This window comes from Swingsia samuiensis, assembly GCF_006542355.1.
Lineage (GTDB): Bacteria > Pseudomonadota > Alphaproteobacteria > Acetobacterales > Acetobacteraceae > Gluconobacter > Gluconobacter samuiensis.
The window spans coordinates 1-230,686 of sequence record NZ_CP038141.1; the positions used below are offsets into that span (position 1 = coordinate 1).

At 45.3% G+C, this 230,686-nt stretch carries 206 protein-coding genes, 10 tRNA genes and 1 other RNA gene (1 of these 217 cut by a window edge); 88 read left to right on the forward strand and 129 right to left on the reverse strand.

What is annotated here, in order from left to right; all coding sequences use genetic code 11:
* The 14 genes from dnaA to E3D00_RS00070 all read left to right on the forward strand — a co-directional run bounded on the left by dnaA (window position 1) and on the right by E3D00_RS00070 (window position 20,269).
* The gene (gene dnaA, locus E3D00_RS00005) at window positions 1–1,425 is read left to right on the forward strand and encodes a chromosomal replication initiator protein DnaA (protein WP_141458785.1); all 1,425 of its coding nucleotides are present in this window, start codon (window positions 1–3) and stop codon (window positions 1,423–1,425) included.
* An 89-nt stretch (window positions 1,426–1,514) separates the two neighbouring features.
* Window positions 1,515–2,639, forward strand: a complete 1,125-nt coding sequence (gene dnaN / locus E3D00_RS00010; protein ID WP_141458786.1) for a DNA polymerase III subunit beta — start codon at window positions 1,515–1,517, stop codon at window positions 2,637–2,639.
* A 9-nt stretch (window positions 2,640–2,648) separates the two neighbouring features.
* The gene (gene recF, locus E3D00_RS00015) at window positions 2,649–3,752 is read left to right on the forward strand and encodes a DNA replication/repair protein RecF (RefSeq protein WP_141458791.1); all 1,104 of its coding nucleotides are present in this window, start codon (window positions 2,649–2,651) and stop codon (window positions 3,750–3,752) included.
* An 85-nt stretch (window positions 3,753–3,837) separates the two neighbouring features.
* Complete coding sequence (gene gyrB / locus E3D00_RS00020) at window positions 3,838–6,282, forward strand: DNA topoisomerase (ATP-hydrolyzing) subunit B (protein WP_141458792.1); 2,445 nt, start codon at window positions 3,838–3,840, stop codon at window positions 6,280–6,282.
* Window positions 6,272–7,072, forward strand: coding sequence for a DUF3108 domain-containing protein (locus E3D00_RS00025; protein ID WP_141458794.1), 801 nt, complete (start codon window positions 6,272–6,274; stop codon window positions 7,070–7,072). The genes gyrB and E3D00_RS00025 overlap by 11 nt, the downstream gene beginning before the upstream one ends.
* 103 nt (window positions 7,073–7,175) lie before the next feature.
* Entirely contained in the window at window positions 7,176–8,516 is a 1,341-nt protein-coding gene (glmU, locus tag E3D00_RS00030; protein WP_141458796.1) for a bifunctional UDP-N-acetylglucosamine diphosphorylase/glucosamine-1-phosphate N-acetyltransferase GlmU, read from the forward strand.
* Window positions 8,516–10,342: a glutamine--fructose-6-phosphate transaminase (isomerizing) gene (gene glmS / locus E3D00_RS00035; RefSeq protein ID WP_141458799.1), complete on the forward strand. Its 1,827-nt coding sequence runs from the start codon at window positions 8,516–8,518 to the stop codon at window positions 10,340–10,342. Before glmU ends, glmS begins: the two co-directional genes overlap by 1 nt.
* 85 nt (window positions 10,343–10,427) lie before the next feature.
* Window positions 10,428–13,391 carry an FAD-binding and (Fe-S)-binding domain-containing protein gene (locus E3D00_RS00040; protein WP_141458802.1) on the forward strand — a complete coding sequence of 988 codons (2,964 nt, stop codon included), beginning with the start codon at window positions 10,428–10,430 and terminating at the stop codon, window positions 13,389–13,391.
* A 20-nt stretch (window positions 13,392–13,411) separates the two neighbouring features.
* Window positions 13,412–14,974, forward strand: a complete 1,563-nt coding sequence (locus tag E3D00_RS00045) for a hypothetical protein (RefSeq protein ID WP_141458804.1) — start codon at window positions 13,412–13,414, stop codon at window positions 14,972–14,974.
* A 43-nt stretch (window positions 14,975–15,017) separates the two neighbouring features.
* The gene (gene thiO / locus E3D00_RS00050; protein ID WP_141458805.1) at window positions 15,018–15,995 is read left to right on the forward strand and encodes a glycine oxidase ThiO; all 978 of its coding nucleotides are present in this window, start codon (window positions 15,018–15,020) and stop codon (window positions 15,993–15,995) included.
* A gap of 27 nt (window positions 15,996–16,022) precedes the next feature.
* The gene (gene thiS, locus E3D00_RS00055; RefSeq protein WP_141458807.1) at window positions 16,023–16,220 is read left to right on the forward strand and encodes a sulfur carrier protein ThiS; all 198 of its coding nucleotides are present in this window, start codon (window positions 16,023–16,025) and stop codon (window positions 16,218–16,220) included.
* Between the two features lie 5 nt (window positions 16,221–16,225).
* Complete coding sequence (locus E3D00_RS00060; RefSeq protein ID WP_141458809.1) at window positions 16,226–17,011, forward strand: thiazole synthase; 786 nt, start codon at window positions 16,226–16,228, stop codon at window positions 17,009–17,011.
* A 1-nt stretch (window position 17,012) separates the two neighbouring features.
* A complete protein-coding gene (locus E3D00_RS00065) occupies window positions 17,013–17,630 on the forward strand; it encodes a thiamine phosphate synthase (RefSeq protein ID WP_141458811.1) in 618 nt (205 codons plus the stop codon).
* Window positions 17,631–17,695: 65 nt separating this feature from the next.
* Complete coding sequence (locus E3D00_RS00070) at window positions 17,696–20,269, forward strand: cation:proton antiporter (RefSeq protein WP_141458813.1); 2,574 nt, start codon at window positions 17,696–17,698, stop codon at window positions 20,267–20,269.
* 14 nt (window positions 20,270–20,283) lie between these two features.
* On the opposite strand, the gene E3D00_RS00075 is transcribed toward E3D00_RS00070, so the two are convergent.
* The 9 genes from E3D00_RS00075 to E3D00_RS00115 all read right to left on the reverse strand — a co-directional run bounded on the left by E3D00_RS00075 (window position 20,284) and on the right by E3D00_RS00115 (window position 29,650).
* Entirely contained in the window at window positions 20,284–21,690 is a 1,407-nt protein-coding gene (locus E3D00_RS00075) for a peptide MFS transporter (RefSeq protein ID WP_246091439.1), read from the reverse strand.
* A 149-nt stretch (window positions 21,691–21,839) separates the two neighbouring features.
* A complete protein-coding gene (locus E3D00_RS00080; protein WP_141458815.1) occupies window positions 21,840–22,631 on the reverse strand; it encodes an MBL fold metallo-hydrolase in 792 nt (263 codons plus the stop codon).
* Window positions 22,628–23,413 carry a TatD family hydrolase gene (locus tag E3D00_RS00085; protein ID WP_141458817.1) on the reverse strand — a complete coding sequence of 262 codons (786 nt, stop codon included), beginning with the start codon at window positions 23,411–23,413 and terminating at the stop codon, window positions 22,628–22,630. Before E3D00_RS00085 ends, E3D00_RS00080 begins: the two co-directional genes overlap by 4 nt.
* The gene (gene metG / locus E3D00_RS00090; protein WP_141458819.1) at window positions 23,410–24,945 is read right to left on the reverse strand and encodes a methionine--tRNA ligase; all 1,536 of its coding nucleotides are present in this window, start codon (window positions 24,943–24,945) and stop codon (window positions 23,410–23,412) included. The genes E3D00_RS00085 and metG overlap by 4 nt, the downstream gene beginning before the upstream one ends.
* Before the next feature lie 37 nt (window positions 24,946–24,982).
* Complete coding sequence (locus E3D00_RS00095; protein ID WP_141458821.1) at window positions 24,983–25,900, reverse strand: DNA polymerase III subunit delta'; 918 nt, start codon at window positions 25,898–25,900, stop codon at window positions 24,983–24,985.
* A 1-nt stretch (window position 25,901) separates the two neighbouring features.
* The gene (tmk, locus tag E3D00_RS00100; RefSeq protein WP_141458823.1) at window positions 25,902–26,567 is read right to left on the reverse strand and encodes a dTMP kinase; all 666 of its coding nucleotides are present in this window, start codon (window positions 26,565–26,567) and stop codon (window positions 25,902–25,904) included.
* Window positions 26,554–27,792 (reverse strand): D-alanyl-D-alanine carboxypeptidase family protein, encoded by a 1,239-nt coding sequence (locus tag E3D00_RS00105; protein ID WP_141458825.1) that lies wholly within the window; start codon window positions 27,790–27,792, stop codon window positions 26,554–26,556. The genes tmk and E3D00_RS00105 overlap by 14 nt, the downstream gene beginning before the upstream one ends.
* Window positions 27,793–27,822: 30 nt before the next feature.
* Entirely contained in the window at window positions 27,823–28,680 is an 858-nt protein-coding gene (locus E3D00_RS00110; RefSeq protein ID WP_246091440.1) for a septal ring lytic transglycosylase RlpA family protein, read from the reverse strand.
* Window positions 28,667–29,650: a lytic murein transglycosylase gene (locus tag E3D00_RS00115; RefSeq protein WP_141462305.1), complete on the reverse strand. Its 984-nt coding sequence runs from the start codon at window positions 29,648–29,650 to the stop codon at window positions 28,667–28,669. The genes E3D00_RS00110 and E3D00_RS00115 overlap by 14 nt, the downstream gene beginning before the upstream one ends.
* Before the next feature lie 203 nt (window positions 29,651–29,853).
* Here E3D00_RS00115 and E3D00_RS00120 point away from each other — a divergent pair, with 203 nt between their 5' ends.
* A complete protein-coding gene (locus E3D00_RS00120; protein WP_181441969.1) occupies window positions 29,854–30,396 on the forward strand; it encodes a DedA family protein in 543 nt (180 codons plus the stop codon).
* A gap of 7 nt (window positions 30,397–30,403) precedes the next feature.
* Window positions 30,404–31,468: an ATP-grasp domain-containing protein gene (locus E3D00_RS00125; RefSeq protein WP_141458829.1), complete on the forward strand. Its 1,065-nt coding sequence runs from the start codon at window positions 30,404–30,406 to the stop codon at window positions 31,466–31,468.
* A gap of 7 nt (window positions 31,469–31,475) precedes the next feature.
* Here E3D00_RS00125 and E3D00_RS00130 read toward each other — a convergent pair whose 3' ends face one another.
* Window positions 31,476–31,943, reverse strand: coding sequence for an MlaD family protein (locus tag E3D00_RS00130; protein WP_141458831.1), 468 nt, complete (start codon window positions 31,941–31,943; stop codon window positions 31,476–31,478).
* Between the two features lie 123 nt (window positions 31,944–32,066).
* On the opposite strand from E3D00_RS00130, the gene E3D00_RS00135 reads away from it, so the two are divergent.
* Both E3D00_RS00135 and E3D00_RS00140 read left to right on the forward strand, forming a co-directional pair.
* On the forward strand, window positions 32,067–32,909 hold the full coding sequence (locus tag E3D00_RS00135; protein WP_141458833.1) for an undecaprenyl-diphosphate phosphatase: 843 nt from the start codon (window positions 32,067–32,069) through the stop codon (window positions 32,907–32,909).
* A gap of 35 nt (window positions 32,910–32,944) precedes the next feature.
* On the forward strand, window positions 32,945–34,480 hold the full coding sequence (locus E3D00_RS00140; protein ID WP_141458835.1) for an APC family permease: 1,536 nt from the start codon (window positions 32,945–32,947) through the stop codon (window positions 34,478–34,480).
* 3 nt (window positions 34,481–34,483) lie between these two features.
* On the opposite strand, the gene E3D00_RS00145 is transcribed toward E3D00_RS00140, so the two are convergent.
* Window positions 34,484–35,677, reverse strand: a complete 1,194-nt coding sequence (locus E3D00_RS00145; RefSeq protein WP_141458837.1) for a mechanosensitive ion channel family protein — start codon at window positions 35,675–35,677, stop codon at window positions 34,484–34,486.
* 166 nt (window positions 35,678–35,843) lie between these two features.
* Here E3D00_RS00145 and E3D00_RS00150 point away from each other — a divergent pair.
* Together E3D00_RS00150 and E3D00_RS00155 are read left to right on the forward strand one after the other, a co-directional pair.
* Window positions 35,844–35,918 (forward strand) — tRNA-Met (locus E3D00_RS00150).
* Window positions 35,919–35,946: 28 nt separating this feature from the next.
* Window positions 35,947–36,813, forward strand: a complete 867-nt coding sequence (locus E3D00_RS00155; RefSeq protein ID WP_141458839.1) for a glycosyltransferase family 2 protein — start codon at window positions 35,947–35,949, stop codon at window positions 36,811–36,813.
* 36 nt (window positions 36,814–36,849) lie between these two features.
* Here the strand turns inward: E3D00_RS00155 and E3D00_RS00160 are convergent, their stop codons facing one another.
* Window positions 36,850–37,320 (reverse strand): DUF4167 domain-containing protein, encoded by a 471-nt coding sequence (locus E3D00_RS00160; RefSeq protein ID WP_246091441.1) that lies wholly within the window; start codon window positions 37,318–37,320, stop codon window positions 36,850–36,852.
* Between the two features lie 242 nt (window positions 37,321–37,562).
* A complete protein-coding gene (gene prmC / locus E3D00_RS00165; protein ID WP_141458841.1) occupies window positions 37,563–38,411 on the reverse strand; it encodes a peptide chain release factor N(5)-glutamine methyltransferase in 849 nt (282 codons plus the stop codon).
* A gap of 29 nt (window positions 38,412–38,440) precedes the next feature.
* Between prmC and E3D00_RS00170 the strand changes: the two genes are divergently transcribed.
* Window positions 38,441–38,899 carry a hypothetical protein gene (locus E3D00_RS00170; RefSeq protein ID WP_141458843.1) on the forward strand — a complete coding sequence of 153 codons (459 nt, stop codon included), beginning with the start codon at window positions 38,441–38,443 and terminating at the stop codon, window positions 38,897–38,899.
* 3 nt (window positions 38,900–38,902) lie between these two features.
* Here the strand turns inward: E3D00_RS00170 and prfA are convergent, their stop codons facing one another.
* The 6 genes from prfA to E3D00_RS00200 all read right to left on the reverse strand — a co-directional run bounded on the left by prfA (window position 38,903) and on the right by E3D00_RS00200 (window position 46,072).
* Window positions 38,903–39,964, reverse strand: a complete 1,062-nt coding sequence (gene prfA, locus E3D00_RS00175; RefSeq protein WP_141462306.1) for a peptide chain release factor 1 — start codon at window positions 39,962–39,964, stop codon at window positions 38,903–38,905.
* A 2-nt stretch (window positions 39,965–39,966) separates the two neighbouring features.
* Window positions 39,967–41,211, reverse strand: a complete 1,245-nt coding sequence (gene hisS, locus E3D00_RS00180; RefSeq protein ID WP_141458845.1) for a histidine--tRNA ligase — start codon at window positions 41,209–41,211, stop codon at window positions 39,967–39,969.
* On the reverse strand, window positions 41,211–42,356 hold the full coding sequence (gene ispG / locus E3D00_RS00185; protein ID WP_141458847.1) for a flavodoxin-dependent (E)-4-hydroxy-3-methylbut-2-enyl-diphosphate synthase: 1,146 nt from the start codon (window positions 42,354–42,356) through the stop codon (window positions 41,211–41,213). The genes hisS and ispG overlap by 1 nt, the downstream gene beginning before the upstream one ends.
* Before the next feature lie 62 nt (window positions 42,357–42,418).
* A complete protein-coding gene (locus E3D00_RS00190; protein ID WP_141458849.1) occupies window positions 42,419–43,696 on the reverse strand; it encodes a helix-turn-helix domain-containing protein in 1,278 nt (425 codons plus the stop codon).
* Window positions 43,697–43,709: 13 nt separating this feature from the next.
* Window positions 43,710–44,744, reverse strand: coding sequence for an NAD(P)H-dependent flavin oxidoreductase (locus E3D00_RS00195; protein ID WP_141462307.1), 1,035 nt, complete (start codon window positions 44,742–44,744; stop codon window positions 43,710–43,712).
* 5 nt (window positions 44,745–44,749) lie between these two features.
* A complete protein-coding gene (locus E3D00_RS00200; RefSeq protein ID WP_141458851.1) occupies window positions 44,750–46,072 on the reverse strand; it encodes an aspartate kinase in 1,323 nt (440 codons plus the stop codon).
* Window positions 46,073–46,252: 180 nt separating this feature from the next.
* On the opposite strand from E3D00_RS00200, the gene ubiG reads away from it, so the two are divergent.
* The gene (gene ubiG, locus E3D00_RS00205; RefSeq protein WP_141458853.1) at window positions 46,253–47,008 is read left to right on the forward strand and encodes a bifunctional 2-polyprenyl-6-hydroxyphenol methylase/3-demethylubiquinol 3-O-methyltransferase UbiG; all 756 of its coding nucleotides are present in this window, start codon (window positions 46,253–46,255) and stop codon (window positions 47,006–47,008) included.
* A gap of 34 nt (window positions 47,009–47,042) precedes the next feature.
* Here the strand turns inward: ubiG and E3D00_RS00210 are convergent, their stop codons facing one another.
* From E3D00_RS00210 to E3D00_RS00235, 6 genes are all read right to left on the reverse strand, one after another.
* On the reverse strand, window positions 47,043–48,314 hold the full coding sequence (locus E3D00_RS00210) for a lactonase family protein (RefSeq protein ID WP_141458855.1): 1,272 nt from the start codon (window positions 48,312–48,314) through the stop codon (window positions 47,043–47,045).
* A 170-nt stretch (window positions 48,315–48,484) separates the two neighbouring features.
* On the reverse strand, window positions 48,485–48,748 hold the full coding sequence (grxC, locus tag E3D00_RS00215) for a glutaredoxin 3 (RefSeq protein ID WP_141458857.1): 264 nt from the start codon (window positions 48,746–48,748) through the stop codon (window positions 48,485–48,487).
* A gap of 11 nt (window positions 48,749–48,759) precedes the next feature.
* Window positions 48,760–49,530 carry a ComF family protein gene (locus E3D00_RS00220; RefSeq protein ID WP_246091443.1) on the reverse strand — a complete coding sequence of 257 codons (771 nt, stop codon included), beginning with the start codon at window positions 49,528–49,530 and terminating at the stop codon, window positions 48,760–48,762.
* A gap of 2 nt (window positions 49,531–49,532) precedes the next feature.
* The gene (locus tag E3D00_RS00225) at window positions 49,533–49,724 is read right to left on the reverse strand and encodes a DUF3553 domain-containing protein (RefSeq protein WP_141458858.1); all 192 of its coding nucleotides are present in this window, start codon (window positions 49,722–49,724) and stop codon (window positions 49,533–49,535) included.
* A 64-nt stretch (window positions 49,725–49,788) separates the two neighbouring features.
* A complete protein-coding gene (gene galU, locus E3D00_RS00230; RefSeq protein WP_141458860.1) occupies window positions 49,789–50,667 on the reverse strand; it encodes a UTP--glucose-1-phosphate uridylyltransferase GalU in 879 nt (292 codons plus the stop codon).
* Between the two features lie 228 nt (window positions 50,668–50,895).
* Window positions 50,896–50,981 (reverse strand) — tRNA-Leu (locus E3D00_RS00235).
* 74 nt (window positions 50,982–51,055) lie between these two features.
* On the opposite strand from E3D00_RS00235, the gene lipB reads away from it, so the two are divergent.
* A complete protein-coding gene (gene lipB / locus E3D00_RS00240; protein WP_141458862.1) occupies window positions 51,056–51,739 on the forward strand; it encodes a lipoyl(octanoyl) transferase LipB in 684 nt (227 codons plus the stop codon).
* On the opposite strand, the gene E3D00_RS00245 is transcribed toward lipB, so the two are convergent.
* Together E3D00_RS00245 and E3D00_RS00250 are read right to left on the reverse strand one after the other, a co-directional pair.
* A complete protein-coding gene (locus E3D00_RS00245; RefSeq protein WP_141458864.1) occupies window positions 51,720–52,316 on the reverse strand; it encodes a LolA family protein in 597 nt (198 codons plus the stop codon). The two genes, lipB and E3D00_RS00245, sit on opposite strands and share 20 nt — an antisense overlap.
* The gene (locus tag E3D00_RS00250) at window positions 52,313–52,603 is read right to left on the reverse strand and encodes a BolA family protein (RefSeq protein WP_141458866.1); all 291 of its coding nucleotides are present in this window, start codon (window positions 52,601–52,603) and stop codon (window positions 52,313–52,315) included. Before E3D00_RS00250 ends, E3D00_RS00245 begins: the two co-directional genes overlap by 4 nt.
* 69 nt (window positions 52,604–52,672) lie before the next feature.
* Here E3D00_RS00250 and E3D00_RS00255 point away from each other — a divergent pair, with 69 nt between their 5' ends.
* The 3 genes from E3D00_RS00255 to E3D00_RS00265 all read left to right on the forward strand — a co-directional run bounded on the left by E3D00_RS00255 (window position 52,673) and on the right by E3D00_RS00265 (window position 56,221).
* Window positions 52,673–53,281 carry a DnaJ domain-containing protein gene (locus tag E3D00_RS00255; RefSeq protein ID WP_141458868.1) on the forward strand — a complete coding sequence of 203 codons (609 nt, stop codon included), beginning with the start codon at window positions 52,673–52,675 and terminating at the stop codon, window positions 53,279–53,281.
* Window positions 53,282–53,360: 79 nt separating this feature from the next.
* A complete protein-coding gene (locus E3D00_RS00260; RefSeq protein ID WP_141458871.1) occupies window positions 53,361–54,341 on the forward strand; it encodes an AAA family ATPase in 981 nt (326 codons plus the stop codon).
* A gap of 5 nt (window positions 54,342–54,346) precedes the next feature.
* Window positions 54,347–56,221: a cobaltochelatase CobT-related protein gene (locus tag E3D00_RS00265; RefSeq protein WP_141458873.1), complete on the forward strand. Its 1,875-nt coding sequence runs from the start codon at window positions 54,347–54,349 to the stop codon at window positions 56,219–56,221.
* A gap of 25 nt (window positions 56,222–56,246) precedes the next feature.
* Here the strand turns inward: E3D00_RS00265 and E3D00_RS00270 are convergent, their stop codons facing one another.
* Window positions 56,247–57,068, reverse strand: a complete 822-nt coding sequence (locus tag E3D00_RS00270; RefSeq protein WP_141458874.1) for a DUF1217 domain-containing protein — start codon at window positions 57,066–57,068, stop codon at window positions 56,247–56,249.
* Between the two features lie 113 nt (window positions 57,069–57,181).
* Here E3D00_RS00270 and E3D00_RS00275 point away from each other — a divergent pair, with 113 nt between their 5' ends.
* A complete protein-coding gene (locus E3D00_RS00275) occupies window positions 57,182–58,057 on the forward strand; it encodes a DUF2125 domain-containing protein (protein WP_141458876.1) in 876 nt (291 codons plus the stop codon).
* Here E3D00_RS00275 and mfd read toward each other — a convergent pair.
* Window positions 58,054–61,542, reverse strand: coding sequence for a transcription-repair coupling factor (gene mfd, locus E3D00_RS00280; protein WP_141458879.1), 3,489 nt, complete (start codon window positions 61,540–61,542; stop codon window positions 58,054–58,056). The two genes, E3D00_RS00275 and mfd, sit on opposite strands and share 4 nt — an antisense overlap.
* Before the next feature lie 72 nt (window positions 61,543–61,614).
* Between mfd and recG the strand changes: the two genes are divergently transcribed.
* On the forward strand, window positions 61,615–63,723 hold the full coding sequence (gene recG / locus E3D00_RS00285) for an ATP-dependent DNA helicase RecG (protein WP_141458881.1): 2,109 nt from the start codon (window positions 61,615–61,617) through the stop codon (window positions 63,721–63,723).
* 39 nt (window positions 63,724–63,762) lie between these two features.
* On the opposite strand, the gene E3D00_RS00290 is transcribed toward recG, so the two are convergent.
* On the reverse strand, window positions 63,763–64,764 hold the full coding sequence (locus E3D00_RS00290) for a lipid A deacylase LpxR family protein (RefSeq protein ID WP_141458883.1): 1,002 nt from the start codon (window positions 64,762–64,764) through the stop codon (window positions 63,763–63,765).
* A 276-nt stretch (window positions 64,765–65,040) separates the two neighbouring features.
* On the opposite strand from E3D00_RS00290, the gene E3D00_RS10665 reads away from it, so the two are divergent.
* Window positions 65,041–65,727, forward strand: a complete 687-nt coding sequence (locus E3D00_RS10665; RefSeq protein ID WP_281279649.1) for a cold-shock protein — start codon at window positions 65,041–65,043, stop codon at window positions 65,725–65,727.
* 64 nt (window positions 65,728–65,791) lie between these two features.
* Here E3D00_RS10665 and smpB read toward each other — a convergent pair whose 3' ends face one another.
* The 4 genes from smpB to E3D00_RS00315 are packed head-to-tail and all read right to left on the reverse strand — an operon-like array spanning window position 65,792 to window position 68,805.
* Window positions 65,792–66,286 carry an SsrA-binding protein SmpB gene (gene smpB / locus E3D00_RS00300; protein WP_141458887.1) on the reverse strand — a complete coding sequence of 165 codons (495 nt, stop codon included), beginning with the start codon at window positions 66,284–66,286 and terminating at the stop codon, window positions 65,792–65,794.
* 9 nt (window positions 66,287–66,295) lie between these two features.
* Window positions 66,296–67,189 (reverse strand): 4-hydroxy-tetrahydrodipicolinate synthase, encoded by an 894-nt coding sequence (dapA, locus tag E3D00_RS00305; RefSeq protein ID WP_141458889.1) that lies wholly within the window; start codon window positions 67,187–67,189, stop codon window positions 66,296–66,298.
* 60 nt (window positions 67,190–67,249) lie between these two features.
* A complete protein-coding gene (locus E3D00_RS00310) occupies window positions 67,250–68,080 on the reverse strand; it encodes a prephenate dehydratase (RefSeq protein ID WP_141458891.1) in 831 nt (276 codons plus the stop codon).
* The gene (locus E3D00_RS00315) at window positions 68,071–68,805 is read right to left on the reverse strand and encodes a 3-deoxy-manno-octulosonate cytidylyltransferase (protein ID WP_141458894.1); all 735 of its coding nucleotides are present in this window, start codon (window positions 68,803–68,805) and stop codon (window positions 68,071–68,073) included. The genes E3D00_RS00310 and E3D00_RS00315 overlap by 10 nt, the downstream gene beginning before the upstream one ends.
* Window positions 68,806–68,892: 87 nt before the next feature.
* On the opposite strand from E3D00_RS00315, the gene E3D00_RS00320 reads away from it, so the two are divergent.
* From E3D00_RS00320 to E3D00_RS00330, 3 genes are all read left to right on the forward strand, one after another.
* Window positions 68,893–69,690 carry an inositol monophosphatase family protein gene (locus E3D00_RS00320; RefSeq protein WP_141458896.1) on the forward strand — a complete coding sequence of 266 codons (798 nt, stop codon included), beginning with the start codon at window positions 68,893–68,895 and terminating at the stop codon, window positions 69,688–69,690.
* Window positions 69,691–69,788: 98 nt separating this feature from the next.
* The gene (gene serA / locus E3D00_RS00325; RefSeq protein WP_141462309.1) at window positions 69,789–71,036 is read left to right on the forward strand and encodes a phosphoglycerate dehydrogenase; all 1,248 of its coding nucleotides are present in this window, start codon (window positions 69,789–69,791) and stop codon (window positions 71,034–71,036) included.
* 35 nt (window positions 71,037–71,071) lie between these two features.
* Window positions 71,072–72,586, forward strand: a complete 1,515-nt coding sequence (locus tag E3D00_RS00330) for a YifB family Mg chelatase-like AAA ATPase (RefSeq protein ID WP_141458898.1) — start codon at window positions 71,072–71,074, stop codon at window positions 72,584–72,586.
* Here the strand turns inward: E3D00_RS00330 and metC are convergent.
* Window positions 72,581–73,801 carry a cystathionine beta-lyase gene (metC, locus tag E3D00_RS00335; protein WP_141458900.1) on the reverse strand — a complete coding sequence of 407 codons (1,221 nt, stop codon included), beginning with the start codon at window positions 73,799–73,801 and terminating at the stop codon, window positions 72,581–72,583. The two genes, E3D00_RS00330 and metC, sit on opposite strands and share 6 nt — an antisense overlap.
* A 2-nt stretch (window positions 73,802–73,803) precedes the next feature.
* Window positions 73,804–74,643 carry a sulfurtransferase gene (locus tag E3D00_RS00340; protein WP_141458902.1) on the reverse strand — a complete coding sequence of 280 codons (840 nt, stop codon included), beginning with the start codon at window positions 74,641–74,643 and terminating at the stop codon, window positions 73,804–73,806.
* 106 nt (window positions 74,644–74,749) lie between these two features.
* Here E3D00_RS00340 and E3D00_RS00345 point away from each other — a divergent pair, with 106 nt between their 5' ends.
* Both E3D00_RS00345 and E3D00_RS00350 read left to right on the forward strand, forming a co-directional pair.
* Entirely contained in the window at window positions 74,750–75,823 is a 1,074-nt protein-coding gene (locus E3D00_RS00345) for an AI-2E family transporter (RefSeq protein ID WP_141458904.1), read from the forward strand.
* Window positions 75,823–76,455 carry an endonuclease/exonuclease/phosphatase family protein gene (locus E3D00_RS00350; RefSeq protein WP_141458906.1) on the forward strand — a complete coding sequence of 211 codons (633 nt, stop codon included), beginning with the start codon at window positions 75,823–75,825 and terminating at the stop codon, window positions 76,453–76,455. Before E3D00_RS00345 ends, E3D00_RS00350 begins: the two co-directional genes overlap by 1 nt.
* 7 nt (window positions 76,456–76,462) lie before the next feature.
* On the opposite strand, the gene cls is transcribed toward E3D00_RS00350, so the two are convergent.
* A complete protein-coding gene (gene cls, locus E3D00_RS00355) occupies window positions 76,463–77,872 on the reverse strand; it encodes a cardiolipin synthase (protein WP_342777671.1) in 1,410 nt (469 codons plus the stop codon).
* Between the two features lie 116 nt (window positions 77,873–77,988).
* On the opposite strand from cls, the gene E3D00_RS00360 reads away from it, so the two are divergent.
* The gene (locus E3D00_RS00360; RefSeq protein WP_141458910.1) at window positions 77,989–78,711 is read left to right on the forward strand and encodes an arginyltransferase; all 723 of its coding nucleotides are present in this window, start codon (window positions 77,989–77,991) and stop codon (window positions 78,709–78,711) included.
* Here the strand turns inward: E3D00_RS00360 and parC are convergent.
* A complete protein-coding gene (gene parC / locus E3D00_RS00365) occupies window positions 78,708–80,915 on the reverse strand; it encodes a DNA topoisomerase IV subunit A (RefSeq protein ID WP_141458912.1) in 2,208 nt (735 codons plus the stop codon). The genes E3D00_RS00360 and parC overlap by 4 nt on opposite strands.
* Between parC and E3D00_RS00370 the strand changes: the two genes are divergently transcribed.
* Window positions 80,892–81,368, forward strand: coding sequence for a hypothetical protein (locus tag E3D00_RS00370; protein ID WP_141458914.1), 477 nt, complete (start codon window positions 80,892–80,894; stop codon window positions 81,366–81,368). The genes parC and E3D00_RS00370 overlap by 24 nt on opposite strands.
* On the opposite strand, the gene recO is transcribed toward E3D00_RS00370, so the two are convergent.
* The 18 genes from recO to E3D00_RS00460 all read right to left on the reverse strand — a co-directional run bounded on the left by recO (window position 81,360) and on the right by E3D00_RS00460 (window position 102,684).
* Window positions 81,360–82,118, reverse strand: a complete 759-nt coding sequence (gene recO / locus E3D00_RS00375) for a DNA repair protein RecO (RefSeq protein ID WP_141458916.1) — start codon at window positions 82,116–82,118, stop codon at window positions 81,360–81,362. The genes E3D00_RS00370 and recO overlap by 9 nt on opposite strands.
* Window positions 82,119–82,220: 102 nt before the next feature.
* Window positions 82,221–83,129, reverse strand: coding sequence for a translation elongation factor Ts (gene tsf / locus E3D00_RS00380; protein ID WP_141458918.1), 909 nt, complete (start codon window positions 83,127–83,129; stop codon window positions 82,221–82,223).
* Between the two features lie 96 nt (window positions 83,130–83,225).
* Complete coding sequence (gene rpsB / locus E3D00_RS00385; RefSeq protein WP_141458920.1) at window positions 83,226–84,017, reverse strand: 30S ribosomal protein S2; 792 nt, start codon at window positions 84,015–84,017, stop codon at window positions 83,226–83,228.
* Between the two features lie 154 nt (window positions 84,018–84,171).
* Window positions 84,172–87,594, reverse strand: coding sequence for a DNA polymerase III subunit alpha (dnaE, locus tag E3D00_RS00390; RefSeq protein WP_141458923.1), 3,423 nt, complete (start codon window positions 87,592–87,594; stop codon window positions 84,172–84,174).
* 50 nt (window positions 87,595–87,644) lie between these two features.
* Window positions 87,645–88,331, reverse strand: coding sequence for an ABC transporter ATP-binding protein (locus tag E3D00_RS00395; RefSeq protein WP_141458925.1), 687 nt, complete (start codon window positions 88,329–88,331; stop codon window positions 87,645–87,647).
* On the reverse strand, window positions 88,324–89,571 hold the full coding sequence (locus E3D00_RS00400; protein ID WP_141458927.1) for a lipoprotein-releasing ABC transporter permease subunit: 1,248 nt from the start codon (window positions 89,569–89,571) through the stop codon (window positions 88,324–88,326). The genes E3D00_RS00395 and E3D00_RS00400 overlap by 8 nt, the downstream gene beginning before the upstream one ends.
* Entirely contained in the window at window positions 89,571–90,890 is a 1,320-nt protein-coding gene (proS, locus tag E3D00_RS00405) for a proline--tRNA ligase (protein ID WP_141458929.1), read from the reverse strand. The genes E3D00_RS00400 and proS overlap by 1 nt, the downstream gene beginning before the upstream one ends.
* 12 nt (window positions 90,891–90,902) lie before the next feature.
* On the reverse strand, window positions 90,903–92,561 hold the full coding sequence (locus E3D00_RS00410) for a ribonuclease J (RefSeq protein ID WP_141458931.1): 1,659 nt from the start codon (window positions 92,559–92,561) through the stop codon (window positions 90,903–90,905).
* A 51-nt stretch (window positions 92,562–92,612) separates the two neighbouring features.
* On the reverse strand, window positions 92,613–93,410 hold the full coding sequence (locus tag E3D00_RS00415; RefSeq protein ID WP_141458933.1) for a type III pantothenate kinase: 798 nt from the start codon (window positions 93,408–93,410) through the stop codon (window positions 92,613–92,615).
* Window positions 93,411–93,426: 16 nt separating this feature from the next.
* Window positions 93,427–94,158, reverse strand: a complete 732-nt coding sequence (locus tag E3D00_RS00420) for a biotin--[acetyl-CoA-carboxylase] ligase (protein ID WP_141458935.1) — start codon at window positions 94,156–94,158, stop codon at window positions 93,427–93,429.
* A gap of 15 nt (window positions 94,159–94,173) precedes the next feature.
* A tRNA-Val gene (locus E3D00_RS00425) sits at window positions 94,174–94,248 on the reverse strand.
* A gap of 68 nt (window positions 94,249–94,316) precedes the next feature.
* Window positions 94,317–94,604 (reverse strand): HU family DNA-binding protein, encoded by a 288-nt coding sequence (locus tag E3D00_RS00430; RefSeq protein WP_141458937.1) that lies wholly within the window; start codon window positions 94,602–94,604, stop codon window positions 94,317–94,319.
* A 144-nt stretch (window positions 94,605–94,748) separates the two neighbouring features.
* Window positions 94,749–97,133: an endopeptidase La gene (lon, locus tag E3D00_RS00435; RefSeq protein WP_408909373.1), complete on the reverse strand. Its 2,385-nt coding sequence runs from the start codon at window positions 97,131–97,133 to the stop codon at window positions 94,749–94,751.
* A 299-nt stretch (window positions 97,134–97,432) separates the two neighbouring features.
* The gene (gene clpX / locus E3D00_RS00440) at window positions 97,433–98,698 is read right to left on the reverse strand and encodes an ATP-dependent Clp protease ATP-binding subunit ClpX (protein WP_141458941.1); all 1,266 of its coding nucleotides are present in this window, start codon (window positions 98,696–98,698) and stop codon (window positions 97,433–97,435) included.
* 196 nt (window positions 98,699–98,894) lie between these two features.
* A complete protein-coding gene (locus E3D00_RS00445; RefSeq protein ID WP_141458943.1) occupies window positions 98,895–99,539 on the reverse strand; it encodes an ATP-dependent Clp protease proteolytic subunit in 645 nt (214 codons plus the stop codon).
* Between the two features lie 132 nt (window positions 99,540–99,671).
* Window positions 99,672–101,003 carry a trigger factor gene (tig, locus tag E3D00_RS00450; RefSeq protein WP_141458946.1) on the reverse strand — a complete coding sequence of 444 codons (1,332 nt, stop codon included), beginning with the start codon at window positions 101,001–101,003 and terminating at the stop codon, window positions 99,672–99,674.
* 53 nt (window positions 101,004–101,056) lie between these two features.
* Window positions 101,057–101,141: transfer RNA gene (locus tag E3D00_RS00455), tRNA-Leu, on the reverse strand.
* Between the two features lie 70 nt (window positions 101,142–101,211).
* The gene (locus E3D00_RS00460; protein ID WP_141458949.1) at window positions 101,212–102,684 is read right to left on the reverse strand and encodes an NAD(P)H-hydrate dehydratase; all 1,473 of its coding nucleotides are present in this window, start codon (window positions 102,682–102,684) and stop codon (window positions 101,212–101,214) included.
* A gap of 154 nt (window positions 102,685–102,838) precedes the next feature.
* On the opposite strand from E3D00_RS00460, the gene E3D00_RS00465 reads away from it, so the two are divergent.
* The 3 genes from E3D00_RS00465 (at window position 102,839) to E3D00_RS00475 (ending at window position 106,876) form a co-directional block, all read left to right on the forward strand.
* Complete coding sequence (locus E3D00_RS00465) at window positions 102,839–103,291, forward strand: hypothetical protein (RefSeq protein ID WP_141458951.1); 453 nt, start codon at window positions 102,839–102,841, stop codon at window positions 103,289–103,291.
* Between the two features lie 716 nt (window positions 103,292–104,007).
* Entirely contained in the window at window positions 104,008–105,567 is a 1,560-nt protein-coding gene (locus tag E3D00_RS00470) for a DEAD/DEAH box helicase (protein ID WP_342777672.1), read from the forward strand.
* Complete coding sequence (locus tag E3D00_RS00475) at window positions 105,557–106,876, forward strand: class I SAM-dependent RNA methyltransferase (protein WP_246091444.1); 1,320 nt, start codon at window positions 105,557–105,559, stop codon at window positions 106,874–106,876. Before E3D00_RS00470 ends, E3D00_RS00475 begins: the two co-directional genes overlap by 11 nt.
* Here E3D00_RS00475 and E3D00_RS00480 read toward each other — a convergent pair.
* The 8 genes from E3D00_RS00480 to E3D00_RS00515 all read right to left on the reverse strand — a co-directional run bounded on the left by E3D00_RS00480 (window position 106,830) and on the right by E3D00_RS00515 (window position 114,131).
* Entirely contained in the window at window positions 106,830–107,189 is a 360-nt protein-coding gene (locus tag E3D00_RS00480; protein WP_141458957.1) for a HesB/IscA family protein, read from the reverse strand. The genes E3D00_RS00475 and E3D00_RS00480 overlap by 47 nt on opposite strands.
* A gap of 15 nt (window positions 107,190–107,204) precedes the next feature.
* A complete protein-coding gene (locus E3D00_RS00485) occupies window positions 107,205–107,558 on the reverse strand; it encodes an SUF system Fe-S cluster assembly protein (RefSeq protein WP_246091445.1) in 354 nt (117 codons plus the stop codon).
* Window positions 107,559–107,566: 8 nt separating this feature from the next.
* Entirely contained in the window at window positions 107,567–108,778 is a 1,212-nt protein-coding gene (locus E3D00_RS00490; RefSeq protein WP_141458961.1) for an aminotransferase class V-fold PLP-dependent enzyme, read from the reverse strand.
* On the reverse strand, window positions 108,775–109,965 hold the full coding sequence (gene sufD, locus E3D00_RS00495) for a Fe-S cluster assembly protein SufD (RefSeq protein WP_141458963.1): 1,191 nt from the start codon (window positions 109,963–109,965) through the stop codon (window positions 108,775–108,777). Before sufD ends, E3D00_RS00490 begins: the two co-directional genes overlap by 4 nt.
* Window positions 109,962–110,732: a Fe-S cluster assembly ATPase SufC gene (gene sufC, locus E3D00_RS00500; RefSeq protein WP_141458965.1), complete on the reverse strand. Its 771-nt coding sequence runs from the start codon at window positions 110,730–110,732 to the stop codon at window positions 109,962–109,964. The genes sufD and sufC overlap by 4 nt, the downstream gene beginning before the upstream one ends.
* A gap of 1 nt (window position 110,733) precedes the next feature.
* Window positions 110,734–112,215 (reverse strand): Fe-S cluster assembly protein SufB, encoded by a 1,482-nt coding sequence (gene sufB / locus E3D00_RS00505; RefSeq protein WP_141458968.1) that lies wholly within the window; start codon window positions 112,213–112,215, stop codon window positions 110,734–110,736.
* 12 nt (window positions 112,216–112,227) lie between these two features.
* Window positions 112,228–112,710, reverse strand: a complete 483-nt coding sequence (locus E3D00_RS00510; protein WP_141458971.1) for an SUF system Fe-S cluster assembly regulator — start codon at window positions 112,708–112,710, stop codon at window positions 112,228–112,230.
* Between the two features lie 131 nt (window positions 112,711–112,841).
* A complete protein-coding gene (locus tag E3D00_RS00515) occupies window positions 112,842–114,131 on the reverse strand; it encodes a DUF445 domain-containing protein (protein WP_141458973.1) in 1,290 nt (429 codons plus the stop codon).
* A 133-nt stretch (window positions 114,132–114,264) separates the two neighbouring features.
* Between E3D00_RS00515 and E3D00_RS00520 the strand changes: the two genes are divergently transcribed.
* Entirely contained in the window at window positions 114,265–117,039 is a 2,775-nt protein-coding gene (locus E3D00_RS00520) for a phosphoenolpyruvate carboxylase (protein WP_141458975.1), read from the forward strand.
* A gap of 85 nt (window positions 117,040–117,124) precedes the next feature.
* Window positions 117,125–118,708, forward strand: a complete 1,584-nt coding sequence (locus E3D00_RS00525; protein ID WP_141458977.1) for a S10 family peptidase — start codon at window positions 117,125–117,127, stop codon at window positions 118,706–118,708.
* A 57-nt stretch (window positions 118,709–118,765) separates the two neighbouring features.
* Here the strand turns inward: E3D00_RS00525 and fusA are convergent, their stop codons facing one another.
* The 3 genes from fusA to E3D00_RS00540 form a co-directional block, all read right to left on the reverse strand.
* Window positions 118,766–120,868 (reverse strand): elongation factor G, encoded by a 2,103-nt coding sequence (fusA, locus tag E3D00_RS00530; protein WP_141458979.1) that lies wholly within the window; start codon window positions 120,866–120,868, stop codon window positions 118,766–118,768.
* Window positions 120,869–121,049: 181 nt separating this feature from the next.
* Window positions 121,050–121,352 (reverse strand): 50S ribosomal protein L28, encoded by a 303-nt coding sequence (gene rpmB / locus E3D00_RS00535; protein ID WP_141458981.1) that lies wholly within the window; start codon window positions 121,350–121,352, stop codon window positions 121,050–121,052.
* Window positions 121,353–121,448: 96 nt separating this feature from the next.
* Entirely contained in the window at window positions 121,449–123,221 is a 1,773-nt protein-coding gene (locus tag E3D00_RS00540) for an ABCB family ABC transporter ATP-binding protein/permease (protein WP_246091446.1), read from the reverse strand.
* A gap of 106 nt (window positions 123,222–123,327) precedes the next feature.
* Between E3D00_RS00540 and E3D00_RS00545 the strand changes: the two genes are divergently transcribed.
* Together E3D00_RS00545 and E3D00_RS00550 are read left to right on the forward strand one after the other, a co-directional pair.
* Window positions 123,328–124,152 carry an NUDIX hydrolase gene (locus E3D00_RS00545; protein ID WP_141458985.1) on the forward strand — a complete coding sequence of 275 codons (825 nt, stop codon included), beginning with the start codon at window positions 123,328–123,330 and terminating at the stop codon, window positions 124,150–124,152.
* Between the two features lie 56 nt (window positions 124,153–124,208).
* Complete coding sequence (locus tag E3D00_RS00550) at window positions 124,209–125,324, forward strand: AI-2E family transporter (protein ID WP_141458987.1); 1,116 nt, start codon at window positions 124,209–124,211, stop codon at window positions 125,322–125,324.
* Window positions 125,325–125,344: 20 nt separating this feature from the next.
* Here the strand turns inward: E3D00_RS00550 and E3D00_RS00555 are convergent.
* The 7 genes from E3D00_RS00555 to E3D00_RS00585 form a co-directional block, all read right to left on the reverse strand.
* A tRNA-Pro gene (locus tag E3D00_RS00555) sits at window positions 125,345–125,421 on the reverse strand.
* 59 nt (window positions 125,422–125,480) lie between these two features.
* Window positions 125,481–126,068: a MerR family transcriptional regulator gene (locus E3D00_RS00560; protein WP_141458989.1), complete on the reverse strand. Its 588-nt coding sequence runs from the start codon at window positions 126,066–126,068 to the stop codon at window positions 125,481–125,483.
* An 18-nt stretch (window positions 126,069–126,086) separates the two neighbouring features.
* On the reverse strand, window positions 126,087–126,380 hold the full coding sequence (locus E3D00_RS00565) for an integration host factor subunit alpha (RefSeq protein WP_141458991.1): 294 nt from the start codon (window positions 126,378–126,380) through the stop codon (window positions 126,087–126,089).
* 72 nt (window positions 126,381–126,452) lie between these two features.
* On the reverse strand, window positions 126,453–127,421 hold the full coding sequence (locus tag E3D00_RS00570) for a beta-ketoacyl-ACP synthase III (protein WP_141458993.1): 969 nt from the start codon (window positions 127,419–127,421) through the stop codon (window positions 126,453–126,455).
* Window positions 127,422–127,426: 5 nt separating this feature from the next.
* A complete protein-coding gene (plsX, locus tag E3D00_RS00575) occupies window positions 127,427–128,539 on the reverse strand; it encodes a phosphate acyltransferase PlsX (protein WP_141458995.1) in 1,113 nt (370 codons plus the stop codon).
* Window positions 128,540–128,607: 68 nt separating this feature from the next.
* Window positions 128,608–128,811 (reverse strand): 50S ribosomal protein L32, encoded by a 204-nt coding sequence (rpmF, locus tag E3D00_RS00580; RefSeq protein ID WP_141458997.1) that lies wholly within the window; start codon window positions 128,809–128,811, stop codon window positions 128,608–128,610.
* Window positions 128,812–128,968: 157 nt separating this feature from the next.
* On the reverse strand, window positions 128,969–129,550 hold the full coding sequence (locus E3D00_RS00585; protein ID WP_141458999.1) for a DUF177 domain-containing protein: 582 nt from the start codon (window positions 129,548–129,550) through the stop codon (window positions 128,969–128,971).
* A gap of 110 nt (window positions 129,551–129,660) precedes the next feature.
* Between E3D00_RS00585 and E3D00_RS00590 the strand changes: the two genes are divergently transcribed.
* Window positions 129,661–130,233: an outer membrane protein assembly factor BamE gene (locus E3D00_RS00590; protein ID WP_141459001.1), complete on the forward strand. Its 573-nt coding sequence runs from the start codon at window positions 129,661–129,663 to the stop codon at window positions 130,231–130,233.
* 12 nt (window positions 130,234–130,245) lie between these two features.
* Here the strand turns inward: E3D00_RS00590 and E3D00_RS00595 are convergent, their stop codons facing one another.
* Genes E3D00_RS00595 through def form a run of 4 tightly spaced genes read right to left on the reverse strand, consistent with a single transcriptional unit; the run spans window position 130,246 to window position 133,287 of the window.
* Window positions 130,246–131,580 carry an ATP-binding protein gene (locus E3D00_RS00595; protein ID WP_141459003.1) on the reverse strand — a complete coding sequence of 445 codons (1,335 nt, stop codon included), beginning with the start codon at window positions 131,578–131,580 and terminating at the stop codon, window positions 130,246–130,248.
* Window positions 131,581–131,595: 15 nt separating this feature from the next.
* Window positions 131,596–132,294: a response regulator gene (locus tag E3D00_RS00600; protein WP_141459006.1), complete on the reverse strand. Its 699-nt coding sequence runs from the start codon at window positions 132,292–132,294 to the stop codon at window positions 131,596–131,598.
* A complete protein-coding gene (locus tag E3D00_RS00605) occupies window positions 132,284–132,778 on the reverse strand; it encodes a MarR family winged helix-turn-helix transcriptional regulator (RefSeq protein ID WP_141459008.1) in 495 nt (164 codons plus the stop codon). Before E3D00_RS00605 ends, E3D00_RS00600 begins: the two co-directional genes overlap by 11 nt.
* Window positions 132,775–133,287 (reverse strand): peptide deformylase, encoded by a 513-nt coding sequence (def, locus tag E3D00_RS00610; RefSeq protein ID WP_141459010.1) that lies wholly within the window; start codon window positions 133,285–133,287, stop codon window positions 132,775–132,777. Before def ends, E3D00_RS00605 begins: the two co-directional genes overlap by 4 nt.
* Before the next feature lie 196 nt (window positions 133,288–133,483).
* On the opposite strand from def, the gene rpsU reads away from it, so the two are divergent.
* Window positions 133,484–133,687: a 30S ribosomal protein S21 gene (gene rpsU, locus E3D00_RS00615; RefSeq protein ID WP_141459012.1), complete on the forward strand. Its 204-nt coding sequence runs from the start codon at window positions 133,484–133,486 to the stop codon at window positions 133,685–133,687.
* A 59-nt stretch (window positions 133,688–133,746) separates the two neighbouring features.
* Here the strand turns inward: rpsU and E3D00_RS00620 are convergent, their stop codons facing one another.
* The 6 genes from E3D00_RS00620 to E3D00_RS00645 form a co-directional block, all read right to left on the reverse strand.
* Window positions 133,747–135,777: a prolyl oligopeptidase family serine peptidase gene (locus E3D00_RS00620; RefSeq protein WP_246091447.1), complete on the reverse strand. Its 2,031-nt coding sequence runs from the start codon at window positions 135,775–135,777 to the stop codon at window positions 133,747–133,749.
* A 164-nt stretch (window positions 135,778–135,941) separates the two neighbouring features.
* The gene (motA, locus tag E3D00_RS00625; RefSeq protein ID WP_141459016.1) at window positions 135,942–136,808 is read right to left on the reverse strand and encodes a flagellar motor stator protein MotA; all 867 of its coding nucleotides are present in this window, start codon (window positions 136,806–136,808) and stop codon (window positions 135,942–135,944) included.
* Window positions 136,809–136,823: 15 nt separating this feature from the next.
* Window positions 136,824–137,714 carry a flagellar motor protein MotB gene (locus tag E3D00_RS00630; protein ID WP_141459018.1) on the reverse strand — a complete coding sequence of 297 codons (891 nt, stop codon included), beginning with the start codon at window positions 137,712–137,714 and terminating at the stop codon, window positions 136,824–136,826.
* A 47-nt stretch (window positions 137,715–137,761) separates the two neighbouring features.
* Window positions 137,762–139,114 carry an ArnT family glycosyltransferase gene (locus E3D00_RS00635; protein ID WP_246091448.1) on the reverse strand — a complete coding sequence of 451 codons (1,353 nt, stop codon included), beginning with the start codon at window positions 139,112–139,114 and terminating at the stop codon, window positions 137,762–137,764.
* 49 nt (window positions 139,115–139,163) lie between these two features.
* Window positions 139,164–140,270, reverse strand: coding sequence for a glycosyltransferase (locus tag E3D00_RS00640; RefSeq protein WP_141459020.1), 1,107 nt, complete (start codon window positions 140,268–140,270; stop codon window positions 139,164–139,166).
* A gap of 14 nt (window positions 140,271–140,284) precedes the next feature.
* A complete protein-coding gene (locus tag E3D00_RS00645) occupies window positions 140,285–140,767 on the reverse strand; it encodes an Lrp/AsnC family transcriptional regulator (RefSeq protein WP_141459022.1) in 483 nt (160 codons plus the stop codon).
* A gap of 97 nt (window positions 140,768–140,864) precedes the next feature.
* Between E3D00_RS00645 and trxB the strand changes: the two genes are divergently transcribed.
* The gene (gene trxB / locus E3D00_RS00650; RefSeq protein ID WP_141459024.1) at window positions 140,865–141,839 is read left to right on the forward strand and encodes a thioredoxin-disulfide reductase; all 975 of its coding nucleotides are present in this window, start codon (window positions 140,865–140,867) and stop codon (window positions 141,837–141,839) included.
* A 117-nt stretch (window positions 141,840–141,956) separates the two neighbouring features.
* Window positions 141,957–142,859, forward strand: coding sequence for a LysR family transcriptional regulator (locus tag E3D00_RS00655; protein ID WP_141462311.1), 903 nt, complete (start codon window positions 141,957–141,959; stop codon window positions 142,857–142,859).
* A 4-nt stretch (window positions 142,860–142,863) separates the two neighbouring features.
* Here the strand turns inward: E3D00_RS00655 and E3D00_RS00660 are convergent, their stop codons facing one another.
* The 3 genes from E3D00_RS00660 to E3D00_RS00670 form a co-directional block, all read right to left on the reverse strand.
* Window positions 142,864–143,148 (reverse strand): integration host factor subunit beta, encoded by a 285-nt coding sequence (locus E3D00_RS00660; protein WP_141459026.1) that lies wholly within the window; start codon window positions 143,146–143,148, stop codon window positions 142,864–142,866.
* A gap of 31 nt (window positions 143,149–143,179) precedes the next feature.
* Window positions 143,180–144,100 carry a signal peptide peptidase SppA gene (gene sppA / locus E3D00_RS00665; RefSeq protein WP_246091449.1) on the reverse strand — a complete coding sequence of 307 codons (921 nt, stop codon included), beginning with the start codon at window positions 144,098–144,100 and terminating at the stop codon, window positions 143,180–143,182.
* An 80-nt stretch (window positions 144,101–144,180) separates the two neighbouring features.
* A complete protein-coding gene (locus E3D00_RS00670; protein WP_141459030.1) occupies window positions 144,181–144,648 on the reverse strand; it encodes a MucR family transcriptional regulator in 468 nt (155 codons plus the stop codon).
* Window positions 144,649–145,107: 459 nt separating this feature from the next.
* On the opposite strand from E3D00_RS00670, the gene E3D00_RS00675 reads away from it, so the two are divergent.
* Window positions 145,108–147,378: an FUSC family protein gene (locus E3D00_RS00675; RefSeq protein ID WP_141459032.1), complete on the forward strand. Its 2,271-nt coding sequence runs from the start codon at window positions 145,108–145,110 to the stop codon at window positions 147,376–147,378.
* 49 nt (window positions 147,379–147,427) lie between these two features.
* On the opposite strand, the gene E3D00_RS00680 is transcribed toward E3D00_RS00675, so the two are convergent.
* A complete protein-coding gene (locus E3D00_RS00680; RefSeq protein ID WP_141459034.1) occupies window positions 147,428–148,288 on the reverse strand; it encodes a glucose 1-dehydrogenase in 861 nt (286 codons plus the stop codon).
* 414 nt (window positions 148,289–148,702) lie between these two features.
* On the opposite strand from E3D00_RS00680, the gene E3D00_RS00685 reads away from it, so the two are divergent.
* From E3D00_RS00685 to E3D00_RS00705, 5 genes are all read left to right on the forward strand, one after another.
* Entirely contained in the window at window positions 148,703–148,942 is a 240-nt protein-coding gene (locus E3D00_RS00685) for a hypothetical protein (RefSeq protein ID WP_141459036.1), read from the forward strand.
* Window positions 148,943–148,960: 18 nt separating this feature from the next.
* Window positions 148,961–149,251: a hypothetical protein gene (locus E3D00_RS00690; protein ID WP_141459038.1), complete on the forward strand. Its 291-nt coding sequence runs from the start codon at window positions 148,961–148,963 to the stop codon at window positions 149,249–149,251.
* Window positions 149,252–150,261: 1,010 nt separating this feature from the next.
* A complete protein-coding gene (locus tag E3D00_RS00695; RefSeq protein ID WP_141459040.1) occupies window positions 150,262–150,954 on the forward strand; it encodes a hypothetical protein in 693 nt (230 codons plus the stop codon).
* Window positions 150,924–151,679, forward strand: a complete 756-nt coding sequence (locus E3D00_RS00700) for a hypothetical protein (protein WP_181441970.1) — start codon at window positions 150,924–150,926, stop codon at window positions 151,677–151,679. Before E3D00_RS00695 ends, E3D00_RS00700 begins: the two co-directional genes overlap by 31 nt.
* 161 nt (window positions 151,680–151,840) lie before the next feature.
* Window positions 151,841–152,665 carry an HAD family hydrolase gene (locus tag E3D00_RS00705; RefSeq protein WP_141459044.1) on the forward strand — a complete coding sequence of 275 codons (825 nt, stop codon included), beginning with the start codon at window positions 151,841–151,843 and terminating at the stop codon, window positions 152,663–152,665.
* A gap of 3 nt (window positions 152,666–152,668) precedes the next feature.
* Here the strand turns inward: E3D00_RS00705 and E3D00_RS00710 are convergent, their stop codons facing one another.
* Window positions 152,669–154,216: a hypothetical protein gene (locus tag E3D00_RS00710; RefSeq protein ID WP_246091450.1), complete on the reverse strand. Its 1,548-nt coding sequence runs from the start codon at window positions 154,214–154,216 to the stop codon at window positions 152,669–152,671.
* A gap of 136 nt (window positions 154,217–154,352) precedes the next feature.
* A tRNA-Ser gene (locus E3D00_RS00715) sits at window positions 154,353–154,442 on the reverse strand.
* A 261-nt stretch (window positions 154,443–154,703) separates the two neighbouring features.
* On the opposite strand from E3D00_RS00715, the gene rplU reads away from it, so the two are divergent.
* The 4 genes from rplU to proB all read left to right on the forward strand — a co-directional run bounded on the left by rplU (window position 154,704) and on the right by proB (window position 157,543).
* The gene (gene rplU, locus E3D00_RS00720) at window positions 154,704–155,018 is read left to right on the forward strand and encodes a 50S ribosomal protein L21 (RefSeq protein WP_141459048.1); all 315 of its coding nucleotides are present in this window, start codon (window positions 154,704–154,706) and stop codon (window positions 155,016–155,018) included.
* A 30-nt stretch (window positions 155,019–155,048) separates the two neighbouring features.
* A complete protein-coding gene (gene rpmA, locus E3D00_RS00725; RefSeq protein WP_141459050.1) occupies window positions 155,049–155,315 on the forward strand; it encodes a 50S ribosomal protein L27 in 267 nt (88 codons plus the stop codon).
* Between the two features lie 74 nt (window positions 155,316–155,389).
* On the forward strand, window positions 155,390–156,394 hold the full coding sequence (obgE, locus tag E3D00_RS00730) for a GTPase ObgE (protein WP_141459052.1): 1,005 nt from the start codon (window positions 155,390–155,392) through the stop codon (window positions 156,392–156,394).
* A 6-nt stretch (window positions 156,395–156,400) separates the two neighbouring features.
* Window positions 156,401–157,543, forward strand: a complete 1,143-nt coding sequence (gene proB / locus E3D00_RS00735; RefSeq protein WP_141459054.1) for a glutamate 5-kinase — start codon at window positions 156,401–156,403, stop codon at window positions 157,541–157,543.
* Here proB and E3D00_RS00740 read toward each other — a convergent pair whose 3' ends face one another.
* Window positions 157,544–158,149, reverse strand: a complete 606-nt coding sequence (locus E3D00_RS00740; RefSeq protein ID WP_181441971.1) for a hypothetical protein — start codon at window positions 158,147–158,149, stop codon at window positions 157,544–157,546.
* A gap of 64 nt (window positions 158,150–158,213) precedes the next feature.
* Window positions 158,214–158,480 carry a DUF2312 domain-containing protein gene (locus tag E3D00_RS00745; RefSeq protein WP_141459058.1) on the reverse strand — a complete coding sequence of 89 codons (267 nt, stop codon included), beginning with the start codon at window positions 158,478–158,480 and terminating at the stop codon, window positions 158,214–158,216.
* A gap of 291 nt (window positions 158,481–158,771) precedes the next feature.
* Between E3D00_RS00745 and zwf the strand changes: the two genes are divergently transcribed.
* Both zwf and E3D00_RS00755 read left to right on the forward strand, forming a co-directional pair.
* Window positions 158,772–160,238: a glucose-6-phosphate dehydrogenase gene (gene zwf / locus E3D00_RS00750; protein WP_141459060.1), complete on the forward strand. Its 1,467-nt coding sequence runs from the start codon at window positions 158,772–158,774 to the stop codon at window positions 160,236–160,238.
* 6 nt (window positions 160,239–160,244) lie between these two features.
* Window positions 160,245–160,700 (forward strand): hypothetical protein, encoded by a 456-nt coding sequence (locus tag E3D00_RS00755; RefSeq protein ID WP_246091451.1) that lies wholly within the window; start codon window positions 160,245–160,247, stop codon window positions 160,698–160,700.
* Between the two features lie 32 nt (window positions 160,701–160,732).
* Here E3D00_RS00755 and E3D00_RS00760 read toward each other — a convergent pair whose 3' ends face one another.
* Window positions 160,733–161,716, reverse strand: a complete 984-nt coding sequence (locus E3D00_RS00760; protein ID WP_141459062.1) for an alpha/beta hydrolase — start codon at window positions 161,714–161,716, stop codon at window positions 160,733–160,735.
* A 77-nt stretch (window positions 161,717–161,793) separates the two neighbouring features.
* Here E3D00_RS00760 and rnpB point away from each other — a divergent pair.
* The 23 genes from rnpB to E3D00_RS00875 all read left to right on the forward strand — a co-directional run bounded on the left by rnpB (window position 161,794) and on the right by E3D00_RS00875 (window position 189,502).
* An RNA gene (gene rnpB, locus E3D00_RS00765) (RNase P RNA component class A) lies at window positions 161,794–162,176 on the forward strand.
* A 282-nt stretch (window positions 162,177–162,458) separates the two neighbouring features.
* Window positions 162,459–162,932, forward strand: a complete 474-nt coding sequence (gene mraZ / locus E3D00_RS00770; RefSeq protein ID WP_141459064.1) for a division/cell wall cluster transcriptional repressor MraZ — start codon at window positions 162,459–162,461, stop codon at window positions 162,930–162,932.
* Window positions 162,929–163,909, forward strand: a complete 981-nt coding sequence (gene rsmH, locus E3D00_RS00775; RefSeq protein ID WP_141459066.1) for a 16S rRNA (cytosine(1402)-N(4))-methyltransferase RsmH — start codon at window positions 162,929–162,931, stop codon at window positions 163,907–163,909. The genes mraZ and rsmH overlap by 4 nt, the downstream gene beginning before the upstream one ends.
* Window positions 163,906–164,760 (forward strand): cell division protein FtsL, encoded by an 855-nt coding sequence (ftsL, locus tag E3D00_RS00780; RefSeq protein WP_246091452.1) that lies wholly within the window; start codon window positions 163,906–163,908, stop codon window positions 164,758–164,760. The genes rsmH and ftsL overlap by 4 nt, the downstream gene beginning before the upstream one ends.
* A 168-nt stretch (window positions 164,761–164,928) precedes the next feature.
* Window positions 164,929–166,734: a peptidoglycan D,D-transpeptidase FtsI family protein gene (locus E3D00_RS00785; RefSeq protein ID WP_246091504.1), complete on the forward strand. Its 1,806-nt coding sequence runs from the start codon at window positions 164,929–164,931 to the stop codon at window positions 166,732–166,734.
* A 3-nt stretch (window positions 166,735–166,737) separates the two neighbouring features.
* Window positions 166,738–168,213, forward strand: a complete 1,476-nt coding sequence (locus E3D00_RS00790; protein ID WP_141462314.1) for a UDP-N-acetylmuramoyl-L-alanyl-D-glutamate--2,6-diaminopimelate ligase — start codon at window positions 166,738–166,740, stop codon at window positions 168,211–168,213.
* Window positions 168,210–169,592, forward strand: coding sequence for a UDP-N-acetylmuramoyl-tripeptide--D-alanyl-D-alanine ligase (locus E3D00_RS00795; protein WP_141459071.1), 1,383 nt, complete (start codon window positions 168,210–168,212; stop codon window positions 169,590–169,592). Before E3D00_RS00790 ends, E3D00_RS00795 begins: the two co-directional genes overlap by 4 nt.
* A complete protein-coding gene (mraY, locus tag E3D00_RS00800; protein ID WP_141459073.1) occupies window positions 169,592–170,683 on the forward strand; it encodes a phospho-N-acetylmuramoyl-pentapeptide-transferase in 1,092 nt (363 codons plus the stop codon). The genes E3D00_RS00795 and mraY overlap by 1 nt, the downstream gene beginning before the upstream one ends.
* Window positions 170,680–171,984, forward strand: coding sequence for a UDP-N-acetylmuramoyl-L-alanine--D-glutamate ligase (gene murD, locus E3D00_RS00805; protein WP_141459075.1), 1,305 nt, complete (start codon window positions 170,680–170,682; stop codon window positions 171,982–171,984). The genes mraY and murD overlap by 4 nt, the downstream gene beginning before the upstream one ends.
* Window positions 171,985–172,033: 49 nt before the next feature.
* A complete protein-coding gene (locus E3D00_RS00810; protein ID WP_141459076.1) occupies window positions 172,034–173,227 on the forward strand; it encodes an FtsW/RodA/SpoVE family cell cycle protein in 1,194 nt (397 codons plus the stop codon).
* Entirely contained in the window at window positions 173,224–174,315 is a 1,092-nt protein-coding gene (gene murG, locus E3D00_RS00815) for an undecaprenyldiphospho-muramoylpentapeptide beta-N-acetylglucosaminyltransferase (RefSeq protein ID WP_141459078.1), read from the forward strand. Before E3D00_RS00810 ends, murG begins: the two co-directional genes overlap by 4 nt.
* 55 nt (window positions 174,316–174,370) lie before the next feature.
* Window positions 174,371–175,810: a UDP-N-acetylmuramate--L-alanine ligase gene (gene murC / locus E3D00_RS00820; RefSeq protein WP_141459081.1), complete on the forward strand. Its 1,440-nt coding sequence runs from the start codon at window positions 174,371–174,373 to the stop codon at window positions 175,808–175,810.
* A complete protein-coding gene (murB, locus tag E3D00_RS00825) occupies window positions 175,807–176,724 on the forward strand; it encodes a UDP-N-acetylmuramate dehydrogenase (protein ID WP_141459083.1) in 918 nt (305 codons plus the stop codon). The genes murC and murB overlap by 4 nt, the downstream gene beginning before the upstream one ends.
* Window positions 176,721–177,632 (forward strand): D-alanine--D-alanine ligase, encoded by a 912-nt coding sequence (locus tag E3D00_RS00830; RefSeq protein ID WP_141459085.1) that lies wholly within the window; start codon window positions 176,721–176,723, stop codon window positions 177,630–177,632. Before murB ends, E3D00_RS00830 begins: the two co-directional genes overlap by 4 nt.
* Entirely contained in the window at window positions 177,632–178,579 is a 948-nt protein-coding gene (locus E3D00_RS00835) for a cell division protein FtsQ/DivIB (protein WP_141459087.1), read from the forward strand. The genes E3D00_RS00830 and E3D00_RS00835 overlap by 1 nt, the downstream gene beginning before the upstream one ends.
* The gene (gene ftsA / locus E3D00_RS00840; RefSeq protein WP_141459089.1) at window positions 178,572–179,972 is read left to right on the forward strand and encodes a cell division protein FtsA; all 1,401 of its coding nucleotides are present in this window, start codon (window positions 178,572–178,574) and stop codon (window positions 179,970–179,972) included. Before E3D00_RS00835 ends, ftsA begins: the two co-directional genes overlap by 8 nt.
* Before the next feature lie 56 nt (window positions 179,973–180,028).
* Window positions 180,029–181,585, forward strand: coding sequence for a cell division protein FtsZ (gene ftsZ / locus E3D00_RS00845; protein ID WP_141459091.1), 1,557 nt, complete (start codon window positions 180,029–180,031; stop codon window positions 181,583–181,585).
* A gap of 146 nt (window positions 181,586–181,731) precedes the next feature.
* Window positions 181,732–182,724: a UDP-3-O-acyl-N-acetylglucosamine deacetylase gene (gene lpxC, locus E3D00_RS00850; RefSeq protein ID WP_141459093.1), complete on the forward strand. Its 993-nt coding sequence runs from the start codon at window positions 181,732–181,734 to the stop codon at window positions 182,722–182,724.
* A 70-nt stretch (window positions 182,725–182,794) separates the two neighbouring features.
* Window positions 182,795–183,682, forward strand: coding sequence for an outer membrane protein assembly factor BamD (locus E3D00_RS00855; RefSeq protein WP_141459095.1), 888 nt, complete (start codon window positions 182,795–182,797; stop codon window positions 183,680–183,682).
* A gap of 45 nt (window positions 183,683–183,727) precedes the next feature.
* Window positions 183,728–185,440: a DNA repair protein RecN gene (gene recN / locus E3D00_RS00860; RefSeq protein ID WP_141459097.1), complete on the forward strand. Its 1,713-nt coding sequence runs from the start codon at window positions 183,728–183,730 to the stop codon at window positions 185,438–185,440.
* A 4-nt stretch (window positions 185,441–185,444) separates the two neighbouring features.
* Complete coding sequence (ligA, locus tag E3D00_RS00865; protein ID WP_141459099.1) at window positions 185,445–187,481, forward strand: NAD-dependent DNA ligase LigA; 2,037 nt, start codon at window positions 185,445–185,447, stop codon at window positions 187,479–187,481.
* A gap of 82 nt (window positions 187,482–187,563) precedes the next feature.
* A complete protein-coding gene (locus E3D00_RS00870) occupies window positions 187,564–188,913 on the forward strand; it encodes a hemolysin family protein (RefSeq protein WP_141459101.1) in 1,350 nt (449 codons plus the stop codon).
* Between the two features lie 31 nt (window positions 188,914–188,944).
* Window positions 188,945–189,502: a nicotinamidase gene (locus E3D00_RS00875; protein WP_141459103.1), complete on the forward strand. Its 558-nt coding sequence runs from the start codon at window positions 188,945–188,947 to the stop codon at window positions 189,500–189,502.
* A gap of 24 nt (window positions 189,503–189,526) precedes the next feature.
* On the opposite strand, the gene E3D00_RS00880 is transcribed toward E3D00_RS00875, so the two are convergent.
* From E3D00_RS00880 to gpt, 3 genes are all read right to left on the reverse strand, one after another.
* Window positions 189,527–189,603, reverse strand: a tRNA-Arg gene (locus E3D00_RS00880).
* 18 nt (window positions 189,604–189,621) lie between these two features.
* Window positions 189,622–189,698 (reverse strand) — tRNA-Pro (locus tag E3D00_RS00885).
* 68 nt (window positions 189,699–189,766) lie between these two features.
* Entirely contained in the window at window positions 189,767–190,273 is a 507-nt protein-coding gene (gpt, locus tag E3D00_RS00890; protein WP_141459105.1) for a xanthine phosphoribosyltransferase, read from the reverse strand.
* Window positions 190,274–190,344: 71 nt separating this feature from the next.
* Here gpt and E3D00_RS00895 point away from each other — a divergent pair, with 71 nt between their 5' ends.
* A complete protein-coding gene (locus E3D00_RS00895; RefSeq protein WP_141459107.1) occupies window positions 190,345–191,565 on the forward strand; it encodes an MFS transporter in 1,221 nt (406 codons plus the stop codon).
* Between the two features lie 81 nt (window positions 191,566–191,646).
* Here the strand turns inward: E3D00_RS00895 and E3D00_RS00900 are convergent.
* The 4 genes from E3D00_RS00900 to ispH form a co-directional block, all read right to left on the reverse strand.
* Window positions 191,647–191,722 (reverse strand) — tRNA-Asn (locus E3D00_RS00900).
* 105 nt (window positions 191,723–191,827) lie between these two features.
* On the reverse strand, window positions 191,828–192,283 hold the full coding sequence (gene rnhA, locus E3D00_RS00905; protein WP_141459109.1) for a ribonuclease HI: 456 nt from the start codon (window positions 192,281–192,283) through the stop codon (window positions 191,828–191,830).
* Complete coding sequence (locus E3D00_RS00910) at window positions 192,276–193,226, reverse strand: homoserine kinase (RefSeq protein ID WP_141459111.1); 951 nt, start codon at window positions 193,224–193,226, stop codon at window positions 192,276–192,278. Before E3D00_RS00910 ends, rnhA begins: the two co-directional genes overlap by 8 nt.
* 6 nt (window positions 193,227–193,232) lie before the next feature.
* Complete coding sequence (ispH, locus tag E3D00_RS00915) at window positions 193,233–194,243, reverse strand: 4-hydroxy-3-methylbut-2-enyl diphosphate reductase (RefSeq protein ID WP_141459113.1); 1,011 nt, start codon at window positions 194,241–194,243, stop codon at window positions 193,233–193,235.
* 102 nt (window positions 194,244–194,345) lie between these two features.
* On the opposite strand from ispH, the gene E3D00_RS00920 reads away from it, so the two are divergent.
* Window positions 194,346–194,936 (forward strand): hypothetical protein, encoded by a 591-nt coding sequence (locus tag E3D00_RS00920; RefSeq protein ID WP_141459115.1) that lies wholly within the window; start codon window positions 194,346–194,348, stop codon window positions 194,934–194,936.
* Window positions 194,937–195,071: 135 nt separating this feature from the next.
* On the forward strand, window positions 195,072–196,976 hold the full coding sequence (locus E3D00_RS00925) for an OPT family oligopeptide transporter (RefSeq protein ID WP_141459117.1): 1,905 nt from the start codon (window positions 195,072–195,074) through the stop codon (window positions 196,974–196,976).
* Here the strand turns inward: E3D00_RS00925 and E3D00_RS00930 are convergent, their stop codons facing one another.
* Both E3D00_RS00930 and E3D00_RS00935 read right to left on the reverse strand, forming a co-directional pair.
* Window positions 196,977–197,585: a hypothetical protein gene (locus tag E3D00_RS00930; protein ID WP_141459119.1), complete on the reverse strand. Its 609-nt coding sequence runs from the start codon at window positions 197,583–197,585 to the stop codon at window positions 196,977–196,979. It lies immediately after the preceding gene.
* Window positions 197,586–198,006: 421 nt separating this feature from the next.
* Window positions 198,007–198,600: a DUF4142 domain-containing protein gene (locus E3D00_RS00935; RefSeq protein WP_246091453.1), complete on the reverse strand. Its 594-nt coding sequence runs from the start codon at window positions 198,598–198,600 to the stop codon at window positions 198,007–198,009.
* Window positions 198,601–198,710: 110 nt separating this feature from the next.
* Between E3D00_RS00935 and E3D00_RS00940 the strand changes: the two genes are divergently transcribed.
* Entirely contained in the window at window positions 198,711–199,136 is a 426-nt protein-coding gene (locus tag E3D00_RS00940) for a DUF423 domain-containing protein (protein ID WP_141459124.1), read from the forward strand.
* A gap of 3 nt (window positions 199,137–199,139) precedes the next feature.
* On the opposite strand, the gene E3D00_RS00945 is transcribed toward E3D00_RS00940, so the two are convergent.
* Window positions 199,140–199,439: an NRT1/PTR family MFS transporter gene (locus E3D00_RS00945; protein WP_141459126.1), complete on the reverse strand. Its 300-nt coding sequence runs from the start codon at window positions 199,437–199,439 to the stop codon at window positions 199,140–199,142.
* Between the two features lie 58 nt (window positions 199,440–199,497).
* Here E3D00_RS00945 and E3D00_RS00950 point away from each other — a divergent pair, with 58 nt between their 5' ends.
* Window positions 199,498–200,007, forward strand: a complete 510-nt coding sequence (locus tag E3D00_RS00950; RefSeq protein ID WP_141459128.1) for a thioredoxin family protein — start codon at window positions 199,498–199,500, stop codon at window positions 200,005–200,007.
* A gap of 5 nt (window positions 200,008–200,012) precedes the next feature.
* Here E3D00_RS00950 and E3D00_RS00955 read toward each other — a convergent pair whose 3' ends face one another.
* From E3D00_RS00955 to E3D00_RS01010, 12 genes are all read right to left on the reverse strand, one after another.
* Complete coding sequence (locus E3D00_RS00955) at window positions 200,013–201,716, reverse strand: M3 family oligoendopeptidase (RefSeq protein WP_141459130.1); 1,704 nt, start codon at window positions 201,714–201,716, stop codon at window positions 200,013–200,015.
* A gap of 42 nt (window positions 201,717–201,758) precedes the next feature.
* Entirely contained in the window at window positions 201,759–202,970 is a 1,212-nt protein-coding gene (locus tag E3D00_RS00960; protein ID WP_141459132.1) for a pyridoxal phosphate-dependent aminotransferase, read from the reverse strand.
* On the reverse strand, window positions 202,967–204,169 hold the full coding sequence (locus tag E3D00_RS00965) for a pyridoxal phosphate-dependent aminotransferase (RefSeq protein WP_141459134.1): 1,203 nt from the start codon (window positions 204,167–204,169) through the stop codon (window positions 202,967–202,969). Before E3D00_RS00965 ends, E3D00_RS00960 begins: the two co-directional genes overlap by 4 nt.
* A 184-nt stretch (window positions 204,170–204,353) precedes the next feature.
* Window positions 204,354–205,466: a 3-isopropylmalate dehydrogenase gene (gene leuB / locus E3D00_RS00970; protein ID WP_141459136.1), complete on the reverse strand. Its 1,113-nt coding sequence runs from the start codon at window positions 205,464–205,466 to the stop codon at window positions 204,354–204,356.
* A complete protein-coding gene (leuD, locus tag E3D00_RS00975; RefSeq protein WP_141459138.1) occupies window positions 205,463–206,089 on the reverse strand; it encodes a 3-isopropylmalate dehydratase small subunit in 627 nt (208 codons plus the stop codon). Before leuD ends, leuB begins: the two co-directional genes overlap by 4 nt.
* The gene (gene leuC, locus E3D00_RS00980; RefSeq protein WP_141459140.1) at window positions 206,089–207,516 is read right to left on the reverse strand and encodes a 3-isopropylmalate dehydratase large subunit; all 1,428 of its coding nucleotides are present in this window, start codon (window positions 207,514–207,516) and stop codon (window positions 206,089–206,091) included. Before leuC ends, leuD begins: the two co-directional genes overlap by 1 nt.
* A gap of 21 nt (window positions 207,517–207,537) precedes the next feature.
* Window positions 207,538–207,930: a 50S ribosomal protein L19 gene (rplS, locus tag E3D00_RS00985; protein WP_141459142.1), complete on the reverse strand. Its 393-nt coding sequence runs from the start codon at window positions 207,928–207,930 to the stop codon at window positions 207,538–207,540.
* A gap of 24 nt (window positions 207,931–207,954) precedes the next feature.
* Complete coding sequence (gene trmD / locus E3D00_RS00990; protein ID WP_141459144.1) at window positions 207,955–208,659, reverse strand: tRNA (guanosine(37)-N1)-methyltransferase TrmD; 705 nt, start codon at window positions 208,657–208,659, stop codon at window positions 207,955–207,957.
* Window positions 208,656–209,198 carry a ribosome maturation factor RimM gene (rimM, locus tag E3D00_RS00995; RefSeq protein WP_141459146.1) on the reverse strand — a complete coding sequence of 181 codons (543 nt, stop codon included), beginning with the start codon at window positions 209,196–209,198 and terminating at the stop codon, window positions 208,656–208,658. The genes trmD and rimM overlap by 4 nt, the downstream gene beginning before the upstream one ends.
* A gap of 36 nt (window positions 209,199–209,234) precedes the next feature.
* Window positions 209,235–209,585: a 30S ribosomal protein S16 gene (gene rpsP / locus E3D00_RS01000; RefSeq protein ID WP_141459148.1), complete on the reverse strand. Its 351-nt coding sequence runs from the start codon at window positions 209,583–209,585 to the stop codon at window positions 209,235–209,237.
* A gap of 39 nt (window positions 209,586–209,624) precedes the next feature.
* Window positions 209,625–211,049, reverse strand: coding sequence for a signal recognition particle protein (ffh, locus tag E3D00_RS01005; RefSeq protein WP_141459150.1), 1,425 nt, complete (start codon window positions 211,047–211,049; stop codon window positions 209,625–209,627).
* A gap of 139 nt (window positions 211,050–211,188) precedes the next feature.
* Window positions 211,189–211,686, reverse strand: a complete 498-nt coding sequence (locus tag E3D00_RS01010; protein WP_141459152.1) for a Spy/CpxP family protein refolding chaperone — start codon at window positions 211,684–211,686, stop codon at window positions 211,189–211,191.
* A 231-nt stretch (window positions 211,687–211,917) separates the two neighbouring features.
* Between E3D00_RS01010 and E3D00_RS01015 the strand changes: the two genes are divergently transcribed.
* Window positions 211,918–212,008: transfer RNA gene (locus E3D00_RS01015), tRNA-Ser, on the forward strand.
* 15 nt (window positions 212,009–212,023) lie between these two features.
* Here E3D00_RS01015 and E3D00_RS01020 read toward each other — a convergent pair.
* From E3D00_RS01020 to E3D00_RS01085, 14 genes are all read right to left on the reverse strand, one after another.
* A complete protein-coding gene (locus E3D00_RS01020; RefSeq protein ID WP_141459154.1) occupies window positions 212,024–213,223 on the reverse strand; it encodes a glycoside hydrolase family 28 protein in 1,200 nt (399 codons plus the stop codon).
* 62 nt (window positions 213,224–213,285) lie between these two features.
* On the reverse strand, window positions 213,286–214,065 hold the full coding sequence (locus tag E3D00_RS01025) for a response regulator (RefSeq protein ID WP_141459156.1): 780 nt from the start codon (window positions 214,063–214,065) through the stop codon (window positions 213,286–213,288).
* Window positions 214,066–214,112: 47 nt separating this feature from the next.
* On the reverse strand, window positions 214,113–214,826 hold the full coding sequence (locus tag E3D00_RS01030) for a PP2C family protein-serine/threonine phosphatase (protein WP_141459158.1): 714 nt from the start codon (window positions 214,824–214,826) through the stop codon (window positions 214,113–214,115).
* Window positions 214,827–214,936: 110 nt separating this feature from the next.
* Window positions 214,937–216,388: a serine/threonine-protein kinase gene (locus E3D00_RS01035; protein ID WP_141459160.1), complete on the reverse strand. Its 1,452-nt coding sequence runs from the start codon at window positions 216,386–216,388 to the stop codon at window positions 214,937–214,939.
* Window positions 216,385–217,233: a c-type heme family protein gene (locus tag E3D00_RS01040; RefSeq protein WP_141459162.1), complete on the reverse strand. Its 849-nt coding sequence runs from the start codon at window positions 217,231–217,233 to the stop codon at window positions 216,385–216,387. Before E3D00_RS01040 ends, E3D00_RS01035 begins: the two co-directional genes overlap by 4 nt.
* Before the next feature lie 4 nt (window positions 217,234–217,237).
* On the reverse strand, window positions 217,238–218,356 hold the full coding sequence (locus tag E3D00_RS01045; RefSeq protein WP_141459164.1) for a peptidoglycan-binding domain-containing protein: 1,119 nt from the start codon (window positions 218,354–218,356) through the stop codon (window positions 217,238–217,240).
* Window positions 218,353–220,038 carry an ATP-binding protein gene (locus E3D00_RS01050; RefSeq protein ID WP_141459166.1) on the reverse strand — a complete coding sequence of 562 codons (1,686 nt, stop codon included), beginning with the start codon at window positions 220,036–220,038 and terminating at the stop codon, window positions 218,353–218,355. The genes E3D00_RS01045 and E3D00_RS01050 overlap by 4 nt, the downstream gene beginning before the upstream one ends.
* A gap of 146 nt (window positions 220,039–220,184) precedes the next feature.
* The gene (tagF, locus tag E3D00_RS01055; RefSeq protein ID WP_220093254.1) at window positions 220,185–220,760 is read right to left on the reverse strand and encodes a type VI secretion system-associated protein TagF; all 576 of its coding nucleotides are present in this window, start codon (window positions 220,758–220,760) and stop codon (window positions 220,185–220,187) included.
* Window positions 220,757–224,194 carry a type VI secretion system membrane subunit TssM gene (gene tssM, locus E3D00_RS01060; RefSeq protein WP_141459170.1) on the reverse strand — a complete coding sequence of 1,146 codons (3,438 nt, stop codon included), beginning with the start codon at window positions 224,192–224,194 and terminating at the stop codon, window positions 220,757–220,759. Before tssM ends, tagF begins: the two co-directional genes overlap by 4 nt.
* A complete protein-coding gene (gene icmH / locus E3D00_RS01065) occupies window positions 224,194–225,525 on the reverse strand; it encodes a type IVB secretion system protein IcmH/DotU (RefSeq protein ID WP_181441972.1) in 1,332 nt (443 codons plus the stop codon). The genes tssM and icmH overlap by 1 nt, the downstream gene beginning before the upstream one ends.
* The gene (tssK, locus tag E3D00_RS01070) at window positions 225,522–226,847 is read right to left on the reverse strand and encodes a type VI secretion system baseplate subunit TssK (RefSeq protein ID WP_141459174.1); all 1,326 of its coding nucleotides are present in this window, start codon (window positions 226,845–226,847) and stop codon (window positions 225,522–225,524) included. The genes icmH and tssK overlap by 4 nt, the downstream gene beginning before the upstream one ends.
* 11 nt (window positions 226,848–226,858) lie before the next feature.
* Complete coding sequence (gene tagH / locus E3D00_RS01075) at window positions 226,859–228,466, reverse strand: type VI secretion system-associated FHA domain protein TagH (protein WP_141459176.1); 1,608 nt, start codon at window positions 228,464–228,466, stop codon at window positions 226,859–226,861.
* Between the two features lie 100 nt (window positions 228,467–228,566).
* Window positions 228,567–230,381 carry a type VI secretion system Vgr family protein gene (locus E3D00_RS01080; RefSeq protein ID WP_141459178.1) on the reverse strand — a complete coding sequence of 605 codons (1,815 nt, stop codon included), beginning with the start codon at window positions 230,379–230,381 and terminating at the stop codon, window positions 228,567–228,569.
* 105 nt (window positions 230,382–230,486) lie between these two features.
* Window positions 230,487–230,686 carry the 3' portion of an Hcp family type VI secretion system effector gene (locus E3D00_RS01085; protein WP_141459180.1) on the reverse strand. 280 nt of this gene lie beyond the right edge of the window, so only the last 200 of its 480 coding nucleotides appear in the window; its start codon lies off the right edge, out of view — the gene reads right to left on this strand; the stop codon is at window positions 230,487–230,489.

A 230,686-nucleotide genomic window follows, 5' to 3' on the forward strand; every position in this document is an offset into this window, starting at 1 on the left:
GTGGAAAACGCTCAGTATCTGAACGCTAACGCCTCTGCCCCTAACGACGCAAATTCGCTAGAAGCTTCTTGGCATAAAGTTCGCTCCAAACTTAAAAATGAAGTCGGTGAAGTTGAGTATCGGACGTGGCTGCGTCAAATCGTTCTAGGGCCGCTTGAAGAAGGTGAGCTCACTCTTTATTTGCCAACCCGCTTTTTAAGAGACTGGGTTCGCAGCCAGTATGAAGAGCGACTACAAACCTTATGGCGTTCCGAAAGGAACGATGTTGAAGGGGTGGAGTTACAGGTAAAACGAGGCCTTCCTGAAATTTCTCCTGCAGAAGATCTGGAAGAAGAACTCAACGCCGATACGGAATCTTCTACTGCCCCTTCTGCATCACCTCTTAATGAGATTAAAAATGATCTAGCTGTCCCGTTAGATCCACGCTTTACTTTTGATTCTTTTGTGGTCGGCAAACCGAATGAGTTTGCTTATGCCTGTGCTCGGCGCGTTGCAGAAAAACCATCCAGCCCTGGTTTTAATCCATTGTTTTTATATGGTGGTGTAGGGTTAGGTAAAACACATTTGATGCATGCCATCGGCTCCGAATTAACTAAAACGGGTCATGTCTCAGTAGCTTATATGTCTGCTGAAAAGTTTATGTACCGGTTTATTGGAGCCATCCGATCACAATCAACGATGGAATTTAAAGAACAGCTTCGTTCTGTAGATGTTCTTATGATTGATGATCTGCAATTCCTTATCGGCAAAGACAACACACAAGAAGAGTTTTTCCATACATTCAATGCACTTGTAGATGCTGGTCGACAGATTATCGTTAGTGCAGATAAAAGCCCATCCGATCTTTCAGGGTTAGAAGACCGATTAAGGACCCGCTTAGGATGCGGCATGGTTGCTGATATCCACGCGACAACCTTTGAACTCCGTATTTCTATTCTAGAAGCAAAAGCGAAAGCATCTGGTACACATGTGCCAGAAAAAGTTCTTGAGTATCTTGCTCATAAGATCACAACAAATGTTCGTGAACTTGAAGGGGCTCTTAACCGTCTCATTGCGCATGCTGATCTTGTTGGGCGTCCCGTTACGCTCGATACAACGCAAGATGTCTTAAAAGACATGCTTAAAGCACATGATCGTCGTGTTACAATTGAGGAAATTCAACGAAAAGTTGCTGAGCACTGGAACATTCGCTTAACAGATATGTCGTCTGCGCGTCGCGCTCGAGCTGTAGCACGCCCTCGCCAGGTTGCTATGTTCTTGGCAAAACAACTAACAAGCCGTTCACTTCCTGAAATTGGGCGTAAGTTTGGGAATAGGGACCATACGACGGTTATGCATGCGGTCAGCAGGGTTGCCGAGTTAATGGAGCAAGACACTTCCTTTGCTGAAGATGTCGAACTTCTACGCCGAATGTTAGAAGGATAAAAAACGTTATGACTATCTTTCTTGATAAACTCAATAATACTGCTAGATAAACATAAACGTTCAAGATTGCTGATGCATGGGAATAGATAATGAAGTTCAAGGTTGACCGCACCCTGTTGCAACGAGCTCTCGCACACATCCATGGCGTTGCAGAGAAGCGGAATACCATTCCTATTTTGGCGAATGTTCTTTTGTCATACGAAGATGAGCACCTGCGCTTAACGGCAACCGATATGGAAATTGCAATTGTTGAAGAAATTGCAGCATCCGGCTCAACAAGCGGCTCAACAACTGTTCCTGCTGCGGTTCTATTCGAAATTGTTCGTAAATTACCGGATAATATCGAAATAGAATTTGAGCACCCTGAAAGTGACGCCCCTTTGGCTATTCGGGCAGGCCGCTATGCGACAAGCTTAAATGTCCTTCCTGTGGATGACTTCCCGGCTATGGTTGCGGGAGATTTGCCACATCATTTTCTTCTCCCAGCAACAACTTTACGCGGCCTAATAGACCGGACAAAATTTGCGATCTCGAATGAAGAGACACGCTATTATCTCAATGGTATTTATATTCACGTTGATGATAGTGGAGCACACCCAACTTTAAGAGCTGTTGCCACAGACGGTCACAGGCTTGCACGTGTTGAAACGGACGTTCCTGAAGGAGCAAGAGGGATCCCAGGGGTAATTATTCCACGGAAAACCATTGCTGAACTCCGTAAATTATTAGATGAAGGTGCAACAGATGTTGAAGTATCTTTATCTGATACACGTATACAATTCCAAGTTGGAACTGTTCTCTTAACCTCAAAACTCATCGACGGCACTTTTCCAGAATATGAACGCGTCATTCCAAAAGGGAATGATCGCCTCTTACGTGTTACAAAAAAAGACTTTGCTGCGGCCGTTGCTCGTGTAGCCGCCATTAGCCAAGAGAGATCTCGCCCTGTTAAGCTTGCGATGTCTCATAACTTGTTAACCCTCTCTGCGATAAGCCCTGATCAAGGCATTGCACATGAAGAATTAGATGAGAATACCGTTACGTATGGTTCTGAGCCCATGGAAATTGGTTTTCAGGCACGCTATTTAACGGATATAACTGATCAAATTGATGTTGAAGTTGAGTTTTCTTTTGCCGAAAGTTCAGCACCTACGCTTGTGCGTGATACAAGCGATGAAAATGCGATCTATGTTCTTATGCCTATGAGAGTATGACGAGCTGCATTGAAACTAAACCGACTGACACTTACCAACTTTCGTAACTACCAGCGTAGTGTCTGGACACCCCAGAGCCATATTTCTGTTTTGACGGGAGAAAATGGCTCTGGGAAAACAAACCTTCTTGAGGCCATATCTCTCCTTGGGCCTGGAAAAGGCCTAAGGGGGGCGTCATTGCACACCCTCTGCAATTCAAATGCTCAAGAGTGGGGTATTGCAGCAGACATTACTTCACGCTTTGACCACTTCCTTCTTGCTACCGGCAGCAGTTTAACAGAAAAAAAACGACGTAATTTTCAATTGAATGGCTCATCCATTCGTTCACAAGCCGAAATCGCTTCATTTTTTCCAAGCGTTTGGCTTACCCCTCAAATGGATCGGTTTTTTACTGAAGGTGCCGGAGGAAGGCGACGTTTTTTTGACCGGCTGGTTATGGCTTTATCACCAGACCATGCACGACAAATGGCAGCCCATGAAAAATCTATAGCAAGCCGCAATCGCATTCTTGCAGAAAGAGAACATGAATCTCAATGGCTTAATTCTATTGAAGATTCAATTGCGCGTCACGCTGTAGCGGCTTCAGCTGCACGGTTACTACTCATTGAAAAAATGAATGAACACCCTTTTCAAAGCAGTCAATTTCCTCAAAGCCTTCTTCATGTAAATTGTTTGATTATCGATAAGCTATTACGTCTGCCGGCACTTGAGGTTGAAGATTGGTTGCGTTCTTCTCTCAAAAAATCCCGGGAAAAAGATAAACTTAAAAATACGTCTTCCTTCGGGGCCCATAAAGCAGATTTTTTTGTGTCTGATAAAGCAACAGGTCGTCATGCAGAGCTTTCAAGCAGCGGCCAGCAAAAAGCTATGCTTATTGGCATTATTCTCTCACATGCTCGTTTAATTGAAGCAAATAAAGGAGTTACACCCGCCATTTTACTTGATGAACCATTGCTTCATCTTGATCAGCAAAAAAGAGAAAGTCTTCTTACCAGTCTTACACAATTCCAAACGCCGATCATCCTCACAGGAACAGATCCTGAGCCTTTCCTCTCTTTATCGACAAAAGCGCAATTTTTTCGCGTTCAAAATGGGCAGATCCACTCAACTTAAAGCTCTAAGCTCTGGCCTCAAAGCATTCTTCGCGCTATAGTATACCTATTAAAATTTTTAGAGTTCTACGGAGACCATCCCATATATGTCAGAGAACCAAAATCAACCGGAAAATGCTGGCTTAGATGGTGAAGATTACGGCGCGGCTTCAATCTCAGTACTCAAAGGACTAGATGCCGTTCGTAAACGCCCCGGCATGTATATCGGTGATACAGATGATGGTTCTGGTCTTCATCATATGGTCTTCGAAATTATTGATAATGCAGTCGATGAGGCGCAAGCTGGATACGCCTCTCGCTGCATTTTAACCTTGAATGGTGATGGCTCTGTATCTGTCCGTGACGACGGACGCGGTATTCCAACGGATTTACACCCGGAAGAAGGGATCAGTGCAGCCGAAGTTGTTCTGACGAAACTACACGCTGGTGGTAAGTTTAACCAAAATTCATACAAAGTTTCCGGCGGATTGCATGGCGTTGGTGCCGCGGTTGTTAATGCGCTGTCTGAATGGATGGAAGTTCGCATTTGGCGTAATGGTCATGAACACATGATCCGCTTCAGGCATGGCGAGCGTGAAGAAGCACTCAGCATCATTGGTCCGTCAGACGAGCCTCGAGGCACCTTGGTTACTTTCAAACCAAGCAAAGAAACATTCACGAAGGTTGACTTCGATTTTTCCATTTTGGAAAGACGCATCCGGGAACTCGCTTTTCTGAATTCCGGCTTGGAGATCATTCTCCGTGACGAACGTCATGCTGAACCTCATGAGGCCCGCTTCCACTTTGACGGTGGGCTAAGCGCTTTTGCTCAATGGCTCGACTCTTCAAAAACTTCTCTTCTTGCTGATCCGATCACAGGAGAGATCGACCACGCAGCAAGTGATATCCGTGTGGAGTTCGCTTTAACATGGAACGATAGTTACCATGAAACGATGCTCTGCTTTACCAACAATATCCCTCAAAGAGATGGGGGCACACACTTAGCTGGTTTCCGACAAGCGTTAACTCGTGTTGTGGGTAAATATGCTGAAGGCGTTGCCAAAAGGGAAGCTGGCTCTCTTACTGGAGAGGATATGCGAGAAGGGATGACGGCCGTTCTTTCGGTTAAAGTTCCGGACCCAAAGTTCTCATCACAAACAAAAGACAAGCTGGTTTCTTCTGAGGTGCAGCCTGTTGTTCATGCCACGGCCGCCGATGCGATTGCGCACTGGTTTGAAACGCATCCTAAAGAAGCCAAAGCTATTGTTGCCAAAATCATCGATGCTGCCAGTGCTCGTGAAGCCGCAAAACGCGCACGCGAGTTAACACGTCGCAAAGGTGTTCTAGACGTTTCTTCTCTCCCTGGAAAACTGGCGGATTGTCAGGAAAGAAACGCTGAAAAAGCAGAAATCTTTATTGTTGAGGGGGACTCAGCAGGTGGAACGGCAAAGCAAGGGCGGGACCGACGTTTCCAAGCCATTTTACCTCTAAGAGGTAAAATTCTTAACGTTGAACGGGCACGATTTGATCGGATGCTAAGTTCTACCGAAATTGGCACACTCATTACCGCTCTTGGTACTGGCATTGGACGTGGAGATGTAGAGCAGGGCGGTTTTTCAGTTGAAAAGCTGCGCTACCATAAAATCGTCATCATGACAGATGCTGACGTGGATGGATCGCATATTCGTACGCTTTTGCTAACATTCTTCTTCCGGCAAATGCCTGAGCTTATTGAGCAAGGCTACCTTTATATCGCTCAACCTCCTCTTTATCGTGCAAAACGCGGGCAGGAAGAACGATATCTAAAAGATGATGCGGCTCTAGAAGAATATCTTTTCGACAAAGCCCTGAACAATGCTTCTTTACGTTTCGGCGATGGACGTGAATTAACAGGTGATACCCTCCGCAAAGAAATTCTATTCTTCTTGAAGTGCAGCCAAAATATTAAAAAGCTTTCCTCCAAAATCCCAGTATGGATCTTGGAGCAAGCTGCCGTTGCACGTGTTTTAGAAACTGACCCGGCGGCTCACGCAAACCGCATTCCTAATTTTCAACAACGCTTGGATGCGGCCTCCCTTGAAAACGAAAGAGGGTGGAAAGTCTCTCTTTCAGAGCATGGAATTGAGTGTGCTCGTTCAATCCGCGGCGTTAATGAAATTTATCGTCTGGATCTCTCAATCCTCCGCTCGGCTGAAGCACGGTGGCTTTCTTCTGAAGGTGAGCGCCTTGCCCATGACTTCCAAACACCTGTCTTTTTACGACTTGATCAGCAAGAGCATGAACTTTTTGGGCCTGCTATTTTGCTTGAACGTATTCTTGCGCAAGGCCGCCGCGGCTTAACAATCAGTCGCTTTAAAGGCTTGGGCGAAATGAATGATGAGCAACTCTGGCACACAACACTTGACCCAGCGACAAGAACACTCCTTCAAGTTAAAATTGGCGATATAGAAGATGCAGGGCAGGTCTTCTCAACCCTCATGGGGGATGTTGTAGAACCTCGACGTGACTTCATTGTCAGTAATGCACTAAAGGTTGCAAATCTTGATGTTTAAGCCATGGATAAAACCTTTAGCGGCGGCCTCTCTTCTGACAGGTTTTCTTTCCGCTCCGCCAGCCTTTGCTGATAATCCTCAGGTCAATGCATCGTATGCTGTCTATGTCCATGGGTGGCATGCGCTCAACGTTAATGCATTATATACCCTCGACGATAAGGGATATACTGGTCAACTTCATGTCCGGCCTGCAGGCGTAGTCAGTTGGTTCGTCAGCACCAATATGGACTCTCAAGCGGAAGGACGTTTTGCTTTTAGTGATAGTATCAGCCCTATCTCTTACGAAAGCCGTAGTTTATCACATGATAAAAACTATCATGTGAAACTGATCTACACGTCTCAAACACCTCAAATTACTATTTTGGACCCGAAAGATGAGGACCGGGAAGAAATAAACTCAGCCTCTCTTGTTAATAGTGTGGATGTTCTTGGGGGAATGGCACGCCTGTTACACACCGTTCAAAGGATGAACAGTTGCAACGGATCTGCTCTTATTTTTGATGGGCAGCGCCTTACAAAAATGTCGGTTCACGGCCCCAAAATAGACCAAATTCCACAAGATCATGGTGAAGCGTATTCTGGTTCAGCCATTCGTTGTGATTTTGTTGGGCAACAAATAGCTGGCTTCATCAAAAACTCTCCTAACCGTTCCAAAATGGCCAGCCCTCAACCGGGAAGCATTTGGCTTGTCAAGCTGGATAACCAACGTATTGTTCCTGTGAGGGTGGAGTTTGATCATCCTAAATTAGGGCACATCACTGTGGTGATTAAGCAACCTGTTCAAAACTAGATATAACCTGATCACTTCTGCAACATTTTGAAAAAGGAAGTGATCAACTTTTAAAATCATTTGTTTGACCAACGAGAATGGTTTGGCTACTCGGAATAAAGATATGACCGATACCCTACACCGCACGAATACGACCGCTGTTATTCTAGCCGCTGGCTTGGGCACTCGCATGAAGTCTCAGCTCCCTAAAGCACTTCATAGGCTCGGGAACCGTCCTATGATCAATCATCTGATTGAAACAGCGCGTCACGTTTTTGATAATATTATCGTTGTGGTAGGGCCTGATATGCCACAACTTGAAAAAGCGGTTCATCCATATAAAACGCTTGTACAAACCGAACGCCTTGGTACTGCGCATGCAGCCAATATTGCACGTGATTATTTTGGTACAGGGGATGTTGCCATCCTTTATGCTGATAATCCACTCATTACAGCAGAGACCATGCGTAACCTTCTTAATGCGCGCCACAATAACGCAACGTTAGGCTTACTTGGAATGCGCCCTGTTAACCCAGGGAAATATGGCCGCATTGTTGAGGAGAACGGCCGGGTAAAGCGCATCGTTGAATATAAAGATGCAACAGAGCAAGAACGTCAAATAGGACTATGCAATGCTGGCGTTATGTGCGCACACGCAGATGATTTCAGGCAGTGGCTCTCTTCGGTTAAAAATAATAACGCTCAACAAGAATTTTACTTAACAGACGTTGTTGCAATGGCAGCCAGCCAAGGCAACGTACAGTGCATTGAAGCGCCCGAAAGTGAACTCGCAGGGATTAACTCGCGCTCAGAATTAGCGCAAGCAGAAGCCACCCTTCAGCATCGTCTTCGTCAACAAGCACTTGATAATGGTGTTACTCTTGTTGCGCCCGAGACGGTCTTCTTTAGTACGGATACAGTCATTGAACCGGACGTTGTTATTGAGCCAAATGTTTTCTTTGGCCCAAAGGTTACGGTGAAAACAGGAGCCATTATCCGTGCTTTTTCTCATTTAGAAGGAGCTACAGTGCATCAAGAAGCTGTTATTGGCCCTTATGCACGATTACGCCCCGGCAGTGTGTGTGAAGCACACTCTCATGTTGGTAATTTTGTCGAATTAAAGAACACCCATCTTGGAGAAGGGGCTAAGGCCAACCATCTTACATATTTAGGAGATGCCTCCATTGGGAAAGAAACAAATATTGGGGCAGGGACAATTACCTGTAACTATGACGGTGTATTCAAGCACCAAACAAGCATAGGCGAACGTAGCTTTATTGGCTCTGATGCTATTTTAGTTGCGCCTGTCACAATTGGGGACGATACTCTGATTGCGGCAGGAAGTGTTATCACAGAAAACGTATCTACGGGCGATATGGCTTTTGGACGGGCACGTCAAACGGTCAAAGCAGGTCGTGGACTTGAAATGAAGCAAAATCTAAAAGCCAAGAAGGAACAAAACTGATGTGTGGAATTTGCGGCGTTGTTGGTCACCGTCCTGCTACTCAAATCGTTTTTGAAGCACTCCGTCGGCTTGAATACCGTGGATATGATTCTGCGGGCATTTCAACACTTTCTAAAAATGGTGAGATTGAGCGCCGTCGTGCAGCCGGCAAACTTGATAACCTTGAAGAAGTTTTGCACCAATCTCCTCTTAACGGCACAACAGGTATCGGTCATACACGTTGGGCCACACATGGCGCTCCAACAGAAGCAAATGCTCACCCGCATGCCGCTGGTCAAGTCGCCATTGTTCATAACGGAATTATTGAAAATTTTGCAGAGCTCAAAGCAGAGCTGGAAGCGGCTGGGTGCGTATTTGCATCCGACACGGATTCTGAAACAGTTGCTCACCTGGTAGATTTTTACTTAAAACAAGGAAAAACTCCTCGGGAAGCCGCTTTTGCCGCTATTCAGCGCTTCGAAGGGGCTTATGCCATTGCTATGGTCTTTAAAGGCCATGGCGATTTAATGATTGGCGCGCGTCATGGTGCTCCTCTTGCCATTGGTTATGGCGATGGAGAGATGTTCTTAGGTTCTGATAGTTTGGCGCTCGCTCCACTCGCTAGCCGTATCACTTATATGGAAGATGGCGATTGGTGTGAGCTAACCTCTGATAAAGTCACTATTTTTGATAGTACAGGCCAAGAGGTTCAACGCCCCATCCAAAATGTTGCCTTCATGGCAGGGCAAGTTGGAAAAGATGGTTACCGCCATTACATGGAGAAAGAACTCCATGAGCACCCTGTTGCGATTGGCCAAACACTCCAACGCATTACAGATCCAGCAGCAAAAACCATTGCTTTACCAGAACTCCCGTTCAACCCAGCAGATGTACCGCGTGTTACGATTACAGCGTGTGGATCTGCTTTCTATGCTGGAATGGTCGGCCGTTACTGGCTTGAATCTCTGGCACGTATGCCAGTTGAAATCGATGTTGCATCTGAAATGCGTTATCGTGAAGCGCCACAACCTAACAAAGGTGTTGCGCTCCTTATTTCTCAATCCGGTGAGACAGCTGATACTTTAGGAGTGTTACGCTCCTTAAAAAAAGAGGGGCAGAGCATTGTCTCCGTCCTTAATGTAGAGCACTCAACAATGGGTCGAGAAAGCGATGTCGTTTTGGGCATGGTGGCGGGCCCTGAGATTTCGGTTGCGTCGACGAAAGCTTTTACAGCTCAACTTTCTGTTCTAGCAGCCTTGTCTATTGAGTTTGCACGTGCGCGTGGCACGATTGATCAAGCACAGGAAGAAAAATTAACGGCTAGCTTATTAGACCTTCCGTCAAAAGCTGCTGAAGTGTTTACTCGTGTTGAAGATATTCAAGCGATGGCACGTGTCGTTGCTGAAGCACGTGATGTGCTTTATCTTGGCCGTGGTATTTGTACACCCATTGCCTATGAAGGTGCTTTAAAACTTAAAGAAATTAGCTATATTCATGCCGAAGCATATGCAGCTGGTGAATTAAAGCACGGTCCAATTAGCCTAATCGACAGAACGGTGCCTGTTGTTGCGATTGCTCCTTCAACTATTCTATTTGAAAAGACCCTCTCTAACCTACAAGAAGCCAAAGCACGGGGCGGGCGTATTCTAGCGTTTACTGATGCCGAAGGTGCTAAAAAGCTTAAAGGCGTTGCCGAAGTGATTGTCACTCTTCCAGATGTGGATGCCTTCGTAGCGCCAATCTTATATGCTATCCCAGTTCAGATTTTAGCATATGAAGTGGCTCTCCTTAAAGGCACAGATGTTGATCAGCCTCGTAACTTGGCTAAATCTGTAACCGTTGAATAATTTTGTTTTTTGTTTCAAAAACATCTTATTTTGTTGAAAATGTCTCTCAATTTTTAACAAAGTAAGATGATAAGGAGATAGAGTTATGGGAGACTTTTCCACTCTAAACCAGAGCGACCTTAACTCTGGGCTCTCCCTCTCTCCATCTCTTATTAAGCAACGCGAGCATTTTTTATCCCAGCTTTCCCGCTTGGGGTTTGAGGGAGATATCACCTCAGAGGTTTCAGCTCGTGTTGTTGCATCAACCGATAATAGTATTTATCAGCGCCTTCCTCTCGCAATCATTTATCCTAAGACACAAGCAGATTTAAACAAAGCCGTTAAGGCAGCTCAAAACGGCTCCATCACCTTAGCAATAAGGGGAGGAGGAACGGGGACGAACGGCCAATCTCTTTCCTCTGGTATTATTATTGATGTTGCACGACATCTTGACCGCATCGTATTTTTTGATGAAAAAAAACAAACTGTAACCGTTGAGCCTGGGGTTATTTTATCTCGATTAAATGCTTTCTTAAAACCTCATGGATTTTTCTTTCCTCCCACGGTTTCAACAGCAACTCGCGCTACGATAGGAGGAATGGTTGCTACGGATGCCTCAGGGAAGGGGTCCCGCCTTTATGGAAAAACGTCCGACTATATAGAAAGTATGAAGGTTGTTTTGTCAGATGGAAACACTCTTCTTGTCAAAAAAGAATCTTCTGAAGACCTAAAGAAAATCATTGCTCAAAACGATTTACCCAGTCGGATTTATCGCCAAGTTATTACAACGGTTACTGAACATAAAGAAGAAATAAACCGAGTATTTCCTAAAATGAATAGGGGACTTACTGGGTATAATTTACAAAATATTTTAAGCGAAGAGGGGAGTATAAACCTCACCCGTCTACTAGCCGGCTCTGAAGGGACGCTTGCCCTTACCAAACAAATTACTTTAAAAATCAAAAAGTTACCAAAAGTAAGTCAGTTGATTGTTATTCGATATGACAATTTTGACCACACTCTAAGAGATATTCAAACTCTTTTGCCAGCCAATCCGCTGGCTATTGAAGTGCTTGATGACCGACTGTTGGAAGTAGCTTCGCAAGATGTGATCTGGCAATCTTTAGAGAATATTTTAGGAACCCAATCACACAAACCAGTGAGAGGAATAAGTTTTGTTGAATTCGTTGGAGATGATCTTTCTTTAGTAAAAGAAAATGTTAACTCCACTCTTAATTTAATTGTTAAATCTCCATTCGAACATATTGATTTTAAAGTAATTTCAGATGAATCTATTATAAAAAAATTATGGGACCTTCGCGCCAAAGCTGTTGGACTATTAGGCCAACCAGAAAGTGGGAAACAAGGGGTTGCCTTTATTGAGGATACAGCTGTTCCTCCTGAAGTGCTGGCTGATTATGTAGTTGATTTTAAATCTATTTTAGACCGACACAATCTTCCATACGGTATGTTTGGTCATGCAGACGTGGGCTGCCTCCATGTCAGACCCTTTTTAAATATGCTTGAACCTAAAGATCAGGCTTTAATTCGCCCCATATCTGACGAAGTTGCTCAACTTACCAAGGCTTATGGTGGTCTCCTATGGGGAGAACATGGAAGAGGGTTTAGAGGTGAATTTTCTCCTTTGTTTTTTGGAGAAAAGCTTTTCAAAGAACTTATAAAAATCAAACAACAATTTGATTTTAAAGACATTTTCAATAGAGGAAAGTTGGTTCCTGGCGAAGAATATTCTGTCGATCGAATTGATGAAGTCCCTTTTAAAGGTCAATATGATGCACAGATTTCTGCTCCCTTTAAGCAAGACTATCAACTCGCTTTAAACTGCAACGGAAATGGGGCTTGCTTTAATAAAGAGCCTGACACTGTTATGTGCCCCTCATACAAAGCCACTAAAGATCGTGTGCAATCACCCAAAGGGCGGGCCACTCTTTTAAGAACGTGGGCTCGCTTAACTTCCTTGCCTGATGGAGTACCAGATAAAAGCACCTTAAGCGCGCTTACCGAGGAGTTAAAAAGAAGTCTGGATACATGTTTAGCCTGCAAAGCCTGCTCTACCCAATGCCCCATTCATGTCGATATTCCATCTATGCGCTCTAATTTTTTCGCAAATTATTTTCAAACGAACAAACGCCCCCTTAGAGATTATCTGATTTTTGGATTGGAATTTTTTCTTAAAATATCAAGACAACACCCTGATTTTACAAATTTTTTTACACAAAACCCCGTGTCGAAAATTATTCTAAAGCGATTAGGAATAGTAGATTTACCCAAAATTAACTCTGCCAAAATATCATCCCAGGATTTCATTTCTAAAGAGTGGATAAAGAATAATTATAATAACCCGAAGGCCGTTATCATTCTACAAGACCCTTTCACTTCATCATTTGATGGTGATGTATTGAAAAAAACGTTAGAATTATTCAACCATATTGGAATTAATGCTCGCGCAACAAAAGTATTAAATAATGGAAAAGCAAAATATATTCGTGGATTCAAAAAATCTTTTAATAAGACGGCTCAAAAGACCCTTAATTATCTCCACCCTCTCACACAGTTAAACATTCCTCTTATTTCACTCGATGCGGCTACAGGAGCAATGTTTAAACAAGAGTTTAAGGAGTTTGGAAAAGATAACTTTGAAATCAATGTGTTATCTGTAGAAACTTATCTGAAACATCTAATTGAAAATGAACTTATCCCACAGCATAAATTTTCTCCTATCCAACAGGAATTCACTCTTATCCCACATTGTACAGAACAAGCTATGTACCCGACGGTAACATCAGATTGGATGTTTATTTTTAAAACACTCTTGTCTTTGCCCCTTAACACAAAGAAAGCAGGCTGTTGTGGAATGGCTGGATTATTTGGTCATGAAGCAGAGAATGTAACACTTTCGAAGAAAATTTTTCAACAAAACTGGGCATCAACGCATCATAAAGAAATCTTAGCCACTGGATTTTCTTGTCGTTGTCAAACAAAACGATTAACAGGATATCGTCCATCTCATCCTATCGAAATCCTTTTTCAATCAGCAAAAAATACATAAGCGAAAAGTTATCATTCCGTATGAAGTCCCTAAACAAACACCTTCTTCTTTTCATTTCTTTGGCGCTTATTTACCTTTTGATCGCATTCTATGTCTGTTCACTTTGGCCCAAAACATCCGATCAAGCATCCTACTTCCTTGCAGGGATGGATTTTTTGCATGGAAACTGGCGCCTAAAAAACTGGGTTCTGACCCCTCCCGATTTTTGGACATCAGACATCCCCCTAAGTGCTTTTCTTGGAGCGGTGTGGCATCTGGCAGGTCATCCTTCTGCAAGCCCAGTCCTACTTATGCTACAGCCGGCTATTTTATGGACTGGCCTGATTTGCTCTGCTTTTTATCTGGTCTTTCAGCGATTAAAAAACACAAAACACAAAACAGGCGCCGTTCTTATCCTTTTATGTGCATTGGCTTTTCCTCTGATGCATGCACCCATGGCTTATTTTATCACATTATCCGCTATTCATATTGGATCGTTAATTTATGGACTATGGGCCATCCATCATACTGATCGTTTCTTAAAGGACCATCAGCACAAATCTCTCTTATTCGCTGCAATTTTGCTTTGCCTAGGCTCAATTGGAGACCCACTTTTTGTTATTACAACCGGAGGAGCGGTTCTTTTATTCTCCATTATTTCAAAATATTCTCCTTTATACCTACGTGTCCAACTGGTCTTTGCGGCCATTCTCAGCATTCTAACTGCTAAAATTATTTTATGGACAAATATACATACGGGTGGATTTCATACGGAAATTCTTGAAACCCGCTTTGCTACCTGGGATCAACTCAATACAAATCTCAGTATATCACTTCGCTGCATTCTACTGGTTTTTGGAGCAGATCCATCCGGTCATTCTCTTAGTTCTTCTACGCCAGAGTTATTACGATTAATCCTTACACTTTTTATTATTATCGCCCTGTTTTCTGCGGTAAAAATCACACGCAAACATAAACAACATAACGATACTTTTTGTGTTTTACTCGGACTAACTGCCTTATTAAACTTCGTGGCCTTAACCGTCAGTAATCGTATAGCATTAGATGGTAATCCAATCGCCGTTGCTCGTTACCTTTTTCCTCTATGGGTGAGTACAAGTTGTATTGCTGCACTTTATTGGAACCATAATCGAAAAATAGCTTTCTTAGCTGGGATTGCTCTTTTCAGCACTTTGTGGGCTGACATACGTGATCTTCCTGCACATTCTACGGGTATTCTGACAACAGAAGATAACCAACTTCTTTCTCGCTTAGAAAAAGATGCTCCCTCATTCGGAATTGGGTCATGGTGGAGTTCTGTCAATCTTGAAGTCGCATCTTTAGGAAAAGTTCATATTTATCCTGGGATGCAACAATCAGACGGCAGCATTATGCCATTTGTCCATATTCGAAAAAATATGGATTGGGCTTCTCTCAAAGGACAAAACTTTTTTGTTCTTATCCCACACCCTACCGAAACTTTTACAGAGAAGGCGGCCCTAAAAACCTTTGGTGCACCAACACAAACCATTATTGAGGGGCGGTATACAATTCTTATTTATCGAACTGATCACCTCTTTGTGGGGCATCCTGACCGTACTTAAAACCTATGCTATATCTTCCTTTCAGCCTCAAGGAAGATAAACTATGGTAGGTCCGCATGTTCTTGTTCAGGGTGCAGGTGTTGCAGGCTTAGTTACGGCGGTTTCTCTTGCAGAGAAAGGCGCACGCGTAACCGTACATGACGTCGGCGGCCGTATTGGTGCAGGCGCGTCATGGTTTGCAGGCGGTATGCTTGCTCCTTGGTGTGAAGGTGAATCCGCCCCAGACGAAGTCACAGAAGATAGTTTGACGTCTTTGGCTTGGTGGAAAGAACATGTGAACGATGTTACAGAAGCAGGGACTTTAGTCGTTGCTCCATCAAGAGACACACCAGAGCTTATTCGGTTTGGTCGCCGCACAAGTCACTTTGAAACAATCAATACCGAAAAAATTGCAGCTCTGGAGCCGGATTTAGCAGGCCGTTTTGATAAAGCTCTTTTTTTTCCATCTGAAGGGCATGTTGACCCAAGAAAAGCACTCCACACTCTTGCTCAACATCTCATCACGTTAAAAGCGACCTTAACTCTGACCCCTCAAACTATTTATGATAAAGGGCAATTTGACTGGATCGTAAATTGCACAGGCATCAACGCACGCAAAACACAACCTGAATTACGTGGAATGCGTGGTGAAATGGTTCTTCTTCGCTGTCCTGATCTTTCTCTCCATCGCCCTATTCGTATGTTACATCCTCGTATCCCCGTTTATATTGTTCCCAGACAAGAGCATATTTTTATGGTGGGGGCGACCATGGTTGAAAGTGATGATCAGCGTGGCATGACTGTACGTTCCATCATGGAGCTACTCAACGCCGCTTACACGCTACACCCTGCCTTTGCAGAGGCTGAGATTCTTGAGGCAAATGCAGGGTTAAGACCTGCATATCCTGATAATATTCCAAAAGTTATGAGAGAGGGTAAACATATTTCATTAAACGGGATGTACCGGCATGGCTTTCTTTTATCACCCGCCCGTGCACAAGAAATATGCAACATTATTTTCCCTCCCACTTCCGTAAATTAAGGCTTTTTCCAGCGATAAGGACAGAAAATGCAAATTATCGTTAATAACGAACCACATATCGTTCAGACAAACACACTCGCCGAGATTATTCATGAACTCGGCTATGGAACAGCTCGTATTGCGACAGCCCTTAATGGTGATTTTGTTCCAGCCTCTCAAAGAAAACATAAAATTGTTGAAGAAGGCGGTGTCGTTGAAATTCTTGCCCCAATGCAGGGAGGATAAATCTGATGCTCTTCTATGGTGTAGAACTATCATCCCGGCTCATGTTGGGAACGGCACAATACGATAGCCCTGCCATTCTAGCAGAATCCGTAAAAGCGGCTCAGGCAGGTGTCGTTACAGTTTCCTTAAGACGAGAAGCCGCCAGCCTTCAGACAGGTCAAGCGTTCTGGTCCCTTATCCAAGACCTTAACGTGCCTGTACTCCCCAATACAGCAGGCTGTCATAGTGTCAAAGAAGCTGTTACCACAGCGCATATGGCACGAGAGGTTTTTGGAACAAACTGGATCAAACTAGAAGTTATTGGGCAAGGGGACTTATTACAGCCAGATGTCTTTGGTCTCGTGGAAGCAACCCGTATTCTTACAGAAGATGGCTTTAATGTTTTTCCCTACACGACAGAAGATCTCGTCGTAGCTGAACGTCTCTTAAAAGCTGGCGCAGAAGTACTTATGCCGTGGGGAGCGCCGATTGGTTCAGGAAAAGGACTAAACAATGTGTTTGGACTGCGTGCCTTAAGAGCACATTTTCCCAAAATTCCAATGGTCGTAGATGCAGGAATTGGAAAGCCATCTCACGCAACGGCTGCTTTTGAACTAGGGTTTGATGCTGTATTAATTAACACAGCCGTTGCTAAAGCCGGGGACCCTATCAAAATGGCTACGGCGTTCAAACTTGCATGCCAAGCCGGTCTTGCCGGTTTTTCTTCAATTCCAATGGAAGAGAGGGATATGGCTGTTCCATCCACACCAACACTCGGCCTTGCCAGCAGTTTATCTGAAAGCTTTATCTAAGATGCAGCGTCTTCCTTCGAAAATATATCCCGTTGTTGATCATCCTCGTTGGGTTGAAATATTAGGTGGAGCAGGGGCTCGCTTTATCCAATTACGCCTTAAAGACCTTCCCCCTGAGGAACTGCGTGCTCAGGTTCAAAAAGCCCAAGAACTTGCTGTCCTTCATAATGTTACCCTCGTCTTAAACGACTATTGGGAACTGGCGATAGAACTCGGTTTTGAGTGGGTGCACTTAGGGCAGGAAGATCTGGATACGGCAGATTTAAAATCCATTAAAAATACAGGTATTCGTCTCGGCATATCCACACACGATCATGTTGAGTTAGAGAGAGCGCTCACCTGTCAGCCTGATTACGTCGCTTTAGGCCCAATATGGGAAACTAAATTGAAGAAAATGGCCTTTGGGCCTCAAGGGGTTCATCGCTTAACGGAATGGCGTAAAATCATTGGCTCTCTTCCATTAGTAGCAATCGGTGGTATTTCTCTTGAACGGATGCTTTCTTGCCTTGAAGCTGGCGCTGACAGCGTAGCTGCTGTAAGTGACTTTATTGGTGCCAAAGATCCTGAACAACAAGTGGCTCTTTGGCTTAAAAAAGCCACACAACAAAACATTGATTAAAAAGCTTTTTTACGTTCTACTCATCTCTTAATTTTATTTCTTATCTTTCGGGAGTATAGCTACTAATGATGGTGACAGGTCTTGCAGCCGTTTTACTTGCGATTGCCTTCCTGCTCACAATCGTTAGCTTAATACAACCACTGGCAAAACGTCTGGAAATTTCAGAGACTGTTTTGCTTGCGCTGACAGGAATAGGGCTAGGAGCGGCAGCATCTTTCGTCGTTCGATCTTCATATACAGATCTTTTCAATGGTGCTGCAGAATCTCTCATCTATTTCCCAATTAATAGTGAGGCGTTCCTTCTCATCTTCCTGCCTATTTTGGTTTTTCAAGGCGCTATGGGAATTGATGTCCGGCGCCTTGCTCAGGAAACAGCAACAGTTCTCTTACTCGCCGTTGTGGCGGTCATTGTTTCTACCGCAACAATTGGGTTTGCCTTATACCCATTCTCCGGGCAAAGTCTCGTTGTATGTTTACTCCTTGGCTCCATTGTCGCCACAACAGACCCATCTGCAGTGGCAGGGATTTTCCGAGATATTGGCGCAGCCTCGCGTCTGACACGCCTTGTCGAAGGCGAGGCTCTCTTAAATGATGCTGCCGCAATTGCGATATTTACAATTTTACTCGCATCCATCACTTCGCATCGTCATATTCATTTAGGCGACGCTATTTTAGATTTTGCTTCTGCTTTTGGCGGCGCAATAATCGTCGGGGTTTGTTTAGCTCGTTTAATGCTTCTTATGATTGCAGGCTTAGGAGCCCCTATTGCTGCAGAAGTTACCTTAACACTGGCCTTACCCTACACCGTCTATATTATATGCGATGAAATGCTTGGGTTTTCTGGTGTCGTCGCGACAGCAGCGGCCGGTCTAACAGTTTCAGCATATGGCCCCTCAACATTTCGTCCTCAAGTATGGCGCTTCGTAAACGAACTTTGGGAACAACTCGTATTTTGGGCCGGCTCTCTCGTTTTCCTTTTAGCTGCCATGTTAGTTCCGCGCTTGCTTGCCGGGGCGACGAAATGGGATTGTACTTTAATCCTGATTGCAAGCGTTGCAGGACTTATTGCGCGTGGAGCCGTAATTTTTGGATTACTGCCCATTCTTTCCGTGACCAACCTTTCTCCCCCCGTACCGCTTCCATTTAAAGCAACAATGGTCTGGGGAGGGCTAAGAGGTGCTATCACCCTTGCCTTGGCACTTGCCGTCACAGAAAACCAAAATGTTTCAAGTTCTATCGCTCATTTTATTGGGATTATTGCGACAGGATTTGTTTTAATCACCCTTTTAGTCAACGGAACGACGCTACGATCTCTTGTTCTCTTTTTTAAACTCAATCAACTTTCTCCTGTCGACCAAGCCATTCGCCAACAAATACTAGGGATTGGTTTAAGCGAAGTGGCTGAGCGCACACGCAATATGTCTGATGAGTTAGGTTTTAGTGCACAAACACGAGATGGCGTCATCAATCAAATTGAAAAAAGAGCCAAGAAGGAAAGGGAGGCTAATAATTTTGAAACCGTCCTAAGCGACCGTAACCGTATTAATATTGCTCTTATTACGATCGCCAATCAGGAACGCTCGTTGTTGTTAGATTTGTTTCGTATTCAAGGTCTCTCACGCCGTGTCATGGAAACACTTTTACGAACAGCTGAATCAATGGCTGAAGGGGCACGTCTTAATGGCCATTACGGATATTTGCGGGCTTTAAGGCGCCGTCTAACGCCATCCTTACGATTTAGAGTGGCTCAAAGCCTTCATAGCCGATTCCATATTGATGGGCCGCTCATGTACTGCATGATGGAGCGCTTTGAAATGCTTATTATCGCCCATCTTGTATCTTTATCTTTGCAACGTTTCGTCCAGCAAAGAATGGGGCCCACGTTAGGTAGCCGTGTCACAGAAATCGTATCGGAGGTTTTAGGACGCCAGCGCAAGCTTCTTGACGATGCCTTGGAAACATTACGCTTACATTATTCAGGTTACTCTGAAGCTTTGCAAAGCCGTATTTTAAGACAAATTGCTCTTCGCCTTGAAGATGAAGAATATGCTACGCTTCAAAAAGATAGTCTCATCTCAGAAGAGCTGCACCGCGAACTCCATCGCGATATCGAGCGCAGACGTATGCGCCTTGATGCGCCTCTACGCTTCAATCTCAAAAGTGGAATTGAGCAACGTCTTAGAGCTTTCCCAGCTTTTAACGGTGTACCCGACTGTATTTTGCATGATATCGCACGCAAAGTCTCTATTCATTTTTTATCACCCGGTGAGGTGATAATAAAACGAGATAAAAAAATACGTTTCGTTTATGCCCAAATCGCAGGCCTAGCTGAAATGCATCTGCCTGAACAAGATATACTTTTTGGCAGCGGGGACCTCATTGGAGGCGCTTTTCTTGTTGAAAAAACAAAAGCTCCTGCGACCATTCGCTCTATCCAGTTTAGCCACCTTCTTGCTATCCCCAGAAGCGTCTTTCTAAAACTTTTAAAAGACTATCCTATTGTGAAAAGACTTATCGTTTCACGCAACGATCAAAGAAAAGATGGTGCCTTAAAACCTTACAGCGTAAATTCTGATACTGTTGTTAAGCTAGCAGCCCCGCAAGCCATTAAAAATATCGTTCACCCCAAAGAAGAATGAACGATATTTTTCCTTCACGCCTTTTCAGTCACTTCTGAGGTTTCGGGTGCCAGAAGATTATAAAAGAAGATATTACACGCCAACAGAATAAGAGCCGCAAACAAAGCTGTCCCTGCATGAAACAACCAAAAAGATACATCATTAACTTGGCCAATCAGCGTTGAAAGCTTACCAACAAGAAGGCTCGAAATACAAAATTGTAGTGAAAAACATGATATTAACATGGTATTCAAACTCTTAGGGGCAGCACGAGAATATAGAGCCATACCAAGAGCATATGTAAGAGCCGTGCCTATATCATTAATCGTATGAAATAAAAGCCCCCAATACAGACTAACACCATGAGGTTGTGGGTGGAGGTACGAGGCAAAAGCAAGAACAATCGGAGCGAGAACAATGATAAAAGCTCCAATCGTTACTTTCGTTATTTCAGATGAATCTGGCTTATATCGAGCATAAATATGCAAAAATTTAAAAACAACAACTCCTGTTATTGAACTAATCAAACCATCCCATGAAACTAAACTGCTAATAGGGAAGGGATGCCCAAATAATGTTTTCTGATAATGCTCACGCCCCCATAAAAGATAACCATCTGATAACTCCTGATTAGTTAATGCCGAAATAGCCATTACTGGAATCAAGAAGATTAATAAGAAAGTCGCTTTTTTTTCTCTTAAACTCAGCGACGGCTGCTTGGTCTTTGTATTTTTTTTGACAATTTCATCTTTAGGGAGCCAAGATAACCCGGAAAGGTAGATCACCAATCCAATAAGCATACCTATCCCAGCAACTAAAAACCCCCAATCCCACGCTTTTTGAGCAAGAAAAGCACACAGAGCAGGGGAAATAATAACAGCAATCTGTATTCCCAGAACATAAATTTGATACGCGTCTGAACGTCTCTGATCATCTAATGCATATAAAGACCCAACTTGGGATTTTAATGCTCCCGTCGCACCTATTCCAATTAAAATAAATAGAATGGCAAAGACCAATCCCCAATCGAATAACATTAAAATATGACCAATGGTCATTAAAACAGAGCCAATAATGATGGTTTTTGTTCTACCTAAAAAACGATCTGCGATAATTCCTCCCAACAAGGGAGTAGCAAACGCAATGGCTAGAAAAAGCCCTGTAATTGCTCCTGCAGTCGCCTGAATGCCAGAAGGAGCATATAAAAACCCAACAAGCCCTAATAGAGAGTTAATACCCCATACATGCTCAATATGCCCCGGCAAAAGTAGCTGATCCATTAAATATATGACCAGGATTGCCTGCATTCCATACAAAGAAAAGGCTACAAAAGCTTCTGTTAAAACAAGAACCCAAAAACCTTTTGGATGCCCCAACACATCCTTTGAATGCAAAACATGAGGGGACTCAACGAAGGGCTCATTAGGGAATATTTCAGGCAAGAAGACCTCAAATGTCAAAAATTGATCTGCTTACTCTTTGTAAACTCAAGGTTTCTCAAACACAATCTATCTTCATACCGAAATGAAACATTCATCTCCTTACATAAATATCGCATAATATATATTATGCCAACTCATATAATAAAATATTAAACCTGAAGAACCATACCGTCATAAGCAGGCTCCACATTATCCGGTAACTCTGCACGTAACGTCATATAATCCATTTCTGTACCCATATGCGTCAGAATTGTATGTTTAGGTTGTATTTTCTCACGCCACTCCAGAACACGCTCTAACCACGCATGTGCCGGATGTGGTTGATACTGAAAACAATCTACAACCCAAGTATCAACCCCATGAAGCATATCCAACGCTTGCTCTGATAATGTCTCTACATCTGTACAATATGCAATGGCACCAAAATGAGCGCCAAGCGATGTAATACGTCCATGCCTTTGAGAAAATACTTTAAACCTTAGCTCAGGCAGCATAACCTCCTGATCTTCTTTTAGAATATGCTCCTCAAAAACAGGTCGATAGAACTCAGAACCATGCCACGGTGCAAAAGCATAACTAAAACGAGCTTTCAGCTCATCGAGAACTTCCTGAGTAGCCAAAAGCGGTAATGGAGCATTAATCATACGATTAATCGCTCGCAACTCGTCTAAACCACCAATATGATCACTGTGAGGATGCGTATATAAAACAGCATTCACACGGTTTAAACCACACGCCAACATTTGAGATCGGAAATCAGGCCCAGAATCAATAAGAAGACGAAACCCGCTGTCTGTCTCGACAACGATAGAAGACCGTGTTCGACGATTTTTAGGCTCCTCCGGGTCGCATCTTCCCCAAATGCCTGTGTCTGCCCCTTCTCCTCCCCCAATCATGGGAACTCCAGCAGAGCCTCCACAACCAAGAATAGTAACTTTCATACTCGAGTTCTTTTAAATAAATTATAAGCGTTTTTCGTGGTTAATTCCGCGATTTTTTCAACCGATATCCCCCGTTCCTGAGCAATACGAGCCGCTGTATAAGCAACATACCCGGGCGTATTCGGTTTTCCACGCTTGGGAACGGGCGCTAAAAAAGGACTATCTGTTTCAACCAAAAATCGATCTTCAGGAACCCAACGCGCAACCTCTCGAATTTCTTCACATTTGGGAAATGTCACAAGACCAGAAAAACTGAGATACCCCCCCAGATCCAACGCTGCTTTCGCCAGTTTATCACCCGAAGCAAAGCAATGAATCAAAAAAGGAAACTCTCCTTTTTTATGCTCATCACGCAGTATTGCAATCGTATCGTCATCAGCATTCCGCGTATGAATAACAAGCGGCAACCCCGTTTCACGGGCTGCTGCAATATGTGCTCTAAAAGATTCATGCTGTTCAGGACGTTCTTCTTCTGAGCTATGAAAATAATCCAACCCGGATTCTCCAATAGCGACAACCGACCGCGCCTCCGCCTTTCGTACAATCGCCTCTACGTCTGCTGGTCCTTCTTCTCCAACATGGTCGGGATGTGTCCCTATCGCACACCAAACACGTAAATCTGGTGTATCATATTGCGTCAGCCCAATTTGAGTATCAGCCTGAGAAAAGCGCGTTCCAATCGTAATCATCCCTTCCAAGCCAGATTCTTTGGCTTGTTCCAGCGCAGATGGAACATCTTCCAAACGGTCAAGATGGCAATGAGTATCAATTAATAACGTCATGCAGCATCCTCCACGAAGCGAGGGAATAATCCTACAGGTTTTGGCAATACACGGCCAGCAGGCAGTGGCGTATCTAAATCTTTAAAAGTACGTTCACTCTTATCAACACTGAGTTGAGTTAGCATTTTATCCATCGTGTCCGGCATAAAAGGCTGCAACATTGTTGAAATCGTACGAATTATATCAACCAATACACGCAGAACATGAGCCATTCTTTCTGGATCAGTCTTCTTCAAAGCCCATGGTGCTTGCCGATCAATGTAAGAATTTGCTGCACGGATAAGTTTCCAGACTTCTTCGAGAGCCTCTGTTATTGCTTTTCTTTCAATCTGTTCTGCCATAATGGTTGGCAAGACCTGAGAGACCGCCAATATCGCCTGATCGTCTTCGGTAAATGGCCCGTGCTCTGGAAGAACACCATCCAAATTCCGAGCGACCAAACTTAACGTCCGTTGGCACAAATTTCCTAAATCATTCGCCAGTTCAACATTAGTCCGTGTAATCATGGAACGACGACTAAAGTTTGAATCCCCTCCGAATGGAACTTCACGCATTAAGAAAAAACGCAATGCATCAAGACCAAACTCATCCGCCAAAGCTTTAGGGTCCAGAACATTCCCTAAAGACTTACTCATTTTTTCGCCTTCAACGGTCCACCAGCCATGAGCAAAAATACTTTTAGGCAGCTCTAAACCAGCAGCCATCAAAAACGCTGGCCAATAGACACAGTGAAAACGCGCAATCTCTTTGCCAACAATATGCAAATCCGCTGGCCAAAATGGTGCCCGTGGATCATTCATATTAGGGTACCCAACCGCTGTTAGGTAATTGGCCAACGCATCAAACCAAACATACATGACATGATCTGGATCATGAGGGACAGGAATCCCCCACTTAAAGCTCGTCCGGCTAATTGATAAATCCTTTAGCCCTTGCTTAACAAAGCTTTCAATTTCCCTGCGAGGACCATTGGGTCTAATAAAATCAGGGTTTTCTTCATACAATTTAAGAAGTTTATCCTGAAAAGCCGAGAGTTTAAAGAAATAAGACGGCTCTTTAACCTTCTCTACCGGCGCACCAGACGGAGCAACAAACGTACCATCTGGTTTTTTGACTAGTTCATCTTCCCCAATAAACGCTTCATCACGCGTGGAGTACCACCCCTCATAAGCACCAAGATAAATATAGCCATTTTCAGCTACTTTTTCCCATAAAGCAGATGCCGTTGCTTTATGGCGTTCTTCTGTTGTCCGGATAAATTCATCCGTTGAAATCGCCATATCGCGCTGCATCTGGCGAAATGAATCTGAAATTTCATCGGCATAAAGCTGTGTCGCTAAACCTTTTTGCTTAGCTGTTTGTTCAACTTTCTGACCATGTTCGTCCGTTCCACTCACGAACAAAACATCATCACCATTCAAACGATGAAACCGCGCAAGCACATCTGCTGCGATCGACGTATAAGCATGCCCAATATGAGGAGCACCATTTACATAAAAAATTGGAGTGGTGATGGTGAAACGCCGCGTCATACTTACTCGTTTTTCTATCGCTTAAACAAACCCTCAATCAAACAGCTAATTGCACTGCCTGACGTATTGCTTGAGCCTTATCTAAATTAAAACCTTCTGTCTGCCTTCTTAGCGTATCAAGCGCAATACACCTATTGGCAAACATATTAGAAATAGGCAAATCACCACGCTGTGCTGCTACGCGCGCCTGTTCTGCCCACCCTTCTCCTAACAAATCACAAAACAACGCGAAACCATCCACTTCACGCGCAATCTGATCAATCAAAACCATACTCTCTGTATTTATACGCCGTCCCGATAAAATCCCATCAACAAATCCAGCAATATGACCATCACGATCTTGAGATAAAAAAAGCGCACGCCCAGGAGACCCTTTTGCACGCCTTATAAGGTCCGCTGATAAATCAGGCAAAAGATCATGCATATCTTGGTCATTTAACGGAGATAAAGCCAAAGTGCGGCAACGGCTACGAATAGTCGGCAGTAATTTACCCGGAGAACTTGTCGTTAAAAAAAGAATGGAGTTTAAAGGCGGTTCTTCCAAAATTTTTAATAGCGCATTGGCTGCAAATCGGTTTAAAAACTCTGCTCCATCGACAATAACAACCCGCCATCCACCTTCTGTTGCCGTATGATGAAGAAAAGACTGCACCACACGCACATCAGACGCTGTTATTTCTTGGCGCAATCGACCCTTTTTTTCATCCAGACTACGAGAAATCTCAAGCAAATCCCCGTGCGTTCCGGCCGTAATTCTTCGCCCCGCTGGTGAATCTGTCTTTTCGCCTTTCAATAAAATACGCGCTAGGTGGAATGATAAAGTTGCTTTTCCAATCCCTGAAGGGCCTGTAATTAACCAAGCATGATGCATTCGCCCTGTATCTAAAGCAGAGCGAAACGTATTCTCTGCCTTAACATGCCCATATAACCGGAATGTGTGTCTAGGATCTTGCACGTTATGTCTTATCAAGACTGTTTTTTTCAACGCACCCTATAATCTTATTTAACAGCTCATTTTTTAAAGCACCAGCTTCCTGAAGAGCATCGAAACGATGCACCCGTTCTGGGTCTGACTTTGCGATTGCATCAAACCCTTCACTCACACGCTGATGAAAAGCTTCTTCTTGCCCCTCATACCGGTCCGTGGCGCCCCCTCTTTCTTTCAAACGAGCCAGTGCATCTTTTCTTGGAACGTCTAAAAGCAAAGTCAAATGAGGTTCAAAATCAACTAGATGCCGTGCTTTTTTGATAAACTCTAACCGCTTGGCTTCCCCTTTTCCAACACCATAACCCTGATATGCTAAAGTTGAGTCATGGAAACGGTCGCAGATAACAAGAGCACCACGCTTTAAAGCAGGTTTGATTAATCCATCTAAATGATCACACCGCGCTGCCATATGCCCCATAATCTCAGCACGCCATGAGAGTTCATCTTTGCCAAACAATAATAGATTGCGTATTGCCTCAGCCCCGGGGGTACCTCCAGGCTCACGCGTTAAGACAACTTCATGCCCTAAATCACTCAAAGCGGTAGCTAAAAGGCGAGCTTGGGTGGACTTCCCCACTCCTTCTCCGCCTTCTAGCGTAATAAACAAACCAGAAGATTTATTATGCAGGGCCATAACCAATACGCGTCAAAGCCCGCCCAAAAATACCTAACTTACCGACAGATTGCCCTGCTTGTAGCGGTAAACGCATATCCGCCATGCCTGGAGAGGAAATCACAATAGCCCCACATTCCTGCCCTTCAGCAATCGGTGCCATAACAGGAGACGGATAATCTACCGCAATATGCGAACGTTGCTGCCAACCTGTCGGCATCGTCATCGTGATATCTGTTCCGGCAATCAGCGGAACCGTTTTATGTGTACCCATCCAGACAGCAGCATGATCAACCACTTGTCCTTTACGGAACAACGTTGCATTCTCAAAATTAGCAAATGCCCATGCCATCAATCGCTCACCTTCATGAGCACGCTCATTGCTTGAAGATGTGCCATTAATAACAACAATTATACGGTTACCATTGCGATTTGAGCTAGCACATAGGCCAAAACCACCTGCATCCGTATGGCCTGTTTTCAGACCGTCAGCTAAGCCTTTATCAACCAAGACATTTCGATTGCCTTGGCGTATCTTATTAAAGAGAAACTCAGTCTCTCCAAAGAAATGATAATACTGCGGAAAATCACGGATTAAGTGCGCAGCTACCGTCGCTACATCTTTTGCCGACATATAATGTCCTTCAGCCGGCAAACCTGTTACGTTCATGAAGTGTGAATTTTCTAATCCTATCTTCGGCGCTTCTTCATTCATCATCGCGACAAAACGCTCTTCTGAACCGGCAACGCCCTCCGCCAGAACAATACACGCATCATTGCCAGATTGAATGACCATTCCCTGTATCAAATCCGATACAGCAATAGATTGCCCCAAAGGCACAAACATCTTTGAGCCTTGCGTACGCCATGCTTTTTCACTGACAGGAAGCTGCTGTTCGAGCTTTAAACGCCCAGTCGCCAACATGCCAAACACAATATAAGCAGTCATCATTTTTGTTAATGATGATGGCGCCATGCGTTCTTCTGCAGCTTTATCAAGCAGTACAGCACCAGTATTATAATCTAGAATATAAGCCCATCGAGCAACCGTATCAAACGGTCCTAAAGGGGTGTTTGCAGGCGTCCCCACTGGAGCCGCTACATCAGCTGCTGCACTGGCACCTTTTTTAGCATGAGCTAAATGACGATGCGGACGAGCTAAAGCCGTTAATGGCTCAGCCAACGAAGCACACGCTGCAAACCCTGCAGCACCACCACAAAAAGAGCGTCTAGTCCGCACGTTCATCCTCAGATATTTAACCTCTTCTTAGGCGTATCATTCTACGATGATACGCTCACCCTCTACACCACATCCCCTGGACTGCTCCAAGGCTTGATCTGCCTGAGAAATATTACCATATGGGCCGGATTTAACACTCCAGTTTAAGCCGCCCATGTCCATTTCTCGAACAACATTTCCGTTACACCGCAAAGCAACCTGTTCAGCTGTACCTTGTGTAGAAAATTTTCCTAACAAAAGATATAGACGATAAGATTCTATTGAACCTTGTGTCCATGTAAGAGGCAAATTTCCTAAACCCTTGGTATGCTGCAAAACTTTTGGGGAATTACTACCGTAAACAGTGACGCCTTTACTATCTAAATCCTGAGCCGTCACTTGACCTACTGGAGCAGCCTCCACATCCAATTTTGGTGCGCCAGATAATCCATCAATAATAGACCGACTTGCCACTTCGTCTTCTGTAATTTCAACAGGGGCATCATCTCCCATGCCCAGCAAATCAGCTGCTTTAGAAGAAAGGCCTATAATCCGATTTGACGTTTGTGGCCCGCGACGTATCAACTTCACCCGAACTATACGGCCGTTCTGTAAATTATGAACGCTCACAATACTCGGCAATTGTAAGGTCTGATGAGAGCCAACCATCTCTTGTGAAGTCCAAACCTCACCATCATCCGCTATGCTGGTTTGAGAGCTTTTGTCACGAGAAGCTATGCCAGTCGCATGGTAGCTAAACTGTTCATAAGGGTAAAACCAAGAATCCTTGCCTTTCCACCCTTTACCAAGCTGATAATGCGGATGAGCTTCCTGCTGGCTGGATATATCTTTATGACATCCAGCCAGAAAAGAGAAACAGCATCCTAACATCAAAAAATGATTACGCAGAGACAATGCCCGTTCCTAAAAGACCAACACCTAATGCATAATAATCTGAAGGATTATAACGACGAATCACGTTGAAATTATGGTAAACCATAAAGGCTTGTGTGCCGGGGCCATCTGGTTGCAAGACCGCTCCAACAACATCAGAACGCCCAAATGGCTGACCATCGCTGCGACGAACCCCTAGGCTCATCCATTCACCTAACGTCTTTTTCTGATTACGTCCGATTTGGCTCTTATCGAATGGCTGTGTCAGGTTAATTTCCTGCCCCCAAGGCTCATTCCGTTGCCATCCGCATTTACCAAGGTAATTCGCAATAGACGCAAAAACATCAGCCTGAGATGTCCAGATATTCCGTTTACCATCTCCATCTCCATCTGCCGCATAACGCAAGTAAGCGCTTGGCATAAACTGAGGCTGGCCCATCGCACCGGCATAACTTCCCATCATGCCTTCTGGAGAAATATCTCCATCATTTAAAATATGGAGCGCTTTCATAAGCTCTGTCCGAAAGAAAGCAGAGCGACGACCATCATATGAAAGGGTTGCCAAAGCATCAATCACAGAGAATGTGCCCGTATGAGCGCCAAACCCTGATTCCAGCCCCCAAATCCCCATAACGGCACGATCATCACACCCAAACCGAGCACTTTCTTCACTCATAACGTTTTGAACGCCAGCATATATCTGCCGTCCCTTATCAAAACGTGACTGAGGCAAAACGCGGTCTCTATATTGAGCCCACGTTAAAGTAAATTCAGGCTGATGGCGGTCCAGCTGAAGCACTTTTGCATTGGGATGGGGCGATAAACTCAAAGCCCTTGATACAATAGCCGAAGAAAGCCCTTGTGCGATGGCTTGCTCTCTTATGCTATCAAGAAAAGCATTATAAGATGGCTGCGCTTGAGCGGCTTTTCCGATAGCCGCAACACCTACTCCTACGGAGAGTACGGAAAGAAATTTACGTCTTTGAAGCACAGGCATCAGTCTCCAATGGCAAAAAATGCAACATACACCGCTCTAGCAATCTAACAGCACGATCACTAGCCTTAAAATGAGCAGAATTTGAAATTGAAGCGATAAAAGTGAATATTGATGATTGTTCGATAGTTAAGAACATGCGAAATGACCCTTACTATGACCCGAAATGATCGTCTGCCGTGTTAACCATCGGCCCCGCCATGGCAGCACAGCCGATGTGGCTCAAATCTGCTATTATCATCATAAGCACATTTATTCTGGAAGATGTAGCTACCGTTCTTTCGGCTATCGCTGCACACTCAGGATATATTAGCTTTTTTGTGGCCTTATGTTCCCTCTGGGCAGGAATTGCCTTAGGAGATATTGGATTGTATGGGCTCGGAAATGCCGCGGCCCGATGGCCTTATCTACAAAGGTTTATTACCCTTCCAAAACGGAAACGAACTGAAGGATGGTTTGCCAATCATATTATTCGTATCGTTGTTATTTCACGCTTTATCCCCGGGGCACGGTTACCACTCTATACAGCCTGCGGTTTTTTTAAAGCGCCCTTCCTTACCTTTGCTCTTTCGGTTATTTTCGCCACATCCATTTGGACAACCTTTTTATTCTTCCTCAGCTCACATATTGGAGGGTGGATTTTAGGTCATATGGGAGAATGGCGGTGGCTCGGCCTCGCTGGGCTTATCTTTTGTATTATCGCAGTCGGGCGCCTCATCGCTCGTCATCAAACAATGAGCTAATCACTTTATGAGATCCAAAGAGGTCAACCCAACACCCCTATCTCTTTTTGAGTTCTGGCCTGGGTCCGTTTTTTACACCCCTATCGTGCTTTACTGGATTGTCATGGGGTTAAAATATCGTGATTTTAGTACCCCAACAGCTGCAAATCCTCGTATTGAAACAGGCGGATTATGTGGTGAGCAGAAATCATCTATTCTTGATATGGCAGGCCAAACAGCCAAACAATATATAGCACCATATGCTGTTTTCAAAAGCGGTGAAGGATCCTTCCAGCGCGCTCAGCATGCAATGGCTCGCATCAATGTTCAATTCCCTGTTGTGATTAAACCAAATATCGGCTGTAATGGGACTGGCGTAAAACTCGTTCAATCGCTTGAAATTTTAAAACAAACCCTCTCTCTTTTTCCTGACAATGTTGATCTTATGGTTCAGGAGCTCGTCGATTATCCAATAGAAGTGGGTGCTTTTTATATTCGCCACCCAGACCAGGAAAAAGGGTATATTTCTTCCCTCACTTACAAAGAAACACCGGCTCTTCAGGGAGACGGACAATCCACCCTGAAACAACTCATCATGCATGACCCACGCATGCAACATATTCCCCACGTATATTTACCCCGCATCGCAGGCTTGGAAGAAACAATTCTTCCCGCAGGTGAAAAAAAATCGCTGGTTTTTGCGGGCAACCACTGCAAAGGCTCGATTTTCCGAGATGCCCGTACCGATCGAACCGTAGAGCTAACGGAATGTCTTGATGCCATTATGAAAGATATTCCAGACTTTCATTTTGGCCGCATTGATTTAAAGACGCCTTCTATCGAAGACTTAAAGCAAGGTAAAAACTTAAAAATTATTGAAATTAATGGCGTGGGTTCAGAAGCAATCCATATCTGGGATCGCAGAACAACAATATGGGAAGCTTATCGTGCTCAATTTTCCCATTACAGGCAAACATTCATCATTGGCGCCAAAAACAAATCTAGAGGATGGAAAACCTCAGGAGCCTTTAATATGCTCTTTGCTTGGAGAAAGCAAAAGCGCCTCTTAGCCTCCTACCCCACCAATGATTAAAAAAGCACTATTGGCCTAGTTTGCCACCGCCAAAAATATAATTACTCACTTGTTGCTCTAAAGACAGCTGATCTTGTGTGTCTTTAATAACTGCCCCTGTAGCAAGTATATGTGATCCCTCTTTGCCGGGATGGATCTGCAATGCATTATCGGATGTCATGGTAGGAGAGCCTATTCCTACCGCGGTATCGACAGGAAGATGAAGCCTCTTATCAACTGTAAATGTAACATCTGCCATTTGTGTTGCAGGGTTTAGGTCGATAGACTGAACTCGCCCGACGGTTACACCGGCAAGACTAACATCTGCTCCTGATTTTAAGCCATTCGCAGAATTAAACTGAGCATGTAAAGTTGCAGATGGTATTCCATTTCCATCTCTCATCTCTTGGCTATAAACAAGGAAAAGGCCGGCAACGACAAGCACTAAACCACTTGTCAAAATAGCGCCTCCACGCCCCCTATATCCTATGCTCATCTTTACCCCAGTTCAAAACACGCGTTTAAAGGTCGTTTAGTCAGCTTTAATACTGTTATCAAGGTTGCGTATTATACGATCATAAGGCAAGTGGTTTCTTTTCTTTCTGGTCGTGCAAATATAATGACGCTTTTTCAAGCTCTCATCCTCGCGATTATCCAAGGGATAACAGAACCTTTCCCTATCAGCAGCTTGGGACATGCGGTCCTCTTACCAAGTGTGCTCCATTGGAACTTGGATGAGCACTCTCCTTTATTTCTTCCCTTCTTAACGATGTTGCATGTTGGAACTTTAGTCGCTTTGGCTAGCGTGTTCTGGAAAGACTGGGTTGCCATCCTCAAGGGAATCTTTGGTTCTTACGGCCAGCAAAACCAGCTTGAATCGATTCGTATTGCAGGCCTTCTCATTATCGCAACTCTCCCAGCCGTTCTGATTGGTGGGATATTTGAACATCTTTTAAGAGCGTTCTTTGGGGCTCCTCTCGCCGTGGCGGGATTTCTCGTTTTGAATGGCCTCTTACTCATCTCGACTGAATGGATTCGCCAATATCGTGCGCCAACAGACTACAAACCCATTTCTTCTCTATCGCCTAAAGACGCACTTATTATTGGGCTATGGCAATGCTTAGCTTTATTTCCCGGCCTTTCGCGCTCCGGCGCTACAATTAACGGCGGCCTATTAAGAAATCTTGATCACGAAACATCTGCTCGTTTTTCCCTTCTTCTCGCTCAACCTATTGTTTTAGCGGCAACCGTCCGAGAAGCTTGGCAGATCAGGCACATGACAATTTCTCATGATATGCTGCTTCAGTCTATTTTGGGCGCCATTCTCGCAGGAATAACAGCTTGGGTGTGCTCAATCCTAATGCTGCGTTTTTTCCGAAACCATGACCAATGGGCACTGAAGCCTTTCGGTATTTATTGCATGATTGCGGGGGTTGCTGCCGGGATCCTCATTATTTTTTAACTTTCACATTCCTCATGATAAGACCATGGTAAAGAATGCCGGCACCATCTAAAGAACATACTCCAATACCTTCAAAATCTCGTCAAAAAACAGTTGAACAAATTTTGACGGAACATGAGGCCTGCGGGTTAAAACAAAGCTTAACCGCAACACAACTCACAATGATTGGTATTGGCTCGACCATTGGTGCTGGTATTTATGTGATGACAGGAACAGCCGCAGCAGAATATGCAGGCCCATCCGTTCTCCTGTCTTTTATTATTGCCGCTCTCTCGTGCCTGTTTACAGCATTCTCATATGGTGAGTTAGCCTCAACCCTTCCTGTCTCTGGCTCTGCTTATTCCTACGCATATATCTCTATGGGAGAAAAAACAGCTTGGATTGTTGGGTGGCTCCTTTTACTTGAATATGGGATTTCCTGTGCAGCTGTTGCGGCAGGTCTTTCAGGATATACAACGTCTTTATTCGCCGTATTTGGCCTTCATATCCCATCTTTTCTAACACAATCCACCCTACAGCCTCTTGCAGGGTCTGATGGGGCTATCATTACAGCCGGCTGGCGTTTTGACCTCATTGGTTTTAGCGCCATTATGATCGTTACAGCCCTACTCGTTAAGGGGGTTCAAGAATCTGCGCGGATTAATACAGTCATTGTTACTATAAAAGTGGGTGTCTTAATCCTGTTTGTAATTCTTGGCTTTCACGCCATTAACCCCAATAACCTGCACCCTTTTATCCCAACAAATGAAGGCGGATTTCATTACGGAATAAAAGGTATATTCCGCGCTGCTTCTGTTATCTTTTTTGCATATGTTGGTTTCGAAGCGGTCTCTACTGCCTCTTCCGAAGCCAAAAATCCAACCCGAGATGTCCCTCTCGGGATTATCAGCAGTCTTATCATTTGTACGGTGGTTTATATCATTGTCGCCGTCGTTTTACTCGGTATCGTCCCTTATCAGAAACTAGACGTGCCCGACCCACTCGCGATTGCTGTTACAACCATGCATATTCCATGGCTTGCTTTACTCATTAATGTAGGAGCGACTATCGGCCTGTGTTCTGTCTTGTTAGGCCTCATGTATGGGCAATCTCGTATTTTTCTTACCATGAGCCGAGATGGCCTTATTCCTAAAATTTTTGGTATTATTCACCCTCATTTCCGCACGCCATGGCTTGGGACCATCAGCCTTGGCATTGTTGTTGCTGTGATAACCGCCACCCTGCCAATTGATATTATTAGTGACCTTGTTTCCATCGGCACAGCTATTGCTTTTGCGATTGTATGCTTTACCGTCATATGGCAACGCAATACACGGCCTGACATTCAGAGGCCATTCAGTGTCCCTCTCGGCGGTTTTACAATCCGTGGTTTTTGGATTGGAATAACCCCTCTTCTGGGAATTATTTTTTGTATTTTAATGTCCCTTCCACTGATCATCGATATGATACGCTCTATTTTCAGCGGAAACCCAGTCCCTTTAATTCTTCTCATCACCTATATTGGATTGGGTATTCTTACATATGTTTTTTATGGCTACCGCAATTCAGCGATGAGCCATAAAAAACAATAACTCTTATTTTCCTAATGGTGGCGTCCCTGGCCCCATATAACTACCAGGCCCGGGGCGTTCTATTGGTGGAGAGAACCAGTCATCCGCCAACCCCTCGCTCCCTGGTTTAGGAGGCATCATTGCAAAACGGGTCCGCGGCAATGATTCTGGGCATTCTTCTTTAATACGTGCAATAATTTTTTCACGGATATCACACCGCAAATCCCAGCTCTGCAAAGCATTCCGTGCGCTTGCGATAATACGCACAGCCATAACTTGCGCATTACAATCCGAAACTTGTACGTCAAAAACCTTTCCATCCCATAAAGGCGATGTACGAATAATTTCATTCAGCATTTCTCGGATTCTATCCATTGGGGCTTGGTAATCGAGCCAAAGAAAAACCACACCGATGATAGCCGCTGAATTGTGCGTCCAGTTTTCAAACTGGTTTTCCAAAAAATATGAAATAGGCACAATATGCCGGCGCCAATCCCATACACGCAACACTACATAAGTCGCGTTAATCTCTTCTACCCAACACCAGTCACCATTAATGATAACCAAATCTTCCATACGAATGGGCTGAGTAATAGCAATCTGTACACCTGCAATCAGGTTAGTTAACAAACCACGTGCAGACAAACCTACAATCAAAGACGCGGCCCCGGCGGACGCAAACAAAGACACGCCATACTGCTTAACAGACGGAAATAGCATCAACGCAGATGCAACCGTGATAATACCGACCATAATTTCGGTTAAGCGCCGTAATACTCGTATCTGTGTTTGATGTGTACGAATCATAATATCATCTGTTTCGTCTTTAGACGACAGACGATTAAGATAAGCTTCCGTCATGTGCCGGAAGACAATAATCATTGAAAACCCGAAGGTAAGCACCAAGACAAAAAGCAAAAACAGCTTAATGTCCTGCTCACTTTCATACGTGAACCCCGTTGCAGCAGGAAGAGCTGCCAACATCGCTAAAAGTGATGTCAGCAGTTTAGCAGGACGACGTAGAGCAGAAACAATAGTACGTATTAAAGCGACACTACGTGACCCTGGGACCCGCAAAATTAAGGCGACAACAAGATTCCCGCAGTAAAATCCCAAAATACCCACTATGACCAACATCAAAATGGAAACAATTGATGGTGGCAGCCACGTGAAATACGACCTTATTGCAAACAATGTACTAACAAAATGCTGCGACACTTAGCAGTAAACTCCACGTGGTAATGATTGAGATGAGTGAGTGCCATATCAGATATAGCAATTATAAAAAATCTACACCCAAAAACTATACACTCGTGTCATTAACGTGTTGACACTTCAACGGATCCCCCGTAAAAACCCCTCCAACGCTGAAAAACAGCACGATGGCGGTGTAGCTCAGTGGTAGAGCAGGGGAATCATAATCCCTTGGTCGGCGGTTCAAATCCGTCCACCGCTACCATTTATTCATGAAAATTTGATTTGGCATAATGAAAAAGCCTCTTGCTGTCGTTACGATGATATATAACGAATCAGAACATCTTCTGACATGGCGACGTCATTACAGCGCACAAGTGGGCGAATCTGCGTGTTATATTGTTGATCACGGATCGAGTGATGGCTCAACTCAGAATCTAGGCTCCATTAATGTTATCCGTATCCCACGCTCTCCTCAAAATGATGAAAAAAGAACCCGATCTATTGGAAAGTTCTGTGAAAGCCTTCTAGAGTGGTACGATAACATTATCTACGTGGATGTAGATGAACTCCTTCTGGCAGATCCGGCGTTATACCCATCCCTCACCCATTTTGCTCTGGCAAATAACGCGCCAATTGTTACCGCAACTGGGTTGGATTTTATTCATATTCCAGATGAGGAAGACGACTTAGATTATACACGCCTTATTTCGCCTCAACGCAATTATGTACGTTTTTCAAGTGCCATGTGTAAGCCATGCCTCATCCAAAAAGCAGTAACATGGTCTCCTGGTTTTCATTCGTGCTCTGAAACACTTCCAAATTTAAATACACCTTTATATCTCTTTCATCTCAGATATGCTGATTTGCAAACTGGCCTCCAAAGATTACAGCGTACACGTACTCAGCCTTGGCATTCAGACACAGCTGGCCAACATCAAAGAATAGATAATGATGCTTGGGAAAACATGTTACGCAATATGGCTGCTTTGCCTAAAGTTGACGTAACATTTGATGAGAACGATCAACGTCTCAAAAACTGGCGGAAAGCTGTAGAAGACAGTTCAACAAGCCGCCAAAATGATCTTTACAAACTTGATCTCAACCTTAGCGGGACCGAGCTCTGGCATATCCCCGATCGGTTTATTGGAAGAATATAATCCGAGATACTCTTTGCGGATTATATTCTTTCCCTTTTACTCTGCGTCCTTAGGAGCTGTTTCAGAGATATAATGTGCTGGGGGCTGTTCTGCTACTGGCACCTCATTCATTGAAGGCTCTCCTCCTCGCCGGAAGGAAGAATCTTCATCCAAACGTTCGCTCCGCATTTCACGACGTTCTTCAAAAGCACGCTGCCGCTGTTGTTGACGCTCTGTACGCTCTTGCTGGCTTTGTTGAGCGGCTTGATTCATTGCATTCAGAATACGAAAGTAATGTTCTGCATGCTGAAAATATGCTTCAGCAAGAATACGATCACCCGTTCCTGTCGCATCGCGACCAAGTTGAAGATATTTCTCAAACAGCTGTTGGGCCGTTCCCCGAACTCTTAAATCTGGGCCATTGCTATCAAAAACATGGTTACGATTTAAAGGTGTCTGGGAGTTTCCACTACGTGATGCCCCACCACCTGTACGATGATGCCGGCCTCTTATACGCTTCATATTCATCGACCCGTGATGCACTTTCCTATGGCGATCATGATCTCTCAAAAACTTGAGAGTAAACGCACCGTTATCTGAAAAGACGTTTGTTTATCTGCTGTAGCTGGAACAAAGCCAACTCATCCATTTGTTCCTAGCCATCAACAAAGAGACGGATAACAGGAACATACTTTATGTAGAAATTTTTCCACACCAAGAACGTCCTTTGTATCTCACATCAACAATTATATTTCAACCCAAGCTTTTACTTACTTCCCTATAAATTGCAGCACAAGCGCCCGAGGAATACCGCCTAAATCATTCTGCCGTAAAACTTCTTTGAAACCCTGCCGCTGCCCCAACACGCAAACATCATCAATTTGATCAACCCCGACTTCAAACACAACATACCCATTCGGGGTCAAAACACGGGGAATATTTTCTAACAACACACGATAAGCATCCAACCCATCCTCCCCACCATCCAAAGCACGGGCAGGTTCATATGTTGAAACTTCTGGCATTAAACCTTCAATATCAGCACTTTTAACATACGGTGGATTAGAAAAAACGAGGTCAAACTGCCCTATCATCGGGCTTTCCCAATGCGCTGCAACAAAAAAACTTCTCGTTGCTAAATGATTTCTCTTCGCATTTTTCTGAGCCAAGCTTGCAGCTTCTGGAGACAAATCAATCCCCACCCCCCAAGCATTCACATATTCTGACAAGGCAGATAGTAAAAGACATCCTGTCCCAGTCCCCAAATCCAAGAAAGACATATCCTTTTGTTTGTCTGGAATAATCTTTAGAACTGCTTCTATTAATGCTTCACTATCTGCTCGAGGAATCAACGTTGCTGGTGAAGTATAAAAATCTAACGTCCAAAAACCCACTTCGCCTGTAATGAAAGCCAAAGGCTCATGCTGAGCACGCCGCATGACCAGATTTTGATATTTTTCTTCGTCTTCGAGAGAAACTGACTTTACCAAAAACAAAGAACCTAAACCTTTTTCCAATACCCAACTTAATAGCAAGCGTGCTTCTCGACGGGCATCTTCAATCCCTGCTTTCTCTAAGATCGTAGTCGCATGATGCAATAATTTATCTTTTGGAATCATTTTTTCTAATAACCTGCTATACTGGCCCAATGAGATACAAACGTGCGATCCTCTTTTCTGCCCTACTTATGGGATGCTCTATGCACCCAGCGTGGGCACAGTCAGTTCCTTCATCGACCTTCACAGTCATTGACGAGCGGGCATCAGAAGAAGTTTCTGAAGTGTCTCGCCTGTATGTGAACGGTAACCTCGTGGCGACTTTCCATCTTGATTTAAATAAATCCCGTGAAGTGAAAGAAATCCCCTTACCGGCTGGACGCTCCGATGTTGATTACGCTCTCTGTGGGGAAATTACCATTACGCGTAATGGCCACACAGAGACCCATGAAGTAAGCAGTGCCGGTCAACTCCATCATCCTGAAGGTCATGTGCTTGACGCCGTTGGAAGTCGCAATTTCACAGATTTCTTCTTAATGGACTACAACGATTCAGCCGTTGCCACACATCGTCAAGGACGTGCAGCCGTCTGTGCTACCCCTAGCTCGTAAACCTTAAAAACCCTCGGCAGCCAAAAGAGCCGTTTGCTCTTCTCGCGTTAACGCATCAATAATCTCAACAAAATCTCCGGCCATAATCCGATCAATCTTATATAATGTAAGATTGATCCTATGGTCGGTAACGCGGCCTTGAGGAAAATTATATGTTCTAATCCGCTCTGACCGATCCCCTGTTCCTACCTGCGAACGGCGATCAGCCGCACGTGATTCATGCGCTGCTGCACGTTGTTGCTCATACAACCGGGCACGCAAAATCTTTAAAGCTTTTGCTTTATTTTTATGCTGACTTTTTTCTTCCTGCATCGCCACAACAAGGCCAGTCGGCATATGCGTAATACGAACCGCACTTTCAGTCTTGTTCACGTGCTGCCCACCTGCACCAGAGGCACGGTACACATCTATCCGCAAGTCGTCATCATTAATGGTCACATCCACTTCTTCAGCTTCTGGTAAAACAGCCACTGTGACAGTTGATGTGTGAATCCGACCCTGACTTTCTGTTGCAGGCACACGCTGAACACGATGAACGCCGGATTCATATTTTAATTGCGCAAAAACAGACCGACCAGAAATAGTCGCCATTCCTTCTTTTAGCCCGGCAACCTCGTTTTCTGAATATTCCATCACCTCAAAACGCCAGCCATGATTTTCTGCAAACCGTCGGTATGCATCAAATAATTCAGCTGCAAAAAGCCCTGCTTCATCTCCTCCTGCCGCAGGACGAATTTCCAAAATAGCGCTTCTTTCGTCAGCCGCATCTTTCGGCAAAAGAGCAATCTTTAAATTATGCTCAAGCTCAGGAATTTGGTCTTCAATTTCAGATAATTCTGATTGAGCTAACTCTTTCATCTCAGGGTCAGATAAAAGAGCTTGCGCGTCTTGCTTTTGTTTTTCTGCTTCTCGCCACGCTTGAATAGATGCAACGACTGGCTCTAATTCGGCATATTCTCGTGATAAACGCGTAAACTCATCGCCCGCTATTTCACCAGAAGCCATGATTGCTTGCAGTTCTTCCGAACGAGCAACAATCCGCTCTAACCTTTCATCAAATACCAAACTCATACGGCTTCTCTCAAAGCTGAAACAAGATGATGAATGGATATCTCTTTCTGATCGCGTACTTTTAGATCACGGAGCTGCACAATTTCACGCTCAATTTCTTCATCACCGAGAACAATAGCATGTGACGCACCAGACTTTACGACACGCTCCATTCTTTTTTTCATATTTCCGCGTGTCTCAATCTCTACATTCAACCCTGCAGAACGGAGCATTCTTGCTATGGAAGCCCCTTTTACTAGAGCAGAATCTCCCATTGGCACGATCGCTATCCCAGCTGGCTCTTCAGGAATCTGATCCAGCAAAAGAGCTAAACGCTCAATCCCCGCAGCCCAGCCAATTGCCGGAACAGAGGGGCCACCCATTTGCTCGACCAAACCTTCATAGCGACCACCAGCCAACACCGTACCTTGAGCCCCCAATTTGGTCGTAACAAACTCAAATGCTGTGTGGCTATAATAATCCAACCCGCGCACAATTCTGGGGTTTTCAACAAACTTGACACCAAAAGCGTCTAAATACCCACGCAGGTCATCCCAGAATTTACGTGACTCATCATTCAGATAATCAGCAAATTTTGGTGCGTCATTCAATAACGCTCGATCCTGTTCAGACTTGCTATCCAAAATACGAAGAGGATTAACCTCTAAACGTAATTTACTCTCGTCCGACAACTTATCGACATGTTGCTTAAAATACTCAACCAACGCGTCACGCCAAGCTTGACGTGACGCTATATCACCAAGTGTATTAAGCTCTAAAACAACATGTTCTTCTAACCCAAGTCCTTTAAGAACATCATAAGCCATGGTGATGATTTCTGCGTCACGCAAAGGACCATCTGCTCCCAATAATTCAGCTCCAATCTGATGGAACTGACGGTACCGCCCTTTCTGAGGGCGTTCGTAACGGAACATGGGACCGTGATAAAAAACTTTTTGAGGCAGCGTCTGAGTTAAACCATTTGAAACCAAAGCCCTGCAAATTGAAGCTGTATTTTCAGGGCGAAGCGTTAAACTTTCCCCACCGCGGTCTTCAAAGCTATACATTTCTTTCGACACAACATCAGAAGTCTCCCCCAATGTGCGTGAGAAAACCTTGGTATCTTCAAAAACTGGAGTGCTCCACTCTTCAAAGCCATACGTCTTAAAAACCTGACGCGCTGTTTCCACAACATGGTGATGACGACGCATCGTCTCACCAATCAAATCATGTGTGCCGCGTGGGGGTTGTAATCCAGCCATTAGTTATTCACCGGATCCATTTTCTTTGCTGTTGTGGCATCTTCTTTGCCGGCTTCAATTGCTGCAACTTTAGTCTCAACCAAATCAACAATATGTTCAATCATATCCTCTGCGGGCATCGTATGGTCCTGCTTACCAGCTGCATACACCATGTGTCGCCCTGACCCACCGCCTGTCACGCCGATATCTGTCATCAGCGCCTCGCCAGGGCCATTCACCACACATCCAATAATAGAAAGCGTCAAAGGTGTTTTAATATGCTGCAAACGGTCTTCTAAGGTCTGGACTGTTTCAACAACGTTAAAACCTTGGCGCGCGCAAGATGGGCAAGAAATAATCTTCACACCACGATGACGAAGCCCCAAAGATTTTAGAATATCCCATCCAACTAATACCTCTTCTTCTGGAGCAGCAGAAAGGGATACGCGCATTGTATCTCCCACTCCAGCCCATAAGAGGTTACCAAGCCCAATCGAAGATTTTACTGTACCAGCACGTTTAGAGCCCGCTTCGGTAATACCAATATGAAGGGGATGATCGCTACAATCGGCAAGTTGTTGATAGGCCGCTACGGCCATAAAAACGTCCGAAGCCTTTACGCTAATCTTGAATTCATGAAAATCATGATCTTCAAGAATTTTAGCATGCTCAAGAGCACTTTCAACCAGAGCCTCTGGGTTAGGCTCTCCGTACTTTTCAAGCAGATGCTTTTCCAAAGAACCCGCGTTCACACCAATACGAATAGAACAGCCATAATCTTTAGCGGCATTAACAACTTCACGTACCCGATCAGAACTACCAATATTGCCTGGGTTAATACGCAAACAGGCAGCCCCAGCCTTAGCAGCTTCAATTGCACGTTTATAATGAAAGTGAATATCGGCCACGATTGGCACATTCACCTCATGCACAATCTCTTTCAAAGCTTCCGTACTGGCTTCGTCAGGGCAAGACACACGAACGATATCAACCCCCGCCAACTCAGCACGACGAATTTGTTCGATCGTGGCCTGAGCATCTGATGTCAGCGTATTCGTCATCGTCTGAACAGAAATCGGCGCGTCACCACCGACGGCAACATTTCCTACATGAATCTTGCGTGATTTGCGTCGTTCAATATGCTGATAAGGACGATATCCGCTCATGGTTTACCTCTTTATACCCGGACATTTACCGGGCGTGTGTTCAGGGACTTTTTTAGACCCGTTTAATGTGTGGTTGTTGCTTGATCCAGCTGGCGTGCATTTAAATCATCAGCAGAAATATCCGATGATTTATGTTTTCGGACTGGTGGCTTTGGCTTAGGTCGTGGCGAAGGAGTATCTTTAGTTTGGGGTTGATCTTCGCTATTACCATTACCAACCGATGAATGATTAGTCGATTGATTATCTTCCGTTGGCAATAAATTCTGAGGAAGATTTTTATGCTCATCCGTCGGTAACGCACCTGTTCCAAAAGCACCTGACCGGATAGAATCCGCCGTTATTTCGACATTACGCCGCACTTCTCCTTGCCGTCCTAACGGTGCGCTTACCCCACCATTAGTCGATAAAACGACCCCGCCAGCATTACCAAACGACATTTTAAAAGGAGCTGCATCTTCTAAACCCTGCCAGCTTTCTCCCGCCCCCATAACGCGAGAGACAACCACATGCCCCGTCTTATCCTTAATCTGTATCCAAACAGAAGAAACTGTATGAACAGTCACTGAATTATTGGGAATATCTGGCTTATTCTCGGCAGGTTTGAGATCATCCTGATCCTTATGATCAGAAGGAGGCACCGGCACCGAAGGCTTTTCCGCTACCTCAGCGTCTTGCTGAGATTGCTGAAGGAGCTGATTATCGGTTATAGGAGCTGATGATTGAGGCGTTTCTGATGCCGAAAACGGACTTTCAAACGAATCATTTTTTTCTTCTGGCTTTGGCTCCAGTACTGTCTCTTTAGGAAGCGGCTCTGGAGCATGTCCTGGCATCACTGAAGCCACTTGAGGAGAGGTTGTTTCTGGTGTCGCGGCGCCTGAGGTCAACTCGGTAACCGCAGGTATATGACGCTCAGCCTGCACATCATGAAGAGAATAATGATACCAAAGAACGTAAGAACCAACGACAAAAGCCAATCCAACCCCGATTAAAAGACCAATCGGGAGACCTCTCTCTCCTTCAGGCTGGGGAAAAATTAACTCAGTCTTTCGACTGACAAAATTGCGTGCGCTTCTCCGGTATTGCTCCACAAGACTATCTGCATCTAACTGCATTGCCTCTGCATACGATCGCAAAAAACCTATCGCGTAAGCCGTCCCCGGAAGAGCTGCTGCATTATCGTCTTCAAGAGCGAGTAAAAGCTTAGGACGAATTCTCAACCACTGAGCTACATCATCAATTTGCCATTCCAATTCCTTGCGTCGAGCACGTAAAATCGCTCCGACACTTGGTCCTTCTGGACGCGTGGCAGCCGCCTTGCGAGAAGACAAACGTGGTGACATAGCAATAATTCCGTCAGCCCAAATCTTTTACACGATGGTCACGCTTGGCAATGACTTCTACCGCCTGCTGAACTAATGTTTCCATTATATCTGCAACAGGTCGAACTTCTTTTACCATTCCAACAGATTGCCCAGCCATAACAGATCCATTCTCAACATCTCCGTCGATAACGGCTCTGCGTAACGCCCCTGCCCAGAAATGTTCAATAGAAAGCTGAGCGTCTTCTTTGCTTAGCTCACCCTCTTGGTATTTCTGAACCATTTCAGCCTGCAATTTAAGGAAGCGACGGCTTCCCTCATTCGAGAGGCCCCTTACAGGAATAACCGGAAAGCGTTCATCCAACTGAACAGATGTTACAGCATCCCGTGCATTCGCGCGCAAAAATGCTTTTTTAAAATTCTCATGCGCGATGCTTTCTTGCGATGCCGCAAAAACAGTTCCTAACTGCGCTCCAACAGCCCCTTGCTCCAAATATGAAACAACAGCATCTCCTCGTCCTAGCCCCCCAGCAACAAAAACTGGAATACCTTTGACATGAGGTAGTATTTCTTGCGCCAGAACGGTCAAGGAAACGGGGCCAACATGCCCACCTGCTTCAGACCCTTCAATAACAAGGGCTTCTATCCCCATTTTTACCAAACGTTTGGCAAGCGCTAAAGCCGGGGCAAAACCAATAGCGCGAGCACCACCATCACGGACCTTTTTAATGATTGCACTCGTTGGAACACCGCCAGCCAAAACAATATGGCTTACATTATGTGCCAGACATACATCGACAAGTTGGTCCAACTTAGGATGCATTGTGATCAGATTGACACCAAATGGACGCTTTGTAAGCGCTTGTGTCGCAACAATCTCCTCTTCCAACCGCTCAGGCTCCATAGCGCCACATGCAATAACGCCAAAACCACCCGCATTGGAAATCGCAGAAACAAGGTTCCGCTCGCTCACCCACGACATGGCGCCACCAAGGATAGCAACTTCGCTTCCTAGAAACTCACAACCTGGTTTCCACAGCCTATCTAAAGTTTCACGCGCTTCTGTCATTGCGTTCACGTATTTATTCCCTCTTCCTGATCCAGTCCATAAGCCGTGTGCAATGCACGCATCGCAAGCTCTTTATAAGCAGAATCAATTAAGACAGAGATTTTTATTTCACTTGTCGAAATAACCTGCACGTTAATTCCACGCTCTGCTAAAGTACGAAACATCGTTGCAGCAAGCCCTGTGTTTGAACGCATTCCTATGCCAACAACACTAATTTTTACAACGTCATGTGATGTTTCCAGTTCACCATACTGGATATCTTCACGCGCTTTTTCCAAAACATCACGGGCGGCAGCCTCATCTGCTTTACTTACGGTGAAAGTCATTGTGTTGAACTGATCTGCCCCACGGCTCTGAACAATCATATCAACATTGATATTCGCTTCAGACAAAGGGCCGAAAATAGCAGCCGCAATACCGGGGCGATCGGGGATGTGTCTTACAGAAATCTTTGATTCATCTTGCGAACTTGCAATACCTGCAACCAGTTCCTTTTCCACAATCTCATCCTCATCAACAACGATCGACCCACTTTCATCATCCGTTTCAGCGAAAGATGAAAGGACACGAACCTTCACTTTTTCACGCATAGCTAATCCAACACTACGCGTTTGCAATACTTTAGCACCAACTGATGCAAGCTCTAACATTTCTTCATACGTAATACGATCGAGACGTTTGGCGCGCTTCACAATCCGTGGATCAGAAGTATAGATGCCATCAACATCCGTATAAATATCGCATTGATCTGCTTTAATCGAAGCAGCTACGGCCACAGCCGAGGTATCAGACCCACCTCGCCCTAGAGTTGCAATTCTATCATTAGGGCCCAGACCTTGGAAGCCCGCAACGACGGGAACAATTCCCTCATCCAGACATTTGAGCAACAGTGTGCCATCGACACCCTCGATCGAGGCTTTTCCATGAGCATCATCTGTTTTCAACGGAATTTGCCAGCCTTGAAAGGATCTGGAAGGAACACCTAAAGCCTGAAGAGCAATAGCCACCAAACCACTCGTGACCTGCTCACCAGAAGCGACAACGGCATCATATTCCTTAGGGTCTGCAAGCTTATCAAGCTCAGCGCAGTACTCTACCATCTGATTCGTAACACCAGACATAGCAGACACCACGACCACTATACGGCGTCCTTTATCGTGTTCTGCTTTTACACGCTGGGCAACAATCCGAATACGTTCAATATTTCCGACGGATGTACCGCCAAATTTCATTACTATTGTTTTCCGTTTCCCGTTCTTCGTTATATCAGAAGAAAGGTCACCCTGATCTGCTCTTAGATCATGGACGGGAGTATCGGACATGGACATCGTGGATAAAGCTCCAATACGTGTCTGGCGTTACATATTCAAGTCTGGCATCTCTATATTCAGATAAACGCTAACGTATATGATAGCATAACCAGACATATTGCCGGTTTCACATAGCCGTCTAAACGCGCTGCGTCCAGATGATGAACGGTAAGCGGATGTATAAAAGGACAATTCTCTATGAGCTTGGATGCCATTTCTGAAAAAAAAATGAACCGTCCCTCTGTTTCCGAAGCTGAAATTGCCCATTTCAGCGCGTTAGCAAAAGATTGGTGGGATCCTCACGGCCCGATGGCTCCCTTACATGCCATGAACCCTCTACGCACGGAGTGGATATATAGCCACACCTCGCATCTGCAAAAGAAAAATACAGCCACACCTCTTTCCCTGTTAGATATCGGGTGTGGCGCAGGGCTAGCAAGTGAGGCTTTTGCCAAGCTGGGTTTTAATACTTTAGGGATTGATGCAAGCTACGAAGGAATTCAGGCTGCTAAAGCCCATCAGGCATCTTTCCCTCTACCGCCGTCTTCTGCGCCTTTGTCTTATCGTCATGGCAGTGCGGAAGATCTTGTCGCTGAACGTAAAGAATTTGATATCGTCTCAGCGTTGGAAATTATTGAGCATGTAAACGACCCGCAAGAATTCCTAAACATGCTTTCCTCTTTAACGCGCCCGGGAGGGTATGTTGCTGTTTCCACCATGAGCAGGACACTCCGATCCTACGCTATGGCAAAATTAGGGGCAGAATATCTTTTAAGAATGTTACCTATCGGCACTCATGACTGGAAAAAGTTTATTAATCCCGATGAATTAGCAACGATGGCCCGAAAGGCTGGTCTTCGTGTTACCAATGTGTCCGGCATGACATATATCCCACCGAAATGGCGGATATCTAAAAACACAAGCATCAATTATATTGCGCTTTTCTCTAAATAAAAAAATGCCCTCGTTAAAAGAGGGCATTTTCCATTTAAACTTGCGTATTCATAAACGCAAACGTTGTTGGGCTTCCAACGGGTGTAAAGTGGTTTGTAAAGACCAACTGCCCTGTATTCTTATCTACCTTAAAGGATGTAACAGCATCAGAACGCTGGTTTGCACAGAACAAGAATGTCCCTGATGGATCAAACATCATGGCACGTCCGTAATCAGCATGCATCCATGTTTCGGCTTGCAGTGTCAAAGTACCGTCATCTGCAATAGCAAAAACAGCCAATGAATCACCTAAGCGGTTCGAAACATAAATATACTTGCCACTCTTGGAAATAAGAATTTCAGCAGCAAGAGTAGAACCACGGAAACTAGACGATACCGTGCTTACTTTCTGAATGTTATTAATTTCACCCGTTTCTGGATTGAAGGTAGAAACAACAATTTTTGAGTTTTGCTCACATAGATTATACATCATGCGACCAGAGTGGTTAAACTCAAAATGCCGTGGAGCACTTCCGGGTTCCATATCATAATACGGTTTCTTAGCAGGAATGAGTTTTCCTGTTGTGAGGTTCAAAGTCCAAACATAGACACGATCTAAACCAGCATCATCTGCAATAACAAACCGACCACTTGGATCAGAACGGATCATATGAGGATGTGAGCCTGAATGATCTGAAACAGCAAAATTACCTTGAGGATTATCAGCCGCTCTCTCAGGCTGACGTGGGCCTGTATTTTTGACAACATCCGTTGCTGGCCCCAAAGATCCGTCACTACGGATTGGTAAGACCGCAACAGAGCCACCCACATAATTAGCAACTAACACATAGCGACCAGAATGATGGATGCTTAAATGTGCCGGGACAGCACCGCCAGAACTAACGGTATTCAATTTACGCAAAGAGCCGTTCTTTGTATCAACAGCAAATGCTGTAACTGAACCATCGCCTTGTTTGGTATAATCGTCAATTTCGCTTAACGCATATAAAAATTTATCATCTTTCGATAAAACAATAAATGAAGGGCTGGCGATATCTGTATACGTCGTGATTTGCGTGAGTTCACCCGTTTCACGATTCATTTCAAAGACGTCAATCCCTTGACCATTCCCCGCTCCTCCTGGAGGTGCATGTTGGGTGTAACCGCCCACGAAACAAATCGTTTTTGAAACAGGCTTGGGAGGCGGAGGAGGTACAGGAAGTTTATCTGCTCCTGTTGCCGCATGAGAAACTCTATTCGCTCCAATAGAGGCAGTTCCAGCAAGCAGTCCCAAAGCAAAATTACGACGGGAAATGGATTTAAACATAATAAGTCCACATACCTTTCAGCACTTAACATATCTCGTACATAAACTATATTATAATTATACAGATAATGCCAAGCTTTATAGATTTAAGGAAAAATTATTACTTCTCATTCGAGGAATAGAGATACTACTCCTCGAATCTATTTTCCGTTATTTAGTTTTTTTAAACCTTAAGAATGGGAAAGACCTAGTAAAGAATCGAGCTTTCCACTTCGATCCAAAGAAATAAGATCATCACAACCACCTAACGCCTGCCCATCTACAAAGGTTTGTGGCACAGTCCGCTTGCCCGAACGCTCTATGGATTCTTCACGCTCTTTTGTTCCATGGGGAGCATTAATTTCCTGAAAATCAACCTTCTTTTCTTTCAACAAACTCACTGCACGAACACAAAATGGACACCCAGGCTGCGTAAAAATCTCAATTTTTGGCATATTTCCTATCCTTACTCATTGTTATAAAGATTATTCTCGCTATTTGTACGGGCTGCAACCAAAATATCCACCGATAAAGCCCCAGCTTCCAACAATTCTTTCACACAAACAGAAGCCGTCACACCCGTTGTCAAAACATCATCAACTAAAATAATAGATTTCCCTTTAAAATGATTTCTTCTTTTTTCCCTAACTTTTATAACATTCTTTATTTCTTCAGCCCTTTGCTCCCCGGAAAGAGACGCCAAAGCGCGCGTTTCCCTAATACGTTGCAACCCATCTGGAATTACCGGGATTGATGTTTTGCGACTCACATAGTGAGCCAGCAACGCAGCCTGATTAAACTTACGCTTCCTGAGCTTTCCTACATACATAGGAACAGGCACCAGAAGATCTGCTTTTTTTAAAATATTATTTCCAGCTTGAATCATACGTTGCCCGATGAAATCAGCATACTCCGTATGACCATAATACTTGAATAAAAATATTATTTTTCGTGACCAATCATTATAAACAAACGCGGCACGCGCAGAACGCCATAGTGGAGGTTTTGTTTGACAAGACACGCAGATCTTCTGCGCTCCTCCAAACGAAATATGTGAAAACGGAACACTACATCGTTCACAATATGGCTCTACAATCATTTGGAATTGAATGAAGCACTGAGCACACAGCCCCTCATTATCTTCAATATCTATCCCACACCCTTTACATACGGGGGGAAACAAAAAATTTAATATTTTTTGCTGTATTCGTTGAAAATAAATATTTTTTTTCTTCAAAATTATAAATCTGGTGACGAAATTACATCAAGGTCGATACGAGAAATATCAACCAATACTTTCCCTTTATGCTCAAAATTAACCGTTACACGATTTTCTACCACAGACTGCACTTGCCCCGCTCCCCATTCAGGACATTGCGGGTGTGAGACTATTTGACCAGGAACCAGGAATGAATAAAACGAGCGAATCATAAAAAACCTGCAAAGCCGAAAGCTATTGGAGCAATCTACTTCGCAGGTCTCTTTTTTTACAAACTTAAATTTGATTTACGTATTTTTTTAGGAACTCTTTAACAGCTCCCCCAAGATCAGGACGGTCGATTGAAAGCGCAATCTGTGCTTCTAAGAAACCAGCCTTGTCACCGCAATCAAAACGAGTTCCTTCATAACGCAAACCATGGAAAGGCACATGGCCAATCATTTTTGCCATAGCATCCGTTAATTGAACTTCCCCACCAGCGCCTTTTTCTAACTTGGAAAGGTGCTCCATAATTTCTGGCATCATAACATAACGCCCGATAATCGACAGATTGGAAGGCGCATCTTTAGGATCTGGCTTTTCAACCAAGCCTTTCACTTCAACAAGCTTCCCGTCATCACTGCCCGTATCAAGAATACCATATCGGTTGGTATGTTCATGCGGGACTTCCGTAACAGCAACAACGTTACCGCCTGTTTGGTTATATGCATCCACCAACTGGGCAACACAGCTTCGTCCACTCTTCACCACATCATCTGGCAGAAGAATAGCAAATGGATCATTCCCAATGAAAGAACGAGCGCACCAGATTGCATGGCCTAAGCCAAGAGGCTCTTGCTGACGAACAGCTACCAAAGAACCGGCACGCACACTGCTCTGCTGTATCGCTTCAAGAGCACTTTTTTTGCCACGCTCTTTTAGAGTAGCTTCTAACTCAAATGCGATATCAAAGTAATCAATGAGGCTATCTTTTCCACGGCCCGTTACAAGACAGAACTCTTCAATCCCTGCCTCCCGCGCCTCATCAATAGCATACTGAATCAGCGGTTTATCAACGACAGGAAGCATTTCCTTCGGCATAGCCTTAGTTGCAGGCAAAAAGCGTGTACCTAATCCTGCAACAGGAAGAACTGCTTTCTTTAAGGGTCTGATCACTGAAACAACCTCTTAACATCCATAAAAATAGGCATCGTCAGAATGTTTAAAACCATTCTTCCAATAAAAGGAACAAAGACATAGCCGCGTATTGGTTCCCTCGCAATAAATTGCATTATAACAATAATATGAAAAACCCCAGTCTATTTTGACTTAAAACAATATTTTATAATATTTCTCATGGGGATATAATTTTTTTTAAACCATTACTCCATCATCCAAGAGCAATGGTGCGGCCGAGAAGACTCGAACTTCCACAGGGTTTCCCCCACAAGCACCTCAAGCTTGCGCGTCTACCATTCCGCCACGGCCGCCCCGTGACAAACGGTCTTATATAATGCAAGACCGTCGGTGGAAGGCGATATACCTTATGCTAGAAACAAGAGCAATGACTAGAAACGATATTTCTGAAGAAATTTTATGGAAAAAAAGCCAAGGCCTCACAGCATATCCTGAGGCACTCCATTTCATGTCAGCCCATGCTCAAGAGATCATTCAGAAAAAAGCAGATCCTCTTGTTTGGCTGGTAGAACATGAACCTATTTTTACAGCAGGCACTTCAGCTAAAAAAGAAGACCTCTTTAACCCTCACCATTACCCAACTTATGAAGCGGGACGCGGCGGTCAATGGACTTATCACGGCCCAGGACAACGCTTAGCCTACGTAATGCTCGATCTCAACAAACAGAATGGTACCATTCCAGCGCGAGACCTGAGAGCTTACGTTCAAGGCCTTGAACAATGGATTATAACAACCCTCTCCTCTCTCGGAGTTAAAAGTTTTACCCGAGAAGGCCGTATAGGCGTATGGGCTACAGACCCTATAACAAATCAAGAAGCAAAAATTGCTGCTTTAGGTATTCGTGTTAGCCGCTGGATAAGCTGGCACGGGATCTCCATAAACCTGAACCCCACTTTGAATGACTTTAACGGCATCGTCCCATGTGGAATTACAGAATATGGCGTTACCAGCTTAGAACGCTTTGATCGCTCCATCAGTATGCAAACACTTGATGAAGCTCTGGCAAAGGCTTGGCCGCTTATTTTTGGTTCTATTCCGAAGGAAATTTAAACTCTGATTTGGGGATATCGCTCCCCTCTTCTTCATCCGACAACGTCACAGAAAAACGGTTCTTGCGCACATCCACACCCTGCAAACCAATTAAGTTAAGGTGTCCTGCCCGATCCGCAAATTGTAATGTTAACAAACCTTGTGAAGGATTATTCGCTTCTGCCACAGAAACCTGTAACGAATCCTGCCCTTTTCGCGCATCCGTTACCAAGATTTGCCCGCCAAACCGAATCGGGTAATGCACTAATAGCCCTAAAGGGTTTCTCTTTAAAGAAAGATGCGTAATGGATTGGTTGGCCATATCCTTAAAAACGAGCCGCCCATTCCCTGCAACCAGTTCCATTGGATGAGGCTCTATATAATCTAGCCGCAAATACCCAGGAACATATGAAAAACGCCCAGCGCTATGTCCAGCGTCTGGCCCTATCTGCACAAAAGATGCTCGCATTCCTTTGATGTTGTTCAAATATGCTTCAACTCTTTGAACCTCGGCCTGTTCGTTGGGAGGAAGGTTTTTATAACCACTGACCTCACACCCTGACAAAAGAACACAAAAAACGACAAGAGCGCGCTTCATACTTTTTCTTCTCCTTGCAGGACTAAAGACAAAGCATGCAGCCCTGTTTGAAATTCATCCGCTAACAGATTGTTCACCAAACGATGTCGAGCAATACGATTCAGACCATTAAACTTAGCACTGGTAATTGCTATATTAAAATGTGTCTCACCCGTTCTCCCCATATCTTTCACTCCTTGGTGATGGGCGTGTTTTGCACTCTCATCATGAATTTCCAGATGAATGGGAGTTAGTTCTTTTGTTAAAATCGCTTGTATCCGGTCACGTCGCGTTAAAGAATGTGGCATATTAAAACTTAAATCCTAATTAAACTTGCTTCTTGCATTACAAGGCATCTCCTGACCATATCAAACACCATGCAGCGCAAATCTACCAGACATAAGGCTTTCGCCCCTGACCCCGATGCTCCAGATCAAACATGTGATCACCCTGGTTGTGAAGAGCCAGCGGGGTATCGTGCGCCGAAAGGCCGGGAAGCTTTACGCTCTTATTTCTGGTTCTGCCTCGATCATGTTCGTGAATATAACGCCAAATGGGATTACTACCGCGGAATGACCCCCGGCCAGATAGAAGCTCATTTACGGGCAGATACCTCATGGCAAAGACCATCATGGAAGTTAGGAACAGGAACCGCTCGAAAAGCAGAGTTTAATGAAGATGACTTTTTGGATCCATTAGACATCCTCGGATCCCAAAAAAGAAGCCGCGCCAAAAGAGCACAGGAACGTCATCAAAAACAAACCAGCCTCCCTCCTGAAAAACTGCGCCATCCTCTTGCGACTCTAGATCTGAAATGGCCGATCTCTTTTGACGAAGTGAAAACAAAGTATCGCTCCCTCGCAAGAAAACATCATCCTGATGCCAATATCGGCGATAAACAAGCAGAAGAGCGTTTCAAAGCTATTGGTTCTGCCTATGCTGTGTTAAAAATGCACTTCACTCAACAAACAGAATTTGCTTCCTGATTCCCCTCTCTGGAATAAAGACTGAATAAGTCCTACATTAGATAAACGTTCTTGATACCAATGAAAGTTCGCTAGACCCATGAGTAATGATGAAACCACAGTAATTCCAACACATACTCTCGGTGCTCCAGACCTCATGGTTTCTTCCCGAGAAGTTTTTGGCATCCAGACAGAAATGCAAGTGCCAGCTTATTCTACCCGAACAGAGCATGTCCCCACTATCGATCCATCATACAAATTTGATGAAGATACAACTCGGGCTATCCTTGCTGGGTTTATCTATAATAGACGCGTCTTGATCCAAGGGTTTCACGGTACGGGTAAGTCTTCTCATATTGAACAAGTTGCTGCACGTCTGAATTGGCCCTGCGTGCGCATCAATCTTGATAGTCATATTTCCCGTATCGATCTGATTGGAAAAGACGCCATTGTTTTACGCGATGGTAAACAGGTTACTGAATTCCGTGAGGGCCTACTTCCATGGTGTTTACAACACCCTTGCGCCTTAATCTTTGATGAATACGACGCAGGCCGTCCAGATGTTATGTTTGTTATTCAACGTGTTCTGGAAGGTGAAGGGCATTTAACCTTACTTGACCAAAACCGCGTTATCCGCTCCAACCCCCACTTCCGTCTCTTTGCTACAGCCAATACTGTCGGCCTTGGCGATACAACGGGTCTCTACCACGGCACACAGCAGATTAACCAAGCCCAGATGGACCGCTGGAATATTGTTGCCTCCCTTAACTACCTTCCCGTGGAACAAGAAATAGCGATTGTCACTTCTAAGCTAAAGATTGCCCCTGAAGATACAGATGCCACCATAACCATCGGGCGTATGGTCGCATTAGCTAACCTTACGCGAGCAGGGTTCATGGCAGGTGATATTTCAACCGTTATGTCCCCACGGTCTGTGATCTCATGGGCAGAAAACTTCAAAATTTTTAATGATTTAGCTTTTTCATTCCGCCTAACGTTCCTCAACAAGTGTGACGAAGCTGAACGTGAAATCGTAGCGGAATATTATCAACGTTGCTTTAACGCCTCCCCCGTGGAGTAAAAAACGTGTCTGCGCCCAAAAACTCTCTCACAGATGAAGAACGGCAAGAAAGTTTTTGCCGTGCCGTGGTGGCTACCTTACGCGCCATAGGCGATGCTCCTGAACAAAACATTATTATCCCTGGAGGGGCGCCTGGCACCCATCGAAAACCGATAGCAGAAAGCGCAATCAAACTTCCTCACGTATCGCTTCTCATGCATGAATTTGAAATTCAGCGCGTTCGTGGGGAAGCTGATTCTGTTGCCTTAAAACTCCGCTATCATCAAGACGCGCTTACCCCTTCTTTTCCTGAAACAGAGGCTCAAGCCACATTCAATGCCCTCGAGCAAGTACGCTGTGAAGTCTATGGATCACGGTATATGGCCGGAGTACGGGCCAATTTAAATCGACGTCTTACGCAGCAAATGTCTGATATAGGCAGCAACCGTATGGTTGAGCAGCAAGACATGCCTATCTCTTTAGCTCTGAGCCTCTTAACACGAGAAGCTCTTTCTGGAGAGCCAATTCCTGCTCAAATAGGGCCTGCGTTAGATGTATGGAGGAATTCTCTCCCTCCAGCGGCAAAGTCTGCTTTTGCAGAGATGGTACAGTACCAATCAGACCAAATCGCATTTGCTCGCGCGGCTTCCCGACTTTTAGGGGCGTTAAAGTTAACAGACGCAATTGACGATTCTGAGCAAACGGCACCTTCTGATAATAATTCTGATGATAAACCTTCTTCTGATGATGCTGCCTCTGTACCAGAAGAAGACGAAAAAGCTCCCGAAGGAAATGACCCCGAGGACGAGAATGGAGATCAAACAGAATCTGGAGAAGGTGACATACAAGGAGAATCTGAGACATCATCCGATATTTTAGATTCTCCTGAAAATGGTACAGAAGAAGCCGCTGGCCCTTCAGATACAAGTCCCGATACTGCATCAGATCATCCTGATATAGCTTCAACATATAAAGCTTATACAACAGAGTTTGATGAAGAAATTAACGCTGAGAACCTGTGTGACCCAGAGGAACTCTCCCGTTTACGGCAACAGCTTGATATTCAACTAAGTCAGCTTCAAGGGCTTATTTCTCGGCTTGCCCATCGCCTTCAACGCCGTCTTTTAGCGCAGCAACAACGCAAATGGGAGTTCGAGCAAGAAGAAGGCATTATTGATGCTGGAAGGTTAGCTCGCGTTGTTACCAACCCGACTATGCCGCTTTCATACAAATATGAAACAGAAATGGAGTTTCGTGACACGGTCGTTACGCTTCTCATTGACAATTCTGGCTCTATGCGTGGACGACCTATTGCTACCGCAGCCATCTGTGGTGACATTCTAGCACGCACGTTAGAGCGATGCGGTGTTAAAGTTGAAGTTCTTGGTTTTACAACGCGCCAATGGAAAGGCGGGCAAAGTCGTGAAAAATGGATCCGAGATGGCCGCCCTCATTTTCCTGGTCGCCTTAACGACTTAAGACATATTATCTATAAAGATGCAGACACACCTTGGAGGCGCGCCCGCCGCAACTTAGGGTTAATGCTTCGAGATGGTCTTCTTAAAGAAAACATTGATGGTGAAGCGCTTCTTTGGGCATGGAAGAGAATTCGTCGACGTACAGAGAAACGTCACATTCTAATGGTCATCTCAGATGGTGCCCCTGTTGATGACAGCACTTTCTCCACAAATGCACATGACTATTTAGAAGGTCACCTTCGAAACGTCATTCATAAAATTGAAATGGACCGACACACAGAACTTCTTGCTATTGGCATTGGTCATGATGTTACCCGTTATTATCGTAATAGCGTAACAATCAGTTCTTCTGATGATTTGGGCGGAACAATGATTGCTCAGCTTTCAGAACTGTTCTCACCCACCAAACATAAAAAAGCATGATCAGGAGGGGGACTTAATGTCTTCCTCAAACTAATGCTGACAAAAGAGGATTATTTTCTGTTGAATGATTCCCTCCTGTAAAAAGGGATAATATTCCGTCAGAATCCCCACTCTCTCCATACAACGTTAAAATCGTATCATTTGATTTAACTTTCTCTGGATGGATCTGAAGTAATGCCAGATATTGCTGAGCATAACGTTGTATTTTCTCAGAATTGTTTAACTTCGATAAATCCAACTTTTGGCTCAAAAGCCGAACTTGTTCATTATATCCTAATGTCCCAAACTGGGTTGGATCGAACCCACTGACCCGTTCAACAACTTTCAAAAGTTTTGGGTCAGCCATAACATTTTCAAGCTTCATCCCAGGCTTCATGATCCGGGAGAAATAAAGAGCGTCTCCTAAACCCGACGTTTGATGCTGCACATTTTTTTCATATGCATTCATCCAATAATTATTCACAATTTTAGATATAAAATCTTTTGAAGAAAAAGGAGAAACAGACCAAGATGAAAAATCCTTAGCAAATAACTGCCAAGATGGATTACCGCTCCTTGCTGCCAAAGAATTACTTGAGGAAGGGTTTTGAGACATTAATTGCTTCAGAACAGCAGTCTCTCCCTGCACGGAAGACATCCCATAAGCCCCCAAAACAACACTCAGTGCTTTATAATTATGCAGCAGCTGCTCAGGTGTTAAAATCGATCCTGCGACATCTTTAAAAGACGAGACTATATTTTCAGACAGCGGACTCGTTTTCTGCCAATGCTGAACCGCTATAGATTCATTTTTAATGATGGATAAATATTGTGGGACAGCAGGCATGGCTGATGAAAAAAGAGACATGCAAATTCCTAACAAAAATTATTAGGGGAACATTTTCTCTCCAAAGTGCTAATATATTCTTAATCGATCACACCATATTCGCCCTCACGGGCCTTTCACAACACTGAGGATACATGATGTCTTTTAAAGCTTTTCTTTTCACCATGATGGCAAGCGCCAGCACGACATTGATGGCCTCAGCTCATGCAGACACCTTACCTTCTATCCCTGCGTCATGCTTTACCTATTCCTTTCATTCTCATCAAACCGGAGAAAATGAACTTAAAGCTTCCGGCATGCACGCCTCCCTTACAGGCACAGACATCACATTAGATGTTGGAAATATTTCCTTAAAGGATCCGCAAAAGTCAGTAAGCGAAAACCAGCTTGAGCATTTCAATGCAATCGCTGCCTATGCCGCGTTAAGCGCCTTCCGGGGAGGTATTACTCCAGCCTGCCAAGGTCTGGACGCCACAAATACACTCCATGATATCCAAAAAGGCACACCAGAAGCTTTATGGGCTAACATAAAGCTAGACCGCCCCAATCATACCATGACCCTTCAACGGGTTTCGATCAAAGCAACACAAACAAACCCGCTTTTAAGGCTTAAAATTAGTGGCTCGGGTATTCATGATAGCAAGCAACCCCTCATCCCCTCCTCTCTCACGACCGATCTCTCTGTAAGCCCAAAAGTGGGAAGCTTTCAAACGGTTACCATCAATTCTTTCCATTCAATTTCAGGCGAAAGTTCTATCGACGCCCAAGGAAAGGTTGATATGGGAAGCTCAGCCGCCACATCCAAAGCAGACCTGCATGTCAGTATTAACAATATCTCAGCTTTTGATGACAGACTTCACCAAATAGCCCCAACAAAAGTAATCGCGGCTATCGCTATTGCACGCATGATGGGCCACCATAGTGGTGAAACAACAAGCTGGGATATCGAGCTAGAGGGCGGCACAGTCTCCGTAAACGGAGTACCTATGCCTATCTCTCTGCCTCACTAAACCTTACGCGCTAGTTTACACAAAACATTCGTTACCTTCTTGGCAAAATTGATCCGGGTGGCATTCGTCATTTCCCGGATCAATGCCAATTTGTGATCTGGTCTAATTTTAACCCCAGAATCCTGCTTGCGCGTTGCCCAGTCCAAAAGCCCAGCGGGGTTTTTAAAACGATTTTTACGGAACTGAATAACCATCCCTTTAGGGCCAGCTTCCAGTCGTTCTACCCCTGCCTCACGGCACATCTTTTTGATCAAAACAACATCCAGAAGGTTAGCCACCTCGGGAGGAAGTGATCCAAACCGATCCACTAACTCCGCCCGCATCGCTTCCACTTCCTGCTCACCATTCAAAGAGGCAATCCGTCGATATAACCCTAACCGAACAGGAAGATCGGGCACATATTTCTCAGGAATGAGAACAGGAAGTCCCAGAATAATATGGGGTGTCCAATCCTTATCATCCTCTTCTTTGCGCCCACGCTCCTGTCTTAAACCTGCAACAGCGTCTTCCAGCATTTGCTGATACAGTTCAATACCGACTTCTTTGATATGCCCAGACTGTTCATCCCCAAGCAGATTCCCTGCCCCTCGCAAGTCCAAATCATGGGAAGCAAGTGTAAATCCTGCCCCTAATGAATCCAGTGTTTGCATCACTTCCAAACGCTTTTGAGAACTTGCTGATAAGGGCTTTGTTTGAGGCCATGTCAGGTAAGCATATCCTCGCTGCTTTCCACGGCCCACACGCCCACGAAGCTGATAAAGCTGTCCTAATCCAAACATATCAGCACGATGAATAATAATTGTATTAACGCTGGGCATATCCAGCCCACTCTCAACAATGTTTGTTGAAAGCAGAATATCGTATTTACCATCCGCGAACTCTGTCATGACGCGCTCAAGCTCTGTCGGCGTTAAACGACCATGCGCTTGGGCAATTTTAGCGTCAGGAACAATGTCTATTAAACGCTCTGACATCCGCTCCATATCAGCCAGACGCGCAACGACACAGAAAATTTGCCCTCCCCGGAAACGCTCTCTTTGAATCGCTTCACGGATCATCACACTATCAAACGGAGTTATAAATGTTCTTACCGCTAAACGATCGGTAGGCGGCGTGGCGATCAGGCTCATTTCCCGTACGCCGGATAATGAAAGCTGAAGCGTCCGCGGAAGCGGTGTGGCAGAAAGAGTAAGAACATGCACGTCCTCACGCAAAGATTTTAATTTTTCTTTATGTCCCACTCCAAAATGCTGCTCTTCATCAATAATCAGCAATCCAAGGCGGTTAAAAGAAACCGTCTTGGCTAAAAGTGCGTGTGTCCCAACAACAATATCCAGCTTACCTTCCGAAAGTTCTTCCCGCACTTTAGAGGCTTCTTTTGCGGTAACTAATCGAGAAAGCTGAGCAATTTTTACAGGCAACCCTTCAAACCGCGTAGAAAAACTCCGGTAATGCTGCCGAGCTAATAAGGTTGTAGGCACTACAACAGCTACCTGCATCCCCGACATAGCCGCAACAAACGCAGCCCTTAATGCAACCTCTGTCTTTCCAAAACCCACATCTCCACATACAAGCCTATCCATTGGACGGCCTGCGCTCATATCTTCTAAAACATCCGCAATTGCACGCGTTTGATCTTCCGTTTCAACAAAGGGAAAGCGTGCACAAAATTCATCCCAAGCCCCTTCTGCGGGAGCAAGCGTCGGTGCTTCTTTTAAAGCTCGAGCAGCAGCAGTCCGGATTAACTCTCCCGCCATAATCCGGATGCGGGACTTCATTTTAGCTTTTCGAGCCTGCCAAGCCGTTCCACCCAGCTTATCGAGCTGAACGCCTGTCTGCTCTGAACCAAAACGGCTCAAAAGATCTATATTTTCTACCGGTAATAAGAGCCTCTGAGCATCATCATACATGATCGACAGATAATCATGCGCCACTCGACCTTCCGTTATAGTTTCAAGCCCATTATATCGGCCAATCCCATACTCCTGATGAACAACCAGATCCCCTTCTGCGATCTCGCCAATTTGGGAAATGAATTGTTCACCGCGCTTTTTACGGCGCGGCGGCCGAGAAATACGCTCCCCTAAAAGATCTTGCTCTGAAACAAAGCTTAATCGATCCGTTATAAAGCCACGCTCTAAACCCAGAACCAAAAGCCCTACCGTTCCACGAGAAACACTCGCAGCTTTAGGCCAGCTATCATAACTCTCCGCAGCAACGCCGTGTTCTTTAAGTAAATGAGCTATTCTTTCCCGTGAACCACGGCTCCACGCGGTAACATACGTCCGCCGGCCAGATTTCGCCCACTCTTCAGCCTGTTTGCCAAAAGCTTCAAATATACCCTCGCGCGATCCATCTCGAGCACGAGCGAATAATTGGCCCGGCCGATTTCCAGCATCAATCCCATCACCAATATCTGGTTTTGCAAACGTGTTTAATACAACTGAAGGCACTTTCGCGAGCATGGAATCCCAGCCATGCTGATCCAGATACAAACGATGTGGTGGCAAAGCACGGTAAGGCATTTCTCCTTCACGTACAGGGACACGACGCGCTTCATAATGATCTTTAATCATTTCCAAGCGCGCTTTTAAAATATCAGGAGCGTGCTGATCAAAACTCATCGCAACGCCGGGCATATAATCCAGCAATGTTTCCATTTGCTCACCATCGCCATCATGAAACAATGGCAAATAGTGCTCTAAGCCCGGGTAACGACGCCCATGAGATACATTTTCATAAATCAAATCTTCTGTTGCTGCAGAACCAAATGTATCCCGCCAACCTGTTCTAAAGCGGCTGATACTGGCGGCGTTTAAGGAATATTCTGAAACAGGGCGCAAATCAAAACGCGCTAATTTTTCTGTCGACCTTTGGGTTCCAACATCAAATGAACGGATATTTTCAACTTCATCACCAAAGAGATCCAACCGAACAGGATCAGAGGCGCCAGATGGAAAAAGATCAAAAATACCACCGCGCGTTGCAAACTCTCCCGGCTCCATCACGGTGTCTGTTCGCGTATATCCATTATCAATCAACAATTCGATCAGCATGGACTGATCCAACGTCTCTCCACTCGCAACACTCAGGGATTGCCCTTTAAATGATGAGCGCGGTGGCACTCTTTGAATAAGACTATGAATGGTGGTTAAAACAATACGTCGTGCTTTTGTTGGCTCCAATAAACGACATAAGGTTCCAACACGTTCTGCAACCAAAGCAGGATTAGGCGAAACACGGTCATAAGGCAGGCAGTCCCAAGCCGGTAAGCGCAATACCTCTACTTCTGGCATTAAATAGGCTAACATATCTGCTAAAGCTGCAACGGCAGCATCATCTCGCGCAACATGCAATAAAGGGCCTTCATGCTCCGCCAGTCTTTGCCTTAAAAGGAAAGCAACACTTCCATCTGGAACACCCCATATTGTAGGGCCGAAAGATGTTGTGGTTACTTCACTCGTGACAGCTTCGCTTTGTGCCATTTCTATCTTACCCTATACCTACCACTTTAATGACCAGCTCACTTTTACCAACCGAAAGGAGCGATCCCACCTGTGTCCTCAGACCTATCTTCAGCAGATTTGCTCGCGCCCCTCTTTGCCCCGCTTACAACCCTACCGGGAATTGGTCCACGCCATGCGAGTCTGCTTGAAAAGATAGCTGGAGGCAATCGTGTCCTTGACCTGCTGCTGACCTTACCAGAACGTGTGATCGATCGTCGTATTATACGAACAGTTGCCCAAGGACACCATCTCCCACCTGGAGAGATTTTAACAGCTCGTGTGCGTGTCCTTTCCATGCGCAAACCAAACCGTCCCGGGCAACCTTCCATCATCCGAACGGAAGATGACACAGGAAAAATTGACCTCGTTTTCTTTCAACAAAAAAATATGCCCGCCCCGACGGTTGGTGCTGATTTTTTAATTTCAGGGAAAACAAGCACGTTTCAAGGCAGTCTAACCATGCCTCAGCCTGATCATGTGATGAGTTGGAGCAAACGAGAGAGTTTCCCAACCCTTGAGCCTGTATGGCCACTAACGGCTGGATTATTCCCCTATACCGTTCGTAAAGCCATGCGAGGCGCTTTATCTTTATTACCAACTCTCTCAGAGTGGCATGACCCAGCACTCATTAAAAAGCGCCATTGGCCAGCTTTTCACGAGGCCATTCGTTTCATTCAAAACCCTTCAGAAATTTCAGAACATAAAGAATGGACGTCCATCAAAGAACGTGCCTTATCCCGCCTTGCCGCAGATGAAATATTGGCAGATCAACTCTGCTTTGGGTTAGCACGCGCCAAAGCACGCAGCAGGCCCGGCCGTAGCATGAAAGGGGATGGCTCATTACGAAAAGAGCTTCAACAACGCTTCGGCCACTCCCCAACAGAATCTCAAAAAAGAGCTATATCTGAAATATCAAACGATTTAGCATCCTCAAGCCCAATGATGCGGCTTTTGCAAGGAGATGTTGGCGCAGGCAAAACCTTCGTTGCCATGAACGCCATGTTACAAGCGGTTGAAGCAGGCGCTCAAGCCGCTCTTATGGCGCCAACAGAAATACTTGCCCGGCAACATTTTGAAACTGTTTCACGCTTATGCCCCACCACGAGCATATACCTCAGCGGGAACATCAAAGGCGCAAAACGACGAGAAGCTCTCAAAGCAATCTCAACAGGTGACGCCAAAATTGTTATTGGAACACACGCTCTTTTCCAAGAAGGCGTTACTTTCTCTGACTTAGGCCTTGCTGTTATTGATGAACAACATCGCTTTGGCGTTAAGCAGAGAATGGAGCTTAGCGCGAAAGGCGTTTCAACAGATATTCTTGTTATGACCGCCACCCCCATTCCACGCACGTTACAGCTGATGGAATGGGGAGAGATGAGCGTAAGCCGCCTTGATACAAAGCCTAAAGGCCGTCTCCCTATTCAGACCACACTCCATAATATGGAATCTCTTCCCAATATCTTTGAGGCACTCAAGCGTGCTCTTGCCAATAACGTTCAGATCTTCTGGGTATGCCCTCTGATCGAAAACAGTGAAACTCAATCTGCCGCTGCTGCGGAAGAAAGATGGGCCACGTTAAGCGAACGCTTCCCCGGAGTGGTGGGCCTTGCGCATGGCAAGCAGGACATTTCTATACGACAAACCGCCCTTGATGATTTTCGGGATGGAAAAACACGTATTCTTGTCGCCACAACCGTCATTGAAGTGGGAGTGGATATTCCTAACGCTTCCATCATGGTAATCGAACAAGCTGAACGATTTGGTCTTGCCCAACTCCATCAGCTACGCGGACGCGTGGGCAGAGGAAGCCAAAAATCATTTTGCCTGCTCATTCATGATAATGCAGCCACATTTACAGCGATTAAGCGCTTAACATTGTTAAGAAATACGAATGATGGATTTTTAATCGCTGACGAAGATTATAAAATTCGAGGCGGAGGGGATCTCGCTGGCAACCGGCAATCTGGTTTACCCGGCTTTAAAGTTGCTCACGGAAACCGCCTTTCCATTCTTACCCCTGCCATGCAGCAAGACAGTGAACGTGAACTTCAGCGTAACCCTTTTCTCAAAAAAGACGAAGGTCGCGGCCCTGCATTAAAAAAGCTTTTGACACTTTTTGATCGAGACGATCCAGATCGACTGCTTATTTCTGGATAGAACTTAACGCCCGGCCTGAATACGCCGGGCGTTAAACCTTTAGAACTTTACAGAGAACTTTAAAGAGCCATAGTTAAACAACCCAGCCTTTTGGCCTCTAAACTCTGTCGATTGCCAATTTTGGCTATATGACAAACGCATGCCATGCCACATCACAGCAACACCAGCATGAATTTCGCCCACATCCCATTTTTTTTCGGTATGAGGTGAATTGCCTCTTACAGTACTACCTTGAAGCGTAGCGTCATAGCCTACAGCTTGCCCATCCACGCCACCATAGAAGTACCAAGCAACGGGGCGCGTCGCTTTATACGCATCGGTTCCATCCAGTCCTGGCCCAATGGTCGCATTTCCAAAGTCACTATCTAAACCCTGACCAATCCGAAAGTTTGAAGCAACACTTGCATACGTTCTGTAATCACCCGCAGAACCTGATACTGCTGGAAGCACATCCATTTCAATCCCATAGACTTTTGCAACAGGCAAACGCCAAATACGCCCGGCTTGCAGCTGAAAAATAGGCTGATTTGCAAGCTGATGTTGCCATCCTTTGTTCGGGGTATCGCTGATTGCCTTATGGAAACCGTTTTGTAGCTGACGCCCTAACGCTGCGGGACCCAATACACCCGCCTGAAAACCCATCACGGTTCGGGACAAATCTGTATCATTAATTAGATTAACAGTTCCCAACATAACGCCAGCATATGGACGATCCCCCAATGGTGGCCGCTCTACCTGCGTAGCACGCGGTGTAAAAATAAGCTGTTGCAAACCAAGACTGATTCGCTGAACACCATCGCCCATTAAAAAATGATTCAAATGAGCGATTGGTCTTGGCAAATTATCCGTGCCAGAGGTCCAATTAAAACGTAACCCAGAGGTATAATACTGATCGGACGTTCCTTTAAACGTCGAAACAGCGTCATTCTCCCCTTGTAAAGTCCACGTTCCGTAATGATCTTGTTGAGGAGTCGCCCTTGCTGAAGTGCTCAGCACAATTAAAGACAAAGCGCCAAAAGAAAGAGATAACCGCTTCTGCAACAATACACACCTCAGTTTCTGGGAGAGCCCAGTCAAATGCTCAATTTTTATCAACTACGAGGTTTCTACTTTTAAGCCCAAACACCTCAAGTGCAAGTGATCTATATTAAATTATCATCATTTAATCATTTTTTTTATTTTAACTGTGGCAGAAAAAGAAAAAAGCGTGTTAGGCTTTATTTTGAGGAAGACATCCTATGTTAACCTCGTTTTTTTGAATTAAGTTACAATGGGTATTCCCCCCATTGGAGACCCCAGTTTTCGGGATTTAGACCGTTGAGAAACAACAGAACCGACCGCAGCAACTTTAACTCATCCCGCCGCGGCGGATTTGATGGGGACTTTATGTCCCAGCCGTCCTATGGCGATCGTGGTGGATTTGGTGGTGGCTATAATAGCGCACCTCGTCGCACCGGCGGTGGCGGAAGCTTTGCAACTGCTTCAGGACCAGAAATCAGTTCCCGCGTAAAATGGTTCAATACAGAGAAAGGCTTCGGCTTTATTGAACTTTCGGATGGCTCTGGTGACGTATTCCTACATGCTAATGCCCTTAGCAATGCAGGCTATAATGGCGTAAACCCTGGTGCAACCGTGGTTGTTCGTATTGGACAAGGTCCAAAAGGCCGTCAAGTTGCAGAAGTTGTGTCCGTTGACGAAAGCACAGCAGAAGCTCCTCGCCCAAGAGCACAGTTTGCTCCTCAGCCTAAATTTGGCGGAGCAGCACGCCCAGGACGCCCAGCACCTGATATGTCTACAGCGGAAGACATCCGCGGCATCGTAAAATGGTATAATGCGACCAAAGGCTTTGGTTTCATCACACCAGAAGATGGCGGAAAAGATATCTTCGTTCATGCATCTGCTTTAGAGCGCTCTCACCTTCAAACACTTGATGAAGGTCAGAATATCCATGTGAAAGTTGTTCAAGGACAAAAAGGTCCTGAAGCAGCTGAAATCAGCGCATAAGACAAGAGTTCCAATACTCTTGTTCATATTAAAAAACCGCTACATTAATGTGTAGCGGTTTTTTTTAATATTCTTTACCTTTACTCCGAAGTAAACGAGCTTTATCTCGTTGCCAATCTCGCTCAGCTATAGCGTGACGCTTGTCTTCTTTTTTACGCCCTTGGCCTACGCCAAGCGTAACTTTCGCCACACCTCGACTGTTAAAATGTATATCCAGCGGAACAAGAGAAACACCTGCACGAGCAACGGCACCTAACAGATGATTAACTTGTTTTTTATGAAGCAAAAGCTTTCGTGGAGCGCGTGTATCAAAGCGTGATAAAACGCCGCCTTGATACTCTGGAATATAAGAGTTGTATAAAAAAATCTCTCCGTCACGCTCACCTGCATAGGCTTCTGCAATAGTTGCACGGCCAAGACGCAAGCTTTTTACTTCCGGCCCCTTCAAAACTATTCCAGCTTCTATTGTTTCTATTATCGTATAATTAAATCGACCTTTTCGATTTTGAGCAGCGATCCCATGAGAAATCATTCCGCTTTTTTGTTTCTTTGCAGCCATTGAAAAAATTTAACCCAATAAACCAAGAGAACGCAGTGCAGCATCAATCGCTGTCCGCGTTGCTTCTTGTGGTTCCACCAAAGGAAGTCTTAACGTTGGAGAACAAAAACCTAACCGAGACATCGCATATTTCACGGGACCAGGATTAGCTTCCATAAACATAGCATCATGTAGTGGAGATAGTTTATCCTGCAATGCAATCGCATCAGAAATACGGCCTTCTTGCCATGCTTTATGCATATCAGAGGATAATTTAGGCACGACGTTTGATGTTACACCAATACATCCATGTCCACCCGCAGCCAAGAAAGACAGAACTGTATTATCGTCTCCAGAAAGCTGCGTAAACTCTTTATTAACATGCCGTCTCACAGCAATAGGACGAGCCATATTGGCGGTTGCATCCTTGGTACCAACGATATTCGGATGCTTGGCTAAACGCCCCATTGTTTCAGGTGTGATATCAACGATAGAACGGCCAGGAATGCAATATAAATAAAGAGGCAATGGTGTAGCATCTGCCACCGTCATAAAGTGGCGATACAAACCTTCTTGTGTTGGCTTATTGTAATATGGAACGACAACCAGAACACTATCTGCACCGACTGCATGTGCGTGCTTTGCCATACCCACGGCCTCAGATGTGCTGTTGGAGCCGGCTCCTGCCATAACCAAAGCACGGCCATTTGCTGTTTTTACACAATGCTCCACAATCTGATTATGTTCCGTGTGAGAGAGCGTTGGGCTTTCACCAGTTGTTCCAGCAGGAATAAGACCCGTCGTTCCATTTTCAATCTGATGTTCAATGAGCCGTGTTGCAGCATCAAAATCAACACGACCATCTTCATGCATCGGTGTAATTAAAGCTGTTAACGACCCCTGATATGTACCCTGCTGTGCCATTACCTTACTCACCTTTGTTTTCGAGGAGTAATAATACTCCACCTTTTTTCTGTACAAACATCAAACGCGTATAGGGCTGCGCGGATATGCCCCCAAAACCTTTAGGTCATCACTCACATGCTTCAATTCATCCAAAGCAGAAGATAACGCCGATTGCTCTGGATGTCCTTCGACATCCATCAAAAACTGCGTTGCTGCAAAAGAACCATTTAACATATAACTCTCAAGCCGAGTCATATTTATGTCATGCTTTGAAAACACTCCCAAGGCCGCATACAGTGCACCGGGGTGATTATCAACACGCATGAGTAATGTTGTCAGTATATCTTCCCGGGTGGGATCTGGATAACTGGTTTTCTTCGCAACAACATAAAAGCGTGTCGTATTATGTGCTGCATCTTCAACATTCTGTCTTAATGTCACCAGCCCATTTAACTCACCAGCAAGGGATGATGCAACCGCAGCGCTTTCTTTCCTGTTCCACGAAGCCACCATTTCAGCAGCGCCAGCAGTATCAAACTCTGGAACAGGTTCTAAATCCAGCTCTTTAATTAAGTTGCGAATTTGCCCCATTGCCACCGGATGGGTGTGAACTTTTTTTATATCAGATTCTTTCGCGCCTTTTATCCCCAGCAAACAATGCTCAACCCGTAAAAAATGCTCTCCAATAATATGTAAATTCGCATTGGGTAACAAAGCATGTATTTCTGGAACGCGACCTGCAAGGGAGTTTTCACACGCAAGCAACCCCTCGTCAGCCTCGCCATCATGCACAGCTTCAATCGCAGCAGCAAAACTGGAACACGGCAATGTAGACCATCCGGGGCGTATCTGCCGACACGCCAGATCTGAATACGCACCAGGACGCCCCTGAAAAGCAATTACCGGCATTCTATCATTCCTCTTACGCGCTCAAGGTCTTCAGGAGTATCTACCCCTAATGGAGCATGCTCTATTTGTGCACAACCAATACTCATGCCCGCTTCAAGCGCCCTCAATTGCTCTAAACTCTCACGTTTTTCTAGACCAGATGGTGGCAAAGAAATAAATTTCTTCAATGCAGCCCGGCGCCAAGCATATACGCCGACATGATGCCAATGCGTCCCTTCTCCCCACGGAATCAAAGAGCGTGAAAAATAGAGCGCTCTCGTAACGGATTTTTCTCCGAAGTCACACGCAACTTTTACAACCTGAGGTGCAGATTTTTCATGTTCATCTTTAATCGGCGCCACCAACGTTCCAATATCAACGTTTTGGTCCTCTAGAGGCTTTAAAGCAGAACGCAAATCATCCGGTTTTATTAATGGTAAATCACCTTGGAGATTAATCACAACGTCATATTTCTCCAATGGATCAAACTTTTGAAGTGCATCATACACACGGTCAGAGCCACTGGGTAAAGACGACTCGGTTAAAACTCCCAAGACCCCATCCATCCCCTCGATGGCATCTAAAATCTCTTGGTCTCCAGCCGCAACCACCACTTTGCCAATGTTAGCCTGTTGCGCACGTTTTACAACATGGGCAATCATGGGCAGACTACCAATATGAGCAAGGGGTTTGCGTGGGAGTCTCGTGGAAGCTAAGCGGGAAGGAATGATTATAATCGGTTGCATGGCTTCTCTGATGCCGCTCACCCAGCGCAGCGTCAACTCATACATTGATCATTGGTGTCTGACAGCATTAAAAAAGGTAAAAAGCATATGAACAAATCAGTTCTCGAAAAAGCAATTACTATTGCTGAGGCGTGCGCAGATGCCGCTCACCGAACCGTTGCTCCTTATTTCCGCACCCCCCTACAAGCAGATGCCAAAATGGACGACAGCCCAGTCACAATTGCAGATCGTGCTGCTGAAAAAGCAATGCGTACCATTATTGAAAACGCATTCCCTGAGCATGCTATTCTGGGTGAAGAAGGTGGCAGGTCTGGATCAGAAAGCGAGTGGCAATGGGTGCTTGACCCTATTGATGGAACACGCGCTTTTCTAACCGGGCGCCTTTCATTTGGTTCACTTATATCCCTTTTCCACCAAGGAAAACCCGTTCTGGGAATTATTGATCAGCCCGTTACCAATGAGCGGTGGATTGGTGTCAAAGATGAACCCACTCGCTTTATTTCAGACGTCCTTCCTGGGCATATTGGTACCCGCACCAGCCTCGACCTAAGCTATGCTGAATTATCCTGCACATCTCCTGATATTATGTCCCCCGAAGAGCTACTCCGATTTAACAACCTCAAAAAAGTAGTCCGTCGTACCTCTTGGGGTGGTGATTGTTATGCTTATGGTCTACTCGCACTGGGTCAAATCGATATCATCGCCGAAAGCTCGATGAAACCATGGGATTGGGCAGCTCTCGTTCCAATCATTGAAGGCGCAGGAGGCCGTATGACAAATTGGCAAGGCGAGCCACTTGATTTAAATAATAATGACGGCACCGTACTCGCTGTAGGCAACCCTCAATTGATGCCAGAAATTATTAAGCATCTTTCTGCGAGATAAACGATAGGCTAAGTCTTTTCTTAGGCACCTTTCAAGCCAATATGACTAACACCACCATAGAAGACCGGAGCCATCCGGTTCAAAACCGGGATGGAAATATGCAAGCGAATCTCTCACTTCCCAAAAACAAAATTCGTATCCTCCTCCTTGAAGGCATCCACGACAGTGCCATTGAGTATCTTGATACTCAGGGCTATGCTGAAGTTACACGTCTTAAAGGAGCCCTTGAAGGAGACGCTCTTAAAGAAGCTCTTCAAGGTGTCCACATGGTTGGGATCCGCAGTCGGACTCAACTCACCCAAGATGTCCTTGAATCTGCTGATCGTTTAATGGCAGTTGGTTGTTTCTGTATTGGAACCAATCAAGTTGACCTTGAAACAGCGCGTATGGAAGGCATCCCTGTTTTTAATGCCCCATACAGCAATACACGCTCTGTGGCGGAACTGGTCATGGGTGAAATTGTTATGCTGCTGCGGCGCATTCCATCCCGCTCGGAAGCATGCCATCAAGGCGGATGGGAAAAATCTGCCGTTAATTCATGGGAAGTGCGTGGAAAAACACTGGGTATTGTTGGCTACGGTTCAATTGGGTCACAACTCTCTGTCTTAGCTGAAGCTTTCGGAATGCGTGTTCTATATTATGACACCATGCCCAGATTGCCGCATGGAAATGCTATTGGCGTTGCGACCCTTCAGGAGCTACTTGAACAATCAGACGTCGTAACCCTCCACGTTCCCCAGACGCCTGAGACGAATAATCTTATTGGAGAAAAAGAGATTAGGGCCATGAAGCCCAACTCTATTCTCATTAACAACGCACGTGGCAATGTTGTTGATCTGGATGCTCTGGCAGCAGCAATTAAAGATGGACACATCATGGGAGCTGGGATTGACGTTTTCCCTGTTGAACCCAAAAGCGGCAATGAACGTTTCTCTTCCCCTTTACAAGGTCTGGACAACGTTCTTTTGACACCTCACATTGGTGGTTCCACCGTTGAAGCACAAGAGCGTATCGGTGTTGAAGTTGCTCGCAAACTTGTAGACTACTCCGATGTTGGCTCAACCATTGGTGCGGTGAACTTCCCAAGTGTACAACTTCCCGAACGCCCACGTGGCACACGCTTTATGCATGTTCACGCTAATCGTCCGGGAATTATGCAGCAAATTAACGAAATTTTTGCTTCTAAAAACTGCAATATTACCGCCCAGTACCTCCAAACGGATGGAGAGCTTGGCTATGTTGTCGTTGAAGCTGAATCGGCCAACACGGAAGTTGATCAACAATTATTAGACCAACTGCGTTCTTTGGACGGCACGCTTCGCGCACGCCTTCTCTACCAGCGTTAACTCGTTCGTAACTCATTACTTGTAAGGGATGCTGCATGGCATCCCTTAACACCCACCAACCCATTATATCCAGAATTCAGAGCTTTACGTTCTGTGGTATTATTGCTGTTCCCGTCACCGTAGAAGTCCAAATTGCGACGGGTCTTCCCGCTTTCCAAATTGTTGGTCTTGCAGATAAATCTGTTGGTGAATCACGAGAGCGCGTTCGGGCTGCTCTGCTTTCCATGGGATTATCTCTTCCGCCAAAGCGTATTCTTATCAATCTGGTACCAGCCGATTTACCTAAAGAAGGTGCTCATTTTGATTTACCGATCGCCATAGCCCTTCTTGTCGCGATGGGAATTATTCCATTTGAAACTGTTTCACCCTATGCAGCTATTGGAGAATTATCGCTTGATGGAAATATTAATGCCACTCGAGGCGTTCTTTCGGCCTCTTTAACTGCTTTTGAAAATGAGCTTGGTCTTATTTGTCCTTCCTCACAAGGGAGTGAAGCCCGGTGGGGCAACCCGAACTATGATGTTTTAGCGCCTCAATCGCTCAATATTCTTTTGGCGCATTTTCGAGGCGAACAAGTGCTGCGCTCTGAATACACAGCACCTATTCTCTCATCAGATTATGGTCCTGATTTATCCGAAATTAAAGGAATGGCATTAGGCCGTCGTGCACTTGAAATTGCCGCAGCAGGTGGCCATTCCCTTTTGATGAATGGTCCCCCAGGGGCTGGAAAATCTATGTTAGCCAGCCGTCTCCCAAGTATCTTACCTGACCTTAACTCTCACGAAATTTTAGAAACCAGCCGCATTCATAGCCTGTCCAGCATACTCAAAAATGGACATCTCATTACAAGGCCTCCTTATCGCGCTCCACACCATAGCGCGAGTTTAGCGGCACTCGTCGGTGGAGGAGCAAAAGCAAAACCTGGTGAAGTAAGCCTCGCTAATCATGGTGTCTTGTTCTTAGATGAACTTCCTGAGTTTTCACGCTCCAGCTTAGAAGCATTACGACAACCGATCGAAACCGGTACAATTTCACTCGCTCGAGCCGCACACCATACGACCTACCCTGCACGCTTTCAGCTTATTGCTGCCATGAATCCCTGCCGATGTGGGTATTTAGGTGACGCAGAAAAACTCTGCCGAAAAGCACCTCGATGCGGAGAGGATTATACAGCTAAAATATCTGGCCCTATGATAGATCGAATTGATCTTCACGTTTCAATAAAAGCGCTGTCTGCTCACGAAATGAGCTATGCGCCTCGAGGAGAAGATAGCGCGACAGTGCGTGCTCGAGTTGAAACCGCGCGAACTCTCGCACTCAATCGGCAAAATTGTTGTAATGCTCAAGCCTCTCCTGATGTTTTTGAAGTGGATGATGATGCACGTTCTCTTACAATTAAAGCCGCTGAAAAAATTCGCCTATCCAATCGGGGGATGACCCGACTAATGCGGGTCTCACGTACTATTGCAGACCTCGATGGAGCACAAAATATTCAGCGCCACCATGTTGCGGAGGCTATCAGCTTTCGCCACCGATCCAGCATTTCATAGCTTCGTCTCGTTCAAGCAATCAAATCCCCTTGCAAGGTCGGCCTTCAAATCATCAACTTTTTCTAGGCCAATATGAAGACGAAACGTTGCCTGAATAGGCCCTTCATCGGTTACGCGCCGAATATGCCCTGTTGTCGGCAATACAAGGCTTTCATATCCTCCCCATGAGGCACCAATACCAAACATGGTTAAATGATTGATCATTTTCTCCGCTGATGAGACACTAATCTCTGGCTTCAGCTCAACGCCAAACAATCCACAAGAGCCACTAAAATCTCGCTTCCAAAATTCATGCCCCGGACAATCGCTAAATGCAGGATGTAATACTCGTGATACTTCAGGTCTCGTTTTGAGCCATCGAGCAATTTCCAAAGCTGATTTAGATTGGTGGTTAAGACGCACTCCCATGGTTCGTAAACCGCGTAAAGTTAACCAGCAGTCATCTGGCCCAGCGCATTGCCCTAGTTGAATTGAAGCATCACGCAACGTTTTCCATAGCTTTTCATCATTCACTGTTATCGAACCAATGATAACGTCAGAATGCCCACCCGGATATTTGGTCAAAGCCTGAATAGAGACATCCACCCCTTTAGAAAAAGGCTGAAAAACCCCAATCCCCCACGTATTATCTAAAACTAGTAATGCATCATTTTGATGAGCCACCTCGACTAACATCGGCACATCCTGCACCTCAAAAGTGTGGCTACCAGGGCTCTCCGCGAAAACGACACGTGTCTCCGGACGCATCAATTCTTTTATTTCTTCCCGTGAGGCCATAGGAGGATAATATGTTGTCGTAATCCCCATACGACGCAACATGGTATCTGCGAAACGACGCGTAGGGCTATAAACTGAATCAGGCAACAGCAAATGATCTCCACTGCTCAGAAAAGCGAGCAAAGGAACTGTACATGCACTTAATCCCGAATTAACAACCTGTGTATGTGTGCCACCTTCAATAATCGATAATAATTTTTCTAACTCGTGCTGGATAGGTGTTCCCATCGCACCGTAAACCGCGACATGATTATGGCTTCTTCCATCTGTACGGTTCATCTCTTCAAGAGAGGGAAATAAAACAGTCGAGCCCCGAGTAACCGGCAAATTCACCAATGTTCCTTTTGCTTCAACATTGGCACGCCCGCCCTGAACAAGAGCAGTTGCAAGGCGATCCCAACCGTTCTCTCTTGATACGTTTAAATTATCAGCGCTCATTTTTATTTCCCCACAGCAATAGGAAGGTCTGGATTGCCTCCCCACTCTGACCATGAACCGTCATACAACATACCGTCACCAAAACCGGTAATCGCCAAAGCAACGAGAACCGTTGCTGCCGTCAACCCAGAACCACAGCTGGCAATAACATGGCGCTCTACGATAATTGATTCCAATAAATCCTGTAATTTCCGCCTCGGGTGGAAAAAGCCATTTTCATCAATCAATTGTATCCAAGGCATATTCACAGAATTTGGGATATGCCCCGACCGAACGCCCGCTCTAGGCTCAGACACTTTTCCTTGAAAACGCTCTGCGCTCCGAGCATCTATAATGACATAATCTGCTGTGTTATTTGAGGCTTTCTCAACATCCCCAGTACCTGCCAACCAACGATAAACAGGTCTTGGTCGATATGTTTCAAAATGCTCCGCAACAGGAGGATCACTTGCAATCGGGCCGCCAGCTTCTTTCCAAGCTTTCATCCCCCCATCAAGAATTTTTACTTTCTCGTGGCCAAATAGTTTTGCTAGCCACCATGCACGACACGCACCAACGCTTCCAATCGCATCATAAAATACAATGGGTGTTTTTTCTGTAACGCCCAACAGCCCTATCAAACGCGCAAAACGTGCCACACTTGGTACCGTATGCGGAAGCAGGCTTTCCTGATCCGAGAAGATATCAATATCAAAGCGCCGAGCACCTGGAAGATGTTCCTGCAAAAAAACATTTTCCACGTCTTCTTTTTGACCGGGCAAAACAACACTCGCATCCAAAGGAATGAAAGGTGTATCGACATTCAAAAGTGTCTGTGCATTAATAAGTGGTGAGTTATTCATTAAACACCATCTGTAAGAGGGTTATGTCGATCCAAATATGGTTATCTTCACCATATAGATATACTGGTCAATTCCTTAATCTTTTCAATTAAAAGAATTAAATTGCATGACAACAGAACGCATTATTCTTGGTTTTGTGCTCATTGGAATTGCTTACGGCTGTGGTATTATTCTGTGGCCCTTCTTATCCGCCATTTTGTGGGCCTCTATTCTCGTCTTTACAAGTTGGCCCATTTATCATCGTCTACGCTTATATGTTCGTCCTACAATCGCAGCCATTGGAATGATGTGCCTCAGTGCAATCACAATTATAATTCCTTTCTCCGTTCTTACAACAGCCGGCATTAATGATATTCCCGATATCATCACCACAATCAATAATTTCCTTATAAAAGCAGACGCAGCTTCTCCGCCTCCTGCCTGGCTAACTCATCTCCCTTTCATTGGTTCTTATATTGTTAAAGAGTGGGGTCTTATCACCCATGATATGGGTACAGCCACAGGGATGATACGTCCTTATTTTGGGCAAATCGCTCAAATAACATTAACCATACTTCTAAAATTAGCAGGCGGCTTATTTGATTTTATAATGGCCCTCTTTATTGCTTTTTTCCTGTGGCTAAAAGGAGATACTTTAGGGCAGACACTGACCACCATTGTCACACGCATTGCAGGGCCTACAGCCGCCCCACGCCTCATTAATGTTATTGGAAGAACGGTTAGGGGTACCGTCTATGGTGTGCTAGGAACGGCCATTATCCAAGGTATCCTGACAGGAATAGGCTTAGTCATTACAGGCGTTCCAGCACCCGTTTTACTTGCGGGAATTGCTGCTTTTGTTGCCGTTTTTCCTATAGGAGCTCCACTCGTATGGGTGCCCGCAGCTCTTTGGTTGGGCATGACACACCATGTGGGATATGGCCTTTTTCTCGCTATTTATGGAATAACTATTATTTCAGGTGCCGATCACCTCATCCGGCCGGCATTTATCTCCCGCGGGGCTCAACTTCCTTATCTCCTCACCGTTATTGGTGTCCTTGGAGGTGTCCTTGCGTTTGGAGGGCTTGGTATCTTTTTAGGGCCAGTTCTTCTAGCAGTTGGATACACACTCACTAGTGAGTTTTCTCATAGCCCACATCCTTCTAAAAGACTTTCTGATTACACCCCGGATGAACACTAATGGATCTTCTGACATCTATCGCTATTAACCGACCTTTTCGAATAATCAGCTGGAATCTTCTTCGATGGGACGGTGCTTCTTTAGAAGATATTTTAACCGTTATCCGGACAGAAAACCCTGATATTATTTTAATGCAGGAAGCGCTTGATCTAGTCGATAATCTTCCATCTCGCCTTGGTGGATATTATAATCGCATCCCTCTGCCCGGCCGACCACATGGAACCGCTTGCTGGAGCCGTTTCCCCTTTGCAAAACCGCCAGTTTTATGCCATCTACCCCGTGGTATTATTGTTAAACGTACAGCTCAAGTGTTGGATTTTGGCCTCTTCTCTCTTGCCAATGTTCATCTCTCACACGGACAAATTCTGAACCGCCGCCAATTGCGTACAATTACCAAAAATATGCATTATAATGCCGTGATTATGGGAGATTTTAATCTTGTTGGCCCTGTTCTTCTTCCCGGCTTTCAAGATGTTGGCCCCCGCGAAAAAACACACCGTATGTTAGACCGCGTTCCTTTACGCTTAGATCGTTGTTTAACACGAGGGATTAACCGGCTAGAAGCCCACGCCTTACCTCGATTTGGCTCAGATCATCGCCCTATTTCTGTTTCTTTAACCATCACACCATAAATATACTTTATAGATATGGCATAAAAAGGCGAAAAACCTCGTTTCTCACCTGTAAAACAAAAGGTATCCGATCAATATCATGATGTGTTAGTCGGTTTTTTTTATGGGAATCTATGAATTTACTTAGTTCTGTAGCCAAGCCTATATCATACATCTCTAAATTGACTTCAAAATTCAAACGTAAAGACCTTACATCCAAATTAGTACTTCCAACGAAACTCCACTCATCATCCACCACCATCAACTTTGAATGATTAAAAGGTGGATCCGCCATCCAAATCCGGCATCCTGCATCTAAATAAGGTCGTAAGCTTGCATCCCGCGCGTAATCAATAATTCTATGATTGCTTCTTTGAGGAACAACAATATCAATAACCACACCTCGCGCAGCAGCAAGATTAATTACAGACGAAAAACGCTCATCAGGCAAAAAATAAGGTGTCATAAATCGAATATTCTTTTTTGCTAAGGTCAATGCCTGCAACATTCCATATTCAATTTTTTCCAAATCCATATCAGGCCCGGATGTCACTACTCGCATAGGGATATCACCTACCGGACCAGGTTCTGGCAAATAAGGTGTCCCTTTCAAAGTTTCGCCAGTCGTAAAAGACCAATCCCAAGCAAACGCAACAGCAAGCTGATGGACGACAGGCCCTTTTACTAAAAAATGTGTATCTGCAACGGGGATTTTCGTTTTGAGGCTCAATACATTTTCTGCGCCAATATTAAGGCCTCCCATGAAGCCCACTCGACCATCAACAACAAGAATTTTCCGATGGTTCCGCAAGTTAATAAATGGCATTTTCCAAGGCCAGATCGAGTGCATAAAGCGTGCACAAGGCACTCCTTTTTTACGCAACCTCCTCTGTATAGGACACCGAAAATACCCGCTCCCAATACCATCCACCAATACACGAACCTCTACCCCGCGCGTATGGGCGTTGATCAGAGCTTCTGCAAAATCTTCGCCAACAACATCATCCCGAAATATGTACGAGCACAGAACGACAGAACTCTGAGCATTCTGGATGGCTTCAATCATGATGGGATAAGTATTATCCCCGTCATGAAAAACCTTCACTGAATTTCCACGCATTAAAGGGCGCTCTGTCAAACGACCTAGCATTTTTGCCAAAGGAGCCAAATTGCCTTCGATCACTTGACGATATTTAACCAGTAATTCACGCCCTTCCCACGTATGTTGGTCAGCCATTTTTCGTGCACGACGATAAACGCGATTAATCCCAAACATTAAATAAAGAGCACTACCAATATAAGGGGACATCCACGAGACGCCAATCCAACCAGCACACGCTGCGGTGTTCCTTTTATGGCGTAAGGCATGCAAAGTTACAGGGATAGGAACAACCCATCGCCCAATGTCAAAAAACTCTTTTAAAATAACCCAAGACATCATGAAGCCCTGTGTCCATACACGTTAACTTTACTCTTTTCTGAAAAGTAAAGATGCATCCTTTTAAAAAATACAGTACCTTTGGCTTTTATTATACTCGCCGGGAGGAGCATCGCATGCAACATCGCCCCAAGCTCTTCTATACAACAGACCCTTCTCCCTGCCCTTACCTACCGGACCGTATGGAACGTAAGATCCTTACAGTTCTTTCTAGGCCGTCTGCTCCAGCACTCTATGACCGTCTATCTCAAGCTGGTTTCCGAAGGAGTCATTCCCTTATTTACGCTCCTGCTTGTGCGAACTGTCAAGCATGTATTCCCATTCGTATTCCTGCCAGATTATTTAAAATATCTCGTGGCCAGAAAAGAGTTTGGAAGCATTACGATCGCCATATTCAAGCAATAATATGCCCGCCTTTTGCAACAACAGAGCAATTTTCTCTTTTTCAACGCTATCAGAACATTCGTCATGCAAATGGTGATATGGCTGATATGTTCTGGGACGAATATAAAGCATTAATCGAAAATACTCCCATCCACACCATTATTATAGAGTTTCGTCTCAAGGGAGATGACACCCTCATATGTGTCAGTTTAGTCGATGTGATGGAAGATGGGCTATCGGCTGTTTATACTTTTTACGACCCAGAAAATCCAAGTAAATCATGGGGAACATATTCTATTCTGTGGTTAATCGAACAAACAATCCACATGCAGAAATCCTATTTATATTTAGGATATTACGTCCCCGGCAGTCAGAAAATGGCTTATAAAACCAATTTCCAACCAGCAGAAATATTTCGCAACGGACATTGGCTCGAATACCAAACAGCCGTTTAATTTTTTCGTAACATCCATTGCGGAGCGGCACGCCCTACCGCTCCTCTACGACCTTCCAACACGGATAAATCTTCCGCAGAACGTACACGCTGTCCTTCTTGCCAAATAAGGCCATCCTTCAAGGTGAGCGTGCGTAACACACGTAAAGTATTATCCCCTAATTTTTGTAATGACACGCCAGAACCACGTGACATCTCAGGCAGTTGTTCCATCGGGAAAATAAGCGCCCGCTTATTACTTCCTAAAGCAAGCACATGCGTTCCTTCGACAGGAATACATGCAAAAATACTCTCGCCGTCTTTCAGATTAAAAACCTGCTTCCCCGTTCTTTTCTCTGCGGCTATCCCCGTTTCTGAAACGATCATTCCTCGGCCACTTTCAGACGCGATAATCCGTTTTCCTTCCTCTGTCACAGGGAATAACGCCACAACCCTTTCTTCTTGAGGAATATCCACCAACGTTCTCACAGGTTGGCCAAAACCTCTTCCTCGCGGCAAATCAGCGGCTTTAATGGTAAAGGCCTTTCCTCCACTCGCAATCAGACACAAGCGGTCAACACTTTGGCACTCAGAGAAAAGCCCCGCTTCATCACCCTCTTTGAAACGATGCCCTTGTGGATCCAGCCCATGGCCTTTCATGGCTCTAATCCAACCTTCTCTGGATAGAAGAATGGTGAGTGGCTCTTTCTCCACTTCAAAAGCTGCAGAAATATCAACCGCTTTCGGTGGCTTCGCTATTTGAGTTCTTCTATTGCCTAATGCACCGCTTCCAAACTTCTTAATCGTTGCATCCAGATCTTTTCCAATTCGCGTCCAGCGACGTTTTTCTGATCCGAGGAGGGTTTCTATAGACTTACGCTCACTCGCCAAAGAATCACGCTCTTTACGAATTTCCATTTCTTCTAAGCGGCGCAGAGAACGCAAACGCATATTCAAAACGGCCTCAGCCTGTAAATCCGTAAGTTCGAACGTCTTCATGAGGCTTATTTTCGGCTCATCCTCCTCACGAATAATCCGAATAACTTCATCCAGATTGAGGTAAACCGCTAAAAAACCGTCAAGAATTTCCAGTCGTCGCAAAACTGCTGCTAAACGATGGTTTAACCGTCGAATCAAAACCTCATGTAAGTGATTCAACCATGCAAGAATCACAGCCTTTAAAGAAAGTACTCCCGGAACACGATCCCCACCCAACACATTCATATTAAGGCTGAAACGATTTTCCAAAGGCGTTTTACGAAACAAGGTTTCCATCAACACTTCTGGATCAGTAGTCTTGCTTTTTGGCTCTAAAACCAGACGAATATCCGTCGTACTTTCATCGCGGACATCGCCCAAAAGCGGAAGTTCCCGCTTTTCCATCAGTTCTGCAATTTGCTCAATTAATCTGGATTTCTGAACCTGATAAGGAATTTCGGTAACGATAATAGACCACGTCCCAAAACGCCCTTCTTCCTTTTCCCAACGGGCGCGCGTCCGAAAGCTTCCTCTACCCGTTTCATAAGAACGAATAATCGAATCCCGATCTTCTACTAAAATCCCACCTGTCGGAAAATCCGGGCCGGGAATGTGTTCAACTAAATCTGCAACAGTCGCTTCTGGATTCTCAATTAGTAATTTTGCCGCATTACAAATTTCAGCAGCATTATGAGGAGGAATGCTTGTCGCCATTCCAACGGCAATTCCTGCCGCCCCATTAGCTAACAAATTTGGGAAGGTTCCCGGCAAAACAACGGGTTCATGATCTTCATTGTCATAAGTCGGACGGAAATCAACGCCATCATCGTTAATTCCATCCAAAAGTGTCTGCGCAACTTCGGTTAGACGACTTTCTGTATACCGCATAGCTGCAGCACCATCACCGTCAATTGATCCGAAATTACCCTGTCCTTCGATCAACGGATAACGAACAGCAAAGTCCTGCGCCAAACGCACCAGTGCTTCATACACTGATGCATCACCATGTGGATGGAACTTACCAATCACATCACCCACAACACGTGCACACTTTTTAAACCCAGATGTGGGATCAAGGCGAAGTTGCTGCATTGCATAAAGGAGACGACGATGCACGGGTTTAAGACCATCACGCACATCAGGCAAAGAACGCGCCATAATCGTAGACATTGCATACGCAATGTACCGTTCACTCAACGCTTCCGCGAGTTTAGTATCTTCAATATGGCCGGCCAGATCAACGCCCATAAATCTCCCCTTATCTACGAAAGATTTAGACGTTGCGGCGTCGTTCTGTCCAGTCTTTCTCTTTTTTATCTTACAGCTTGCTCCCCTTATTCTGCTATTTTACGCAAAGAGAAAACATTAGCAGAAAATGGTTTTACCGCTCACCCAGCGGACACGACGGCCCGCTGGCAAATGATGAACCTCCTACCTGCAAAAAAAGTCACGTATCGTATGCAAGGGACACAAAAAATCATGCTTTATTCTGACCCAATCGCATGTGGATGTGTCTATATGGGAAGCCCACAAGCCTATAATTTATATATAAAAAAACACCCCAAGGCATATGTTGATAAGCAAACGATGTTCGCTGAAAATAACCAACATCCAGGATGGGATTGGAGCGTTTGGAACTGGACGGCAAACCCTGATGTTGTTAGCGGACTTTTCCCCGGCTCTTTACGAGCCTCATACTGAAACATCCGGACCATTCTCAACAAGCCCATGAACACGATTTAACAATCTTTCGCGCGCAAAAGGCAGTGGCAAATGTCTTACTCCGAAAACCCAACGGGAAAAGAAATGCCCTGTCAAATTCATCCCCTGAAGCCACTCTTCAGGGGAGCCATCTTCAGCCGTATTTAAAAAGAATGAAGGCAAAGGCAAAAGACGATCACGCCACTCTCCTGCACCTTCTTCGCTAACAGCTCGGCCCGTTTTGGGAGAGACAAACTTCAAATTCTCTCTATGCCCTGTCACTGCACAAACACTTAAATCAAGCCCATACCCCAATTCAGCCAACAACTCTTTTTCCCAAAGAAGGTAAGGTGTAACACTTGGCATATGAGGCTCTAGACTAATGAGCATTAATAATCGAACCAAACGCATAAATAGCTCTGGATGCGCTTCCCCTTGCGGCAAAGCTCCATCCACCAAAGCACAAGCACTCGTCACAATGGCTAAAGATAATGGGAAATCTAACAAGCGATTTCCTACACTTTGAATAGGCTCTGCTATAATACTTCCTAAATTCTCTGCTAATCGCGCGCGATACCTCGCCATAACAAGATTACCTACTTGCCAAAGAAAGCTTTGCCGACGAGAACGCCCACCGCGTACCATTCCATGCGAGATTCCATGCTGCTCACTAAACAAGTGAACTAAAGCGCTCCCTTCACCATAAGGCTGAACAGAAACAATTAACGCCGCCTCTTCCCATTCCACCATAATGATAACAGCCTCATAACGAAAAAAGCTCCTGCACCTTAAAGTGCAAGAGCTTTTCATCACATTTCAACTCGCAATTATGCCAATTTCAATGCTGAATAATTATTTTGAACCTGCTGCTGCCGCAACTTCTGCAGCAAAGTCATTCTCTTCTTTCTCAATGCCTTCACCGAGATGGAAGCGTTCAAAAGCAACCAGCTTTGCACCAGCATCCTTAACAATTTTAGAAACGCGACTTTCACCATCGTGCACCCAAACCTGCTCCAGAAGAACAACTTCTTCATAGAACTTGCGGATACGACCATCTACCATCTTATCAATAATGGCTTCAGGCTTACCAGATGCACGAGCCTGCTCAACAAGAACAGAACGTTCACGCTCAAGAGACTCATTATCAACACTCGCAACATCAAGAGATGCAGGACGCGTTGCAGCAACATGCATACCAATCTGACGGCCAAGTGTTACAATGGCTTCTGATTCAGATGGAGCTTCCAAAGCCGCTAAAACACCAATCTTACCAATACCAGGACGCAAAGCGCCGTGCACATAGCTTGCAACAACACCTGATGGAACAGATAGAACTTTCGCACGGCGCAAGCTCATATTCTCACCAATTGTTGCAATCAGATGCGTAAGTTCATCTGCAACGGTACGGCCAGAAGGAAGTGTTGCAGCTTTAATCGCTTCTAGATCATCACCTGTTTTTAAAGCAGCGTGTGCAACCTGTTCAACAAAAGCTTGGAACGCTTCGTTACGGCCTACGAAGTCTGTTTCAGCATTAACTTCAACCATAGCGGCGCGGTTCTTTTCAGAAGCAACACCGACGAGACCTTCAGCTGTTGTACGGCCAGATTTTTTAGCAGCCTGTGACAGACCTTTTTTACGCAACCAGTCAATGGCGGCTTCCATGTCACCATTTGCTTCTGTTAGCGCTTTTTTGCAATCCATCATGCCTGCGCCGGTTTTTTCACGCAATTCACGAACTAAAGCTGCTGTAATCTCTGCCATTCTCTTCATCCCTCGAAAAAATCATGCGGCCGAGCGTTTAACACTCGACCGCATGCCATACTTCAACAACTGTGATACCTAAAACGCATCCCAGTGTTATGCAGAAGCTTGTTCAGCACCTTCAGCAGCGGCCGCTTCAAGAACAGCTGTTTCTGCTGGCAGTTCTTCTTCTGCCCCGATATCATGTCCAGATGCTGCAAGCTCAGCAGAGATACCGTCAAGAACAGCACCTGCAACCAAGTCACAGTATAGTGTAATTGCACGAATAGCATCATCGTTACCTGGAACAGGGTATGTAACGCCTGCTGGGTTAGAGTTACTATCCAAAACGCCGATAACAGGAATGCCAAGCTTGTTTGCTTCTTCAACAGCAAGCTTTTCTTTGTTGGTATCGATTACGAAAATGAGGTCAGGAAGGCCACCCATTTCCTTGATACCACCAAGAGAGCGTTCAAGCTTTTCACGGTCACGCGTGATATCAAGAATTTCTTTCTTGGTTAGGCCTGTTGTATCACCAGCAAGCATCTCATCAATTTGACGCAAACGCTTAATTGAACCGGTGATTGTCTTCCAGTTTGTCAGCATTCCACCGAGCCAGCGATGGTTAACATAATACTGACCGCAACGTTGAGCTGCTTCTGCAATATGCTCTGCCGCAGCGCGCTTTGTTCCTACGAAAAGAACACGGCCACCACCAGCAACAGTGTCACGTACAACTTTCAGCGCACGATCCAACATTGGAACAGTTTGCTGAAGGTCAATGATGTGAACCTGATTACGGACACCGAACAAGAACGGTGCCATTGCAGGGTTCCAACGGCGTGTATGGTGACCAAAGTGAACACCAGCTTCAAGCAGCTGGCGCATTGTGAAATCAGGCATTGCCATGATTCGAATTCCTTACGTCTGGTTAAACCTCCGCATGACATCGTCCTTATTCAGAACACCAGAAAACCTGAAATCATGCGTGCGGATTGCCTAATTTTGAAAATTAAGCCGGGCTTCTATGCCGCATTTAAGAAGAAATAGCAAGAGATAGAAACTACCATTGCTCCGCTTTTTCTACACCACGAACCGTTCGAATTTGTTCTGCTAACCGGGGAGTAGCCCGGTACCGTCCCGGCAAGACCACTTCAACATTCCGCATTTCTTCCAAAACTGGAACGAGTATTACTTTGCCATGACCTCCACGCACTTCACCTAGCATGGCTGTCAAATCATGAAGAGCACGTTCTTCATTTAGCCATACCCTAATTTCTGATCTTTCAGCAGCTGCTGCACTCTCTAAATCTGTGACGGACTGAGCCGTAATACGCAGCGCATCCCCATCCAACTTCAACTCTGCCGTTACGAGAAGAGCTTGTCCCGTAACGAGCAAATCACGGCACATCAGTAACGTTTCTGAAAACAACGTTACTTCACAGCTTCCGCCACTGTCTGACAAAGTGACCCATGCCATTTTTTTACCGGTTTTTGTCGGGCGTTCCTTCTTATCAACAACACACCCGGCTATTTTCACGCGTGTTGTTCCAAGCTTTGCCACATTTTCCAAAGCATTTGACGGCGTAACACCCAAACGACGCAAAACAGGCCGATACCCATCAAGTGGATGAGCACTCATATGAAACCCAATGGCCGAAGCTTCCAAAGATAAACGCTCAAAATCAGGCCACGGCTTACCTTCATTCAATCTTAAAATTTCACGCTCTTGACCAGTTCCACCGAACAGACCGGTCTGCCCCATATTCTGCTCTTGAGCACGCGCTTGCGCTCGACGCAAAATAATATCTGCACTTGCAAAAACGACGTGCCTCTCTTTTAGAACGCTATCAAAAGCACCTGCCTTCGCAAGGCTCTCAATTTGAATTTTATTAAGGCTTTTAGGATCACACCGTTCCGCAAAATCAGTCAAATCCACAAAGGGACGATCCCCACGCGCCGCAACAATCCGATCCATCGCTGCTGCTCCAACACGCTTAATTGCAGAAAGAGCATACCGAATACCCTGCTGCCCATCTTCCAACTGTTCAATCGAAAAATCAGTCATAGAGCGGTTAATATCAACCGGTAAAAGCGGAATCTTCATACGGCGCGCTTCTTGACATAACGCAGCAAGCTTATCCGTTTTTTCACGCGCGAGAGACATACACCCTGCCAAGAAAGCAACAGGATAATTCGCTTTCATCCAAGCGGTTTGATAAGAGACCAAAGCGTATGCTGCCGCATGGGATTTATTAAATCCATAATCGGCAAAGCGTGCCATGAGGTCAAAAACCTCAATCGCTTTTTGCTCGGGTATCCCTCGGTTAATCGCCCCTTCTGTGAAGATTGCACGCTGCTTTTCCATCTCAGATGCGATCTTTTTACCCATTGCACGGCGTAATAAATCTGCCCCCCCAAGGCTATACCCCGCCATCTTTTGAGCAATTTGCATCACCTGCTCTTGGTAAACCATGATGCCATAGGTTTCTTCCAAAATTTCACGAATTTCTTCGTGTGGTGGCTCCCAAGGCTCTCCATGTTTACGCCGACAATAATCAGGAATATTGGCCATCGGCCCCGGACGATAGAGAGAAACGCCTGCGATCAAATCTTCCAACCGACTGGCCGCCATTTGCTTCAGCATATCTCGCATGCCCGCACCTTCGAACTGGAAGACACCAGCCGTATCGCCACGTGCAAGCATGTCAAAAGTGCGTTTATCGTCTAACGGGATCATTGAAATATCAACTTCAATGCCCTGTTCTTTTAAGAAATCGAGCCCTCTTTTTAAGATTGTAAGCGTTGTCAAACCAAGGAAGTCAAACTTTACCAAGCCTGCCTGCTCAACAAACTTCATGTTATATTGGGTTACCAACATATCGCTTTTAGGATCACGATACAGCGGCACCAGTTCGACCAACTCTCTATCGCCAATCACTACACCGGCTGCATGGGTTGAAGCATGCCGATATAATCCCTCCAATTGCAGGGCAATTTCGAGCAACCGCCGAATAGATTCATCACTATCACGCATTTCCTGAAGGCGCGTCTCACCTTCAATCGCTTGTCCAAGAGAAACGGGTTTAGCCGGATTGTTCGGAATAAGTTCAGCAACCCTGTTCACCATCCCATAAGGCAGACCAAGCACACGCCCTACGTCTCGAACCGCTGCTTTTGCTTGAAGTTTTCCAAATGTTATAATTTGCGCAACACGATTGCCACCATATTCCTGACGCACATATCGAATGACTTCATCCCGTCGATCCTGACAGAAATCGATATCGAAATCCGGCATAGAAACACGTTCAGGATTCAAAAAACGCTCGAACAACAACCCAAACGGAATAGGATCAATATCTGTAATCGTTAGCGCATATGCCACCAAGGAACCTGCACCAGAGCCTCGCCCTGGCCCGACAGGAATATCATGCGCTTTTGCCCATTGAATAAAATCTGCAACGATTAAGAAATATCCGGGAAATCCCATCCCGACAATAATATCAAGTTCGGTTTTTAATCGCTCAGAGTAAAGAGTTCTCTTCTCGTCATCCGCGCCAATAGTCTCTAATCTTTTTTCAAGCCCCTCCCACGCCATCGCACGTAAGGTTTCTTCCTCTGTCGCCCCCTCACGCACTTTTGGACATATGGGTAAAAGAGGTTTGCGCGTGTTAGCCGCAATCGCACATTTCTGAGCGATTATAATCGTATTGTCGCACGCCTCAGGTAAATCATGGAATAACTCCCTCATTTCCTGAGGTGTTTTAAACCACGCCTGCGGCGATACATGCCACCGATCTGCCTCTGCCATGGTCTTACCCTGAGCAATACAAATCAAAGCATCATGAGCTTCATGCATGTCAGGTTTGGGGAAGAAACATTCATTGGTAGCCACAAGAGGAATATCCAGCTTATCCGCTAAAGGAATGAGGATCGATTCAACTTCTTGCTCGCCACTATCACCAAAACGATTCAATTCGACGGCAATATTTCCTGGGAACGCCTTAGCTAATTGTTTTAAGAGTTCTTCCGCTTCTAATTTTTGCTCTTCATAAATTAAGCGATTAATTGGCCCTCGATTGCCACCAGTTAATAAAAACAAACCCTCTGAATGCTGACATAAAACATCAACCGCTACAGTAGGATCTGCCGGATCTCCATTCAAAAAGCCATATGATGATAAAATCTGAAGATTGGCTAAGCCCACTTCATTCCGGGCCAAAACCACCAATGGTTCTGATGGAGCGCCGGGTTTTGTATTTCGTGCAGGAAGGGCAAGCTGACACCCAACAATAGGCTGGATACCACCGCTTCGACATAAAAGAGAAAACTCTAAAGCCCCAAATAAATTACCACTATCCGTCAATGCCACCGCAGGCATCTTATTTTTTGCTGCAAGGGCAACAAGATCAGGGATGCGAATAGCCCCTTGGCTCAAGGAGTAAGCGGAATGGTTACGGAGATGAATAAAATCGGCATGAGACATATCCTGATTATAGCAGGATATGTCTCAAGATGCAGTGATCTTATTTTTAATTATACATTAAGAGGAACAAGTTTTCCGTCTTTCAGCGTCACCGTTCGGTCCATTCGTGATGCCAGCTCATCATTATGCGTAGCAATCAAGGCCGCTACACCCTCTTCCCGCACAATACGCAACAACTCATTAAAGACATTATCAGCCGTGCCAACATCCAGATTCCCTGTTGGCTCATCTGCTAATAAAATCTTAGGACGATTGGCTAACGCACGCGCAATAGCCGTTCTTTGCTGCTCCCCCCCAGACAAGCGTCCGGGCAGAGAATTGAGACGGTGTGATAAACCAAAACGCGTTAAAAGATCTTTTGCTCTTTCTCTCGCCTGATGTGCGTCTACTCCAGCAATAAGCTGAGGTAACATCACATTCTCACACGCGGTAAACTCTCCCAGCAAATGATGGAACTGATACACAAACCCGATTTGATCACGTCTTATTGCCGTCCGGGCTGTATCACTTAAGCCTTTAGCAGAACGCTCGCCAATAAACACTTCCCCCTTTGTCGGTGCTTCCAGTAAGCCCGCCAAATGTAAAAGCGTAGATTTTCCCGTTCCACTGGGTGCAACCAAAGCAACAATTTCGCCCACGTTAAGGGAAAATTCTGCGCCAGATAATATCTCCAGTGTTTCTTCACCTGAACGAAAACGGCGAGTAATGTGATCGAGTTTTAAAGCCACCTTATTCATGACGTAACGCCTCTATTGGATCCGTCTTTGCTGCCCTCCATGAGGGGTAAAGGGTAGCCAACAAGGAAAGAAGTAAAGACATCACAATCACTTCGCCCACTTGAGACCACACCAGTTTAGCCGGCAAACGCTCAAGAAAATACACTTCAGAATTGAATAAGTTGGTTCCCGTTAAATGCTGCAGAACTTGACGAATACGCTCAATATTTAAAGCAAAAGCAATCCCTAATGCAGCTCCCACTCCAGTCCCGACAACTCCAACAAATGCACCCGTCATTAAAAAGATACGCATAATAGCAGCCCGAGTGGCTCCTAAAGTGCGCAAAACCGCAATATCTCTGCTCTTATCTTTCACCATCATAATAAGGGAAGAGATGACATTAAAGGCTGCGACAAGAATAATCAGAGTCAGAATAAGGAACATTACATTTTGCTCCACGGTCACAGCATCGAGAAAGCCGTTAGCGCTTTGCGTCCAATCCAAAACTCTTAAACGCGGATCATCCAACCGGCGGGCAATCGCTAACCGAATAGGCTGCACATTTGATGGATCAACCGTCGATATTTGAATGAGAGAAATCGCGTTTCCCAGCAACAAAAATTTTTGTGCCGCTGGGAGCGGAAGCAAAATTATATTGGAATTATAATCATTCCAATTGGCATCAAAAATAACAGCAACATGATAGGTCTTAACGCGCGGAACAGTGCCCATAGGAGTGGCCTGACCATTTGGCGACAAGAGAGTAATTGACGAACCGATGGTCAAGCCCGCTTTATCTGCAAGCGTTGCACCAATCGCCACGGCATCATCCCCCGTGAACCGGTCAACACTGCCAGCAATAATACCATCACTTAAAGCGTGCCAGTTTTTAAAATCAGCTTGAGAAACACCTTGCATCTCGGCACCGGTCGAATAACGGCCCGCTTCGACCAAAATAGTACCCTGCGCCATAGCGGTAACAGATGTAACACCCGGTACCTGCCGAATAGCTTCTACATCATTTTGATAGGCTTCTATCGGATGGCCATAAGCAAAAACAGTCATATCCCCATGCAGCCCAAGGATACGCCCCATCAAATCGGCCTTAAAACCATTCATCACCGACATAACGATGATAAGAGTGGCCACTCCAAGCGCGATACCAATTAACGAAAAAACAGCAATAATTGATGCAAATCGTTCACCACGGCGTGCACGCAAATAACGCAGCGCCACCATACGCTCGAAGCGACCAAACATTAAATAGTCTCTCCAATCTTAGCTAACGCTTCCTCGACAGAGACCTCATATCGCTCTCCTGTTGCACGGCGTTTAAGCTCTACCTTGCCCTCTTTGGCCCCTCTTGGACCAACAATGATCTGCCAAGGATGCCCCATCAAGTCAGCATCGTTGAATTTTACACCCGCTCTTTCAGAACGATCATCATACATAAACCGCTCTGGATCTGTTCCATAAATCTGATCACAAATCTTATCGCAAGCGTCATCTCCGGGGCGTAAGTTTAAAATTGCCGCCCAGTAAGGCGCAACAGAATCAGGCCAAATAATACCATCATCATCATGAGAGGCTTCAATAATCGCACCAACAAGACGCGATACACCAATCCCGTAAGAGCCCATATGCGGCGCAAACTTAGAGCCATCTGCACCGCTTACTTCAATGCCCATAGACTCAGTATATTTCGTCCCAAAATAGAAGATATGCCCAACTTCTATTCCACGCCCTTCCCGTTTACGCTCATCAGGCACCTGAGCCCACTCGGACGCGTCGTGCTTCTCATCTGTTGCCGCATAATGCTCGGTTACCGATGAGAAAAACTCTGCCAGACTTTCCTTGTCCTCCAAATCAACCTGACGACCAAGCCAATCCTGCCCTTCCAAAGCTGAATCAAAGAAAACAGCACTTTCCCCCGTAGGCGCTAAAACCAAAAACTCATGGCTTAGCTCTCCTCCAATAGGGCCAGTATCGGCAACCATAGGAACGGCACGAACTCCCAAACGCTGAAAAATTCTCAGATAAGAGAGCATAATCCGATGATAACTCAATACAGCATCTTCATACGACAGATCGAATGAATAGCCATCCTTCATCAAGAACTCACGGCCGCGCATCACACCAAACCGAGGGCGCACCTCGTCTCGGAACTTCCACTGAATTTGATACAGCATCTTAGGAAGCTCTTTGTAGGATTTTACAGAGGAGCCGAATAAATCGGTAATCATTTCCTCATTCGTCGGTCCATACAGCAAGTCCCGACCCTGCCGGTCCTGAATACGTAACATTTCAGGACCATAAGCATCATATCGCCCAGATCGCTTCCAAAGCTCCGCAGATTGAAGCGTTGGCATCAACACCTCTTGCGCTCCAATCGCATCTTGCTCTTCTTCAACAATACGCTGGATATTACGTAAAACCTTTAAACCAGCCGGCAACCAAGCATAAATCCCAGAAGATGTCTGCTTCACCAAGCCAGCACGTAACATCAGACGATGCGAAGCGATTTGCGCTTCAGCAGGCACTTCTTTTAATGTCGGCTGAAAAGCCTTGCTCAAACGCATCGTTTATTTCTTTCAAACACGTAGAAGATGAACGTCAACAAGAGGACGTTTCTGGAGTTTTCTGCCTAATGCTCTCCGCAAAGCTGTCTTTGCAGCATCCCGAAACGTATTGTCATCCTGACGCAACTCATCTGGGATCGTATCAATTAAATACGCAAAATCATCCTGTATGCGTACGCTTTCTGAATCTTCTGGATCCAACAAGCCTGGCGCACTGATCTTTGGCGTACCAATCACATAGCCTTCATCATCAACGGCGAAGCTTGCCAAAATCAATCCATTAAAGAGCATCTTACGACGCGCAGCTAAGACCCCTCCCGTCATGGGTAAGAGACGGTTACCATCCAGTGCCAAACGACCAGTAGGGGCCGTATCTACAATCTTAACTTCATTAGGAGCCAGATTAAGGATGTCACCATCTTCTAGCAAAATAGGCTCTGCACCCATTTCCTGCGCAATCGCAGCATGCGCCGTTAAATGGCGCCACTCACCATGCGTTGGGATGCTATATTTTGGTTTTACAATCCCATATAAAGTACGGATATCGCCAGCTGTCGCATGCCCAGACGTATGAACTTTACCGTCCTTATCTGTCAGAACAACCACTCCACGCTTGGAAAGGTTATCCTGCACCGTCATCACAGCCTGCTCATTTCCCGGAATCATACGAGAGCTGTAAATAACTGTATCACCCTCTCCCAAAGCAATGTGCGAGTGCGTGTCAGAAGCAATCCGTGAAAGAGCTGAACGCGCTTCCCCTTGGCTTCCGGTAATGATCATAAGAAGATTATCATCTTCAATATCATAAGCTTCCTGCTCGGTCAGGAACGGTGGCAAATCCGAGAAATAGCCGCATTCTCTGGCCGCTGTTTCCAGATTACGAAGCGAACGCCCAACAATCATTACCGCACGGTTAGCCGCTTGAGCTGCCTTGGCAATGCTTTCAATACGGGCAACGTTACTTGCAAAACAAGTGACGGCTATTCGCCCCTGAAGGTTCAGAATAAGCTCTGTTAACCCAATACGAACATCTGCCTCTGACTCAGAAGGCCCCTCTCTCAGAACGTTCGTACTATCTCCAACCATTGCCAAAACGCCTTCTTTACCAAGGCGCTCAAACTTCTCCAGGTCTGTTACAGGACCAACAAGAGGGTTGTTATCCAGCTTCCAGTCACCTGTGTGAACAACCAACCCGAAAGGCGTACGAAGAGCAACAGCCTGCGCCTCTGCGACGGAATGCGTTACAGAAATAAATTCCAAATCAAATGGCCCAACGTCAAAACGAGACCCTGGCATCACAATATTAATTGGAACCTGATTTAATAAATTTGCCTCATAGAGTTTGCGCCGCAAAACAGCAGATGCATAAGGTGTCGCATAAACAGGGCAACGCAAATATGGCCAAAGATGAGCAACAGCGCCCAAATGGTCTTCATGCGCATGAGTAATGACCAAACCGCACAAGTTTTTTGCACGTTCCGCAATAAATGTCGGATCCGGCATCAAAACTTCGGCCTCTGGTGTATCATTACCAGAAAAACCAATACCACAATCAATGGCCAACCATGTTTCTTGACCGTTCTGTGTCAATCTATACAGATTGAAGTTCATCCCGATCTCCCCCGTTCCGCCTAGGGGCAGAAAGGATAGACCGTCAACTATCTCTGTCATTCTTATTCCTTATCATGCTGTGAGATATTCAAGATATTCATTGCCAAAAGACTAAGCGTGATCTGAAGAATGAAGCAAATAAGACGCTTCATTCCGATCCGCTAAAAGACGGAGTCCATCAAGCGTTAAGTCAGGAGCGATAATGTCAAACAGCTCAGTACCTTCAGAAAACAGGGGAGCCAAACCACCTGTGGCTATTATTTTTGGGCTCACCTTCATCTCTGAAGAAATTCGATTAACTACACCTTCAACTAATCCAACATATCCCCAAAACAAACCGGACCGCATAGCAACACTCGTATTTTTCCCTATAGCCGTTATAGGGCGCCCAATACTCATACGAGGTAAGCGCGCAGCCGCTCTATGCAACGCATCAATAGATAAATTAACGCCAGGGGCAATCGCTCCACCACAATATTGTCCTTGCTCATTTACAACATCGAATGTCGTTGCCGTACCGAAATCCACAACAATAAGCGGGCCACCATAAAAATGCTGAGCCGCCAATCCGTTTAACCGTCGGTCTGCACCCAATTCCTCGGGGTTATCGACCAACACATCCATCCCCCAATCGAGCCCAACATTGGCGATCAAAGGTTCAACCTGAAACCACTGGCGACACAAACGCCTCAAATCATATAAGGCTGCTGGAACAACCGTCCCTATAATTGCACGGTCTATTTTTTCAGCGTTTAATCCTACACGCTCAAGCAACCCCAAGATCCATAATGCATATTCATCTGACGTGCGTGCATCATTGGTCGAAATACGCCACTGCCCAGCCCAGACGTCTCCGTCATGGACAGCAAAAACAACATTTGTATTCCCAACATCAATAACCAAAAGCACGTCTTAATTCGGCCCTTCAATCCAGCAGTATATCACCCGTCATGACCGCTATGGTCTCACCGCTTGGACAAGTAAGCAATAATCGACCTTGTTGATCTAAACCAGAAAATTTCCCTGTTATATAAAGCTCATCGCGTTTAACTGCAAGATGACACCCTAGAGGATGTGCACGTTCCAACCATGAAGAACGAATAAACGAGAACCCCTTTTCTTCCCAGAGTCCTTCCCACTCCTCTAATTTCTTCCCCAACTGCTCACCAAAAACAATTGGATCAGGAGGGGTCATCACTTCTGCAAGAGCGGCCAAACGCCTTCCTTCTATTGCGGGTGCTTGTTGTAGGTTCACCCCAATACCAACCACCACCCACGGATCAGAAAGATAAGCGCCAGATTCAATCAGTATTCCAGCAGCCTTAGCGCCATTAATTAGAAGATCGTTAGGCCATTTCAATGAAACGGAGGAAATATCCTCTTTGAAAAGAAAAAAACTTTTTACCGTTTCATAAATTGAAACAGCCGCTAAGAAAGGAATAGCCTTTATAAATTCGTTTAGATTTTTAGGGTGAAATAAAAAAGAGATCGCCAAGTTTTGTCCGGCGTCTTCCCATGAACGTCCACGCGTTCCGCGTCCTGATGTTTGCAAAAGAGCTTGTATCGCAAGCTTATCTTTTGAACCCTCATCCGCTTTTTTTTTACAGAGATCAGAAGTAGATCCCAACGTCTCATATACTTCGAAACGCCAGACCATTTTTCAACCTTCATATGGTGGGCGATGACGGGATTGAACCGCCGACCCTCTCGGTGTAAACGAGACGCTCTACCGCTGAGCTAATCGCCCTCAGAAGTGAGGTGGTTTATACAGGCTTCTGAGAATCTGTAAAGACCCTCAGAAGCTTTTTTTTACTTTTATTTGCTAACAGCGTCTTTAAGACCTTTTCCTGGCTTAAAGCGAACAGATGTCGAAGCAGGAATATCGATTTCTTCGCCTGTACGTGGGTTGCGGCCTTTTGCAGCTTTACGTGTAGCTGTCACAAAGCTCCCAAAACCAACGAGACGAACTTCTTGCTTTTTAGCAAGAGTGTTTTCAATTGTGCGGAATACTGCATCAACAACTTCGCTAGCCTTAGCTTTAGGAAGGTCTGCAATATCAGCAACAGTCGCAATGAGTTCCTGCTTGTTTAGGGGCTTATCCATGGTATGCCTTTCTAGTTTAAAACAGTCCTGAAGGGATACTTAATCTCTTAAGCATTCCCTTCAGAAAAACCGTTCGATCTGAAGCCGCACTATGAAGCGGTTTTTTGCCGCGTCAACTCAAGAATCGAAGAAGAAACTGACAAATCAGTGCGGAAGTGCTCTTGAAGACACTTTATTTTCTTCAACGCTTCCTATCGACCCAAGTTTCTCATCCCATTCGACTGGTTCTGGCATGCGTGTCAATGCGATTTTAAGAACCTCATCCACGTGACTAACAGGAATAATTTTCAACGCATGCCGAACATTATCGGGAATCTCTACTAGGTCTTTTTCATTATCTTTAGGAATTAGTACCGTTTTGATTCCAGCTCTCAACGCAGCAAGCAATTTTTCTTTAAGCCCGCCAATCTCTAAAACACGTCCACGCAAGGTAATTTCACCCGTCATCGCAACGTCTCTAGAAATTGGAATTTGCGTCATGACACTCACTAATGATGTAGCTAGTGCGATTCCCGCTGAAGGCCCATCTTTTGGCGTTGCCCCCTCTGGGAGATGGACGTGAATATCTCGTTTTTCAAACAGCGGCGGTAAGATACCCAGTTTTTGAGCACGAGAACGCACATAAGAGAATGCCGCAGAAACACTTTCCTGCATCACTTCTCCCAGCTTTCCGGTTTGCTTAATATTGCCTTTTCCGGGAACCATAACGCTTTCAATTGTCAGGATTTCACCACCCACTTGTGTCCAAGCAAGCCCCGTAACAACACCAACCATATCCTCAGATTCGGTCTCTCCGTGACGGAAACGACGTACACCAGCATATTCTTCCAGATTATCAGGTGTAATCTCAATATGCTTAACACCCTTAGTGATGATCTTTTTAACTGCTTTCCGAGCTAGTTTTGCAATTTCTCGCTCAAGATTACGTACACCTGCTTCTCGCGTATAAAACCGAATTAAAGCCAGCAAAGTCTCATCCGAAACAGACCATTCTTCTGGCTTTAAATTATGCGCTTCACCCTGCTTGGCTACCAAATGGCGCTTAGCAATTTCAACTTTTTCGTCCTCAGTATAACCGGAAAGGTTAATAATCTCCATCCGATCCAACAAAGGTTGAGGCATATTCAAACTGTTGGCTGTCGTAACAAACATCACATCGGACAGATCATAATCCACCTCCAGATAATGATCAGCAAATGTTGAGTTCTGCTCAGGATCCAAGACCTCAAGCAATGCTGAAGATGGATCACCTCGCCAATCAGCTCCCAATTTATCGATCTCGTCCAAAAGGAAAAGCGGATTTGATGTTTTCGCTTTCTTCATCCCTTGGATAATTTTACCTGGCATTGACCCAATATACGTCCGGCGATGGCCTCGAATTTCAGACTCATCACGTACGCCTCCTAAAGACATGCGTACATATTGACGGCCTGTAGCTTTAGCAATCGAACGCGCTAAAGAAGTTTTACCAACCCCAGGAGGGCCAACCAAGCAAAGAATTGGCCCTTTCAATTTTTGAGACCGCGTCTGAACCGCTAAATATTCAAGAATGCGTTCTTTAACTTTCTCCAGACCATAGTGATCCGCTTCGAGCGTCTCCTCTGCATGGCTGAATTCTTTGGTAATTTTAGAGCGTTTTTTCCAAGGAATTCCCAAAAGCCAGTCAAGATAGTTACGGACGACGGTACTTTCAGCAGACATCGGGCTCATGCCCCGAAGCTTTTTAAGCTCCGCCTGTGCCTTCTCTTTTGCTTCTTTCGTTAACCGCGTCTTACTAATCTTATCTTCCAGTTCAGAGAGTTCATCTTTCCCCTCTTCGCCTTCACCCAACTCTTTTTGAATAGCCTTCAACTGCTCATTCAAATAATACTCACGTTGGGTCTTTTCCATCTGCTGTTTGACGCGATTACGAATACGCTTCTCAACCTGTAAGACGCCAATTTCTGTCTCAATATGAGCAAAAATCTTTTCCAAACGTTGCGCAGGCGAAGCCATCTCAAGAATTTCTTGTTTCTCTGAAATCTTAAGGTTCAAATGGCTCGCAATCGTATCAGCCAATTTTGATGGATTATCAATCTGATTGATCGATACCATCACTTCAGAAGGAATCTTCTTATTGAGCTTTATATATTGCTCAAACTGAGAAACGGTTGAACGACCAAGCGCCTCCAGCTCATCACGCGTTACTTCTTGCGTTTCATGATCAGGAACTTCCTCAACAGAGGCTTCAAAATGACCGTCTTTATCAAAAAGATTAGTAATTTTTACGCGCTTTGTTCCCTCAACCAAAACTTTTACCGTTCCGTCAGGAAGTTTTAAAAGCTGCAAAATGGTCGAGACGGTTCCGAATGTATAAATATCCTCTATCGAAGGATCATCTTGAGAGACGTCCTTCTGCGCTACCAAAAGAATTTGTTTATTCTTCTGGCTCACACTCTCAAGAGCTTTTACAGATTTTTCCCGCCCGACAAAAAGCGGAACAATCATGTGAGGAAAAACAACAATATTCCGTAATGGCAAAACAGCCATCGCATCGGAATTAGAGTTTTCAGCAGCTTGAACTGCTTTATCACTCTTCTTGCGGGTTTTCTTTTCCGTCTTGATTTTTTCTACTTCCTGCCCCTCAACTTTCTTAGTACGACGACGGCTTTTAGGAGTGTTATCATCAGCCATTCACTTGATCTCCATAAGGGACGATCACACAATTCTCACCCGCTTAGCAGCGTGAAAAGTGTGCTGTCTTATTGTGAAAAAAGGATAGAAATTGACGTATTGTATATCAGGATGATGAGGTAGAAACTCAACCCCACCTCATCATCACTCATTTTTTAAGCAGATTGCTCTGCCGGCTCACTCTTTACTTTTCCATAAACATAAACAGGGTTAGCTTTTTTCTCTGCAACCTCACGATTAATGACAACCTCTTCAACGTTTTCCAACCCTGGTAGGTCAAACATCGTATCGAGCAAGATATTTTCCATAATTGAACGCAAACCACGCGCTCCAGTTTTCCGTTCAATCGCTCGCTTTGCAATGATTGATAAAGCATCATCTGTAAATGTAAGCTTAACGCCTTCCATTTCAAATAAACGTGCGTACTGTTTAATCAGAGCATTTTTAGGCTGACTTAAAATTTGAATCAAAGCAGCTTCATCCAAATCATTCAACGCAGCAATAACGGGCATACGTCCAATAAATTCAGGTATTAAGCCAAATTTCAACAAATCTTCCGGTTCAACGGTTTGAAGGATATCGCCCAAACGACGCTCTTCCTCAGACCGAACATCTGCCCCAAACCCAATTCCAGAGCCTTTTCCACGGGCGACAATAATTTTGTCCAGGCCAGCAAAAGCGCCACCACAAATAAAGAGCATATTTGTCGTATCAACCTGCAAAAACTCTTGCTGAGGATGCTTACGACCACCTTGGGGAGGAACAGAAGCGACAGTTCCCTCCATAAGCTTTAACAATGCTTGCTGAACACCTTCCCCAGAAACATCCCGAGTTATGGATGGATTATCTGATTTGCGTGAAATTTTATCAATTTCATCAATATAAACAATCCCCCGCTGAGCGCGCTCAACATTATAATCAGCGGCTTGGAGAAGCTTTAGTATAATATTTTCAACATCTTCACCAACATAGCCTGCTTCCGTCAGAGTTGTTGCATCCGCCATGGTAAACGGCACATCTAAAATACGCGCCAACGTCTGAGCTAGAAGAGTTTTACCTGATCCCGTTGGACCAATCAGCAAAATATTAGACTTCGCAATCTCAATATCATTATTTTTCTGTGCATGAGCTAATCTTTTATAGTGGTTGTGCACCGCTACAGAAAGGGCTCTCTTTGCTTCAAATTGCCCAATGACATAATCATCAAGAACTTTGCAGATTTCTTTTGGGGTTGGTACACCATCACCAGATTTTACAAGATGAGTCTTATGCTCCTCTCTTATAATATCCATGCACAGTTCAACACATTCATCACAAATGAAAACTGTCGGTCCTGCGATCAGCTTACGAACTTCGTGCTGAGACTTCCCACAGAACGAGCAATATAAGGTGTTCTTTGAATCGCCGGTTTTGTTGCTCATCACTGTTCCTCTTTACCCCTCACGCAAAACCAACCGCGTTCTGGCAGCAGACATGCGGAAAACGTTTAACTTTAAGCCAAGGTTATAACCCTCGGCAAGTCTGGTTTTATTCTTTCCAGACATAAAAAGCGGCATATGACAATGCCGCTTTTTCTTTTCAAGGAAGATATTTACACCTTCCCTTACTCCAACTGAATCAATTTTGATCTTCATCGACCTTAGGATGACGACGAACAACCGCATCAATCAAGCCAAACTCTTTAGCTTCTTCTGCAGAAAGATAACTATCCCTCTCCAGCTTTTGCTCAATGTCTTCTAAAGTTCTACCGGTATGCTCACGATAAATTTCATTCAAGCGCTTACGTATCAAAAGAATTTCACGCGCCTGAATTTCAATATCAGATGCTTGTCCTTGAGCTCCACCGGAAGGCTGATGCACCATGACGCGAGCATTAGGCAAACAATACCGATGCCCTTTCTCTCCGCCCGCCAAAAGCAAAGAGCCCATTGACGCCGCCTGACCGATACACACTGTACTTACCGGACAGCGGATATATTGCATTGTATCGTAAATAGCGAGCCCAGCAGACACTACACCGCCAGGACTATTAATATAAAAAGAAATTTCCTTAGTCGGGTTCACACTTTCAAGATACAAGAGCTGTGCACTAATCAAAGATGCTACCTGATCGTAAACAGGCCCTGTCAAGAAAATGATACGCTCCTGAAGGAGACGTGAAAAAATGTCGAAAGCTCGCTCTCCACGGGCGGTTTGTTCAACCACCATCGGAACCAGAGAGTTATTAAAAACTTCGACGGGATCGCGGTCCCCAATGGCCATGCTATCTTTCCTCAATGCCCAATGGCTTCTCTAGATCCTATAAACATGGACCCGAGAGAGCATTTCGTCAAAGGGGGGATACGGTAAATAGGCACTATTTTATCAATAAGCCTTTTTACCGCCCCTTTATTCTTAAACTTCAGCCGCTGGGATCTCTGCTAATTCTTCTGGTGTTACTTCTTTTTCCGTAACATCAGAAAGTTCAATCAGATAATCAACAACCTTGTTTTCCAAGATCGGCCCACGAAGCCCTTCAACGGCTTGAGGATTCTTCGCAAAGAAGTCAAAGACTGCTTTTTCTTGGCCAGGATAACGCTGTGCTTCTTGCTGCATCGCACCAAGCAACTCTTCACGCGAAATCTGGATGTCTTGCTTACGGCCAACTTCTGCCAGCAACAATCCGAGCTTTACGCGGCGCTCCGCAATCCGACGGTAATCTGCACGCAAGGTTTCTTCATCCTTGTTTGCATCTTCCTCATCAAGACGACCAGCTTGGCGATCTTGCTCAATTCGAGACCAGATCTGGTTAAATTCAGCATCAACCATGCTTTCTGGAGCTTCAAAATTTGTCTTATCTGACAAAGCATCCAGCAATTCACGCTTAATGCGCAAACGAGAAAGCTGACGATACTCGCCTTCAGCTTGCTCCGTAATAATTGAACGGATCTGATCAAGACTTTCAAGCCCAACATCTTTAGCGAGCTGATCATTAATCTCTGGATCAACAGGTTTTTTCAAAGCTTTTGCTTTGATATCAAATGTTGCTTCTTTTCCAGCGAGCTCTGCAGCCTGATAGTCTTTCGGGAACGTCACTGTAATGACGCGCTCTTCCCCAGCTTTCATGCCATCAATCTGTTCGGCAAATCCAGGAATGAACCCTTCACCACCAATTTCAACGTTAACATCGTTCGCCGTACCACCATCAAACGGAGTACCATCAACTTTACCAACAAAGTCAACTGTAACCACATCGCCCTTCGTTGCAGGACGATCTTCAGAGATGTCCTCAAATTTGCGGCTACGACGTGCAAGGTCAGCCAATGCCTTGTTCACAACTTCTTCGTCAACTTTAGCGGTAAGGCGTGTTAACTTCATTCCTGAAAGATCAGGAACTTCAATTTCTGGCAGCACTTCCAAATCAACCTTGAATTCCAAATCCCCATCCCCTTCAGGAGCAGAGATCAGGTCTACTTTTGGCTGAACTGCTGGGCGCAGGTTATTTTCCTGCATCAGCTTGCTGGTCGCATCATTAACTGCCTGCTCCAACAATTCTGCATTAACAGATGCGCCATAGCGCTGTTTCACTAACGATGCAGGCACTTTACCAGGGCGAAAACCTGGAAGCTTAATCGTAGTTGCCAACTCTGCAAGGCGGGCTTCACGACGAGCCTGCAGGTCAGCTGACGGAACAACAACTGTGAAGGAGCGCTTAAGTCCTTCGTTGAGCGTGGGCGTAACCTGCATAGTCCAGGAAATCCTCTTAGTCTGGTCGTTATAATTCTGAACGAGAACTGCGTTGGTACGGGCGGAGGGACTTGAACCCCCACAACTTGCGTCACCAGAACCTAAATCTGGCGTGTCTACCAATTCCACCACGCCCGCTTACCCCGTTTTTCCGGGGATCGAGTTATCGAACCTTGGAATAGCGCCGTTTAGCGCATGATACACAACTTCACAACAGGGCAGTCACAGGGTTTTTATTCAAATCTACTTTTGAAAGCCTCTCCGCATGCGCTCTGGCTTTTCCCAAAGGCAGATCTAAATCCTCTGCAATTGGCCATCCACCATGATTTAAGCCAGCTAAAATACCAGCCTCTCCATGGAGCCAGACACCTGCACAACTTGCTTCCCATACAGGCATTCCCGCAGCAATTAACGCCGCGATTATCCCCACTAAAGTATCACCCGAGCCTGCTGTAGCCAAAGCTGACGTTGCATGCCCATTAATCGCGACTTGACTATTTGGGGAGGCAATCACTGTATCAGGGCCTTTCAAAACCACCACAGATTGTAGTGTTTCAGCTGCTGCTTGAGCTGCTTCCATACGACTGTTTTTTATAGAGCCGAATATTTTTTCAAACTCACCTATATGTGGCGTAATAACAGCCACCCCACGCAAACGTGATATATCTTCCGCAGCCCATGCTAAGGCACCCGCATCGGCCACGACTGTTTTTTTGGCTTTCAAAAGTGATGGTAAAAATTCGCTAACCTCAGACAATATCAGCCCTGGCCCACATACCCAAACGTTGCGCCGTTTGTCTTCAAGGAGTTCCTCCAAAAGAGAATCGTCGACAACAATTCCTGGATCACCGATTCGATATACCAGTGCAGATTCCTGCGATGTCACAATACGAACCAAACCAGCCCCTGTCCGGCGTGCCGCACGAGCCGCTAAACGCGCAGCGCCAGCCATATGGCTACCACCACACACACTCACAACTCCACGCCGATACTTATAATCATCACTCTTGGACGATGGTAAGCGCCATAAACCTGGCCAATTTAAAACAATTTTTTGCTCGATCGCTTCCTGCGCACTCTGGGGCATTCCAATATCTGCACACACGAGATCACCACATAAAGAAGGCCCCTCTTCCAAAAAGTGCCCTGGCCGCGGCCGAACAAATGTAACCGTTAATAGGCACGGCAAAGCACCCCCTTTAACTTTCCCAGTTAATCCAGAGAGACCGCTTGGGACATCTACTGCCACACGTCGCTTAACGGCTGCCAAAACATCCAGCACCTCAGAACTTACATCTCGTGCCAAGCCTGCACCATAAACAGCATCCACAAGAAGATCTGCCTCTTGAGCGGCTAGCGGGGAAAGTGGAAGAGTTATCCCCTCCCATTGAGCCGCCGCCTTATACGCTGCTGTATTTTCTTGAGGGGGAGCAACGACCATCACTTTAACGGGCCAGCCCCATTGGCTTAATAGACGGGCGGCAACATACCCATCCCCGCCATTATTTCCCGGACCGCATACAACAACGACTTTGCATACAGAAAAGCGACGACGAATTGCCCGTGCAACAACCCACCCCGCATTCTCCATCAAACAAGACACACCGACATCTTCAGACGCGATCTGGTCCATTGCTGCACTTTGCTCTGGCGTTAATAGAGTAAATGCGGATAAAGCCATTTTCATCCCCTCTCAGTTGCCATTTGACGGCGCATAACGACAAATAATTTTGTTATTTTCCTATAACGTAATACAAATACGTTCAGGTAATTTCCCTACTGAATTTCCTGTCTATAGACAGACATGTCGTCTACCTTAACGATGATGAGGATCAATGATAGAACCAATTATCTGGAGCCTCGTGCTCGCCATGCATTTATTGAGCATGACCTATTGGGTTGGCGGATCCATATATTCTTCTCTTGTTGTCCGCTCTACTGTCAGCCTTTTAGACCCCAACCCTAAAGCCTCCGTTCTTCTTCAAAATTACACACGGTTTTTTAAAGGGCTGTGGCAAGTCGTTCCTTTTGCACTTCTTAGTGGATGGGCTCTTATTTTTCATGAAGGTGGCTTTGCAAACGTCAACTGGCCTATCAACCTTATGCAAGTTATTGGCCTTGTTATGGCGATCATCTTTTTTGTAACAGCACGTGGCCCGTTTTTAAAAGCACGACGCGCTTTACGCCCTCAAGTCAGCTTGTTTAACACCTTACAAAAAAGAACGGCGCTTATGGCGATCTTGGGTGTTATAAATATAATTGTCGCTTCTATGGCACACATCTTATAAATTGATACGAGTTACGGGCTAAATATTCTCTTGAAAAACTCTATCCCTTGCTTTTAAAAGGAATTAACGATAACGGATCAGAAAGTAAAAAGGATAAAACTCCTTCCTTTTCAACTCTGGTCCATCTTTAGGCCCTCACTATCAACGAAAGTCTCGAGAGTCATTTGAACGCGAAAACGACCTCTGGTCCTTCCAAAACAAAAAAAACCAATACTCCAGCAAAACGTGGACGCCCCGCCGGTGTACGCAATAAAGCGTCTAAAACGCCCGTAAGTGCTGAACCCAATTCAGAAGTTTCTCAAGAAAACGATAATATATTAGCGGCTGCGGAATCGGCGCCTGCATCAGAAAAGACAGTAGCTCGCAAAAGCCGTGCAAAAACGGTGAAAACAACTAAATCTGAAACCAAAACCCCTGCAAAAAGTACGTCTCGACGCTCAAAAAAAACGCTTCCTGAAGCTTCCTTACCTTCAGAAGAACAAGCTTTTATTGAGCCCGAAGAACCCACTACAGCTTCGAAAAGCAATGCAGTAAAGCAAAAGAAAACAACTGCTTCCAAAACTACGTCTCGTAAAAAGAAGACTGCTATTGAAGAGACAGATACAGCAGACACACAAACCAAACCGAAATCTGTCCGTCGCGGACGTAAATCTGAGGCTAAGAAGGATGATATTCCTTCTCCTTCAGAAGACATCGTCCCTCAGGCACTTACCGACATTGTCGTTGATGAACCTTCGCTCAAAACAGATAACCAGTTCAAACTTCTTGGTTTAAGTGACCCTATAGTCAAAGCCATTGATGAACTCGGTTACACAGAACCTACTCCTATTCAAGCTCAAGCTATTCCTGAGATATTGAAGGGTCATGACGTTCTGGGCGTTGCACAAACAGGGACAGGCAAAACTGCATCCTTTACCCTGCCATTGCTTGAAAAACTTTCCGGCTCTCGTGCGCGAGCCAGAATGCCCCGCTCGCTCATTTTAGAGCCAACACGTGAACTGGCTTTACAAGTAGCCGAAAATTTCCAACTCTATGGAAAGCATCTTCGACTAACTCATGCGCTGCTTATCGGCGGTGAAAGCATGATCGAGCAGAAAGAAGTTCTTAATAAAGGTGTAGATGTCCTAATTGCGACTCCTGGTCGTCTACTCGATTTATTTGGTCGTGGTGGATTGCTTTTGTCTCAAACCGGGCTGCTCGTGATTGACGAGGCGGACCGTATGCTCGACATGGGGTTCATTCCAGACATTGAAAAAATTATTAACCTTCTACCACCACACAAACAAACTCTATTCTTCTCTGCAACAATGGCGCCAGAAATCCGCAAGCTGGCAGATACATTCCTTAAGTTTCCAATAGAAATTACTGTTGCAAGACCGTCATCTGTCGCCACAACGATTGAAGAAGCATATCTTATCGTTGAAGAAGATAATAAAAAACGTACGTTGCGAAAATTATTAAAACAACAAGACGTTCAAAGTGCGATTGTCTTCTGTAATCGTAAACGCGATGTCGACATGGTGCAGCGCTATTTGTCAAAATACTCTATCCCAGTTGGGCATCTTCATGGGGATTTAACCCAATCACTCCGCTTCTCAACATTAGAGCGTTTTAAATCTGGAGAACTAAAAATTCTTGTTTGCTCAGATGTTGCAGCACGCGGTATTGATATCGGTGGGTTGTCTCACGTTTTTAACTTTGATCTCCCTTTCAGCGCAGAAGACTACGTCCATCGTATTGGTAGAACCGGTCGCGCTGGCAAGCAGGGCCATGCCTTCAGTCTGGCTGGACCGAAAGATCGTCGTTTACTAGAAGCGATTGAGAAATTAATTGGAAAAGAAATTCAAAAGATTGAACCTGCTGAAATAGAAACAGTGGAATGGCAATCTGAAGAAGAGAAATCAAATAAATCTCACTCTTCCAATCCTAACTCTACACGCCACAAAGAAGAGATAAAACCAAGCTCCGAAAACGAGAATTATAGAGCCAAACGGAACCGTAATAACAAACGAAGCAATATACCTTCTCGTCATGGGGCTGAGGACTCTGGGGAAATTAATCCTCCTATGCCTCAACAGACACAAGATTATTCTCATTTTCAATCTGTAGAGCTCGCTTCACCGTTCGAGAAAGAAGGTTCTAGAATGGGTTTTGAAGGCGACACCCCTGCCTTTATGCTTGTTCCACGACGTCGCAAAAAGATATCTTCAGTGGCTCAAGAAGATCAATCCCCACACCCTGTCCAACATGACGGTCGTCACTATAATGACAAGTGAGGATATAACGGGGGCTATTTCTGTAAAAGTAGAGGGACTGGGCTATTCAGGGGATGGCTTCGTTAAATATAACGAAGAAAAATTTTTCATTCCGAATACGCTTCCTGATGAAACTCTAAAAATTCGTTTTTCTGGTTCTCGGCCCGAATTAATAGAAATTTTAGAGCCTTCCCAGAACAGAGTGAGCCCTGTGTGTAACCTGTTCAATACCTGCGGGGGATGTGCCCTACAGCATATGTCTCTTCCAGCATTGCTAGACTGGAAAACATCCAAGGTCGCAAATGCATTAAATGGTGCCGGCTTTTCGAACCTACCTCAGCCCAATCAGTATCAAACATCTCCTAAAACACGACGCCGTATGGATTTTGCTATTCAACGGATCCCCGGGAATATTATTCTAGGGTTACACCGCAGGAATGGCGACCCTGTTGATATGCAAGAATGTCAACTTCTTGATGAACGGCTTTTTAATTTACTTCCTGATTTACGTGAGATGCTTTCCCACCTTGGCGCAATAACAGGACGTGCAAGTTTAGTTATTAATTTATTTGATAGTGGAGCAGACTTTACCCTTTCTACTTCTGCCGCCCTCTCTGCCTCAGACCGTATGAAAATTGCTGATTTCACTCAGAAACATCATATCCCTCGCTTTTCATGGCAGGATCCTAAAAATCATATTATCGAAACAGTGGCTCAAACCCAATCTGTTAGACATACTTTTCAGTCAGGCGTTGCCTCTCCTCCGCCTTCTGCATTCTTACAAGCAACGCCAGATGCAGAAGAAAAAATAGTAGAATCCGTTCTTTCCGGTTTACCCGCTCTAAACCGGAAAGACATTATCACTGAACTTTTTGCTGGATGTGGCACACTCACTTTCCCTCTTTCAGAAAAAGGACGTGTCATCGCTTTTGAAGGAGAATCCCAAGCAGCCTCATGCTTAAAACAAGCATCGGGTGGTAAACGAATTGAAAGCCATAACCGAGATTTAATGCGCCGCCCTTTATTACCTCACGACTTAAAATCAACACGTGTCGTTGTGTTAGACCCCCCCTATGGCGGCGCCTCTGCTCAAATGCTTCCCCTTTCTAAATCAACAGTTTCAGATATCGTTTATATCAGTTGTAATCCCACAGCTTTAGAAAAAGACGCTGCCGTTCTCAAAAAAGCTGGATTTTCTGTAATAGACTGGTCTGTTATAGACCAGTTTTTATGGTCCACAGAAGTTGAATCTGTTATTACATTTTCTCGTGATCAAAAACGCATCAAACGTGAAAACTCTCGCCGCACCCACAGCGCCCCTTCTCATTAGGATTTTTAAAAGTAAATCCTGATTCGAGATCTTTAACCTCATAATCCATAACGGTTCCGGTCAAAAATAACGTTGCTTTCCGATCAACGAGCAACGTTAAGCCTTGATCCTCTACGCGTTCATCTGTCGGCAATGCCTCGTTAACAAAATTCATTTCGTAAGACAGACCAGAACAGCCTCGTGTTCCTACGCTAATTCTTAAAATTTGATCTTTATGAGCACCAGAATAAAGATTCCTTAAACGTTCAGCCGCTCTGTCCGATAAAGTCATAAGAGCGGGCAAAGAACGGTGCGTCTGTTGGGTATCGGTCATACTGATAAATCTCTTTTAAAACATGTTCAAAGCTAAACGAGCATCATCACTCATCCGGCTCATATCCCATGGTGGATCCCAAACAATCTCCACTTCGGCATTCGTCACCTTAGGAACTTGCAAAATGGCAACTCGTACCATTTCTGGTAATTCTTGAGCACTCGGGCAATTGGGTGCCGTTAACGTCATCTCAACTTTAACGCGGCCATCATCGTGCAGGTCAATCGCGTAAATGAGCCCCAATTCATAAATATTAACCGGAATTTCAGGGTCATATACCGTAGCAATTGCTGCAATAACAGCATCCTGATCAGGGGATGTGTTTATTACTTCAGTCTGTACAGGCTCTTCTTTTTGATTATCGGTCATAACGCTACTCATGTGAGCATTTTCCTAGCACGTTCAAGGCCCTCTATCAGTGCATCGACATCTTCTTTTGTTGTATAAACACCAAAACTTGCACGAGCTGTCGCATGTAAACCCAATTTTCGAACGAGAGGTTCAGCACAATGCTGCCCCGCCCTGATCGCAATCCCAAGTTGATCGAGCAGTGTTGCTAAATCATGCGGATGTGCTCCATCCATGATAAAAGAAAGAACACCTCCCCGTTGCTCGGGATGGCCAAGAACCTTTAATCCACTCACAGTTTGCAATTGTTGCTCAGCATATTGCGTCAGATCACGTTCATGTTGAGTGATCTTTTCGTAACCAATATCCTCAACAAAGTTTATAGCTGCGGCAAGCCCTATAACCTCAAGAATAGCAGGCGTTCCAGCTTCAAATTTATGAGGAATTTGAGCCCAAGTCGCTTTTTCAAAAGAAACGCTTTGAATCATTTCTCCACCACCTAAAAAAGGCGGCATCGCTTCTAGAATCTCTCTTTTTCCCCATAAAACACCGATCCCTGTCGGGCCGTAGATTTTATGCCCTGTATAGACAAAGAAATCTGCTCCCAATGCCTGCACATCGATTTGATGGTGCACAATTGATTGGGAACCATCAAACAAGATACGGGAGCCATATTTATGAGCAATATCAGCCAACTTCCGTGCAGGAGTAATTGTTCCTAACACGTTTGACATATGGGTAATGGCCACCAAGCCAACCTTCCCATCCGATAATAACGCCTCATATGCATCCAGATCGATATCGCCGCTCTCCAATATAGGGACGACACGCAGCTCTATTCCTGCTCGATCACGCAACATAAGCCATGGAACGATATTTGAATGATGTTCCAACTCTGAAATGAGAACAGCTTGGCCTTTTTTCAAAAGAGAACCATAGCTATGTGCAACAAGATTAATGGCTTCCGTACTGTTTCGAACAAAAACAACTTCATGACGATCATAAGCATTAATCTGACGCGCGATGACGTCTCGTGTATGCTCATACGCTTCTGTTGTTTTCTCGCTCATCCAGTGCAAGCCACGATGAATATTGGCATATTGATGATATGCCGCATCACGCATAGCCTCGATAACACGAGTAGGTTTTTGAGCCGAAGCTGCACTATCTAGAAAAACTAACGGCCGCCCATGCACCTTTTCAGATAAAATGGGAAATTGATCTCTTATTTCAGAATTCATAATGAAATACTCCGCAACAGCACTTCACGAATTTCTTCATCCGCCACAAGGTCCAGCGCATCAATCAAAAAGGCTTGCACCAATATTTCCCGTGCTTGCGCTTCCGGAATTCCGCGTGATCTTAAATAGAAAAGTTGCTCGTCATCTAATGCTCCCACCGTTGCACCATGGCTGCATTTTACGTCATCTGCATAAATTTCGAGCTCTGGCTTACTGTTAATCTGTGCTTTTTCTGAAAGAAGAAGCGCTTGATTCATCTGGTAACCGTCTGTTTTTTGAGCAACCTGATCCACCAGTATTTTCCCTTGGAAAACACCTTGCCCACTCTCAGAAAGAACCGTCTTAACCGTTTGCCTGGAATTACAATCTGGAGCAGCATGATGAATCATTGATGTCAAATCATTCAGGCGTGTTCCATCCACCACCTGTATGCCATTCACGTGCACCGAAGCATGTCTTCCATTCAATACAGCAACAACTTCATGACGAGCCAAATGACCACCTTTATTTAGGGTGAAACTATCGTAATTTCCTCTTTCCTCAACCTGAACAGAGACAATTCCCAAATGTGTACTTTCTGGACTTTCCTTTTGAATCTTTACATGGTGAAGGTGAGCATTTTCTTTAACTACAATATCAAAACGGGGGTTCGTTAAATAAGAACCTTCCCCTACATGAATATCAAAAAGCTTAAGAGACGCCCCCTCTTCCAAAACAATCTTGTGGTGTAAATGCGTTGAAATATGCGCACCTTGTGTCAAAGACACTAGGGCTAACGTCCCTGCATCCACGCCTGCAGGAACAGTAAGCGTCACCCCTTCTGTTCCCAAAGACTCATTTAAAAGAGCCGTAAAATTTTGCTTCAATACCGGGAAAGAAAATCCCGCATTAGACTTAATCTGATCACTCTGATGAGAGTACTGCTCTTGCCTTCTCCCGTTAGCAAAAACAATGCGGCTTTTAGTCTGAGGTAATGATAAACTCTCTAAAAGAGCACTCACTTGCTCCGCAGGAATAGCCTCTGCTTCATGCCATTTTATATCATCAACAGAACGTAAAGACGTATAATGCCATGCTTCAACCTTCCGTGTTGGAAGCGTTGTTTTAAACAAATCTGTTTTTTTCGTTGCTCTTGTACGAAACGCATCAAGAGCAGGCGAAGGTTTTTCTAAAGCTTCAACACTCACGCTGCGGCCTCTAAAAACTGTTTATAGCCCTCTTTTTCAATCATCTTTGCAACTTGTGCACAGCCACTATGAATAATACGGCCATGCGCCATAACATGCACACGATCCGGCACAATATATTCAAGAAGACGCTGATGATGTGTGATAACAAGCGCAGAAAAATCAGGCGTGCGCAATGAATTAACGCCTTCTGCTACAATACGAAGCGCGTCAATATCCAATCCACTATCGGTTTCATCAAGAATGGCTAAGGAGGGCTGCAAAAGTCTCATTTGCAAGACTTCATTGCGCTTTTTCTCACCACCGGAAAAACCAACATTAACAGCACGCTTTAACATCTCATCTGACATAGAAAGATGTTTCGTTTCCGCACGAACGGCTTTCAAAAAAGCAACGGCATCCAACTCATCTTCGCCACGTGCCCGGCGCACAGCATTGACAGCTGTTCTTAAAAAATTGGCATTATTGACCCCAGGAAGTTCCACAGGGGACTGCATAGCCAAAAATACACCTAAAGCAGCTCGCTCTTCAGGTTCTAATTCAAGCAGGTTTTGCCCTTTAAAATAAGCACTCCCACCTGTTACTTCGTAATCTTCACGCCCTGAAAGAACATAAGATAGTGTGGATTTTCCAGATCCATTTGGCCCCATAATGACATGAACTTCACCTTTAGGAACCTCAAGGTCTATCCCTTTTAAAATATCCTTAGGTGTTCCATCCGCATCGATACGGGCCTTTAGGCCTTGAATTTTAAGAAAATCGCTCATCTTAACCTACACTTCCTTCAAGACTGATCTGGAGTAATTTTTGTGCTTCAACCGCGAATTCCATTGGTAATTCTTTAAGCACTTCTCGACAAAAACCATTCACAATCATTCCCACAGCATCCTCTTCAGATAATCCACGGGAACGGCAATAAAACAATTGATCTTCTGAAATCTTGGACGTGGTTGCCTCATGCTCAACACGCGCTGTCATATTCCGATTTTCAATATATGGTACGGTATGCGCACCACATTGATCACCAATCAGAAGACTGTCACACTGGGTGAAGTTACGTGCATTCCGTGCTTTTGGCTGCATGCGTACCAACCCACGATATGTACTATCAGAATGTCCCGCTGAAATGGTTTTAGCAATAATCGTTGAACGTGTGTTCGGAGCTAGATGAATCATCTTGGTTCCGGTATCTGCCTGCTGATGGTTATTCGTTACCGCAACAGAATAAAACTCTCCAACAGATCCTTCTCCCGCTAAAATACAAGACGGATATTTCCATGTTATAGCAGAGCCTGTCTCAACCTGCGTCCAAGAAATCTTGGAGCGTGCACCACGGCAGGCGCCACGCTTGGTCACAAAGTTATAGATCCCACCACGGCCTTGATCATCACCAGGATACCAGTTTTGTACGGTAGAATATTTGATCGACGCATCATCCATAGCCACGAGTTCAACCACGGCCGCATGTAACTGATTTTCATCGCGTTGAGGAGCAGTACAGCCTTCCAAATAAGAAACCGTCGCACGCTCTTCTGCTATAATAAGGGTCCGTTCAAACTGACCTGTATTGCGTGCATTAATTCGAAAATACGTCGATAATTCCATTGGGCAACGTACGCCCGCAGGAACATAAACAAACGACCCATCCGTAAAGACAGCCGAATTTAGTGCAGCAAAGAAATTATCGGCAACAGGAACAACAGATCCCAAATACTTTTTCACAAGGTCAGGATATTCCCTAATCGCTTCTGAGATCGGGCAGAAAATCACACCCGCATCAGCTAACGTCTTACGGAAAGTCGTTGCAACAGAAACGCTGTCGAAAACGGCATCTACAGCCACTGGAGGACGTGCCTCAGCCCCTTCCACACCAGCAAGAAGTGCCTGCTCATGAAGAGGAATTCCTAGCTTTTCGTATGTTTTGAGCAGCTCTGGATCAACCTCATCCAAACTCTTTGGGCCGTCTTTTTTCTTGGGACGTGCAAAATAATGTGCATCCTGATAATCAATCGGAGGATGCTTCACCTTTGCCCAATCGGGGTCTTCCATCCCTTGCCAAGAGCGGAATGCCTTCAAACGCCATTCCAGCATCCATTCCGGTTCTTCTTTCTTCTCTGAAATCAGGCGGACAGTATCTTCATTTAGCCCTTTAGGAGCGATATCCATTTCGATATCAGTCTCGAAGCCCCATTCATAACTGGACTTCGCAAGCTGCTCGACTGCTTCACGGGTTTCGGTCACAGCTGGCATGATATCGTCTCCTTATTCAATCGGATCAACAGCTGAGATAAGTTCCATATCCAGCGTGTCCAATGATGTTGTATTATTTCCCTTACGTTGCTTCACCGGCGAATGACGCTTCATATCCGCTAATGTAATACCATTCAGCGTTTTAAGAAGCGCATCATTCACCATATCCCATTGGCCGGATAGACTGCATAAGGAGCTATGCTCACATTCGCGTCCATCACAACAAGCTGTAATTGAGATAGGACCATCAACGGCTGTGATTACAGCTGCAATTGTAATATTTTCTAGCCCGTGTGCGAGTTTATATCCCCCCCGCGCTCCACGGTGAGAAATAATCAACCCACTCGCTGCAAGACCTTTCAAAAGCTTTGCAACAGTTGGTTCTGGCACACCCGTCCCTTTCGCCAAGGTTGAGGCCGTCGCCAGTCCTTCCTGATCCCCTAAGTGAACGAGAAGTACCGTTGCATAATCGGCTAATTTTGAAAGCCTTAACATAACTGTTTACCCACAAATCAATTAATTTAAGACTTGTGTAGTCCTAATTTTGTTTAAATGGACTATCTTCCTTAAAAGGTCAAGGTCTTTCTCTATTTCACGTGGGCTCAATGCAAGGGGAATTCTTCTGTTTAAATTCCCATTATCAGCTTTGAAAGAGCCTCTAAAACAGCTCCAGCGAAAAAACCAAAAACAGTTCCGTTAATTCGAATATATGTCAGGTCTTTTCCAACCCCTTGCTCTAACCGTCGGGTCAAAACATCTGCATCCCACCCGGCCATTACATTGGCTATAAAGCCAGACAATTTTCCACGAAGTGTTGGCAATGTTCTAAAAAGGGCTTCCTCCAACATCTGATTAATTTTGATCTTTAAATTCTCATTTTCACGTAAAGAAATAATAAAACTATTGATAGTCGTCTCTAAAACCGCAGCATTCCACCCATCTTCACGGGTACTATCATCCTCTATTACGAGACGAAGTTTTTCCCAAAGCTCTCCGCTCCATGCTTTCAAGCTAGAGTGGGTAACAATCGCTCCAATCGCTTCAGATATATCGTTTCGTCTTTCAGGGTCATTCTCCATCTTATCAATCTCAGCACGAACCCACGAGGTGAACCCTTGCCGTATTTCCGAATCCATCGGGTCAACACGGTCCATTTCCGCCTTAATGGAGGATAAGACCCGTCCTGACACAGATGCGCCTATAGCCCACCCTAAAAAACGTCCCCCTTGTTCCCTTACACGATCTTCTACAAACTGCTTAAAATCCCCTTCACGAGCAGCAACTGTATTCTTCAATTTGCACAACAAGAACGACAAAACTTCCTGATGTAATTCACTCTCCACCATTGCCTTCATTCCACGGGCAACGAGATGCGTCATTTCTTCCCCATTCAAAAGAACAGACATAACTTTTGAGAGAGCTGAAACAGCACTGCCATCTTCAACACGATTCAATAGGCCTGGGATACTTGAGCGTAAGGTATGAATAAGATTTTGCTTGACGCTCGGAGCATCTAAGGTTTCGGCAATAATTTTAGGCAGATCAATTTGATGTAAAACTTTTCTTACATTTTCATCCGTAAAAAACTGTTCTGAAATAAATCTTCCTAAAGATTCCCCTAAACGTTTTTTTTGTCTTGGGAGTATCGCTGTGTGTGGAATCGGTATTCCCAACGGATGCCGAAACAAAGCAACAATAGCAAACCAGTCTGCCAACCCTCCAACGACTCCCGCCTTAGAACCTGCCCTTATCAAATCCAAAAAAAGATTGTCTTGTTGTATATATTTTGCCGAGAGCCATGTTGTCCCGACGGCGACAGCCCCCATACAAACAAGAAGGCCACCGGCAAGATGGGTCGGAGAATATTTTTCTCTTAAAACGTTTTGTTTTAAATTTTCTCTTTCATTCTGCGACATATTTTATCCAAAACCATCCAATATTATCATCTATATGCAGTAAGACGCTCGGAACAAGGTTGCGCTTCATCACAGAGCGTGGAACATATCAGTTCCGTTTTAGTTCAATCCCGCAGAAGCGAGACTGTTTTCAATGTCTGACCGCGCCTCCTCCCGGCTCGACACCTCTTTATCAACATATATCGAGAATATGTCGTCTCATCTTAACCAAGACCGTGACGGCCTCAGTAAGCTTATTACACAGATTGGTAACAGTCTCGATCATAATGAAGCCGAAAAAATTTCCCAGCTTGAGGATATTGTTCGCTCTATCCGCGACGAATATTTCATTCAACGCGCCAATCACCTGCGCCAATATGTTGGTTTAGAAGATCAAGCTCCTGAAGAGCGGTTAAAAGCTGTCGCCAAAGCCCTCGTTAACCAAAAATCAACTCCTGATCTTTTAACCATTCCAGAAATTGCAGCTGTTTTTACTGCGCATCCCACCTTTGCTCTCTCTGACAATGTTTACGCTCTCCTTGCAGAACGTGCGAGCAATCCTCAAACACATATCCCTACTTTAAAGACACATCGCCGTAGTGGGGCTCCAACCCTCGCCCACGAACAATCTTTAGCATTAGCGGCCATTTTAAGAGGACGGGATGCTTTAGATGACCTCACTCTTGCCCTTTTAAAAGAGATGGAGAGCCGCTGGCCTGACACTAAGACAACGGAAAATATTGATCCGTCCCCTGTCATTTTAGCAAGCTGGGTCGGGTTCGATACAGATGGTCGCAATGACATTGGGTGGTGGGATACCATTCGCATTCGGCTAGAATTAAAACAAACCCAACTTGAGCGTCTTGAAACGGGTTTAAAAAATATTGGCCTGAATGAATCCGCTCTTGCCATGCGTATACGCCGCGCCATTGAAGCTGTAAGAACCCAGCATGCGGCCTGCCCTTCAGGAAAAGACGCTACTCCGGAAGACATTAATAGCTTTGCTCAAGTTCTTATTTCTCACCGTGAGCAAGCACTTCTGGACGCCAAAGAACTTATCCCTCTCTTTCATGATGCATCCCATACCCTCAATACAGAACAAGCACTAACACTCCGCGTCTTACGTGCGGGGTTCATGAGCCACGGGCTTGGGATTGCACATATCCATACACGCCTTAATGCTGCACAAATTTATAACGTGGCACGAACACGCCTTGGCTTAACGGATGATCCAGCTCTTCCATCAAGACGCAGAGTCCTACTGGCACGTATTGATGATGCATTAAGCAATTTAACCCCTAAAGATGTTAATTTTGGATCGTTACTCGTAGAGCCAGCTTCAGCTACACGCTTAATGATGACTATGGCCCAAATCCTGAAGCATATTGATTCAGGGTCTCCTATTCGCTTCCTTATTGCTGAAACAGAAAGCGGCTATACTCTCTTGGCCACGCTCTGGCTGGCACGGTTATTCGGCATTAAAGATCATCAAATCGAAATTTCTCCCCTCTTTGAAACTGAAAGTGCTCTCGAAAATGGCGAAGTCATTCTCGAAGAAGCATTCCATTCTCCTCATTGGCGAGATTATTTGCGGGCAAATGGCCGCCTTTCTCTTCAATTTGGCTATTCTGATTCAGGACGGTATGTTGGCCAGCTTGCCGCCACCAACCTTGTTGAACGCCTCAGAATGCGCACGCTTGCTCTGCTGAAAGAGCACGACCTTGAGGACGTGTCACTCACACTTTTTGATACTCATGGGGAAAGCATTGGTCGTGGAGCACACCCTTTCTCTCTTCGCCAACGTTTAGATTATTTTTCTCCTGCTCGTACACGATTAGCCCTTCAAAAAGCAGGGATTGGCTGCCGGGTTGAAACAGCATTCCAAGGCGGAGACGGCTATACCCTGTTCGGAACGAAAGAAATTGCGGCATCCACAATCGCAACTCTAGCGGAACATATTGCTCATCCACCTCAAAAACTTAACGATCCTATTTACGAACGCCCTGATTTCGCAGCTGATTTCTTTTCAACCATCGCGCTCGATATGAGCGCTTTAGTAGATGATCCGGGATATGCTGCACTTTTGAGTGCCTTTGGCCCTTCTCTGATTGATAAAACCGGATCTCGCCCTTCTGCTCGTCAATCTGACGCAGCAACGGTAACGCGCATTACACACCCTAGCCAATTACGTGCCATTCCTAATAATGCAATCTTACAGCAATTAGGGTGGTGGGCGAACGTATTGCACGGCTTGGGAAATGCGGCTCAACGCCATCCTGAAACATTTGAACAGCTCGTTAATAGCTCTCCGCGCTTTCGTGAGGCTATGGACTTCGCACGCAAAGCCCTCGCCCACTCAGACCTTGAAGTCCTAAGGGCTACCATTCGGCAGCTTGACCCGGGAACATGGCTGGACCGAGCATCCCTTGCTACAGATGAAGAAGCGCGTCAGCACTTTTTAACGATCTCACGCGGCTTGGAAAACCTTCGTTTCTGGACGAGTGCTCCAGCCATGTTTAGACGTATTCAAACAGACCATATTGCCCTTCGTGCAGCATGGCCAGATGCGCCACATATGGAGAGCCATGAAAAACTTCTTCACGGTATTCGTTTTGCCCTGATTGATCGGCTCTGGGTTCTTTCAACAAATATTCCATACTTTGGGCCCCGTAATAATCTTACACGTGAAGCCATCACAAATCTGATCCTGTGTTTGGATATTCCTCGCGCTTTAAGATTATTAGATGATCTCTTTCCGATCACCGCTCTCAACATTACAAATTATGATTTTGGAGAGCTTGGAAATGCAAGTGATGCAGATGGGTTCGCCCGTGAGCATACCGAGATTTTCCAGCCTTTAAAACGTTATTTTGATCTTTTACGCGAGGTAGGAATTGCGATTATGCATGCTAATCAAGCTTTTGGTTAATTAAAACGGTATCGAAACTACTTGCTTGCTTTTATAGGTTAGTCCAAGAGAGAACTTGGTCAATTTTATTAAAAAGTTCTCTCTCATGATTCATAAAACTCTTATTTTTAGCGCTGCCACACTTTTAAGTACCTCTTTAGCTGTGGCAGCCACATCTCCCCCAAAAATATCAGATGAAAGCGTAACAAGCGGAAATGTCGTAATTGATGGAACGACCATTTCCTACCATGCTGTTGCAGGCACCCTTCTTGTTCATGGCAATAAATATGATGATTCCAACCAAATTCTACTTAAGCGTGGAATAAATATTGATAACCCCAAAGAAGAAGACAAAAACCCACCTGTCACTTCTATGTTTTTTACAGCTTATTTTAAAGACGGGGCTCCTTCTAATAAACGGCCTATTACTTTCTTATACAATGGCGGCCCTGGTTCTGCTTCTATTTGGCTCCATATGGGAACGTTTGGCCCAATCCGTGTAAACACACCAGGAGATCAACACTTACCTGCTGCTCCTTACGCTTTACAGAACAATCAGCAATCTCTTTTAGATGTTTCTGATATCGTTTTTATTGATGCCCCCGGGACAGGCTTTTCGCGTATTGCTGGTAAAAATGCAGCAAAAGAATTCCTTGGAGTTGATGGAGACGCCACTGCCTTTACACACTTTATCGCGCAGTTCTTAGCAAAATATAACCGTTATAATTCTCCCAAATATCTCATGGGAGAAAGCTATGGGACTTTACGCTCTGCATTGGTCGTTAATTTATTAGCGCAAGACGAAAGTATTGATTTCAATGGTGTAATCCTTCTCTCTCAAATCCTTAATTACACCAATAATAATGATACCCCTCAGCTTAATCCGGGAATTGATGATCCATATATTCTCTCCCTTCCCACTTATGCCGCTACAGCATGGTATCACCACACTCTTCCTCATGAACACACTGACCTTAAAGCTTTTCTAAAAGAGGTAGAAAACTTCTCAACTCATGATTATGCCCTCGCTCTGCTGCAAGGGGCAGATTTAAGCGAGACTAAAAAACAAGGTATTGCGAATAAGATACATGAATATACGGGGTTATCAGCCGATTATATTCTGAAATCGAATATCCGTGTTAATAGCGGCCAATTTGAGCAACAACTTCAAAGTAAAACAGGCTTAACGACCGGCCGGCTTGATACGCGGTATTCTAGCCCAGCCTTAGACCCTCTTAGTAAGGAAGCAGAATATGATCCACAATCAAACTCCATTAGTTCCGCTTATGTTTCTTTATTCAATGAATATGTTCGTAATACCTTAAAATATGGAAATAATGATACCTACCGCTTATCAAACCCCGATACATCTTGGGACTTCAATCACACGCAATATGGTTTATCTTCACAAAGTGCATCCCTAGCCAACGTCATGAACGATCTTGCCATGGCTATGAAGACCAACCCTAATTTACATGTTTTTCTCAATAGTGGGTATTATGACCTTGCTACCCCTTATTACGAAGGTGTTTATGAAATGAAACATCTTCCAATACCCGATAGCTTACAAAAGAATATTCAATATGCCCAATATACATCCGGACACATGGTGTATGTTGACCCGAACGCTTTGCAACAACTCCATGATAATGTGGCTACATTTATCAGGCAGACTGATAATTTACATTAAACGCATAAAAAAAGCCGACTGGAATATTCCAGTCGGCTTTTCTTCGAGCATACGAAATTAAGCGGATTGAGCCATAATTTCTTCTGCCACGTTACGTGGAACAGGATCATAATGATGGAACTGCATTGTAAAGGAAGCACGTCCTTTTGTTGCAGAACGTAGGTGAGAAATGTAGCCAAACATTTCTTTCAAAGGAACCTGCGCACGGATCATAACAGTTGAACCAGATGTTTCTTGGTTCTGAATGATACCACGACGACGGTTCAAGTCACCAACGACGTCACCAACGTGATCGTTTGGCGTTGTGATCTCAACATCCATGATTGGCTCAAGAATAACTGGACCAGCTTTCTTCATACCTTCACGGAAGCAAGCTTTAGCAGCAATTTCGAAGGCAAGAGCTGATGAGTCAACATCATGGTACTTACCGTCAAGCAGCGTAAACTTGAAGTCTACCGTTGGGAAGCCAGCAAGAACACCCGTGCTTGATTGCGCACGAATACCTTTTTCAACAGCAGGGATATATTCTTTTGGAACAGATCCACCGACCACTTTATTTTCAAATGTGATCTCATCTTTTTTATCAGATGGAGCAAATTCGATTTTAACTTCAGCGAACTGACCAGAACCACCAGACTGTTTTTTATGCGTATAAATTTCAACGTGAGGCTGAGTAATTGTCTCACGGTAAGCAACCTGTGGCGCACCGATGTTCGCATCAACGCCATATTCACGACGAAGACGGTCAACGATAATATCAAGGTGAAGCTCACCCATTCCAGAAAGAATGGTCTGACCTGTTTCTTGATCTGTCTTTAGCTGAAGTGACGGATCTTCTGCTGTAAGCTTCTGAAGAGCAAGCGTCATTTTTTCGACGGCGTCTTTTGTTTTTGGCTCAACAGAAATATCGATAACAGGAACTGGAAACTGCATACGTTCCAAGACAACTGGATCAGCGCCGTCTGCCAAAGTATCACCTGTTACAGTGTCTTTCAAACCAACGAACGCAGCAATATCACCAGCACCTACTGACTTTACTTCCTGACGCTTATCAGCATGCATCTGGAACATACGGCCAACACGTTCTTTATGACCCTTGGTTGTATTAAGGATCGTGTCACCTGAGTTCAGAACGCCACGATAAACGCGAACGAAGGTTAGCGTACCGTATTTGTCAGAAATAATTTTGAAGGCTAGGCCCGCAAATTTTCCGTCTGGATCCACTGGAATGATAGGAAGGAAGTTTTCATCAACTTCTTCGTCTTCTGGTGGAGCAATACGAATACCTTCAACTTCATCAGGAGCTGGAAGATAATCAATAACAGCATCAAGAAGAGGTTGAACGCCCTTATTCTTAAAGGCTGTACCACACATAACTGGACGGAATTCACCGCTGATTGCACCTTTCTTGATGCATTTTTTCAGCGTTGCAATATCAACGTCACCCTTCTCGAAATACTCTTCCATTGCAGCATCATCAACTGCCAAAGCTGTATCAAGAAGTGTTTGACGTGCTTCCGCTGCTTTTTCTTTCAAATCAGCAGGGATTTCTTCGTAGTGGAATTTAGCGCCGAGCTCGCCACCTTCCCAAACGATTGCACGCATCTCTACAAGATCAACCACACCTACGAAGTTGTCTTCTGCCCCGATTGGCAGCTGTAGAGGAACAGCAACGATATCAAGCTTTTCTTTAAGCGTATCAAATGCGCGATAGAAATCTGCACCAACACGATCAAGCTTATTGATAAAGATGATACGAGGAACGTTATAACGGTCTGCCAAACGCCAGTTTGTTTCTGACTGAGGCTGAACACCAGCAACACCTTCAATAACGAAAATTGCACCGTCAAGAACGCGCAATGAACGGTTCACTTCGATGTTAAAGTCGATATGGCCTGGGGTGTCGATAATGTTGATGCGGTGGTCATTCCACTCACATGTAACAGCAGCAGACGTAATCGTAATCCCACGCTCACGTTCCTGTGCCATATAGTCAGTGGTTGTATTACCATCATGCACTTCACCAATTTTATGGGAAACGCCTGTGTAGTACAGAATACGTTCTGTTGTCGTGGTCTTACCAGCATCAATATGAGCTGTAATACCAATGTTACGGATCTTCGAGAGTGCCGATTTGGCTTCCTGAACGCTTTCGGACATGGAGAACCTCCAAAATGCAATAAAAGGTGTTCCAGTTATGACTGAAACACCTCCGCTGCGACTTAGTTAAAATATTCTAAAGTCGAACTTGTTGAGTCCCAGTGATGGCTGAATGAAGCAGACCACCATGGTTTTCAAGAGTAATCTTTAATATTTCGGCACAAAACCGAAAAAAAGATTCTCAGGCAGTCTGGGCAGCCTTGCGTTCCTGAACGCGTAAAATACGACGTTTAATAACCTGTGCTTCTTCTGGAAGCTTACGGTTTGACGTACCCAGCAAAAACGAATCCAACCCACCGTTATGCTCAATCGTACGAATACCCTTCGTAGAAAGGCGCATACGTACTGGAGCACCCAGAATATCGGAGATCAGCGTGGTCTCCTGTAGGTTAGGGAGAAAACGACGACGGGATTTATTATTAGCGTGACTGACGTTATTCCCCGTCAGCACGCCTCTGCCCGTGACCTGGCAACGGCGAGACATGGTAAAACTTTCCTCGATGCTGGATTGACGCAGGACAGCGAGGTCCAGCGTGTTCCGTAAATCAGGCGCGGCTTATGGCGGATTTTTGAACTTTAGTCAAGTCCCTGTAAGTAAATCGCCAGCTTGCGCCAACCACATAGCGGCATAATACCCGTTTTTTTTCAAAAGATCTATATGTGTTCCGCGCTCAATAATTTTTCCTTCATGCAAAACAATAATCTGATCTGCATCTTGAATTGTTGATAGCCGATGCGCGATAATAACCGTTGTACGCAGCCGGGAAAGCACGCTTAATTCATTTTGTATCGCACTTTCCGTCTGAGTATCCAAAGCACTTGTTGCTTCATCCAAAAGCAAGATACGAGGATCTTTTAGTAACACGCGCGCTATAGCAACGCGCTGTTTTTCTCCACCTGAAAGTTTTAACCCTCTCTCCCCAACGATAGTATCATATTTTTCAGGAATTTTTTGAATAAAGGCGTCAATCTGCGCTTTTTTTGCCGCGTTCTCTATATCCTCAAAAGAAGCAGACAAATCACCATATGCAATATTCTTCCCTATTTCCGCATTAAAAAGTACCGTATCTTGGGGAACAATCCCTATAATTTTATGTAAATTCTCTTGAGCAATATTTTTAAGATTATATCCATCAATAAAAATTGCCCCCGACGTGGGGTCATAAGCCCTGGTGAGCAAACGGCCTAATGTCGATTTGCCTGATCCTGTATGGCCGACGATAGCAAGTGTTGTTCCCGCAGGAACTTCAAAAGAGATATCCTGTAAAATAGTCCGTTTCTCGTCATAAGCAAAACCAACATGATCAAACTTAATCGTTGCAGCCTCTCCATCCTTAAGCTTGAAGGGTAAAGAAATAGCATTCTCCGAATCTAGAATTTCAGAATTAGTCGCAAGAAGCTCTAAATAATTTTCGAGATCAACACGGGCATTTCTCCACCCCGCTCCAACATAATTCAGCGCAGCGACAGAGCTATATAAACTGCTCAAATAACTGCCTATTAACACAAATTGAGCCACAGCTATTTTATGATGAACAATGTCAAACGCGGCTAACGATAACAGAACTGTTGTCGTTATTACGATCAGTAAACTCCGACACATTTGCGAAATATTAACCAATCGTTGCAGATAAATTTCAGCAGAAGCCCATTGTTTTTTCTTCTCATCATAAAGATGAATCTCTCGAGAAATATTCGCAAAACTACGCACAGTTTCAAAGTTTAAAATACTATCAACAAGCTGATGCTGAGCTTGTGTATTCACAAGATTTCTTGCCCGACGCGCAGCCATTCGCATTTTTGTAAAATAATAGGATGTAGTGGCGTATATCATGATCGCTACGATTAAAATTGCGACATATCGCCAATCAAAGACACGTAAAATAACAACAAATGTCATACTCAGCTGCAAAACGTTGGGTATAACATTGAAAAGAACGAGACTAAGAACTGTGCCAACAGCATCAGCCCCTCGGTCCAAGATACGTGTTAACGCGCCTGTTTGCCGATTAAGATGAAACCGCACACTCATTTTGTGTACGTGCTCAAGACCCGCAACAGCCACACGCCTTTGTAGATCTGTTTCAACAGGCACAACCAAGATTTCACGCCCAGCAGTTGCTAGCGCTGAAACAGTTCGAACAATCGCATATTGAAGAATCAACCAGACAGGCACAGCGAGTAATAATCTTTGAGCCGATAGCGTGCCCACCATTCGGCTAAACAACAACGGCGTCACAACAGAAGCAACGCTTTCAAGCAATAATAAAACAACAGCTAGGCTGATGCGCCAATAAACAAATAATAAGTTATCTGGGCGTATTTTGTGCCAAAGCTGAGTAAGCGAGAGCATCTTTGGCAACGAATCATATTTCTTAAACATATAAAAACATGCAAAAGATAACGGTCATTCTGCACTCATTCCATCTTAGTAATTTCTGCATTCTGTCCAAGGCTTTATGATCGACTCAACATTACTTCCTTTCATACAACACATTAAAGCCTGTAAAAGCGCCAACCTTCCGGGAAAATATATCCCTCTTTCTTACCATGAAAAGATTATTGGCTGGATCGCACCTCAATATTCTTCTTTTCTTACTCAACTAGGGTATCTTCAATCGGGCACAGGATTCCATATTACTTCAGGTCATCAGCTTTTATCCCTCAGCAATAATCTGGCAGAGCTAAACGCTTACAAACCGCATAATGAACTCTTTGATGTGCGCGCACAAAAAGATGTTGTTATCGGTCAGGTGGATCGTGGTGCTATCCCTATTCTCGGCTTAAATGCGGAAGGGATACACCTCAACGGTCTTGTAAAACAAGGTGATAAGCTGATGCTATGGGTAGCCAAACGCAGCATGAATAAGCGTCTTGACCCGGGTAAACTCGACCATCTTGTTGCAGGCGGCATGAGTACTGGCCTCACCCCCAACCTAACAGTCCTCAAGGAGGCTCAAGAAGAAGCTGGGATCCCTCCCGAGTTAGCTCAACAAGCCAAGCATGTCAGCACACTACACTATGCGCTAGAACGCCCAGAAGGGCTTCGTAGAGATCTTTTACATTGTTATGACTTAATTCTTCCTGAAAGTTTCACCCCCATCGCCGAGGATGGAGAGGTCGAAAGTTTTTCTCTTTTACCAATTCAAGATGTTTTTCAGATTGTTAAAAACACTAATGACTTTAAATTTAACGTAAATCTTGTATTAATCGATTTGTTTATCCGACATAATTTATTCAACAGCAAAGAAAAAGCCACCTTAAGCAACTTGCTTAATGAGTAATACGTTTCTTTTTCTCTCGTTTATCTATCATCAATAGATAAATTTTCAGGATCAACATGAACGACACGTCACCTTCAAACACCTCCCCTGCTATTCCCGTAGAAAGCTCAGATTCTACAGGCTCTCTGCAAAGACGAGCACGCTTGGGGTTATATTTATTCCTTCTTTTAATAGGATTATACACTCTCAAAAACTTCCTACCTGCCATTTTATGGGGAGGCGTCTTTGCTATCTCCTTGTGGCCACTTTACCGACGCGTTGAGAGAAAGGTAGGTAAAACAGACTGGTTGCCACTCGTTTTTACTACATTTATTGCTCTTATTTTTCTTGTACCTGCTTCTCTCGTCGGGGTTAAACTTGCAGACGAAATTCAGAGCGCCCTTCAATGGATTAGTGATGTCCGCGATAATGGTATTCCTATGCCAGAATGGGTGCCTCACCTTCCTTTTGGAGCAGCACAAGCTACGGCTTGGTGGCAAAATCACTTAACGAGCCCTCAGCGCTTATCTCACCTGCTTCATTCTGTAGATATTAGCCATAGCATGCAGATGACAAAGCAGGTTGGCTCTCAAGTTCTACGGCGCGGCACTCTTTTTGCCTTTTCTTTGCTCACACTCTTCTTCCTCCTCAAAGACGGCGATTATGTCATTGAGAAAAGCCTAGTCGGATCACACCGTCTTTTTGGTAGACAAGGAGAAGATCTGGCCAAGCAAATGATATCTTCAATCCATGGAACACTTGCAGGGCTCGTACTTGTAGGTATTGGCGAAGGTGTTATCATGGGAGTAGCCTACGCATTTACGGGTGCACCACAGCCGCTTTTATTCGCAATGTTAACAGCCGTTGCCGCGATGATCCCTTTCTTGGCATGGCCAACCGTTGGACTGGTATCACTCTTACTTCTTGCAAAAAGCAGCATGGTAGGTGCCATCGTCGTAGCGGTATTAGGATCTGTCGTTATTTTCGTAGCAGATCATTTTGTCCGCCCAGCCCTTATTGGAGGAAGTACCAAAATGCCATTCCTATGGGTTCTACTCGGTATTCTGGGTGGTGCTGAAACTTGGGGTCTGCTTGGGTTATTCCTTGGTCCAGCCATTATGGCTGCAATACACCTGCTCTGGACCCTATGGACAGAGGAACCATCAGATAACCCTAAAAAGGAAATAATTTAATTTCTTGAAACCGCAGAGTTTGGTCGGGCAGGCGGGATTCGAACCCACGACCCCCAGTCCCCCAGACTGATGCGCTACCAGGCTGCGCTACTGCCCGTCACTCTGCGGTGAAAAGTGCTTTAACAGGCTAAACTAAATACTGCAACGACTATTTTTTCAAGCGGGCAAAAGAGCCCGCAAAGCTTGCAACTCAACAAGAATTTCTTTTAACTCTTTACGTAAAAGATTATTCTCATTTTCTAAACTCTGATTTTTTTCCATCAAAGTAAAAAGCTCTTTTTCAAACTCATCTTCAGCGTCAGAAGATGTTCGCTCCTCTTCATTTCTTTCATCACTTTGAGCAGACATTGCTAATTCATTCTCTGTCGACGCAGCAGCTTGCTCGACTAATAGAGGTTCTTCCTCAATACTATTTTTTACCTGCTCTTCTGTATGATGCGCTTTTTGTGCTTTCAAAATACGCAAAACAGCATGAGGTTTATAACCATGGGTATAAAGTAACTCAGATATTAATTTTAATTTTTCTATATGTTCCGGATTGTAATACCGTCTACCACCTTCTCCTCGGAAGGGTTTTACACCGGGATAAATTGTCTCCCACGCCCGTAAACGATGCTGAGGAATATGCAGCTCATCTGCTACTTCGCTAATCGTTCTATAAGCATCTGGAGCTTTAGACGTCTTAGTCTGAACAGGCTTTGCAGAAACAACGTTTTCACCAAATTCGTCAGAACTACCCGTCATTATAAATACAACCTTTTATTATTTTTCTACGCCACTCACACGATCTCGGAGCAATTGTGAAGGACGAAAAATTAAAACATTTCTTGGTGCTATTGGAACCTCAACGCCGGTCTTCGGGTTTCGGCCAATGCGTTCACCTTTTTGTCGAATAGAAAAAGTTCCAAAGCTGCTCAACTTAACAGAATCACCCTCTTCCAGAGCGAAAGAAATAATTTCCAAAACGCTCTCCAAAACAGAAGAAGACTCCTGCCTAGACAACCCAACACGATTATGTACGTGTTCAACTAGATTCGCGCGTGTCACAGTATCCATGCAAACAAGTTACATGACCTTCACAGACAAACCAAGAAATCAATTGTAACATTAAAAAATATTTGATCCTCTTTACATACGGATCAAAGCAGAACCCCAAGTCAAACCACCGCCTAAAGCTTCCATCAGAACCAAGTCATTTTTCTGAACACGTCCATCCTGTACTGCTTCATTTAAAGCTAAAGGGATGGATGCCGCAGAAGTATTAGCGTGCCGATCTACGGTAACAACCACCCTATCTGAAGGAAGAGAAAGTTTTTTAGCCATACCCTCAATAATTCTCAGATTGGCTTGGTGAGGAACCAACCATTTTACATCCTCACCTGTTAAATGATTGCTTTCCAATGCTTCATCGACAGCCTGAGACAGTTTAACAACGGCATGACGAAAAACTTCACGCCCAACCATTTTTAATTGTTGCGTTGTTCCAGCACACCCGACACCACCATCGACATAGAGCAAATCACCTGTCCGACCGTCAGAATGCAAATGGGTAGATAAAACGCCTTGGCCATCTTCAGCGCCGGATTCCAATAAAACAGCTCCAGCACCATCACCAAACAACACACAGGTTGTGCGGTCATTCCAATCCAATAAACGTGAAAAAACTTCACTTCCAATTACAAGAATTTTTTTTGCGCTACCAGATTGGATCAAAGAATTTGCTGTAGCTAAAGCAAATATAAACCCTGAACACGCAGCGCTCACATCAAAACCAAAGCCTTTTTCCATTCCCAGTAAGGCCTGAACCTGAACGGCTACAGCTGGAAACACTTTATCGGGCGTTGATGTCGCGACAATTACAGCATCAATTTCTTTTGAAGAAACACCAGCCTGCTCAAGAGCCCGTTGAGCAGCAAGGGCAGCCATACTTGCCGTTGTCTCATCTTCTGAAGCGATGTGGCGCTGTTCAATACCTGTACGTGTCTTAATCCACTCATCTGAGGTATCCACCTTCTGCGCCAACTCCGCGTTTGTGATGACTTGACGAGGTAAATACCCACCAACGCCCGTTAAACGAGCCCGACAAATAGCAGACATATTCTTTAGCTCACAGGCTCTTTAGATGTTTCAGAATGCGTTTCTAAACCTTGGTCATTATTATTTAACATACCTAACTGGTCTAAGCGCGCACGTATCTTGTCATTTAAACGATGAGTTACTGCATCCATTGCCACATCTATAGCTGAGGCAAAACTCTCGCCATCAGCACCACCATGTGATTTCACAACGATACCATTCAACCCAACAAAAACAGCACCATTATATCGCCTTGGATCAATCCATTCCCGCATCCGCTCTAATCCCGGACGAACAAGAAGATATCCAAGCTTGGTTAGCATATTGGTTTTAAAGACACGTTTTAGAAGAGCAAAAGCTAACTTTAACGCACCCTCTCCCGTCTTTAACGCTACATTCCCTGTAAAGCCGTCTGTAACGACAATATCAGTCGTACCAGCTGTAATATCATGGCCTTCTACAAAGCCATAAAACTGCTCTCCAAGGGCACTTTCACGCAGAACCTCAGCAGCCTGCCTTAGTTTCTCATCACCTTTTAGTTCTTCAGAACCAACATTCAGCAACCCTATGGTGGGTTTGGGTAAGCCAAGTTCTGCTTGAGCAAAAGCTTCCCCCATGATGGCAAATTCAACAAGGTTCCGAGCATCACACCCAATATTTGCACCAAGATCTAACATAATTGTATCGCCGCGCGCAGAAGGCTGTACGGCAACCATAGCGGGCCGAGAAATTCCCGGCAGTGCTTTTACAATAATCTTAGCCAGAGCAAGCATTGCCCCACTATTGCCCGCAGAAACGACGCCTTGCGCCTCTCCTGCGGCCACAGCTTCCATTGCCAAGCGCATAGAAGACCCACGCACTCGCAACGCAGCTGTAGGCTTCATCTCCATAGAAATACTCTCGGCGGCATGCCGGATATCGCATATGCGTGCAGCTTTAGGGTAGGATGGAAGAGCAGCCTTCAAAACAGTCTCATCGCCAATCAAAAGAATCTTGGCGTGAGGATGCCGGTCCGCAGCAAGCTCAAGACCTGCTAAAACGATATCCGGTGCCCTATCTCCTCCCATTGCATCAACAGCAAGAGCATAGGCTTCTGAGGATGCGACATCACGTTGAGACGCGACTGGCGCTTTAAGCATTCAGATAGTTCCCGGATAACATTATAAATGTGCGGACCCTGATTAAGTCGGCCCGCAGTTCAATAATTTTAAGCGCGAACAGCCGTTTTTAGGCTTTTGCCTGCAGAAACCACTTCACGACCGTCATAATGGCCGCAATGGCTGCAAACATTGTGTGGACGCTTTAGCTCTCCACAATTTGCACATTCTGCGTGAGCTTCTACGCGTAACGCTAAATGGCTACGACGCATGCCACGACGGGATGGCGAGGTCTTTCTTTTGGGGACGGCCATGGCTTTATGCCTCTTTCTAATTCTGTAATCGACACCAAACAGATCCGCTCCCTTGCGGCATCTGGCGCCTTGTTGGTTCGTCGTCTTTGTAATTACGTCGAGTTCAGGCGGCCGGATTTAGCAGAGCAAAGCAGATGTCGCAAGTCAAAGCTGGAATTTATTCTTCCCTACGTCCATTTTTTAACGCGGCTAACGCAGAAAACGGATTAGGACGGCGTTCTGATTCAACATCATCACTAAATTGATTTGTGTCTTCTTCACCCTCAGGAGGGGTTACGTCAACTGCATTTTTTAAACCAGCTCCTGTTTTTCTGGGATAGGGATCCAGCATAAGGGCCAATTGTTCAGCTGCAGCCTCTCCTAAATCAATCGCTTTACCATCATGAGGCACTTCATCTGGCGCTTCCAGATCAATAGAATCGATGTCGAATTCGTCCTCTGGCATTTCCGACTCTGGAACAAATCGCAACACAAAGTCTTCTGCGAGCACATCATCAAATTTTTCTGCTGTAATAACACAAACCTGCGTTACTTTTGCGCTGAGGCGTCCCTTTGCTAAAATTGTTTTGCCGTGCTCTGCTGACAAAACAAACTGACATTCAAGGTTGTGAACTTCAGGAATGCCATACCGTTTGGCCAAAGCGGCTCTTTCTTCAGAAGTAGCAACAATTTTTTCTTCCAACCCGTTGCCTAACCGATTCAGCGGGATACGACGTGAAAATTCGAGCGATTGACCCATTTAATACTCCCAATCTTATTAATCACTAACTAGAAATCGTTGACATAAGGTTATTCTTAAGGCACGCGATATCTTAAGCGGTTCTTTTGCATAGGATAGTTCTCAGTTCCATGAATAACGCATCTTTCCCAGTTATCAAAAGTAGGACACGCCTGTTAGGCCAGTTAGGATTTGCAAGCCTTGCCTGCGTTCCACTTCTGTTAGGAGGATGCTCTGTCTTCAGGCCTATCCCTGAACCAAAGGGCTCCCTTATTGAGAAAGAAGATTACTCTCAGCTCATTCCAGGAACCAGCACACGCTCCGATGTGATTGATCTCTTAGGCTCACCCACCACTCATGCAACATTTGACGATAATACATGGATTTATATCTCCATGGTCACATCGCCAACGCCTCTTGGCTTCCCAAGTGTTGATAAACAACAAGTTGTGGTTCTAAACTTTAACAATTCTGGTGTTCTAACAAAGATGAATACCTTGAACCGCAAAGACGCTATGCCAGTTCGAATGATTAGTGCCAAAACACCAACTCCTGGCACAAAAACATCTATTATGCAGCAATTACTGGGTAACGTAGGCCGCTATAACCCTATGAGCAACATGAACAGTGCTTTCGGTGGAAGTGCCGGGCCAATCGGTAGCCAAGGGACCGGAAATGGCGGAGCTGGCAACTCTCTTCCATAATAATTCAATCTCTTATTTGGGCAGGCTAAGCACAACTTTTAGCCCGCCCATTACGCTTTCCTGAAGTTTAATGGTCCCCCCATGGGCATGAACTATATCACGCACGATAATCAATCCGATTCGGCCATCCCGGCTTCTACCTGAGCCGTCCACTTCAAACAGTTTAGCACGACGTTCCACTGGTATTCCTGGCCCATCATCTTCTACTATAATGCTGATATTCCTCGGACCATCCCACACAGAAAACTTCATTTGATTACCGTATTTACGGGAATTTTCTGCTAAATTTGTTAAAGCACGCCGAAGGGCGTCCGGCCGAACGATAGCCTCAACAGAGATATCCCCTTCTACGCCCATAACCACTCCACCGGCTCGTCTGGTCGCAATTGTCACATCTTCAATCAATGAACGAATATCTATTAATGCAGGCTGCTCCGCCCCCTCTCCGCGCGCAAATGATAGATAACTACCAATCAACCTTTCCATGTCTTCAATGTCATTAATCATATCGGCAATATCAGGTTGCAAATCTTGCGCAGATATCACTCCGTCTACAGGCAACATCGCCATACTTAAGCGTAAGCGCGTTAGTGGCGTTCTTAGATCATGGGAAACACCTGCCAAAACAGCCGTTCTTTGTGTTACAAATCGGTTTATTCGTTCTTGCATACGATTAAATGCTACCGCTGCCCGCCGTACCTCTCGTGCTCCTTGAGGTCGAATGGGACCAGAGACACGCCCAAGGCCAAATGACTCAGCGGCGATAGAAAGACGTCGGATGGCGCGTACCTGATTACGCATAAACAGCCATGCAATTATGAATAAAAGTGCTGAACTACTAAAAACCCACACGACAAAAAGCCAGATTGGGCCAATCGTTAGGCGTTTTTGGGGGACTTCGACATTCAACACTCCCCCCGGTGAAGCAATATACGCTTTCACCATCTCATTTTTTTGGGACCAATCAACCCAGAAAGGACGCCTAATCTCTTGCGTTAATGACTTTGCAAAATCATCGTCCATCGGACCAAGAATATGATTTGTCCCAACTCTGGTTAAGCTTCCTCCCCACTGAAATGAGAACTGAAGCTGTGTTCTTAAACTCGCATCTTTTAATATTTTTTGTCGATCTCTTAAAGATGGCGCTTGCTCAACCATTGAAAGCACAAGCGATATTTGCCCCGTTACCCCATCCGAGAGCCTGCGAGACATTAAGTTTAAATATGTTCCATAAAACAAGCTCAACACAACCGCTTGAGTAACCAGCAGCGGAATAAGCACAATAAGAGTTGACCGCCCCAATAGGGAGCGAGGGAGAATGCGGCGTAAAGAACGGTCAAACTTCATTTTTTAAAGCCTTTATTAATTTCCCGGCTTAAGGACATACCCCTTCCCTCTGACCGTATGTAAAAAACGTGGCTCTTTAGGATCTTCCTCTATCCGCCGGCGCAACCGTGTGACTTGCACATCCACCGCCCGTTCACCAATTTCATCCAGTTCTAATGCTTGGGAGATCTCCTCACGGGACATAATAACCCCCGGTTGTTGAGTTAAAACCCCAAGTAATGCACTTTCTCCACCCGTGAGATGAATTGGCCCTTCTGGACCTGTCAATAAACCGCGCTTTACATCAAATTCGAGCTTACCAAGACGCAAAATAGCCGGAACTTCTGAAATCGAGGGCGCGGTAAACACGACACGCTTTAAATGAGCCCGCAAACGCAACAAAAGCTCTCGCGGCTCAAATGGCTTACCCAGATAATCATCGGCTCCAGCTTCCAGCCCATCAATCCGATCTGCCGGCTCCCCTCGTGCCGTTAACAAAAGAATAGGAGCCAAAAACCCTTCTTTACGCAAACAACTTGTAAACGTTAAACCATCTTCTCCTGGCATTGTAACATCCAACACAACGGCGTCTGGTTGTAACATTTTTAATAAACTACGCGCCTCTTGTGTATCTGACGCAATGGCAACACGATAATCATTTTCTGTCAGGTATCTTTGAAGCAATCTTAATAACCGAGGGTCATCATCTACAACAAGAATAAGTTCATCTTGCATCCGAAACCTCTTGCGAAACGCGCTGTAAAGGCGACAAAACCTTTTTAAAACCTTCCACAGCCGTCATCCCTGCTTCTTTATAAGAACGTGTCATGACATCTCTTAACAAAAGAAATAACTTCTTTTCGATTTCTTCTCCTTGAGACGTTAAACGCAAAGGGCGCTTACGGCGATCTTTGTCGTCCCTTTCTTGCACAAGAAAACTCCGCTCTAACAACTCATTTAAAGCACGGCTCAGAGATTGTTTCGTCACCCCTAAACTTTCTAACAATTCACTGAAAGTGATCCCCGGATGATAAGCGACAAGAAACAATATACGATGATGCGCCGCTCCTAAACCATTTTCGCGTAATAGCACATCACACTCGGCATTTAAGCTCCGCCAAGCGCGCAACAATAATTCATATGAATGCCGTATCTGCTCTTCACGCAGATATAAATGTGCAGCGACAGACTTACGCTCTTCTGCTGGGCCAAAAGTCACCGCAAGAATTCCTCGCTAAACCCAAATCTGTTAAAATCTGTAATACGCTGTGGGTATAGGATCCCATCTAAATGATCATTTTCATGTTGAAGAACATTTGCATGGAACCCTTCTGCCTCTCCTTCGACCACATCTCCGGTAGCATTTAATCCACGATAGTGCACTTTTTTATAACGCGGAATATCAGCTCTTAATCCTGGAATCGATAAGCACCCTTCGCTGCATATCATCTGCTCATTACCAACTGGTGATATGTGTGGGTTAATTAAAACGCGTGGTGTAAGCGCCTGCTCCGAATCACCAACACGACTTTCAGGAACATGGTAGACAAAAAGACGAAGCGATTGATAAACCTGCGGTGCGGCAAGACCTGCCCCATGAGCATCTTCCATCGTTTCCAGCATATCTCTGATAAGCCTCTGTATCTCAGAAGAATGAACATCAGACACTGGTTCTGCGACCTTATGCAAAACAGGATTCCCCATGCGGGCTATTTTAAGGAGCGCCATTATTTCCTCTAATCTTACTTTCAGTTTCTCAACTTACCGATAATTTTCTTTTAAACGAATAAAAAACACCATAATGACCATTCAATGAATTGCACTCTATCCCAAGAGTGTGTTAAAGGCTTCATCCAAATTAGATTTATCTTACTTTACTTGGGTGTCGCTATCGAGCGCCCCTTCAAAAGGAGTTGACGACACCGTGCAGGTTCTCGTTCGTGACAACAATGTTGATCAAGCGCTAAAAGCGCTCAAAAAAAAGATGCAACGTGAAGGCATCTTCCGTGAAATGAAACTACGCCGTCATTTTGAAAAACCATCTGAGCGTCGTGCTCGTGAAGCAGCTGAAGCTGTACGCCGTGCGCGCAAAATGGAACGTAAGCGTCTGGAACGTGAAGGTTTCTAATTCCTTCAATTAGGAATAATCTTAAAAAGCCGCCCTTTTGAGGCGGCTTTTTTTGTGCCTCACTTTTGAGAAGTATCCATTAATTTCTGACTTAAATAAATAGCTTCCATTGCGCGTTCATGCGCCACCTCTTCAGCATTCACAGTTCCCGCATGGCCTCCTTCCACATCCTCATAATAATAAAATGGAACCTTTAATTCTTGTAGACGCGCAGCAAACAAACGTGCGTGTACAGGACCAACGCGATCATCTTTCGTCGATGTGAAAATAAAAGGCTCTGGATAATGTTCACCTGCCTTCAATACATGCAGGGGGGATGTCTTTTCCCAAAAATGACGGATATTAGTTATCGTTACACTACCATACTCTGCCGCCCAAGATGCTCCAGCGGCCATATGCTCATAATTCAACATATCTAATAAAGGGACACCTATCACCACGGCACTCCACCAACTGGGGTGCTGTGTATACTCAACCCCCATCAATAATCCTCCATTCGATCGCCCACGAATGCCTATTTTTTGGGGAGATGTAATTTTCCGTTTAAATAAATCTTGTGCGACAGCGGCAAAGTCATCATATGCTTTTTGTCGTCCAGTGTAACGAGCACTATCGTGCCACGATGGTCCGAACTCCCCTCCCCCTCTAATATTCGCCATCACATACACCCCGCCACGATTTAACCAGCTAATCCCAACATCAGAGTGATAAACCGGCAAATATGAGAGGCCAAACCCACCATATGCCGTCATTAAAGTTGGATTTCTCCCTTTTAACTGCCAGTTTTTTTTATGAACAATAAAGTAAGGGATACGTGTTCCATCCTTACTATTGGCAAAAAATTGCTCTACCCTTAGATCAGACGCATCAAACAAATCAGGCTGTTTATAAAGCAAGCTTGCACTTTGATTGGCTGTATCAACCTTCCAGATTTGAGGCGGTTGAATAAAACCTTCCAGTTCTACGTATGCAGTCTTCGTCTTAACATCAGATGAAATGACAGACGCTGACAAATTGTGAGGTAACGTAATGCCCTGACCGTGCCAGCTTCCGTTATCCGAGCGCTTATATAGCATTAAACGTGGTTGCACATTCTCATAAAGAACGACAATCAACCCATTACTCGTCGCGGCGATAGCTCCATTCTCACCATCACCAATTGTTTGTTGTCTTGTCGGAGAAATAACTCTTTCAACATGATGGAAATTTCTTAAATCAATCGCAACAACACTATCAGCGGGGTACAATTGATTATCAGCTGTCCAATCCTGAAGGAGGTGAAAAACCAATCTTCCATTTAAATATACCAATCCATCATATTTCTCTGGGACAGGCACTCTATGAACAAGCAATGTTGTAGAGTTTAAAAGCCATAATTGGCTATGAAAAAAATCTGTATGTCGCTCAATCAAAATAACAGGGGCCCCATTTTTATCCTGAAATACAAGGGGAGCCACCATCATATCCTGTGACGAACCTCGAAAAATCTCTTTTGCTTGATTTAAATTCTCACCTCGTGCCAACATCTTAACAATATATGGATAACCAGAAGATGTTAATTGAGAGGTCTTATCCCCCCAGTCCCGGGAGACAATTAAATGGTTCTGATCCATCCAAACTGCATCTTGCTTCCCATTGGGTAAGAAAAAGCCATTAGGCACAAAACGGTCATTCGATGTATTAAACTCTCTTAATTGATGCGCATCTTCCCCTGCATCTGATAGCTCCATTAAACAAAACTTCTCTTGAGGCGCCAAGCATATAACCCCTTGCGTGACCCAATTGGTTTTTTCCTGGCGTGCTAAAAGGTCAAGATCAAAGCGCGTTTTCCAAATAACGTTTTTAGTATTAAAACTCTCCTCGGACGTACTTCTCCATATTCCATGCTCGTGCTGACGATCTTGCCAGAAATTCCATATTTCGCCAGACATCTGAACAGGGATAGCCAACCGATTTGGAGATTGCTCGGCCTGTAAGATATGCTCATATAGGGATTGATATCGCGGGTCTGAAGATAATAGTTTTTGAGTTCTACTATTTTCAGTTTTTATCCAATCCAATGCTGCCTTTCCATCCACTTGCTGTAACATATCTGCTGAAGGCGCTCTTAACACGCTCCCCTCAGAAAAAGCAGTTCCGACAGAAAAAAATTGTAGAAAAAAACAGAACACGTAGTGCTTATTAATAAACATTTTTATATCTTTCAGGCATCACTCATAACGATACCGTAAATAGATATGTTCAGAAAACAAGCTTATGTCACATTTATTTTTGAAACAAACTCCTCTACCTCTTGAAAGCTTGGCATTAAGTGCGCCGGAATTATTTTTCTTCCCATCTCAATACTAATCGAGGGTGCATTTCCTTGTAGATGTGCCACAATTACAGAACGTATAAGTTCTGGATAAGCCGCCTCTTCTTCTATAACCTCACTTAAACGCGCAGAAATTGGCGCAACAATCCCATAGGCCAACAAAATACCTAAAAACGTTCCAACAAGAGCACCTGCAATCATTTCCCCTAAAACAGTTGGAGGCTTATTAATAGAAGCCATTGTTTTAATAACCCCCAAGACCGCCGCCACAATTCCCAACGCCGGCAAAGCATCAGCTATCGCCTGTAACGCATGAGGAAGATGTAATTCTTCCCGAATATTCTTTTTCAATTCTCGAGCCATTACCTCATCCATCTGGATAGGGTCAGACGCATTCATTCCTGCCATTCTCAAATAATCACAAATAAAAGAACATATAAGCCTATTATCTCTAATCTTAGGAAATGACTGAAAAACATGACTATTTTTAGGGTCTTCAATATCACTCTCGATCGACATTATTCCTTTTGAAGACATCAATTTTGTAAAATGAAAAAGCAGTCCTAATAACTCAAGGTAATCTTTCTGTGCATAGCGTGAACCTCTCATTGCCTGCTTCATACCAGAAGGAAGATGCTTCACCGCATTCATGGAGTTTGCAATAATAAATGTACCTATTGCCGCCCCTAAAATTGTTAACAACTCAAATGGCATCGACGATAAAAGAGGGACTATAGCGCCTCCAGATGCAACAAAAGATCCAAAAACACATGCTAAAACAACGCCAAGACCTATAATAATGAGCATACTAATCCTAAATTTTTATAACGAAGACAAAACAAGAATAATTCTACGGTTTTTGGGATCCATAGGGTTTTGAGGATTAAATAAATGTCGATCGGCATAACCGTTTATCGCTTTAATACGATGATCTGAAAAACCACTTTGAACCAAAATATCGCGCGCAGCCACCGCACGTGCGCTGGATAAACTCCAGTTGCTTAACCCGCCTTCTTTATACGGAGACGCATCCGTATAACCACTAATTGTCAAATCACCTGAAAGCTTTTGTAGATACGGGGCAACTACCTGTAAAAGATGGATAGCGTGTTGGGTAGGATGAGAATCTCCCAAAGCAAACATGGGCACCTGTTCTGAATCAGTTATTTCAAGGTGCAATCCATCCTTCTCAACATGAATATTAATCTGGTTCTTAACGTCCTTCAGTTCCGGCAGAACATTAATCGCTTTCTGTATTTGCTCAACAGAGTTTGAAAATTCTTCCTTTTGCACCTGTGCCTGAGTTTTTATTTGTATTTGGTCACCTTTATGCAACACAATAATTCTATGATTTAAGTCCTCTTTTCGGCCATTTTTAATAACCTGCTCGGACTGTTCTTCTTTTGTTGGCTGAGTTTGGATACCAGGTAAATGGTGAGAAGATGAAATCGGATAAAACTTCGACGGAATAATATTTGACTCTGTTGAAGGAGCCGTACTTTGCATACCTAAAGGGTTAAAAAAATTTGCGATTCCCTTACGTTGCTCATCTGTTGTCGCATTGATAAGCCACATGACCAAGAAAAACGCCATCATCGCAGTAACGAAATCTGCGTAAGCTATTTTCCAACTTCCACCATGATGGCCGCCTTCAATAACCTCAATACGCTTAATGATGATCGGGCGTATATTTTTTTCAACGTTTTTTGCCATGAAGCCTCCTGCACAACGGCAGTATGCTTCAGAATAGTTAAAAACCTCTAAAGATGCGTCGGCAAAAGCATTCCTGTTGGGTCTGAAACAACCTCAACCTGATAACACCGTACAGTCTTATTATGGCTCTCACGGCATAACGAACCATTCTCTCCATTTGCTGCTTGATGATGAAGTTCTTTTACGAGCAAACCCTGTACATAATGTTGTTTTTGCATATCAAACAAAGACCAACGTCTATCTGTTCCCACTACCGGTATGACATTCTGATTAAAAGCCAACTGAGATGCCAAGCCATATTCATCCACGACAAAAGAAGATGCACCTTGCTGCTTCGCTTTTAAAATCAACTGCTGCGTAAAGAGAGGCCACCCTGCTGTTTGTCTTTGAATAGGATCCTTTGCAGGTGGGAATGGAATAAAGGCAAAAAGAGTTTGTCCATAAATTAATAACGTAATTCCGACACCACTTATTACCCCCCAGCGTACAGAGCGTACCGCCTCTACGGCAACTAAAGCACAAATTGGATAAAGCAAAGCAAGCCAGTTCGCTTGAACACGATCTCCCAATGCGTGCGCTAAGAACACAATCATCGGCAAAATGATCAAGACACTCAATAATCTATTTTTCTTCCTTGCTCCCCCAATACCGAGCACGAAAAAAATAAAAATGATTGGAGTTGCCAGGCCTATTTGCCCTCCAATCAATTCTGACAAGAACTGTAAGGCACGCTCTGGTTGCCAAGCACCCGTTCGACCACCTTGCTTCATAAAACTTGCCCAGTGATGCGTATAATTCCAATATACAACAGGCATAATCATTATTGAAAATACAGGCGCTACAACCCAAAACCCTACGTTTTTTCTTAACTCTTTCTTACATAAACCATACAGCCCCAGCGCTATAACAATAAGAACTGCCGTATACTTTGAATCAAACGCCAGTCCCAAAAAAACGCCCGTTAACCCCCACCATATCATCGATTTTTTTGTTTTTGATGCTAATGCTTTCCCTAAAGAAAATAGAAAAACAGATATAAAAAAAACAAGTGGGGTATCTGGCGTCATAGTAGCAGACCCTATGCCAATCATAAGGGTCGCATTTAATAACAGAACCACTTTATAGCCCGACTGAGGCCAACTCCGTGATGGAATTAATTCTCGCGCAGCATAAACGAGCGACCAACTTCCTAACAAACAAGATACGGGCCCTAATAAACGAACGCCTAATGGAGTGTCCCCCATTAAAAACGTGCCTAATTTAACCCACAACGCAACCATAAAAGGGTGATCAAAATATCCACCTTGTAAATGGCGAGACCAAACCCAATAATATGCTTCATCAGGTGTTAAAGGTAGTGTTGCTGCTAGCCATAAACGAATAATGACAAAGAACAGCAAAATGATCCAGAATAACTCTTTCGTATAGCGCGAGAAAATATACAAACGATTAACGCCAGATCAAAGTTGACGAAACAGCATAATTCCAAACCACCCCGATAACCGCTCCAGCTGCTGAAGAACGATCTAAGTGCCCATGCCCGACAGTATGCAAAACCATTTGTGCGACACCAATATTGCCGATTGCACCTAAAGAACACACCAAAACAAATAAAATCAGACCGCCCCAAAAGCGAGAGCCTTTTAAACGCCGATCGTAGTAAGTAATATGATTATTAAGCCAAAAATTGGTTAAGATAGCCACAGCCGTTCCTATAAGCTGCGCTTTGGAAAAAGCAAAACCCAAATCCCCAGCCAAACGCATGACACACACATTTACAATAATCCCAACGAGCCCTACTGCGCCAAAAGCAATAAACCGCGTCGGTAAATAACCATGGGTTAATTTATCCATCAACATCGTGGCGAATTGTAATAATACCACAATATTTAGTTTGCTTTCCCCCGCCAGACGGGGGCGAAAAACAAAAGCCTCCTCCACAACAACAGTTGTTTTTGGAGCGGACATCATCAAATCTACTAAGATTTTAAACCCTGCCCCTGATAAATGGGGAAGTTGAGCTTTGAAAAAAGACCGTTTTAAAGCGAAGAAACCACTCATCGGATCAGATAATTGATGCACCATGACTTTTTGAGCAGCTTTTATGCCGGCATCAGATAAAAAATGCCGCCACTTACCAGCTAAACCAGCATTATCTCCCCCCTCAATATGACGACTAGCGACAACAACATCAGCCCCGGCGTCTAAATCAGCAATCATTTTAGGAAGAATAGATTCATCATGCTGCAAATCACCATCCATAACAGCAACATATACTGCGCTGGATGCTAAAAAACCTTCAATAACGGCTGAAGATAACCCTCGCCTCCCAACACGCTGCAATACCCGCACTCGTGGGTCATACGCGGCAATCCCCGCAACGCGATCAGCCGTTCCATCAGGGGAGTTGTCATCAACAAAAACAACTTCCCAAAACTCATCTTTTAAAGCTTGATCAAGCGCTCTTATAAGCGGCTCTACATTATCGACTTCATTGTAACACGGAACGATAATACTTAAACGAGCCGGTAAGCAGAGTTGGGAAACAGGTTGCATCAGATCATAAGCCGTTAAATAGGCACGCCAGCCAGATCACGACTAGTGTGAATAGTTTGTAAAGTCTGTACACGGACAACATGCGCACTATCCGTCAAACGTCGTGTCAACACATTCTGATGGGCAGCATCACGTGCAACCATCCTTACCAGAAAATCCCCTCCTCCTCGAATCATATGGCATTCACGCGTTTCAGGCCATGCTGCCACTTGAGCCTCAAACTCCTCAAGGATGCTTCCCTTTTGACTATCCAACCCAATCAAAGCGTAGAAATTCAAAGACCATCCTAAAAGAGGCGCATCTACCTCCGCATGGTACCCTTTGATAATTCCAAGTTCCTCTAGTCTTCTCACACGTCGTAAACAGGGTGGAGCAGAAATCCCTGCTCTTCTGGCAAGTTCAACATTTGTTATACGACCATCTTTTTGCAGTTCCGCTATGATCTGCCGGTCTATGGAATCGAGTTCTGTATCAGAAGAAGAGAGATGTTCGTTCATGTGATTCCGACGTATATGGTAGATCGAAGCATTCGCAAAGGTGGCAGAGACGATTGAAACCTCTATATATGATGAAATATCAATGAGGACAAAATAGATGCCTGAAATCCATCATACAGACCTTTTAATTGTCGGTGCGGGCCCGGCTGGCTACACTGCCGCCATTTATGGTGCACGTGCCAGCCTTAATCCTGTTCTTGTAACGGGCTTACAACCGGGTGGGCAACTAACAATTACAACAGATGTAGAAAATTATCCCGGTTTTGCTTCTCCAATTCAAGGCCCGTGGCTTATGGATCAAATGCGTGAGCAAGCTGAAAAAGTCGGAACACGTTTAATTTACGATTTAATTACAGAAGCGTCTCTTAAAAATGGCCCTGATAAAGAAGGCTATTTTTCCCTTAAAGGTGATTCTGGCACGGAATATAAAGCAAAAACAGTCATTATTGCCACAGGAGCTCAAGCAAAGTGGCTGGGCCTCGAATCTGAAAAGCGCTTACAGGCGGGTGGCGTATCAGCCTGCGCAACATGTGACGGATTTTTTTATCGCGGCAAAACTGTTGCTGTCGTCGGCGGCGGCAACACAGCCGTAGAAGAAGCACTTTATCTAGCGAATCTTGCCAATAAGGTTCACCTTATTCACCGCAAAGATAACCTTAAAGCTGAACGTATCCTTCAAAAACGTCTTATGGATAACCCTAAAATCGTAATCCACTGGAATCGGGAAGTTATTGAGGCGATTGGCAGTGGATCTCCAGAAGTTGTTACGGGCGTTCGCTTAAAAGATACGGACACTGGAAATACAGAAATATTGGATGTCGATGGTCTATTTATCGCGATCGGACACACCCCCAATACCGGGCCTTTCCTACACGAAGTCAAATGTGACAAAGAAGGATACATTATCACAGAACCTGATGGCACAGCGACTTCTGTTCCAGGGGTATTCGCAGCAGGCGATATTCAAGATCGGATTTTCAGACAAGCCGTTACAGCAGCAGGAACTGGTTGTATGGCTGCGCTTGAAGCTGAAAGATATCTTTCTCACATACCTGCTATGACAAAAACTTGACCCTAACGACAGGTTCAGCCAGTCTCGTCCTTCTGCATACATGAACTTATTTTACTGTCGAGGAATATGAGTAAGAAGGACGAAGGCCGGCGCCTTAACGATCGTAGCGAAACCCATATGGATTGGGATAAACTACGCATTTTTCATGCTGTGGCAGAAGCTGGCTCTTTTACTCATGCTGGTGATCGGCTGAGCCTTAGCCAGTCAGCTGTATCTCGGCAAATTTCAGCCTTGGAAGAGGTTCTGCATGTCCCTCTTTTTCACCGACATGCCAGAGGATTAATTTTAACAGAGCAAGGAGAAGTTCTTCATAGAACCGTAAAAGAAGTTTTTTCCAAACTTGCTTTAACACAAGCTTTTCTGAGTGAAAGCAAAGAAAAAGCCGCCGGAAATATTACCATTACCACGACCACGGGTTTTGGTTTGTTTTGGCTTGCGCCTCGTCTAGAGAAGTTTTTAGAAATATACCCAAATATTAACGTCAAACTCCTCCTCGACGATACAGACCTTGATTTGGGCATGAGAGAAGCAGATGTGGCTATTCGCTTACACCCACCGATACAGCCAGATCTTGTTCAGAGGCATCTCGCTAATTTCCCGATGTCCATTTATGCAAGTCAATCCTATATAGATAAACATGGGAAACCAGAAACTTTAGAAGAACTATCGCATCATCACATTATTGGATTTTCGGGCTTTAATCTTCCCTTACCCAATATTAATTGGCTGGCTGAACTCCTCAAAAAAGAAACATCCACTTTTAAAGAATGTCGTTTATTAGCCAATAATATTTCCGCCATTACAAGTGCGATTGCATCTGGTGCGGGGATAGGTTCTCTTCCCTTATATGCCGCCACGAATAAGCAATTAATCCAATTAAATATTCCAGAAATTTCATGTCCTCTTGTAGAAGCTTTTTTTGTCTATCCTTACGAACTAAGAACGTCCAAGCGCATCGCTGTTTTTCGCGATTTTCTCTTAAATGAAATTAACTCCTTTAAAGACAAAAACGAGCCATAACCTGCTATTTTGTCTTATTAATCCGCTCTCGTAACTCTTTACCCATTTTAAAAAACGGAACTTTTTTTTCTTCTACAGCAACCGCCGTCCCCGTTTTCGGATTACGTCCTCTGCGTGCTTCGCGCTGTCGAGGAATAAAAGTTCCAAATCCACGAAGCTCAACACGGTCTCCTCGCTCGAGAGCTGAACTAATTTCATCAAAAATGATAAAAACTATTTTCTCTATATCATGCATTAATAAATGCGGATATTTCGCAGAAAGCGCAGCAATCAGCTCTGATTTAGTCATAAAAATGAGCCATTAGGTTCAGTGTTAAAATTTAAAACTGAAGTATTGATACGGCTCCGTCAAGACTATTTTGTAATAAAGACCTTTCAACACCATCCCAAATATCTTCTCCCAAAATAATCCCTAAAAAAGACTTGGAAAAAACAAAATTGTTCCAGTAGCTCTTTTTCTTTATCTCTAAATCTACAAATGGATAGTCGTCTTGAGTTATTTTTAATTTATTTTTCAACCATAAACGCGCCTGATCTTCATCTCCCAATTCATCGATCAAACCAAGAGAAAGCGCCTGCCTACCCGTATAAGCCCGTCCATCCGCCAATGATCTCACTTGACTTTCTGACATGTGCCGCCCACGAGCTACCATTTCTACAAACTGATCGAACAAATCATTCACCAAGCCTTGCAACATAGCATGGCCTTCTGGGGTTAAATGAGTTGTAAAATCTGTTTGATCTTTCATTTTCCCGGAAGTAATTGCCGCCATATTTACTCCGACACTGTTGAGCAAAGCAGACAGATCAGGCCGTTGTAGAATAACCCCAATTGACCCCGTCAATGTCGATGGCAAGGCCACAATATGATTTGCAGGGGCAGACAACATATATGCGGCTGATGCACCTAAACTCCCCATTGTGACCGCAACGGGTTTTACGTGTGCAAAATTTTCGATTGCATTATGCAAACGCACACCGCCTGTTACTTCTCCGCCAGGACTATCAACAACAAGCAACAAACCGGTTACAGAAGTATCGTCCTGAGCTTTCTTTAACGCTTTTATAAACTTAGAAACATCACTTCTGATTTCGCCTTTAATAACCAAGCGAGCAATATGCGGCCTTTTATAATCAAAAGACTTTGGATGTGAGTGCACGCTCCATATACCAAGCGCTCCCATAAATGAGGCAAGAGCAATAAAGCGCCACCAAAACAGACGTCGTTTTACTGACTTCATATAAAGAAAGGCCTCGTAACTGGAACTCATAATCACTAAGCCTTTCAATACAGCATCGTTAAAATTTAACCAAAGTAATATTAATCTTGCTTTTTAGACTGACGTGTTTTCCCTGTTTCTTTACGTCCATCTCCAGTAGCGCTGATTTTACGTCCTAACCCAATCTCACGAGCCAGTGTAGAACGACGCTGCGCATAATTCGGAGCAACTAAAGGATAATCCACAGGCAAACCCCAACGCTCACGATACTGTTCTGGTGTCATCCCGTAGGCACTCTGAAGATGCCTTTTTAGCATTTTTAATTTCTTTCCGTCTTCCAAGCAAACAATATAGTCTGGGAAAACTGAGCGTTTAATAGGTACAGCAGGCTGTGGACGTTCTGGCTGCGCCTCTTCTGGAGGAGCTCCAGCTTTTACCAAAGCTGTATACACCTGCTGAATGAGTGTTGGTAAAGCGGCTGCTTCTACACCACCACCTGAAACCTGTGCGGCTACAATTTGTGCGGTTAGTTTCAATAGGTCTGTGTTTTCTGCTATATTCTCCGACATATACTTACCTTCTTTCTATACTTTTTTCTGATAACTGCGAGAAAACACCCCACAATCACCTAAGCCTCACTAGATTCTAGTATAGATCAAATATCATATGAATATCCACTACCAATTAAATATTTTTTTCAATAATCTTTTTCATAACAAGTAATTATTATAGATATTTATCTTACCTTTGATATTTTTTATTGATCTCCTCTATAAATTGAATATGGACTAACTTACTCTTTGTAAAAACATAATCCTACAAAACATATGCGCTTACTTCCTCAAGGAATAAATGAGACTGATATTAATAAAATCATCATTTCCCATACTCGGCCGCCCTTATTGAAAGAACATAAGGTCTTTCTATGTAGACCTAAATTTATATTTTCTTGACCTATAAATTTTAAAACTTTACGCACTTTAATTTAAAATCAAATTCGCCGCATTTTAAGGTCTAATATTTTTCATATGAGTGGCCTATTATCATCCCTCTCGCGGGTAGCAAGATACTCCTCTACACCCAACAGTATAACCAATGCCCCTCCTTTAAAACCCAAAGGGAAACCCTTTCTTTCTTGGCTATGGGCGCCCAGCACCTCTTCCCTTACATTTTCCTTGCGGACAACCATCGCAGCATGCATCGCCCTTTGCATAGCTTTTTGGATGGAGCTCGATAGTCCGGCATGGGCTGCTATGACTGTCTGGGCCGTTGCTCAAGCAACACGTGGAGAAAGCCAATCAAAAGCTAAATGGCGTATGATCGGCACCCTTATCGGGGCTGCTGCTTCTATTCCTTTAATGGCCGCAGCTCCACAAGCTCCTTGGCTCTTTTTTCCCATGATTGCTATATGGGTCGGAATATGCAGCGGATTAGCAACCTTCGTTAGTAACTTCCGGTCTTACGCCTTAGTTCTTGCGGGCTATACTTGCTCCATTATTTGTATGGATTCTATTCCCAATCCAGACAACGTCTTTTTTACCGCAATGGCTCGAAGCACGTACATTCTTTTAGGTGTCGTCTGCGAAGCTATAATGGGTTTGATTTTTGCAACATCGCAAGAACGACAAGCCAGAGCACAACTAAAACAGAAGCTTGAATCTGCCCTTATTCTTGTCACCGGAACAATACGCAGTATCCTCAGCGAGGAACGGGGCATCCTTAATACAGCACGCAAACAATTTGATACTATTTTAAATCTAAATGACCAAATCGAATTTGCAGAAGTAGAAATGGGGCCGCATGGACATGAAGGTGACCATGCACGCGCAGCACTATCCTCCGTATCGGCACTGTTATCACGTGGCCTCGGCATGGCCATGCGCCTCCACATCCTTGATCAGGACCACCCTAACTTTACACAAGCGGCTGAAGAAATATCTTCCTTTTTAAAAAATTTCCCTCAAAGACTTTCAACTGCTGATCGTGTTTCAGACCTTTTAGCAGAACTTCAACACCTAAGAGATATTTGCCTTCTATACTCTGCACCCCCTCGTTCAACAGATACATCAGACGTTGATACAAGTTTATTAGAAACCAATCCTCTAAATTTAGAAGATACCGATAATAAGCAATACACCCCTGAATTAAGTGAACGCGTCCTTTTTGTAACCTTAGCAGAACTCCTGGGCGACCTTGAAACCGCGATCAAGGAATACGAAGCCAGCACACATACTATACCCAAAGACCATTTCCATTTTCGTCGTGAAACACATCGTGATTTTCGTGATGCTCTTAATAATGGTGTCCGCGTTATGGGGGCTGTAATTGTCTCTGCCCTGATTTATGAAGTAACCGCATGGCCAAATGGCTTGGGTTTCATTGCCATAACATCTCTAATATGCGGCCTTTTTGCCACAAAAGAAAATCCTGTCCTTGGCACCATTAGCTTTCTTCAAGGCGCGATCGCAGCCTACTTCGCTGCTTGGTTTATTGTATTCGTATGCATGCCGAGAGTTGATACTTTCGAAACATTAATGATTTTCCTTGGCCCAGCTATGTTTATCGGAGGCTTAGCGAAAGGTAATCCATCAACCGCCGGAGCCGCAGCTGCTTACAGTCTGCTTTTCCCTGCCATGCTGGGGCTGCAAAATCATCACATCATGAATGAAATTGCATTTTTTAACTCAAATATGGCTACTGTTAGCGCTGCCATTTTAAGCGTGATTATCTTCCGTACCATCCTCCCCTTTAACCCTTCGAATGAACGTTTACGCCTCCGACGCGCTATGCTTTCAGATTTACGGGCTCTCGCTGACCCGCACCATGTCCCCGAAATTAATGTATGGATTGGCCGCAACACAGAACGCTTTGCTAGAATAATCCGGCATGCAGGCCCAACACCAGCCCCTTTAATTGAAGCCTATATTCTAGGGACGCTTGCAAGCTTAACTCTTGGGTTAAATATTATTCGCTTACGCGCGCTAATAGACCGAGAATATCTTCCAGAAAGTGGTCGTAGACCGATACAATTAGTTCTTCATTACGTAGAAACAGCGACACATCGTTACGATAAGGCAGCCCGTGTTGCCCGTGCAACTATCCGTCGATTACGCTATATTGACGAGCACGAAACCGATTTAATTACCCGACTAGAAATAACAAGAGCTATTACTTATCTCGTAGTCGTTTCCTATATTTTGGAAACAAATAAAAACTTTTTAAATCCATCTAAGCGATTTAAAGGTGAAATATCACATCTATCCGTTCAAAGTGAAACGGATCAAATATTTCCCATCTAGTAAATGAATTAATCCGTGCGCTTTCTAGTCCGCACGGATTAAAATACACTTATCCGTTAATAATTGAACCACCATTTACATGGATGGTTTGACCAGTAACAAAAGAAGCATCTTCACTTGCTAAATAAACATATGCTGGCCCAAGTTCAGATGGGTCCGCACAACGCTTCATTGGAACTGACTTAGTAAGATCTGCGACGGCTTGAGGATCTACAGGCCCCCAACTAGCAGGTTGCAAAGGAGTCCATACAGGACCTGGAGCAACGGCATTTACACGGATTTTCTTAGGCGCCAACTCCAAGGCCAATGCACGCGTAAAGCCCATCTCAGCTGCTTTAGTGGTAGAATAAGCGAGGAGCCCATTCGTTCCACGATACCCGTTGACCGAAGAAGTGTTCACAATAGCACTGCCAGCTTTAAGATGGGGCAAAGCAGCACGCGTAAGATAAAAATATCCGTTAATATTTGTATCTATGTGGATCTGCCACTCTTCATCCGTAATTGTAGAACTATCTTTATTAACGTACTGAACGCCAGCATTATTAACGAGAATATCTAACCGCCCAAAAGTTTTTACTGTTTGGGCAACAACGTCATTGCAAAACTTACTTGATTTTATATCACCTGCAATGGCTAAAGCTTTTCGCCCCTCTTTCTCAATTAAAGAGACAGTCTGTTGAGCATCTTCCGTTTCTTCAAGGTACAGAAAAGCAACATCAGCTCCTTCGCGCGCAAAATGCAATGCAACTGAACGGCCAATCCCACTATCAGCACCACTAATAAGAGCAACTTTCCCCTCTAATTTACCACTACCACGATAATTATCACGAATATGCTCCGCTGGAGGGATCATTTTCCCTTCAACGCCAGGTTGACGGTCTTGCGACTGAGGAGGAATTTCTGTTGGCATGAGAGATCCTAAAATCCAAATGAAAGCCTAAACACCTCTGTAGTAAGCCGTCTACTTTACTATAGGAATACTAGAGGCAATTAATTGGATGCTATTTTTATAAATATCAAGGGAATGTGATCGCTATTTTTTATTTTAACAGAGAAATAGGGCTTGCCCCAAAATATAATCATCCCCAAAAACTAGTAACACTTACGTATTAACTGTGCATCACTAACGCTCGCTCCTGCTTTAAAGGGAGTATAAAAACGCTCTTAAAAGAGTGCAATGGGGAGCTTAGGAATATATGAATTCGCTTATAGATTAGTTATTGAGTTACAGATAAAATAAAGATCATTGAAGTAATAGACACTTACAATGTTAAAGAGATATAAAAAGATCAATTAAAAAGAGTGGGTAAGAAGACTAAATTACATGCAGTCTAAACTCAAAAAAATTCATGTGATAGCAACTCTGAGCGTATTGAGTGGATATGTTCTTTTATCAAACCCTCAGACAGCTCGCGCAGAAACGAAAAATGACGTTCCTCCTCCTCCTGTGACTGCGCTGGATGCTTGTATGGCTCATCCTTGGTACATGGCTTTTCAGAATAATAGTGCAAATGTTTTATATCCGATTGGAGAGGCTCGTCTTAAAGAACTTTTATCTCGCTGAAAACGCGATCATGGGCCGGTGTTAGTTGATTCTCTAGGCCCTCAAAATAAACGTACTTTAGCTAGAACTTTGTACATTGAGCACCGATTACCTAATCTTGGTATTCCGCAAGAAGCAATTTGGATCAGAACAACAGGGAATACTACTATTCCTGAATATATGGGCATTATTAATGTTACCTTCCCTCTGGAAGGTACTTCCTGTAGTGCAGATCAGAGACGAGTAGAGGCTGAGTGGATTGTCAAATATTGTAAAGATTTAAACAAAGAAGAATGTAAAGAGTGGGTTGAGGATTTGGGAAACGAATGATGCCTATTGGAGTTTTTTTAATTGTTTGCACTGGAAGAGTGCAAATATCCTTACCGATGGAAAATATTCTTTTGATTTATCACCTGTGAAAAATCGCAAGTTATTTCAACAGATTGCTCAAGGTTTGGATCTTGATTTTAGTGTCGAAACAATACCAGAACCATGGCCGAAATGTGTAACATGTTGGATGATGGTGTTTCGAAGTTAGTCACTTTTTATGATGATAATTTAGCACAAGTACAAGGTATTAATGGCTTTCCAGCGGTAAATGTTTGGACAGATGGTGGTTACACAGTGTACCGTTCATATGATAATTTATAGACTAATGATAAAAACCAGCTTCGCAGTACTGAAAAACGAAAGGACATTCGTATATGGATTAATCCAACTGGAGGGTATTTAAGTACAGGAGGCGATGGTTTTCTTTATCAAGATTTAGTTTAATATCCTTTGGCATGAATTACATCATGCAACGACAACACAACATCATATAAAACAGGCAGCTCCTTATGACTCTAATGACCCTTGGGTTTATGCGATAGCAGATATTCAACGGGCTTTTCCTAAAACAGCTCGTGATCCTATTACAGGGGAAATGGCCCTTTAACGCCCTGTCTTCTTGTTGTTCGATGGACGTGAGGAGAGAAGGATAATTCAGGACGCTTTATCCTTACACAGCAATGGATCAGCACAGAGAGGCTATACCAAGAATAAGAGGTAGTATTCTCTTCACCATGATGGTCATACCATCACAAGACTGTTTACCATCCATTATCATCATGTATGCTCTTGCTTTACTGATGGATAGAGAGAAGATGTTACCATCTACCATCACATCCTTTACCTACAGCTCTATCCTTTAACCTCTCCTGTAGGGTAGAGCTCTCTAGAGAGAAGGATATATATACTCACTAGGGTGGTACCCCCCTCCTAAGGGATAGGATAGCTAGTGTTCTTCCTAGGAGAACTTCATTAGTGGAAACATTTCGGAAAACAGGTTATGAGCTCCCATGCCTCATCCTTCCGATCCTCCTTTAAGACCTCTTGAGATTGACGAAAAAGCTCATCTCGCTGCGCGTTCCATCTCCTTATACCGTGGTCCTACATCTCCCAATGCTCAGGCCTGTGTCCAGAATGTCTTAGCTCTTTTAACCTCTGAGCTCGATACACAGCGTCAGCGTAAGCTGGGTCAGAAGGCTCAGGAGCGTCTGCTGCATGAGGTTGGGACACTTCTGGCGGGTTTACTCCATCGGTCTCTCTCAGGCGTTCCTGTGCTGGCGAATAAGCGCCCCAGTGCAGCCTTATGGAAAGAGAACAAAGCTAAAGGTCTTATTGGCTTTAGAGCCTTCTGGGGGAAGATGGAGGCCTTGATCCGACTGGGTCTTGTCATGGAACGTGAAGCCATGCGCTTTGAAGATCCCAGAAGGACAAGTGGTATTGGTGGGAAGGCAGTAGCTCTTATGGCTACACCGGCCTTACTTGACCTTGCGAGACAGCATGGCTGCACTCAGCAGACACGCTCGGTTGATTGGAGACTGATTAAACAGCCTGACCCTCCAAGAGGAAAGCAAGCTCCGGTAAAGGACGCTGTAGTCTTTCATGACTTTCCTGATCTGTGGCGTGGACGCGTCAAGAAAGGAGCAAAGATCACGCTTGCAACACAAGCGCATGCGTGCATCACATTGCTTTCATGGAGCGCCTGAATGGCATGGCCTCTCAGTTGACGATCACAGGTTGCTCTCCTCCTGTTCTGCAAATGCAGTTTGGGCCCAGTATCTCCTTCTCAGGGCGGATCTATGCGCTGGGCGGGAATGATACCTATCAGAACCTTCCTGAGGCTGAGCGGCAACATATCACGATCAATGGTGAGAAGGTGGTTGAGGTGGATATCAATGCCTCCTCCTTATCTGTCTTCCTTGGAATGATGAAGGTTCAGGACGAGGATAAGGGCTTAGGAAAACCTCAGGATGATCCTTACCAGAAAGGAGTGCTAGCAGGGTTTCGTCGTGACGCGGTAAAGCATTGGTTTACCTCGTCATTACAAGGCGGAAGGTTAAAGACGCGATGGTCCGCTAATACCCCTCAGGAGGTCCGTACAGAGCGTTGTATGGCTATTTATGATGCCGCTTTAACCACGTACCCCGCTCTTGAAAGGCTGCATGAGATCTTGCCAGAACGGGAGAGAAACAGCTTACCGAGCGAGGAGTACCTCCCATGGGCGATAGGGCAGTATATTGCCTGTGTTGAATCCTCGATCATCAAATTCGCGCTCGATCAGATTATGGCCCAAGGAGGCGTTGCGCTGCCTTTGCATGATGCATTGCTCGTACCACACTCATGGGCCGATCAAGCCGTGCGCCAAATCACATTCGCAGGACAAGGTCGATTAATGAGAGACTTAATCATCGAGGTTAAGAAGAAATTATGATCGTTCAAATGTTTTATAGCTTGTTTCTTCTTAATGTAGAATGACCAACAGTCAAATAGATGGGAAAATCTATAATATATGAGATCGCAAAAATAAATAAAATGTGTTTTGATTGAAAAACAATTTCCTTTTATTATCCTTTAAATTTGGGAGCTAGTATTATGTCCGTTATCGACAAACGCACTGCAATCATTTATGATTTTGATGGAACACTTGCAAAAGGGAATCTACAAGAAACAAGTTTTATTCCCCAAATAGGTATGGAAAAAAAAGAGTTTTGGGAAGAAGTAAAAAATTTAACAAGAGAAAATAATGCTGATGAAATACTTGTATATATGCACCTTATGTTAGAAAAAGCTAACAAAAAAAACATAAAAATTTCTGCTAATGACTTTAATAAGCATGGACGTAAAGCGGCACTTTTCCCTGGTTTAGGCGATTCTGATTGGTTCAAGCGCGTAAACGAACATGCAAAAGATCTAAGCCTTAATTTAGAGCACTACATTATTTCTTCTGGAATAGAAGAAATGATTCGAGGTTGTTCTATTAGTAACGAATTTAAAAATATTTTTGCCTCAAAATTTATTTATAATAAAGAAAATCAAGCATCTTGGCCCGGGGTTGGAATAAATTATACTACAAAAACACAATACTTATTTAGAATAAATAAAGGTATAGATAATCATTGGGATAATAATAAAATAAATAAATTTATTCCCGAATCGGAGCGAAAAGTTCCTTTTGAAAGAATGATTTTTATAGGAGATGGAGAAACCGATATTCCCACAATGAAGATGCTTTCATACAAAGGCGGACATTCAATTGCCGTTTATGATAGTGCAACAACTCAGGATGATTTAAAAAAAATACATGATTTGATCTCTACTGGTAGAGTCGATTTTGTTGCTCCAGCGGATTATCAAAAAAACTCTCCTTTAGAAATCATTGTGAAGGGTATTCTCAGTAGAATCGCTTTTAAGAATTAAAACTCACTCCCTGAGCACCTCAACAACCTCTTGAGGCATTCCTTTCTCCACAAGGCCAAGGATGGCATCGGTGCAGAGATCCCAGCCAAGGTCTTGGGCTGCATAGGTATTGCCTGCCAGTGAGCGGGATTCATGCCCCACCAGTCGATCCCGCACCATCTCTGTGCAGGCACTCACCCCATGGGCATTGGCTCGCTCAAAGAAGGTGATGAAGTTGCGTCGAAAGCTGTGAAAGTCCACAAGCTTATCGGACTGAACACCCAGAACATCCCGCCGAAAGACCGGAAACCTCTTGGCAAAATAATAACTGCGCTTTTCTCCCGGTCCTCCGGGTTTACATTCAGGGAATAAAGGGGCGTTGGGATTACTCTGATCCGCAGCTTTTAATCGTCGAGCGATGATCGGCTGGATCAAAGGATGAAGGGGTATCGAGCGCACAGCATTACGGGTCTTCGCTTCCTGATCCGTAATCCTAATCCCCCACAGCACTCCCTTTGAGTGAGGATCAGTCATCACACGATCAACCGTTAAAGACGCAAGCTCGTTCTGTCTTGCTCCCGTTAATAAAGCAAGACGCATCAGATCATAAATCGCGGAGCCCCAATTCCATCGCCGTCCTTCATCAGGATCAGCCTTTAACAAGGCCATGAGTTCTTCTTCACTAAAGGGACGCAGACGGATCTTCTGTCTGTTCGCTCTTTGTTTCAAACCCGCTGTGGCCCCCATCCAAGGGTTTGGTTTAGGCAGAAGATGCTTCTGTATGGCAAAGTCCCACATGACCTTTAAGGGCGTTACGCGATTGCTGGCCGTCTTTACACTTAAACCTTGCACGTCCATCAACCACTCCACAAAGCCTCCCAAGACCCGAGGAGGGATCTCCTCAACCACCTGTTGACGCAAGAAGGCCATGAGATCCTCAGGCTCTTCCAGCCCCTTACTGTGAGCGAGATACCGTGCAAAGTGATTAAGGGTGGCACGATCCAAGGACTGAGATGAATGAGAGGTCGAGCTTTCCCGATCACGCATCCACCGATCAAGGATCAGCGCAAAGGGAGTATGCTGGCCCAGCGCGATCTCTTCAAAGCGAGAGGCGTAAGCCTGTCCATTCTGACCCGCCTGATCCATACGATAGGCTTGATCTTCCAAGAAACACTCCATGCCTTCCAAGAGACGATCCCGAGGACTTTCTGAGAAAGGCCAGTCTTCTGTTCCTTGATCATCCTCAACTGTCGACGCAATTTGAAGGGCCTGACGGGCTTTAAGAGCCTCTTGTAGAAACTGTGCCTCATCCATCCAGTCTGGCACTGCATGACCATGTAAAGGCGAGAAACCTGCTTGTATGAGCTTATGGTTAATTTCTTGGCGGATCGTATTAAGAGCAGCATCCCGAAGCTTAAGGGCTTCCTTGTAATGACGGGTTTGAAGGGACTTTAAAATATCTCTACGAAGACCTGTGGAGGAATTGAGAACCTTACCTACATCCTGCCAACGGTCTTTGGGCACAATAAAGCGGACGTAATATAAACCCGCCCGGTGTGTTAAATGAGTCATATCCATGCTGCCTTCTAACCACAGAGGCAGGAACACGCCAGCGTTTTAAGGTGACGCTGGGGTAGTGACGCAGCGTTAAAAGGAGGTGACACTCACCAGTTCTTAAGTGCTTGTTTTATAAGGAATTATTATATATTGGCGGAGAGAGTGGGATTCGAACCCACGGTACCCGTGAAGGCACAACGGTTTTCGAGACCGCCCCAATCGACCACTCTGGCATCTCTCCGCAAAACTCTAAAACAACTCATTTTATAAAGTGGCTAGGCCGGCTTATGGAGATATTTCCGCCATAATGCAAGAGCTTCTTCGTCTATTACTTTAATTTTTTAGTTGACTAACAGACCTTTTTTCATGTAACGACCCACCGTTCCTTCTTATCTTTTGGGGTAAGAAGATACCAATGACAAAAAGCGACTGAGTTGTCCCTTATATTTGAATTGTTCGAAAAAGTGACAACTACGAGTTCGGAATAGCGAGAGTTCCTAGAATGTTTGCAGTTATCCGCACTGGCGGAAAGCAGTATCGTGTTGCTCCTGAGAGCATCCTGAAGGTTGAAAAGCTTGAAGCTGAAGCCGGTAGCACAGTAACCTTTTCCGACGTTCTAATGGTCGGTGGTGAAAGTGGTGTTACTGTTGGTGCTCCACTCGTTGCAGGTGCAACGGTGACAGCTACTGTTGTCGCACAGGACCGTCTCCCAAAGGTCATCATTTTCAAAAAACGTCGTCGTCAGAACAGTCGTCGCAAGAATGGCCATCGCCAGCCTGTGACAGTCCTACGCATTGACGCGATTAACGCAGCTTAATTAGCCGCACTTCAGGAAGGATACACAGCCATGGCACAAAAAAAGGCAGGCGGTTCCAGTCGTAACGGACGTGACAGCGCTGGTCGTCGTCTCGGTGTTAAAAAATTCGGTGGTGAAAGCGTTTTGGCAGGTAACATTATCGTTCGCCAACGTGGAACCAAAATGAAAGCTGGCGCAAACGTTGGTATCGGTCGTGACCATACTTTGTTTGCTCTTGTTGATGGACAAGTCAAATTCCAACGCCGCTCAGAAGGCCGGGTGCATGTTTCTGTTGCACTTGCAGAAGCCGCAGAGTAATCAAAAAGCACTAAGGTGCGAAATTTGAGGCCGGCCTTTAGGGCCGGCTTTTTTATTATATTACAGGTAACGTCATGAAATTTCTCGATCAAGCCAAGATCTATGTACGTTCCGGCGATGGCGGTGACGGCGTGATCGCGTTTCGTCGGGAAAAATATATCGAGTTCGGCGGCCCCGATGGCGGGAATGGTGGTCGCGGCGGAGATATTATTTTCCGCGCTGTCCCTGCCCTTAATACCCTCATTGATTTTCGCTACACTCAGCACTTTCGTGCTCGTAAAGGCGGCAATGGAGCGGGCTCTGACCGAACTGGGGCGGCAGCTTCTAATGTCATCATTGACGTTCCCGTTGGAACGCAAATTTTTGATGAACATCGTGACGTCATGCTTGCTGACCTTGATGAAGCCGGTAAAGAAATCCTTCTTTGCCATGGTGGAGATGGTGGCAAAGGCAATGCTCACTATAAAACCAGCACTAACCGCGCTCCAAGGCGTGCCGATAAAGGCTGGCCGGGTGAAGAGCGTTGGGTTTGGTTACGTCTTAAGCTTATTGCCGATATTGGCTTAGTGGGCTTGCCAAATGCAGGGAAATCGACCCTTCTCTCCGTTGCGTCGCGCGCACGCCCCAAAATTGCTGATTATCCTTTCACCACCCTCCACCCTCAACTAGGTGTTGTTCGGCTTAACTCAACTGAAGAGTTTGTTATTGCGGACATTCCTGGATTAATTGAAGGTGCCAGTGAAGGTGCAGGCTTAGGCGATCGCTTCTTAGGGCATGTTGAACGTTGCGCGTCTTTGGTTCATCTTATTGACGGAACAGAATCACAAATCGTCAAACATTGGCGCCTGATCCGCAAAGAACTTGAGGCATATGATCAAAACCTTGCCTCCAAACCTGAAATCATCGTCTTAAATAAATGTGATGCCCTAACATCTGAGCAAAAATCGTCAAAGAAAAGAGCGCTCATGAAGGCATCTGGATCTGAAGTGATCACATTATCTGGAGCAACACAAGAAGGTTTACCCGAGCTTCTTCGCCTGCTGCAAGACCGTGTTAATTTAGCAAAAAAGCAGCTGTGAGACGTAATGCCCCCTATTACACCTTCTTTTAATACTATCCGGCGCGTGGTCATTAAAATTGGCAGCGCTTTATTAGTTGATAGTGAAAAAGCTACGTTACGCTTCGATTGGCTCTATAGTGTATGCGAAGATATTGCACAGCTTAAAAAAGAAGGTGTCGAAGTTGTTGTCGTGTCTTCAGGTGCTATTTCTTTAGCACGTCAACAGCTCGGATTAACCGCCCCTCGTCTTCGGTTGGATGAAAAACAAGCTCTTGCGACAATCGGTCAAATCTCCCTTGCTCAAGCATGGAGCCAAAACCTTTCCAAATTTGGCCTTACAGCGGGTCAATTATTACTCATTCCAGATGATACAGAAAATCGTGAACGTCACCTCAATGCACGCGCAACGCTTCAAACATTACTCGATTTGAACTGCGTTCCCGTTATCAATGAAAATGACGCGATTGCAACCACAGAAATCCGATTTGGTGATAATGACCGTTTAGGGGCTCGTGTCGCCCAAATGATAAATGCAGATTGTTTGATCTTACTCTCAGATATTGATGGGCTTTATACAGCAGATCCACGCACAGACCCAACCGCAACCCACATTCCTATTATTGAGCACATGACGGATGATATCCTCGCTATGGGAGGAGAACCACCCGCAGGATATTCTTCTGGAGGAATGCGCACTAAACTTATTGCCGCGCAAATCGCTAATCGTGCTGGCACGGCTATGATAATAGCGAATGGCCAACACTTACACCCGATTAAAAACCTATGGAATGGGGGCAAAAATACATGGTTTTTGCCACAGACCACACCTAGCTCCGCTCGCAAACGCTGGATCATCAGTAGTCTAAACCCAAAAGGTACGGTTTTTATTGATCTTGGTGCATTACACGCTCTTCATGAGGGCGCGTCTCTTCTCCCGGCTGGAGTGACACATATTGACGGTAGCTTCACACGCGGTGATCTCGTTAACATTTGCGGACCGGATAAAGCCATACTTGGCCGCGGACTTGCCTCTTATTCTTCTGAAGAAAGTCTCAAAATAATAGGTCATAAATCAATAGAGATGGAACAAATCTTAGGGTATCGAGGGCGTGATGCCCTCATCCACCGTGATGATCTCACTCTCGATAGTCCCTTAATACGTCAATAACTACCTTGGTGGCCAACGTAACTTAGGTTCCGCTCTTGGTTTTGAATATTCTTCATCAAAATCATAACGTGTGTTTTTACGTGGAGCCAATTCATCCCGAGCTTGCCGGATAGGCTGAGGCTGCATCCGATTGGGTGCCGGATGTTGACGGTTTTTTTCCTCCCACGGAGCCTGTTGCTCCCAGCTTTTTATTGTATCTATCCGACGAGGTTGGCGTGAACGTCCCCTATATTCGGGGCCATCCTCGTAAGAAAATTGATCCGAACGTACGGTTGTAGCTGGTTCAAAATATTTCTCAGCATCATCAGAAGCCTCTTGCTCGCTCTCCGTATGACTGACGGAAAGATCACGACCTGTAATGTCATTATCTCTCACAGGCGTCGTATATTCACGTGCAATCCGATGATCCGATGATGGTGCGGTTAAACGCAAAGTCAGAGACTGCAATTCAGCTCTTAATTCCTCTAACTGGAACTCAACTTCACGCAACCGGGGTTTAAGGCCAAAAACAGCAAAAGGCATACACAAAAGCGTAAAGGCAAACAAACCCATAATAACGAAGAGGCAAATGATTACCCAACCAGGCAGCCATGAAAAATCGGCCATTATATTCAGGTCCTGTTAACAGGAGGAAAGCTTAATGGGTTACACTTCAAGGAAAGTGACCAACTCACATTCCCAAAGCACGACGATAAATGTCAAGAAGTGTCTCTTGCTCTTCAACTTCAGCAGGCTCCTGCTTACGAAGCTTAATAATCTGCTTGATGATCTTCACATCAAACCCAGCTGATTTTGCTTCAGAAAATATATCCTTAATATCTCCAGCCAAAGCTTTTCTTTCTTCTTCCAAACGTTCAACTCGCTCAATAATAGAACGCAAGCGATCCGCTGCAATTCCACCTGTAGCAACATCATCATTTTTATTTTCAACGTCCATCTTTATATCCTCAGTTTAAACACAGCTCGATATTAAAATCATAATACCTATCTGCCGGGTTATCGCTCTACCTCTAAAGCAGGTCAACGGAATTATGTTTCTTTAATATATAACAGTAACCTTAGTTCTTTTCTCACATAGTCGCTCCTCTCGATCTCGTGCACGGCTCTTCTCTTGACAGAGCCACCCTACAAGGCTGATCTACAACGAAACCTATTCATTAAAGGTCCGAGACCTAGAATCATTCATTCTATCCGCCATGCCAGGTTCGAAAGATCTGAAAGAACACTTATGGAACACGCTCAACAAGTTAATCCATTCGATTACATTATTTTTGGCGCCACCGGCGACCTCACAATGCGTAAGCTTTTACCTGCCTTTTATAACAAGCTTCGTTTAGGACAAATCCCTGAAGAAGCACGCATTATTGGCACGTCAAGAACAGACCTTGATAAAGCTGGTTACATTGAACGTGCCAACGAAGCTCTTGAACGTTTTATTCCAGACGAAACAAAATCACCTGAACTCATTGAGCGTTTTTTAAAAATGCTCAACTACATCACTCTTGATGGAACAAAATCAGATAGTGATTGGGCTGGATTACACACGATCTTAGCTGAATCTCCAAAAGATCGTATTCGCGTTTTTTATTTTGCAACGGCTCCTCAACTTTTTGGGGCTATTAGCGAAAACCTCTCTAAGAATGATCTTATTACATCGCACTCTCGTGTTGTTCTTGAAAAACCAATTGGAACAAATTTAGACACAGCTAACGCTATTAATAACGGCGTCGGACAATTTTTCCCAGAAAACCAAATTTACCGCATTGATCACTATATTGGCAAAGAAACAGTCCAGAATGTTCTGGCTCTTCGCTTTGCTAACCCCATCATCAATGCGGTTTGGTCTTCTGAATATATTGAAAGCGTTCAAATCACGGCCGCTGAAACAGTTGGCGTCGAAGGCCGCGCGTCTTATTATGATACATCAGGCGCTCTGCGTGACATGATACAAAACCATCTCCTGCAGGTGCTCTGTTTTGTAGCCATGGAAAAACCTGAATCACTCGAAGCTGATACAGTTCGGAATGCTAAAGTAGCCGTCCTAAAAGCATTACGCCCAATTACAGACAAGAACATTGCATCTGATACAGTCCGTGCTCAATATACGGCCGGAACCGTGGGCGGCAATAATGTACCTGGTTATGTGGACGAACTTGGTCACACCAGCAATACAGAAACATATGCTGCGGTCAGGGCATGGGTTGATACCCCTCGCTGGAAAGATGTTCCTTTCTATATCCGCACAGCAAAACGCTCTGCTGAAAAAGTCAGTGAAATTGTTATTCAGTTTCGTGCTGAAGCCTCCACGCTTTTTGGCAAGCCTCCTGCAAGCAACCGCTTGGTGATTCGCATTCAACCTCACGAAGGTCTTGATCTGCGCTTGAACGTAAAAAACCCAGCATTAGATACTTTCACTCTACGCACAGCTGAGTTGGATGCACCACTCCTTATAGAAGGACAACCTTTCCCTGATTCTTATGAAAGATTGCTCCTAGACGCTGTTCGCGGTAATCCAATTCTCTTCATCCGCCGGGACGAGGTCGAATCTGCATGGCGTTGGGCTGAGCCTATTCTTACAGGTTGGAGCGAGAATAAAGCACCGATGGAAACCTATAGTGCTGGCTCTCACGGTCCCGCCAAAGCAGAAGCAATGCTCGCATCAAATGGCGATAAGTGGCACGAAAATATGGAGTAAACGTTTTTGACAGGCAAAGGGAACACACCGCCTCAGTTAAGAGGCTCCCGGCGTCCACCACGTACACTCAAACAACATCTGATACGCCGGCTACTCATGATAGTACCGGCGTTTCTTCTTATGCTTGTTGTTGTACGCTCTGGGTTGCTGGATATTTCATATGACAAATTAACATTCAGTAGCTTGAAGTGGTTTGATAATACCTCTCTCGTTGAGCATTTGAGACTGGTAGTTGTTAATGATGGCCTTACAGACCTACCAAAAAACTGCCTTGTTTTTGCTATTGATGGGACAACATCTGAAAACACCCCGAACATTGATGTGCTGGGACGACATGGCGCCGATTGTCCGGGCGACAAACGTTATGCAGAAAAGCTCTTCAGCATAAAAGTTAATCGATCAGAGAGAACTATACAAACAGATGCGGGTTCTCCCGGTTCTTTTCGATTTATCCAACCATAACTATTGCTTTTGAATAAGAATGTTTCAGCTTATTATCCATGGCCGCTGAAACATTCTTTCAAAAACTCTCCACCTTCACGCAATGCTCTACGCCCATCTCGTAATAAGGCATAACCGTTTAAAAAGCCGTGTATCATACGTGGAAAATTCCTATGGCGGACTTTGACACCAGCTTGTCTCAATATTTGAGTATATAAGTCCCCCTCTCCTCTTAAGGGATCAAACCCTGCCGTAACAATCATAGCTGGTGGTAAACTTTCAAAGTCATCAGCAAAAACAGGCGAAAAGGAAGGGTCAAATAACTCATCATATGAGTTTAATGTTTGCCCACAATACCAATATAGAAGTTCCTTGGTTAACATATAACCATTTGCATATCTCTCTCGAGATAATGGAGAAATTGGTCCACTTAACGCAGGATAATATAAAAGCTGTCCTTTGATAGTTTGAGGATGCTTCTCTCTTTTATTCCATTGCGCCAAGACAGCCGCTAAATTTCCTCCTGCACTATCACCCGCAACAGCAATGGGTATATGCGGGGCCACTTTCATTAACCACGACAAGGCACCCTTTGCATCATTTAACCCCAACGGAAATCGATACTCTGGCGCCAAACGATAATCTAATGATACGACCATTGCCTTGGATGCCGCCGCTAAACGACAGCAAATTCCATGATGTGATACTAAATCACAATGAACAAAGCCCCCACCATGCAAAAATAAAACCACCCCCGATACTTGACCGCGTGGACGATAAAGACGCGCTTCTCGTAAAACGCCATCACCAGTAGGGATTTTTATTGTAATCCATTTACGTATCCTCAACGAGGAGAGCTTCTGCGGAAAACTCGGGCGCCCCATAGAACGCCGTATTTGTTTTAAAATGAATGCAGAAGGTGAAGAAAGAGGAATAGTCGGAAGAACTTCATCTGATGAAGCTTCATTCGCCCCTTTTTTGCGTGCACGCCATGCTAAATAAAACAAAATAATGCGTAATAATAATGTCGGACGCATAACTTTCCCACAATACTTTCAGAAATCTCTCTATTCATCTCTTGACGTGTTCGACCACTCAGCGCAAGTTCCGCACGCCAGACAGTTGGACGATCGCTGTGTTCTTTATATGAACATGGAGGAAAGTCCGGGCTCCATGGGAAAACGGTACCGGCTAACAGCCGGCGGGGGTGACCCTAGGGAAAGTGCCACAGAAAACAAACCTCCCATCGGGCTTCGGTCATGGGTAAGGGCGAAACGGCGTGGTAAGAGCACACCGCAAAATCGGCAACGATTTTGGTCACGGTAAACCCTACCGGGAGCAAAACCGAATAGGGACAACAGATTATCGCTTGATAATCGGGGGCTTCTCACCCCGTTGTCCGGGTTGGTTGCGTGAGGCTTGTAGCAATACAAGTCCCAGAGGAATGATCGTCCCGTTTTTGACGGACAGAACCCGGCTTACAGACTGTCTGGCTCAAATAAATGAAATAAAAAATATTTTTTTTACTCCAAAAGAATAGAACATAAAGAGAACAAAGAGTGACCACTCTTTTACTTACGTTATAAATCCCCTTGATAAATCTTAATAAATAATACTTTTCATTGTCATATTTTACATAAAAAAAATAGCGCAGTTTTCTGCCATTTTTTGACGTTTTATATTTGACGTCCCATGAAATCCCATGATATCCCAAGAATAGACAAATCAATTACTACACGTTCTTGCGATTCCTGATTGTGAAGGGAGGCATTATCTAAAATGAGCATGTTTCTCGGCACGCACCAGAACCGCTTTGATGCCAAAGGACGTGTGTCTATTCCGGCACCTTTCAGGGCAACGCTAAAAACGCAAGCTCAAGCCGGAGAGCCCCTTGTTATTCTCCGTCCTTCACATTTTCATCCTTGTGTTGAGGCATGGCCGACAATGGCTTTTTCTGCACTTGCAACACCTTTAGATGATTATGACCCTTTTTCGGAAGACCACGAAGATTTAGCAACCAGTCTTTATGCTGATGCATATCCCCTTGATAGTGATAAAGAGGGACGCATTATCATTCCTGAATCTTTACGCAGTCATGCTGGTCTAACCGAAGATGTTGCTTTTGTCGGTTTAGGAAAAGTGTTTCAAATCTGGAATCCGGAAGCGGCAGAAAAGCGCCGTCAGCAAGCACGTGCACAAGCACGCACGCTTACATCGGGACGCAAAAACAATCATACTGGATCACCTTCATGAGCACTATTGATCTTATTCATGAAGGCCATATCCCGGTCATGCTGCCAGAAGTACTGGATGCTCTTGCTCCACACGACAACGGACGTTACCTTGACGGAACATTCGGTGGCGGTGGATATGCACGAGCAATCCTTAATAAGGCTAACTGCAGCCTTCATGGAATTGATCGAGATCCAGATGCCATAACACGCGGCCAAGCGATGGCTAAGCAAGCAGATAACCGGCTGTTTATGCACCAAGGCACCTTTGGCGATATGGAACAGCTTGTTGGCAATGTTGGTCCTTTTGACGGAATTGTGCTCGATTTAGGCGTTTCATCTTTTCAAATCGATCAAGCCGACCGTGGGTTTTCTTTCCGTCAGGATGGCCCTCTCGATATGCGTATGGGGTCAAATGGCCCCTCCGCCTCTGATCTCGTCAATTCTTTGAAAGAGAATGAGTTGGCAGATATTCTGTACCAATACGGCGAAGAAAAATTATCCCGCCGTATTGCGCGTGCCATTGTCACCGCACGCACAGAAGAGCCCATCACAACAACAGGGCAGCTTGCACACATCATTCGCAGCTGTGTCCCTCGGGATAAAGCCAATATCGACCCAGCTACACGTAGTTTTCAAGGATTACGTATTGCCGTGAATGATGAACTTGGCGAACTCGAACGCGTCTTACAGACAGCTCCTTTTTTATTAGCGCCTGAAGGTATTTTTGTAGTGGTAACTTTTCATTCACTAGAAGATCGTATGGTCAAACGTGCAATGGCATCACTATCTGGAAAAACAGCCAATCCCTCTCGCTATGAACCTGCGCCTGTCCAAAAAGAAGCTCCTGAATTTTCTTTGCTTTATTCACGTCCGCTATCAGCCACAAAAGAAGAAGCATCGCAAAATCCAAGAGCACGCAGTGCTCGCCTACGCGCAATAAAAAGAAACTCTCGATCACACGTCTCTACTATGTCTTCCACAGGAGCTTTGGCATGACCCTGATCCGGCCTTTTACATTTGCATGTGCTGTTCTTGCGGCTGGATCTGGTCTTTTTCTGTATACGAAAAAGCATGAGACAACCGTTCTTGATCAACAAATAACCAAAGTTGTTCAGGACACTCAAAAAGTACGCGCACAAACAGCCATGCTTCGGACAGAGTGGGCATTGCTTAACCAGCCTGACCGCCTCAACCGTTTAGCCGCGCGCTTCTTGCCTCATCTTCATCCAATGACGCCTAATCAATTTGTTCGTATGGCGAACTTGGAGCAGCACCTCCCTGCACCCAATACTCATACGGCATCTCCCGACCCACGTGCGACCTTGCATGAAGCTGTCGCGCATGCAGAACAGGAATTACCTTTAGCATCTCCCAAGGCTGCTTCTAGAACACCCAATATAACGCACCCCGTTATATCCCGCCCGGTTGCTCTTGCTTCTGCTGCTCTTCCTGCGATGGCCGCGGCAGCACGACCTCTCGTTGTTGCTCATCAAAATAAACATCTGCCTAAAGTTCATCGTGAGCGTACTATTGACAATGATTTCGCTTCCGCAACACCTACAAGAGCACAACATACCAATATAATGCCACCTAAAGCAGAACCACTTCCCACCCTGCATTTGGTAAGCTATCGCCCAACGCAAACGCGTACCGCTCAAGCTGTGCCAATCGGAACCAATGTATGGCCAATTCCTGAGCGCCATCACGTTCATAAAGCGACAACAGCACGTTTTTCTATTTCTGAAACACGTCTAGCGGAAGAGCGCCCTCATAGTCGTCGTCGGCTCGCTTCCGCTCTTGGAAATGACGGTGGTGCCTTGCCCCCTCCTGTTCCTCTTTCAAACTGATACTTAACTTCAACTGCTCGTTCATTACCGCCCCCGAGGCTTCAGGCGAGCAACGTTTATAGGACGTAACGCCGCAGGATGCCTCAGAACGTTCCTCCTTCTCGTAACCCGAGAGATCAGAAACCTCAGAAAATACCGGCGTCTTTTCGGCGTCTTAATCTTGACCAAATGCACAGTCGTTTACTTGCAGTTGGTATGGGGTTTTTAGCAATCTATGGAGCCGTAGCCCTTAAGGCCACTTTCGCTACAGTCCTCATGCCAATGGAGCCTGAAAAGAGACAGATTGCTCCACAAGTTCCTGACATTCCTAAAAGTGATCCCAAAGGTGAAATCGCCGGAGATTTTGCCCTTCCTAGCGTCAAAAGAGCCAGCATTACAGACCGTAATGGGCAAGTTCTGGCTCTCTCCTTACCTGTGGCTCAAATTTACGCTAACCCAATGGAGTTGATTGACCCTCAGGACGCAGCTCAAAAGCTCAAAAAGGTTCTTCCTCAATTAAATATGGAAGAAACTATTCGGCGCCTTTCTCTCAAAAAACAATTTGTCTATATCGCCCGTGATATTTCTCCTGTTCAGGAAATTGCGATTAATAATCTCGGCATCCCCGGTATTTATTTTGAAGCCGGTGAGAGACGGCATTATCCTCTTGGCCGAACAGCCGCCCAAATTATGGGAAGCGTGGATATTGATGACCATGGCATTGCCGGAGTGGAGCGTTTTTTCAATCAACGTCTAAACTCTGATCGTGCCCCTTTACGCCTTTCTCTTGACATTCGTGTTCAAGCTGTTGCCCTTGATGAGTTAGAAGCCGCTAAAAACGAATTTTCTGCTATTGGTGCATGCGCCATTGTCATGGACGTTCATACAGGTGAAATATTGGCAATGGTCAGCCTACCTGACTATGACGCCAATAATTTTAATCATGCCCCGAATGACTCACGTTTTAATCGTGCCGTTACTGGTATGTATGAACCAGGATCAACTTTCAAACTTCAAACAGCCGCAATGGGTTTACAGCTTGGAGTTGTACATGTCTGGGATCGGTTCTCCACTATTCCCATCCGAGTTGGGCGCTTTACAATCCGTGATATGAAATCCGATCATTTCGCCCCATGGTTATCCCTTCCTGCTGTGCTTGCCTTTTCATCCAACCCGGCTGCTGCACATATCGCCTTGGATGTAGGGGCCCAGCGCCAACAAGAATGGTTGCGGAATATGGGGTTCTTTAACAGAGTTCCAATTGAATTACCGGAAGCAGGCCGTCCACTGGTTCCTTCCCCTCGTAACTGGGGTATCTCCACCGTTATGACCGTAGGGTTTGGACATGGTGTAGCAGAACCTCCGCTTTCAATCGTTCGAGGAACGGCAGCAACTGTAAATGGTGGTATTTTATTAAAACCAACTCTCGTTGCGCGTGATGAAAATGAAAATATATCTGCCAATGATACGGATGAGGTCGGTGTGCAAACGCCTGTTGGCACCCGAGTTCTTTCTGAAAGAACATCTGCTCTTTTACGAAAGCTTCTTCGGTTGGATGTGACCGTAGGAAGCGGAAAATCGGCTGAAGTCGCAGGCTATTATGTAGGAGGAAAAACCGGAACTGCGGAAAAAATTGGCGCACATGGTGGATATCTCAAACATGTTAACGTATCCGCCTTTACCAGTGTGTTCCCAATGAATAATCCACGTTATGCGGTATATGTGATGTTAGATAGTCCGCACGCTACTGCGGCAACGCATGGCTGGACAACAGCCGCATGGAACGCAGCGCCAACGGTAAAAAAGATTATCTCTCGTGTTGGTCCCCTCCTCAATGTTTTCCCAGATACTGCCAACAAAGCGGCCATAGATGCCTCACTTGCAATTGCTATGAATCCTTCTGTTCCATCTGGTTATCGTCCATTAGGACCCGGGAACGACCCTGGAGACCCTCGCAATCAGATCCATACCTCTAGAACCAAGCGTGGGGACTAAATGATGCGCCTTTCTGAAATTCTACATTTAATTCCGTCCCCTACAGCACAACTTGCTTATGATCCTGATATTTATTCTGTCGCTATTAATAGCCGCACGGTACAAAAACAGACGCTCTTTTTTGCTTTGAAGGGGACACACCTCAATGGAGCTGATTATATTCCACAGGCCCTTACAAACGGTGCCGATGCCATTATTTCTGAAACGCCCATCAGCGAAATAACACACTCATTCCCTGATGATTTTCCTATCCTGTACCTCGCAAATGCAAAACATTTGCTCGCTTTAGCCGCCTCTCAGCTTGCCGGGCCGCAGCCAACGTCTATTGCGGCCATAACAGGAACAAATGGAAAAAGTAGCACGGCGGAGTTTCTTCGTCAGTTATGGTCATTACAAGGAAAAAACGCAGCCAGTTTAGGGACATTAGGTTTAATAACAAACGCAAATATTCCACCGCCTCCTTCTCTTACAACGCCTGATTCTATTTCTTTAGCCAATACACTTGCCCTCTTAGCCAAAAACAATGTGCAGCATGTTGCTTTAGAAGCTTCATCTCATGGTTTAGAGCAGCATCGTTTGGATGGTGTAAAAATTACGGCTGCTGGTTTTTCCAACCTCACCCGTGACCATCTTGACTATCACAAAACGATTGAAGCCTACCGAAACGCCAAAACGCGTCTTTTTGCCGACTTATTACCACATACTGGCATAGCGGCCATCAACGCAGATATGGACCCACAAACAGTCCGTGATCTCACACATATAGCCGCTAACCGGGGAATCAAACTCAGAAGCGTGGGAAAACGTGGGACCTCTTTACGCTTAATTCATCATCAACCAACCCCAAGTGGACAAACTATTACGCTTGCGCTTAATGGCGAAGAACTAGCCCCCATAGATCTTCCTCTACCGGGACTTTTCCAAGCTGAGAATGCTTTACTCGCTGCTGCGATGTGCTGGGAAAATGACAATACCGCTTATGATGTTCTAAAACTTCTCCCTTCTTTAACGGGCGTGCGCGGGCGTTGTGAGCGCGCTGTTGAACTATCAAATGGGGCCACCGCTTATGTGGACTACGCTCATACCCCTGATGCTTTGGAACATGTCCTTGCCAGTTTACGCCCCCATACCACGGGACGGTTAATCGTCGTCTTTGGAGCAGGTGGTGATCGGGACCGAGGGAAAAGACCTCTTATGGGAGACGTGGCATCCAAAATGGCAGATATCGCTATCATAACGGATGATAATCCACGCTCTGAAGACCCTACGCTTATCCGTGCCGAAATTAAAGCAGCCTGCCCTGATGCAATAGAAATTGCTGACCGCAGAGCAGCTATTGCGGCGGGGCTAGATGCCCTTCAAGCGGGAGACATTCTCGTGGTTGCCGGAAAAGGCCATGAACAAGGCCAGACTGTCGGGCAAACCGTCCTACCTTTTGACGATCGTCAGGTTCTACGCGAATTAGCAGGTGTAGCATGAACATTCTTTGGACAAGCGACGAATTACGCCAAGCAACTCACGGGAAACTCGTCGCAGATGATCTCATGATTACCGGCGTTTCCATTGATACAAGAACTCTACAACCGGGAGACCTTTTCATCGCCCTTCAAGGTGAAAACAGCGATGGGCATGCTCACATTGAAAAGGCGTTACAGGCCGGTGCTGCATGTGTCATGATCCATACGCTGGATATCTCTATCAAAGATGATCCACGCTTGCTTTTGGTCGCAGATACAATGCAAGGGTTAATAGCCCTCGGGCACTATGCAAGGACACGGTTCAAAGGAAAACTTATTGCAATTACCGGAAGCGTAGGCAAAACCACAACCAAGGATATGCTCCGCACAGCATTGCAAAAAAGTGGAAAAACCCATGCCGCAGTGGCTTCCTATAACAACCATTGGGGAGTACCACTTACACTCGCACGCCTTCCAAAAGATGCAGACTATTGCATTAGTGAAATTGGCATGAACCATGTCGGTGAGATTCTTCCTCTGGCACAGCAAGTTAAACCAGATGTCGCGATTATTACGACCATTGGAACAGCACATTTGGGCCATATGGGAAGTATAGAGGCAATAGCAAAAGAAAAAGCGTCTCTCTTTTCTGCCCTCCAACCTCATGGAACAGCAATTGTTCCTGATGACGCTATCGGTTCACATTTTTTCCATGAATATATTCCTCACGATCGAACATTGTGGACTTGTGGGATATCTTCAACCGCAGATATATGCATCCAGAACCTCGTCTCTACAGCGGAAGGAAGCCACTTTACCTTGCTCGTTCCACAGCAAAAATACGATGTTGAATTGCATGCTCCAGGCAAACATATAGCACGCAATGCAGCGCTTGTTCTGGGAACTGTAAAAGCCCTTCATGCTGATTTGCCGGCAGCTATATCTGCCTTAAAGACCTTTCTCCCGAGTGCTGGTCGTGGACAAATCCGGACTATTCTAAATAACGTACAGCTCTTAGATGAAAGCTATAATGCTTCAACAACCAGCGTACGCGCCGCGATCGAAACTCTATCCTTGCTTCCCGCCCAGCGCCATGTTGTTGCTTTAGGCGACATCTTAGAGCTGGGAACATTTGCTGCTGCTGAGCATAGAACACTAGCTGAAAGTGTTATTTCAGCGAACGCTATTGCTTTTTGTTGTGGCGAACATATGCGCGCACTGTATGATGCGCTACCTAAAGCCCTACAAGGTGCTTATGCACCAGATTCCCGTTCTTTAGCGCCAGTTTTACGCGCTGCCCTTCAACCTGGTGACCTCCTTCTTGTTAAAGGAAGCTTTGGAAGCCGGATGCGTGACCTTATTGCTCTCTTAGACCAAACCTCAAACCCGGTTTCCAACTGATGCTTTTTAATCTTATTGCAACACATTCCACATCGCATGGCGGCTTTTTTAACCTTTTTCATTACCTAACATTTCGTTCAGGTTGCGCGTGTCTGACCGCCTTATTAATTTCCCTTGCGCTCGGAAATCCATTTATTGCTCAATTAAAACGAATTCAACGCGGAGGACAACCAATCCGTACATTAGGGCCAGAGCGTCATATTCTAGAAAAAGCTGGGACCCCTACCATGGGGGGGATGCTGATTTTAATCGCCCTCTTTTCAGCCACCCTTCTGTGGGCTGATCTTACCAACGGTTTCGTCTGGGCTGTTATGCTCACAACAGCGGCTTTCGGTGCTGTTGGCTTTGCTGACGATTATTTAAAGCTCTCCAAACGAAATACCAAAGGTGTTTCTAAACGCATGCGTTTAGGGTGTGAATTTCTTGCCTCACTCATTGCAGGTATCTGGCTGCAACATCTCACACCACCAGAACTCCGTAATGATGTTGCTTTGCCTTTTGTAAAAGATATTCTCATTCCTTTAGGATATGCTTTTCCTATCTTTGCCATGATAACAATTACAGGCTTTGGTAATGCCGTAAACTTCACAGATGGCTTGGATGGTCTGGCTATTGTTCCTGTGATTATCGCAGCGCTTGTTTTCGCTTTTATTTCCTATCTCGTCGGTAATCATGTTTTTGCAGATTACCTTCAACTTCACCCTATTCCCGGTACAGGTGAGCTTAGTGTTTTCTGTGCCGCTTTGATTGGAGCCGGTTTAGGGTTCCTGTGGTTTAATGCGCCACCAGCAGCTGTTTTTATGGGAGATACAGGCTCTCTATCACTTGGTGGAGCGCTTGGTTCAATCGCTGTTGCTGTCAAACATGAACTGGTTCTTTGTCTTGTGGGAGGTGTATTCGTTGCAGAAACACTCTCTGTGGTTATTCAGGTCTTGTGGTTTAAACGCACCGGGAAACGCGTTTTCCTAATGGCCCCTTTACACCATCATTTTGAGAAGAAAGGCTGGCAAGAGCCTAAAATTGTGATCCGTTTCTGGATTGTTTCGATTGTTCTGGGACTATGTGGTCTAGCCACATTGAAACTAAGATGAGCTCTTTTCCACACAACCTTTTTAGTAATGAGCATTTTGCTGTTTATGGGTTAGGCAAGAACGGCGCTGCTGTCGTTCAATCTCTACTCGCTATGGGGGCTTACGTTCATGCTTGGGATGATAAAACACCCTCATTACCTCATCATGATCGTTTAACACTCGCCCCAATCTCTAACCTAACAGGTATGAGTGCGCTCATCCTGTCTCCAGGTATTCCACATAACCTTCCTAAACCGCATCCCATTGCTGACTTAGCCCGCGCTCAGAACGTTCCAATCTTATCTGATGCGGAACTACTCTTCCAAGCCGTACGTAAAGCAGGATCTCAAGCACGATTTGTTTCCATCACGGGGACAAACGGGAAATCAACAACAACTGCCTTGCTCACCCATATTCTCCAAACAGCCCATGTTCCATGTGCGGCAGGCGGTAATCTGGGCATAGCCTCTCTGGCCTTACCTCTCCTCCCAGATGAGGGTGTGTATGTGATTGAAATGTCTTCCTACATGCTGGAACGCTTACACCAATTTCACGCTTCAACTGCATGTTTGCTCAATATTACACCAGATCACCTTGATCGTCATGGAGATATGGCAGGCTATACCTCTGCCAAGAAACATGTGTTCGATAATATGACCCCAAAAGACTTAGCTGTTCTTGGGCAAGATGATCCTTGGTGTGACGCAATTGCGCATGACCTTGAAGAACGAAAAATACCCTTCACACTTATTGACCCTGATCATCTACCGGAGTTCGAGGCTTCAGCTCTTCCCGGGCGCCATAACCGACAAAATATTGCTGCTGTTTGGGCTATGGCGCATCATCTTGGCTTGAACGACAAAGATATTCGCTCTGGGCTATCTTCTTTTCCTGGCTTAGAGCATCGTTTACAAAAAGTTGCTGAGTATGATGGAATTTCTTTTGTTAATGATAGTAAAGCCACAAATGCTGAAGCAACTTCTAAAGCTCTCGCCTCTTATGATCGTGTCATGTGGATTGCGGGTGGTGTAGCAAAGGCAGGTGGAATAGAAATGCTTGTTCCATGGTTTGATCGAATTGATCATGCCTTTTTAATTGGACAAGATGCAGAACTTTTTGCCCAAACTCTTACCAAACATGGGGTCTCTTTTTCACGTTCTGAAACGTTAGACAAAGCGGTCCCAGAAGCGTTCCAAAAGGCACGTCAATCTGATGTTAAAACTGTTCTGCTATCTCCAGCATGTGCCAGTTTTGATCAATTTCGTAACTTTGAAGACCGTGGGTCATATTTCGTTCAGATTTGTAAGCATATAATGTCGTAATTTCATATTATATCTAAGACTTACGACATAACACAGGAAGGTAAAAACAATGGCGGGTCCCTCCCGTGTCGATTCATCTGCCCTCTCTCGTTGGTGGAGAAATACGGATAGAGTAACCCTCGCCTGCGTTGGTCTATTAATTGGTCTGGGCTATGTTCTAATGCTCGCAGCCAGCCCTTCAGTTGCTGCGCGTATTGGCGCATCGCGCAACATGTTTATCCTAAAACAGATTATCTTTTTGCTTTTAGCAGGAGGAATCGTTCTTGTTGTTTCATCCCTCTCGCGTAACACCATAAAAAAGCTGGCTTTCGTCGGAGGGATTATTGCACTTGGCGCAACCGCTATGACACTTGTTCATGGAATGGAAATTAAGGGTGCACGCCGATGGATTTCTCTGCCCTTAATGTCTGTACAGCCATCTGAATTTTTAAAACCTTGCTTTGCTGTCGTGACAGGCTGGCTTCTTTCTGCTCGGCGGACGGTTGTCCTTAAAGGGAATATTGCCTTTCCGGGTATGCTTTTAGCATTTGCATCTTTTGCAGCCATTTTAGTTTTGCTGAAGTCCCAACCTGATATCGGAATGTTATCCGTTATTACGATGGTTTTTATGACGCAGCTTTTCGTCGATGGCCTAAGGCTCTACTGGGTTGGCCTTTGTGTCGCCAGTATGGTTGGCGCATTTGGTGCAGCTTATATTGTTTTCCCTCATGTACGTTCACGTGTTCAGCGTTTCTTACACCCTGATGTCGGTGATCATTATCAGATTGATACTGCCCTTCGGGCTTTTGGTAATGGGGGCCTTTTAGGGCGAGGTCCCGGAGAAGGTCGAGTAAAAGACCTTTTACCCGATGCTCATGCTGACTTCGTTTTTGCCGTAGCAGGTGAAGAATACGGGCTTTTGCTTTGTGTTGGAATTATACTCATTTTTGGAACAATTGTTATTCGCACCTTACTCAAACTAATGCGTGAAGACGATCCTTTCGTTATTATTTCAGCGAGCGGGCTTGTCACAGGGTTTGGATTGCAAGCTTTCGTTAATATGGGCTCCACTCTTCACCTTATCCCAACTAAAGGCATGACCCTCCCTTTTATTTCTTACGGCGGTAGTTCAGCTATGTCTGTTGCATTAACAATGGGGATGGTACTTGCCCTTACCCGGCATCATGTTGGACAAGGCAAAGTGTCACAACGCGTCGCTCAATCTTATAAACCCGGCTCTCTACTGGAAAGACATCCTCAATGAAACGCCCTATTATCATCGCTGCTGGTGGAACCGGCGGTCATTTCTTTCCGGCAGAAGCTGTCGCAACTGTTCTGGCTGAACGAGGGCATAACCTCATTTTAATGACAGATGCTCGTCATGGTAAACGTGAATCCGGCTTCTTTAAAGACAGACCTCAATATATCCTTGAAGGAGCTGGTGTCGCAGGGAAAGATCTATCTCACAAAATTAAAGGACTAACCGCCCTGATGCGCGGGACAATCAAAGCACGAGAAATCTTACTCTCGTTAAATCCAAGTGCTATCGTTGGTTTTGGAGGATATCCCTCTCTTCCACCACTTGTTGCCTCGCGCCTTTTGCCAGCAGAAAAACGCCCCAAAATGATCATTCATGAAGGGAATGCTGTTCTAGGAAAAGCCAATGCTTTCGTGGCGCGCTTTTCTCCTCTGATTGCAACATCGTATGAACACGTATCGCGTCTTCCTAAAAATGCTCAATCAACCTTAACTGGCATGCCTGTTCGTGCAGGCATCGAAGCCCTTTTTGGTATAGGTTATGAACACCCCAAAGAAAACATCAATATATTGGTCTGGGGCGGTTCATTAGGAGCCCATATTTTTTCTGAAGTCGTTCCTTATGCTCTCGCAGCACTGCCGATCGGCCTTCGTTCACGCCTGCATGTCACGCAGCAAGTTCGCAAAGAAGACCATGAATTGGTCAAGCATGCTTATCAAGAAGCAGGTATCTTAGCTGAACTCGCCCCCTTCTTCACAGATGTTCCAGAACGATTAAAAGCCGCTCATCTTGTGATTGGGCGCGCCGGGGGCTCTTCTGTTGCGGAAATCTCTATGGTTGGTCGCCCTTCTATTCTTGTTCCTCTTCCTATTGCAGCCTCAGATGAGCAAGGGGCGAATGGACAAGTCCTACAAGATGATGGAGCCACATGGATGATGCGCCAAAATGACTTCAAACCCTCAACATTAACAGCTCTGCTTTCAGACGTGCTCACCAACCCGGAAAAGCTAGCCACTGCCGCAGCGGCTGCCCAGCGTTTTGCCAAACCTGAAGCTGCTAAAAAATTAGCTGACCTGGTTGAGTCTACCCTTTAATTTCTAGATAATCATCTAGCCTTTCTTTGCCCTTCATTTTTAGAGTATTTGCCTCATGCGTGCCCTGCCCCTTAATATTGGAACAATTCACTTCGTCGGTATCGGTGGTATCGGAATGTCCGGCATTGCAGAAGTTCTGCATATGCTTGGTTATAAAGTTCAAGGTTCGGACATTGCAGAAAATGCTAACGTCCAACGTTTGCGACAATTGGGCATTACCATTCATATTGGGCATGATGCTTCTAATTTGGGCGATGCACAGGTTGTTGTCACCTCTACGGCTGTCAAAAAAGACAATCCTGAGGTTCTGGCTGCACGGACAAAACTCATTCCTGTCGTCCGTCGGGCTGAAATGTTGGCCGAGCTGATGCGCTTGCGTTGGTCTGTTGCCATTGGCGGCACACACGGAAAAACCACAACAACCAGCCTTGTTGCATGCGTTTTAGAACATGCGCGCCTTGACCCTACTGTTATTAACGGCGGCATCATCGAAGCTTATGGCACCAATACCCGCATGGGATCAGGTGATTGGATGGTTGTAGAAGCAGATGAAAGTGATGGCTCTTTCCTCCGCTTACCTGCAGTCATTGCCGTCGTCACCAACATGGATCCAGAACATCTGGACCATTGGGGCGATGAAGAGACCATGCAAGCTGGATATCATCAATTCGTCTCCAACATTCCATTTTATGGGTTTGCGGTCCTTTGCGTTGACCACCCTCAGGTTCAGCAAATGATCCCGCGCCTGTCGGACCATCGCATCATCACATATGGATTCAGCCCTCAAGCCGATGTGCGGGCTGAAAAAATTGTCATGGATAAACGCGGGGCAACATTTGAAGTTGTCGTCACAAACCGCGCAAAAAACAAAACACGCCGCGCAGGCCCTTTCCGCCTTCCGATGCTTGGGCACCACAACGTTCTAAATGCTCTGGCGGCGATTGCTGTTGCGTTAGAAATGGAAATTAAAGACTCTGTCATCGCTTCTGGTTTAGCGTCCTTCCGCGGGGTCAAACGTCGCTTCACACGAACAGGTGAATATAACGGCATTGCGATTATTGATGATTATGGACATCACCCTGTCGAAATCGCGGCTGTGCTTAAAGCTGCTCGCCAAGCGGGTGCCAAAAACGTCGTTGCCGTGATGCAGCCTCACCGTTATTCCCGCCTGCAAGTCCTTTTCAATGATTTCTGCACCTGCATGAATGATGCTGATACCGTCATTGTTGCAGACGTCTATGCCGCAGGAGAAGCCCCTATCCCGGGAGCAGATCGGGATGCACTTGTTGAAGGCTTACGTGACAGAGGCCATCGTTCTGTTGTGCCTCTTCCTTCGCCAGAACTCCTTCCTGAAATGATCAATGCTATCGCAAAACCAGGTGATTATGTGATCTGCTTAGGTGCAGGAAACATTACACAATGGGCGCAAACGCTGCCACAAGACCTTGTTGATTTAAACACACCAAAAGAAAAGAAGGAAAACATCTCAGCATGAGCAGTGATGCTTTTCCGGTGCATGGTCTGCGCGGCCGCATAACGAAAGATGCCCCTCTTGGCCCACGGACATGGTTCCGCACCGGGGGCGCTGCGGACTGGCTGTTTATCCCGGAAGATCAGGATGATTTAATTCAATTCCTTAAAAACAAACCGTCCGAGTTGCCTTATCTCGTACTTGGTGCCTGTTCAAACGTCATCATTCGCGATGATGGAATTGAAGGTGCCGTTATTCGACTGACACGTGGTTTTTCAGAAATACAAGTTGTGGAAGACCAGATTATCGCTGGGGCAGCCGCTTTAGATGTTACGGTTGCAGAGCATAGCGCTACGGCAAGCCTAGCAGGGCTTGAGTTCCTAAGCGGTATCCCCGGCTCTATTGGGGGTGCCGTTCGTATGAATGCTGGAGCGTACGGTTCGGATATCAAAGCAGTTCTTCAATGGGCTGATATCATAACCTCTGACGGCACACTCAAACGCCTCTCATGTGAAGAGCTTAGTTTTTCTTATCGACATTCAAACCTACCTGAAGATGCCATCGTCGTCAGAGCTTGCCTGAAAGGCCAAGCAGGAGACGCAGCAGAAATTCGTGAACGCATCTCCGAAATCAAAGAATCTCGTGAAAACTCTCAGCCTATTCGGGCGCGCACTGGCGGATCCACCTTCAGAAATCCTGATGGACATAAGGCGTGGGCTTTAATTGATGCCGCTGGATGCCGTGGTATGACACTCGGCGGAGCACAGATTAGCGAAAAACATTGCAATTTTCTCTTAAATCTAGGCACAGCTACAAGTGCTGATCTTGAGAATTTAGGTGATGCTGTTCGTCAAAAAGTACTAGACCAAAGTGGAATAGATCTGCATTGGGAAATTAAACGTCTTGGCCGCCGAATAAAAGGAACACCAACATTATGAAAATTGCAGTCCTTTATGGTGGTGTTTCAAATGAACGTCCTGTTAGCCTCGTCAGTGGTACAGCTGTTATTGATGCTTTGAATCAAAAAGGTCACACCGTTACTGGTATTGACGTTGGTTCTGACATCATCGCTACAGCTTCAGCTCTTCAAAGCCTTCAGCCTGATGTTGTGTTTAACGCACTTCATGGCCCTAAAGGTGAAGATGGTGCAATCCAAGGTGTATTGGAATGGCTCAATCTTCCTTATACTCATTCGGACATTCGTGCGTCTGCTGTCGCCATGGATAAGGAAGCAACACGTATTCTCCTTGCTGCGGCAGGGCTTCCCGTTGCTCAAGGCCGCGTTGTTACGCGCAAAGAGCTTCTTAACGGCGATCCGCTTCCTCCACCGTACGTTATAAAACCTATCCGTGAAGGCTCCTCAGTTGGGGTAGAGATTGTTCATTCGAAAGATAATCGTCGCATCGAGATTGCTGAAAAATGGGAGTTTGGGGAGAGCATGCTTGTTGAAAGCTTCATCCCCGGCCGAGAGTTAACAACGGCCGTTGTTGGTGATCGAGCACTCACCGTAACGGATATTCTACCGGCAGAGACTGCTGATTTCTATGATTTTGAGGCCAAGTATAAATCCGGAGGGTCACGCCATATTGTTCCAGCTGATTTGCCTGCCAACGTCACCACACGAGCACTTGAATATGCTCTAAAAGCCCATCAAGTCATTGGCTGCTCTGGCGCAAGTCGTACCGATTTCCGTTATGACGAACAAACCAATAATCTTGTTATTCTCGAAGTAAACACTCAACCCGGGATGACGCCAACATCTTTATTGCCTGAACAAGCTGCATTTTGTGGTATATCTTATCCAGACTTATGCGACTGGATGGTTAAGGAGGCATTAGCGCGGTAATGCCCAGAGATTTCCGCTCTCAAGACCCCAAATATGCTCGACGCTCTCCATTCCGAGAGACGAGACCATCCGATATGCCTGCATATGAGGATCGTCCTTCACGAGCCAAGCTTTTTTGGAGACGACAAAAACGTCTCATCCGTCCTGGAATTGTGCTGCTTGTTATTGCAGGGCTTTTTGGCGTGGGAGCACGTCTTTTATATGATGCGGCATCAGAAGAACGCTTTGCTCCCTTCAGAGCCAAACTTATAGCTATGGAACCGCTACCGATCCATCACATTATTATCAATGGACGCGGTATAACGAGTGAAGATTCTATTTTTCAGGCTTTAGGAACCAGTATTGGACAACCCATATTTGGTTTTTCTGTCGAAGAAGCTCGAAAAAAAATTGATGATTTACCATTTGTTGACCATTCTACGGTAGAACGTCGTATGCCAGACACGGTTGTCGTTACTTTAACTGAACGAACCCCGATTGCTGTTTGGCAAAGACATGGTCATTTTTCACTTATCAATCGCGCCGGAGAAGAAGTGCCCGACCAAGGAATGACAGGGAAAAATGCCCAAGCTTTTCTTCAATTACCTCTTGTCGTTGGAGATGGAGCTAATCAATTTGCTGCAAGCATTATCGATGACTTAACAAAAGAGCCCGACGTTAAACAGCATGTTACAGCTTTAGTACGTGTCGGTAATCGACGGTGGGATGCTACATTAAAAAATGGGGTGACCGTTAAATTGCCTGCAGGAGAAGAAGCGGCCGCTTTTAAACGACTATCTTTTTATCAAACATCAATGCACCTCCTGGATCGTCCTGTTATTTCTATTGACATGCGCTCACCTGATCAAATGGTGATCCGCTTACCACCAACACCACCCCCTGCATCTTCAGATGCTACTACTTCGCCCGCCTCTGTTTCCAATCAGACAACACACACTCATGACTGATCTCACCCCTTCCTCTGACCTTCCTGCTTTTCGTCGGCGCCGCGGCCTACGCGGGCGCTCTCTTATCCCCGGGAAGGGAGAGCAGGACTTGGTTTCAACCAAGAAATCACGTGAGATTCTTGCCCTTCCACCTGATGAAAAAGAAAAGCCTCTGTCATGGCGCTCTGGATATTTTGGCGCTTTGGATATTGGAACCACAAAAGTTACCTGCCTAATCGGTCGGGGGAATAATAATGGTTCTCTAGAGGTTGTTGGCTATGGGTGGCGGCGGTCACATGGGGTTCGTACAGGCTCTATTGTTGATATTCAAAAAGCAGAAGCGGTTATTCGTGCAACTGTTGGCCAAGCGGAAGAAGCTGCCGAGCGCCGGATAGATTCGCTGGTAGTTAATCTCTCTTGCGGGCACCCTCATAGCCGATTAGTGGACTGTCATCTTCCTTTGGGGGGACGCGAGGTTACAGACGGGGATGTCCAGCGTCTTATTGCCGAAGGTCAAGCTAAAGCATGGCAAGAAGGCCGTGACATCATACATACACTTCCGATCGGGTATATGGTGGACCGTATGTATGGAATTGTTGATCCGAGAGGGCATCAAGGGGAGCAAATCAACTCCAAGCTCAATATCATCGACATGAACTCCAGTGCTTTACGAACACTTGATACTGTCTTGCAACATGCAGAACTTAAACTAGATGCTCTTGTCTCTAGTCCTCTTGCATCTGGTTTGTCCGTTTTAGCACCTGAAGAACGCGATCTTGGGGTTACCGTTGTTGAGATGGGAGGCGGCACCACATCCCTTGCTGTTTTCTGTGAAGGTAAACTTCTTCATACAGCTCAAATCCCAGTTGGGGGGCTCCATGTCACTCGAGATATTGCTGGGGTCCTATCAACTTCTCTTGATACTGCTGAACGACTGAAAACGATGTATGGCGCGGCTCAAATGGGCTCTGACGATCAACGAGAGTTTCTCTCTGTCCCTTTAATAGGCGAACGACACGACCGTTTAGCACGCATCCCTCGAGCCAAAATTATCTCTGTTATTCAACCACGTATTGAAGAAACTCTTGAGCTTGTGAGACAATCACTCGACAATTCTGGACTAGGCCGTTTCACTAACAGCCGCGTCGTTCTGACCGGCGGCGCATCCCTCTTGGAAGGGCTCACTCCTGTGGCTTCACGCATCCTTGCTCGACCTGTCAGAATGGGAAAACCATCAAATGTTTTTGGACTTCCTGAAACCGCAGCCGCTTCTGCGGGTTTCTCTACTGCTGCCGGACTTTTAGCGTGGGCAGCGGGAGCCGATCGTCAATTCGGAGATATTTCCGTTTCCGAAGAAAATCGATCACATGGTTTTGTAAAACGCTTAATGGGCTTCATACGCACGCGCGTATGAGCTAAACAATAAAATAACTTTTTCCGTTGCTTTTTCGCAGTTCCGGGCCTTTGATTATGACGCTGAACCTTACACCGACACCGAACTCTCACGTTGAGCTAACCCCACGGATTACCGTGATTGGCGTTGGCGGTGGCGGCACAAATGCCGTCAACAATATGATTAGCTCAAATTTGAAAGGAGTTGAGTTTGTTGTTGCTAACACTGACGCACAACAGCTCGCTCACTCCAGCGCAGAACGCCGCGTTCAACTAGGGCCGCATTTAACACGCGGCTTAGGCGCAGGTGCAAAGCCTGATATTGGCCGTGAAGCCGCAGAAGAAGCTACTCAAGAAATTGACCGCCAACTTGAAGGTGCAAATCTTGTCTTCATCACTGCCGGAATGGGGGGGGGAACAGGGACAGGTGCAGCCCCAGTCATTGCCAGAATGGCACGCGAAAAAGGTATTCTTACCGTTGGTGTCGTTTCAAAACCTTTCAATTTTGAAGGTAAACGTCGCGCAGCTCTTGCTGACAATGGTATATCAGAACTGCAAAAGCACGTTGATACGCTGATTGTTATCCCGAACCAAAACCTTTTCAATTCAGCGAACCAAAACACAACACTTCGTGAAGCCTTCCTTATGGCTGATAATGTGTTGAATATGGGTGTCCGCGGTATTACGGATCTCATGGTTTCCCCAGGGCTGATTAACCTTGACTTTGCTGACGTTAAATCCGTCATGGAAGAAATGGGTAAGGCCATGATGGGAACAGGTGAATCATCGACAGAAGAAGATGGAGATGACAGGGCAACGCTGGCTGCTGAACGTGCTATTTCCAATCCGCTCCTTGAAGATGCTTCCATGGCTGGCGCACGTGGCTTGCTTATTAATATCACAGGCGGCGAAGATTTGACTCTTTACGAAGTCAATGCGGCAGCAGATCGTATTCGTGAAGAAGTTGCCGAAGATGCCAACATTATTTTCGGAACATCTATTGACGATAGTCTCAGCGGCAAAATTCGTGTCTCTGTTGTTGCAACAGGAATTGATATTGATGCCCAAAATAAAACAATCACAGCTGAACGCAATAATACTTCTGCCGCCCCTCAAGTAGCAACACCTCAGCAAACGACAGCACGCCCAACGCCTCCTTTCCAGCCCGGGTCAACTTATGCAGGCGGCCCTCCTCGCCCAACTTACTCACCGCAGCCGCAAAATACGCAAGCACACCAACAACCGCCACACACGCCCTCAGCAGCTCCCGCTGCTCCTCAGCAAAATGCGCCGAATGTTACGCCTCAGCCAGTGCCTCCTGCTCCTGAGGTTCCCTCGCAGGCTGAACAAACACACACTCAACAACGGTCTGGCCTTTTTTCAGAGCCTCAACGAACACCCCCCGCACCAGAACCAGCACCACGAAGCCTCTTCGGCCTTGTAACTGGTGCGTTTAGAAGCCGTCCAGCACATCAAGATGTGCAAGAAGCTCCTCGGGCCGAGCCAAATATGCCAGATCCGTATCATACAGCTGAGCGCAGCAATACGGCCAACCCGCCTCCTCAGCGCCAAGAAACACCGAGCCTTGATGATGGAAGTCTGGATATTCCAGCCTATTTACGACGCAAGGATTAAAAATTTCTTGCCTTCCAAAGCCCCTCTCTTGAGGGGCTTTTTTTGTACCGTAACATCCTGCAACAATGATTGAATGGCACTTTATGCTGTTATGATCTTTAATAACACTAAATCGTTACCTTGGGAGAAATACGCAGGTTACGCTTATGCTTCAAAAAAATGTTTCCTCAACACAACATCATTTAAAGACATGTTCGTTTTTGGAGCAGGCGAACGCTCAAAACCTGCAGACCACTCTTGCTTCCACCATTTCCTGTAAAGGCGTTGCTCTGCATACAGGACAGGAAGTCGAACTGAAGCTTATCCCAGCCGATGCAGATACAGGGATTTTAATTCACCGTAGTGATTTAGCTGATTCATATCCTTTCCCTGTTCGCCATGATCGAATTGTTGATACACAACTTTCTACCGTAGTGGCATGCAAGGAAAATCCCTCCTTGAAAGTTGCAACGATTGAGCACCTCATGGCTGCGTTACATGGCCTTGAGATTGATAATGTCATTATTTCTCTCAATGGACCTGAAGTACCCATATTAGACGGATCTGCCGATTCTTTTACTTTCCTTATCCGCTGTGCCGGTCAGAAAACTCTTGAAGCACCTCGTCGCGTTATTAAAATACGACAAACAGTCCGCGTAGAGGGAAAAGATGGGGCTTTCGCAGAGCTTCAACCCACTCCCCAAGATCTATCATTGGCTATTTCTCTTGATTTTGCGGCTTCAGCGATTGGCCATCAGCGCTATGCCATGACACTTGATAAAGAACGTTTTCTAAAAGAGATTTCTTTCTGCCGTACTTTTGTAAACCTAAAAGATATTGAATATCTCCATAGCATTGGGCTAGCCCGCGGCGGTTCTTTAGAAAATGCTATCGTGGTGGATAACGATCATATTCTGAACCCCGAGGGATTAAGAATTGATCGTGAATTTGCACGGCATAAACTTCTGGATGCCATTGGGGATCTTTATTGCAGCGGCTACCGTATCCAAGGTGGGTTTATCGGGCATAAATCAGGCCATAAACTCAATAACGAACTCTTGCATGCTGTCTTTTCTGACCCGAAAAACTGGTCTTTCGAAGAGCCAAAAACGTCCATTCCTTTGGAAAACACCCCTATTCCTTCATGTGTTGCTGCATAATGATCGTGACAAAGGTCTTTTCCCGTTCAAATCACATGATATAAGAGTATTTCCACGGGAAGAAGCAGGTATGGTAAAAAGTAAACAGCATCACTCCAGAATAGCCGCAATCAGAAACGATTCGTCTCTTAAGATTGCTTTCATCAGTGGGCTTCTATTATTATCGAGCTGTAGTTCAGATAATAATAAAAAGCTTGAAGCACCTAAAAATGCTGATGCTGAAACGCTCTATAATTATGGAATCGATGCTCTCCATTCTGGGCATTATAAGCTAGCGGCTGGAGAGTTTGAGCTTCTACAGCAGAATTATCCCTATTCTGGCTTTACGGGTAATGCTGAGTTGATGGAAGGTTATGCCTACTATCTACAAGGGGAATATGCCCTCTCCGTCCAGCAGCTTGAACGCTATTTACAACTGCACCCAACCAGCCCAGATGCAGCCTATGCTTTTTATTTAAGAGCTCTTTGCTATTACGAACAGATTGCTGATGTACAACGTGATCAGCAGGGCACGGTCGAAGCGATGGATGCTTTGGAAGAAGTGATTACGCGCTTCCCACAAACAGCCTATGCGCGTGATGCTCAACTCAAGATTGATCTTTGCCGTGACCACTTGGCAGGTAAGGAAATGCTTGTAGGCCGTTACTACCAGCAACAACGTAACTACGAAGCATCTCTCACACGTTATCAGCGCGTCATTCAGGACTTCCAAACAACTAACCACGTTCCTGAAGCCCTTGAACGCATCGTTGAGGTTGATATGGATCTTGGCCTGAAGGACGATGCCCGTCAGACAGCTGCTGTGCTGGGGTATAATTACCCCGATAGTCAATGGTATCGCTATGCTTATAATAAGCTGAGAGACCACCATCTCCTATCAGACAACCTAAAACAGCCCAAAAACACTTCGAGCAAACCACGTGGATTCTTCTCCAGAGTATGGCATAGTATCTTTTAAGATGAGACGTTTGAATAACGTCTCTTCACATACAATATACTTCTTATGCTGATCCACTTATCCATCCGGGATGTTGTATTGATCGAGAAACTCGATCTTTCGTTTTCCACCGGTTTAACGGTTCTCACGGGGGAAACTGGAGCAGGAAAATCAATCCTACTCGACAGCTTAGGCCTTGCATTAGGGGAGCGTGCCAATGCAGGGCTTATTCGCTCAGGGGCGTCCCAAGCCAGTGTCTCTGCTTCTTTTGAGACACCCAACAATCATCCTATTTTTTCACTTCTGGAAGAACAAGGTATTCTCCTAGAGGACCCAAGCGAGCCTCTTGTTTTACGACGTATCGTCTCTTTAGATGGGCGCTCGCGCGCTTATATTGCCGATCAGCCAGTCGGCATTACGCTCCTACGTAAAATAGCCTCTCAACTTGTGGAGATCCAAGGCCAGCATGAACAAATGGGGTTGGCTGACCAAAGCACTCACCTCGCCTTATTGGATGCTTTTGGTGTTAAACGCGAACTCCTTATCCGCACACATGAGTCTTTTCATGTGTGGGCAAAAGCTCAAGACGCTTTGACAAAAGCACAACGTGAAATTGAACAGGCGGCACGCGAAGAAGAGTGGCTTCGCCTTACTGTCGAAGACCTTTCAGCCCTTGCCCCTCAAGAGGGTGAAGAAGAAAGTCTCGCGGCAATGCGCATTAATCTGCAACAAGATGAGCGCCGTGGAGAAGCAGTAGCCGCCGCTTTGTCTGAACTCACGCCTCGGGACAGGCGCTCTAGTGGCCCAGCGTCTGCCCTTCGTGCGGCAAGCCGTGCTCTTGCGCGCTTATTACCGAGCGCGTCTGAAACAGAAAGTCTGAACTCTACGCATCATACCCAAGCGCAAGAAGCTCTCGACGCTCTGGAAAAAGCAGAAGAAGCTCTTGCGGATGCCGAGATGTTACTCACCCGCCTTGCTTCTGATACGGAAGGTGACCCTCGCCTGCTTGAAGAAACGGAAGAGCGTCTATTTGCCTTACGGGCAGAAGCTCGCAAACATAATATTTCCGTTGCTGAACTTCCCCGTTTTTTGGCCTCACTTCAAGAAAAACTGGCCGCCCTTGAAACAGGAAATGCCGCTCTCATACAACTCCAAGCCGATGTTACACAGGCAAAGCAAGCTTATGAGGACGCAGCACGAGCACTTTCTACAGCACGCCAAACAGCCGCCAAAAAGCTTGAACAAGCCGTTATGCGCGAGCTTAAACCTGTTAAGCTTGAGCGTGCTCAATTTATTGTTTCCCTCACGCCGCTTTCAGCAGAACAGTGGAATAGCCGTGGAATGGAACAATCATCCTTCCTGATTGCGGCTAACCCCGGCCAAACTCCAGGCCCTCTTGCCAAGGTTGCCTCCGGTGGCGAATTATCACGCTTAATGTTGGCGCTGAAGGTGGTTTTAGCCCAACGTTCCGACATCGGTACACTTGTGTTTGACGAAGTTGATTCGGGTGTTGGGGGCGCTACGGCCTCCTCTATTGGAGATCGACTTCATAAAGTCGCACAAGACGTCCAAGTTCTCGTTGTCACACATAGCCCTCAGGTTGCTGCCCGCGGGGACCAACATTTACGCATTGCCAAGCGTATCCGTAATGAGCGCACAGAGACTCTGGCTGAACCTCTGCCTCATGACGCACGACGAGAAGAAATTGCTCGTATGCTTGCTGGTGATGTCATCACTGATGCAGCCCGCGCTGCTGCCGATAGCCTACTCCTAGGATAATTACATGTCAGCCATTACTCGTCATGCAGAATTAGAGCTCCTCTTGGCGCGTTGGGATGACGCCTATTATAATCAAGATGATCCTGAAGTTTCTGACGCAGAATATGATGAAAAACGCCGGGAACTACAAAAATTAGAAGAAGAATATCCTGAGCTAAAGAAAACAGGCCAAGCCAGCCAACGCGTTGGCGCTGAACTGGACGCCACCTTTACCAAGCACAAGCATCGCACACCGATGCTTTCATTAGATAATGTTTTCAACACAGAGGAATTTGACGGTTTTATTTCCAAAGCAAGCCGTTTCCTCGGGCTCAATGAGACAGAAACACAAGCCCTTCAATTTGTTGCCGAACCAAAAATAGACGGCCTTTCGATTAATCTCACCTATGAAAACCGTAAATTCGTAAGAGGTACAACACGCGGAAATGGCCTCGTTGGGGAAGATGTCACAGCCAACCTCCGCACCTTACACGACATCCCAACAAAACTTCCCGATGATGCACCAGACTATATTGAGATCCGAGGTGAAATCTTTCTCTCGAAAGAAAATTTCTTAAAACTGAATGAAAAGCAAGAAGCTCAAGGGATTAAACCTTTTGCTAATCCACGCAATGCAGCATCAGGTTCTTTACGCCAGCTTGACCCAAAAATTACAGAAAGCCGTCCCCTCTCTCTCTTTGCATATTCCCAAGGCTTTTCTTCTCACCCCGTCAGCACAACGCATTGGGACTATCTAGAACAGCTTAAAAAATGGGGGTTTAACGTTAATCCTCTTTCCACCCTCATTAAACATCCAGATGAAATTGCACCTTATGTTGAGCGTCTTGCACAAGAACGCTCGGCTCTTGCTTACGATATTGATGGAATTGTTTTTAAACTGAATGATATTAGCTTGCATGATCGCCTCGGTTTTGCAGGCCGAGCTCCACGATGGGCTATCGCGTGGAAATTCCCTGCTGAACAGGCCATGACCCGACTGCTCAAAATCGAAATTCAAGTTGGCCGAACAGGCGCTCTTACTCCTGTTGCACATTTGGAGCCCATTAACGTCGGTGGAGTGATCGTCTCACGGGCAACGCTTCACAATGAAGACGAAATTAATCGTAAAGATGTCCGTGAAGGTGATCTCGTTAAAATCCAACGGGCGGGTGATGTTATCCCACAAATCCTTGAGGCCGTTAAAACTGAGACTGACAGAAAACCTCCCTTCCACTTTCCTGATCATTGCCCCGTTTGCGGCTCCTTAGCAGAACGTGTGCATGGAGAAGCTGTCCGCCGTTGCACGGGAGGGTTAACGTGTGAGGCGCAAGTGGTAGAACGTCTCATTCACATGGTTTCCAGACTGGCCTTTGATATTGATGGCCTTGGGGAACGCAGTATCCGTGAATTTCATGCCGCTGGTCTCATCCTAAAACCCGGTGATATTTTTCGTCTTAAACAGCATCAAGAAGCTCTTGAGAAACGTGAGGGTTGGGGGCAACTCTCTGTCCAAAATCTGTTAAATGCTATTGAAGAACGCAGGATACTCCCCCTTTCCCGCTTTATTTACGGACTAGGTATTCGCCGGATTGGTGAGCGCAATGCTCAACTGCTGGCCCGTCACTACCAAACCTTTGAGAACTGGCGCAGCGCTATGATCGCCGCACAACCTGAAAGTGAAGAACGCTCTAGCCTTGGCTCCATCATGGGCGTTGGCGAAGCTATAGCTGATGAACTCGTTGCTTTCTTCTCCGAAGAGCATAACCTTGAAGCCATTGATGATTTAAGGCGCGAAATGCACCACCTTGAACCGGAAGAAGCTCCTGCTGAAGGGCATCTTTCTGGGCAGATCATTGTCTTTACCGGAACACTCACAACCATGGCACGCCCCGAAGCAAAAGCTCTTGCCGAACGTTTAGGGGCACAAGTAACGGATAGTGTTTCAAAAAAAACGTCTTTAGTCGTTTTAGGTGAAAAAGCGGGTTCAAAAGCTAAGAAAGCAGCTGACCTCGGTATTAAAACCATAAGTGAAGCAGAGTGGAGAACTTTGGCTGGGATTTAAATTTCAGTCGCAATCATAAGAGATATCTTTATATAAAAGAAAATTAGTATTTCGGTACAAATTTTCATATAATGTGTTTCTTATGTCAGCTCATTTTTCTTCCCAGCATTTTCTTTCTCTTTTCTTGCTGGGCCTTCTTGCCACAGCAATACTTATTGGAATTTCAGTCCTTATCTCAATGTCTGAAATCTCTTTTGCTGCAGCACGTGATGTACGTGTGCGCTCAAAAGCAGATGCCGGAGATCCTCGTGCAATCGCTTTCCTAAAGCTGCGTCGCAATAGTGGCCAAGTTATTACCGTTCTTCAGATATGCTTGAACGCTGTTGGAATTTTGGGCGGTGTTATTAGTGAATCCATGTTGAGCGCACCCATGTCTGCGTTCTTTCAGTGGATAGGATTGCCTCTTTCTTTAGCAACCAATGTTGGAGGAACAGTCTCCTTTATTTTCATTACGGCTATTTTTGTGCTTTTTGCCGATTTATTGCCTAAACGAATTGCAATGAATGCGCCTGATAAGATTGCCCTTAAAGTCGGCTGGTTTCCGGCTCTTGCGCTCAAACTACTTTTTCCTGTTGTATGGATTTTTTCCAAAATTTCTGATGGCCTATTGCATCTCCTAAAAATCCCTGCGGCATCAACGGTTGAGCCCGTCACCCCTGAAGATCTACGCGCAATTCTAGCTGCGGGCACGGCCTCTGGTGTTCTTTTGGAACAAGAGCATCAGATGATTCAAAACGTTTTAGGCTTACAAGATCGTGCCGTAACTTCTGCCATGACCCCACGCGACGAAATTGTTTATCTGGATGTGCAAGAACCTCCAGAAAGCCAACGTGATAAAGTCCGTGCGAAGCCCTACTCTCGTTATCCTTTATGTGACGGTGATTTGGATCATGTGATTGGGTCCATTCGTGCAGAAGACGTTCTGGCTGCCGTTGTGGATGAACCTCCCCCTCAAGAAAGCCAAACAATCATTCCTGCGGCAAGCCAGATTTTCAAAATGCGCAGAGATGTTCTTTCCTTGCCCGACACATTAAACCTTTGGGAGACACTCGCTCAGTTTGATACACACGCGGCTGGCTTTGCTCTTATTGTAAATGAATATGGCCTCGTTGTTGGCTTAATTACTTATAAAGACATTATGGGAGCTTTAATGGATGGCCTTGCCAACCCATTTGAAGAGCAAGCCATCGTTAAACGTGATAATAACTCATGGTTGATTGATGGAGCTGCTCCTATTGGAGATGTTATACGAGAGCTTCATATCCCCATCTTTGATGATGTTCAGAACTTTGACACTGTTGGTGGCTTCGTTATGAATCGTTTGAGACGCATTGCCCGCAAAGCCGATAGTATTGAAACCTCAGGATTTCGCTTTGAGGTGGTGGATGTCGAAGGTTTCCGGATTAACCAGTTGCTTGTCACACGCCTATAGCTTTCGAATAATCCATTAAAGGATACTCTCCATGGCTGATTTAAAGCACACGGCCCTTATTATCGTTGATGTTCAAAATGATTTTCTTCCAGGTGGGGCACTGGCGGTTCCTAGTGGAAACGATATTATCAAACCCATTAATGAGCTCAGTCAAAAAAGCTTCAAACTGATTGCTGCTTCTCAGGACTGGCACCCTAAAAACCATTGTTCGTTTTCAGATCAAGGTGGCCCTTGGCCAACGCACTGTGTTGCTCGCTCTAAAGGTGCTGATTTTCCTCAAGATCTCAACACAGATCCTATTCAACACTTTATTCACAAAGGCATTCATCAGGAAACAGATAGCTATTCCGCTTTTTTTGATAATAATCACGTCTACACAACTCCGCTCCATGCGATCTTACAAGAAAACCATATAAAACGTGTGGTCATTACCGGCCTAGCCTTAGACTACTGCGTTGCCGCAACAGCCCGTGATGCATTAGAGGCGGGATATAAGACCGACATCATTCTAAGCGCTACACGTGGGATTAACCCATCAGAAGAACTTTTAAACGATATGAAAAGCAGAGGTATCAATTTACTTGAATGAAACGTTCGCCTTGCAAGGCGCAAGTGGTGCGCCCTGCTGGATTCGAACCAGCGGCCCACAGCTTAGAAGGCTGTTGCTCTATCCAACTGAGCTAAGGGCGCAGATAGAATTCAAGAAGATGGTCGGGGCGCCCGGACTCGAACCGGGGGCCTCTTGTACCCAAAACAAGCGCGCTACCAGGCTGCGCCACGCCCCGAACTGATGCGGAACTTATGGCCATTCTGTTTTAAACGCAAGAGGCTTTTTGCCATTATTTTACTTTTTTTACTCTTTTTCTTTTTTCACCAACGGCGGAACAAAAAGAGGCGCAGTATCCCAAGGAAAAAGAACCCACGTGTCTTGAGGAACTTCCATAACAAATTGATCGGTATGGGGTTTCCCGTCGGGTTTAGCGTATAAACATGCAAATACAGCCTTGGGTAACAACTCCCGCACTAATTTTGCCGTTACGCCCGAATCAACCAAATCATCCACAATGAGAAAACCTTCCCCATCCCCTGCGGCAACAGGCGCTTTCACAACTTGAGGTTCTCGCTGAGATCCCTCCTCTTCTGCATAACTGATAACCGAAATACTTTCGATCAACCGGCACCCCATTTCTCGACCCAAAATCGCCGCCGGGATCAGCCCCCCACGTGTAATGGCAACAATGCCTTGGAAAGAACCATATTTACGCATCAGCTCAGTTGCTAAATGGCGGGCATCCCGATGCAACTGATCCCATGTCACTGTGGCATACTGAACCGATTGTGGTGTTTGAGTATTTGTCATAATTTACCCAGATCCTTTTCTTTCAAAACTTTTATAATCCACTTACACATAAAAATGCTTAGAATAAAAAAATGATTGACCCAGCCTTACGCTCCCTTCCCGGTTTACCTGCTTTCATTACAGGCCGAATTTTTGCTCAACTGTCATCTGCCACAATGACCGTGGCCCTCGGATGGCAGATGTATGCGCTTACACACAGCATCGCATCTCTCGGATATCTTGGTTTAGCACAATTCCTTCCCATGATCCCTTTGACTTTCTTATCGGGTCATGTGGCTGATCGATTCAACCGCAAAAACATTGTTTTAACCTGTCAGGCTTTAGAGGCTTTCAGCACGGCTATTTTAGCACTTGCCGCCTTCTATCATCTCCTCACTCCTACTCTCTTTTATGCCTTTGCGACGATTTACGGCGTTCTTCGCAGCTTTGAACTTCCCAGTCAGCAAGCATTTCTTCCAAACATTGTCCCGCCGGAGCTTTTTCCCAAAGCGCAAGCCTTTGTATCCTCCCTTTTCATGACAGCATCCATTGTAGGCCCCAGCCTCGGAGGCATTCTCTACGGAATCGGTCCGGTGTTTTGCTACACTCTTTCTACATGCGGCTTTGCTGTAGCCTTCATGGGAACATCCAATTTAAAGTTACGCCGCATTCCTATCCCACGTGAACCAGTCACCTTTGCATCTGTCTTTGCCGGGTTAAGCTTTTTAAACAAACGACGCGATCTTTTGGGAGCAATCTCGCTTGATATGTTTGCTGTCCTCTTAGGTGGCACAACAGCAATGCTTCCTGTCTATGCAGATGGTATTTTAAAAGTTGGCCCCATTGGACTGGGCTTTTTAAGAGCGGCACCTGCTATTGGATCTATGCTCATGTCTTCTTGGCTAGCTCGCCATCCGCTTGGTCAAAAAGCTGGGCTTAAAATGTTCGCAGCCGTCATTGTCTTTGGAATTACGATCATTATTTTTGGTGCATCTCACACCGTTTGGATTTCCGTAGCCGCTTTAATCGGCCTTGGGGCCGCAGATGTCATTAGTGTCGTCATCCGCTCATCGCTACTCCAACTCGCTACACCCGATTCAATGAGAGGACGAGTCTCTGCCATAAATTCATTATTTATCGGCTCCAGCAACCAGCTGGGGGAGTTTGAAAGTGGTATGCTCGGCAGTTGCATTGGTCCAGAAGCAGCAGTCATATCAGGTGGAATCGGTACCATTCTCATCGCGTGCTTGTGGATGTATTCCTTCCCACGGTTACGAAACCTTGACCGCCTGGAAGATGTCCGGCCAGAATAATCGTTTGATGAGTGAAATTTAGACACAAAAAAAGCCCTCCAAAAGGGCTTTTAAATGTTACCGTAGAACTCTCTTAAAGAGTGGCTCCCGAAGTAGGACTCGAACCTACGACCCAGCGATTAACAGTCGCTTGCTCTACCAACTGAGCTATTCGGGACCGGTGAAAACGTATCTACTTAAATTCTCCGAAGAGGTAAAGCCCTTATTTTCACTTTTTTGAATTTTTTATTTTTTTCTTCTAACTTTCAGAAAATAAATAATTTTAAAGCTCTTCTCGTCCCCGGGTCGCAAGTTGATCAACACGTTCATTATTCTGATCGCCGGAGTGACCTTTTACCCATAACCACTCTATGTCATGTTTTTTGGAAACATCGAGAATACGTTGCCACAAATCCATATTGGCAACCGGATCTCCTGCTGCATTACGCCACTTTCGACGCACCCAACCTTCATGCCAACGCGTAATGCCATTGCGTAAATATTCACTATCCGTATGCAAACGGACCATACAAGGACGCGTCAAAGCCTCAAGCGCTTCCGCCGCTGCGGTAAGTTCCATCCGATTATTGGTGGTTTCGGCTTCACCGCCCCATAGTTCTTTCTCTTTCCCCTTAAAGAACAAAAGAACCCCCCAGCCACCTGGGCCTGGGTTTGGTTTACAGCCTCCATCTGTCCAAATATCAACAAAAGGACGCGCATCCTTTGTCTCTTCAGACATGATCAACCTCAGAAAAATATCTTAACCGCGTTAAATAAACTAACGGATCTTTCTTCGTGACCAAGGCTCCTTCTGGCGTGTTCACCCAGTCATATAGCCGCGTTAAGAAAAAGCGTATTGCAGCCCCTTGGCACAAAAGAGGTAAAGCTTCTTTTTCAGCACGCTCCAACGGGCGTACCTTCTCATACCCATCAATCATGGCCTTCGCGAATGTCGGAAGAAACGTTTTATCTTCTTTAAAACACCATGCATTCAAACAAATGGCTATGTCGTAAGCAAAAAAATCCGTACAGGCGAAATAAAAATCAATTATCCCAGAGACGGTTTTCCCCTGAAAAAAAGCATTATCAGGAAAAAGATCAGCGTGTATTTGACCCCGCGGTAAATCATCTGTCTGAGGCCAGTTTTTTTCAAGCCGCAATAATGCTTTCGAAATTTCTTGCGTCAAACCAGATGAAAGATCATCTCCCGCTCCATGACAGCTTTCGAATAAAGGCCGCCAGCCTTCAATAGAAAGTGCATTTTTCCTTTCTATTTTATAATCAGCCCCCAAAACATGGAACTGGGCCAAAGCCTCTCCAATCGCTGCACAGGATGCTTCATCTATTTCTTCAATAGCTCGACCAGACAGAAAAGTTGTTATCGCGGCGGGGCGGCCTGCAAGTTCCCGCAGGGCCTGCCCTTTCTGATCTTCAACAGGCTGGGGGCAATTTAAGCCTTTTTGAGAAAGATGCTTCATCAACCCCAAAAACCATGGAAGGTCCTTAGGCTGAACACGACGCTCAAATAGTGTCAAAATATATTTTGAATCACTCGTCTTCAGAAGAAAATTGCTGTTTTCTATCCCTTCAGCAATTCCTTCAAACGCCTCTAATGTACCAATGTTATATGTGCCAAGAAACGCGCGCAGCGTCTCGGCCGCCACTTCAGTATAGACGGCCATAAAACTTTATTTTTCCTCTCCAGAAAGTGGGCTTGGCAAACGGAAACTTACGCTTTCTTCTTTTACAATCCGTTCTTCAATCTTGAGATTATATTTTTTGGACAAGGCATTGACCATTTCCTGAACCAAGCTCTCAGGGGCTGAGGCTCCTGCGCTAATGCCAAGTGTCTTGACCCCTTCCAGCACAGACCAATCCAGATCGACAAGCTTCGGCACCAAAATGGCTCGCGTTGCGCCTGAGCGTTCTGCCACTTCTCGCAAGCGCTGCGAGTTGGAAGAATTGGGTGAGCCAATCACGATCACCAGATCGCTTTCATGCGAAATTGCTTTCACTGCCTCTTGGCGATTCGTCGTTGCATAACAAATATCTTCGCGCTTTGGTCCCTCAATCAAAGGGAAACGCTCACGAAGAATCTCTACGATTTCAGCTGTATCATCTACAGAAAGCGTCGTCTGGGTAATGAATGCAAGGCGTGTCGGGTCCTCTGGCTGAATCGTCCGCGCTTCTTCTGCATCATTAATTAATGTGACAGCCCCAACAGGCAACTGCCCCATCGTTCCCACAACTTCTGGATGCCCTGCATGACCAATCATAAGGATATGACGTTGCTCAGGGCCACCGCCTGCAAAATGACGCTCCGCTTCACGATGAACTTTAGAAACGAGCGGGCATGTCGCATCAAGATAAAGGAGATTCCGGCGCTCGGCTTCTACAGGGACAGACTTGGGTACACCATGCGCAGAAAAGACGACATGCCCATCTTCTGGTACTTCGTCCAATTCTTCTACGAAGATGGCCCCTTTAGCTTCCAAACCTTCCACAACGGTTCGGTTATGCACAATCTCATGACGAACATATACTGGAGCGCCATAACGGCGGAGAGCTTCTTCCACCACACGAATGGCACGGTCTACCCCGGCGCAAAAGCCACGTGGTCCCGCAAGCAACACACGAAGTGTCTGTTGATGTGTGGCATCCTGATGATCTTTAGATGCAAAAATTGTCTGATCTGACATGGTGTTCCCCAAACGGGTAGAATTCGATATATTAGGGTCAGTATCGACCGGATTGCGATATGTCGCAATGCCCAGACCGCTTTGTAGGAGTTTCTACAGCAAATGCCAGCCCTTCGGCGCCTTGCCTTATCTTTTTATCTCCCAACCTGTGCTCTTTTGGCCCTTTCCACTCTGGCAGGGTGCGGCGAATCCGACCCTCAACTTTTTGCACCAGCCTGCCCTGCGACAGACGTCCCGGCAGCAACAGCAGACCAGTTTGTTTATAACAACCAGAGTCTGGATGTTGGGAGCCTTATTAGCCATGCTCAACTTACCGCAATTGCTGGTGATTGTGAACGTGGCCCACAAAGCTCTGACGATCAACAAACGACCCGCACTCGTATAAGTTTAGCGATGAACTTAACGCGTGGCCCTGCTGCTAAAGATAATATAATTACCGTTCCGTATTTCGTAGCGATCATGCGAGATGGCAAGATTATTGATAAAAAAATCTTTAAAGATACTTTTGCTCTTCCTGCCAACGTCAGCACACAATCCGTTCGAACCGAACTACGCTTAATTGACCTGCCTGCATCTCAAAATTTACAAGAAAATCCATATACACTTGAGATTGGCTACCAATTAACGCCCGATGAACTGACCTACAACAGACAGCATCTTCCCATCGCAACATTTGAACGCCATTCTCAATAAAGCGTAAGGCCTTCAAAGTTCTTCTCAAAGGGGTGGATTATTCATATCCATCCCTTTTCTTTTTTCTCAAAAGCTTGTCGCAACCTGAGCTTTATCATAATGATAAAGAAACAAAATATTAGGATGCCTCTATCAATGAATATCTTGGATCACCGAGAACTCACTCTCAGAGGAATTATCTTAGGGGCGTTCATCACCGTTATTTTTACCGCTGCAAATGTTTATCTGGGCCTTAAAATAGGTCTGACATTTGGATCTTCCATTCCAGCTGCTATTATTTCTATGGCCACTCTAAGAATGCTGGGTGGTGGTACAATTCTAGAAAATAATATGGTGCAGACCCAGGCCTCAGCAGCAGGAACACTCTCCTGTGTTTTTGCGGCTCTACCAGGCCTTATCATGGTCGGATATTGGCACGAATTCCCTTACATTACATGCCTTCTACTCACTCTTGCAGGTGGAATGACAGGGGTTATTTTTACCATCCCTTTGAGGCGGGCTTTGGTAACCCATTCAAAACTTCCTTATCCAGAAGGCACGGCTTGTGCTGAAATTTTACGTGCCTCATCCCCTGAAGGAGATTCAGAAAGCTTACGCTCTCTTACGAAAGGAAGTGTTGTCGCAGCCGTTGTGAGTTTTGCTACAACAGGGTTACAAATATTTTCAGACGGTTTTAGTGCAGCAACAACCCTTGGCTCTTCTGCTTTTCGTATCAGCGGGAGCTTCTCCCTTGCTCTTTTAGGGACTGGATACCTCATTGGCATCGGCGGCGGGATAGCCATGTTCCTTGGGGTCTTGATCGCATGGGGCGGAATGGTCCCTCTGCTCGGGCATTTTAATCCCTCGGTCGATCCTATTACTCAATCTACCTTATTATGGCGCAATAAGGTCCGGTTTATTGGAGCTGGAACAATCGCTGTTGCGGCTGTTTGGACACTGATTTCACTTGCTTCACCCGTTCTAAGAGGTTTGAAGGAAGCGTTTTCACAACACGTGCAAAAACTTCAAAACGAAACAGATAAAGATCTCTCCCCAAAAGCTTTAATTCTTCTTAGTACTCTTCTTGCGCTGATCTTAGCTGGCCTGTTTGCACAATTTTTAATTCCCCATTTCCATAGTCATACCACTATAACCACTCTCGTTTTCCTTGGTCTCATCTGCTGCTTTGGCCTCGGCTTCCTTGTGGCAAGCGCCTGCGGATATATGGCTGGAATTATAGGTTCGTCTTCTTCCCCCATTTCGGGAATTGGCATTATTGCTATTATTGTTATCTCTGTGGCTCTGGCGGGTATTGAGGCTTTAGGCATTATCCCTCTTGATCAGAAACCAACAATAATCGCTTTTGGCCTTTTTGTACTTTCCGCCATTACAGCATCTGCCGCTGTATCTAATGATAATTTGCAAGACCTCAAAACAGGACAGCTCGTTGGAGCAACTCCTTGGAAACAAGAAGTTGCTCTACTTATCGGTTGCATTATTGGTGCCCTTGTTATTCCTTGGGTCTTGCAAGTGCTTTACCAAGCATATGGCTTCGTCGGCGCTATGCCTCATGCAGGTATGCACCCGGAACATGCTCTTGCCGCGCCTCAGCCAGCTTTAATGGCTGCTATCGCTTCTGGTATTCTTTCTCACAACCTTGATTGGTCCATGCTTGAAATTGGGGCTTGCTTGGGATGCGTCTTGATTGGGGCTGATTTTCTACTCAATCGAAAAAGTTTAGCTCTCCCCCCTCTCGCCGTTGGAATGGGGATTTATCTTCCACCAGAAACGTCTATTACCATTGCTTGTGGCGCTGCCGTAAGCTGGTTACTCCGTGCTCACTCCAAGGAGCAAGGAACCATGATTGCTTCAGGTTTTATTGTTGGAGAAAGCCTTATTGGGGTTGCCATTGCCCTTTTAGCTGGCACAACAGGTAATACTGACACCTTAGCCTTGCCCATCACACCATTCATACGAAACAGTCTTGGATGGGTTACATTTCTTGGCATTTTAATATGGTTTGGACGACAAATTCGTCGCCCAAAGGTCCAACCTAACTAATTAGGATTTGACCCACCATTGAACGGGTTCTGGCTCATCACCTGACGTCTGAACATCAGAATGATTATTGTGTTGAGCCTCATGAACCTGCGTATTAACCACATCCGGCTGAACCTTACGTGGGCGCCCAACAGGACGAGGAGAACGGCGTGCAGCCACAGCAGCTTCCTCTTTCGCCTTGTGCAATTGTGTCTTTAGAGACTGTATTTGCTCTTGATAATCACGCAAATGCTTGCTGGCTTCACTTAGCTGAATTTTTGCATGCGCTTCACGCGTTTCAAAAGCTTTTACTTGTGTCCGTAGTTCAGTAAGTTCACGCTGGCTTTCTTCCCACCGGCGTTGCTCACGCTTTACAGATAAACGAAGACGTTCGATTTCTTCTTGATCTTCTTGATTCTGATTATTGTTCCGTTGTATGAAACTCCGGCTCGCCTGATGCTCCACAACAACTTGACCATCTCTTACAAACCGACGTCGACGCTCTGTTGTAGGTGTTGTTACAGGGCGAGATTGCTGTGGGCGAGAAGATGATGACGAAGAAGATCCTGTTCCCAATCGCGCCAAAGCTTCTCGCAGTTTATCTTCACTAACCTGCTGTTCGTCGTGCATTCTTTGTTTTTTCTACCAAATATGAATTATAATGTTCCCCAACCAAAAGGGCCTTCGTGTGACTAAATACTCAAAGTTTAAATACCATCTTCAAATATGAAGCGTCGGCACATCCTGATTGGAGTGATATTGTTAATAGCATCGAGACTCTAAAAATATAATACCCGATGTAATTAACAATGGGTACATAACAAGTTATTCTTTATTTGTCATCAGATTTTATTTTAATTATCATATAATTCTTCTATTCCACTCTATTCAGAATAATTACAAAACATGTCTTTACCTTTTTGGGAATAAATCCTCCAAAACAGAAGATCATTTTAAATTATTTAAATATATTATAATTCTCTAGGAGATAAAATTAATCCCTAGAAAATTATAATAAAGTTTCTATTCCGAATATTTATAATTTACTCACTTAGTAATAGCGATTCATATGCCGACGATGTCTTGTTCTAACAATATGAGACCCACTAATATTTTCTGCTCGATCAGAATGATCTTGCAGCATCTTTAAAGTATCAGATGCTAGAGCTTTAATACTTGGAGATCCACCTGATTTAGCTTCAGTCTGTAATGTCTTTTGTAAACTTGGTGTATTAACTTCTATCACATCCAGTAGAAACAGACGATCAAATGAGTTCTTATAGAGACTTTTAAACGAATTAATGTGCTTCTCATCAGCCGCAGTTAGTTTACTTGATTGTGTTAAGTTACCATCGGATAAAATCTTAGAAACTGCTTTTTGTCCATTCGTATAATCACCCACAACCGTATGTGCAAAAGCTTTCACAACATCACTATTACTATGCGTTTCAGCTAAACTGGCTATTTTTATTTCTTTCTGATTTAACGCATCCATCTGCTGCAAAAAGACAGCATCCGCCGTAGAAAGTTTATATGTTTTAGCGGCGGATGGCAGTGGAGGCGCCGGAGGAGCATCTGGAACACCACATGCTGTCAACCCAGACAAGAATACAACTGACGCAAAAAGAGATAAGTAGGACGTCATTCTCATAGCAAGATACCTTTATAATTACTCATCATCACACTATTGGTCTTTTAAATATTAACAAGTTCAAGTCTCTTAAAGTTTTAACACATTAAGGATATATTCAAGAAATGTCTTCTCTTTCATCACACGAAACACCACCAGTCCTTCGTTTGGGCTTTATTATAGGCGCATTATACGGAGCCTCTGGTGTTATCCTTGGTGCGCTGGCATCACACTTACCAGAAAATGCTTTTGCTGTTGCAAACGGGCGGAACATTCTACATACCGCAGTCGAAATGATGATGTGGCATGCTATAATTCTCTGCTCTTTATCCCTGAAGCCACGCCTGTTAAATCAAACAATCCTTAAATACACGGTGTCCTGTTTCTGTATAGGAATAACGCTTTTTTGCTTTCCTGTTATATCTTTTGCACTTTGGGATCTTAAAATTTCTGTCTTCTCCATCGCTCGCGTTGCCCCTTATGGTGGCAGTTTGTTAATTCTAGCATGGCTTTTAACGGCCTTTTCTGCTTTAAAAAAAGACCAGCATTAACAATTACATCTGTTTTTTTCGACGCAATGGCTTCAACGCCAACAAGAAAAGACTTTGTATAAGCAATGCTACAAAAAAGCAGAAAATAATAATCGAAATCAAAATGAGCTGCTCTCGCCCTAACGCAGAATCAATGTGAAATACACCGTATAGTTTTTGCCAAAAGCTTGTGCCTGCAATATTCTGCACGACATGCACAGCTGGCCCCCAAAAACGGAATATAGACGCAATCACCAATGTAAGGCCGACAAGCCCTACGGTTCTCAACAATGTCTCAATAATACTTACTTCTCTGTCTGCCACGTTACCTCCTTTACCTCACCATCTTTCCTTTTATGGCCCATCCACGAAAGCTTATTCGATGCGTATTGTTTATAAAATCCTTAGCCTAACTAGTCTCTTCATACCTTTATCCTCGCCTTCCTATAGTCATACTATAGCACCCCCAACATTACGCGAACAATCTGCTCCTTTTGTTGCCACTCCCTATCCATCCGCTAACCTTGCCCACACACAAGTGCAACAAGCCTTTGTGCTGGCAGCAAAAACACACCGAAACGTTCTGCTGGATTTTGGTGGAAACTGGTGCCCAGACTGCAAAATGCTTGCCGGAGTTTTTGAACTTCCCGATGCAAAAAAGTGGCTCGATCAGAATTTTGTTCTTGTCCCCATAAATGTAGAAAAATTTAATACAAACTTGGACATCCCTCAAAAATACAATGTCAGCATCACAGCCGTCCCAACCGTTCTGATCATCACTCCCAACGGCCATCTTCTTAACCAAAATGATGCAGAAACTTTAGGAAATGCCCGTGCAATGTCACCCCAAGCGGTCATTAACTTAATTGCTGAATGGGATAACCGGCAATAAGCCCCCTATTTAGATAAGGGCGCTAAATTCAGTTCTTGATCAGCGACATCAAGTGCTTCCATCAAAGCCTCTTCTTCAAACGGAGAGATTAAGCCCGCGTCTTTTACAAGCTCAGAGAAAGGCTTACTCCCTCCTTCTGCACAAAGCTGACGATATCGCTCAAACGCTTCACTCATATCCACCCGTGATTGCAACCAAAATTGCAAAGCACAACACTGAGCCAAGGCATAGTCGATATAATAAAACGGCAAACGATAAATATGCAGTTGTGCCTGCCACCGGGCACCTTTGGATGGATAAGCCAAATCCCCCCAATCACGCCAGGGCATATACATTTTTTCAAGCCGCGCCCACGTCTGATGTCGCTCTTGTGCTGTCATTTCTGGATGCGCATAGACCTCATGTTGAAAATGATCAACACAGGCCCCGTAAGGAAAAAAGGCCAAAGAATCAATTAAATGCATCTGCCGGTAACGTTCACCAGCATCTTTTTCTATCAGCAAATCAATTTGAGGCCATGTTAAAAACTCCAAAGACATGGAGTGGATTTCCGCTGATTCCATCGTTGGCCACAATTGATCAATCCACGTCAAATCCCTGCTCTTCCAATTTTGGAAAGCATGCCCCATTTCATGGGTAAACACCCCAATATCATTATGAGTGCCATTAAAGTTTGCAAAAATATAAGGAGAACCGACCGTAGGAAAAGACGTACAAAAACCGCCTCCTGCCTTCCCTTCTCTATTTTGCAGATCCAGATACCCTAAATCACGCATCTGAATATAAAAATCGGAAAGCTCCTTTTCTGGATCAAGCGCTTTGAACATATCTTCCGCACTTTTCACTAGAAAATCATGGTCTCCCCCAGGAGCTGGATTGCCCTTAGGGTCAATCAAATCTTCATCCCAAGCCCTGACCTTATCCCACCCCATTCTCAGGCGACGTTGCTCCAACAAAGCCGCAATAAAAGGCGTTACAGATTTCAAAATACGCTCTCGAAAAGAAGCAACTTTTTTCGGACCATAATCCGTTCGCCTCATACGGCGATAACCCAGTTCTATATAATTTTCAAAACCAAGCGTTTGAGCCATTCGATCACGCAAGGTAACCAGTTGGGCATAAATATAATCTAATTTTTCGCCATTCTCTTCAAAGAAAGCCCACCGTGCCCGTGCTGCTGCATGACGAACATCTCGATCAAGGCTTTGCAAGTAAGGAACCAAGCCAGAAAGGTTTAACGTTTTTCCATCAAACTCAATCTGTGCTGAAGCCAATAACGCCGTATACTCCGCCGTTAAGCGTGATTCTTCTTCAATATCCTGAGCAATACGCGCGTCAAATGTTGTAACGTCAGCTTCCCAGAGCTTAACAACATGCGGCGTTAAAATACGCTCCAATCCACTCCGATCGGCATCACTTAATAAACGTTTCTTTGTTTTTATTTCATAATCCAACGCAATGGGCGTTAATTTATCAGCATATTCTTGATCTGCCTTGGCTTGTTCGTCCTGCGTATTCCGAGAAAACTGTAAATGAACATAAGACGACCAAGATTCATATTCCCGGCGCACCTGATCAAACGCCTTTAATCCCTCTTCACGCTGGCCCTGATCAAGTAAATCCTCAATCAGAGCATAACGCGTTTGAAGGCACTTTTCATCTGGTCGAGAAAAGGAAAGGTCTGAAAACGAAGGAATAGCATTTGTCATAACCTTAATTGTGACAAATGCTATTCCTTCCGTCTACCTTCCTTACGCAGATCGCAATTCTTTTACAAAATGTGCAAGACGTCTGCTTGCTTCCTCAAGCTGCTCATCTGACGCGGCACACGATAAACGCAAATAAGGGCTCAAACCAAAAGCCGAACCCGGAACCGTTGCCACATGAGCTTCTTCTAAGAGCGCTTCAGCAAAAGCAATATCCGTATCCAATACACGCCCTTGAGGCGTTTTTTTGCCCATTAATGCGGCAATTCCAGGATAAACATAAAAAGCCCCCTCTGGCGTAGCACACGTCACCCCGGGGATATCTTTTAAAAACTCGATCATTTTGTCACGGCGTTTTTGATAGGTTTCACGCATCATTTGAATGCGCTCCATCCCACCATCAAGCGCCGCAACAGAACCAGCCTGTGCCAAGGTACAAATACCTGAAGTTGCATTCCCCTGCACAGAGATCATCGCTTTAATTAATGGAGCAGGCCCACACGCAAAGCCAACACGCCATCCTGTCATCGCATAGGCTTTGGCCATCCCATTGATGATAAGAATACGATCGGCCAAATCAGGCGCTACTTCCAAAAGCGATAAATGTTTCTTTCCATCAAATGTCAGATGCTCATAAATCTCATCAGACATCACCATGACATGAGGTGCAGCTCTTAAAACATCTGCAATTGCCTCCAGATCACGTCGCTCTAAAATAGCACCTGTCGGATTGTTAGGAAAATTCAAAACAAGCCAGCGTGTTTTTGGTGTAATCGCTGCTCGAAACGCATCTGGATCTGGCCGAAAGCCATCCTCTTCCCGCGTCGGAACTTCGATCGCTTTTGCTCCAAACATTTGAGCAATTAATGGATAACTTACCCAATAAGGCGCAGGAACAATAACCTCATCTTCGGGATCTAACGTTGCCATAAAGGCATTGAAAATAACCTGCTTTCCGCCATTCGCGACCATAATACGTTCAGGCGTTGCATCAATGTTATTATCACGCTTGAACTTACGAATAATCGCATCAATTAAAGGCTTTTGCCCCGCAATCGGTGGGTATCCCGTATTTCCTTCCAAACCGGCTTGATAAGCGGCTTCAACAGCCTCTTGCGGAGAAGAAAAATCAGGCTGCCCTAACGCCAAAGAAATAACGTCTACACCTGTGGAGCGTAACTCACGGGCTCGAGCGGCCATTGCAATGGTGGCGGGTGGAGGTAATGTTGCCAAGCGCGATGCGACACGAAAGCTCATGATAGCCCCTGACAGAAATGCTGAATACGCGAGCATGCTTCCTTCAAAAGCTCTGTACTCGTTGCGTAAGACACACGAAAGAAACCTGGGGTTAAAAACGCACTACCATGCACCGCAGCCACGCCGGTTTCTTCCAACAAAGCTGTTACAAATGTTTCATCATCTTTAATAACAGTTCCACCCCGGCTTGTTTTTCCCAAAATCTTCTCAACCGATGGGAAGACATAAAAAGCCCCTTCAGGAACCAAACAACTCAACCCCGGTGCATCATTCAACATCGACACAACCAAATCTCGGCGTTCTTGATAGACCTTTACCATTTCATCAATAAAGCCTTGAGGCCCGGAAACAGCTTCTTTTGCCGCGGCTTGTGCAATCGAACAAGCATTGCTTGTGCTCTGTCCCTGCAACTTAATAAGCTGGCGCGTTAACTCCACAGGAGCCGCTGAAAAACCAATTCGCCACCCTGTCATGGCATACGCTTTGGAAATACCATTCATCGTTACAGTGCGAGAACGCAACTTTGGCTCAACTTGAACAACCGTCTTGGCTACCTCACCGTCATAAATCAGCTTGGCGTACATATCATCTGTCAAAATCCATACTTGAGGATGTTCTAATAAAACATCTGTCAATGCTTTAAGATGATCTTCCCCATAAACAGCGCCAGTTGGATTACAGGGCGAGTTTAATACCAACCACTTCGTTTTAGGTGTAATTGCAGCTCGGAGCTGTTCAGGCGTTAATCTAAAACCATTTTCAGCCGCAGTTTGCACGACAACTGGTTTTCCATCCGCTAAAGAAACGATATCTGGATAGGACACCCACGCAGGTGCAGGAATAATCACCTCATCCCCTGCATTAAGAGTAGAAACCATCACATTATAAATAACTTGCTTACCGCCCGTTGAAACACAGATTTCCTCAGCGCGATAATCCAGATCAAAATCTGTGTTTAACCGTGCTGCAACCGCTTCACGCAAAGGCATTGTTCCCGCAACATCGGTATATTTTGTCTCGCCTCTATGAATGGCGTCAATTGCCGCTTTTTTTATAAAATCCGGAGTATCAAAATCAGGCTCTCCAGCAGAAAGGCTAATAATATCACGCCCTTCTGCTTTTAACGCTCTTGCCTTTTGCGTAATCGCAATTGTCTGGCTGGGAAGAATACGATTCAGACGGTCTGCAATAAAAGACATAGTCGCTTCCTGATGGAATCAAAAAATCCGGGCTAATATTCTAGCCGCGTCTAACATATTTTGCGTACCATACAACGATAAATAAATTGCAGAAGATACTTTCTAGAAACGTCTTAAAATAAAAAAACCATTAGCCCTCGTTCTCATCTTTACACGAAGGCTAATGGTTTAGAAAAAATTACTCTTATGACGAAAGTTTTTCCATTTCCCGCAGAACAGATTGACCCATCATTTCTGTTCCAACGCGAGCCATTCCGTCTGACATAATATCCGCTGTTCTCAATCCACTAGTTAGAACGTTAGATACAGCTTTTTCAATCAGCTCCGCATCTTCTGAGCGATTTAAAGAATAACGCAATAACATCGCGAAAGACAAAATCTGCGCAAGAGGGTTCGCTATTCCCTTACCAGCAATATCTGGCGCGCTCCCGTGAATAGGCTCATACAAAGCATTCCGCTTACCATCGGCACGTTCCACACCTAATGTAGCAGATGGCAGCATACCTAAAGAACCTGTCAGCATAGAAGCCAAATCAGACAACAAATCGCCAAACAAATTGCCTGTCACGATCACATCAAACTGTTTAGGATCACGGACGAGTTGCATCGCACAATTATCGGCAAGCATATGCGTAAGCTGCACATCCGCATAGTCACGCTTGTGCAAATCTGTAATGACCTCTTTCCACAAAAGGCCACTTTCCATCACATTGCTTTTTTCAACCGAGCAAACGCGGTTATCACGCTTACGCGCCAAATCAAAAGCAACACGTGCCACACGTTCAATCTCAGAGGTTGTGTAAACTTCTGTATTAATTCCCTTTTTAGAACCATCCGGTAAAGTTTCTATTCCGCGCGGCTCACCAAAATAAATACCACCAACCGTTTCCCGAACGATCATGATATCCAAACCACGAACAACTTCAGGTTTTAATGCTGATGCATCCAATAATGCATCAAACAACTGAGCTGGACGCAAATTAGCGAAGAGCTCCAACTCTTTACGCAGCTTCAAAATAGCCACTTCCGGCCGTTTATCGAAAGCAACATGGCTCCACGCGGGATCTCCTACCGAGCCAAAGAAAACTGCGTCGGACTGTTTGGCCAATTCAATTACTTCATCACGAATGGGCACGCCATGGACGGCAAGAGAAGATGCACCAACCAACTCCTCCTTAATCTCTAGCTTTAATCCTCGGTGCGCACTCAGCCACTGAACGATACGCGCCACTTCACGCATCACTTCAGGACCAATACCATCTCCAGCAAGAACTAGAATTTTGTGAGCATCACTCATTTTACGGCCCCTACTGCAATCGATGGAACCCAAGCCCGACGCGGCTGGTGTTCATACTCACTAATCTCAGAATCATGGGCGAGTGTTTGCCCAATATCGTCTAACCCTTCCAGCAAAAGATGCTTACGGAAAGGATCAATATCAAACGACAATGTTTCTCCATCAGGACGAACAATGACTTGTTTTTCCAAATTCACCGTCAAACGAGCATTCGCCCCGTTTCGAGCATCCTTCATTAAGGTGTCGCACACGTCCCGTGGTAACCGAATTGGTAAAATACCATTTTTAAAGCAGTTATTATAAAAAATATCTGCGAAACTTGGTGCAATAACACACCGAATACCAAAATCCAGAAGTGCCCACGGCGCATGCTCACGCGAAGAACCGCACCCTAAATTATCATAGGTAATTAAAATTTCCGCATGTCGGTATGGTTCTTGATTTAATACAAAATCAGGACGCTCTTTGCCATTTTCATCATACCGCTGAGCCGCAAAAGCGTTTTTACCGAGACCTGTACGCTGAATGGTTTTTAGAAACCGAGCCGGAATAATTTGATCCGTATCGATGTTTTCATTCGGCATTGGCGCAGCAATGGCCGTCAATTCTGTAAACTTCTCCATTAGACGGTTTCCTTCACCAACTCACGTACATCACACAATTGCCCCATAATCGCAGCAGCTGCTGCCATCGATGGAGAGCATAAATGCGTACGCCCATCAGGGCCTTGACGTCCTTCAAAATTTCGATTGGATGTCGAAGCACTCCGTTGTCCCGGCTTCAAGCGGTCAGGGTTCATTCCAAGACACATCGAGCACCCAGCTTCACGCCACTCAAAGCCTGCATCTTGGAAAATTTTATCCAGTCCCTCTTCTTCTGCTGCTTTTTTAACCAGTCCTGAACCAGGGACCACCATGGCGCGCACACCGGACGCTACGCGTCGTCCTTGAATTACGTTTGCCGCAGCTCTTAAATCTTCTAAGCGGCTATTTGTGCATGAGCCTATAAACACAACATCAATAGGCGTTCCAGCAATTTTCTGCCCGGCTTCCAGCCCCATATAATCCAACGCACGTTGAACCTGAGCCGCATGAGCAGGATCTTCAAAATCAGAAGGAGATGGAACCCTACCATCAATCGATAATACATCCTGAGGGCTTGTCCCCCATGTAACAGAAGGCACAATATCTTCTGCGCGCAACGTTACTTCCGTATCAAATACTGCACCTTCATCAGATGCTAAGGTGCGCCAGTAAGCACATGCCTGTTCGAATGCCTCATCTTTAGGCGCAAAAGGGCGACCCTTTACATAAGCGAAGGTCTTCTCATCTGGTGCAACCAAACCCGCTTTTGCTCCAGCTTCAATAGACATGTTACATAACGTCATTCGGCCAGCCATATCCAAATCCCGGATTGCCGAGCCTGCAAATTCAATAACATGCCCTGTGCCACCAGCGGTTCCCACCTTACCAATGATGGACAGCATAATGTCTTTAGCCGTAACCCCGGGGCCGGTCTTGCCTTCCACCGTCACGCGCATATTTTTAGCGGGCTTTTGTAAAAGTGTCTGAGTAGCCATAACGTGCTCAACTTCAGACGTACCAATACCGAAAGCTAATGCCCCTAATGCACCATGCGTAGAAGTATGGCTATCTCCACATACGATTGTCATCCCCGGCAAAGAAATACCTTGCTCTGGGCCCACGACATGCACAATGCCTTGGGAGGCTGAACGTAAAGGAAAATAAGGGACGCCAAATTCCGCAACGTTCTTTTCAAGCGTCTCGATCTGAAGGCGACTGTCTGGCTCTTCAATTGGTTTTGAGCGATCGGATGTTGGGACGTTGTGGTCTACAACCGCAACTGTTGCATCTGGACGCCGCAAACGACGTCCAGCCAACCGCAGCCCTTCAAAAGCCTGAGGGCTGGTCACTTCATGGAGGAAGTGACGATCAATATAGAGAATACCCGTTCCATCTTCGAGAGTTTCTACAACATGGTCGTCCCAAATTTTGTCAAACAACGTTTTGGGCGAAGAAGAAACGGACATCTCTATACTCCAGAGTTGTAATTAAGAAGCGGCTTGTTCACCACTCTTTGGAAGATCACGGGGACGCTCTGCAATACGTGCAGACTTACCAGAACGGCCACGCAAGTAATATAATTTCGCACGACGGACTTTACCACGGCGAACAACTTCAATGCTAGCGATTGAAGGTGCATAAAGTGGGAATACACGCTCAACACCTTCACCATTCGAAATTTTACGAACGGTAAAATTGCTGTTTAGTCCCTTGTTGGAACGTGCAATCACAACGCCTTCAAAGTTCTGTACACGTTCACGTGTTCCTTCAACAACGCGAACACCAACACGAACTGTGTCACCAGCGATGAATTCTGGTACAGCGCGAGCGGCGGAAAGACGCTCAATTTCACGAGCTTCATACTGTTGGATAACGTTCATAACCAAACTCCTAAAAACTAAACTTTAATGAACCTGCTGCTGCGTGAGATACGCATCCCATAAATCTGGACGGCGTGCCTTTGTTACAGCGATTGACTGTTCATGACGCCACTGCGCAATGGCTCCATGATGACCGGACAAAAGAACATCGGGTACCTTGCGACCGTCCCATTCTGCCGGCTTAGTATATTGCGGGTACTCAAGTAAGCCATCGGCAAAGCTTTCATCCTGCCCACTCACTTCAGAACCCATAACCCCAGGAAGAAGACGAATACACGCATCCAGAAGCATCAAAGCTGGAATTTCTCCACCTGATAACACAACATCTCCCATGCAAAACTGCTCAATGCTGTGCTTTTCCAAAACCCGTTCGTCTACGCCTTCAAAGCGTCCACAAAGAACAATTACACCTGATCCCGTTGCAAAACGCTCGACGTCTGCGTGGGATAAGCGCCGTCCACGTGGTGTCGGGTAAATAATAGGACGCTCTTCTTTTGCAGGGAGAGCCGATAATGCTGCATCCAGCACATCTGCCCGCATGACCATACCTGCGCCACCACCAAAAGGTGTATCGTCCACCGCACGATGACGCCCTAAGCCATACGTTCTCAAATCATGAGTTTCACAAGCCCAAATACCTTTTTCCAATGCGCGCCCAGCTAAGGAAAACCCTAAAGGACCGGGAAACATATCGGGAAAAAGCGTAAGAAGATCTGCTTGCCAACTCATGAGCGCACCTGCACTTCCCCTTCCAGATCTCCTTCGACCTCAACTTCTACAGGTGGAACAATCGTCACACGACGTTGAGCAAGATCAACATGCGGCACACAAGCTTTTGTAAAAGGAACAATCAACCCACGATCAATCTCAAGGCTGACACCAGCCCCGTAATCATGAACAATTGCAACCTCGCCAAGCACCTCACCTTTTTCAGAAACAGCTGTCATTCCAATCAAGTCAGAATGATAAAATTCATCATCTTCTGTTTCTGGCAAAGATTCCCGCGCAACATATAGTCGACGATTAACCAGCTTTTCTGCAGCTGTACGGTCTGCCAGTGCAACGCCTTGAATATTCTTCAAAATCGCTACGCCCGGTGAAGTCCAGTGGGCTGTCCACTCGTTCCCAAACTCATCATGAAGAACACCCAATTCTTCAACCGAAGCTGAAGAAGCTGTTGCCTCATGAAGATGCACCAACCCACGGACGCCATGAGGACGACCAATGGTTGCAACCAGCACATCACGATCAGGATTAAAACGAGCCACAGTTCAAACGCCCAGAACGCTAAGCAGCACTATGAATTAAGCTGCGTTTTTTGCAGCTTCTGCAGCAGCAGCTGCACGCTCTTGAGCCTTAGCTTTAGGAGCAGATTTCTTAGGCTGATCATGGTAAACAGGCTTAGGAGCCAAACCTGCATTTCCTAGGAAACGTGCAACACGGTCTGTGGCCTGCGCACCATTAGAAAGCCAATACTGAATACGCTCATTTTCTAAACGAATACGATCAGCATGGTCTGAAGGAAGCATTGGGTTGTATGCACCAACCTTCTCAATGAAACGACCGTCACGTGGGCTGCGGCTATCAGCAACAACAATGTGATAATATGGACGCTTTTTCGCACCAGCGCGCGCAAGACGAATTTTTAAGCTCATAAAAACTCCTAAAACAAACTCTACACTAAAAAGGACAGATCAACCGAAAGGAGGACGACCTCCCGGCTTCCCCATTCCTTTCATTAAATCCGCCAAACCTCCGGGACCACCTGCACCACCCATACCACGCATAAGGCCACCAAGACCCATTTTGCTAATGCGTTTCATCATGGTGGACATGTCATCAAACTGCTTGAGCAGACGGTTCACTTCCTGAACTGTTGTTCCTGACCCCGCAGCAATTCTTTTCTTACGGGAGGCTTTGATAATGGCAGGAGTTTTACGCTCCTGCTTGGTCATCGAAGAAATAATTGCCTTGTGACGCTTAAAGATTGACGTATCAATCTCTTTATCACCTAGCATTTCTTTGATTTTCCCCATCCCTGGCAGCATTCCCAAGATGCCAGTAATGGAGCCCATACGGTTTATCTGATCAATCTGAGAGACATAATCATCCAGATCAAACTTCCCCGCGAGCATTTTTTTCGCAACGCGCTCGCCTTCTTCCTGATCAAGCGTTTCAGCCGCTTTTTCAACAAGACCAGCAACGTCACCCAGCCCCAAAATACGTCCTGCGACGCGCTCTGGGTGGAATTCTTCTAAAGCTTCAAGTTTCTCACCTGAGCCCGTCAGCTTGATCGGCGCACCTGTGATTGCCTTCATGGACAGCGCCGCACCACCGCGCGCATCGCCATCCATTCGGCTCATGACGACGCCTGTAATACCAACCGCCTCATTAAAGGACTTCGCCGTATTAACCGCATCCTGACCGGTCATCGCATCGACAACCAAAAGCGTTTCCGCTGGTTGCGTTACTGAGCGGATTTGCCGGACTTCATCCATCAAAGCTTCATCAATGGACAGACGACCCGCCGTATCGAGGATAACGACATCACATCCTTCAACGCGACCGACATCCAAAGCACGACGCGCAATCTCCACAGGAGACTGCCCAGCAATGATCGGCAAAGACGTTACCCGCCCCGTCAGACCATTTACACGCTCTGCCAATTGTTGGAGCTGCAATTGAGCGGCAGGACGCTGAACGTCCAAACTAGCCAGAAGAACCTTCTTTCCTTCACGGGAAGAAAGCCTTAATGCGATTTTACCAGATGTTGTTGTCTTACCAGACCCTTGTAAGCCCACCATCAAGACTGGAACAGGAGGGGCTGCTGAAAGGTTAAGCGGAACAGCGCCAGCGCCGCCCAATGCATCAATCAGTGCATCATTAACAATTTTCGCAACAGCTTGGCCTGGAGAGACACTATCAAGAACTTCATGCCCGACAGCACGTTCACGCACTTTATTAACAAAGTCACGCACGACTGGTAGCGCAACGTCCGCTTCCAGCATCGCGAGCCGGACTTCACGCATTGCTTCCGTAACATCTGCCTCGGAAAGCTTTCCATTCTTGGAAAGGCCTTCCAAAACACCGGACATCTTACCTGATAGTTGATCGAACAACGGGTCACCTTATAGACAACAAAAACACGCCACTGCGCGAGCCTTCGCGAGGTGGCGTGTCCGAAAACAAGAAATCCTTACAACTGATCTTGTTTTAGGTCAAGCAAATAGAGCCTCACCTGCTGAATGACTTTCTTTATTAAAGCGCTCCAGGAGGCTCACTCGCAGAAGGTGGAGCAATCAAGGCATCAATCTGCTTATGCAGTTCTTTAACTTTACGCATCGCCTCAATGGCTTGCTTACGCTGCTCAGGCGTTAAAATATCGTGTATCTTCTCCTGAACTTCCAAGCGACTACGAGCCTCTTGCTCATAAAGAACCGCCTCTTGATGCAACAACTCATTTAAAGAAGCGTGATCGAGTTCACCATCTGCATATAATGCAGCATTCATTTTTTCACGAACTGTTCTTAACTTTTCATGTACAATTTGACTTTGCTCGTGAGCCAAGTGCAGTACGCCATGTAACTCAGCTTTTTGTTGCTCGTTCAGTTTTACACTTGCTGGCAATGGAGGAAAAGGATGACCCATCATCATTTCTCCCCCACCCATTGAACACGCACGTGCATCAGATACGGAAGCCCCCATTCCCAGCACAAGCATTGCCGATAGAAAAACGCTACGCGTTGATAATCTCATGGTTTATCCCTCCTTCAAACAAACAATTAAAAAGCAACCTCACTATGGCACAAGAATATGTTACAAAAATCCCCCCTTTCTGTTTCAAAAAGTAAATTTTTCATGGCATTATTATGAAAATATTACATTTTTATAAAAAGAGTGGTTGACGCCAAAGCATTCTCATAGCATGAAGCCTCTACAGCATCCTGTTTTATCAGGGTCGACTCTTGGGGTTCCCTCAAAGAGTTAGGAGAGGTGGCCGAGTGGTTTAAGGCAGCGGTCTTGAAAACCGCCGTACGTTAATAGCGTACCGTGGGTTCGAATCCCACCCTCTCCGCCATGATCTTGAAGTTACTCACTTACTAATGTGAGCATACTCCGTAGACCACTTAACTTTTGATTGAGTAACCAAATTTTCAAAAGAAACTGTTGATAAATTATTCTCATCATATCCATGAATATAAACAGTTCCGCTATCAATATTAATATTCTTGAACAAAATATCTTTATACAAAGGAATATCGCTTCCTTCGTCCTTCTGATCATAATGCGTATCTAAAAAAATCGGCCATGGAGTATGACATATATACAAATTCTCATAAACGATATGCTCTACCTTACCACCACGCGTTGCATTACTCTTAATACGAACTCCCCACTTCGCTCCATCAATCGTCACGTCCTTAACTAGGATATCGTGTACGCCACCCATTGTTTCACTACCGATTGAAAGACCGTGCCCCCAGTAAAACTGGCTATCCAGAATTGACATATGATGGCTTGCCCCACTTCGGCCTGCCTTAATAGCAATATTATCATCCCCTGTTCGGATAATACTATGTGCAATCGTAATGTCATGCGACGAGATCGGATCTATCCCATCTGTATTACGAGCATCTGCGGGCGTATCTATCGTCACTCCCCATAGGGTTACTCCTGCACTTTGGTTAATCACAACATGAAAATTCGGGGAGTTCTTGATGGTGATATACCCCAGCGTAAAATCACGCACATGATCTAGCGTAATTAACCGAGGAGCATTTTGCTTTAAGTCTTCGTTTTGAGCACTTCGAGCAAGCTGCCACCACGTTAATGATGAGCCGAACATAGGCTTATCACCCTGCCCCTCTATCGTCCCTTTCCCAATCAACCCGCCACCACGCGTATGTTGAAACAGCAAAAATGGTCGACAAGCATTTCCTTTTTCATCGAGCTTACCACATAAGCCCGTACCACGATCATATGTCAGCGGATCAGACGTTGCGACCAACGTCGCATCTTGATCAACCCATAAAAAAACGCCAGACGTTACCGTTAATGGGGCACTCACAAAACGCCCATGCCTTAAACGAAGAGCAGAACCAGAAGGGCAATCATCAAGAACTGATTGTAGGCGGCCTACATCAGCAGGAACAAGTTCTGCACATATCTGACGAGGCCACGACGGCGGCTTTACATCACGCCGATCTTGCGCAGAAGCAGACGCACCAAGACCACTCAATTGAAGCACAGTCAAGAAACATAAACTTGGTAAAATAGACTTAAACATCATCATTGCATTGCTTTACCCTGCCAATCCCTTGCCTGAATGACATTATTACAATGACAACACTATATTCAGCTTACAACATCTAACGTAAACACATATCCCAAACCACGATCGGTTCGAATAATATCACGCCCTCTCAACCCATTGACACTGCCCCGATCAAAGCGACGACGCAAACGCAAAATTTGAACATCCACACTCCTATCATAAACATCTTCATGAATACGTGTAGCATTCAAAAGATACTCCCGCGAAAGCGGACGGCCAGGAGCGTTCAAAAACGCCACCAACAGTGTGAAATCACCTTTCGTTAACTTAACAACACGCCCTGATGGGTCCTTTAAAACACGAGAGCGTTTGTCCAACTCCCATTTTCCAAAACGATAAATTCGATTAACAGATGTGTCTTCAGAGTATTTTTCATCCGGAATAGATTTTTGTATTTGTTCTTTCTCTTCTTTTGCCTGACAGAATTTCTCGTACCGGCGGCCCAAGGCTCTAATTCTAGCCAAGAGCTCTCTTGGCCCAAACGGCTTAATCAAATAATCATCTGCACCCAATTCAAGACCAATGACGCGATCCATTTCTGATACATGGTGACCAGTCATCAAAATAATCGGAGCATCTGTTTTTTCACGTAAAAAACGCATTACATCAATGCCGTTTACGGTGCCAAGCTGCAAATCCAACACGATGATCCATTGCGACCAATCTGGATCAATTCCCTCTAAATCTTCCAATCCACTTGCTGAAAAAACCTGTAATCCATTCAAAAGCAAATATTGTGCAATGGCTGATCGGAATTCATTATTATCATCGATCAACAAGACCGATTGTTTCGTTTCCATTCCCTAAACACCCAATTATTTTTTACAATTAATTTTATTATGACCTCTTATGGCCTCACTACTGTTACAACAGACACATTATCACGCGCACGACGTCGTAAGGCCGTGGCTAAAAGTGCTTCTGCAACATCTCCATCCTGCTCTAAAATAAATGCTATTTCATCATCATCCATTGTTTTCATAAGGCCATCACTACATAACAAAAAGCGATCGCCTGGCAGCACTGTCCCTGTCCTTTTATCAAGCTGAAAGTCGTCCTCCATCCCACCTGCTGCACGCGTAATAATATTCGCTTGAGGATGATTTTTCCCTTCATCTGGTGAAAGAGTTCCTGCATCAATCATTTGCTGGACCAACGTATGATCATGCGTAAGCTGAATAAGCTCCCCTTTACGCAGCATATAGATACGTGAATCGCCAACCCATAACGCTACGAAATAATCACCTGCCAAAAGAAGAACGACAACGGTTGTTACTGCGCCCTCACCGTTCTCATCTGCGAATTTTCGCAATCTTTTATGCGCATCTCCCACCGCATGTCGAATAGCGGCAAGCCGTTGATCTACAGGAATACCGGCCGGCAACCGGGCGATTGCATCCATAACCGTTGTTGATGCAAGTTTACCGCCCGTATGTCCTCCCGCTCCATCGGCAACAGCATACACACCAATATCCGGCCTACATATCAGTGCATCCTGATTTTCCGAACGGAATGGCCCTTTATCGGTCGCGCTATAACTATATTCTGACAGTATCGCCATGGATTAAGTTATAGCTCAACACACGTTGCCAAAGAAACTCATACGCATCGACATCATCCCTTTCAGAGACATCCTCTTAAAATATCACGTCTTTTCGCGAGTGAAGTATGTTACTTCACTCGCGTCAAGTTCTGGAATGTATTCGTCCCATGAACATACCGCAAAAAAGCTTCCCTCTCATTGGCATGTTGAATAAAATTAGCACAATCTTCGATCAACGCCTCAGGGTGAGATTCTTTCCAAAACCGTTCAACGACAAGAGGACCAATAGGACCAATAACCCTTGTCAAACACTGCGCTGTCCAATTCAGCCATGCTATTTGCTCATCTTCATGAGCCTCATGGGACGGACTTGTGTCATACCCGCCCGCAATACTCTCACTTCCTGTACCCTCCGCTACAGATACAGCTTCTTCTGGAGATACTTGCTCTCCTACGTGAGGGGCTGATTCTTGTGCCAGTTTTGCATGCAAATCATCCAACACCATAACTTCTGTTGGATCATCATCCTCATCAGACAGAGCGGCTTGCTTTACTCCCCCACCCGGATGAACCTGGTGTGATACCTCTTCAACACGCTCAGGCAATGGTGCAACAAGAGTATCATCATCGTCATCAGCGGAAGGGGCACTTTTATGTGCTGAAAACTGTTTTTCTTCAGACTGCTTTTGAGACTGCGCCACTTTCTCCGCAAGGTCGGCGGGGATAGGCGTAATGCGTGATGCAGAAGAGCCAGAAATCTCTTCAAGGACATACGCAAAAGCACGCGCATTCTCAAATCGATCCGCAGGTTTTTTCGCTAAAGCCCGATCAATGGCTTCAACTAGAGCTGGGGTTAAATCACTCCGTATATTCTGAAGAGGCTCATGGGGCTTATTCAAAATAGAAATGATCGTATCTGTATAACTTGCTCCCGTGAAGGGCTTACGCCCAGCGAGCATCTCATACATGACACACCCTAAAGAGAACAGGTCAGAGCGCCCATCAAGCTCTCCTCCCATGCACTGCTCAGGGGACATATAACTCGGCGTACCAATCAGCAAAGGCGTCATGGTTTGCTCAGTGCTGCTTAGACGAGAAATACCAAAATCAGTGATTTTAAGTTTAGATTCCGTCGTCAGCAAAATATTAGGCGGCTTAACATCCCGATGCACAATGCCCAGACTATGTGCATAATTCAAAGCATTTAAAGCCTGCAATGCAATCGGGATAACATCGCTTTCTTTCCACTGAGTTCCCCGTGGAAGAGCCTGTTGAAGCCCCACTCCATCAACATACTCCATAACCAAATATGGATTATTTTCATGGAAAGAGAAATCATACAGATTAACGATATTCTGGTGTAAACACCGCCCTGCAATTTTGGCTTCATTTAAAAAGCGCGCGAAATAATTCTCGCGCTCTTCTCCTTCAAGCAAATCAGCACGGATTAGCTTAATCCCAACCGGCCGATCAATCTGCTCGTCATACCCTTTATAAACAATGCCCATCGCTCCACGACCAAGCACGCTATCAATTCGAAAGCGCCCGATCCTTTGTGGAATATCGTGTGATGCTGTCATGATTTAACCAACTCAATGGCGCTTTCCATGCTTCGACGCAAGCGATTGAAGGATTGTGCTAAAGCACCTACCTCATCTTTCGATTGGGTCTTGAATTCCTCAACGCCTTTTTCACCCATCGAAACACGTTCAGCAATGGCCGTCATCCGCTGTAATGGACGCAGCAGCAAAAACTCAATCAATGCACAGGCAACAGCCCAACAGATAAGCAAAATGATGGCCGGTAATATCCGCCCCGAAACGGCAACGGGTGTTAACGGCACAGAAGCAATAGTAGCTCCAACCACTTCTCCATTCTGCCGGTTAAACCCTTGCGCTCCACCAAATGTATCACGAATGGCTTCAGGCGCCTGCTCTCGTGACGAATAACACGTAGCACAAACCCCTTCCGTCATTTTCAACGGAACGACATAGGCAAGAACATTCCCTGGACGAATTTCGGTAAAAGGCTGCCTACCGCCCGGCGCACGAAGACGGGTAATCATATCCCTCTCCCAAGGATTGGGCGTATCGTCTGGACCTGTCGCATCCAAAACAACACGACGCAGCCCATAGCCTGGTAATGCTTTTCCAATCTGACGGCCTTGCGTTTCTACCGCATAAAAACCCGCACTTTGTGGAATAAAAACCATTCGGTTTTGCATAGCACTATCAAGCAACGGCGTAATTTCTTGACGCGTATACTGATCCGCGACATCAGCCTGCGCAACCATGAGCTCTGCCACCCGCTTCGCTGAAGCGATACTGGCAGCGTGATCGCTATGTGACATACTGCTTAGCAGCACGAGATAAGCTCCTACACTCACAGCACCCAATGCCGAGTATATCTTCAAACGAAGCGTCATTGTCTTATTTTCCACCCGTCAACGTGGTTTGTTCATCTGCTGTTAGTTTACCCGTTACTGGGTGACCAACCTTTTTCTGATAATCACGAATAGCACGCACAGTAGCAGCATTGTTAAACCCAGATACCTGACCGTGATAATAGCCATTTGCCAACAAACCAAGCTGCGCCTGATGCAACTCTGGATTAGGCTTATAATGTTTTACAAGCCGACGAACCGCCTTCGGATGAGGAGCTGGTTTCGGAGCTGCTACATGAGCTACATTTGCATTAGAAGCTTGTGGCTGTGTGGATGCAGAGGTTGCTGCGTGATTGTCTGCCTGTTTTTCAGGAGCCGGTGTAGGCTTTTCTACAGGTTGCTGAGGAGCCGGAACTTCCTTTGCTGGCTGAGGCGGCACAGCTGGAGCATGTTGTTCCACTACAGGAGCAGATGGTTGAGCGCTTCCCGCTGGCACACCCAAAAATGATGCAAACATAACATCACCATGGCCTTTTGCCGCAGCTGTCAAACGATGGACTAAAGATGCTGTGTCTGTTGAATGTTCTACCGAGAGCAAACGTGATGTATTCGCTGGAGCAGCATTCGTCCATTGATCGCCTGCTTCAGAAGAAATAGTCGCGCCAGGGAGTGCGGATATATCCAGTGCCGTCAAGCTTCCTGGGCCAGCGACACGTGAAAATGTATCTGCACTTACGCCTTTACGGCTCAAATCAGATGTTGCAGCAGACAAATCAGCAGGAGCGATAAAAAGCTGACCATCCAAAGCCATACCTTCACCACACACGACAACCATTTTCGGACCAGTACCACCTTGGTTGGCAACTTGCGAAAGCACCATCCGCAATGCATCTGCTGTTGGAACAGCCGGGCGTGAGGTTGGAATACCAATGCTATCTAAAGCATTACGCAACTCAACAAGAGATGAAGAGCATGCCGTTTGTTGATCGCTTTTTCCTGCGTAAAGATCAATCAGCGTAACAAGCGAAGGCTTAGCCATTGCCTGACTGGTTACTAAAAACGCGCCACCTGCCAAAAAGGAAAGCATCGCACGACGCAAAGCGCTTTTCGGACATATAACCCGAGACGCTTGTGTTAAAGCCGTAATCTGACGCGTAAAACTCACTTGATTGCTCCTTGAGAGATTTTTTTATTTGCCAAGGCATTCGCCACTAGCCGCATACACGCTGCAATTGCAGCATTATTATCTGACCCAACTAGCCATGTTAGCTGGTCAGAATGTTGATCGAGAGGCGTAACGGCCATTCGACCAGGAATAAGAATAACTAATAACACCGATTGCGATACAGATCGAAAACGCTCCGCCACCATAAAACAACAGTCAAGATCAGCATGATCGACATGTACTAACACAATCGACGCAAGAAGAGGATCTTCTGCGAGGACTTCTAACGCAGAATTGACCCCTTCATACCCGCAAGGCTCATACCCTAAGGCTGCAAGCACATCTTCCAAACGCTCACGCACAGGGTTCTGTGCGACAACCCAAACAGTCTCACCTTCTCCACTGCCAACTGGAATACGCGCACCATTCCGCTCACATATCGGCAGCCAGACTTCAAAAAGCGTGCCTTTCCCTTGCTGAGCAGGCGCAAGACGCAAAGCGCCATTATGCCCAACAACGATCTCCGCGACTGTAGAAAGACCCAAGCCACTTCCTGCCGTCCGAGTTGTATAAAAAGGACGAAAAATTGACTCATATAAAGAAGGATCAATTCCAACGCCCGTGTCTTCCACCTCCATAACCAAATAAGGCTTATCTTCCAGAAGACCAACTTGCATGTCTATGGGATGAGCTTCTTTCTGTTGACGCAAACGAATAGAAATATCCCCATCGCCTGCAATAGCCTGCACAGCATTACGCAAAAGATTAAGAACTACCTGTTGAAGCTCCGCTGCACGACCATAAACATAAGCGCCACCCCCTTGATCATCTAAGGCAACCCGAATACGACGAGGCACCGTCGGACGGATAAAGTTAATCGTATCCAGAACCATACGACCAATATTCATCGGAGAAGACGGTATATCACTTTGCCCAAAGCTTAAAATGCTTTCAATAAGCTCTGCCGCTCGTTCACTGGCATTCCGAATAGCCATAACCGCTTCATAACCACTTGGCTTATCACGCAATGCTTCCAGAGCAATTTCTGTCTGCCCTCGCATCGCCGCTAAAACGTTGTTCAGGTTATGCGCCATAGCTACAGCCGTCGCGCCCGCCACATCAAGTTGCTGACTCTCGCTTAGTTGCCGCAACACATGACACCGCTCCTGCGCAAGGTCCTCACGCTTCAGAGCCATCATCATTAATGCGCCAGCCCGACGCATTAAGGTCGGGATATCCTGCATCCATGGGGTTATAGAATATCTATTCCACCTTAGGATAAGAACACCACCGTCCAAAAATTGGGCGTAAACCTTCCCTCTTTTTTGGCGCCAATCCAAAAGCTCAAAACAGCCTTCCTCCCCACTGTTGTGATCCGCGTTATAAATACGACGGATCCATGTTTCAGGAGGCAAACCAATCTGAGAAGCAACAAAAGCGTGGAAGTCCTCAGACCCTTTGTCTGTTTCCTTCCTAAGCAGGACTGCGCCATCTGCATTGCAGGCAGCAACGAGTTCGTCCAGAACTTGCCTTACAGCCGCTTTGATTTCCGAAGAGGCAGATGCTGCAAAAACACCCGCAATCTTATCGAGAACCACATCAAGATCATAATTCAGAGCAGAAACATTCCGAGTACTATTTCGCTTACTCGAAATATATTCAGCCCCTAAAGGTAATTGCATCAATCAACGCTCTCTCAGGACTTTAGCCAAAAGCATGAGAACTCCTCCCCCTCACACTCAGCAATATGTAACGTATTTTGTCAAATTAAGACATATTGTGCAATATTTCTTCCTTTATTTTCTTGCAGATTCACTCCATTTACCAGTTATTTACCTTCTACTTCAGACATATTCTGCGATTCTAAAGGAATTGCTTCCAACAGCCAATCAAAAGCCGTTCCTGAAGGCAAAGCTCCATTTAAAGTTGCCCCATCACGTCCTGATTGCCACCAGGTATCAAAAATTTTGGGTGTGAAAGAAGGAGGATGGCTCTCCACAGCAGATAAATGATCCTCTAACGTATCAATAGTCTGCGTATGTTCAATTGCCTGTCTCAGAACAGATTCATAAGGCGGCAACATCCGAAACATTACTTCTTCTGGGTCATGCATAATTGCAAACACAAAAGGGAAACAACGCCCAACAGCATCAATGCTCGGCATCCATATTCCTGTTATTGCATATTTTGGATCAAGCATTCCTGCACGGATAATAAAATTCCAACTTGGCGCACCGTGCCAAATTTCCTCAAACCTTTCACCGTGCCGCTCTTTTGCTTCCCGTAATTGGTTACTCACCCAACGGTCAAACTGCATCAACACATTCTCGGGAAAACCTGCACGCAAAAAATCGCCATGAGCTGGGAGTTTTCCCCAATACCCTGAAAAAGGCTCCAACATCATCGTATTTCCGGACATGTAAAGCCAAAGAGAATATTGAACGGAGAATTATTTTTTGAACCACGCACAGATATCGTTTCACCATCTGGATAAAGGATCGAATTACCTTGAGCGTATCCCTTCTGAAGCAAATGAACAACGCCCCATAACCCATCTCCTCGTTCCAAAACCTGCTCCTGCCCTTTAAGGGTGCGGGTAATTACCGCAGGGGCCAATCCGTCAGAGCCGGGCCATGAAAGCATCGCAGGCTGGTCTGAATGAATGGTCATATTTCCAAGCTTCAAAACCATATCGCTATCTGAATGGAATGTAATCGTTAAGCTCAAGAACGGTGCACCAGCAGCCGGGAAGAACGTATCCCGAATAGCGGAAACCTTTTGAAAGGCAGCCAATTGCGCCGGTGTAAAGGGCGCATGAACACCACCTGCATCATGCAAACGCCACACACGTCCTGTTTGATCTGTATAAGGCGCAACAGATTGCTCAATGTACCGATCAAACAACCCGCCCGGCGCAAACACACGAACAAACTGATCTAGTGGTGCATCTTCTGTCGCTCTTGGATCAAAAGGAAAGTGTTTTTTAACAAGAGCGTGACACGCTGCACTGGGCCCATCTTCACCATTGAAAGCACCAGATGCCGAAGCCTTAGCCTCCTGCGCACGCGAGGCCTGTCCCATATCGGCAATTTCACGCAACCAAGATGAAATAGGTTCTGGGCGACGGGAAGCCTCCGCTCTTAACCGTTCGGTTGGATCAGGCATACCGACCCCAGCAGGTGCACCGCGTACAGAACCTGTTCCTTCCATCGCTTCATCTAACTGACCAATCAACCCTGTCACGGTATCCATTGGCGGGGTTCCACCACCAGAAGGCGTCAACATATCCGCTAACGATTTTAAAGAAGCATTCCATTCCAATGCTGCACGATCAATCGGACCGTATGTATTAGGATCTACCTCTGTATGGGATGCGACCGTCGCATTTTTACTCTCTTTCTTATCATCTCCCGGCATTGGAATAGTCTGCGCAACGACAATCGAACGCACCATATCCCGCAAAGGAGATTGAGGAGAAGACAGCAAATAAAGAGAACCTGAAATCTGACGTGGATCATTCCCCAGAGCAATGGCTAAGTCATTCAATGTTGAGGACCAATGCTGACGCGCATCTTCTGTCCATAGGCGCGCAACATCGGCCTCTAAAGCGGCTGCATCACTACCACGAACATCCATCGCTGTATCATGCCCTACAACCCAAGATTCATTGGCCACATCCCGTGCAGCAGCAGGTAGTTGCTGACGAACAATCTGGGCATAGCCTGCTCCGGTATAGAACGCCGGCACCCCATCACTCAGCGGAGCATTGCTCCGACGGATAAAGGGAGGGTTTGCCATACTCCCCAATGCTTCTTGTGGGCTCCAATCATGCATATCGGCCGGGATAGGTAAATCCCGCAAGCGACTATAAATCCGCTGGGCTGGTGTTACATGCCCAAATGCAATTCGTGCACGCCGAACAAGGTCACCATCCAACGTTGCATCCATCGGAGCAGGCAATGCAAGAAGCGCTTCCAAATGGTGCTTCAAACGTGCTCTCAACGCATTATTGAGTGCTCCAGGATAACGCCGCGCCCACTCCTCAACAAACCAGTTTGTTACTAACCCACGGTCATGAGACCCTAAACCACCCAAGAGCAAATAAACACGCGTTGCATCATACAGGTAAGCCGGATCCTGAAAATGCTCCCGCATATCCTGCTCAATACGCCATAATAAACGCGGATAAAGCAGCCGTGTCAGAGCACTTTCATACGTCCCCTCTCCAGCCTGATATGCAGCCGCAGTGGAGCCAATACGCAACAAACCAGCTAAACGTTCTTGTGGCTTCTTTTTTAACGCTTCAGCCTGATCCAACGCATCCGAAACAGCTGGCAAATCTGAATCATGATCAATTTTTTTAACAATTACAGGCGCAACAGCATCATGATATGCTGCAAAACGCTGCAACTCCTGCTGTTCCATTTGGCGCGCCTGTCGATGCCCTTGCCAGATCAGCAAAATCGCTAATACGCTTACCACGCCAATCACACCAAATGCAGCAATACGTAACCGGCGTCTCTTACGATACCGCTCTGGGGCATACACTCCAAGGAGTGACTCACCTAAAATAACATCCCGCATCAAACGTGTCAGGAAGTATCCACGAGCGCTATCATGATTTTGACGTTCAGAGCGATGTTGATCGATACCGAATGAACGCGCCAAGGCTCCAGACAACCGATCCAACGGAGCACCCACCTGCGTTGCAGAGGTCAGATACACACCGCGCAAGAAAGGCGGCTTATCAATCCGACTCCCGCGAAATGCCACTTCAAGAAAAGCTTGAATTGGTTCAGACAAACTTGCAACCTGAAGAGGGAAACCACTCATAATCGCCCGACGATCTGGCGCACGCTCTGCCTGCAAACGATCAATCAACCGACGATCAAGATGTGCTATCAACTCATCAAATTCACGGTTGAAGTGTTCAATCCCTTCACCAACCGGGAATGTCATGCCCCAAACTTGTTGGCGCCCCGCAACATCCAAATCTTCGAAGAAAGCTTCAAAACCTGCAAGACGATCAATTTTATTGAAAATGAGATAAACTGGGATACGGACACCAAGCTTTTCCGTAACCTCATTAATCCGCATACGCACCTGTTGCGCATGCATCTCTCTTGTTTCTGGTGAGCCGGAGACCATATCCAAAACAGAGATCATCACAATCACACCATTAATTGGTTGGCGTGATCTTACCTTGCGCAAACTATCTAAAAAGCCCAGCCATCCAGCTCGGTCTACAGCGCGCGCACTATCCTGCGTTGTGTAACGACCTGCCGTATCAATCAGAACAGCCTCATCCGCAAACCACCAGTCACATAGACGTGTGCCACCGACGCCCTGAAGTGCCGTTTCTCCACTTTCTTCAAGAGGAAAATGCAGTCCTGATTTTCGCAGCGCCGTAGTTTTACCCGCCCCTGGAGGCCCAATTAAAACATACCACGGCAAATCATAAAGCCGCCGAACACCGCGCTTACGTAGTGTCGCAATAGCAGTCTGCAAACGTTGACGAAGTTCCTTTACTTCCTCATTTGCAACCTGCTCAAGCTTTTCATCATTCTTGGTATTATTCGCTCCCCCGTCAGTAACGGCAGCATCTAAAGCTCGTTCTTGTTTATCACTGCGGCGCTGAACAAACCAAGCAATCGCAAAAACGACAACCCAAACAACACCAATTACAATTAACCGACGGATAACCGGCATGAAAAAGGTCATGAGGGGGAGATAAAACCACAACATCCCCGTCAGCAATGAAGCAACACCTAATGCTTGCGACCAACGATTGCTTACAAATCTCTGCAATAATGTAAGTAAACTATAAAACACATTCACTATGGGCGATCCTCTTCAACGAAAATCTCTACCCGTCGATTAGCGCGACGTCCTTCTGGTGTGGCATTATCTCCAACTGGGGATAATGCACCTTGTCCTGATGCATGCACATTAGCCTTACCAACATAAGGCACCATAATATCTGCGGCAGCTTGTGCACGCGCCAACGACAGCTCATAATTTGATGGGTACGAAACAGTACGGATCGGTTGTGAATCCGTATATCCGACAACGTTAATATGCGCTTTGCTTTGACCTATCGCGTCTCCTACACGACGCAATACCGCGGCATATTGTGGTGTAATGTTCGTACCACCCGTTTCGAACATTCCTTGGCTCTGAATACGAATAACAAGTATGCGCTGGTTCCCAAGGATGCTCAATGTTCCGTCATGAATATCCCCTTGCAAAGAAGCCAAAATACGCTGCCGCAAACGGTCAGAATCAGGAATAACAGGAGCAGGTGGAACCATGTTTGTCCGTGAAATAGCAGGCATGGAATGTGGTGGTAGAGCCGATGCACTCGCCATTAAAGAATCAGACGCTCCACCGGCAGCTAAAAGCGCTAAGGCATAGGCCATCCCAACCAACCCAACGCCCAAAATCAAAGCGAGCCAAACCGGCATTTCAAAACGCAATGGACGATATGGCTCCGCCACACCAACCCAGTGTCGCGACAAATCAGCACCCGCCGTTCCGCGAACACGGACGATCGTCGCATATGTTTCTTCACGGATACGCTCAAACTCTGCCGGGCCCCGTGGCATTAAACGATATTGCCCCTGCATCCCTAACGACATGCACAAATACATTAATTCAATTACATCAATATACGCATTGGGGCTTTCTAAAAGCTTTTTCAAAATACCAAAAAAGCGCTCTCCACCCCTTACATCACGGTGATACGCAGATGTTAAAGACAGATCAGCCCATGGCCCATGAGACCCCCATGGCGTACATTGCACGACATCATCCAAGCTCGCACAAACAATATAATGCGCTAGGCGAATTTTATCTGTTTGAATATGAGCATCCCGTAAAGCAGAGCCATAACGCTCAACCTCACGGACGGCACGCTCACGCAAGACACCCGCATTCGGAACACTAATGGTGTTTCGTAAACGTGCCATTAATGTCAACAACGAGCCTGCACAAGCTACAACAGGCGCCTCATCTCCACGTAACAAAGACGAAAACTCAATATCCTGCGCTTCAGACTTTTCTGCATTTACAACATTTTGTCGCGCAGATAAGGCCGATATCTTATCACGTGACATGATGACGGTACGATCGTCATCTTCCTCTACGAACGGATTATTTGTGCCCATCATGTGCGGATCGCCCATAATTCCAGTTTCAAATTCGGAAAGTCATGCGAAACATGGATAGCAAATCCCGCAGAATTCCGTAATGTTTCCCACTGCGCTGAATGGCGCTCAAGCTCGAAGTAAAGTGCATTACTCATAAATGGCATCTGTCGTGGAGCAACGGGCAATAGCCTCAGTTCAATTCCTGGGAGGGCCACATTCACCAACTCCCGAATATGCTCAACGGCACCGATTTTAACCGTTTTCGGAAAGACACGACGAAGCGTTTCTGTTGGAACATCAGCCCGGACAACAAGCACGATACTTCCGCCAGACAGAACGGTACGATCGGTAATCGTTCCAACATTAACACCATGACGATGCGTTTTGAGAGGAATTTGAACTGCCGTTTGCTCCAGAACGCTTGAAAGTGCGCGTCGAATGGCCGCCATAACGGGAGTAAAACTCCGCCTCAAATCATCATGTCGATATGGTTCAAAATGCTCTGGTCGCCGGGATGATTCTGTAAAAGTTGCCAGTTCGCCCGCCATCACGAGCAACGTACGAAACAACTCTTCTGGGTGCACACGGGCCCCATCTGCGAGGTGAGCAATCAGAGGTTGCCAGCCATTTAAGGATTGCAACAACATAAAATCTGCAATCTCGGTGTTACTCCGCGCGCCAATTGCACTCAACCGCCCGGCAATAGCTTCGCCGCGCTGATGTAAAATACCAGCTAATTCAACCAATAAATTGGTAAGAACTGTAGCGCCTGAACTAATAATAACAGGGGGTATCCATGTATCATCAAGCATCACCCGACGATCGGTTGTGACCTCAACAATACGAGCAACAGAAAGACAGTGATATCCAGATAGATCATCTGTCCCGAGCATCAGCCGAGGAGCGAGCTGCCCGACCATAATTGTAGCAGGATCAGGAGAGTCACTATGTGTGTCAAAAACTTCCTGACTCACACCTGAATAACGTGCGGTATTCCCTTCAGAACCAAACTCATCCCGCCCCGGCCCTGCCATCGGCAGCGCCAAGTAAACCAAAACATCCCGTGCATTTTCCGGCACAAGTAAAGGGGGCGGCAACAAAGATTCATCAGGAGCAGAAAAGCGCGTACCGTCCTCAAAAATTCCAATTGCCGCCGAAAGCCCTAAACGACCTGATGCCAACAGATCTCGTGAAAGCTCCAGAACAGAAAAGCCCCACCCATAGGAACGAACCAATGAAAGGCTTTGTGCCAGATCATGCGCACCCCATCGATCCTGTTGCTGGAAGTGTTGCGCTCGTAAAAAGAGCCCTTCCTGCCAAATAACGCGACTAGCCCAACTCATCGTTTATTCTCCTACGGCTTTCGTCGTATAGAAGGACCGCGGCCTTTTTTACGTACATTTTCGGCTCCTTGCGCTTCGATTTCAGCCCGAGCAGCCTCATAAATGCGGCCAAAAGCACGCCCAAAAGCACCATCCAGCGTTTCGTGCGTCGTTTCAGCCATCGCCTTCGTATGCTGTACGTAAGCCGTCCACGCTTTTGCGCGACGGAACAAAGAAAGCGATTGATCTTTGGGGAATGACAAAGTCTCCAGAACAGCATCAGGACCATTCAAAGCCATAAATTCACGCACTGATGGTTCAATTGAACGCGTCAATGCCATTTCATGAATCTGAATATCACGTAGCGCATCTGCCACGGCATCTGGGCTAGAGACACCGGTTCGTCGGCCAACCCCCAAAAGTGCGGACAACGCATCATCATCATCCACTGCAAACTTTAAGGGATTATTACCAAAAGGTTGAATCATCGTCTGATCAATACGAAACTCACCCTTTACTTCTGCCCGGGCGATCATCGCACGCCTTAACCCGATAACAAAAGAACGGAACGTCCGGCCAAGCTCTTCAAAAAAAACTTCTGGCGCTTCTGACGGCAGTCCTTCTAAAGCTGCTCCGCGCATAAAAGCGGCCACAGATGCCACACCAGAACCATCAGCTTCTGAATAATACTCTGGGGCAGACGCTGGAACGTGAGCTGAGGGAGGCGCCTGCTCCGGCGCTGCGTAATAATCTTGCGCCACATCTGGAACATTACGAGGCTCTACTGGAGGTTCTACATAAGCCTCTGGCGCAGGAGTAGGATCTACATGAGGCGCAACAGGCTCTTCCTTAACGAAAGGAGACTGAGGCACTTCTGGCGTAGCTTTTTCTACATGCCTGACTGAATGCCCATGATCTGGCTCATTCCAATCTTCCGGCAAAAGCTGGGAAGTGGGTCGAGGCGGCGCAAATGAATCATAGATACCAGAAGTCTGGGGATGAACAGACGACACATCTCCTGAGGCCGTCCCTTTCCCAAAATCAAGACCACCTTCATTTGCCCCTAAGGAAAAATCAAAGGATTGATGATTTTCTGCCATCCCTTCTGAGGAATGAGTGGAACGCGCAGCTTCATCATCAAAGAATGACGCCATAGGGTCTGCTGCACCATCATGCCCTGCACGGCCATATGCTTTGTGATCCGGCGTTACAGGAGGAGCGAACACTCCATCCCCTTCAAAAGGATTAGAAAAAGCAGCCAATGGATCCTGCCCGGATGTGCTCTCCCTTTGCTGTGGTTGAGCATAAGGAGAAGGCTCTTGAACCTCCTGCCCGAACACCACATCCATTTCATAATTACCGCACCCGATCCGATCCCCATCCCGCAGCTCATGCGGCTCACCACGGGTAAGGGCTTTACCCCCTAACGTGGTACCATTGCTGCTCAGATCAGTAACCGTCCAGATGCCGTTACGCCAAGCCACTTCGCAATGACGTTTAGATAGAAGACGCTGCGGATCGGACAAGACCCAATCGCATTGCGCTCCACGCCCAAGCGTTGCATGTTGATTGCGAACATGAAACGCCTCAGGTGCAACACCAGGTGGTGTGCGGCGCGGCACAAGCGTAAGTTCTGCCATCTCCTGTTCCTCCAGTTTTCAAGTGAGGCAACCCCCTCACTCTTTCAGTTTAGTGTTAATATCAAGCTGTTACTCAAAGAACGATAAAACGCCCAGCCCCTTATGGGTTAAGGCGTATCATACCTCCCTTAACCAAAACCTCACTATCCCCCTCAACCTGCACATCCTGACCTTCTGTTATCACTTTCGGAGAGGAAATTTTGACAGAATCAGGTCCAATCGTGATCGAAGAATTCCCACATTCTAAACGAATTTCCTGAGCCGCCTGAATGGTAATCGTCTTTGAATCCGCTTGAATATGAATGTCACCCTTACGACTATTGAACGTTTCGTTTCGTTCAACAACCGTCGTCCGATCAAGGCCAACTTCATTCAACTCGTTACGCTTGACTTTTACGTGATGATCACGCTGCGCCTGCATGAAAAGCTTTTCTTGGCCGCTCTGATCATCAAATGATAATTCATTATAATCAGCAGTCCCGCCGCCCATCGTCGAGCGGCTACGGAAACCAGTCTTCGTTTTTTCACCGGGCAAACTAAATGCTGGTTTATTCTGCTCATGATAAAAACTGCCGACAACAACCGGATTATCACAATCACCACTAATAAAAGAAACACCAACCTCTGACCCAACGCGCGGAAGATGCTGCCAACCCCAGCCGTTTCCAGCCCATGGTTGCAAAACACGTACCCATGTTGCGTGGGTTCCAACCGTATCCCGCCGATGATCAAACAATAGACGCACCTTAATCCGCCCAAGACGATCGACGTGGATCTCCTCTCCGCCTTCACCCAACACAATCGCAGAATAAATCCCCGGCATTGATGGACGTGGAAGAGTACGGTGCTCACGCCATGGCTGGTTCGCTTCAAAACTCTTAAAATTCACCCCGTATTGGGCAGGAGAAGTCCCCCCGAGCCATGTCTGATCAACCGCATGATGATGCGTTGCCTGAACGATATATTCGCTACCAGCACTCGATGGATTATTATCGATACTAAAGCGATACCCAGGGCTAAAATGAGGGTTATACCCTTTCCCACGCCCCAATCCAGATTCTGCTGCTCCAGCCTCTAAAGCATGGCGTGATCGATCCTGAGCATGACTATGGTCAGAGGTTAACGCAGGCCAAACAGAATAATGAGAATTACCAGAAGGGTCTTCTGCAACAGCATGCCCAACCACAGGCGTTGATGGGCGTGTCGGATCATAATCTCGATGCACGACTTTACTCGGTGCTACACGCTGCCCCGTATGCCAGTCGCTAATAATATCTACGTTATTTCCAGCCGCAACCACCCGATGGCTCGGCTCTTCCATCGTGGTAAAGCCTTGGTTGCTATTCGTGACAACCAAAATATGCTGATTTTTTGTATGGATGAAATAATAAAAGAAACCACTCTCCTGCATAATACGATGACAGAAGTCCAGATCACTTTCATTAAACTGCGTCGTATATTCCCGAACAGGCTGACTACCCGACACACGAAACTCAACAGGCTGAACGCCGTGAGTTGAAAAAATAATTTGCAGGATTTCTACAGATGTTTTGTTCTGAAAAATCCGGGAATCACTCGTCTGCGATAAAAACCATAACGAAGGAACAACTTCCAGATGATATTCCCAACGCCCTCGCTGCTCAATCCCATTCCCTGATACATGACGCACAAGACCGTTAAAATATCGATCTGTTCCATCTTTTCGATGAACTGTCAGAGTAATAGGCTTATGCAACAAACGACTTGGAGCAAGTTGCTGCTCAGTTGAAACAGCACCAATATTCAACACAAATGGTTCACTAAGCTTTTCCACCGCATCCAGTGAAACAGCATGCAACGTACCCTCTTGCGTTGGCTGCGTATCATCCCCTAGTGGCGATGTCAGCAAAAGGAGGTTCTGGAGCTGGCCTCCCATAAATGGGGATTCCCTTTGTTTTTTGGCGTTAAATTACAAACAATTTCTAAACAAATATGGCGCCGCAGACACCTCCGCAGCGCCACTTTGTCGACAGCTTGTCTCTTACGCAGTTTTTGCCTGTGTAAGGTCGTAAATGATACGTTTTGGAGCTGTTTTGTTACCAGAAGAATCTTGTCCATGATCTTCAATGGTCAACTCTGTGAAGTTCAGAGTTAAGACTTCTACTGGACGCTCTTTACCTGCACCTGAGTTATTCAAGCTGGAGATAATCGCATCTTTCATGTGCAACGTACGGAATACGA

Excerpts from the sequence above, each read along its gene's own strand:
- dnaN (WP_141458786.1), top strand. The coding sequence starts at position 1,515 with ATGAAGTTCAAGGTTGACCGCACCCTGTTGCAACGAGCTCTCGCACAC.
- gyrB (WP_141458792.1), top strand. The coding sequence starts at position 3,838 with ATGTCAGAGAACCAAAATCAACCGGAAAATGCTGGCTTAGATGGTGAA.
- glmU (WP_141458796.1), top strand. The coding sequence starts at position 7,176 with ATGACCGATACCCTACACCGCACGAATACGACCGCTGTTATTCTAGCC.
- glmS (WP_141458799.1), top strand. The coding sequence starts at position 8,516 with ATGTGTGGAATTTGCGGCGTTGTTGGTCACCGTCCTGCTACTCAAATC.
- E3D00_RS00040 (WP_141458802.1), top strand. The coding sequence starts at position 10,428 with ATGGGAGACTTTTCCACTCTAAACCAGAGCGACCTTAACTCTGGGCTC.
- E3D00_RS00045 (WP_141458804.1), top strand. The coding sequence starts at position 13,412 with ATGAAGTCCCTAAACAAACACCTTCTTCTTTTCATTTCTTTGGCGCTT.
- thiO (WP_141458805.1), top strand. The coding sequence starts at position 15,018 with ATGGTAGGTCCGCATGTTCTTGTTCAGGGTGCAGGTGTTGCAGGCTTA.
- thiS (WP_141458807.1), top strand. The coding sequence starts at position 16,023 with ATGCAAATTATCGTTAATAACGAACCACATATCGTTCAGACAAACACA.
- E3D00_RS00060 (WP_141458809.1), top strand. The coding sequence starts at position 16,226 with ATGCTCTTCTATGGTGTAGAACTATCATCCCGGCTCATGTTGGGAACG.
- E3D00_RS00065 (WP_141458811.1), top strand. The coding sequence starts at position 17,013 with ATGCAGCGTCTTCCTTCGAAAATATATCCCGTTGTTGATCATCCTCGT.
- E3D00_RS00070 (WP_141458813.1), top strand. The coding sequence starts at position 17,696 with ATGATGGTGACAGGTCTTGCAGCCGTTTTACTTGCGATTGCCTTCCTG.
- E3D00_RS00080 (WP_141458815.1), bottom strand. The coding sequence starts at position 22,631 with ATGAAAGTTACTATTCTTGGTTGTGGAGGCTCTGCTGGAGTTCCCATG.
- E3D00_RS00085 (WP_141458817.1), bottom strand. The coding sequence starts at position 23,413 with ATGACGTTATTAATTGATACTCATTGCCATCTTGACCGTTTGGAAGAT.
- metG (WP_141458819.1), bottom strand. The coding sequence starts at position 24,945 with ATGACGCGGCGTTTCACCATCACCACTCCAATTTTTTATGTAAATGGT.
- tmk (WP_141458823.1), bottom strand. The coding sequence starts at position 26,567 with ATGGCCCTGCATAATAAATCTTCTGGTTTGTTTATTACGCTAGAAGGC.
- E3D00_RS00105 (WP_141458825.1), bottom strand. The coding sequence starts at position 27,792 with ATGAACGTGCGGACTAGACGCTCTTTTTGTGGTGGTGCTGCAGGGTTT.
- E3D00_RS00120 (WP_181441969.1), top strand. The coding sequence starts at position 29,854 with ATGGCAGCACAGCCGATGTGGCTCAAATCTGCTATTATCATCATAAGC.
- E3D00_RS00125 (WP_141458829.1), top strand. The coding sequence starts at position 30,404 with ATGAGATCCAAAGAGGTCAACCCAACACCCCTATCTCTTTTTGAGTTC.
- E3D00_RS00130 (WP_141458831.1), bottom strand. The coding sequence starts at position 31,943 with ATGAGCATAGGATATAGGGGGCGTGGAGGCGCTATTTTGACAAGTGGT.
- E3D00_RS00135 (WP_141458833.1), top strand. The coding sequence starts at position 32,067 with ATGACGCTTTTTCAAGCTCTCATCCTCGCGATTATCCAAGGGATAACA.
- E3D00_RS00140 (WP_141458835.1), top strand. The coding sequence starts at position 32,945 with ATGCCGGCACCATCTAAAGAACATACTCCAATACCTTCAAAATCTCGT.
- E3D00_RS00155 (WP_141458839.1), top strand. The coding sequence starts at position 35,947 with ATGAAAAAGCCTCTTGCTGTCGTTACGATGATATATAACGAATCAGAA.
- E3D00_RS00160 (WP_246091441.1), bottom strand. The coding sequence starts at position 37,320 with ATGAATATGAAGCGTATAAGAGGCCGGCATCATCGTACAGGTGGTGGG.
- prmC (WP_141458841.1), bottom strand. The coding sequence starts at position 38,411 with ATGATTCCAAAAGATAAATTATTGCATCATGCGACTACGATCTTAGAG.
- E3D00_RS00170 (WP_141458843.1), top strand. The coding sequence starts at position 38,441 with ATGAGATACAAACGTGCGATCCTCTTTTCTGCCCTACTTATGGGATGC.
- hisS (WP_141458845.1), bottom strand. The coding sequence starts at position 41,211 with ATGGCTGGATTACAACCCCCACGCGGCACACATGATTTGATTGGTGAG.
- ispG (WP_141458847.1), bottom strand. The coding sequence starts at position 42,356 with ATGAGCGGATATCGTCCTTATCAGCATATTGAACGACGCAAATCACGC.
- E3D00_RS00190 (WP_141458849.1), bottom strand. The coding sequence starts at position 43,696 with ATGTCACCACGTTTGTCTTCTCGCAAGGCGGCTGCCACGCGTCCAGAA.
- E3D00_RS00195 (WP_141462307.1), bottom strand. The coding sequence starts at position 44,744 with ATGACAGAAGCGCGTGAAACTTTAGATAGGCTGTGGAAACCAGGTTGT.
- E3D00_RS00200 (WP_141458851.1), bottom strand. The coding sequence starts at position 46,072 with ATGTCCATGTCCGATACTCCCGTCCATGATCTAAGAGCAGATCAGGGT.
- ubiG (WP_141458853.1), top strand. The coding sequence starts at position 46,253 with ATGAGCTTGGATGCCATTTCTGAAAAAAAAATGAACCGTCCCTCTGTT.
- E3D00_RS00210 (WP_141458855.1), bottom strand. The coding sequence starts at position 48,314 with ATGTTTAAATCCATTTCCCGTCGTAATTTTGCTTTGGGACTGCTTGCT.
- grxC (WP_141458857.1), bottom strand. The coding sequence starts at position 48,748 with ATGCCAAAAATTGAGATTTTTACGCAGCCTGGGTGTCCATTTTGTGTT.
- E3D00_RS00225 (WP_141458858.1), bottom strand. The coding sequence starts at position 49,724 with ATGATTCGCTCGTTTTATTCATTCCTGGTTCCTGGTCAAATAGTCTCA.
- lipB (WP_141458862.1), top strand. The coding sequence starts at position 51,056 with ATGACTAGAAACGATATTTCTGAAGAAATTTTATGGAAAAAAAGCCAA.
- E3D00_RS00245 (WP_141458864.1), bottom strand. The coding sequence starts at position 52,316 with ATGAAGCGCGCTCTTGTCGTTTTTTGTGTTCTTTTGTCAGGGTGTGAG.
- E3D00_RS00250 (WP_141458866.1), bottom strand. The coding sequence starts at position 52,603 with ATGCCACATTCTTTAACGCGACGTGACCGGATACAAGCGATTTTAACA.
- E3D00_RS00255 (WP_141458868.1), top strand. The coding sequence starts at position 52,673 with ATGCAGCGCAAATCTACCAGACATAAGGCTTTCGCCCCTGACCCCGAT.
- E3D00_RS00260 (WP_141458871.1), top strand. The coding sequence starts at position 53,361 with ATGAGTAATGATGAAACCACAGTAATTCCAACACATACTCTCGGTGCT.
- E3D00_RS00270 (WP_141458874.1), bottom strand. The coding sequence starts at position 57,068 with ATGTCTCTTTTTTCATCAGCCATGCCTGCTGTCCCACAATATTTATCC.
- E3D00_RS00275 (WP_141458876.1), top strand. The coding sequence starts at position 57,182 with ATGATGTCTTTTAAAGCTTTTCTTTTCACCATGATGGCAAGCGCCAGC.
- mfd (WP_141458879.1), bottom strand. The coding sequence starts at position 61,542 with ATGGCACAAAGCGAAGCTGTCACGAGTGAAGTAACCACAACATCTTTC.
- smpB (WP_141458887.1), bottom strand. The coding sequence starts at position 66,286 with ATGGCTGCAAAGAAACAAAAAAGCGGAATGATTTCTCATGGGATCGCT.
- dapA (WP_141458889.1), bottom strand. The coding sequence starts at position 67,189 with ATGGCACAGCAGGGTACATATCAGGGGTCGTTAACAGCTTTAATTACA.
- E3D00_RS00310 (WP_141458891.1), bottom strand. The coding sequence starts at position 68,080 with ATGCCGGTAATTGCTTTTCAGGGGCGTCCTGGTGCGTATTCAGATCTG.
- E3D00_RS00315 (WP_141458894.1), bottom strand. The coding sequence starts at position 68,805 with ATGCAACCGATTATAATCATTCCTTCCCGCTTAGCTTCCACGAGACTC.
- E3D00_RS00320 (WP_141458896.1), top strand. The coding sequence starts at position 68,893 with ATGAACAAATCAGTTCTCGAAAAAGCAATTACTATTGCTGAGGCGTGC.
- serA (WP_141462309.1), top strand. The coding sequence starts at position 69,789 with ATGCAAGCGAATCTCTCACTTCCCAAAAACAAAATTCGTATCCTCCTC.
- E3D00_RS00330 (WP_141458898.1), top strand. The coding sequence starts at position 71,072 with ATGGCATCCCTTAACACCCACCAACCCATTATATCCAGAATTCAGAGC.
- metC (WP_141458900.1), bottom strand. The coding sequence starts at position 73,801 with ATGAGCGCTGATAATTTAAACGTATCAAGAGAGAACGGTTGGGATCGC.
- E3D00_RS00340 (WP_141458902.1), bottom strand. The coding sequence starts at position 74,643 with ATGAATAACTCACCACTTATTAATGCACAGACACTTTTGAATGTCGAT.
- E3D00_RS00345 (WP_141458904.1), top strand. The coding sequence starts at position 74,750 with ATGACAACAGAACGCATTATTCTTGGTTTTGTGCTCATTGGAATTGCT.
- E3D00_RS00350 (WP_141458906.1), top strand. The coding sequence starts at position 75,823 with ATGGATCTTCTGACATCTATCGCTATTAACCGACCTTTTCGAATAATC.
- cls (WP_342777671.1), bottom strand. The coding sequence starts at position 77,872 with ATGTCTTGGGTTATTTTAAAAGAGTTTTTTGACATTGGGCGATGGGTT.
- E3D00_RS00360 (WP_141458910.1), top strand. The coding sequence starts at position 77,989 with ATGCAACATCGCCCCAAGCTCTTCTATACAACAGACCCTTCTCCCTGC.
- E3D00_RS00370 (WP_141458914.1), top strand. The coding sequence starts at position 80,892 with ATGGCCGGCCAGATCAACGCCCATAAATCTCCCCTTATCTACGAAAGA.
- parC (WP_141458912.1), bottom strand. The coding sequence starts at position 80,915 with ATGGGCGTTGATCTGGCCGGCCATATTGAAGATACTAAACTCGCGGAA.
- recO (WP_141458916.1), bottom strand. The coding sequence starts at position 82,118 with ATGGTGGAATGGGAAGAGGCGGCGTTAATTGTTTCTGTTCAGCCTTAT.
- tsf (WP_141458918.1), bottom strand. The coding sequence starts at position 83,129 with ATGGCAGAGATTACAGCAGCTTTAGTTCGTGAATTGCGTGAAAAAACC.
- rpsB (WP_141458920.1), bottom strand. The coding sequence starts at position 84,017 with ATGGCAATGCCTGATTTCACAATGCGCCAGCTGCTTGAAGCTGGTGTT.
- dnaE (WP_141458923.1), bottom strand. The coding sequence starts at position 87,594 with ATGTCTCATGCCGATTTTATTCATCTCCGTAACCATTCCGCTTACTCC.
- E3D00_RS00395 (WP_141458925.1), bottom strand. The coding sequence starts at position 88,331 with ATGAATAAGGTGGCTTTAAAACTCGATCACATTACTCGCCGTTTTCGT.
- E3D00_RS00400 (WP_141458927.1), bottom strand. The coding sequence starts at position 89,571 with ATGTTTGGTCGCTTCGAGCGTATGGTGGCGCTGCGTTATTTGCGTGCA.
- proS (WP_141458929.1), bottom strand. The coding sequence starts at position 90,890 with ATGCGTTTGAGCAAGGCTTTTCAGCCGACATTAAAAGAAGTGCCTGCT.
- E3D00_RS00410 (WP_141458931.1), bottom strand. The coding sequence starts at position 92,561 with ATGACAGAGATAGTTGACGGTCTATCCTTTCTGCCCCTAGGCGGAACG.
- E3D00_RS00420 (WP_141458935.1), bottom strand. The coding sequence starts at position 94,158 with ATGGTCTGGCGTTTCGAAGTATATGAGACGTTGGGATCTACTTCTGAT.
- E3D00_RS00430 (WP_141458937.1), bottom strand. The coding sequence starts at position 94,604 with ATGGATAAGCCCCTAAACAAGCAGGAACTCATTGCGACTGTTGCTGAT.
- lon (WP_408909373.1), bottom strand. The coding sequence starts at position 97,133 with ATGGCTGTTTTGCCATTACGGAATATTGTTGTTTTTCCTCACATGATT.
- clpX (WP_141458941.1), bottom strand. The coding sequence starts at position 98,698 with ATGAGCAACAAAACCGGCGATTCAAAGAACACCTTATATTGCTCGTTC.
- E3D00_RS00445 (WP_141458943.1), bottom strand. The coding sequence starts at position 99,539 with ATGGCCATTGGGGACCGCGATCCCGTCGAAGTTTTTAATAACTCTCTG.
- tig (WP_141458946.1), bottom strand. The coding sequence starts at position 101,003 with ATGCAGGTTACGCCCACGCTCAACGAAGGACTTAAGCGCTCCTTCACA.
- E3D00_RS00460 (WP_141458949.1), bottom strand. The coding sequence starts at position 102,684 with ATGGCTTTATCCGCATTTACTCTATTAACGCCAGAGCAAAGTGCAGCA.
- E3D00_RS00465 (WP_141458951.1), top strand. The coding sequence starts at position 102,839 with ATGATAGAACCAATTATCTGGAGCCTCGTGCTCGCCATGCATTTATTG.
- E3D00_RS00475 (WP_246091444.1), top strand. The coding sequence starts at position 105,557 with ATGACAAGTGAGGATATAACGGGGGCTATTTCTGTAAAAGTAGAGGGA.
- E3D00_RS00480 (WP_141458957.1), bottom strand. The coding sequence starts at position 107,189 with ATGACCGATACCCAACAGACGCACCGTTCTTTGCCCGCTCTTATGACT.
- E3D00_RS00485 (WP_246091445.1), bottom strand. The coding sequence starts at position 107,558 with ATGACCGATAATCAAAAAGAAGAGCCTGTACAGACTGAAGTAATAAAC.
- E3D00_RS00490 (WP_141458961.1), bottom strand. The coding sequence starts at position 108,778 with ATGAATTCTGAAATAAGAGATCAATTTCCCATTTTATCTGAAAAGGTG.
- sufC (WP_141458965.1), bottom strand. The coding sequence starts at position 110,732 with ATGAGCGATTTTCTTAAAATTCAAGGCCTAAAGGCCCGTATCGATGCG.
- sufB (WP_141458968.1), bottom strand. The coding sequence starts at position 112,215 with ATGCCAGCTGTGACCGAAACCCGTGAAGCAGTCGAGCAGCTTGCGAAG.
- E3D00_RS00510 (WP_141458971.1), bottom strand. The coding sequence starts at position 112,710 with ATGTTAAGGCTTTCAAAATTAGCCGATTATGCAACGGTACTTCTCGTT.
- E3D00_RS00515 (WP_141458973.1), bottom strand. The coding sequence starts at position 114,131 with ATGTCGCAGAATGAAAGAGAAAATTTAAAACAAAACGTTTTAAGAGAA.
- E3D00_RS00520 (WP_141458975.1), top strand. The coding sequence starts at position 114,265 with ATGTCTGACCGCGCCTCCTCCCGGCTCGACACCTCTTTATCAACATAT.
- E3D00_RS00525 (WP_141458977.1), top strand. The coding sequence starts at position 117,125 with ATGATTCATAAAACTCTTATTTTTAGCGCTGCCACACTTTTAAGTACC.
- fusA (WP_141458979.1), bottom strand. The coding sequence starts at position 120,868 with ATGTCCGAAAGCGTTCAGGAAGCCAAATCGGCACTCTCGAAGATCCGT.
- rpmB (WP_141458981.1), bottom strand. The coding sequence starts at position 121,352 with ATGTCTCGCCGTTGCCAGGTCACGGGCAGAGGCGTGCTGACGGGGAAT.
- E3D00_RS00540 (WP_246091446.1), bottom strand. The coding sequence starts at position 123,221 with ATGCTCTCGCTTACTCAGCTTTGGCACAAAATACGCCCAGATAACTTA.
- E3D00_RS00545 (WP_141458985.1), top strand. The coding sequence starts at position 123,328 with ATGATCGACTCAACATTACTTCCTTTCATACAACACATTAAAGCCTGT.
- E3D00_RS00550 (WP_141458987.1), top strand. The coding sequence starts at position 124,209 with ATGAACGACACGTCACCTTCAAACACCTCCCCTGCTATTCCCGTAGAA.
- E3D00_RS00560 (WP_141458989.1), bottom strand. The coding sequence starts at position 126,068 with ATGACGGGTAGTTCTGACGAATTTGGTGAAAACGTTGTTTCTGCAAAG.
- E3D00_RS00565 (WP_141458991.1), bottom strand. The coding sequence starts at position 126,380 with ATGGATACTGTGACACGCGCGAATCTAGTTGAACACGTACATAATCGT.
- E3D00_RS00570 (WP_141458993.1), bottom strand. The coding sequence starts at position 127,421 with ATGTCTGCTATTTGTCGGGCTCGTTTAACGGGCGTTGGTGGGTATTTA.
- plsX (WP_141458995.1), bottom strand. The coding sequence starts at position 128,539 with ATGCTTAAAGCGCCAGTCGCGTCTCAACGTGATGTCGCATCCTCAGAA.
- rpmF (WP_141458997.1), bottom strand. The coding sequence starts at position 128,811 with ATGGCCGTCCCCAAAAGAAAGACCTCGCCATCCCGTCGTGGCATGCGT.
- E3D00_RS00585 (WP_141458999.1), bottom strand. The coding sequence starts at position 129,550 with ATGGGTCAATCGCTCGAATTTTCACGTCGTATCCCGCTGAATCGGTTA.
- E3D00_RS00590 (WP_141459001.1), top strand. The coding sequence starts at position 129,661 with ATGAATAACGCATCTTTCCCAGTTATCAAAAGTAGGACACGCCTGTTA.
- E3D00_RS00595 (WP_141459003.1), bottom strand. The coding sequence starts at position 131,580 with ATGAAGTTTGACCGTTCTTTACGCCGCATTCTCCCTCGCTCCCTATTG.
- E3D00_RS00600 (WP_141459006.1), bottom strand. The coding sequence starts at position 132,294 with ATGCAAGATGAACTTATTCTTGTTGTAGATGATGACCCTCGGTTATTA.
- def (WP_141459010.1), bottom strand. The coding sequence starts at position 133,287 with ATGGCGCTCCTTAAAATAGCCCGCATGGGGAATCCTGTTTTGCATAAG.
- E3D00_RS00620 (WP_246091447.1), bottom strand. The coding sequence starts at position 135,777 with ATGTTACAGCAAGTGGATGGAAAGGCAGCATTGGATTGGATAAAAACT.
- motA (WP_141459016.1), bottom strand. The coding sequence starts at position 136,808 with ATGCTCATTATTATAGGTCTTGGCGTTGTTTTAGCATGTGTTTTTGGA.
- E3D00_RS00630 (WP_141459018.1), bottom strand. The coding sequence starts at position 137,714 with ATGGCAAAAAACGTTGAAAAAAATATACGCCCGATCATCATTAAGCGT.
- E3D00_RS00640 (WP_141459020.1), bottom strand. The coding sequence starts at position 140,270 with ATGCAACCTGTTTCCCAACTCTGCTTACCGGCTCGTTTAAGTATTATC.
- E3D00_RS00645 (WP_141459022.1), bottom strand. The coding sequence starts at position 140,767 with ATGAACGAACATCTCTCTTCTTCTGATACAGAACTCGATTCCATAGAC.
- trxB (WP_141459024.1), top strand. The coding sequence starts at position 140,865 with ATGCCTGAAATCCATCATACAGACCTTTTAATTGTCGGTGCGGGCCCG.
- E3D00_RS00655 (WP_141462311.1), top strand. The coding sequence starts at position 141,957 with ATGGATTGGGATAAACTACGCATTTTTCATGCTGTGGCAGAAGCTGGC.
- E3D00_RS00660 (WP_141459026.1), bottom strand. The coding sequence starts at position 143,148 with ATGACTAAATCAGAGCTGATTGCTGCGCTTTCTGCGAAATATCCGCAT.
- sppA (WP_246091449.1), bottom strand. The coding sequence starts at position 144,100 with ATGAAGTCAGTAAAACGACGTCTGTTTTGGTGGCGCTTTATTGCTCTT.
- E3D00_RS00670 (WP_141459030.1), bottom strand. The coding sequence starts at position 144,648 with ATGTCGGAGAATATAGCAGAAAACACAGACCTATTGAAACTAACCGCA.
- E3D00_RS00675 (WP_141459032.1), top strand. The coding sequence starts at position 145,108 with ATGAGTGGCCTATTATCATCCCTCTCGCGGGTAGCAAGATACTCCTCT.
- E3D00_RS00680 (WP_141459034.1), bottom strand. The coding sequence starts at position 148,288 with ATGCCAACAGAAATTCCTCCTCAGTCGCAAGACCGTCAACCTGGCGTT.
- E3D00_RS00685 (WP_141459036.1), top strand. The coding sequence starts at position 148,703 with ATGCAGTCTAAACTCAAAAAAATTCATGTGATAGCAACTCTGAGCGTA.
- E3D00_RS00695 (WP_141459040.1), top strand. The coding sequence starts at position 150,262 with ATGCCTCATCCTTCCGATCCTCCTTTAAGACCTCTTGAGATTGACGAA.
- E3D00_RS00705 (WP_141459044.1), top strand. The coding sequence starts at position 151,841 with ATGTCCGTTATCGACAAACGCACTGCAATCATTTATGATTTTGATGGA.
- E3D00_RS00710 (WP_246091450.1), bottom strand. The coding sequence starts at position 154,216 with ATGACTCATTTAACACACCGGGCGGGTTTATATTACGTCCGCTTTATT.
- rplU (WP_141459048.1), top strand. The coding sequence starts at position 154,704 with ATGTTTGCAGTTATCCGCACTGGCGGAAAGCAGTATCGTGTTGCTCCT.
- rpmA (WP_141459050.1), top strand. The coding sequence starts at position 155,049 with ATGGCACAAAAAAAGGCAGGCGGTTCCAGTCGTAACGGACGTGACAGC.
- obgE (WP_141459052.1), top strand. The coding sequence starts at position 155,390 with ATGAAATTTCTCGATCAAGCCAAGATCTATGTACGTTCCGGCGATGGC.
- proB (WP_141459054.1), top strand. The coding sequence starts at position 156,401 with ATGCCCCCTATTACACCTTCTTTTAATACTATCCGGCGCGTGGTCATT.
- E3D00_RS00740 (WP_181441971.1), bottom strand. The coding sequence starts at position 158,149 with ATGGCCGATTTTTCATGGCTGCCTGGTTGGGTAATCATTTGCCTCTTC.
- E3D00_RS00745 (WP_141459058.1), bottom strand. The coding sequence starts at position 158,480 with ATGGACGTTGAAAATAAAAATGATGATGTTGCTACAGGTGGAATTGCA.
- zwf (WP_141459060.1), top strand. The coding sequence starts at position 158,772 with ATGGAACACGCTCAACAAGTTAATCCATTCGATTACATTATTTTTGGC.
- E3D00_RS00760 (WP_141459062.1), bottom strand. The coding sequence starts at position 161,716 with ATGCGTCCGACATTATTATTACGCATTATTTTGTTTTATTTAGCATGG.
- mraZ (WP_141459064.1), top strand. The coding sequence starts at position 162,459 with ATGAGCATGTTTCTCGGCACGCACCAGAACCGCTTTGATGCCAAAGGA.
- rsmH (WP_141459066.1), top strand. The coding sequence starts at position 162,929 with ATGAGCACTATTGATCTTATTCATGAAGGCCATATCCCGGTCATGCTG.
- ftsL (WP_246091452.1), top strand. The coding sequence starts at position 163,906 with ATGACCCTGATCCGGCCTTTTACATTTGCATGTGCTGTTCTTGCGGCT.
- E3D00_RS00785 (WP_246091504.1), top strand. The coding sequence starts at position 164,929 with ATGCACAGTCGTTTACTTGCAGTTGGTATGGGGTTTTTAGCAATCTAT.
- E3D00_RS00790 (WP_141462314.1), top strand. The coding sequence starts at position 166,738 with ATGCGCCTTTCTGAAATTCTACATTTAATTCCGTCCCCTACAGCACAA.
- E3D00_RS00795 (WP_141459071.1), top strand. The coding sequence starts at position 168,210 with ATGAACATTCTTTGGACAAGCGACGAATTACGCCAAGCAACTCACGGG.
- mraY (WP_141459073.1), top strand. The coding sequence starts at position 169,592 with ATGCTTTTTAATCTTATTGCAACACATTCCACATCGCATGGCGGCTTT.
- murD (WP_141459075.1), top strand. The coding sequence starts at position 170,680 with ATGAGCTCTTTTCCACACAACCTTTTTAGTAATGAGCATTTTGCTGTT.
- E3D00_RS00810 (WP_141459076.1), top strand. The coding sequence starts at position 172,034 with ATGGCGGGTCCCTCCCGTGTCGATTCATCTGCCCTCTCTCGTTGGTGG.
- murG (WP_141459078.1), top strand. The coding sequence starts at position 173,224 with ATGAAACGCCCTATTATCATCGCTGCTGGTGGAACCGGCGGTCATTTC.
- murC (WP_141459081.1), top strand. The coding sequence starts at position 174,371 with ATGCGTGCCCTGCCCCTTAATATTGGAACAATTCACTTCGTCGGTATC.
- murB (WP_141459083.1), top strand. The coding sequence starts at position 175,807 with ATGAGCAGTGATGCTTTTCCGGTGCATGGTCTGCGCGGCCGCATAACG.
- E3D00_RS00830 (WP_141459085.1), top strand. The coding sequence starts at position 176,721 with ATGAAAATTGCAGTCCTTTATGGTGGTGTTTCAAATGAACGTCCTGTT.
- E3D00_RS00835 (WP_141459087.1), top strand. The coding sequence starts at position 177,632 with ATGCCCAGAGATTTCCGCTCTCAAGACCCCAAATATGCTCGACGCTCT.
- ftsA (WP_141459089.1), top strand. The coding sequence starts at position 178,572 with ATGACTGATCTCACCCCTTCCTCTGACCTTCCTGCTTTTCGTCGGCGC.
- ftsZ (WP_141459091.1), top strand. The coding sequence starts at position 180,029 with ATGACGCTGAACCTTACACCGACACCGAACTCTCACGTTGAGCTAACC.
- lpxC (WP_141459093.1), top strand. The coding sequence starts at position 181,732 with ATGCTTCAAAAAAATGTTTCCTCAACACAACATCATTTAAAGACATGT.
- E3D00_RS00855 (WP_141459095.1), top strand. The coding sequence starts at position 182,795 with ATGGTAAAAAGTAAACAGCATCACTCCAGAATAGCCGCAATCAGAAAC.
- recN (WP_141459097.1), top strand. The coding sequence starts at position 183,728 with ATGCTGATCCACTTATCCATCCGGGATGTTGTATTGATCGAGAAACTC.
- ligA (WP_141459099.1), top strand. The coding sequence starts at position 185,445 with ATGTCAGCCATTACTCGTCATGCAGAATTAGAGCTCCTCTTGGCGCGT.
- E3D00_RS00870 (WP_141459101.1), top strand. The coding sequence starts at position 187,564 with ATGTCAGCTCATTTTTCTTCCCAGCATTTTCTTTCTCTTTTCTTGCTG.
- E3D00_RS00875 (WP_141459103.1), top strand. The coding sequence starts at position 188,945 with ATGGCTGATTTAAAGCACACGGCCCTTATTATCGTTGATGTTCAAAAT.
- gpt (WP_141459105.1), bottom strand. The coding sequence starts at position 190,273 with ATGACAAATACTCAAACACCACAATCGGTTCAGTATGCCACAGTGACA.
- E3D00_RS00895 (WP_141459107.1), top strand. The coding sequence starts at position 190,345 with ATGATTGACCCAGCCTTACGCTCCCTTCCCGGTTTACCTGCTTTCATT.
- rnhA (WP_141459109.1), bottom strand. The coding sequence starts at position 192,283 with ATGTCTGAAGAGACAAAGGATGCGCGTCCTTTTGTTGATATTTGGACA.
- E3D00_RS00910 (WP_141459111.1), bottom strand. The coding sequence starts at position 193,226 with ATGGCCGTCTATACTGAAGTGGCGGCCGAGACGCTGCGCGCGTTTCTT.
- ispH (WP_141459113.1), bottom strand. The coding sequence starts at position 194,243 with ATGTCAGATCAGACAATTTTTGCATCTAAAGATCATCAGGATGCCACA.
- E3D00_RS00920 (WP_141459115.1), top strand. The coding sequence starts at position 194,346 with ATGCCAGCCCTTCGGCGCCTTGCCTTATCTTTTTATCTCCCAACCTGT.
- E3D00_RS00925 (WP_141459117.1), top strand. The coding sequence starts at position 195,072 with ATGAATATCTTGGATCACCGAGAACTCACTCTCAGAGGAATTATCTTA.
- E3D00_RS00930 (WP_141459119.1), bottom strand. The coding sequence starts at position 197,585 with ATGCACGACGAACAGCAGGTTAGTGAAGATAAACTGCGAGAAGCTTTG.
- E3D00_RS00935 (WP_246091453.1), bottom strand. The coding sequence starts at position 198,600 with ATGACGTCCTACTTATCTCTTTTTGCGTCAGTTGTATTCTTGTCTGGG.
- E3D00_RS00940 (WP_141459124.1), top strand. The coding sequence starts at position 198,711 with ATGTCTTCTCTTTCATCACACGAAACACCACCAGTCCTTCGTTTGGGC.
- E3D00_RS00950 (WP_141459128.1), top strand. The coding sequence starts at position 199,498 with ATGCGTATTGTTTATAAAATCCTTAGCCTAACTAGTCTCTTCATACCT.
- E3D00_RS00955 (WP_141459130.1), bottom strand. The coding sequence starts at position 201,716 with ATGACAAATGCTATTCCTTCGTTTTCAGACCTTTCCTTTTCTCGACCA.
- E3D00_RS00960 (WP_141459132.1), bottom strand. The coding sequence starts at position 202,970 with ATGAGCTTTCGTGTCGCATCGCGCTTGGCAACATTACCTCCACCCGCC.
- E3D00_RS00965 (WP_141459134.1), bottom strand. The coding sequence starts at position 204,169 with ATGTCTTTTATTGCAGACCGTCTGAATCGTATTCTTCCCAGCCAGACA.
- leuB (WP_141459136.1), bottom strand. The coding sequence starts at position 205,466 with ATGAGTGATGCTCACAAAATTCTAGTTCTTGCTGGAGATGGTATTGGT.
- leuD (WP_141459138.1), bottom strand. The coding sequence starts at position 206,089 with ATGGAGAAGTTTACAGAATTGACGGCCATTGCTGCGCCAATGCCGAAT.
- leuC (WP_141459140.1), bottom strand. The coding sequence starts at position 207,516 with ATGTCCGTTTCTTCTTCGCCCAAAACGTTGTTTGACAAAATTTGGGAC.
- rplS (WP_141459142.1), bottom strand. The coding sequence starts at position 207,930 with ATGAACGTTATCCAACAGTATGAAGCTCGTGAAATTGAGCGTCTTTCC.
- trmD (WP_141459144.1), bottom strand. The coding sequence starts at position 208,659 with ATGAGTTGGCAAGCAGATCTTCTTACGCTTTTTCCCGATATGTTTCCC.
- rpsP (WP_141459148.1), bottom strand. The coding sequence starts at position 209,585 with ATGAGCTTAAAAATTCGTCTTGCGCGCGCTGGTGCGAAAAAGCGTCCA.
- E3D00_RS01010 (WP_141459152.1), bottom strand. The coding sequence starts at position 211,686 with ATGAGATTATCAACGCGTAGCGTTTTTCTATCGGCAATGCTTGTGCTG.
- E3D00_RS01020 (WP_141459154.1), bottom strand. The coding sequence starts at position 213,223 with ATGATGATGTTTAAGTCTATTTTACCAAGTTTATGTTTCTTGACTGTG.
- E3D00_RS01025 (WP_141459156.1), bottom strand. The coding sequence starts at position 214,065 with ATGGAAACGAAACAATCGGTCTTGTTGATCGATGATAATAATGAATTC.
- E3D00_RS01030 (WP_141459158.1), bottom strand. The coding sequence starts at position 214,826 with ATGGCGATACTGTCAGAATATAGTTATAGCGCGACCGATAAAGGGCCA.
- E3D00_RS01035 (WP_141459160.1), bottom strand. The coding sequence starts at position 216,388 with ATGACAGCATCACACGATATTCCACAAAGGATCGGGCGCTTTCGAATT.
- E3D00_RS01040 (WP_141459162.1), bottom strand. The coding sequence starts at position 217,233 with ATGACGCTTCGTTTGAAGATATACTCGGCATTGGGTGCTGTGAGTGTA.
- E3D00_RS01050 (WP_141459166.1), bottom strand. The coding sequence starts at position 220,038 with ATGCAATTACCTTTAGGGGCTGAATATATTTCGAGTAAGCGAAATAGT.
- tagF (WP_220093254.1), bottom strand. The coding sequence starts at position 220,760 with ATGATGTTGGAGCCTTTTTCAGGGTATTGGGGAAAACTCCCAGCTCAT.
- icmH (WP_181441972.1), bottom strand. The coding sequence starts at position 225,525 with ATGATGGGCACAAATAATCCGTTCGTAGAGGAAGATGACGATCGTACC.
- tssK (WP_141459174.1), bottom strand. The coding sequence starts at position 226,847 with ATGAGTTGGGCTAGTCGCGTTATTTGGCAGGAAGGGCTCTTTTTACGA.
- tagH (WP_141459176.1), bottom strand. The coding sequence starts at position 228,466 with ATGGCAGAACTTACGCTTGTGCCGCGCCGCACACCACCTGGTGTTGCA.
- E3D00_RS01080 (WP_141459178.1), bottom strand. The coding sequence starts at position 230,381 with ATGGGAGGCCAGCTCCAGAACCTCCTTTTGCTGACATCGCCACTAGGG.